This window comes from Streptococcus sp. bf_0095 (assembly GCF_004166885.1).
In the GTDB taxonomy this organism is placed as follows: Bacteria; Bacillota; Bacilli; order Lactobacillales; family Streptococcaceae; genus Streptococcus.
This window is the reverse complement of sequence record NZ_RCYU01000003.1, coordinates 1-230,686: the sequence shown is the minus strand read 5'-3', so window position 1 is coordinate 230,686 and position 230,686 is coordinate 1. Positions and strand designations below refer to the sequence as shown.

215 protein-coding genes, 15 tRNA genes and 3 pseudogenes (1 of these 233 cut by a window edge) are annotated in these 230,686 nt (G+C 41.5%); 31 read left to right on the top strand and 202 right to left on the bottom strand.

Going from position 1 to position 230,686, the window contains the following annotated elements:
• The 66 genes and pseudogenes from EAI95_RS08670 to EAI95_RS08350 all read right to left on the bottom strand — a co-directional run.
• Positions 1 to 305: the beginning of an SPFH domain-containing protein gene (locus tag EAI95_RS08670; protein WP_023022202.1), read on the bottom strand. It extends 583 nt beyond the left edge of the window; 305 of the gene's 888 nt are visible here — the first part of the coding sequence; its start codon is at positions 303 to 305; its stop codon lies off the left edge, out of view.
• A gap of 59 nt (positions 306 to 364) precedes the next feature.
• Positions 365 to 1,615, bottom strand: coding sequence for a threonine ammonia-lyase IlvA (gene ilvA / locus EAI95_RS08665; protein WP_048691460.1), 1,251 nt, complete (start codon positions 1,613 to 1,615; stop codon positions 365 to 367).
• 215 nt (positions 1,616 to 1,830) lie between these two features.
• Complete coding sequence (gene ilvC, locus EAI95_RS08660) at positions 1,831 to 2,853, bottom strand: ketol-acid reductoisomerase (protein ID WP_023027688.1); 1,023 nt, start codon at positions 2,851 to 2,853, stop codon at positions 1,831 to 1,833.
• Between the two features lie 68 nt (positions 2,854 to 2,921).
• The gene (gene ilvN, locus EAI95_RS08655; RefSeq protein WP_006594976.1) at positions 2,922 to 3,398 is read right to left on the bottom strand and encodes an acetolactate synthase small subunit; all 477 of its coding nucleotides are present in this window, start codon (positions 3,396 to 3,398) and stop codon (positions 2,922 to 2,924) included.
• Positions 3,391 to 5,091 (bottom strand): acetolactate synthase large subunit, encoded by a 1,701-nt coding sequence (locus tag EAI95_RS08650; RefSeq protein WP_129822736.1) that lies wholly within the window; start codon positions 5,089 to 5,091, stop codon positions 3,391 to 3,393. Before EAI95_RS08650 ends, ilvN begins: the two co-directional genes overlap by 8 nt.
• Before the next feature lie 185 nt (positions 5,092 to 5,276).
• Complete coding sequence (locus EAI95_RS08645) at positions 5,277 to 5,876, bottom strand: response regulator transcription factor (protein ID WP_129822735.1); 600 nt, start codon at positions 5,874 to 5,876, stop codon at positions 5,277 to 5,279.
• Between the two features lies 1 nt (position 5,877).
• Complete coding sequence (locus tag EAI95_RS08640; protein ID WP_129822734.1) at positions 5,878 to 6,975, bottom strand: sensor histidine kinase; 1,098 nt, start codon at positions 6,973 to 6,975, stop codon at positions 5,878 to 5,880.
• Positions 6,972 to 7,712, bottom strand: a complete 741-nt coding sequence (locus tag EAI95_RS08635) for an ABC transporter permease (protein WP_129822733.1) — start codon at positions 7,710 to 7,712, stop codon at positions 6,972 to 6,974. Before EAI95_RS08635 ends, EAI95_RS08640 begins: the two co-directional genes overlap by 4 nt.
• Positions 7,681 to 8,598, bottom strand: coding sequence for an ABC transporter ATP-binding protein (locus EAI95_RS08630; RefSeq protein ID WP_129822732.1), 918 nt, complete (start codon positions 8,596 to 8,598; stop codon positions 7,681 to 7,683). The genes EAI95_RS08635 and EAI95_RS08630 overlap by 32 nt, the downstream gene beginning before the upstream one ends.
• Entirely contained in the window at positions 8,585 to 8,782 is a 198-nt protein-coding gene (locus EAI95_RS08625) for a hypothetical protein (protein WP_129822731.1), read from the bottom strand. The genes EAI95_RS08630 and EAI95_RS08625 overlap by 14 nt, the downstream gene beginning before the upstream one ends.
• A complete protein-coding gene (locus tag EAI95_RS08620; RefSeq protein WP_031576469.1) occupies positions 8,779 to 8,970 on the bottom strand; it encodes a hypothetical protein in 192 nt (63 codons plus the stop codon). Before EAI95_RS08620 ends, EAI95_RS08625 begins: the two co-directional genes overlap by 4 nt.
• Before the next feature lie 127 nt (positions 8,971 to 9,097).
• On the bottom strand, positions 9,098 to 9,667 hold the full coding sequence (locus tag EAI95_RS08615; RefSeq protein ID WP_048691478.1) for an SP0191 family lipoprotein: 570 nt from the start codon (positions 9,665 to 9,667) through the stop codon (positions 9,098 to 9,100).
• Positions 9,668 to 9,827: 160 nt separating this feature from the next.
• Positions 9,828 to 11,492, bottom strand: a complete 1,665-nt coding sequence (locus EAI95_RS08610; protein WP_129822730.1) for a DAK2 domain-containing protein — start codon at positions 11,490 to 11,492, stop codon at positions 9,828 to 9,830.
• A 2-nt stretch (positions 11,493 to 11,494) separates the two neighbouring features.
• Positions 11,495 to 11,860, bottom strand: coding sequence for an Asp23/Gls24 family envelope stress response protein (locus EAI95_RS08605; protein WP_006594986.1), 366 nt, complete (start codon positions 11,858 to 11,860; stop codon positions 11,495 to 11,497).
• A 155-nt stretch (positions 11,861 to 12,015) separates the two neighbouring features.
• A complete protein-coding gene (gene rpmB / locus EAI95_RS08600; RefSeq protein WP_001140948.1) occupies positions 12,016 to 12,204 on the bottom strand; it encodes a 50S ribosomal protein L28 in 189 nt (62 codons plus the stop codon).
• A gap of 118 nt (positions 12,205 to 12,322) precedes the next feature.
• On the bottom strand, positions 12,323 to 13,018 hold the full coding sequence (locus tag EAI95_RS08595; protein ID WP_129822729.1) for a hypothetical protein: 696 nt from the start codon (positions 13,016 to 13,018) through the stop codon (positions 12,323 to 12,325).
• 4 nt (positions 13,019 to 13,022) lie between these two features.
• The gene (locus tag EAI95_RS08590; RefSeq protein WP_129822728.1) at positions 13,023 to 13,469 is read right to left on the bottom strand and encodes a LytTR family DNA-binding domain-containing protein; all 447 of its coding nucleotides are present in this window, start codon (positions 13,467 to 13,469) and stop codon (positions 13,023 to 13,025) included.
• Positions 13,470 to 13,646: 177 nt separating this feature from the next.
• Positions 13,647 to 13,958 (bottom strand): hypothetical protein, encoded by a 312-nt coding sequence (locus EAI95_RS08585; protein WP_129822727.1) that lies wholly within the window; start codon positions 13,956 to 13,958, stop codon positions 13,647 to 13,649.
• A 328-nt stretch (positions 13,959 to 14,286) separates the two neighbouring features.
• A tRNA-Thr gene (locus EAI95_RS08580) sits at positions 14,287 to 14,359 on the bottom strand.
• A 47-nt stretch (positions 14,360 to 14,406) separates the two neighbouring features.
• A pseudogene (locus EAI95_RS10070) lies at positions 14,407 to 14,867 on the bottom strand (N-acetyltransferase).
• 38 nt (positions 14,868 to 14,905) lie between these two features.
• The gene (locus EAI95_RS08570) at positions 14,906 to 15,691 is read right to left on the bottom strand and encodes an ABC transporter permease (protein ID WP_129822726.1); all 786 of its coding nucleotides are present in this window, start codon (positions 15,689 to 15,691) and stop codon (positions 14,906 to 14,908) included.
• 1 nt (position 15,692) lies between these two features.
• Positions 15,693 to 16,511, bottom strand: coding sequence for an ABC-2 family transporter protein (locus EAI95_RS08565; protein ID WP_129822725.1), 819 nt, complete (start codon positions 16,509 to 16,511; stop codon positions 15,693 to 15,695).
• A 1-nt stretch (position 16,512) separates the two neighbouring features.
• Entirely contained in the window at positions 16,513 to 17,505 is a 993-nt protein-coding gene (locus tag EAI95_RS08560) for an ATP-binding cassette domain-containing protein (protein ID WP_129822724.1), read from the bottom strand.
• Between the two features lie 477 nt (positions 17,506 to 17,982).
• The gene (gene lacG / locus EAI95_RS08550; RefSeq protein WP_342770031.1) at positions 17,983 to 19,389 is read right to left on the bottom strand and encodes a 6-phospho-beta-galactosidase; all 1,407 of its coding nucleotides are present in this window, start codon (positions 19,387 to 19,389) and stop codon (positions 17,983 to 17,985) included.
• A gap of 87 nt (positions 19,390 to 19,476) precedes the next feature.
• Positions 19,477 to 21,174 (bottom strand): lactose-specific PTS transporter subunit EIIC, encoded by a 1,698-nt coding sequence (locus EAI95_RS08545; RefSeq protein WP_129822721.1) that lies wholly within the window; start codon positions 21,172 to 21,174, stop codon positions 19,477 to 19,479.
• A complete protein-coding gene (locus EAI95_RS08540; protein ID WP_048691571.1) occupies positions 21,174 to 21,491 on the bottom strand; it encodes a PTS lactose/cellobiose transporter subunit IIA in 318 nt (105 codons plus the stop codon). The genes EAI95_RS08545 and EAI95_RS08540 overlap by 1 nt, the downstream gene beginning before the upstream one ends.
• A gap of 42 nt (positions 21,492 to 21,533) precedes the next feature.
• Positions 21,534 to 22,367: a transcription antiterminator gene (locus EAI95_RS08535; protein WP_129822720.1), complete on the bottom strand. Its 834-nt coding sequence runs from the start codon at positions 22,365 to 22,367 to the stop codon at positions 21,534 to 21,536.
• A 291-nt stretch (positions 22,368 to 22,658) separates the two neighbouring features.
• A complete protein-coding gene (gene lacD / locus EAI95_RS08530) occupies positions 22,659 to 23,639 on the bottom strand; it encodes a tagatose-bisphosphate aldolase (RefSeq protein ID WP_129822719.1) in 981 nt (326 codons plus the stop codon).
• Position 23,640: 1 nt separating this feature from the next.
• Positions 23,641 to 24,570: a tagatose-6-phosphate kinase gene (locus tag EAI95_RS08525; RefSeq protein ID WP_129822718.1), complete on the bottom strand. Its 930-nt coding sequence runs from the start codon at positions 24,568 to 24,570 to the stop codon at positions 23,641 to 23,643.
• Positions 24,571 to 24,581: 11 nt separating this feature from the next.
• On the bottom strand, positions 24,582 to 25,097 hold the full coding sequence (gene lacB / locus EAI95_RS08520) for a galactose-6-phosphate isomerase subunit LacB (protein WP_048691514.1): 516 nt from the start codon (positions 25,095 to 25,097) through the stop codon (positions 24,582 to 24,584).
• Positions 25,098 to 25,113: 16 nt separating this feature from the next.
• Complete coding sequence (gene lacA / locus EAI95_RS08515) at positions 25,114 to 25,539, bottom strand: galactose-6-phosphate isomerase subunit LacA (RefSeq protein WP_006595007.1); 426 nt, start codon at positions 25,537 to 25,539, stop codon at positions 25,114 to 25,116.
• Between the two features lie 223 nt (positions 25,540 to 25,762).
• Positions 25,763 to 26,518 carry a DeoR/GlpR family DNA-binding transcription regulator gene (locus EAI95_RS08510; RefSeq protein ID WP_129822717.1) on the bottom strand — a complete coding sequence of 252 codons (756 nt, stop codon included), beginning with the start codon at positions 26,516 to 26,518 and terminating at the stop codon, positions 25,763 to 25,765.
• Between the two features lie 145 nt (positions 26,519 to 26,663).
• Positions 26,664 to 27,449, bottom strand: a complete 786-nt coding sequence (locus tag EAI95_RS08505; RefSeq protein WP_082162677.1) for a hypothetical protein — start codon at positions 27,447 to 27,449, stop codon at positions 26,664 to 26,666.
• Between the two features lie 208 nt (positions 27,450 to 27,657).
• Entirely contained in the window at positions 27,658 to 28,539 is an 882-nt protein-coding gene (locus EAI95_RS08500) for a class II fructose-bisphosphate aldolase (RefSeq protein WP_048789867.1), read from the bottom strand.
• Positions 28,540 to 28,716: 177 nt separating this feature from the next.
• Positions 28,717 to 28,802, bottom strand: a tRNA-Leu gene (locus EAI95_RS08495).
• A gap of 163 nt (positions 28,803 to 28,965) precedes the next feature.
• Positions 28,966 to 29,661 carry a phenylalanine--tRNA ligase beta subunit-related protein gene (locus EAI95_RS08490; RefSeq protein WP_129822716.1) on the bottom strand — a complete coding sequence of 232 codons (696 nt, stop codon included), beginning with the start codon at positions 29,659 to 29,661 and terminating at the stop codon, positions 28,966 to 28,968.
• A 112-nt stretch (positions 29,662 to 29,773) separates the two neighbouring features.
• Positions 29,774 to 30,352 carry a DNA-directed RNA polymerase subunit delta gene (rpoE, locus tag EAI95_RS08485; RefSeq protein WP_048789869.1) on the bottom strand — a complete coding sequence of 193 codons (579 nt, stop codon included), beginning with the start codon at positions 30,350 to 30,352 and terminating at the stop codon, positions 29,774 to 29,776.
• 218 nt (positions 30,353 to 30,570) lie between these two features.
• Positions 30,571 to 31,854: a trigger factor gene (gene tig, locus EAI95_RS08480; protein ID WP_048717652.1), complete on the bottom strand. Its 1,284-nt coding sequence runs from the start codon at positions 31,852 to 31,854 to the stop codon at positions 30,571 to 30,573.
• 219 nt (positions 31,855 to 32,073) lie between these two features.
• Positions 32,074 to 32,637 carry a TIGR01440 family protein gene (locus EAI95_RS08475; RefSeq protein WP_129822715.1) on the bottom strand — a complete coding sequence of 188 codons (564 nt, stop codon included), beginning with the start codon at positions 32,635 to 32,637 and terminating at the stop codon, positions 32,074 to 32,076.
• A 3-nt stretch (positions 32,638 to 32,640) separates the two neighbouring features.
• Positions 32,641 to 33,111: an ECF transporter S component gene (locus EAI95_RS08470; RefSeq protein ID WP_048789871.1), complete on the bottom strand. Its 471-nt coding sequence runs from the start codon at positions 33,109 to 33,111 to the stop codon at positions 32,641 to 32,643.
• Positions 33,101 to 33,862 carry a bifunctional hydroxymethylpyrimidine kinase/phosphomethylpyrimidine kinase gene (locus EAI95_RS08465; protein ID WP_129822714.1) on the bottom strand — a complete coding sequence of 254 codons (762 nt, stop codon included), beginning with the start codon at positions 33,860 to 33,862 and terminating at the stop codon, positions 33,101 to 33,103. The genes EAI95_RS08470 and EAI95_RS08465 overlap by 11 nt, the downstream gene beginning before the upstream one ends.
• Positions 33,855 to 34,601, bottom strand: a complete 747-nt coding sequence (truA, locus tag EAI95_RS08460; RefSeq protein WP_129822713.1) for a tRNA pseudouridine(38-40) synthase TruA — start codon at positions 34,599 to 34,601, stop codon at positions 33,855 to 33,857. Before truA ends, EAI95_RS08465 begins: the two co-directional genes overlap by 8 nt.
• 145 nt (positions 34,602 to 34,746) lie before the next feature.
• Positions 34,747 to 38,307, bottom strand: a complete 3,561-nt coding sequence (locus EAI95_RS08455) for a family 20 glycosylhydrolase (RefSeq protein WP_129822712.1) — start codon at positions 38,305 to 38,307, stop codon at positions 34,747 to 34,749.
• A 695-nt stretch (positions 38,308 to 39,002) separates the two neighbouring features.
• Positions 39,003 to 40,244 carry an aminopeptidase gene (locus EAI95_RS08450; protein WP_129822711.1) on the bottom strand — a complete coding sequence of 414 codons (1,242 nt, stop codon included), beginning with the start codon at positions 40,242 to 40,244 and terminating at the stop codon, positions 39,003 to 39,005.
• An 18-nt stretch (positions 40,245 to 40,262) separates the two neighbouring features.
• Complete coding sequence (locus EAI95_RS09980; RefSeq protein WP_023022162.1) at positions 40,263 to 40,412, bottom strand: hypothetical protein; 150 nt, start codon at positions 40,410 to 40,412, stop codon at positions 40,263 to 40,265.
• Positions 40,409 to 41,104, bottom strand: coding sequence for a hypothetical protein (locus EAI95_RS08445; protein ID WP_129822710.1), 696 nt, complete (start codon positions 41,102 to 41,104; stop codon positions 40,409 to 40,411). Before EAI95_RS08445 ends, EAI95_RS09980 begins: the two co-directional genes overlap by 4 nt.
• 37 nt (positions 41,105 to 41,141) lie before the next feature.
• A complete protein-coding gene (locus tag EAI95_RS08440) occupies positions 41,142 to 41,420 on the bottom strand; it encodes a type II toxin-antitoxin system YafQ family toxin (RefSeq protein ID WP_125329787.1) in 279 nt (92 codons plus the stop codon).
• Positions 41,413 to 41,676, bottom strand: a complete 264-nt coding sequence (locus tag EAI95_RS08435; protein ID WP_045504412.1) for a type II toxin-antitoxin system RelB/DinJ family antitoxin — start codon at positions 41,674 to 41,676, stop codon at positions 41,413 to 41,415. The genes EAI95_RS08440 and EAI95_RS08435 overlap by 8 nt, the downstream gene beginning before the upstream one ends.
• 101 nt (positions 41,677 to 41,777) lie before the next feature.
• Positions 41,778 to 43,655 (bottom strand): DUF262 domain-containing protein, encoded by a 1,878-nt coding sequence (locus tag EAI95_RS08430; RefSeq protein WP_129822709.1) that lies wholly within the window; start codon positions 43,653 to 43,655, stop codon positions 41,778 to 41,780.
• Complete coding sequence (locus EAI95_RS08425; protein WP_129822708.1) at positions 43,649 to 44,959, bottom strand: DUF262 domain-containing protein; 1,311 nt, start codon at positions 44,957 to 44,959, stop codon at positions 43,649 to 43,651. The genes EAI95_RS08430 and EAI95_RS08425 overlap by 7 nt, the downstream gene beginning before the upstream one ends.
• 64 nt (positions 44,960 to 45,023) lie before the next feature.
• Positions 45,024 to 45,146: a hypothetical protein gene (locus tag EAI95_RS10105; RefSeq protein ID WP_275112102.1), complete on the bottom strand. Its 123-nt coding sequence runs from the start codon at positions 45,144 to 45,146 to the stop codon at positions 45,024 to 45,026.
• Positions 45,147 to 45,498: 352 nt separating this feature from the next.
• Positions 45,499 to 49,890, bottom strand: coding sequence for a PolC-type DNA polymerase III (locus EAI95_RS08420; RefSeq protein WP_129822707.1), 4,392 nt, complete (start codon positions 49,888 to 49,890; stop codon positions 45,499 to 45,501).
• 142 nt (positions 49,891 to 50,032) lie between these two features.
• Positions 50,033 to 51,883 carry a proline--tRNA ligase gene (locus EAI95_RS08415; RefSeq protein WP_129822706.1) on the bottom strand — a complete coding sequence of 617 codons (1,851 nt, stop codon included), beginning with the start codon at positions 51,881 to 51,883 and terminating at the stop codon, positions 50,033 to 50,035.
• 17 nt (positions 51,884 to 51,900) lie between these two features.
• Complete coding sequence (gene rseP / locus EAI95_RS08410) at positions 51,901 to 53,160, bottom strand: RIP metalloprotease RseP (RefSeq protein WP_129822705.1); 1,260 nt, start codon at positions 53,158 to 53,160, stop codon at positions 51,901 to 51,903.
• Between the two features lie 41 nt (positions 53,161 to 53,201).
• Positions 53,202 to 54,005 (bottom strand): phosphatidate cytidylyltransferase, encoded by an 804-nt coding sequence (locus EAI95_RS08405; protein ID WP_023027645.1) that lies wholly within the window; start codon positions 54,003 to 54,005, stop codon positions 53,202 to 53,204.
• An 11-nt stretch (positions 54,006 to 54,016) separates the two neighbouring features.
• Entirely contained in the window at positions 54,017 to 54,766 is a 750-nt protein-coding gene (locus tag EAI95_RS08400; RefSeq protein ID WP_129822704.1) for an isoprenyl transferase, read from the bottom strand.
• Positions 54,767 to 54,898: 132 nt separating this feature from the next.
• Positions 54,899 to 55,228, bottom strand: a complete 330-nt coding sequence (gene yajC / locus EAI95_RS08395) for a preprotein translocase subunit YajC (RefSeq protein WP_006595033.1) — start codon at positions 55,226 to 55,228, stop codon at positions 54,899 to 54,901.
• Positions 55,229 to 55,415: 187 nt separating this feature from the next.
• Positions 55,416 to 55,661 carry a hypothetical protein gene (locus EAI95_RS08390; RefSeq protein WP_006595034.1) on the bottom strand — a complete coding sequence of 82 codons (246 nt, stop codon included), beginning with the start codon at positions 55,659 to 55,661 and terminating at the stop codon, positions 55,416 to 55,418.
• Positions 55,662 to 55,953: 292 nt separating this feature from the next.
• The gene (locus EAI95_RS08385; protein ID WP_006595035.1) at positions 55,954 to 58,059 is read right to left on the bottom strand and encodes an ATP-dependent Clp protease ATP-binding subunit; all 2,106 of its coding nucleotides are present in this window, start codon (positions 58,057 to 58,059) and stop codon (positions 55,954 to 55,956) included.
• A 358-nt stretch (positions 58,060 to 58,417) separates the two neighbouring features.
• Entirely contained in the window at positions 58,418 to 59,182 is a 765-nt protein-coding gene (locus EAI95_RS08380; RefSeq protein WP_006595036.1) for an amino acid ABC transporter ATP-binding protein, read from the bottom strand.
• A gap of 19 nt (positions 59,183 to 59,201) precedes the next feature.
• Positions 59,202 to 59,888 (bottom strand): amino acid ABC transporter permease, encoded by a 687-nt coding sequence (locus EAI95_RS08375; protein WP_006595037.1) that lies wholly within the window; start codon positions 59,886 to 59,888, stop codon positions 59,202 to 59,204.
• A gap of 3 nt (positions 59,889 to 59,891) precedes the next feature.
• Complete coding sequence (locus EAI95_RS08370; protein ID WP_006595038.1) at positions 59,892 to 60,584, bottom strand: amino acid ABC transporter permease; 693 nt, start codon at positions 60,582 to 60,584, stop codon at positions 59,892 to 59,894.
• A gap of 66 nt (positions 60,585 to 60,650) precedes the next feature.
• Positions 60,651 to 61,529 (bottom strand): transporter substrate-binding domain-containing protein, encoded by an 879-nt coding sequence (locus EAI95_RS08365; RefSeq protein WP_006595039.1) that lies wholly within the window; start codon positions 61,527 to 61,529, stop codon positions 60,651 to 60,653.
• A 27-nt stretch (positions 61,530 to 61,556) separates the two neighbouring features.
• A complete protein-coding gene (locus EAI95_RS08360) occupies positions 61,557 to 62,558 on the bottom strand; it encodes a uroporphyrinogen decarboxylase family protein (protein WP_006595040.1) in 1,002 nt (333 codons plus the stop codon).
• Positions 62,559 to 62,657: 99 nt separating this feature from the next.
• Entirely contained in the window at positions 62,658 to 62,858 is a 201-nt protein-coding gene (locus EAI95_RS08355) for a hypothetical protein (protein ID WP_006595041.1), read from the bottom strand.
• Between the two features lie 18 nt (positions 62,859 to 62,876).
• Positions 62,877 to 63,878, bottom strand: coding sequence for a uroporphyrinogen decarboxylase family protein (locus tag EAI95_RS08350; protein WP_006596959.1), 1,002 nt, complete (start codon positions 63,876 to 63,878; stop codon positions 62,877 to 62,879).
• A 319-nt stretch (positions 63,879 to 64,197) separates the two neighbouring features.
• Between EAI95_RS08350 and EAI95_RS08345 the strand changes: the two genes are divergently transcribed.
• The gene (locus EAI95_RS08345; protein WP_129270415.1) at positions 64,198 to 65,019 is read left to right on the top strand and encodes a Cof-type HAD-IIB family hydrolase; all 822 of its coding nucleotides are present in this window, start codon (positions 64,198 to 64,200) and stop codon (positions 65,017 to 65,019) included.
• A 31-nt stretch (positions 65,020 to 65,050) separates the two neighbouring features.
• On the opposite strand, the gene EAI95_RS08340 is transcribed toward EAI95_RS08345, so the two are convergent.
• From EAI95_RS08340 to EAI95_RS08305, 7 genes are all read right to left on the bottom strand, one after another.
• Positions 65,051 to 66,100 carry an LLM class flavin-dependent oxidoreductase gene (locus EAI95_RS08340; protein ID WP_006595044.1) on the bottom strand — a complete coding sequence of 350 codons (1,050 nt, stop codon included), beginning with the start codon at positions 66,098 to 66,100 and terminating at the stop codon, positions 65,051 to 65,053.
• Between the two features lie 265 nt (positions 66,101 to 66,365).
• Positions 66,366 to 68,174 (bottom strand): glutamine--fructose-6-phosphate transaminase (isomerizing), encoded by a 1,809-nt coding sequence (gene glmS, locus EAI95_RS08330; RefSeq protein WP_129822751.1) that lies wholly within the window; start codon positions 68,172 to 68,174, stop codon positions 66,366 to 66,368.
• A gap of 263 nt (positions 68,175 to 68,437) precedes the next feature.
• The gene (locus EAI95_RS08325; protein ID WP_129822703.1) at positions 68,438 to 69,316 is read right to left on the bottom strand and encodes an ABC transporter permease; all 879 of its coding nucleotides are present in this window, start codon (positions 69,314 to 69,316) and stop codon (positions 68,438 to 68,440) included.
• Complete coding sequence (locus EAI95_RS08320) at positions 69,309 to 70,238, bottom strand: ABC transporter ATP-binding protein (RefSeq protein ID WP_129822702.1); 930 nt, start codon at positions 70,236 to 70,238, stop codon at positions 69,309 to 69,311. The genes EAI95_RS08325 and EAI95_RS08320 overlap by 8 nt, the downstream gene beginning before the upstream one ends.
• A 188-nt stretch (positions 70,239 to 70,426) precedes the next feature.
• On the bottom strand, positions 70,427 to 71,353 hold the full coding sequence (locus EAI95_RS08315; RefSeq protein ID WP_238662906.1) for an XRE family transcriptional regulator: 927 nt from the start codon (positions 71,351 to 71,353) through the stop codon (positions 70,427 to 70,429).
• 212 nt (positions 71,354 to 71,565) lie between these two features.
• Positions 71,566 to 72,951: a glycoside hydrolase family 1 protein gene (locus EAI95_RS08310; RefSeq protein ID WP_173018623.1), complete on the bottom strand. Its 1,386-nt coding sequence runs from the start codon at positions 72,949 to 72,951 to the stop codon at positions 71,566 to 71,568.
• 145 nt (positions 72,952 to 73,096) lie between these two features.
• Positions 73,097 to 73,789: a gamma-glutamyl-gamma-aminobutyrate hydrolase family protein gene (locus EAI95_RS08305; protein WP_023022135.1), complete on the bottom strand. Its 693-nt coding sequence runs from the start codon at positions 73,787 to 73,789 to the stop codon at positions 73,097 to 73,099.
• A gap of 167 nt (positions 73,790 to 73,956) precedes the next feature.
• Between EAI95_RS08305 and EAI95_RS08300 the strand changes: the two genes are divergently transcribed.
• Together EAI95_RS08300 and EAI95_RS08295 are read left to right on the top strand one after the other, a co-directional pair.
• The gene (locus EAI95_RS08300) at positions 73,957 to 74,145 is read left to right on the top strand and encodes a class IIb bacteriocin, lactobin A/cerein 7B family (protein ID WP_023022134.1); all 189 of its coding nucleotides are present in this window, start codon (positions 73,957 to 73,959) and stop codon (positions 74,143 to 74,145) included.
• A gap of 214 nt (positions 74,146 to 74,359) precedes the next feature.
• Entirely contained in the window at positions 74,360 to 74,518 is a 159-nt protein-coding gene (locus tag EAI95_RS08295; RefSeq protein ID WP_023022132.1) for a class IIb bacteriocin, lactobin A/cerein 7B family, read from the top strand.
• 201 nt (positions 74,519 to 74,719) lie between these two features.
• Here EAI95_RS08295 and leuS read toward each other — a convergent pair whose 3' ends face one another.
• From leuS to EAI95_RS08225, 12 genes are all read right to left on the bottom strand, one after another.
• Entirely contained in the window at positions 74,720 to 77,221 is a 2,502-nt protein-coding gene (gene leuS / locus EAI95_RS08285) for a leucine--tRNA ligase (protein WP_129822700.1), read from the bottom strand.
• A 201-nt stretch (positions 77,222 to 77,422) separates the two neighbouring features.
• Positions 77,423 to 79,405: a peptide ABC transporter substrate-binding protein gene (locus tag EAI95_RS08275; protein ID WP_006595054.1), complete on the bottom strand. Its 1,983-nt coding sequence runs from the start codon at positions 79,403 to 79,405 to the stop codon at positions 77,423 to 77,425.
• Between the two features lie 187 nt (positions 79,406 to 79,592).
• The gene (locus tag EAI95_RS08270; RefSeq protein WP_006595055.1) at positions 79,593 to 80,267 is read right to left on the bottom strand and encodes a type II CAAX endopeptidase family protein; all 675 of its coding nucleotides are present in this window, start codon (positions 80,265 to 80,267) and stop codon (positions 79,593 to 79,595) included.
• A 94-nt stretch (positions 80,268 to 80,361) separates the two neighbouring features.
• Positions 80,362 to 80,502 (bottom strand): bacteriocin, encoded by a 141-nt coding sequence (locus EAI95_RS08265; RefSeq protein ID WP_006595056.1) that lies wholly within the window; start codon positions 80,500 to 80,502, stop codon positions 80,362 to 80,364.
• Positions 80,503 to 80,713: 211 nt separating this feature from the next.
• The gene (locus tag EAI95_RS08260) at positions 80,714 to 81,805 is read right to left on the bottom strand and encodes a glycerol dehydrogenase (RefSeq protein ID WP_006596970.1); all 1,092 of its coding nucleotides are present in this window, start codon (positions 81,803 to 81,805) and stop codon (positions 80,714 to 80,716) included.
• Between the two features lie 14 nt (positions 81,806 to 81,819).
• Positions 81,820 to 82,488, bottom strand: coding sequence for a fructose-6-phosphate aldolase (locus EAI95_RS08255; protein ID WP_006595058.1), 669 nt, complete (start codon positions 82,486 to 82,488; stop codon positions 81,820 to 81,822).
• Positions 82,489 to 82,503: 15 nt separating this feature from the next.
• Positions 82,504 to 84,942 (bottom strand): glycyl radical protein, encoded by a 2,439-nt coding sequence (locus EAI95_RS08250; RefSeq protein WP_006596971.1) that lies wholly within the window; start codon positions 84,940 to 84,942, stop codon positions 82,504 to 82,506.
• Between the two features lie 141 nt (positions 84,943 to 85,083).
• Positions 85,084 to 86,385, bottom strand: coding sequence for a PTS sugar transporter subunit IIC (locus EAI95_RS08245; RefSeq protein ID WP_006595060.1), 1,302 nt, complete (start codon positions 86,383 to 86,385; stop codon positions 85,084 to 85,086).
• An 11-nt stretch (positions 86,386 to 86,396) separates the two neighbouring features.
• A complete protein-coding gene (locus EAI95_RS08240) occupies positions 86,397 to 86,708 on the bottom strand; it encodes a PTS sugar transporter subunit IIB (protein ID WP_006595061.1) in 312 nt (103 codons plus the stop codon).
• A 10-nt stretch (positions 86,709 to 86,718) separates the two neighbouring features.
• Positions 86,719 to 87,042 carry a PTS lactose/cellobiose transporter subunit IIA gene (locus tag EAI95_RS08235; RefSeq protein ID WP_006595062.1) on the bottom strand — a complete coding sequence of 108 codons (324 nt, stop codon included), beginning with the start codon at positions 87,040 to 87,042 and terminating at the stop codon, positions 86,719 to 86,721.
• A 167-nt stretch (positions 87,043 to 87,209) separates the two neighbouring features.
• On the bottom strand, positions 87,210 to 88,181 hold the full coding sequence (locus tag EAI95_RS08230) for a sugar-binding transcriptional regulator (protein WP_023022130.1): 972 nt from the start codon (positions 88,179 to 88,181) through the stop codon (positions 87,210 to 87,212).
• 14 nt (positions 88,182 to 88,195) lie between these two features.
• Entirely contained in the window at positions 88,196 to 88,939 is a 744-nt protein-coding gene (locus EAI95_RS08225) for a DeoR/GlpR family DNA-binding transcription regulator (protein ID WP_048717589.1), read from the bottom strand.
• 130 nt (positions 88,940 to 89,069) lie between these two features.
• On the opposite strand from EAI95_RS08225, the gene EAI95_RS08220 reads away from it, so the two are divergent.
• On the top strand, positions 89,070 to 89,846 hold the full coding sequence (locus EAI95_RS08220; protein ID WP_006595065.1) for a glycyl-radical enzyme activating protein: 777 nt from the start codon (positions 89,070 to 89,072) through the stop codon (positions 89,844 to 89,846).
• Positions 89,847 to 90,104: 258 nt separating this feature from the next.
• On the opposite strand, the gene EAI95_RS08215 is transcribed toward EAI95_RS08220, so the two are convergent.
• Complete coding sequence (locus EAI95_RS08215) at positions 90,105 to 92,000, bottom strand: M13-type metalloendopeptidase (RefSeq protein WP_048788742.1); 1,896 nt, start codon at positions 91,998 to 92,000, stop codon at positions 90,105 to 90,107.
• Between the two features lie 149 nt (positions 92,001 to 92,149).
• Between EAI95_RS08215 and EAI95_RS08210 the strand changes: the two genes are divergently transcribed.
• The 4 genes from EAI95_RS08210 (at position 92,150) to tpx (ending at position 95,248) form a co-directional block, all read left to right on the top strand.
• Complete coding sequence (locus tag EAI95_RS08210) at positions 92,150 to 92,872, top strand: metal ABC transporter ATP-binding protein (RefSeq protein WP_048788741.1); 723 nt, start codon at positions 92,150 to 92,152, stop codon at positions 92,870 to 92,872.
• Positions 92,869 to 93,708 (top strand): metal ABC transporter permease, encoded by an 840-nt coding sequence (locus tag EAI95_RS08205; RefSeq protein ID WP_009732123.1) that lies wholly within the window; start codon positions 92,869 to 92,871, stop codon positions 93,706 to 93,708. The genes EAI95_RS08210 and EAI95_RS08205 overlap by 4 nt, the downstream gene beginning before the upstream one ends.
• A 25-nt stretch (positions 93,709 to 93,733) precedes the next feature.
• Positions 93,734 to 94,666 carry a metal ABC transporter substrate-binding protein gene (locus EAI95_RS08200; RefSeq protein ID WP_048788740.1) on the top strand — a complete coding sequence of 311 codons (933 nt, stop codon included), beginning with the start codon at positions 93,734 to 93,736 and terminating at the stop codon, positions 94,664 to 94,666.
• A gap of 87 nt (positions 94,667 to 94,753) precedes the next feature.
• Entirely contained in the window at positions 94,754 to 95,248 is a 495-nt protein-coding gene (gene tpx, locus EAI95_RS08195) for a thiol peroxidase (RefSeq protein ID WP_040802778.1), read from the top strand.
• 107 nt (positions 95,249 to 95,355) lie between these two features.
• Here the strand turns inward: tpx and EAI95_RS08190 are convergent, their stop codons facing one another.
• Positions 95,356 to 96,381 (bottom strand): DUF3114 domain-containing protein, encoded by a 1,026-nt coding sequence (locus tag EAI95_RS08190; RefSeq protein ID WP_129822699.1) that lies wholly within the window; start codon positions 96,379 to 96,381, stop codon positions 95,356 to 95,358.
• 140 nt (positions 96,382 to 96,521) lie between these two features.
• On the opposite strand from EAI95_RS08190, the gene EAI95_RS08185 reads away from it, so the two are divergent.
• Positions 96,522 to 97,175: a metal-dependent transcriptional regulator gene (locus EAI95_RS08185; RefSeq protein ID WP_126403726.1), complete on the top strand. Its 654-nt coding sequence runs from the start codon at positions 96,522 to 96,524 to the stop codon at positions 97,173 to 97,175.
• Between the two features lie 294 nt (positions 97,176 to 97,469).
• Here the strand turns inward: EAI95_RS08185 and dtd are convergent, their stop codons facing one another.
• The 7 genes and pseudogenes from dtd to EAI95_RS08150 form a co-directional block, all read right to left on the bottom strand.
• The gene (gene dtd / locus EAI95_RS08180) at positions 97,470 to 97,913 is read right to left on the bottom strand and encodes a D-aminoacyl-tRNA deacylase (RefSeq protein WP_129822698.1); all 444 of its coding nucleotides are present in this window, start codon (positions 97,911 to 97,913) and stop codon (positions 97,470 to 97,472) included.
• A 284-nt stretch (positions 97,914 to 98,197) separates the two neighbouring features.
• A complete protein-coding gene (locus EAI95_RS08175) occupies positions 98,198 to 100,417 on the bottom strand; it encodes a bifunctional (p)ppGpp synthetase/guanosine-3',5'-bis(diphosphate) 3'-pyrophosphohydrolase (RefSeq protein WP_129822697.1) in 2,220 nt (739 codons plus the stop codon).
• A gap of 251 nt (positions 100,418 to 100,668) precedes the next feature.
• Positions 100,669 to 101,418 (bottom strand): 16S rRNA (uracil(1498)-N(3))-methyltransferase, encoded by a 750-nt coding sequence (locus EAI95_RS08170; protein WP_129822696.1) that lies wholly within the window; start codon positions 101,416 to 101,418, stop codon positions 100,669 to 100,671.
• A gap of 1 nt (position 101,419) precedes the next feature.
• The gene (gene prmA, locus EAI95_RS08165) at positions 101,420 to 102,370 is read right to left on the bottom strand and encodes a 50S ribosomal protein L11 methyltransferase (RefSeq protein WP_129822695.1); all 951 of its coding nucleotides are present in this window, start codon (positions 102,368 to 102,370) and stop codon (positions 101,420 to 101,422) included.
• Between the two features lie 137 nt (positions 102,371 to 102,507).
• Positions 102,508 to 102,702, bottom strand: a pseudogene (locus EAI95_RS08160) (GNAT family N-acetyltransferase); the annotation flags it as partial.
• Positions 102,698 to 103,063 (bottom strand): annotated as a pseudogene (locus EAI95_RS08155) (hypothetical protein); the annotation flags it as partial. The pseudogenes EAI95_RS08160 and EAI95_RS08155, both read right to left, overlap by 5 nt.
• 52 nt (positions 103,064 to 103,115) lie before the next feature.
• On the bottom strand, positions 103,116 to 103,586 hold the full coding sequence (locus EAI95_RS08150; protein ID WP_129822694.1) for a DUF3013 family protein: 471 nt from the start codon (positions 103,584 to 103,586) through the stop codon (positions 103,116 to 103,118).
• 114 nt (positions 103,587 to 103,700) lie between these two features.
• Here EAI95_RS08150 and EAI95_RS08145 point away from each other — a divergent pair, with 114 nt between their 5' ends.
• Together EAI95_RS08145 and EAI95_RS08140 are read left to right on the top strand one after the other, a co-directional pair.
• Positions 103,701 to 104,972, top strand: coding sequence for a replication-associated recombination protein A (locus EAI95_RS08145; RefSeq protein WP_129822693.1), 1,272 nt, complete (start codon positions 103,701 to 103,703; stop codon positions 104,970 to 104,972).
• 262 nt (positions 104,973 to 105,234) lie between these two features.
• Positions 105,235 to 105,307, top strand: a tRNA-Lys gene (locus tag EAI95_RS08140).
• A gap of 182 nt (positions 105,308 to 105,489) precedes the next feature.
• Here EAI95_RS08140 and EAI95_RS08130 read toward each other — a convergent pair.
• The 18 genes from EAI95_RS08130 to EAI95_RS08045 form a co-directional block, all read right to left on the bottom strand.
• The gene (locus EAI95_RS08130) at positions 105,490 to 106,032 is read right to left on the bottom strand and encodes a T6SS immunity protein Tdi1 domain-containing protein (RefSeq protein WP_129822692.1); all 543 of its coding nucleotides are present in this window, start codon (positions 106,030 to 106,032) and stop codon (positions 105,490 to 105,492) included.
• Between the two features lie 86 nt (positions 106,033 to 106,118).
• The gene (locus EAI95_RS08125) at positions 106,119 to 106,499 is read right to left on the bottom strand and encodes an immunity 22 family protein (protein WP_036758258.1); all 381 of its coding nucleotides are present in this window, start codon (positions 106,497 to 106,499) and stop codon (positions 106,119 to 106,121) included.
• Between the two features lie 51 nt (positions 106,500 to 106,550).
• Complete coding sequence (locus EAI95_RS08120; RefSeq protein ID WP_129822691.1) at positions 106,551 to 107,090, bottom strand: T6SS immunity protein Tdi1 domain-containing protein; 540 nt, start codon at positions 107,088 to 107,090, stop codon at positions 106,551 to 106,553.
• 318 nt (positions 107,091 to 107,408) lie between these two features.
• A complete protein-coding gene (locus EAI95_RS08115) occupies positions 107,409 to 108,539 on the bottom strand; it encodes a site-specific integrase (protein WP_129822690.1) in 1,131 nt (376 codons plus the stop codon).
• Position 108,540: 1 nt separating this feature from the next.
• Entirely contained in the window at positions 108,541 to 108,726 is a 186-nt protein-coding gene (locus tag EAI95_RS08110) for a DUF3173 domain-containing protein (RefSeq protein ID WP_002908784.1), read from the bottom strand.
• Between the two features lie 15 nt (positions 108,727 to 108,741).
• Complete coding sequence (locus EAI95_RS08105; RefSeq protein WP_129822689.1) at positions 108,742 to 109,848, bottom strand: CHAP domain-containing protein; 1,107 nt, start codon at positions 109,846 to 109,848, stop codon at positions 108,742 to 108,744.
• Positions 109,849 to 109,864: 16 nt separating this feature from the next.
• Complete coding sequence (locus tag EAI95_RS08100; protein WP_129822688.1) at positions 109,865 to 110,089, bottom strand: hypothetical protein; 225 nt, start codon at positions 110,087 to 110,089, stop codon at positions 109,865 to 109,867.
• On the bottom strand, positions 110,079 to 111,995 hold the full coding sequence (locus EAI95_RS08095; RefSeq protein ID WP_129822687.1) for a conjugal transfer protein: 1,917 nt from the start codon (positions 111,993 to 111,995) through the stop codon (positions 110,079 to 110,081). The genes EAI95_RS08100 and EAI95_RS08095 overlap by 11 nt, the downstream gene beginning before the upstream one ends.
• A gap of 12 nt (positions 111,996 to 112,007) precedes the next feature.
• Positions 112,008 to 114,512: an ATP-binding protein gene (locus tag EAI95_RS08090; RefSeq protein WP_129822686.1), complete on the bottom strand. Its 2,505-nt coding sequence runs from the start codon at positions 114,510 to 114,512 to the stop codon at positions 112,008 to 112,010.
• A gap of 13 nt (positions 114,513 to 114,525) precedes the next feature.
• Positions 114,526 to 114,936, bottom strand: coding sequence for a conjugal transfer protein (locus tag EAI95_RS08085; RefSeq protein ID WP_129822685.1), 411 nt, complete (start codon positions 114,934 to 114,936; stop codon positions 114,526 to 114,528).
• 2 nt (positions 114,937 to 114,938) lie between these two features.
• Positions 114,939 to 115,163 (bottom strand): TcpD family membrane protein, encoded by a 225-nt coding sequence (locus tag EAI95_RS08080; protein ID WP_048789269.1) that lies wholly within the window; start codon positions 115,161 to 115,163, stop codon positions 114,939 to 114,941.
• Between the two features lie 10 nt (positions 115,164 to 115,173).
• Complete coding sequence (locus tag EAI95_RS08075) at positions 115,174 to 116,169, bottom strand: conjugal transfer protein (RefSeq protein ID WP_129822684.1); 996 nt, start codon at positions 116,167 to 116,169, stop codon at positions 115,174 to 115,176.
• 11 nt (positions 116,170 to 116,180) lie between these two features.
• Positions 116,181 to 116,738 (bottom strand): conjugal transfer protein, encoded by a 558-nt coding sequence (locus EAI95_RS08070; protein WP_129822683.1) that lies wholly within the window; start codon positions 116,736 to 116,738, stop codon positions 116,181 to 116,183.
• A 1-nt stretch (position 116,739) separates the two neighbouring features.
• The gene (locus EAI95_RS08065; protein ID WP_120701272.1) at positions 116,740 to 116,973 is read right to left on the bottom strand and encodes a hypothetical protein; all 234 of its coding nucleotides are present in this window, start codon (positions 116,971 to 116,973) and stop codon (positions 116,740 to 116,742) included.
• A gap of 15 nt (positions 116,974 to 116,988) precedes the next feature.
• The gene (locus EAI95_RS08060; RefSeq protein ID WP_129822682.1) at positions 116,989 to 118,221 is read right to left on the bottom strand and encodes a replication initiation factor domain-containing protein; all 1,233 of its coding nucleotides are present in this window, start codon (positions 118,219 to 118,221) and stop codon (positions 116,989 to 116,991) included.
• Between the two features lie 206 nt (positions 118,222 to 118,427).
• Positions 118,428 to 120,116: an FtsK/SpoIIIE domain-containing protein gene (locus tag EAI95_RS08055; protein ID WP_129822681.1), complete on the bottom strand. Its 1,689-nt coding sequence runs from the start codon at positions 120,114 to 120,116 to the stop codon at positions 118,428 to 118,430.
• Between the two features lie 13 nt (positions 120,117 to 120,129).
• On the bottom strand, positions 120,130 to 120,600 hold the full coding sequence (locus EAI95_RS08050; protein ID WP_129822680.1) for a conjugal transfer protein: 471 nt from the start codon (positions 120,598 to 120,600) through the stop codon (positions 120,130 to 120,132).
• Positions 120,601 to 120,627: 27 nt separating this feature from the next.
• Entirely contained in the window at positions 120,628 to 120,924 is a 297-nt protein-coding gene (locus EAI95_RS08045; protein WP_129822679.1) for a cytoplasmic protein, read from the bottom strand.
• An 873-nt stretch (positions 120,925 to 121,797) separates the two neighbouring features.
• Between EAI95_RS08045 and EAI95_RS08035 the strand changes: the two genes are divergently transcribed.
• The 3 genes from EAI95_RS08035 to EAI95_RS08025 all read left to right on the top strand — a co-directional run bounded on the left by EAI95_RS08035 (position 121,798) and on the right by EAI95_RS08025 (position 124,508).
• A complete protein-coding gene (locus EAI95_RS08035; protein WP_129822677.1) occupies positions 121,798 to 122,124 on the top strand; it encodes a helix-turn-helix transcriptional regulator in 327 nt (108 codons plus the stop codon).
• Between the two features lie 75 nt (positions 122,125 to 122,199).
• Positions 122,200 to 123,510 carry a hypothetical protein gene (locus EAI95_RS08030; RefSeq protein ID WP_129822676.1) on the top strand — a complete coding sequence of 437 codons (1,311 nt, stop codon included), beginning with the start codon at positions 122,200 to 122,202 and terminating at the stop codon, positions 123,508 to 123,510.
• 137 nt (positions 123,511 to 123,647) lie between these two features.
• Entirely contained in the window at positions 123,648 to 124,508 is an 861-nt protein-coding gene (locus EAI95_RS08025) for an ImmA/IrrE family metallo-endopeptidase (protein WP_129822675.1), read from the top strand.
• A gap of 39 nt (positions 124,509 to 124,547) precedes the next feature.
• Here EAI95_RS08025 and dcm read toward each other — a convergent pair whose 3' ends face one another.
• On the bottom strand, positions 124,548 to 125,816 hold the full coding sequence (dcm, locus tag EAI95_RS08020) for a DNA (cytosine-5-)-methyltransferase (RefSeq protein ID WP_129822674.1): 1,269 nt from the start codon (positions 125,814 to 125,816) through the stop codon (positions 124,548 to 124,550).
• Between the two features lie 123 nt (positions 125,817 to 125,939).
• On the opposite strand from dcm, the gene EAI95_RS08015 reads away from it, so the two are divergent.
• Entirely contained in the window at positions 125,940 to 127,418 is a 1,479-nt protein-coding gene (locus tag EAI95_RS08015; protein WP_129822673.1) for a Sau3AI family type II restriction endonuclease, read from the top strand.
• Between the two features lie 459 nt (positions 127,419 to 127,877).
• Here the strand turns inward: EAI95_RS08015 and EAI95_RS08005 are convergent, their stop codons facing one another.
• From EAI95_RS08005 to EAI95_RS07990, 4 genes are all read right to left on the bottom strand, one after another.
• A complete protein-coding gene (locus tag EAI95_RS08005) occupies positions 127,878 to 128,177 on the bottom strand; it encodes a hypothetical protein (RefSeq protein WP_129822671.1) in 300 nt (99 codons plus the stop codon).
• 12 nt (positions 128,178 to 128,189) lie between these two features.
• The gene (locus tag EAI95_RS08000; protein ID WP_129822670.1) at positions 128,190 to 128,552 is read right to left on the bottom strand and encodes a hypothetical protein; all 363 of its coding nucleotides are present in this window, start codon (positions 128,550 to 128,552) and stop codon (positions 128,190 to 128,192) included.
• 237 nt (positions 128,553 to 128,789) lie between these two features.
• Positions 128,790 to 129,239 (bottom strand): hypothetical protein, encoded by a 450-nt coding sequence (locus EAI95_RS07995; RefSeq protein ID WP_129822669.1) that lies wholly within the window; start codon positions 129,237 to 129,239, stop codon positions 128,790 to 128,792.
• A 186-nt stretch (positions 129,240 to 129,425) separates the two neighbouring features.
• Positions 129,426 to 130,460, bottom strand: coding sequence for a hypothetical protein (locus tag EAI95_RS07990; protein ID WP_129822668.1), 1,035 nt, complete (start codon positions 130,458 to 130,460; stop codon positions 129,426 to 129,428).
• 216 nt (positions 130,461 to 130,676) lie between these two features.
• Here EAI95_RS07990 and EAI95_RS07985 point away from each other — a divergent pair, with 216 nt between their 5' ends.
• From EAI95_RS07985 to EAI95_RS07975, 3 genes are all read left to right on the top strand, one after another.
• The gene (locus EAI95_RS07985) at positions 130,677 to 131,447 is read left to right on the top strand and encodes a hypothetical protein (protein WP_129822667.1); all 771 of its coding nucleotides are present in this window, start codon (positions 130,677 to 130,679) and stop codon (positions 131,445 to 131,447) included.
• A 354-nt stretch (positions 131,448 to 131,801) separates the two neighbouring features.
• Entirely contained in the window at positions 131,802 to 132,215 is a 414-nt protein-coding gene (locus EAI95_RS07980) for a helix-turn-helix transcriptional regulator (protein WP_238662907.1), read from the top strand.
• 223 nt (positions 132,216 to 132,438) lie between these two features.
• The gene (locus EAI95_RS07975; protein ID WP_129822665.1) at positions 132,439 to 132,954 is read left to right on the top strand and encodes a DUF308 domain-containing protein; all 516 of its coding nucleotides are present in this window, start codon (positions 132,439 to 132,441) and stop codon (positions 132,952 to 132,954) included.
• 545 nt (positions 132,955 to 133,499) lie between these two features.
• On the opposite strand, the gene EAI95_RS07965 is transcribed toward EAI95_RS07975, so the two are convergent.
• From EAI95_RS07965 to EAI95_RS07895, 14 genes are all read right to left on the bottom strand, one after another.
• Entirely contained in the window at positions 133,500 to 134,039 is a 540-nt protein-coding gene (locus EAI95_RS07965; protein WP_129822749.1) for a T6SS immunity protein Tdi1 domain-containing protein, read from the bottom strand.
• Between the two features lie 119 nt (positions 134,040 to 134,158).
• Positions 134,159 to 134,698 (bottom strand): T6SS immunity protein Tdi1 domain-containing protein, encoded by a 540-nt coding sequence (locus EAI95_RS07960; protein WP_129822664.1) that lies wholly within the window; start codon positions 134,696 to 134,698, stop codon positions 134,159 to 134,161.
• An 86-nt stretch (positions 134,699 to 134,784) separates the two neighbouring features.
• Positions 134,785 to 135,165 (bottom strand): immunity 22 family protein, encoded by a 381-nt coding sequence (locus EAI95_RS07955; RefSeq protein ID WP_129270376.1) that lies wholly within the window; start codon positions 135,163 to 135,165, stop codon positions 134,785 to 134,787.
• An 11-nt stretch (positions 135,166 to 135,176) separates the two neighbouring features.
• Positions 135,177 to 137,855, bottom strand: coding sequence for a hypothetical protein (locus EAI95_RS10065; RefSeq protein ID WP_238662904.1), 2,679 nt, complete (start codon positions 137,853 to 137,855; stop codon positions 135,177 to 135,179).
• Positions 137,855 to 138,610 (bottom strand): DUF4176 domain-containing protein, encoded by a 756-nt coding sequence (locus EAI95_RS07945; protein WP_129822663.1) that lies wholly within the window; start codon positions 138,608 to 138,610, stop codon positions 137,855 to 137,857. Before EAI95_RS07945 ends, EAI95_RS10065 begins: the two co-directional genes overlap by 1 nt.
• Complete coding sequence (locus EAI95_RS07940; protein ID WP_129270372.1) at positions 138,610 to 138,912, bottom strand: TIGR04197 family type VII secretion effector; 303 nt, start codon at positions 138,910 to 138,912, stop codon at positions 138,610 to 138,612. Before EAI95_RS07940 ends, EAI95_RS07945 begins: the two co-directional genes overlap by 1 nt.
• Positions 138,913 to 138,921: 9 nt before the next feature.
• A complete protein-coding gene (locus tag EAI95_RS07935) occupies positions 138,922 to 139,341 on the bottom strand; it encodes a hypothetical protein (protein ID WP_126403710.1) in 420 nt (139 codons plus the stop codon).
• Between the two features lie 21 nt (positions 139,342 to 139,362).
• Complete coding sequence (essC, locus tag EAI95_RS07930; protein WP_129822662.1) at positions 139,363 to 143,823, bottom strand: type VII secretion protein EssC; 4,461 nt, start codon at positions 143,821 to 143,823, stop codon at positions 139,363 to 139,365.
• Positions 143,810 to 144,976 (bottom strand): type VII secretion protein EssB, encoded by a 1,167-nt coding sequence (gene essB / locus EAI95_RS07925; protein WP_126403708.1) that lies wholly within the window; start codon positions 144,974 to 144,976, stop codon positions 143,810 to 143,812. The genes essC and essB overlap by 14 nt, the downstream gene beginning before the upstream one ends.
• 12 nt (positions 144,977 to 144,988) lie before the next feature.
• Positions 144,989 to 145,243: a type VII secretion protein, YukD family gene (locus EAI95_RS07920; protein ID WP_126403707.1), complete on the bottom strand. Its 255-nt coding sequence runs from the start codon at positions 145,241 to 145,243 to the stop codon at positions 144,989 to 144,991.
• A gap of 5 nt (positions 145,244 to 145,248) precedes the next feature.
• Positions 145,249 to 145,737 carry a type VII secretion EssA family protein gene (locus EAI95_RS07915; RefSeq protein ID WP_126403706.1) on the bottom strand — a complete coding sequence of 163 codons (489 nt, stop codon included), beginning with the start codon at positions 145,735 to 145,737 and terminating at the stop codon, positions 145,249 to 145,251.
• A 9-nt stretch (positions 145,738 to 145,746) separates the two neighbouring features.
• Positions 145,747 to 149,121, bottom strand: coding sequence for a type VII secretion protein EsaA (esaA, locus tag EAI95_RS07910; RefSeq protein WP_129270365.1), 3,375 nt, complete (start codon positions 149,119 to 149,121; stop codon positions 145,747 to 145,749).
• Between the two features lie 68 nt (positions 149,122 to 149,189).
• Entirely contained in the window at positions 149,190 to 149,483 is a 294-nt protein-coding gene (locus EAI95_RS07905; RefSeq protein ID WP_126403704.1) for a WXG100 family type VII secretion target, read from the bottom strand.
• A gap of 563 nt (positions 149,484 to 150,046) precedes the next feature.
• Complete coding sequence (locus EAI95_RS07895; protein WP_129270363.1) at positions 150,047 to 150,586, bottom strand: T6SS immunity protein Tdi1 domain-containing protein; 540 nt, start codon at positions 150,584 to 150,586, stop codon at positions 150,047 to 150,049.
• 237 nt (positions 150,587 to 150,823) lie between these two features.
• On the opposite strand from EAI95_RS07895, the gene EAI95_RS07890 reads away from it, so the two are divergent.
• A complete protein-coding gene (locus tag EAI95_RS07890) occupies positions 150,824 to 151,927 on the top strand; it encodes an ABC transporter permease (RefSeq protein WP_129822661.1) in 1,104 nt (367 codons plus the stop codon).
• Between the two features lies 1 nt (position 151,928).
• Complete coding sequence (locus EAI95_RS07885; RefSeq protein ID WP_129822660.1) at positions 151,929 to 152,618, top strand: ABC transporter ATP-binding protein; 690 nt, start codon at positions 151,929 to 151,931, stop codon at positions 152,616 to 152,618.
• A gap of 42 nt (positions 152,619 to 152,660) precedes the next feature.
• Here EAI95_RS07885 and EAI95_RS07880 read toward each other — a convergent pair whose 3' ends face one another.
• The 20 genes from EAI95_RS07880 to EAI95_RS07780 all read right to left on the bottom strand — a co-directional run bounded on the left by EAI95_RS07880 (position 152,661) and on the right by EAI95_RS07780 (position 170,551).
• A complete protein-coding gene (locus EAI95_RS07880) occupies positions 152,661 to 153,986 on the bottom strand; it encodes a HAMP domain-containing sensor histidine kinase (protein ID WP_129822659.1) in 1,326 nt (441 codons plus the stop codon).
• Positions 153,983 to 154,636 (bottom strand): response regulator transcription factor, encoded by a 654-nt coding sequence (locus EAI95_RS07875; RefSeq protein WP_129822658.1) that lies wholly within the window; start codon positions 154,634 to 154,636, stop codon positions 153,983 to 153,985. The genes EAI95_RS07880 and EAI95_RS07875 overlap by 4 nt, the downstream gene beginning before the upstream one ends.
• 72 nt (positions 154,637 to 154,708) lie before the next feature.
• Positions 154,709 to 156,085: an ABC transporter permease gene (locus tag EAI95_RS07870; RefSeq protein ID WP_023022102.1), complete on the bottom strand. Its 1,377-nt coding sequence runs from the start codon at positions 156,083 to 156,085 to the stop codon at positions 154,709 to 154,711.
• A 12-nt stretch (positions 156,086 to 156,097) separates the two neighbouring features.
• Complete coding sequence (locus EAI95_RS07865; protein ID WP_009731296.1) at positions 156,098 to 156,730, bottom strand: ABC transporter ATP-binding protein; 633 nt, start codon at positions 156,728 to 156,730, stop codon at positions 156,098 to 156,100.
• Between the two features lie 15 nt (positions 156,731 to 156,745).
• Entirely contained in the window at positions 156,746 to 158,008 is a 1,263-nt protein-coding gene (locus tag EAI95_RS07860; protein WP_129822657.1) for an FtsX-like permease family protein, read from the bottom strand.
• A gap of 867 nt (positions 158,009 to 158,875) precedes the next feature.
• Complete coding sequence (groL, locus tag EAI95_RS07855) at positions 158,876 to 160,498, bottom strand: chaperonin GroEL (RefSeq protein ID WP_048789495.1); 1,623 nt, start codon at positions 160,496 to 160,498, stop codon at positions 158,876 to 158,878.
• 23 nt (positions 160,499 to 160,521) lie between these two features.
• Positions 160,522 to 160,806 carry a co-chaperone GroES gene (gene groES, locus EAI95_RS07850; RefSeq protein WP_048690539.1) on the bottom strand — a complete coding sequence of 95 codons (285 nt, stop codon included), beginning with the start codon at positions 160,804 to 160,806 and terminating at the stop codon, positions 160,522 to 160,524.
• Positions 160,807 to 160,933: 127 nt separating this feature from the next.
• Positions 160,934 to 161,227 carry a hypothetical protein gene (locus EAI95_RS07845; protein WP_048690545.1) on the bottom strand — a complete coding sequence of 98 codons (294 nt, stop codon included), beginning with the start codon at positions 161,225 to 161,227 and terminating at the stop codon, positions 160,934 to 160,936.
• Positions 161,228 to 161,329: 102 nt separating this feature from the next.
• Entirely contained in the window at positions 161,330 to 162,184 is an 855-nt protein-coding gene (locus tag EAI95_RS07840) for a PTS system mannose/fructose/sorbose family transporter subunit IID (RefSeq protein ID WP_042361448.1), read from the bottom strand.
• Positions 162,168 to 163,010 (bottom strand): PTS sugar transporter subunit IIC, encoded by an 843-nt coding sequence (locus EAI95_RS07835; RefSeq protein WP_048789492.1) that lies wholly within the window; start codon positions 163,008 to 163,010, stop codon positions 162,168 to 162,170. Before EAI95_RS07835 ends, EAI95_RS07840 begins: the two co-directional genes overlap by 17 nt.
• A gap of 62 nt (positions 163,011 to 163,072) precedes the next feature.
• Complete coding sequence (locus tag EAI95_RS07830) at positions 163,073 to 163,567, bottom strand: PTS sugar transporter subunit IIB (protein WP_006595112.1); 495 nt, start codon at positions 163,565 to 163,567, stop codon at positions 163,073 to 163,075.
• Between the two features lie 17 nt (positions 163,568 to 163,584).
• Complete coding sequence (locus EAI95_RS07825; RefSeq protein WP_048789491.1) at positions 163,585 to 164,025, bottom strand: PTS fructose transporter subunit IIA; 441 nt, start codon at positions 164,023 to 164,025, stop codon at positions 163,585 to 163,587.
• 134 nt (positions 164,026 to 164,159) lie between these two features.
• The gene (locus tag EAI95_RS07820; RefSeq protein WP_061564661.1) at positions 164,160 to 165,467 is read right to left on the bottom strand and encodes an extracellular solute-binding protein; all 1,308 of its coding nucleotides are present in this window, start codon (positions 165,465 to 165,467) and stop codon (positions 164,160 to 164,162) included.
• Positions 165,464 to 166,150, bottom strand: a complete 687-nt coding sequence (locus tag EAI95_RS07815; RefSeq protein WP_006595115.1) for a response regulator transcription factor — start codon at positions 166,148 to 166,150, stop codon at positions 165,464 to 165,466. Before EAI95_RS07815 ends, EAI95_RS07820 begins: the two co-directional genes overlap by 4 nt.
• Entirely contained in the window at positions 166,147 to 167,466 is a 1,320-nt protein-coding gene (locus tag EAI95_RS07810; RefSeq protein ID WP_129822656.1) for a sensor histidine kinase, read from the bottom strand. The genes EAI95_RS07815 and EAI95_RS07810 overlap by 4 nt, the downstream gene beginning before the upstream one ends.
• A complete protein-coding gene (locus tag EAI95_RS07805; RefSeq protein ID WP_129822655.1) occupies positions 167,466 to 168,452 on the bottom strand; it encodes a substrate-binding domain-containing protein in 987 nt (328 codons plus the stop codon). The genes EAI95_RS07810 and EAI95_RS07805 overlap by 1 nt, the downstream gene beginning before the upstream one ends.
• Positions 168,453 to 168,673: 221 nt before the next feature.
• Positions 168,674 to 169,069 (bottom strand): single-stranded DNA-binding protein, encoded by a 396-nt coding sequence (locus tag EAI95_RS07800; RefSeq protein ID WP_129822654.1) that lies wholly within the window; start codon positions 169,067 to 169,069, stop codon positions 168,674 to 168,676.
• Positions 169,070 to 169,305: 236 nt separating this feature from the next.
• Positions 169,306 to 169,932, bottom strand: coding sequence for a YtpR family tRNA-binding protein (ytpR, locus tag EAI95_RS07790; protein WP_061564656.1), 627 nt, complete (start codon positions 169,930 to 169,932; stop codon positions 169,306 to 169,308).
• 14 nt (positions 169,933 to 169,946) lie between these two features.
• On the bottom strand, positions 169,947 to 170,264 hold the full coding sequence (locus EAI95_RS07785; RefSeq protein ID WP_061564655.1) for a thioredoxin family protein: 318 nt from the start codon (positions 170,262 to 170,264) through the stop codon (positions 169,947 to 169,949).
• Positions 170,261 to 170,551 (bottom strand): DUF4651 domain-containing protein, encoded by a 291-nt coding sequence (locus tag EAI95_RS07780; protein WP_061564654.1) that lies wholly within the window; start codon positions 170,549 to 170,551, stop codon positions 170,261 to 170,263. Before EAI95_RS07780 ends, EAI95_RS07785 begins: the two co-directional genes overlap by 4 nt.
• Before the next feature lie 146 nt (positions 170,552 to 170,697).
• Here EAI95_RS07780 and pepA point away from each other — a divergent pair, with 146 nt between their 5' ends.
• Both pepA and EAI95_RS07770 read left to right on the top strand, forming a co-directional pair.
• Positions 170,698 to 171,762: a glutamyl aminopeptidase gene (gene pepA, locus EAI95_RS07775; protein WP_129822653.1), complete on the top strand. Its 1,065-nt coding sequence runs from the start codon at positions 170,698 to 170,700 to the stop codon at positions 171,760 to 171,762.
• A 159-nt stretch (positions 171,763 to 171,921) separates the two neighbouring features.
• A complete protein-coding gene (locus EAI95_RS07770) occupies positions 171,922 to 173,406 on the top strand; it encodes a DUF1846 domain-containing protein (RefSeq protein WP_129822652.1) in 1,485 nt (494 codons plus the stop codon).
• Between the two features lie 109 nt (positions 173,407 to 173,515).
• Here the strand turns inward: EAI95_RS07770 and EAI95_RS09975 are convergent, their stop codons facing one another.
• The 23 genes from EAI95_RS09975 to pbp1b all read right to left on the bottom strand — a co-directional run bounded on the left by EAI95_RS09975 (position 173,516) and on the right by pbp1b (position 200,617).
• Entirely contained in the window at positions 173,516 to 173,671 is a 156-nt protein-coding gene (locus EAI95_RS09975; protein ID WP_165851221.1) for a hypothetical protein, read from the bottom strand.
• A gap of 342 nt (positions 173,672 to 174,013) precedes the next feature.
• Positions 174,014 to 174,838, bottom strand: a complete 825-nt coding sequence (gene folK / locus EAI95_RS07765) for a 2-amino-4-hydroxy-6-hydroxymethyldihydropteridine diphosphokinase (RefSeq protein WP_023027571.1) — start codon at positions 174,836 to 174,838, stop codon at positions 174,014 to 174,016.
• A gap of 26 nt (positions 174,839 to 174,864) precedes the next feature.
• Positions 174,865 to 175,419, bottom strand: a complete 555-nt coding sequence (gene folE / locus EAI95_RS07760; RefSeq protein ID WP_129822651.1) for a GTP cyclohydrolase I FolE — start codon at positions 175,417 to 175,419, stop codon at positions 174,865 to 174,867.
• Between the two features lies 1 nt (position 175,420).
• Positions 175,421 to 176,725, bottom strand: a complete 1,305-nt coding sequence (locus EAI95_RS07755; protein ID WP_129822650.1) for a folylpolyglutamate synthase/dihydrofolate synthase family protein — start codon at positions 176,723 to 176,725, stop codon at positions 175,421 to 175,423.
• A 16-nt stretch (positions 176,726 to 176,741) separates the two neighbouring features.
• Positions 176,742 to 177,698, bottom strand: coding sequence for a dihydropteroate synthase (gene folP, locus EAI95_RS07750; protein WP_238662903.1), 957 nt, complete (start codon positions 177,696 to 177,698; stop codon positions 176,742 to 176,744).
• A gap of 158 nt (positions 177,699 to 177,856) precedes the next feature.
• Entirely contained in the window at positions 177,857 to 178,531 is a 675-nt protein-coding gene (locus EAI95_RS07745; protein WP_238662902.1) for a type II CAAX endopeptidase family protein, read from the bottom strand.
• A gap of 152 nt (positions 178,532 to 178,683) precedes the next feature.
• Entirely contained in the window at positions 178,684 to 179,880 is a 1,197-nt protein-coding gene (locus EAI95_RS07740) for an acetate kinase (RefSeq protein WP_129822647.1), read from the bottom strand.
• A gap of 48 nt (positions 179,881 to 179,928) precedes the next feature.
• Positions 179,929 to 180,882 carry a class I SAM-dependent methyltransferase gene (locus EAI95_RS07735; RefSeq protein WP_129822646.1) on the bottom strand — a complete coding sequence of 318 codons (954 nt, stop codon included), beginning with the start codon at positions 180,880 to 180,882 and terminating at the stop codon, positions 179,929 to 179,931.
• Positions 180,883 to 180,913: 31 nt separating this feature from the next.
• Positions 180,914 to 181,360 (bottom strand): competence type IV pilus minor pilin ComGG, encoded by a 447-nt coding sequence (gene comGG, locus EAI95_RS07730; protein WP_006595132.1) that lies wholly within the window; start codon positions 181,358 to 181,360, stop codon positions 180,914 to 180,916.
• Positions 181,326 to 181,778 carry a competence type IV pilus minor pilin ComGF gene (gene comGF / locus EAI95_RS07725; protein ID WP_040803180.1) on the bottom strand — a complete coding sequence of 151 codons (453 nt, stop codon included), beginning with the start codon at positions 181,776 to 181,778 and terminating at the stop codon, positions 181,326 to 181,328. The genes comGG and comGF overlap by 35 nt, the downstream gene beginning before the upstream one ends.
• Complete coding sequence (comGE, locus tag EAI95_RS07720; protein ID WP_129822645.1) at positions 181,762 to 182,055, bottom strand: competence type IV pilus minor pilin ComGE; 294 nt, start codon at positions 182,053 to 182,055, stop codon at positions 181,762 to 181,764. Before comGE ends, comGF begins: the two co-directional genes overlap by 17 nt.
• Entirely contained in the window at positions 182,021 to 182,446 is a 426-nt protein-coding gene (comGD, locus tag EAI95_RS07715; RefSeq protein ID WP_042507426.1) for a competence type IV pilus minor pilin ComGD, read from the bottom strand. Before comGD ends, comGE begins: the two co-directional genes overlap by 35 nt.
• The gene (gene comGC / locus EAI95_RS07710) at positions 182,415 to 182,732 is read right to left on the bottom strand and encodes a competence type IV pilus major pilin ComGC (protein WP_023022076.1); all 318 of its coding nucleotides are present in this window, start codon (positions 182,730 to 182,732) and stop codon (positions 182,415 to 182,417) included. Before comGC ends, comGD begins: the two co-directional genes overlap by 32 nt.
• On the bottom strand, positions 182,729 to 183,751 hold the full coding sequence (comGB, locus tag EAI95_RS07705; protein WP_129822748.1) for a competence type IV pilus assembly protein ComGB: 1,023 nt from the start codon (positions 183,749 to 183,751) through the stop codon (positions 182,729 to 182,731). Before comGB ends, comGC begins: the two co-directional genes overlap by 4 nt.
• A complete protein-coding gene (comGA, locus tag EAI95_RS07700; RefSeq protein ID WP_129822644.1) occupies positions 183,675 to 184,634 on the bottom strand; it encodes a competence type IV pilus ATPase ComGA in 960 nt (319 codons plus the stop codon). Before comGA ends, comGB begins: the two co-directional genes overlap by 77 nt.
• Before the next feature lie 105 nt (positions 184,635 to 184,739).
• Positions 184,740 to 185,117, bottom strand: coding sequence for a DUF1033 family protein (locus EAI95_RS07695; protein WP_023027558.1), 378 nt, complete (start codon positions 185,115 to 185,117; stop codon positions 184,740 to 184,742).
• Between the two features lie 358 nt (positions 185,118 to 185,475).
• Positions 185,476 to 186,579 (bottom strand): glycosyl hydrolase family 8, encoded by a 1,104-nt coding sequence (locus EAI95_RS07680; protein ID WP_129822643.1) that lies wholly within the window; start codon positions 186,577 to 186,579, stop codon positions 185,476 to 185,478.
• An 8-nt stretch (positions 186,580 to 186,587) separates the two neighbouring features.
• The gene (locus EAI95_RS07675) at positions 186,588 to 187,898 is read right to left on the bottom strand and encodes a glycosyltransferase family 2 protein (RefSeq protein ID WP_117744984.1); all 1,311 of its coding nucleotides are present in this window, start codon (positions 187,896 to 187,898) and stop codon (positions 186,588 to 186,590) included.
• Between the two features lie 142 nt (positions 187,899 to 188,040).
• Entirely contained in the window at positions 188,041 to 188,829 is a 789-nt protein-coding gene (locus EAI95_RS07665) for a hypothetical protein (RefSeq protein ID WP_129822642.1), read from the bottom strand.
• A gap of 2 nt (positions 188,830 to 188,831) precedes the next feature.
• On the bottom strand, positions 188,832 to 189,983 hold the full coding sequence (gene wecB, locus EAI95_RS07660; RefSeq protein ID WP_129822641.1) for a UDP-N-acetylglucosamine 2-epimerase (non-hydrolyzing): 1,152 nt from the start codon (positions 189,981 to 189,983) through the stop codon (positions 188,832 to 188,834).
• Between the two features lie 387 nt (positions 189,984 to 190,370).
• Positions 190,371 to 194,024, bottom strand: a complete 3,654-nt coding sequence (rpoC, locus tag EAI95_RS07655) for a DNA-directed RNA polymerase subunit beta' (protein WP_123160787.1) — start codon at positions 194,022 to 194,024, stop codon at positions 190,371 to 190,373.
• Between the two features lie 150 nt (positions 194,025 to 194,174).
• The gene (gene rpoB, locus EAI95_RS07650) at positions 194,175 to 197,744 is read right to left on the bottom strand and encodes a DNA-directed RNA polymerase subunit beta (protein WP_129822640.1); all 3,570 of its coding nucleotides are present in this window, start codon (positions 197,742 to 197,744) and stop codon (positions 194,175 to 194,177) included.
• 422 nt (positions 197,745 to 198,166) lie between these two features.
• Positions 198,167 to 200,617, bottom strand: a complete 2,451-nt coding sequence (gene pbp1b / locus EAI95_RS07645; protein WP_155223262.1) for a penicillin-binding protein PBP1B — start codon at positions 200,615 to 200,617, stop codon at positions 198,167 to 198,169.
• Between the two features lie 208 nt (positions 200,618 to 200,825).
• Here pbp1b and tyrS point away from each other — a divergent pair, with 208 nt between their 5' ends.
• Together tyrS and EAI95_RS07635 are read left to right on the top strand one after the other, a co-directional pair.
• Positions 200,826 to 202,082, top strand: a complete 1,257-nt coding sequence (gene tyrS, locus EAI95_RS07640) for a tyrosine--tRNA ligase (protein ID WP_120701363.1) — start codon at positions 200,826 to 200,828, stop codon at positions 202,080 to 202,082.
• A gap of 56 nt (positions 202,083 to 202,138) precedes the next feature.
• Positions 202,139 to 202,981, top strand: a complete 843-nt coding sequence (locus EAI95_RS07635) for a putative RNA methyltransferase (protein WP_129822639.1) — start codon at positions 202,139 to 202,141, stop codon at positions 202,979 to 202,981.
• A 52-nt stretch (positions 202,982 to 203,033) separates the two neighbouring features.
• On the opposite strand, the gene EAI95_RS07630 is transcribed toward EAI95_RS07635, so the two are convergent.
• From EAI95_RS07630 to EAI95_RS07580, 10 genes are all read right to left on the bottom strand, one after another.
• Positions 203,034 to 204,332, bottom strand: a complete 1,299-nt coding sequence (locus EAI95_RS07630) for a response regulator transcription factor (RefSeq protein ID WP_129822638.1) — start codon at positions 204,330 to 204,332, stop codon at positions 203,034 to 203,036.
• Positions 204,333 to 204,344: 12 nt separating this feature from the next.
• A complete protein-coding gene (locus EAI95_RS07625; protein ID WP_129822637.1) occupies positions 204,345 to 205,991 on the bottom strand; it encodes a sensor histidine kinase in 1,647 nt (548 codons plus the stop codon).
• A 2-nt stretch (positions 205,992 to 205,993) separates the two neighbouring features.
• Positions 205,994 to 206,605 carry a DUF624 domain-containing protein gene (locus EAI95_RS07620; RefSeq protein ID WP_129822636.1) on the bottom strand — a complete coding sequence of 204 codons (612 nt, stop codon included), beginning with the start codon at positions 206,603 to 206,605 and terminating at the stop codon, positions 205,994 to 205,996.
• A gap of 194 nt (positions 206,606 to 206,799) precedes the next feature.
• The gene (locus EAI95_RS07615; RefSeq protein WP_129270306.1) at positions 206,800 to 208,281 is read right to left on the bottom strand and encodes an ABC transporter substrate-binding protein; all 1,482 of its coding nucleotides are present in this window, start codon (positions 208,279 to 208,281) and stop codon (positions 206,800 to 206,802) included.
• A 63-nt stretch (positions 208,282 to 208,344) separates the two neighbouring features.
• Positions 208,345 to 209,277 (bottom strand): carbohydrate ABC transporter permease, encoded by a 933-nt coding sequence (locus EAI95_RS07610; protein ID WP_048717481.1) that lies wholly within the window; start codon positions 209,275 to 209,277, stop codon positions 208,345 to 208,347.
• Positions 209,278 to 209,290: 13 nt separating this feature from the next.
• Positions 209,291 to 210,220 (bottom strand): sugar ABC transporter permease, encoded by a 930-nt coding sequence (locus tag EAI95_RS07605; protein ID WP_023022063.1) that lies wholly within the window; start codon positions 210,218 to 210,220, stop codon positions 209,291 to 209,293.
• A 211-nt stretch (positions 210,221 to 210,431) separates the two neighbouring features.
• Positions 210,432 to 212,312, bottom strand: coding sequence for a beta-N-acetylhexosaminidase (locus EAI95_RS07600; protein WP_129822635.1), 1,881 nt, complete (start codon positions 212,310 to 212,312; stop codon positions 210,432 to 210,434).
• On the bottom strand, positions 212,306 to 213,175 hold the full coding sequence (locus tag EAI95_RS07595) for an ROK family protein (RefSeq protein ID WP_129822634.1): 870 nt from the start codon (positions 213,173 to 213,175) through the stop codon (positions 212,306 to 212,308). Before EAI95_RS07595 ends, EAI95_RS07600 begins: the two co-directional genes overlap by 7 nt.
• Positions 213,176 to 213,259: 84 nt before the next feature.
• Positions 213,260 to 215,905: an alpha-mannosidase gene (locus tag EAI95_RS07590; RefSeq protein WP_129822633.1), complete on the bottom strand. Its 2,646-nt coding sequence runs from the start codon at positions 215,903 to 215,905 to the stop codon at positions 213,260 to 213,262.
• 195 nt (positions 215,906 to 216,100) lie between these two features.
• Positions 216,101 to 217,381: a glycoside hydrolase family 125 protein gene (locus EAI95_RS07580; protein WP_129822632.1), complete on the bottom strand. Its 1,281-nt coding sequence runs from the start codon at positions 217,379 to 217,381 to the stop codon at positions 216,101 to 216,103.
• A 197-nt stretch (positions 217,382 to 217,578) separates the two neighbouring features.
• Here EAI95_RS07580 and EAI95_RS07575 point away from each other — a divergent pair, with 197 nt between their 5' ends.
• Positions 217,579 to 219,657 (top strand): GH92 family glycosyl hydrolase, encoded by a 2,079-nt coding sequence (locus EAI95_RS07575; protein ID WP_129822631.1) that lies wholly within the window; start codon positions 217,579 to 217,581, stop codon positions 219,655 to 219,657.
• Between the two features lie 60 nt (positions 219,658 to 219,717).
• Here EAI95_RS07575 and EAI95_RS07570 read toward each other — a convergent pair whose 3' ends face one another.
• The 5 genes from EAI95_RS07570 to EAI95_RS07550 all read right to left on the bottom strand — a co-directional run bounded on the left by EAI95_RS07570 (position 219,718) and on the right by EAI95_RS07550 (position 224,093).
• Positions 219,718 to 220,263 carry a DUF6287 domain-containing protein gene (locus tag EAI95_RS07570; RefSeq protein ID WP_129822630.1) on the bottom strand — a complete coding sequence of 182 codons (546 nt, stop codon included), beginning with the start codon at positions 220,261 to 220,263 and terminating at the stop codon, positions 219,718 to 219,720.
• A gap of 384 nt (positions 220,264 to 220,647) precedes the next feature.
• A complete protein-coding gene (locus EAI95_RS07565; protein ID WP_129822629.1) occupies positions 220,648 to 222,147 on the bottom strand; it encodes a zinc ABC transporter substrate-binding protein AdcA in 1,500 nt (499 codons plus the stop codon).
• Between the two features lie 8 nt (positions 222,148 to 222,155).
• Complete coding sequence (locus tag EAI95_RS07560) at positions 222,156 to 222,959, bottom strand: metal ABC transporter permease (RefSeq protein ID WP_125374845.1); 804 nt, start codon at positions 222,957 to 222,959, stop codon at positions 222,156 to 222,158.
• Positions 222,952 to 223,656, bottom strand: coding sequence for a metal ABC transporter ATP-binding protein (locus tag EAI95_RS07555; protein ID WP_023027537.1), 705 nt, complete (start codon positions 223,654 to 223,656; stop codon positions 222,952 to 222,954). Before EAI95_RS07555 ends, EAI95_RS07560 begins: the two co-directional genes overlap by 8 nt.
• On the bottom strand, positions 223,656 to 224,093 hold the full coding sequence (locus tag EAI95_RS07550; protein ID WP_023027536.1) for a zinc-dependent MarR family transcriptional regulator: 438 nt from the start codon (positions 224,091 to 224,093) through the stop codon (positions 223,656 to 223,658). The genes EAI95_RS07555 and EAI95_RS07550 overlap by 1 nt, the downstream gene beginning before the upstream one ends.
• A gap of 729 nt (positions 224,094 to 224,822) precedes the next feature.
• Here EAI95_RS07550 and EAI95_RS07545 point away from each other — a divergent pair.
• Entirely contained in the window at positions 224,823 to 225,149 is a 327-nt protein-coding gene (locus tag EAI95_RS07545) for a multidrug efflux SMR transporter (protein ID WP_009732038.1), read from the top strand.
• Positions 225,150 to 225,312: 163 nt separating this feature from the next.
• Here the strand turns inward: EAI95_RS07545 and EAI95_RS07540 are convergent, their stop codons facing one another.
• A complete protein-coding gene (locus tag EAI95_RS07540; RefSeq protein ID WP_000287814.1) occupies positions 225,313 to 225,759 on the bottom strand; it encodes a helix-turn-helix transcriptional regulator in 447 nt (148 codons plus the stop codon).
• Positions 225,760 to 226,078: 319 nt separating this feature from the next.
• Between EAI95_RS07540 and EAI95_RS07535 the strand changes: the two genes are divergently transcribed.
• From EAI95_RS07535 to EAI95_RS07515, 5 genes are read left to right on the top strand one after another with little or no spacing between them, the layout of a single operon-like run.
• A complete protein-coding gene (locus EAI95_RS07535) occupies positions 226,079 to 226,552 on the top strand; it encodes a hypothetical protein (protein ID WP_000182279.1) in 474 nt (157 codons plus the stop codon).
• A 40-nt stretch (positions 226,553 to 226,592) separates the two neighbouring features.
• Complete coding sequence (locus EAI95_RS07530) at positions 226,593 to 227,789, top strand: replication initiation factor domain-containing protein (RefSeq protein ID WP_129822628.1); 1,197 nt, start codon at positions 226,593 to 226,595, stop codon at positions 227,787 to 227,789.
• Between the two features lie 2 nt (positions 227,790 to 227,791).
• The gene (locus EAI95_RS07525) at positions 227,792 to 228,178 is read left to right on the top strand and encodes a hypothetical protein (protein ID WP_001096843.1); all 387 of its coding nucleotides are present in this window, start codon (positions 227,792 to 227,794) and stop codon (positions 228,176 to 228,178) included.
• Positions 228,179 to 228,237: 59 nt separating this feature from the next.
• Positions 228,238 to 228,432: a DUF3173 domain-containing protein gene (locus tag EAI95_RS07520; protein WP_000598356.1), complete on the top strand. Its 195-nt coding sequence runs from the start codon at positions 228,238 to 228,240 to the stop codon at positions 228,430 to 228,432.
• 3 nt (positions 228,433 to 228,435) lie between these two features.
• The gene (locus EAI95_RS07515) at positions 228,436 to 229,569 is read left to right on the top strand and encodes a site-specific integrase (protein ID WP_129822627.1); all 1,134 of its coding nucleotides are present in this window, start codon (positions 228,436 to 228,438) and stop codon (positions 229,567 to 229,569) included.
• A 73-nt stretch (positions 229,570 to 229,642) separates the two neighbouring features.
• Here the strand turns inward: EAI95_RS07515 and EAI95_RS07510 are convergent.
• The 12 genes from EAI95_RS07510 to EAI95_RS07455 all read right to left on the bottom strand — a co-directional run bounded on the left by EAI95_RS07510 (position 229,643) and on the right by EAI95_RS07455 (position 230,683).
• Positions 229,643 to 229,726: transfer RNA gene (locus EAI95_RS07510), tRNA-Leu, on the bottom strand.
• Between the two features lie 9 nt (positions 229,727 to 229,735).
• Positions 229,736 to 229,807, bottom strand: a tRNA-Gln gene (locus tag EAI95_RS07505).
• Between the two features lie 13 nt (positions 229,808 to 229,820).
• Positions 229,821 to 229,893, bottom strand: a tRNA-His gene (locus EAI95_RS07500).
• A 12-nt stretch (positions 229,894 to 229,905) separates the two neighbouring features.
• Positions 229,906 to 229,976, bottom strand: a tRNA-Trp gene (locus EAI95_RS07495).
• Positions 229,977 to 229,982: 6 nt separating this feature from the next.
• Positions 229,983 to 230,063: transfer RNA gene (locus EAI95_RS07490), tRNA-Tyr, on the bottom strand.
• A gap of 16 nt (positions 230,064 to 230,079) precedes the next feature.
• Positions 230,080 to 230,152, bottom strand: a tRNA-Phe gene (locus tag EAI95_RS07485).
• A gap of 5 nt (positions 230,153 to 230,157) precedes the next feature.
• Positions 230,158 to 230,231 (bottom strand) — tRNA-Met (locus EAI95_RS07480).
• 9 nt (positions 230,232 to 230,240) lie between these two features.
• Positions 230,241 to 230,330: transfer RNA gene (locus tag EAI95_RS07475), tRNA-Ser, on the bottom strand.
• A 9-nt stretch (positions 230,331 to 230,339) separates the two neighbouring features.
• Positions 230,340 to 230,411 (bottom strand) — tRNA-Glu (locus EAI95_RS07470).
• Between the two features lie 13 nt (positions 230,412 to 230,424).
• A tRNA-Ile gene (locus EAI95_RS07465) sits at positions 230,425 to 230,498 on the bottom strand.
• Positions 230,499 to 230,531: 33 nt separating this feature from the next.
• Positions 230,532 to 230,602: transfer RNA gene (locus EAI95_RS07460), tRNA-Gly, on the bottom strand.
• A gap of 8 nt (positions 230,603 to 230,610) precedes the next feature.
• Positions 230,611 to 230,683: transfer RNA gene (locus EAI95_RS07455), tRNA-Val, on the bottom strand.
• Positions 230,684 to 230,686 lie beyond the last annotated feature (3 nt).

The following is a 230,686-nucleotide window of genomic DNA, read 5'->3' as shown; positions in this document are numbered from 1 at the left end:
TAGTAAGCATCCGTTACATTGTTTTCATTTACGCGGTATTGTGTCGCGACATTCATGGTAACGAATACGTTATCTTGTGTCTTCGTTTCGACTACAATCTCGCTTTGCAAGAGACGCAATTGCACACGCGCAGCAATTTTATCGATTCCAAATGGTGCACGCACATGAATCCCACTGTTGCTGATTTTTTGGTAGCGCCCAAAACGCTCAATAATCGCAACAGATTGTTGTTTCACCACATAGAGTGAGCTAATGAATACAGTAGCTCCAACTACTAGAATAGCCAATAGAAAAATCCAAATCATTTCCTGATTCTCCTTTTTATTTTATTACTTTTTTAAGTGACTCTTTGTTAAAGAAACCATCATACCAACATGTTATAGAGGGTTTCATTTCCATTTAGGTTAATGAAAGAAGGGTCAAATTGTTCAATCCGATTGATCAGACCTGCATAGTCATGCTTATCTGCCAAAGCAACCCCAATCAAGACTGGGCCAGTCCCCTTACTTGCTCGTTTGATGTACTCAAACCGCGTGATATCGTCATTTGGTCCTAAGATATCATTTACAAATTCTCGAAGAGCTCCTGGACGTTGCGGGAAGTTGACGATAAAGTAGTGTTTGATACCATCATAGATCAAAGCTCGCTCTTCCATCTCTGGCATCCGGTTAATATCATTGTTCCCCCCAGAAATCACACAGCAAATGGTCTTCCCTTTGATATACTCTCTCAACACTTCTAAGGCTGCTACACTGGCAGCTCCAGCTGGTTCTGCAACCAAGCCTTGCTTAGAATAAAGATCAATCAAGGTCTCAGAGATCAAGCCCTCGTTGACGCCAATCAAGGTCTCAACATTTTTTTTCGTTGCCTCATAAGTCAACTGGCCTACCTTTTGAACAGCAATCCCATCCGCAAACTTATCAATCTGTTTGAGTTTTACCGGGCCTCCAGCTTCAAAGGCTGCCTTCATCGATCGAGCCCCATCTGCTTCAATTCCAATAACCTCGATTTCCGGCGCTTGTTCCTTGATATAGGTGGATACTCCGGCGATGAGGCCTCCCCCACCAACTGGTACTAACACCGCATCGAAGGCAATGGATTCTTTCTTAGCTTCCTCTAGAATTTCGTAGGCTACAGTTCCTTGACCCGCTTGGACATTGGCATCATCAAATGGATCAATGAAGGTACAGTTTTTAAGTTCAGTATATTCCTGCGCCGCCTTAGAAGAAGCATCAAAAGTATCTCCTACTAATTTAATGGTCACATATTCTCCACCGAAGAAACGAACCTGGCTAATTTTTTGCTGAGGTGTTGTAATCGGCATAAAGATGGTCGCTGGGATTTTCATCTCCCGGCAGGTGTAGGCAACTCCTTGAGCGTGGTTCCCTGCTGAGGCACAGACTACTCCTCGCTCTCTCTCTTTCTCATTCAACTGAGAAATCGCGTAGTAGGCTCCACGAATCTTAAAGGAACGAACCCGTTGCGCATTTTCCTTCTTTAAATAGATTTTTGCTCCATATTTTTCGGATAAATAATGATCATAATCTAAGGGAGTCTCAACAACCACACCCTTTAAGACCTTGTGGGCTTTTATGATATCTTTCGATGTTATCATGGTCTTCCTCTTCTTCTCCTTATTTCATCTAATTATATCAAAAGACTGCAAAAATTTCAGCGTGTTTTCCAAATTTTCAGAAAAATCACCCAAAATGTTCGATATGGCACGTCTCTTCATACAGATTCTGCTAAATGGTTGAAAATACCTTCCAATCCTTCTCTGCTATTGATGAAAAAGAAGTTGGGATTTCTCCCAACTTCACCATCACCTCATTAGTTATAGATTTTAAAGGCGTCGTCGTCATTTTTTCCAACGAATGGCATTGCTTTACGCAATTCAGCACCAACTTTTTCGATTTCAAGGTTAGCCGCTTGTTCACGGTAAGCAGTCAATTTTGGACGACCAGCTTTGTAGTCGTTCACAAAGTCGTTGGCGAATTTACCATTTTGGATATCCGCAAGAACGGCTTTCATGTTTTCTTTCACTTGCTCAGTGATGACACGTGGACCTGACACGTAGTCACCGTATTCAGCAGTGTTAGAGATTGATTGACGCATTTTCTTGAATCCACCTTCGTAGATCAAGTCAACGATAAGTTTCATTTCGTGAAGTACTTCAAAGTAAGCCAATTCTGGAGCGTATCCAGCTTCCGTCAAGACTTCAAAACCTGCTTCGATAAGGGCAGTCAAACCACCACAGAGAACGGCTTGTTCACCAAACAAATCTTCTTCAGTTTCTTCTTTATAAGTTGTTTCCAAAAGACCAACGCGTGCTGAACCAACACCTTTACACCAGTCCATGGCGATATCTTTAGCATTTCCTGTAGCATCTTGGTAGACAGCGTAAAGTGCAGGAACACCAAATCCTTCTTCATACGTACGACGTACCAAGTGACCAGGTCCTTTAGGCGCACACATGAAGACATCTACATCTGCAGGAACTTTGATGAATTCGAAGTGGATGTTGAAACCATGTGCAAATCCAACAGCATTACCAGCTTCCAAGTTTGGAGCAATTTCTGCTTCGTACAATTCTTGTTGGATTTCGTCTGGAGCCAAGATCATGATAACGTCAGCCAATTTAGTTGCTTCTGCTACTGTGTAAGTATCAAAGCCATCTTCTTTTGCTTTGTCAAAAGATTTACCTGGACGTACACCGATGATCACATCATGACCTGAGTCACGCAAGTTTTGAGCGTGGGCATGACCTTGTGAGCCATAACCGATCACGGCGATTTTTTTACCGTCAAGTGCTGCTACTTTTACATCTTTTTCGTATTCCATTTGAACTGCCATAGTTTTTTTCTCTCTTTTCTATTATTTATTGCCTCTTAGGCGGTAGTAACTATTTTGAATGGTGGGCTTTAATCGCGGGTAAAGCCAGTTGCACCCGTCCGTGCAACATTCTTAATCCCATAAGGACGAATGACACGCAAGAGAGCTTCGTTCTTCTCTGCATTTCCTGTCATCTGCACGGTGATGGAGCTTGGAGCCACGTCTACCACAGTCGCGCGGAAGGGCTGGATAATAGCCAGCAATTCTGCCCGTTTCTCTGCTGGTGCAGAGACCTTGATCAGAATCACTTCACGCTCTAGGTGAGGTTTATCTGTAATGTCTCGGACGCGAATCACATCGACCTGGCGATTGAGTTGCTTGATGATTTGTTCGACTTCATCATGAGAGGCAACATCGATGATGATGGTAATCCGTGATACATTCGGATTTTCTGTTGCTCCTACTGAGATGCTCTCAATGTTGACTTGTCGTCTAGACAAGACACCGGTAAAGCGATTGAGAACCCCAGACCGGTTTTGAAGTTTGGCTGTTAACATTCTACGCATTAAACTTCACCCCCAACATCTCATGATTGCTCTTACCAGCTGGTACCATTGGTAAAACGTGTTCTTTCCGAGAAATGTCAATCTCGATGAACATTGGTACATCTTCGGTAATGACTTCCAAATCCTTCTCAAGGGTTTCGGGATTATCAAATTTGTAATTCTTAATCCCATAGGCTTGCGCCATCAATTGGAAGTCTGGCAAGGTTTCAAAGACGGACTCTGATGTTCGTCCATCATAGAAGGCTTCTTGCCACTGCCGAACCATCCCAAGTGAATGGTTATTGAGCATGATGACCTTGATCGGAATCTTGTAAACATTCAAGATTGCCAATTCTTGGTTGGTCATCTGGAAGCCACCATCTCCGACAAAGAGCACGACTTCTTTGTCTGGATTGGCAATCTTAGCACCAATTGCAGCTGGTACACCGAATCCCATGGTCCCTAGACCACCAGAAGTCACTAATTGCCGTTCGTTTTGATATGGGTAGTACTGAGCTGCCCACATTTGGTGTTGGCCAACGTCTGTCACGACGATGGCATCCCCCTTGGTCAACTCACCCACGCGTTCAATAACTGCTTGGGGTTGGACCACGCGTTCTTTCTTATCGTAAGAACGAACCCGATTTTTATCTTGGGTAACTTTCTCAACCCATTTCTCCGTATTGGTATGAACCACTGGCTCTGCTAACAACTGTTGTAGAGCTTTCTTCGCATCACCAACTACTGGAATATCTACTGCAATGATTTTACCAATCTCTGCTGGGTCAATATCAATATGAGCGACTTTGGCATTCTTCGCAAAGGTCTTTGGATTTCCTGTCAGACGGTCATCGAAACGACAGCCAATACTGATCATGAAATCCGCTTCGGTCATGGCAATGTTGGCCGCAAAGGATCCGTGCATCCCACCCATTCCAAGGAAGAGAGGATGGTTTGTCGCAATCGTTCCCTGACCTAAAAGGCTAGTCACTACAGGGATCTGATAGCGTTCTGCTAAGGCTACCAATTCTTCTGCCGCTTCCGCATAGCTAACGCCACCCCCAGCCAAAAGGACTGGTTTCTTAGCCTTGCCCAATTGCTTCAAGATTTTCTTAATCTGCAATTCATTTGGCTCAATGGTCGGTTGGTAACTTGGAATGTTGATTGCTGGGTTGAATACATAATCTGTTTCTAAGGCAGAGACATCTTTTGGAAGGTCAATGACGACAGGGCCTGGACGACCAGTTGTCGCAATATGGACCGCTTCAGTAATAATCCGTGGAATATCTGCTGTCTCTCGTACTTGGTAATTGTACTTGGTGATCGGCATGGTAATCCCAACAATATCTGCCTCTTGGAAGGCATCCTTCCCGATACCGGAACGGTTGACCTGTCCAGTAAATACAAGAAGAGGGACACTATCACTCATGGCGTCAGCAATACCTGTAATGGCATTGGTTGCCCCAGGTCCACTAGTGACGACTGCGACACCCAACTTTCCAGTTGATTTGGCGTAGCCTTCCGCTTCATGCAAACACCCTTGTTCATGTCGGCCAAGAATGTGTTTGATCCCTTTAAAACTATAAATAGCATCGTAAAGGGGCAAAACGGCTCCACCCGGGTACCCAAAAATGGTATCAATCCCAAGATCTCGAAGCGTTTCTAGCACAAGCTCTGAACCTGTCTTTGCAGTTTCTAAGGTAATTTTCTCCATGTCTCTCCTTTCTGTTTCTTTGATTATCAAATGAGCATGCTACTATCATACCATTTTTGGAAAATAATTCAAGTAAAAATCACAAATTTTCTGAATTTTCTATCCAAATCCGATTAATGAGAGTTGTCCTAAAAAAGAACAATCCAATCAAAAAAGTCTCTAGGAATCCTAGAAACTTTGCTTGCTTATAGCCATCCCTTTTCTTGGGCTATCTTTGCTGCTTCCGTCCGATTTTCTGCATCCAATTTAGTTAGAATGCCTGACATATAATTTCGGATGGTCCCGTTAGAGAGAAATAAACGATCAGCAATTTCTTGGTTGGAAGCTCCTTTGGCGACTTCTTTTAGGACTGCTTGCTCCTGAGAACTTAGAGGATTGGGATGGGTCAAGATTCCCTCCATTAATTCAGGAGAATATTCTTTTTGACCTGCCAAAACTGTATGAAGGGTCCCCATCAAGTCCGTGATGCGTCGCTCTTTTAGAACATAGGCATCGACTCCGGCCTTGAGGGCCCGCTCAAAATAACCCGGTCTCTTAAAGGTGGTAACGATGACAACCTTGAGCTGGGGTTGTTGACTTTTGGCCCATTCCAACACTTCTAGTCCTGTTTTGATAGGCATCTCAATATCTAAAATAGCAATATCAACTGGATGGGTTTCGAGTAAGCGAATGGCTTCTTGCCCATCTCCAGCCTGCAAGACTTCTTCTACATCCTCTTGCAAAAGCAGGAGCTGGCAGAGGGCATCGCGCAACATACTTTGGTCTTCTGCAACTAATAAGCGCATCTTATTTCCTTTCTTGATAGGGGATCCGTATTTCTATGCGGGTCGGCTTGTATTGATGACTGATATCCAGCTCTCCTCCCAACAAGGCAATCCGTTCGCGGATTGAGTGCAGGTCCTTATCCGAGACCTTATCAAAGCCGATACCATTGTCTTCTGCGACCATTTCTACCCCTGTTTCGGTGGAGCGATAAGTGAGAAGGGCTTGCGTCGCTTTGGCATGTTTGATCATATTGGTAGCTAGTTCCAGAGACACCATGGCCAGAGCAGACTCTAGAACCGGCGAGATGCTAGCTGTATCGAGATTGTTTTGGATCTCCACTTTGACTTGCGCCACTTCTAGCATTTGCTTGACGGTTTCCAGCTCTCTTGCCAGGGTTCGCTGCTTCAAGTTCTCCACAATCTCTCGGACTTGGTGCATGGACTCTTGACTAATGGCTTGAATCTCTTGCACCTGCTCCTGCGCCTTCTCAACCTGACCCAATGCTAAGAATTGATCAACCAGGTCTGCCTTGACACTGAGCATAGCAAAGGTGTGGCCAAGACTGTCATGTAGATCACGTCCAATCCGATGGCGCTCGTTTTCTGCCAGCAAAAGATTGATCTGGGCATTTTGCTTGGCATGGTCAGCTTTCAACTCTTCCATCATCCGAATCCGAACCATGCCGTAAGTCATGGCATGGGTAAAGAAGAAAATGATGATTAAAAATACCCATTCATACTCCATCGCATTCTGTTTGAAAAAGATAACTCCAAAAAGTAGGAATTGCGATAGAAAAACTGTCCAAAGATAAAGAGAGCGAAAATCGCTAATCTCAAAGTGATAGACTAACAGGTTACTGATGAAGAAATAAAACCAAAAATAGTTGGCGTTAATAAAAAGAGTATTTCCTGCTACATAGGCTAGGAGGTACAGCCAACAAATCCAGATCAGCTTCTTGTTTTCAGTAATCAAGATTCCTAGATAGGAAGCAATAAACAAGAGGGCTAAAAAGAAGTGCCAGTAGGGAACCTCACCCAATAAAATAGAGATAAATGGGAATCCCATAAAGACTAGGCTAGCGTAAAACATATAATGAATACGCTTGAGTTTTTCAATCATGAACGAACCTCAGAATGACGACGATAGACGATGACAAGGGTAAACAAGACCAAGGTAAACAAGATTAAATAGAGACTAGCAAAGCCATTGACCTGCCCCTTATTTAAAAAGTTCTTGATCAGTTCCATCAATTGATAGGTTGGAAGGCATTTGCCAATAGCTTGCATCCATTCTGGAAAGACACTAATAGGCATCCATAGGCCACCCATGACAGCCAGTCCCATATAGAGGAGATTGCCCGCAACCGACATCAATTGACTGGAAGGAAGCAAGGTCAAGACCAGACCGATAGCTACAAAAGCTAGACTTCCTAGGATGAGAAGGAAGGCCGCTAAGACCCAATCCTGTAGAGACATGTTCACATGCCGCACCACATGACCCACGGTAAAGACGACCCCAATGGATAGGAGAAAGTCTACAAAGAGACCCGCAACCTTTATTAGATAATATTCTACCATAGATACCGGGGTATGGCGCAAGACTTTTTGCCAATTGTTGAGTCGATCGGTTTCAAGAACTGTTGGAAAAGAAAAGATAGCCGTAGACATCATAGAAAATGCCGTCATAGAAAGGAGATAATCCCTCATAAAGTGAGCGGGTGCCCCTGGTGTGTCCTGGTACATCCCTGAAAAGAAGAGATAAAAGGCCGTGGGCATCCCAATTGATAACAAGTAATAAATGGCTTGGCGTCTAGTCAAATGCCACTCAACCACGCCGAGAGCTTTCATGCGTTTCATCTTCTCTACCTACTTCCTTTGTATTTTCAAAAATAGAATCCAATAAACTTCGATTGGTCACCTCGATCTCTTGGATCGAACACCCTTCTTCCTGCAATCGCCTCCACAAACGATTGGCATCGCTTGTCACAACCTGAAGGGCATCGGGTTTGACCGTCACTTGACCAATCCCTTCCATCTCGGCCACTAGACCTTGGTAGCGTAGTGGCAGGGTGAAATGTTTTTCTACCTCTTCGCTTCTCATAGCGAGAGGTGTCGTATCCCGAAGCAAATGGCCCTGGTGTAAGACTATGATCCGATCAGCTGTATGCTCTACTTCCTCGATGTAATGGGAAGAATAGACAATAGTCACACCTTGGTCCTTTAAATGCCCGACAATCTCCCAAAAGCGTTGGCGAGTGGACGTATCCATGGCAGCCGTTGGCTCATCCAAGAAAAGCAAACTGGGACGACCAATCAAAGTCAACACAAAGGATAAAAGACGCTTTTGCCCACCAGACAGCTTACTGGCTAATTGCTTCTTTTGTTCTGGAGTAAAACGCAATAAATCATCGATGTCATTGACCGTTAAAGGGTTGGGATAAATCGAGCGAAAGAAACTGATCAGTTCCTGCACGGTTAGCTTTTGTACGATGGCATTCTCTTGAGGGAGATACGAGACACTAGCCTTTAGTTGAGGATGGCCAGGAGCTTTTCCCTCTACTTCAATAGTTCCAGAAGTCGCCTTCCTATCTCCTAGGAGGCAATCCATCAAGGTTGTTTTCCCAGCTCCGTTTGGCCCAATCAAAGCCAGACAATCCCCTCTCTCGACTGTGAAAGAAAGATCTTCTAGGATCCCCTTTCCTTTGATGCTTTTGTTCAAGTTCTCAACTCTAATGACACTCATGGGACTCTCCTTTCAACCAAATCTGGCCAGCTGGAATGATGACATAGACGACCAAGGTCACTCCCCAAATCGTTTGGAAAAACCAGCTAGGAAAATGGGCAGAAAACCAGCCCGTCATCATCTCAGTTGCCCAAAGGAGCAAACACAAAACAGCTACCAATCCAATTTCAATTTTCTTTTTCATTGCTCCATCTCCTTTTTAACAGCCTTGACCATTTTTAGACCTTCTTGGACTGCCCAACTCATGATGCCAATTCCAGCAAATAATTCCCAAGGGAAATGGTAATAGAGACTATCATCCTTTGAAAAAATCAAATAGACGACCATCCCAACCACTGTTAACGTAAATACTTTATAGATCCATTGTTTCATTTTTCCTTACCTCTTACTTTCTGACTATATTATAGCGAAAGGAATAACTGCCCACTAGATGATTTTGTCACTGGCTGACATGACAAATGTCATGGAAAATAAAAAAAGGCCGGACAAGAGTCCAAACCTATGGTGCTGGGGTTTCTTCTTTGAAACCATGGAGTTTTAATCCTGTGAAAACGGTCGATGCCTTGATGTCTTTCAGGTCACCGATACCAAGATCTTTAAAGTAAGATAGATCTTTAACCTTGTCCCAATCAATGGTTTCCATATCAACAGAGACTGTTGAGGCTAATTTTTTCTCTGGAGTGACCTTATATTCGATACTGAAGCCAGCTGTGTCTTTCAGAGCCTTGTATTCTGAATCTGACTGCAAACCTTCATTGATAATTTTTGTCATCTCTTCAGGACTAAGATTAGCTGAGTTAGTGGCAATTTTTTCTGGTAGGGCCGATAAAACATCTAACTTTAATTTCTGAACCTTATCACCTTTTGTCGTGATGGTGTAGCGATGTTGATTGCCATTGATTTCTGCAGTGAGAACCTTGGTTTCTTCTTTTGCCTCACTGGTAACAGTTTCACTTTTTTCTATCGAAGTAGTGGTTGAGCTTTTTGATGTTTCTGTGGACTGAGACTTAGTAGCACATCCTGTCATCACCAAAAGCAAAGCTCCTAAAAAGCAGATTACCTTTTTCATTTGCTTTTTTCTCCTATTTCTATTTTTCTAAAGTATAACATATCAAATAAAAATTGTCTAAAAACACCTATCTAATCGCTTTCATAAAGCTTTTTTTATCAAAAAAGGGCCAAAAAATCATTTTTTGGCTCTTTTTCCTACTATTTTTGAAATTTTTTGATTATTCAACGCTAAACAAATATGGGTAAACTGGTTGATTTCCTTGATGAATTTCGACTTCAACATCCTCATATTTAGCCATCAAGTTTTGAGCCAAGTCATTGGCTACTTCCTCTTTACCATCTTCACCGATATAAATAGTGACAATTTCACTATCTTCGTCCAACATCTTGTCAAAGGTAGCTGTCAAGGTTTCCATCATATCTGGATTGGAAACGACGATCTTACCATCAACCATTCCAAGATTGTCGTTTTCATGGATTTCAAGACCATCAATAGTGGTATCACGAACAGCTGTCGTCACACTACCTGAAACAACATCTTCCAATGAAGCGCTCATGCGTTCGTAGTTTTCTTCAATCGACTTGCTCTCATCAAAGGCAAGAAGACTGGTCAATCCTTGAGGGATGGTCTTCGTCTCTACGACTGCTGCTGGTTGCTCAATGACTTCTGCTGCAGATTGAGCCGCCATCAAGATGTTCTTGTTGTTTGGCAAGATAATGATGTTGCGCGCATTCAACTCTTCAACAGCTTTGACAAAGTCTTCTGTTGAAGGGTTCATGGTTTGACCACCAGAGATGATGTAATCCACTCCTTGCGCTTTGAAGATATCCGCTAAACTGTCACCCGCAACGACTGCAATGATCGCATATTCTTTTGCTTCAGCTGGTTTTGCTTGGCGCTCTTCTTTTTCAACTTGTGCTTCGTGCTGGTTGCGCATGTTGTCCACTTTTACTTTGACCAAGCTACCATATTTCAATCCTTCTTGCATAACAAGACCTGGATCTTCAGTATGGACGTGGACCTTGACGATTTCATCATCGTTGACGACTAATAGAGAATCCCCAAGATTGTTCAAATAGTTACGGAATTCATCGTAGTCAAAGTCTTTGACATAGGTTGGACCTTGTTTCAAAGCGACCATGATCTCTGTACAGTAACCAAAGGTGATATCTTCGGTTGCCACATGACCTGCTACGGACTTGTGGTGCTCTGCGTTGATCATTTCTGACATGGTTGCTGGAGTCGCCACAAATTCTTCAGAAGCGATGAATTCTCCTGTTAAAGCTGATAAGAACCCTTCATAGATGAAGACCAAACCTTGACCACCAGAGTCCACCACACCGACTTCCTTCAATACAGGAAGCATATCTGGTGTCTTGGCAAGAGCTGCTTTAGCTCCTTCAAGGGCTGCACGCATGACTTCAACCGCATCATTGGTTGATTCTGCTTTTTTCTTAGCACCGATAGCAGCACCGCGAGAAACGGTCAAGATGGTTCCTTCTACAGGCTTCATAACCGCTTTATAGGCTACTTCAACCCCTGCTTGGAAGGCTGCCGCAAGAGCTGCCCCATCCAATTCATCCTTGTCTTTGACGCTTTGAGAAAATCCGCGGAACAACTGAGAAGTAATCACTCCTGAGTTTCCACGCGCTCCCATCAAAAGCCCCTTCGCAAAGATATTTGCTGCTTCACCAACAGTTGAAGCAGAGCGATCGGCTACTTCTTTTGCACCATTTTCAATGGTCATCCCCATGTTGGTTCCAGTATCACCATCTGGTACAGGAAAAACGTTCAATGAATTGACATACTCGGCTTGTTTATTTAAGCGAGTAGCCCCTGCTTGAACCATTTCTTGAAATAAACTAGTTGTAATTTTAGACACGATTATTCTCCCACAATTTTAATGTTTTGGATATAGACGTTGACTGTATCCGTTGTGATTCCAAGTTGATTTTCTAAACTGAATTTGACACGCTCTTGAATATTTTTTGAGACTTCGCTAATCTTTGTACCATAGCTCAAAACAGTGTAAACATCAACCGCAATACTTCCTGCTTCCGCTGTTTTCACAACGACACCCTTAGAGTAGTTTTCCTTACCTAAGAGAGCTTGGAAATTATCTTTAATCGCGTTTTTGCTGGCCATTCCAACCACTCCAAAAATTTCAGTGGCTGCACCGCCTACAACAGTTGCGATGACATCATCGGTCAATTCAATCTGACCATCTTTTGTATTGATTTTTACTGTCATAATTTCTACCTCAAAAGTATTTTATATTCTATTTTACCATAAAAGAGGGCGCGTGTAAAAGGGATACACCTTTCTCCTATCGGTTGATACAAATGTCCAAAAAGAGAAAAAATGATGAAAAAAGAAAAGGACCTCCAAGAGATCCTACTTTCTGATTAAACGCGTTCTACTTTACCAGATTTCAATGCACGAGCTGAAGCCCAAACTTTTTTAGGTTTACCATCGATAAGGACAGTTACTTTTTGAAGGTTTGGTTTTACGGCACGTTTGGTTTGGTTCATCGCGTGTGAACGGTTGTTTCCTGATACAGTCTTACGACCAGTAAAATAACATACTTTAGCCATTCTGTTTTGCCTCCTATTAGATCTAATATTACGGATGTGCTAGCACCACATACCGTACTATATTACCAAAAAAACTTTCTCTTGGCAAGACCTTTGAATAAGTTTTTCTTAGATCGGCTTATGAAAAGTTATTCTCACCTACATAGATGATTTCTAGATTCCCCAGTGAGACCTCTCCGACGATGTAAAAGTCTTTGCTGGTTAAATTGCTAGGATTTTCCTGGTGTTGGATAGCTGACAGAGAACTTTCTACATTGACATGAACCCGCCAGTCGCTCGGAACATAGAGACTCAAACTTCCAAGGGAGACATCCACCGCAAACTGGGCTGACGGCCCTTCGATCCGGCAATTGTCAAAATAGATAGAAGCTTCTCCCAAGCTCACATCCGCACTCCCACCCGTAAAATTCTGGTCATTCAAATACTTGGTCACTGTAGAGAAGGAGACATCAATGTCATTGCCAGCAGTTTGAGAAGATGTTCCTGCTGAGTAGGAGTTCCAAGTAGCTTTTACTTTTTTGGAAGGCTTAAAGAGAATATTGAGACCAATCACCGCTAAAATAGAAGAAAAGATGACCACCGAATTGGATACTGGAAGAAAATGGTATTGGCCGTTAAGGGAGAAGAGGGCCAAAATCCCATATAGGAAGCCCCAACCAAAGTGGCGCTTCAAGAAACTAGAGAGGGAAAGGACTGCGAGCAAGACAACCCAACCCAGCGTCCAAATACTGATCTCCCATTTTACAAAATAGCCTTGTAAGAGCACTAGAGCTGCTAGGAGGATTAAGAAAATCCCAATTAATTTATTTTTCATTTTGTTACCTCATTTCCTTTAACCGTTCTTTTAAGAGTTGATAATAGTGTCGGGACACGTGTACCTGCTTATGGGTTTGATAAAAGTTTACTGTACTGGTTCCCGAAAAAGATTTTTCGATAGCATAAATCTGCTTGGTATTGACGATGGTCGACTTGGAGATGCGACAGAAAGCAATCGGCAAGATCTCTTCCAACTCGTAGAGTTTTTGGCGGACCTCGTAAGCTTCTTCTTTGGTATGCCCATAGATCTTTTCACCATCTGTCTCAAAGAAGAGAATTTCTGACACATCTACAAAGTATTCGCTTCGATCCTTGTAAAAGGTCAAGGGCGTCATTTTTTGCTCCAAGATCAGCTGTTGCAAGCGGGCGACATCCTCCGTCAATCGAGGAGCCCGAATGATCATTTCTGGCTCATCCATCTGCGGATCTAATTCGATACGAACTTTCATAGGACTCCTTTCTTAACCTTTGTTAGTAACATTATAACAGGTGTTCAAAATCTTACAAGACCTTTTCGGTAAGTGGTTCTTTTCAGCCCCTAAGTGGTTCTTTCAGACAGATAAAAAGGACTTGGTCTGAAGAAATCTCTTCAAACCAAGCCCCTGAAGCGAATAAAATTGGAAGCATTATTTTTCTTTTGGTGCGTCTGGAAAGAGAAAACCGAGACCAAGACAAGCCAAGACACCCGCAGTAATCACGACCCCATTTGAAATCGGAAGAAGGTCATAGATGGCATTGGCAATGATAAAACCAATGATGGCACAAATCAAGCTGGATTTATAGTCTTTCTTAAGTGCATTTTCAAGCGTAAAGAAAGCAAACAAGACAACTGGAACCAAGGGCCAAAGATTGGCATCTATTTTCGGATAACCAATGATACTAAAGGTGATGACGGCAATAGCTGCAAGGATAAATCCAAAACCAATTAATTTTTTCATGATACTACCTCTTTTTGTAATGTTATCAGAAGACTGGCTTCTTTTGATAATCCTACTATAACAAACAAAAGCAAGGGTGACAAGGAAATTTGGATAAGCGGTCAAATTATCGGACTATCTGGTTACATGAACATCCATGAGCTAGACGGTATAAATGTTTTTTTATATAGATCCTCTACTTCATGAAACCATTCCAGTCCATGACGATTGAGACAATTAAGGATGAGTTTGAAAACTTTTATAATCATTTGGTACAAATTTTGGTACAAAAAGTGATTCAACATCAAAAAAAGCCCATCACAAGTGGGATTTGTCTTGTATCATTCGATGCCGAATGCAGGGATCGAACCTGTGACCTACGCGTTACGAGTGCGTTGCTCTACCAACTGAGCTAAATCGGCGATTACCCTTATAGTATAGCACTATAAGGAAGGATGTCAAGGGATTCTTAATTCATCTTTTTAATCAAAATCTGACAAGGATTTTGAGGCCCCCACAGTTGCGGAAAAATCTCTAGTTTTTTAAAGCCAAGACTGCGATAAAAGACATTGGTTCGGTCATAATCTTTATTAGAGCCTTCTGCCACTGTTTTCACCTGCAAAAATCAACATTTTTGCCGGCTTCACTCTCTAAAGTAGCAAGCAATTGACTCCCAATTCCTCTACCTTGATGAGCTTTTTTTACACCGAGACAATCAATTTCTGCACAATCTTCACTAGAATAGGACAAGCTTACAAAGCCAAGCAAATTACTCTCCTAAAAGGCGGTCCACACCTTCAAGTCCTTGGCTCCTTCGATGTAGGCTTGCGTGCTTTCTGGTATTCCAAACCATTCTGGCAAATCCCTTAAAATCTCAGCGACAACTGCCATTTTTTGATCTTCACTCTTGACTTCTTCAATAACAAACATTACAAAATCTTTTCTTGGTTTTAGTCTTACTTTAGCTCTTACGAACCAGCACTTTCGTATGCATCTACCCCCCTGTCCCAAAGTTTCAGAGAGATGCAAAAGAAGATAAGAGAAATCAGAATCAAACCACCGATATTAAAGAAGACATCCTTGCCCTGCAAGAAATAGCTGGCAGGATAGTAGGCCGTAAAGGCGAAAGGTACAATAAAGCTAATTAACCAACGAAGGAGCGAATTGTAAATGGAAATCGGGTACTTGGCAAAATCATTAAACATATAGAAAATGTAAATCATGGCACCTGACTGCTTGGTCCAAAAAGCGATACTGGCTGTTGCAATTTTCAAGGAAGTATAAATCAAGGTCGCAAAAGGAATACAAACTAGAAAAATCAGGAATTTTGGAAGAGTCCAAGCAATGCTAGTCGCCGTTGTCGCTAGTAAAATTCCACCGACCAAAAGTTCACCCAAGGCATCAATCTGAAAGGTCTCAACGAGGATGTGAAAGAGAGGATTGATAGGACGAGTCAGATACTTGTCAAACTCTCCTTTTCGAACTAGTCGTTGACCTAAAGCCCAGAGATTGTCAAAAAAGAGATGATCTAATCCCTTTGGAATTAAGGAAAATCCATAGATAAAGGCAATTTCTTGAAAAGTCCAACCTTCTAGAGAGGGAATGTGTTGAAAGATGACATTGAGAAACAAGAGGTTCAGGCCTTGAGTCAGAAAGACTCCCAACACACCAACCACAAAATCTACCTTGTATTCCATGATTTGCTTGATGTACTGTCTGATAAAAATCAGATGCATGCGTTGATATTTTTTCATACTAACCTCCCTGAATGGTGATAAATGACTGGACTCGTTTCCAAATCAACTGAGACAAGCCCACCATCACTATAAGCCAGAAAAGCTGAAGCAAAAGTGCTTGAAGAATCTGACTGGCATCGTATTTCCCAACAATGATCATAACCGGAGTATAAATCAAGGATGAAAATGGCAAGAAGGACAGAATATCTGAAACAACCTTGGGAAAGAAAGCCAAGGGAATCAGACTCCCTGACATAAAGGCCACTATGGAAGTCTTAAGTAGATTAGAACCCCATAGATTTTTAAACACAAAGGCTGAAAATCCAAAGCAGATATTAAAGAAAAAGTTGATTAGGTAGGCTAGGGTTAAGCTAAAGAGATAAAGGATGGTTAATCCCAGCACTTCTACAATCCCTTGCCCAGATAAGATTTTCATCAAAACAATGACACTTAAAAATGGCAGTCCAACAGAGATAAAAATCAACCACTTGGAACCAAGCTCCGTAAAGAGGTAAGAAGCCGCAAAATGCACTGGTCGCAACAAGCGCATGATAATGGAACCATCCTTGACCTCATCACCAATCATAAAGGAAGAATCCGACCTAGTCAGAAGATTAGTCACAAAACTCATGATGATGTAGAGGGTGATATCCGCCATACTGAAGCCCTGAATCAAAGGCTCCTGGGAGGAATCAAAGACAGCCTTCCAGAGATAAAAGGCCACAAAAGCCCCCATGACATCGCCAATCCGATAAAGAATAAAGTTGACTCGATAGCTAATCAACTCCTGAATCCCTGCATTGATAAAGGGTTTATAACGTCTCCACAATTTGACCATCTTAGAGCTCCTTTCGATAGAAGCGACGGATAATATCTTCAATATCCGTATCTACCATCTTCAAATCACGGACCTCAAAATCAGATAAGGTTTGCTTGATAATATCAGCTGATTGGTAGCGGGAACTATCAAATTCAATAGTCAGGTTATTTCCTTGTCTATCAATGGATATATCAGGTAAGCCTTCATAATGAGAGACGAGATGACTTTGACCTGGCGTCAGATCGAAGGAGAGAGTCTTCATCTTGCCAAAGGTCTCCTTGAGCTGGCTCACCGTCCCATCAAAAATCTCCTGCCCCTTGTCAATCATAAAAATCCGATCACAGAGTTGCTCAATATCACTCAGGTCGTGAGTGGTCAAGAGAATAGTAGTTTCTTCCTCTTGATTGATCTGAGTTATGGCTCGACGAATGTTGTCCTTGACCGAAACGTCCAAACCAATAGTCGGCTCATCTAAAAAGAGAACTTTGGGATTGTGAAGCAAGGAAGCTGCAATATCCGCCCGCATCCGTTGACCCAATGAAAGAGTCCGCACAGGATCCTTGATAAATTCCTTCAAATCCAAGACTTCATTCAAAAAGTCCATGCGTTTATGGAAAAGCGAGTCTGGCACATCGTAAATCTCCTTCAAGACCGTGTAGGTCTCTTGCAGTGCCAAATCCCACCATAGCTGGGTGCGTTGTCCGAAAACGACTCCAATATCCTTGACATAATCTTGGCGATTGTCCTGTGGAATCTTGCCGTTAATCCGACAAAAACCAGATGTCGGCTTTAAAATTCCTGTCAGCATTTTGATGGTTGTCGACTTCCCAGCACCATTTGCCCCGATAAATCCTAAAATCTGCCCTTTTGGAACTTCAAAAGTTAAATCCTTGACCGCTTCAAAGGTCTGCTTTTCAGGATGAATAAAGGAGCGCAAGGCTCCCTTTAACCCCGGCTCCTTAACTGTCTTCACAAAATTTTTCTGAAGATGTTGCACTTCTATCATTGCCATATCTATCTCCCTATCGTAAGAAGCAACATTGTATTTTTGACTACAAATATTCTAAATCCTTACTTTCTACACTTTCTCAATATTATTACAGAAGGCTTTATACCAACCTATTATAATCTAATAAAAAAAGGAATGCAAGCGTTTGCTTATTGATTATGAAATTAGAGATTTCTCTCTTAAAATGAAACTTTTAATCAAAAATTCTGTTAAATAGTTTCCTTAAGACACCAAAAAACCTGCCCTTAGGGGCAGGCTACGAATTGTAAAAAGGCAAACTATTTTGATCAATATGAATCATAATCTCCTAATATTAACTCAACAATTTAATTATATTATGTAAAAACTATATTGGCCCTTCAAACAAAAAATTATTACTAGAAATGAGTGAATTGTTTTGTTTACAATAAACACTTTTCCAAATAAGAGAACCAAAAAAGACCTACCCTTACGGATAAGCCTTCTTACATGTTTATTTCTTTATTCAATCACTTGGCTTTCTGCTACTTTCTTGTACCAGTGAGCTGACTTCTTCGGATAGCGCTCTTGGGTTTCAAAGTCCACATAAAAGAGACCATAGCGTTTTTCGTAACCATTTGACCAAGAGAAGACGTCCATGAGTGACCAAATGAAGTAGCCTTTGACGTTTGCCCCATCCGCAATCGCATCGGACAGAACTTCCAAGTGTTGTTTCACATAATCAATCCGTCCATCGTCATAAACCGTATTGTCCACAAACTCATCTTTGTAGCCCAGTCCGTTTTCAGTGATGTAGATTTTCTTATAGTTTGGATAATCCGCCTTCACACGCATAATCTGATCATATAGCCCTTGAGGATAAATGATCCAGTCCCAGTCAGTGCGAGGTACATAGTCAGGAGCTACACGACGACCAACACCTTTGATTTGGTATTTAGAGCTTCCTTTCTCCCCTTTACCATTGTGGATGATTTCAGTTTCACCATCAAAGGCTTCCATCCAGTCACTCATGTAGTAGTTAATTCCAAGGAAGTCGTTTAAATCTTTAGCTGCTTCAAGCGCTGCAAAGTCTTCCTCACGAAGATCCAAGCTACCACCATTAACTGAAAGAATGTGGTTTACACCTTCCATGGTTTTATCGGAATAGTGTCCAAGGTAGGTTGCATCTAGAATAAACTTGTTATGGATGATATCTTCCAATTCAGCCGCCCGAACGTCTGCTGGATTTTCTGGATCCAACGGATACTTAGTTGGAAGAGCGTGCACAACTCCAATTTCACCTTCATATCCTTTGTCTTTATACAATTTCACAGCTCGGGCATGCGAAACCATCATATTGTGGTGTGATTGGAAAACTTTGGCAAGGTCATACTGAATCCCTGGAGGGAATTTTCCGACTAAGTATTGACCATCACCGATTGGTCCAATTTCATTAAAGGTTGTCCAATAGTTGACTTCTGGGAATTCTTCAAAACAGAAGGCAGCATAATCTACGAAGTGTTCGATATTTTCACGATTCAAGAAGTCTCCGTTTGAGTGAAGAGCTTCAGGAGTATCAAAGTGGTGAAGGGTTACAAAAGGCTCCACATGGCGTTTGTGGCATTCCTCAAATAGATTGTGATAGAATTCTACCCCTTTTGGATTTACTTCACCATAGCCAGTTGGGAAAATACGTGACCAAGCAATAGAAATACGAATTCCGTTTACGCCATATTCTTCAGCCAACTGTAAGTCTACTGGATATTTATGGTAGAAATCACTTGCTGGCTCAGCAGTATACCAATAGTTGTCTGCTAAGTATTTGTCCCATGCAACAGGTCCTTTACCGTCTGTATGAGTCGCACCTTCTGCCTGATAAGCTGCAGTTGCGCCACCAAAAATAAAATCTTTAGGAAGTGTTTTTGTCATTTTTTCACCTATTTCTTGATTGGATAAAATGAAAAGTGAGGGGAGAGGAGTTAGTGAGCCATCCATCTCCATCTCACTTTTTAGTTCTTATTCTTCAAATTGCGCCTGAACGAATGCGAGAGCGCCTTTACCATCACGAGTCAACTTAATGTATTGAGCTCCTTCAGTCTTAGCCAATTTGATGCCTAGTTTATCTGTTTCAGCCTTCATATCTTCGAAGTTGGAAGCAACCTGAGGCGCCAAGATAACAAGGTCAAATTCTGGCAACATTTCACGGTGGGCTCCATAGCCACCTGCTGCAGCTTTAACTGGAACTTTATACTCTTCTGCGGCTTTATTCAAAGCATTGGCAAGAAGACCACTTGTTCCACCACCCGCACAAAGAACGAGGACGTTTGTTTCTTCAGTAATTGTATTTTGTGCTGGTTCTACTCCAGCTTTTGCAAGAATAGCATCTGCTTTTGCAGTGTTAAAGTTTGCAGCTACTTTTTCTTTTAATTCATCATTAGCTTTACCTGAACGTTCTTCTTCAAGAATTTGTTCATCATAAACCTTGAGGAATGGATAGTAGATAGCAATATCTACTACAATTAACAATGCTGCAAGAGCGAATGATAAGAACTGGAAGTTTGTACCAAGAACAATACCAAGTGGTCCTGGTGTAGTCCATGGAAGGTTGGCAGTAAATGAGTTCATGCCAAGTGTTTCAATAAAGAACTTAAAGATCCATACGTTTGCAATTGGTGCAAAGATGAATGGGATAAAGAAGATTGGGTTCAAAACAAGCGGTGCACCAAACAAGATTGGTTCGTTTACACCGAAGAATGTAGGAACTACTGAAGCACGTCCAATAGCACGATTTCGTTTTGATTTACATAACCACATAAACATGAACGGAACAACAAGAGTTGCACCAGTACCACCCATAGTGACGATAAACATTTGTGTACCAGATGTAAGGATCTTATCAGCGTGCATACCTTGTTGAAGAAGGTTCAAGTTGACTTCGGCATTTGCATAAGTAATCGCTGCAATCGCAGGCTCAACGATAGATGGGCCGTGAATACCAATAAACCAGAAGAAGGCAAAGGCACCGAAAATAATCGTAATACCAACATAACCGTCTGCTGCTGAGAATAGAGGCGCAAGAAGAGTACCAATAGATTCAGCTACTGTTACACCAAGACTACCCTTCACAATCAGTTCAAGTCCATAAAGGAGAACCACTGATACAGTGAATGGAATCAAGTCTTTAAATACTTGAGAGATATTTGGTGGAACTTCGTCTGGCATGCGAATCGTAACATTGTTTTTCACGCAGACTTTGTAAACATTAACGGTAACGAAGGCTGCAATAAAGGCTGTCAAAAGACCTTTTGTTCCCATGAAGGCAGTCAGAAAACCTCCTTCTTTGGCTGGTTCAGCTGCCATTAGAAGGAAACCAACCATAGATGCCAACATGGTTGACAAGAAGTTGATCTGGTTTGTTGCAGGTAAATCACGGTTGACAGAATCTGTCAAAGCTTTGGCTGTGGTTCCACCTACGAAGAAAGCCAGAATTCCCATCGAATAGCTATAAGGTGTCATCAAGAAATTCTCAATTTCTTTTGACCAATGGAAGCCCCACGCATTTGGGACGTAAGCAATCAATATAAAGATAGACGAGAATAAGATCACAGGCATCCCCGCGATAAATCCATCACGAATCGCACGCAAATATTTATTACGAGAAATCTTCTCGAAGAAAGGTTTTCCTTTCTCAATTAATTCAATTAATTTATGCATTATTTAGCTCCTCTTTTGTATAGTTCAATGAGATGATGAATCACATCTTTTAATAGGATCGTTGTCATTAAGTGGTCCTGTCCATGCATCATGGTAATGCTGTATGGGAGGTCTTCTCCTGCTGCTTCTTGCGCTAGCATAGTTGTTTGAGACTTGTGAGCCTCTGCGATACAGCTTCCTGCTTCTTCTACCAAGCTTTCCGCTTGAGCGAAGTCACCCTTCTCAGCCGCCTTGAGGGCCTCCAAGAGTTTAGAACGAGCATCCCCTGCATACGCAACGATTTCAAAACCTAATAGTGTCATTTCTTCTTTGGTCATGACCAATTCCTCCAATTTGAATTTCTTAATTTTCAAAAGTTGTTACAATAAGCGTTGAATGTGCAAGACCAGATAGACCCGTTCACTCTTGTACAAGTCAACCCCGGTCTCCCTAGAAATCACATCATAAATCTTGGAACCAATCTCAAAGGCTTTGGGATAGGAGATTTTGATATGTTCCTCCATATCTAGAAGCGATTGATTATCATCCCGATTGCGATCCAGGTAATCCAAGAAGTAGTTAAGATGAATCATGAAACGATCATAAAAGTTGTTGTTGGTCTCGGTTCGTTTGATTGAATAACTATCCAAAACCTCTTCTACACCTTTTAAGATTTCTTTGCGCTGGTCCATGGAATCCACGACCTCCGCTCCATTTTCACCTTCTGCGTTGATGAAATGATAGGCGATACGAGTGACCTCATCTTCAGGGAAACTAGTTGTGAGCTTCTCCCGATAGATATCAACTGCCTCTTTAGCAATCTCAAAAGCCACTGGGTAGTTTTCTGAGATATCCAAAAGATTACTTTCCTTATACCTGCCTTGAGTCACTGCCTGGTAAGAGCAAAACATGTGGTCGGTCAAGGTCACATAGATATATTCTTGAACGGGGTAGTGATACTTTTTGCTCAAGTAATCGATCATCTCGTAGGTCACTGTGATGAAGTCTAATGGAACATCTTTTAACAGAGTCATAAAGTTCTCTCGGGATTCCTCTGTTTTCATCCGAAAGAGCTTTTCTACCTTTTCTTTAGGGACTAGGTCACCCTTCTTTTTCCCAAAAACGATTCCTTTTCCAATGACAATCAGTTCTTCCCCTTTGTCATTTCTCACCAGAGCAACATTGTGATTGAGTGGATTTAAAATCCGATACATGGTACTCTCCTTGCTAGTTTATTTAAGGTTAAGGGTATAAAAAATGACCACAAATGAGATCAGAGAGGTTTCTCCCCGATTCATCTGTGATCATGCGTAATCTAACTTACTAACACTCACCTTGTATTCACTTATGGATTTAGTATAGCACACGCTTTTGTTTTTGTAAACCCTTTCTTAACAACTTTTTAACTTTTTTGTTTTTTTCTAACAAATAGCTGTTTATAGCTGTCTTTTCTGGGCTCTTCAAGGAAATTCGAACGCCCATCGTTAAAGGAGTGGTCTACACTGTTAAATACGCTCTTTCCAAGAAGTTGCGACTTGGTCCAAGACTTGGTTGAGTTCTTCAATGTTGCGACGACCTTCGGTACGCAACCATTTACGAGCTGCTTCTTCCCCATTCTTGATGTAGGCTTCTACAGATCCAGCCCAAGTTGCACGGCCACAAAGAACTCCGTTGAAGTTCGCTCCTGCTTCATGCGCAAAAACTAAGGTTTCTTGGAAGAGTTTAGCAGAAACACCTGCACTCAAGTAGATATATGGAAGCTTGGTTGCTTCTTCTTGTTCTTTAAAGAAGGCTGCAGCTTCTTCACGACTATGCACGATTTCACCATCGCCAAATCCTTCTACATATTTGACGTTGACTGGAACTTCTACTTTCAAAACATCGATGTTAAAGCGGGGGTCTGAGAAGACTTTCATCGCTTCGATGACTTTGCGAGGTTTCACTTTAGCGTATTCTACAGAACCTGCATCAGCGATTGTTTCATCGTAAGCCAAGATTTCAAGGAAGAATGGAATTTCTTCTGCCGCACATTCTGAACCGATGCGTTCGATGTAAGCTTGTTTTTCTTGGTTGAGTTCTTCTGCACTATCCACATCATAGTAGAGCAAGAATTTCACTGCATCTGCACCTTGCTCTTTGATGCGTTTAGCTGACCAAAGGTTGAGGCAGTCTGGCAGACGCTTGGTGCTTGAAGTGTCGTAGCCTGTTTTTTCATAAGCCAACAAGAGCCCTGCTTCCGCATCCAAAACCTTAGTCGCTGGAAGTCCATACTCAGGGTCCAAGAGCATAGAAGATGCGAATGGTGTCAATTCTTCAGCCACCAAGACCTTCAACTCTTCCATTTGAGCCACTGTTGGTTCTGTGTCTTGGTATTGAGCCATGAGGCGTTTCAAGGCACCACGTTGGTCAAAGGCCAAGGCTGAGATTACACCCTCTTTGGTGCTCAATTTTTCTAAATAGTTGCGTTTTTGTTCTGTTAATACCATCTTATACCTCTTTTACATTTATCTGTTGATACAAATCATCATAGCGATGAATATTGATATGGCCTGTCGTTGCTTCTTGAGCATTCAACATGCCAAGGACATTGGCTTTGGTTAAAAGTGCTTGGTCGTCTTCCTGATGATAGAGAGCTGAGGCAATCCCAGCAACCGTCGAATCGCCAGATCCTACTGGATTGACCACTTCAATTTTTGGAATGTCCACTTTATAGAAGACATCACCATGTTTGGCAAAGGCACCGTCAGCTCCTAGGGAGACGATGACCCAGTCAATCCCTTTAAACAAGTTAGATTGAAGGACCTCTTTTAATTGATCCAGATCCTTGGTCACCTCGTAGCCCAAGAGTTGAGACAACTCTTCATTATTGGGCTTGATAACCGTTGGTTTAATAGGAGCTACTAGAGCTTTTTCCAAGGAAACACCTGAACAATCAAGAACAACTGGTTTTCCTGCCTTCTTAGCATGCTCGACTAATTTCACATAATAATCAACTGGTAAACCAGCTGGTAAACTTCCTGAGATAGCAACAACTGCTACATCTGGAAGCAAAGCTTCAAAGTGAGCCAGAAAGGCTTGCCCTTCTTCTTCAGAAACAGATGGACCTTTTTCTAAGATTTCTGTTTGTTGACCTTCGTGAAGGATCGCAATACAATTCCGGGTCTCCCCTTGAATTTCAAAGAATTCTTTGCCGATTTCCTGATCCAGATGGTCCAAGATAAATTGGCCTGTTGAACCACCAATCAGACCAGTCGCTGATACAGGATCTCCAATCTCTGCTAGGACCCGTGTGACATTGAGTCCCTTACCACCTGCGGTTTTGCTTACCTTGTCAACTCGATTGACCGTATCCAAGTGTAAAGTTTCTAATGGATAGGAAATGTCGATTGAAGGGTTCATGGTTACCGTTAGTATCATAGACTCACCTCTTAGTCGTGGTATTCCCCACGGTCCCATTTTTCAAGGAATTCTGTGAAGAAATCCTCATCTTCTTGATGGTCGTTGTGGGTTTCCAAATGTTGAATCTTGGCAATCAATTTCTTGTTTTCTTCACTTGGTTTGTATTCCGCATGGATGAAGGCTTCCAAAATGTCACACATCAGAAGTTCTCCTGTGACCTTCCCACCAAAACCAATCACGTTGGCATTGAGTTCTTCTTTCGCATAAAGAGCAGAGGTCATATCGCGGACCAAGGCTGAACGGACACCCGGAACCTTGTTAACCGCGTTGTTAATCCCAACACCAGTTCCACAGATACATACACCAAGATCTGCTTGACCACTCACTACTGCTTCCCCAACCTTTTTCCCAAAAATTGGATAGTGGGTGCGCGCATGGTCATAGGTTCCGAAGTCAAGGACTTCATAGCCTTTTGATTTCAAAAATTCAGAAACAGCCATTTTTTCATTTGTGACAATATGGTCACATCCAATTGCAATTTTCATTCGTTTACTCCTCCCCTTAGCACATCTTGTTAAGCATGTCGACACGGATTTGGTGGCGACCGCCGTCATACTTACCGTTTACAAAACCTTTGGCAATATTTTTGGCCAATTGATCACCCACGATTTGAGCCCCCATGGTGATCATGCGAGAATTGTTGTGGCCACGAGTCATGTAAGCGGAACGCTCATCTGAAACCTCTGCTGCAACCATTCCTTTAATTTTAGTTGCGACCATAAATGGACCAGCTCCGTAAGCGTCAATAACAATACCCAGATTATCTTCTGCTTGTTTCACTTCTTTTGCAACAGCTAAGGTCACATCAACAAAGTCTTGCCCTTCTTCAGTGACATCCACCACTTGGAAACCTTCTGCTTCCAAATATTCTTTGACTACTTCTTTTAAGCGAATACCTGCTGCATCCGCACCAACTACAATTGCCATATGCTTCTCCTTTTTGCATTTCCGTCAACAAAGAAAGTTCTCCTCTTTCTTCATTCGACTTCGTTTTGTTATTCACAAACACAGTATAGCGCTAATTTTGTTTGTTGTCAACTATTTTTGTTTATTTTTTTCATTTTTTCTTCATTTTTTATTATTTTTTAGCCCTAAATTGTTTGTAATAAACAAAAAAAGAGAGAATCGCTCTCTCTTTTCAGTTTATTATTTATACAATCACACGTGTATATTCCTCTAATTCTTCATGTGCTTTCTCAGATGCATCGTCCGTTATCACCGCAGTTACTTTTTTCAAGGAACAGATAGAGGTAAAGTCTTCCTTGCCAATCTTGGAGGAGTCAATCAGTAGGTAAGCTTCAGAAGAACGTTCTAAGGCCAACTTTTGCGTATAGGCTTCTTCAAAAGAAGAGGTCAGAACGCGCCCATCCACAATGCCATTCCCACTAAAAAACATCTTGTAGAAGTACATTCTTTCCATGAGAGTGTTCGTTATCTCGCCGACAAAAGCTTGACTGGTTTCTCGAAGCTCCCCTCCTAAGAGGATTACCTTAAAGGTATCACTTTTCTTCTTTAACAACTCTTGGAAAATCGGTAGACAATTTGTCACCACGCGCAGTTCCTTATTATTAATGGCTTCGGAAAGAACCTCAACAGAGGTCCCCGGCCCAAGGAAGATACTCTCACCTTCTTTTATCAGTTCGCTAGCTTTCTTCGCTACCTCACGCTTAGCCAGAATATTCTTTAGCAACTTCTCTTCATGGGGCAGTTCCCGTGATGGGAGGAATTGATTACTTTTGGCTCCATTTCGAACCCGAATAAGGAGACCTTGTTTTTCCAATTCAATCAAATCCCGACGGACCGTCATATCCGACACCTGCATACTTTCCATGATGTCTTGAACATAAACGGTTCCAGCCTTATTGACCAGATTGATAATCTCATTCAGTCTTTCCTGTTTTTTCATTTCCTACCTACTTGCTTCGTTTTTGTTTATTATAACCTTAAATTGTCAGAATCGCAATCATTATTTGTTTGAAACAAACATTTCTTAGAAAAAGAGAAATCAAAAAGGCTTATCCTTACGGATAAACCTCTGGTTAATTATTAATCTATTTATATTCAGTGAAAATTAATCTAGCATCATCACTTGGTACATCCTGATCTGTATTATATAAACTAGTTGAAATTATATCACCGTCTTCTAGCTTCACAACAACATCTTGATTACCAGGAGTTAAAGTTTGTTCTTTCGTCTTTTTTGTTGAAATATTATAAATATCAACTGTCCAACCTAAATTATCAAATTGAGGATCCATTTTTACATTTGTAGTCAATTTATATGTGCCAGCTTTTATATCGCGACCTACGACATACTCACCAATTCCTAATTCATTAGTCATTTGTACTTGGGCAGGAACAGCAGTAAATTTAACTTTAGAGATACTTTTTAGTTCTAATGAATCTCCTTCAAATAAAATTATTCTGATTTTTGAGGGATAGTCTACAGAAGTGCCTGGTGCACCTCCTAACCAATTTATAAACAACATAAGATGATTCTTCCTATTACCGAAAATATTTCCTGAACCTCCTGTTATTTCCAAATCATAAATCCCAGGTTTTACATCACCATTCTCCCCTACAACAATATCTCCAGTTGCGTAAATTTCCTCAGTTGATTTCGATTGTTTTGCCAACGAATTCATCTCCTCTACACTCGAACTCTCTTTTGTAACATCTTTCACTGATGAACTCTTTTTAGACTTAGATGTAGAATCTGATTTTACAGTTGGATTTTTTTCAGGCAAAGTAGTATCTTTCGATACATTATTTGTATGACAAGCCGTTAGCAACGATCCAGCTATTAAAACTGTTAACAATAATTTAGTGTTTTTCATATTCACACTACCTCCTATATACCTAAAACTGATTTCATTTTATCACAACTCATCACAGAAGTAAATATATTAACATTTGTATGTAACTTCGAATTAATTTTATCTTACTATTTTATTCATTTACCATTAGTTAGAAAAAATCAATGTAAAATCAAAAAAAGGCTTATCCTTATGGATAAACCTCTGGTTAATAACGTTTCAAGCAAGATTAAGCTTTGTTTTCGCTACCAAATACGTCGATACGTTCTTCAACTGAAGCTGTGATTGCTTCGAATCCTGGTTTCAAGAATTTACGTGGGTCGAAGAGTTTCTTCTTGTCGTATTCTGCTTCGTTTGCATCGTATTCACGTACGAATTGACGAGTTGCGTTAGCGAATGCGATTTGGCACTCAGTGTTAACGTTAACTTTCGCAACACCAAGTTTGATAGCTTCTTTGATTTGCTCATCAGGGATACCTGAACCACCGTGCAATACGATTGGGAATCCTGGAAGAGCTTCTGTCAATTTCTTCAAGTGGTCAAGGTCAAGACCTTCCCAGTTTGCTGGGTATGGACCGTGGATGTTACCAATACCTGCTGCCAAGAAGTCGATTCCTGTAGCAACCATTGCTTTAGCATCTTCGATTGGTGCCAATTCACCTTTACCAACGATACCATCTTCTTCACCACCGATTGTACCAACTTCAGCTTCAACTGAGATACCTTTAGCGTGAGCTTTTTCTACAACTTCTTTCGCCAATTTAAGGTTTTCTTCAACTGGAAGGTGTGATCCGTCGAACATGATTGAAGTGTAACCAACTTCGATACACTCAAGAGCATCTTCGTAGTGACCATGGTCAAGGTGGATTGCAACTGGTACAGTGATACCCATTGCTTCAACAAGGTTAGCGATCATGTTGCGAGCTACTTTGTAACCACCCATGTATTTAGCAGCACCCATAGAAGTTTGAATCAAAACTGGAGCTTTTTTAGCTTCTGCTGCACGCAAGATAGCTTGAGTCCACTCAAGGTTGTTTGTATTAAATCCACCAACTGCGTAACCATTGTCACGAGCTGCTTGGACAAATTTTTCTGCTGAAACGATTGCCATTAGTTGTAGGCCTCCTCTAATTTATTGTGGTTAAACCACTTACATTGTTTATTTTATCACTTTTTCATTGAAAATGCTAGCTTTTCCTGAAGCTTTAAAGCGTTTTCTTCTCTTTCAAGCAATCTTTCTCCTAAATGAACAAGAAAAAAGACAGCCGAAGCTGCCTTGATTATCCGATGCGGAGAGAGGGACTTGAACCCTCACGACCTAAAGCGGTCACAGGATCCTTAGTCCTGCGCGTCTGCCAATTCCGCCATCCCCGCGATTGAGTACCTTACTAGTATATCAATCTTCTACTTTCTTGTCAAGATTTTTTTCAAACTTTTTTCAAAGTTTGCAGATTCTCACAGGTCAAGAAGAGTGTTGGATACTTCACATCTCTCTTATGTCCAGATGAGAACTCATCCCGAATATAGGAGTTCTTCTTTAAGGGACTGGAATTGTCTCACTGGGGGTAACCAGATATTTTTCAAATTCTAAATCGGGCATGCAAGATGACAAGTCTTCTCTAATCCGCTCCAGTGCTTCCAAGCGCATCTCTACAGATATCGCTCTGTTTCCCTGGATGATAAAGAGGGCATTGCGGGTAGTTTCCTCCATCTTATAGCGTTCACCATCTCTCACATCTAGCCAGGCCATAATACCCTCTTGATCTCGGTAGACCGGATCGGTTTCACTAACATGCTTTTCTGTTGATAAGATGGGCAAAAAGGTATCCTCTCTTTGACTAATCGTAAACTCGATTGGTCCCTGGATTTTATCCAGATCATGCCCTCCAATGGCTAAAAAGGAACGGAGACATTCAACATTATAGATATCAATCACACTATTGATCGTCGGTAGGAAGCCTCGACTTTGGATATTCTTAATCAAAGCGAGAATAGTTGGCGGGTTCTTTTTGACACTACGCCCTACTTCCTTCAACAAGTCCATATAGCCTTGTACAGCTGCCTCCTCTTTCACCGAGCTGAGATCACAATTTAAGGCCCAAGTTTCCATCTCCTTCTTTTTAGCTAGAAAAGTTGCAGATAAGGGAGCTTGTGGGTCCACCTGTTTGGCCACTCCGATTACAACTGTCTCAATCCCCAAATCCACCAAACTTTGATCAAGTATCCAGTCCATATGTCCTTCCTCCTTCTTCGCTACATCATTCTTACACCCTTATTATACTCCTCCTTGAAGCCTCCTTCAAGCAAACAAAAAACAAGGAACGAATTCCTTGTTTTTTGGATTATTATTCTTCGTCTTCGTAAGACTCTTCTTCGTCTTCTTCGTCACTTAACTCAACTTCTTCATCCAACTCATCTGGTGAGATTTCATTGATTTCAGCGTCATAGGCTTCCACTTCATCCTTCTCATCTTCTGGATTTTCATCATCGTAAGTAAGCGCTGGATCTGCTTCATAGACATCTTCGTCTTCTGGATCATCCGCATTGTAATCGATCGCGTCTTCGTCTCCATCCATAAAGGCGTTGACACGTTTTTTCTTACGTTTCTTAGGCTCTTCGTCTTCATCAGTTTCTTCAAGAGCGATGATTTCTTCATCTACCTCATCGATTGCATACCATGAGCGAAGTCCCCATTTGTTGTCTCCTAGTGGGATAAAGCTTCCATCCACATTTAATTCTGTATAGAACAAGGGAAGAGCTTCACGAATTTCACTGTTTGATTTTTCGAGGTAGTTTTGAATTTCATTGACCAGGTCATTGAAATACATTTCATGATCACGCCCACGTGACTCCAAAATCGCACGGGCTACTTCAATCATTGAAAGTTCACTTTTTTCTTGTCCAGCAAATACTTCTAATTCCAAGGTAGATCTCCTTCATTTTTATCTCAAGGCAACACTCTTTTTCATTAAAAAAGAGGATACCCCTAGAATACATCATTTATCGTTACACTCTATTGTACGATAATTTTCCCCTTTCGTCAAAGGAAAATTCCGCGCCAAGAAGAAGAGAAAAGCCGGGACACATGGCCTCAGCTTTTCTTCTTATGACTTGTTTCCATCAAGATGGAAGATCGTCTTTTTTATTTTACTTTTGCAGTACTTGTGATCACTTCAACAGCTTTCTTCACAGCGATGTCGTGTTTCAACATTTCTGGTGAAAGCAAGCTACGAACTTGTTCAACTGGCATGTTATAGTCTGCTGCCAATTGTTCGATTTCTGCAGTTACTTCTTCGTCAGTTGCTTCGAAGCCTTCTGCTTTAGCAACTGCTTCTACGACAAGGTTTGTCTTAGTACGTGCTGCTGCATCTGCTTCATATTGTTTGTGAAGATCTTCTTGAGTTGTACCAGTGATTTGGAAGTACATGTCTGGAGAGATTCCTTGACGTTGCATGTTTCCAAGGAATTCGTTAACAGCACGGTGTACTTCTTCGTGGATCATTTCTTCTGGAAGGTCAACGATTTCTGCATTTTCTACTGCAAGGTCAATCGCTGCTGACTCAACTGCATCTTTGTAAGCTTCTTCTTTTGCTTCAGCCAACTCTTTGCGGTATTTTTCTTTCAATTCAGCAAGAGTTTCAACTTCTTCATCGATGTCTTTTGCCAATTCATCGTCAAGAGCTGGTACTTCTTTTGCTTTTACTTCGTGGATGGTTGTCACGAATTTTGCTTCTTTACCCGCAAGGTCAGTTGCTTGGTAGTTTTCTGGGAAAGTTACGATGACATCAACTGTCTCACCAGCTGAGTGTCCAACCAATTGGTCTTCGAAACCTGGGATGAATTGACCTGAACCAAGTCCAAGTGAGAAGTTATCTCCTTTTCCTCCGTCAAACTCAACACCGTCAACAGAACCTACAAAGTCGATCACAACGGTATCACCTTCAGCTGCTGGTCCTTCTTTGATTACCAATTCAGCCAAGTTGTTGCGTTCGCGTTCGATACGTGCATCTACATCTTCATCTGTTACTTCTTTAGAAACTTCTACAGATACTTCAAGGTCTTTGTAAGCACCCAATTTTACTTCTGGTTTTGTAACAACATTTGCTGTCAATGTCCAATCTTGACCTTTTTCCATTGATACAACGTCAAAAGTTGGTTGAGCAACTACTTCAAGGCCTGCTTCTTTTACTGCTGCTTCATAAGCTGCTGGAAGAAGATCGTTCAAAGCATCTTGATAAAGTGATTCTTCACCAAAACGTTGGTTGAAGATCGGACGTGGAAGGTGACCTTTACGGAATCCTGGTACGTTCAAGTTTTTCTTAACAGACTCAAACACGCGGTCTAAAGCTGGTTTAATTTGGTCTTGACTGATGGTAAAAGTCAATACTCCGCGGTTTGTTTCTTTGTTTTCAAATGATACAGACATTCTGTCTCTCCTTAAAATAATATAGTCATTCCTAATAATTTTACCATAAAACTTCGAAAATGCAAGTTTTTGGGCATCTTGGTTTTGTGGAAACTGCTTCTTTTTAGAGGAATTTCATAGTGGTTTCTGGAGACCCAAAGATTTAAAATCTCTTTCCTATCTCAAAAATTAACCCGGAACAAAAAAAACTAGTCCATGCCTGAACTAGTTTCCTTACTATTAAGATTTTCGAAGTGGATCTTCTTGATAAGTAGCACGCGCCCCACCGATTAACTTTGGACGACTCGCTAGAGCCGTCACATGAGCGCCACCCAGTTCTTTCAAGACAGGGCGAACGGGTACTTGCACATGCTTGACATGCATGCCGATAGAGGTATCTCCAATATCCAAACCAGCCTGAGCTGTGATAAATTCAACTTCGACTGGGTCTTTCATATAACCGAAGGCTGCCAACTGTCCGGCACCACCCGCATGGAGGCTCGGTAGTACATTGACGATTTCTAAGTCTTTCTTTTCTGCTAGTTCACGTTCGACCACCAGAGCGCGGTTAAGATGCTCACATCCTTGGACAGCTAAGTAAATCCCTTTGGGAGTTAGGGTATCTAGGATGGTTTTCACAATGGCTTGCCCAATCTCTAGGCTTGAGTTCTTCCCGATACTTGCGCCAGCGACTTCACTGGTGGACAGGCCTAATACGAGGATTTGTCCCTGACGCAGATTGGCCTTGGATAAAAGATCCAGCAAAATCTCCTGGGTTTCTCTTTTTAATTGCTCTAACTCCATCCTCTAATTCCCCTTCTTTGGCAAGAAATGGTACAGAGCATATCCCAGAGCCATCCCAACGAAGTTTTGAACCAAATTATGAGGAACCTCTTCAATGGCCGCTACCCAGGTATTTCCTAAAAAGAGCGCTGATGCTAGGGCATAGCCGCCTACCATGATAACCGTTCCTAGAAGCAGACCGATGTAACGGGCTTTTCCTTTAAAGCCAGCAAAGTAGCCTTGAGCTCCGTGGAACAAGAGACTAAAGAACATCCATTGAGGATAGCCAGAGAGGAGGTCCAAGAGAAAGGCACCAAGACCACCGACCACTGCTCCTTCTTTGCGCCCCAGATAAAAGGCGGTAAAGTAGACGCCTAGATCCAGCAAGGTCACCATCCCGGTCGGAGTTGGCAACTTGGTATAATAGCCTAGCACAACTGTCAAGGCGGTTAAAATGGCTAAATGCGCGATTACTTGGGTACGTTTATTGGTCATATTGAACTACTCCATATTGATCTGATTTTTGAATGGCTTGGTAGACGAACGCTTTTGAAGCCTTAACAGCTTCTAAGGTTGCCTTCCCTTGGACTAACTGGCTTGCAATACTAGAGGCAAAGGTACAACCAGCTCCTGTATTATTCTTTTCTAAAATGTCTTCTTCGAAGACCGTAAAGTCTTGGCCGTCATAAAAGACATCGATGGCTTTTTCCTTGTTGAGGCGGTTGCCCCCTTTGACCACGACAGTGGCTGCTCCCAATTCATTGAGCTTGCGAGCTGCCTCCTTCATATCGTCGAGCGATTGAATCTTGCTTTGAGTCAAGATCTCAGCTTCTGGTAGGTTTGGCGTGATGATGGTCACATAAGGGAAGAACTTGATCAATTCATCTCGAAGGGCTGATACTTCCACGTCATGGGTTTCCTTGCAGACCAAGACGGGGTCTAGTACCACGGGGATCTCCGCATGGGCTTTGACATAGTCCAAGGCTAAATCTGCCACTTCAACATTTGGCAAGAGGCCGAGCTTAATAGCAGAGAAAGGAACATCCTTGAGAGAGTTGAGCTGTTGAGCAAAGGTTGTCGGATCCACCGGAATCACTTCAAAACCGTTCTCCGTCATAGCGGTCAAACAAGTCACCGCTACAAAGCCATGCTGTTTGTTGGTTGTATAGGTCGCAAGGTCTGCGTGAAGACCTCCCCCACTAAAAATATCATTTCCTGAAATAGCTAGAATCAATTCATTACTCATAACGGATCTCCTTTAAATATAAGCCATTTGGCGCTGCTGTAGGACCTGCTAGATTGCGATCCTTCTTTTCTAAAATCAGATCGATCTGCTCTATCGGCATCCGATCATTTCCGATCTTCAACAAAGTTCCCACCATATTGCGGATTTGCTTGTAGAGGAAACCATTGCCCGAAAAGGTAAAGAGAAGACGATGATTTGCCACGTCCTCGACCAAGCGAGCCTCTGTAATCGTGCGAACCTTGTCTTCCACACTGGTACCCGAAGCTGTAAAACCGGTGAAATCATGGGTTCCCTCCAACTTTTGGATGGCTGCTCGCATCTTTTCCACATCCAAGGGATAGGGATAGTGGGTAGCATAGTGACGCATCATGGGATTCTTGGGACGACCATAATCCACGATAAATTCATAGGTCTTGCTGTGCTTCTGGTAGCGTGAATGAAAGTCCTCGGGCACTTGCTCCACCCGGATAAAGTCAATATCCTCTGGGGTTTGGGTATCGAGGGCAAAACGGAGCTTCTCCTCGTCCCGTGGCTGGGGGAGATCAAAGTGGATGACCTGTCCAAGGGCATGGACACCTGCATCCGTCCGGCCCGCTCCATGGATGGTCACAGGATTTCCTTGATTGAGACGCATCAAGGTCTTCTCGATTTCTTCTTGCACACTACGGGCATGCGGTTGGCGTTGGAAACCCGCAAATAGAGTTCCATCGTAAGAAATAGTTGCTTTGTATCGTGTCATGTTTTTATTTTATCAAGTTCATCCAAGCTGAACAAGGCGGAAAAGAGAGAACTGTCCGGGTACAGTTTCCGAGGCAAAAAAAGAACCAAGTCTTTCCTTTTCCATGTCTGGAAAATAGAAAAACTTAGTTCAATCGGGGGGCTGATTAGTCTTCTTTACGTCCTTTGAGACTCATGCCTGTCGCTCCTAAGATCGCTCCAAGCAAGGCCAAACCTAGCACAGATTCTTGTCCAGTCTGAGGAAGCTGATGACTAGACGGTGTTTGGTCTTGCACCGGTGCTGGCTGAGCTTCTTCTACTGTTTTTTGTTCTGAAGCGACTGGAGCTGGCTGAGCGTTCACAAGTGGCTTCACTTCAGAGACTATTGGTCTTACTTGAAGATGACCTCCTTGATCAACTTGAGGTAAGTCTGGTTGAGGACTTGGACCATTCTGTAAACCTGGAGTCGGAGTGATCACTTCTGCCTCCTTGGTGCCCACTTCCACAATCTCAGCAACAGCTTCTTTCGAAACTTCAGTTCCTACTACTTGGCGGCTCTCATCAAGGGTAGAAACCGCAACAAATTCACGCTGCTGGCCTTTGACACCTACTTGAACCACTTTTCGTTCACCCTTGGCTAGATCTGGATTGGTCCGTTCGACAACTTCAAAATCCAGTTCTTTTTCGACAACTTCCAAACTTGGTATGTCTGCTACCAAGGCTCTGACATCATCTTCTGCTTGGCTTCCCACTTGGGTGATTGGTTTCAATTGACTGAGAGCTTGAGTGACCTGTTCAACCTGCTCTGCCACTTTTTCTTGGTTAGCACGACTGATCTTCCAATTTAACTGATCTAGAACCGTTGCAAGAGCTGAACGAGATTCCTCAGTGTAGATGGAAAGATCTGTTGGAACATTGGCAAGAGCCGCATGAAGGGCTGTATAGTTAGCTTTGAAGTAGTCCTTATTGTGGTTGGCAAATGCTTCCATGACCTGGAAGACTTCTTCTTCCTTGTATTCATTAGCTGGTTCATCTGCCCAGATTCCCAACATACTTCCGGACACTGGTAATTTCACATCAGGGTATTTGGTTGAAGCTAATTGTTCAAATGGGACGGTTTCTGAATGTTGAAGAGCTTTATCGAGTGGATAGCTTTGATCTCCTCTATGGCCCAAAACATAGTACCAGTCACCGTTGGTATTGAGGAATTTATAGCCCTTGTCTGCGAGGTACTGTGGTGATGCGAGGTTATAGCCCCACCATCCTTTAGACCAGTAAGAAATCAAGACGTCCTTGTCAAAGGTAACATCATCTTCGTCTCCATAGTAGAAGCCATCGTTAAAGGCCATTGGCTGCAAGCCTTTTTCACGGGCCATGGCTGCCAGACTATTAGAATAGTCCGCAAACTTACCATAGAGTTCATACCATTTGAGGTAGTACCAGCCTTGGGCATTAGTAGCATCATTAGCGTATTCGTCTGTTCCGTAGTTAAAGATCTTAGACTTGCCTTTGAAATAGTCCATGTACTTGCCAATGAGGGCCTTGGTGAAATTAACCGCTTCTTCGTTGGTCAAATCCATGGTTGTCTTGGAAACCGTATCAAAGGTCGCTTGTGGATGTTCGATACCTAGTTTTTCCATCGCTACCAAGATAGCATCCATATGACCTGGACTATTGACTGCTGGGATCAAGCCAATTCCTTTAGAAGTCGCATAAGCCAACAATTCGTCCATCTCTGCTTGGGTCAAGGCTTGACCATTTGGATCGTCATAGTAGGCTTTGGTTCCTTCGAGAAGGGCCTGTTTCACGTCATCGCTGGCATAAGTCTTGCCATTAGCTTCCACCGTCATATCATCGAGGACGAAGCGCATACCATCGTTTCCGACAAGGAGGTGCAAGTCAGAGTAGCCTAGCTCACTGGCCTTGTCTACGATCCGTTTCAACTGATCTAGCGAGAAGTATTTGCGTCCTGCGTCAATGGAAATCACCTTGCTCTTAGCTAGTTTTTCAGCAGCTTCCTTGTCTGCCAACTCTTTGGCATAGCTTTCTGTATAGACTAAGGACTCTTGAGCAGCTTTGAGAGAAGCAATCAGTTCTTTAGCTTCTGCTCGAGTCGTCTCTGCTCCTACTCCTTCCAGCGCATTTTTTGCTGCTGTAAAGGCTACTAGGGAATCCGGTGTGTAGTGGTCCAAATCAGTTGGAGCTTCCGCCAGAGCTTTTTCAACGACTTCAGGATCTGCTACAAAGTAGTCCGCATTCTTATCCGCAAAAGCGTGCATGAGCTTGAAGAGTAGCTCTTTTTTATAGGTTGCGGATGGCGTATCTGCCCAGGCAGCTACCATCCCACCAATGAAGGGAACCTTAGCCCCATCATTTTTTTGAACAATATCAATCGCTGACTTGGAAATCCCTTCGAGTCCTTGATCCAGATTGTACCAGCCAGATCCAGCCTTATCCCGGCTGAGGACATAATACCAAGCATCATTGGTATTAAGAATTTGATGGCCTAGTTCAGATAGGAATTTTGACGAAGCCACATCATAGCCGTTCCAACCACCTGTCCAGTAGGATACAATGATATCCTTATCAAAGGTTCCGTAGGAGGTATCGCCATTGTAGTAGATACCATCGTTGAAGGCCATTGGTTTCATCTTGTGTTTTTTCACAATAGCCGCTAGATCATTGGCATATTGGATGAATTTTTCGTAGCCTTTATCTGGATAGCCTTCATCTGGCCAATGCTTGCTAGCTTGAAGGACCTGCCAACCATGGGCATCTGTTGCATCATTGGCATATTCGTCCAAGCCGATGTTAAAGATTTCTGTCTTGCCACTGAAATAAGCCGCATACTTGTCCACCAAGGCTTTGGTGAAATCTAGAGCTTTTTGGTTGTCTAAATCAACGGTCCGTTCTGACTTTTTCGTACCAAAGTAATTAAAGTGAGGGTTTTCAATCCCCAATTGATCCATAGCTGTCAGAATTGCATCCATGTGCCCTGGGCTATTGATTGTTGGAATGACCCCTATTTTCTTGGATTTGGCATAAGCCAAAATGTCATCCATTTGAGCCTGAGTCAAGGCTGTTCCATTTGGATCGTCATAGTAGGCTTTGGTTCCTTTTTCTACAGCCTCTTTGACCGCTTGACTTGAGTAGGACGCATCTCCCACTTGCAAGGACATGTCATCAAGGACAAAGCGTAAGCCGTCATTTCCCACTAAGAGATGCAAATCGGTATAACCCGTCTTGCTAGCTTCATCAATGATTTCCTTGATTTGATCCGGTGAGAAGTACTTGCGACCGGCATCAATAGAGATGACCTTTTTCTTAGCCAATTTTTCTTCTTGCTCTGGATCTTTAGCGGGTGTTTCAGTCGCTGCTGTCACCGGTTGAGCTGTCCCATTAGCTTCTGTAACAGAGATCGCTTCTTCGCGAATCAAGCGATCAAGATCGGATGCGCGCAATTCTCGATCAGGTAGGGTCGGTTGACTTTGCTCGACGATTGGAGCCGGAACAATTGGTTTTTCTACTGCCGGCTGAGCAGTTTCCTCGGTAGCAGACTGAGGCAAGTCTCCTTCACTTGGCTGTGTCGGAGGAGTCGTTGCAGGGCTTTCTGTAACACTCGGCGTATCTGCTGCTACGACTTGACCGCTGGCAAAAAAGCCAACCAGTACCGAAGCAACTCCTACAGCATACTTGCGAATAGCATAACGTGGTTGATGTGATTTCATCAGGACCTCCTAAAATTTGTTGTGTGTAAACGCTTACTTCCAGTCTATCTAGAAAGCAGGCCCTCGTCAAGGCTTCTTTGAAAGGTTCTTTAATTAAGAGAAGAAGCTATAAAATTTTATCCCTATGTCTCATTAAAACTAGCGGACACAAGAAAAAAGAGCTTGGCTGTTAAAACCAAACTCTTTATTTTTATTCTTGAAAAACAAAGGCTCTAAGTAGCTCATTTCCGTCTCTCGGCGCAGTGGTTGATTGGAACTACTCCTACCTACGGTACTCGTACTTCCTAATCAACTGTGCGGGGGTACTAAAAAGGTCCTGTGGACCTTTTTTGCCCGAGCCTCAAAATCGAAAAGAGAGGTAGAAATCGAGACTACGTCTACCGATTTCTGTCTCTTAGCACAGTGGTTGATGGCTCAAAACACTGTTTTGAGGTGGCGAATAGGGATTGCGGAGCAAGACTCTTCCTCATCAACTGGGCGGGGGTACTAAAAAGGTCCTGTGGACCTTTTTTGCCCGAGTCTCAAAATCGAAAAGCGAGGTAGAAATCGAGACTGCGTCTACCGATTTCTGTCTCTTGGCACAGTGGTTGATTGACGGTACTCGAACCTTTCGGTTCTTCGTCCAGTCTAATCAACTGTGTGGGGGCAGGACTACGAAATCAAACTCTTCGAGTTACTGATTTCTGTTTTGCTCCCTATATTGCCCAATCTCCGTTTCGGAAGACTGGGACGCGGGTGCCGTCTTCTCGGATGCCGTCGATATCCATTTGGCTTGAACCGATCATGAAATCGACGTGAACGTCTGAGCGGTTAAGGCCGGCTGCTTCGAGTTCTTCTTCTGTGAACTCTGCACCACCTTCTACGCTGGTTGCATAGGCTGCTCCGATGGCCAAGTGGTTAGAGGCATTTTCATCAAAGAGAGTGTTAAAGAAGGTGATGCCTGATTGAGAAATTGGACTTGGATCTGGTACGAGGGCACATTCACCCAAGGCACGCGCTCCCTTGTTTTTGAAGACCAAATCTTTCATGACTTGATTGCCTTTTTCAGCTGTGATATCCACTATTTCTCCATTTTCAAAGGTCACTTTGATGCCTTCGATGATGTTCCCATTGTAGCTAAGCGGTTTTGTAGATGTGACATAACCTTCTGCACGACGGAAGTCAGGAGCTGTGAAGACCTCTTCTGTTGGCATGTTTGGCAAGAAGCCTTCGTCTTGGGCATTGATAGCTCCAGCGGATTCCCAGACGTGGTTCTTCGGCAAACCCAGAGTCAAATCTGTCCCAGGCGCTGTGTAGTGAAGGGCTGAAAATTGCTCTTTGTTGAGCTTCTCTGCCTTGCTCTTGAGAATAGTTGCATGCTCTTCCCAAGCCTTGACTGGATCTTCCTCGTACACCCGGCAGGTCTTGAAGATTTGATCCCAAAGGAGATCCACTGCTTCTTCATCGCTCGCCGCATTTGGAAAGACTTTCTTAGCCCACTCTAAACCTGCTGCCGCAGCAACGGTCCAGCTGACCTTGTTAGATTGAGTGGCGATGCGCATTGGTTTCATGGCCATGCCCAAAGCTTTAGCAGAAGCCGAAAGCTTCTCTGGCTCGACACCATTTAAGGCACCTGGATCAGATGAACGCACACCCAAGCGACTGGCCTTGTGTTCCAAGAGGTAGTTCATCTCTGCAATCTTGTAGTCAGGCACATTGTCCAAGCGATCCATCGGTGCATGGAGGAATTTTTCACGGGTAGTAAAATCATCTGCCCATTGTATGATCACTTCATGTGCCCCCAAGGCATAGGCTTCCTTCACGATCAAGTGGGCCAATTCTCTTTGCTCCACATCAATGTTCAAAGCCAAGGTATGGCCAGGTTGCACGTTGATGCCATTTGCAACCAACAATTTTGCGTATTTTTCTAAGTTTTCTTTAAAATTTGGTAAAACCATGTTCAATCCTTTTCTATATTAATCTTTTAAGAGTGACAAGAGGTTTGCTACCACGACAGTGGAGCAGACCAGGCCAGTAACTTTTAAAATTGTATCGGTATCTAGCTCTAATTGATAGCTAAATGTTTTTTGAGCAGGTTTGTCTTCTGCAAAAATTTTTACTCTCATCGTTCTATTCCTTTCTTAGCATCCTCCTCACCTAGATAGAGACGTCGTGCCTCTGGGCTGTTAGTGAGGATATCTACATAAGTTTCATAGTCATCAAGCAAGGGCTTTCCCAAAGAGATATCTAGCTCTGGATTCACATTTTTCCCATAGAGAAAGCAGAGATAAAGACGTTCATTGAGCGTCGGAAAGACTTCTAGAGACATGAGCTCAGCCTGACCGACCCGCTCCCAATCTTGCTCTTGGATATCTGGTAGGATATAGGCTTGGAAGAGTCCCATCAGAGGATTATCCTCTGGTTGGCCACTTTCCTTGTCCGCCTGAACCAAGGAAAGCCGATGACCAAAACCAGCTACTTGGCGCTCCTGTCCCTTCACCGAAACCGTAATCGGATGCCCTCCCATATGGCTATAAATCCATTCTTTAGGCAGCCTATAATCTAAGAGAGGGTCAAAATCTTTGACAATCGTTACAGGACTAGAGCGTAGAAACTGACGAGTGACTGCTTTACAAAAGAGAATATTCTCCTCTTTCAAGGTCACTCCCTTCCAGCTATTTTCCTCCTTAAAATGGTTAAAAAATACCAGATAGGGCTCCCGCACCATTTGTGCTAAGACATAAACACCATTTCGTAGGCGAATGGAAATGACTTTCCCTGACTTCCAGGGTGTTGCTCTTTTTTTCTTTTCTATCATTAACCAACCTCAAACTGAGCGAGGATCGTTGAATCCATCAGAACAAATCGCTATGACTTCCTGTCCTTAGCAAGTTTAAAATCAATTCGTCCTTATCTACTTTGTAAACCAAAAGCCAATCCGGCTGAATATGACACTCCCGAACATCTTGAAAATGCTTGGAGTTGGTCAGTTGATGGTCACGATATCTGATAGGAAGTTCTTTTTCTTGAATCAGAAAATGCAAGACTTCTTCTAACAAATCTGCCTTCAATCCACGCTTCATTGCCAACTTAAAATCTTTTTTAAACTGTTTATGATAGCGAATCTTAAGCACGCAAGTCCTCCATCAAGTCTGAGACAGATTCAAAAGACTGGCTCATATTCCGATTTTGCTCTACATCCGTTACCACTTGAAGCAATTTCCTATTTTCATCTATCTTTACATCAAACGGTAGACCCTGATATTGAATAGCCTGACGGAGGAAAATGTTGATGGCTGTAGTCATATCCATCCCTAAATGGTTAAAAACCTGTTGAGCCTGTTCCTTAACCTCACTATCCAAACGAATACTCATACTCGTCTTAGACATATTCTCACCTTCTTTCTATTGATTATTGTAACAAAAAAGAAGGCTACTGTAAATCTATTAGATATACAATGGCGTTTTAACATTGATGATTAAGGCAATTCTTATGACTTACTTTCTATAAATTTTTTGACCATAGGTAAAATTTCTTTTTCTAATCCTTTTATCTGATCCGATTCCCATTTAGTTTTTTCTGTTATGCTAGCCATTATTTGTAATTTTAGACTCTGACGATCAAAAATTCCTTCCCACTGTTTATATTTTGCACTCGGAACTAAATTTCCAAATTTCGAATTTTGACTATCAGTAATAATACAAAGGTTACCAAATGAGTGTAAGAATTGATCATCCATTTTCTCAACTCTTTCATCACTATTTGGATGTTGTGGAAACCAATGCTCTATGGAACGACGATAAGCAAATTTGAAATGATCAAATTTAACACCTTTATACTCCCTTCCTAACTCTTCACGATTTTTCCATAAGATGTAATCAATAAAATTAAATGCATAAACAGGAATGTCACCATATTTCTTAATAATATCTTCCTCGGTGAACAATCTTCCCTCAGCATATCTCACAGCCATTTTTTCAAGAAAATCCTTAAATCGAATAGCAAATTCTTGATCATTTAGTTCCTCAATATTCTCGAAGAGGAATTGCAAAATTTCATATAACCAACGACTATCACGATTGGCAGTGAAAGTCACAGCAAACATAGATTGAAGAAGAATAATGTTTTGGTTAATTTCCGAATCTGAAAATGTATTCTTAGTAAAGCGTTCTTCAACTATGTAATGCTCTTTCGCTTTTCCGTTAGGTTGATATTCATAATAAGTTCCCTTCTGCAAAAACCATTCATCCTTATTTCTGCTTGAAGAATCCATATTTGAATTTCTAACGATGTAATTATCAAAAATATGTTTTATTTTAAGAAGAAATTCACTGAATTCAATAATCCAAGTCTTATTTTTATTTTTTATATCAAATAGAGTTAAGAGTTTCTTATCGTCTAGCTGAACCTCACTGGGATCTCTACCTTCCCAAATAGCCAATACATGGAGTAAGAAGGTAGGAAAATCTATAACTTGGGTATAATCACCAAAATCTTTTTCTACTTCTATATTTTTTTCATTTATCTTTTTTCCTAATACATCTGATAACTTTCTTCTTTCATTTTGATAAAAATCAATGTCATCATAAATATTATGAAATGAGTAATTTGAAAAGTGCCATCCAAAAATGCGTTCACGCTCCTGAAAACTGTCTGCCCTCTTCCGTCTCATCTTAAATTGACTTGCTACTGGCTTATCAAATTCAGCGCAAGCATCCCAGATTCTAGCAAATTTTTCTGCTGTTTCTTGATTTTCTCCAAACTTAGCCATCATTTGTGCCTTAAGAATTTCATGAGCTTCTAGTTGTTCTCCCCGAGAGTTAAAACGTTCGAAATAAAGATTCAAATCTAAATCTTCAGGAAGTATACTCCGAAAAATGATGACATTCTCAAAAAGATAATCAACGAAGGACTGAGGTTCAAGTTGGCGCTCTCCTAGCACTTTTTTCAGGGCATCTTTAGCATGTCTGTAACCTCTAGTTAATTCATTTTCATCGTCCTCAGAAATTTTTTCATTGATAAATAGATTTTGAATATTCTCATTTGATCTTCTCCGAGCCGGGAAAGTTAAGTTAACCGCCTCTAATTTGTCAAAATTAAACTCATTTTTCAAAACCAAAGCAATTAAATTAAGGGCTGTTGTTCGTTGTTGACCATCTATAATTTTAAAAAGACCATTCTCTTCATTGACAACTAATGTTCCAATATAGTAATTGTCTCTCTTTTCTTGATAAGCATCTGCTACATCGTTCAATAACTGCTCGATCTCATCATAAGTCCAGGAAAAATTTCTCTGATAAAGAGGAATAGCATAGCTATCTTCGTTTAATAAACGATCAACGGACAAGCTGATATGTGTCTCTACCATTTTCCTCTTTCCTCCTCTATAATCTGCTCCACAGTATAATTTTCAAATAATTCTCTATCTATCTTAAGCATGAAATCATTTGGAGTTACAGCATGGGCTAAAATTTGGAAAAGTTTTTGAACTTCTCTTTGTCTGAACTTCCCGCCTGCAGCGTAGTTTCCTAAAGTAGCATCATATATAGCACGAGACTTTACACGCGGGTAGTAAGCCCAAATAAACAAGGTCTCTACTATTTCTTTTGATAGCTCTTCTTTTCCAAATCTCTCTGCAAAAAGCAAGCAAATATTTAGAAACAAATTATGACACTTGATATAGCGTCCTTTTGAACTATTGTAAATTTTCAACATACCTTCTGGATAATCTGAACTATTTTCTGCCCTTTTAGAATCATTAGAAATTCCTAACTGTTTATTCAAAATATCTATATGATCTTTAATCGTTTGATGGACAGATTCAATATACTTAAAAAATTCACTTCCATCAATGATTGGCATGGTTATTGACATAGGGAAATTTTCAATATGACGGTATAATTCTAGGTATGGAAAATTCTGACTTAAATCAACACCTTTAAAATCATCAATAAAAGATTCTGTAAAACGCAGATATGAACCATAACGCTTATTGGTTAATCCTGTTTCTCCCCTCGACCAACGTCTCATACGAAAAAGATGCTTATCAAATAGATCTTTCAGACTTAAATCGTTATCTTCCACAAACTGCTCCCATTTCTCAATAATTTTTCCATCTTCTGAATCTTGTTGACGCAGATGGTAGGCTTTGAGTAAATCATGAGGTTCTAAAGATTTGCCACGATTATTCTGAGAGTCAAATAATTGAAAAGCTTCTGACAAACGTTCCTCTGGCATGACGATACAAGAGATAGAACAATTTTCTAATAAAAATTCGCAAATTCCTTTTGCCTGGTTTGAACCAACCAATTGAGCTAAATTTTCCCACTCACTATAATTTTCGCTCGCATGATAGCAGGATATCTCTCCAAATTCAGCACCTAAAAGTTGATTAGCACCTTCATAATTCTCTAATTTCTCTAATAAATGAAGAAATAAAGAAATAGAAATTAGCCGTTGTTGCCCATCTACAATATCTAAGTATCCATTATTATCATGCAAGATAACAGAGCCAACTTGATATTCCTTTTTTTCCATAGCATCTCGTAAATCATAAAAAAGATTACGGATATGCTTTCTGTTCCACTTATAAGGTCTTTGATAAGAAGGAATCCGCAAATTACCTTCTTTCAATAGTTCTCCAACCTTTTTAGAAGTAAATTGAATACCCATTTCATCCGCCTTTATTGTATTTTAAAAAAACTACAAATTCATATGAATCTATAGTTAAGAGTAGCTAATTCTTTGGAATAACACTTGTATTAGGAATATTTTTTGAATACTGCTCTGTTGCTTCCTTTGTCCAAAATCCTTGTGCAATCATATTACCAAACTGATCAATAACAATCCATTCAGTCATATCTACGCCTCCTTCCAACTTTTTTAATCATATATTAATCATTTATTATCAGAGATAGTATAGCATGTACAAACTATGAAATCAATATTATATAGAAAGAACATAATATTATTTTTCTCAATTTAAAATCAACTGCAATAAACTTTCTCTATTTGAGAATACAAGTATATAAAAATAGGAGTAAGGCAGTACGATTTTTAGTAAATTTCGTTCTGTCCTACTCCTGAAAAGATAATGTAACATTCTTCCAAACATAGAAAATGAACAATTCAATAAATTAGTTACTTCATCATGTAATTATGACTTTTGTTCATCTAAGATTGATAACTTTTGAATAAAAATCATTTACCCATCAAAACAAATCATCAAACAGGCTGAGCTGGTTATCCTCAGGCATATTGCCAAGGATTCCCATCTCATCCATCTTTTCTACCAAGGTTGAGGAGACGCCTCCACGTTTGCGTAACTCTGTTTTAGAGAGGAATTCTCCTTCTTTGCGAGCTCGCACAATCTGCTTGGCTACGTTCTCTCCCAATCCATCCATGGCGACAAATGGTGGGATAAGGGTGTCTCCATCGATGATGAATTCCGTTGCATCACTGCGATAGAGGTCCAGTTTGCCAAACTTGAAGCCACGCTCCCACATCTCATTGACAATTTCAAGGGTGGTGTAGAGGTCAATCTCCACATTGGAAGCTTCGTTGTTCTTACGTTTTTCAGCAATCTCCTTCATCCGCGCTTTCACGGCTTCTAGGCCTGCGCCCATGGTCTTGATATCAAAGGCCTTGGCACGGATAGAGAAGTAAGCACAGTAATAGTAGAGAGGATGATGAACCTTAAAGTAAGCCACCCGCAAGGCCATCATAACGTAGGCTGCCGCATGGGCTTTAGGGAACATATACTTGATTTTTCCACAAGACTCGATGTACCATTCAGGTACATTGTTAGCCTTCATGGCCTCGATATAACCATTGCGCTCTTCTTCAGGAATCTTGAGCCACATGCCTTTCCGCACCCGCTCCATGATGGTAAAGGCCATTTTTGGATCTAGTCCAGCGTGCATGAGGTAAACCATGATGTCATCACGACATCCGATAACGGTTGATAGGTCAGCAATCCCAGCCTTGATCAAGTCTTGGGCATTTCCTAACCATACGTCGGTACCGTGAGACAGACCAGAAAGCTGAAGCAATTCGGCAAAGGTGGTCGGATGGGTCTCATCGACCATACCCCGAACGAAGTTAGTCCCAAACTCTGGGATTCCCAGCATACCGGTTGAAGTACCAATTTGCTCCGGTGTGACTCCTAGGATATCTGTACCTGAAAAGAGGGCCATGACACCAGGATCATCCATAGGAATATCGTTTGGATCAATGCCTGACAAGTCCTGGAGCTTGCGAATCATGGTCGGATCATCGTGTCCCAGGACATCAAGCTTGAGGACGTTCTCATCAATATCATGGAAGTTAAAGTGAGTGGTCTGCCATTCAGCTGTCACATCATCTGCTGGGTACTGAACAGGGGTGAAATCATAGACGTCCATATAGTTTGGAATAACGACGATTCCCCCTGGGTGCTGACCCGTCGTCCGCTTGACCCCAGCGGCACCTTGCGCCAGACGTTCCACCTCTGCATCCCGGTAATACTTGCCGTAGTCTCGCTCATAGCCTTTCACAAACCCATAGGCAGTCTTGGCCGCAACTGTACCTACTGTTCCTGCCCGGAAGGCATATTCTTCCCCAAAGATATCACGGACATCCAAGTGGGCACTCGGCTGGTCCTCCCCTGAGAAGTTCAAATCGATATCGGGTACCTTGTCTCCATCGAAACCAAGGAAGGTTTCAAAGGGAATATCCTGTCCATTTTTGCTGAGCTTGTGACCACAGTTTGGGCAGTCTTTATTAGGCATATCAAAGCCGGATCCGTAAGAACCATCCGTGATAAACTCACTGTACTGGCATTGACCACAGACATAGTGAGGAGAGAGCGGATTAACCTCGGTAATCCCGATCATGGTCGCCACAAAACTGGATCCGACAGACCCCCGTGAACCAACCAAGTAACCCCGTTCATTGGAGCGATGTACTAGCATCTGCGAAGCCAGATAAATCACGGCAAAGCCATTCCCCAAGATGGAGGTCAATTCTTTTTCAATCCGCAGATCGACGATATCTGGTAGCGGATTGCCATAGATCTCAAAGGCCTTCTGATAGGTCAATTCGGCAACCGTTTCTTCGGCCTTGTCGATAAATGGCGTATAGAGGTCACCCTTGACCACTTCAACGGGTTCGAAGATTTCTGCCAGTGCGTTGGGATTTTCAATGACCAATTTTCGCGCCAAGTCTTCCCCTAGAAAGGCAAATTCATCCAGCATTTCATTGGTTGTACGGAAATGAGCTTTTGGCAGGGGTGCTGGTTGAGCATTTTCTCCATGACCGATCGTCCGGTTGATCATAGCCCCTTGCCCAAGACTGCGGACAATGATTTCTCGATAGATTTCTTCTTCAGGCTCAAGGTAGTGGACATTTCCTGTCGCGAGGACCGGTTTGCCAAGGCGATTTCCCACCTCAATCAAGCTCTTGATGATGGTCTGGAGCTCCTCCATGTCTTTTATCTGCTCTTTGGCAATGAGGGGCGCATAGATGGCTGGAGGCATCACCTCAATAAAGTCATAATACTTGGCCACTTCGACTGCCGCATCAACTCCTTGAGAGACAACCGCATCAAAGACTTCCCCTTCAGAACAAGCCGATCCTAGGATCAAGCCTTCCCGATGGGCATCTAAAACCATCCGCGGAATCCGAGGAACACCCTCAAAATATTGAGTATTGGAAAGAGAGACCAATTTGAACATGTTTTTCAAGCCGGTCTGGTTCTTGACATAGATGGTCGCGTGTTTGACCCGTGCCTTTTTATAGGAATCTGGACTAATTAGATCTACATTCAACTTGGCTAGATTGGTCACGCCATGTTTTTCTGCGACATCCTTGATAAAGATGAAGAGCAAGCGGCCTGTTGCTTCCGCGTCATAGTTGGCCATGTGGTGGTGCTCCAAGGCAACGCCGAAACGCTTGGTCAAGGGACCCAAACCATGACGCTTGTACTCTGGATAAAGGTTGCGCGCGAACTCTAACGTATCAATCACTGGCTGAGTGATTTTTGGAAGGCCATGACGCTCATAGTTGGTATTCATGAAGCCCACGTCAAAGGTAGCTTTGTGGGCAACCAACACCGCATCCTGACAGAATTCCTGGAATTCCTCCAAGACCTGTTTCAAAGGTTTGGCATTGCGAACATGGTCATCGGTAATGCCTGTCAGGTCCGTTATATAGGCTGAAATGGGGTGACCTGGATTGATGAACTCATCGAATTCAGCAATGATGTTCCCCTTATGCATTTTAGATGCGGCAACCTGAATCAGATCATTGTAAATCGCTGAGAGTCCCGTCGTTTCCACGTCAAAAACCACATAGGTTGCTTCATGAAGGTCTAGATCGACTTCATTGTAGGTAATCGGCACACGGTCTTCGACGATATTGGCTTCCATCCCATAGATGAGTTGGATACCAGCTTTCTTGGCAGCCTTATAGCCATGAGGGAAGGACTGCACATTACCGTGATCCGTAATGGCAACTGCCTTGTGACCCCATTTGGCTGCTTTTGCGACTAGCTCCTCGACTTCAGGTAGGGCATCCATAGTCGACATATTGGTATGGGCATGGAACTCGACCCGACGCTCGCCTTCTGGCATCAGATCCTTGCGCTCATAGTGGACCACCTCTTGGACATCCTGGACATTCATGGTCAAATCGCGTGTGAAGTTATTAACCTCGATATTCCCACGAACCCGCAACCAAGAGTTTTTCTTAATCATGTCAAACTTCTGAGCTTCTTCTTCATTTTTAGCCCATTTCTGGAGCGAAAAACTAGAAGTATAGTCGGTCATCTTGAAATTGATCAAGACCCGACCTGTCCGCGTCACCTTGTGCTCAACATCAAAGACCACTCCTTCAAAGACAATGCGGTTCTCTTCTGTCGTGATATCAATCATAGGAGTGACCTCTGCCTTATCCAGCTTGGGCTTGGCCGCAGCCTTTTTGGCCTTGAAATCAAAGGCTGGTTTTTCCTCTGCTGGTGGTGGAGCCATTTGAGACAAGGACTCCATGGCCCGCAAGGTTTCTTCATTAGCTGCTTGGAAGATTTGATCCTTCTCAGCCTCGAAGGCTTGATGGAGTTCTTCTGTCAACTGGTCATCCGCCTCAACCCGACACTGGAAATGAGGAAAACCAAACTTGGTCAATTGACTAGCAAGATTAGGCAGATGGTTTTTCCGGTGGTGCTCCGTATCCACAGATGAAGGGCCACTAATGATCAACTCTTCTCCTTGAGAGCGGACTTGTAGGTGTTGATACATGCTCTTAAAGCCCTGACTCGCACAGGGGCCATCTTCAAAAGCCTCCTGATAATAGGCTTGCAAGAGTTCCTCGCTAAAAGTTGGATTCTTCACATGAATCTCAAACACCGCTCGATTTCCTGTCTTTGAAAACTCCTCAGCCAAGCGGTTTTTGAGCTCCTGAAAAATCGTGATGGGAAGAATTTCGGCAAAAACAAAACGAAATTCCCAAACACGACTGAGCTTATGGACGATGACCTCTTGGATTTCAGCCCCTTTAAAAGCGTCTGATTCACGCATTTCCAAAGGCATTCCCAACTGATTCATTAAGATTTCAAAGCTAGTTGACATGATTTCTCCCTGACGAATTACTAGCCTTTATTTTATCATAATTCGCCTAACTTTTCGACTATAAGAAGATCCTTTCAGCTAGCTGGATCAGCTTACAAAAAAGAAGGCTAGGATGTTGAGAATCCTAGTCTTCTACCATTGCTTATTTATTTAAAATGGAAAGAGTTTCAATCAGGTTGTCTGCATGCACTTCAATCGTGTCGCCTGAAGCTTTGATTTTCACTTCTACGACACCGTCAGCTGCTTTCTTTCCGACAGTGATGCGGATTGGCAAACCAATCAAGTCACTATCGCTAAATTTAACACCAGCACGTTCGTTACGGTCGTCTACCAAGACTTCGTAGCCAGCCTTGACCAATTGGTCTTCGATCTTGCTTGTCAATTCAAGAGAAGCTTCATCCTTGACATTGACTGGAATCAAGTGCACATCAAACGGCGCCAATTCTTTAGGGAAGTTGATGCCCCAAGCGTAACGGTATTCACCTTTAGGCGTCTTGTTAACAAAGAGGCGAGCGTGTTGCTCCATAACGGCTGAAAGGAGACGGCTGACACCGATACCGTAACAGCCCATGATAATTGGCACAGCACGGCCATTTTCGTCCAAGACATCTGCCCCCATACTTGCTGAGTAACGAGTTCCAAGTTTGAAGATGTGACCAATTTCGATCCCACGCGCAAAGTTGAGAACGCCTTGTCCGTCTGGTGAGATTTCACCCTCACGCACTTCACGGATATCGACATATTCGGCAGTGAAGTCACGACCTGGGTTGACACCCGTCAAGTGGTAGCCATCTTCGTTGGCACCGACAACAGCATTACGGCTATCTTGCACCTTGCGGTCAGCAATAATCTTAACATTTTCTGGAAGATTGACTGGACCAAGAGATCCAAAGTCCGCTCCCAATAATTCTTTCACTTCGGCCTCGGTTGCAGGTTCCAAGAAGTCTGCTCCAAGGTAGTTTTTCAATTTGACTTCATTGAGCTGGTCATTGCCAACGAGTAAGGCCACAACTGGCTCCTCGTCTGCGATATAAACCAAGGTCTTGATAGTTTGCTCTTCAGAGATATTCAAGAAGGCTGCGACTTCATCAATCGATTTGACACCTGGTGTTTCCACGCGAGTCACTTCTTCTTCCGTCACAACACGGTTGCTTGGTTTGTAGGCGTTGGTTGCCATTTCCAAGTTGGCCGCATAGCTTGACTCACTTGAGTAGGCAATGGTGTCTTCACCAGAAACCATCCATTTGAGCAATTCTGCCTTAATTTCTTCTTGCACTTCTGTAGGAATTTCGTCAAATGATGCAACTGACTTGTCTAACACCACCCAACGGTCAAGGTCTGTACGAGCAGGTGTGATGGCCATAAACTCTTGGCTATCCTTACCACCCATGGCACCACCATCACCGATGATCGCTTTGAAGTCCAAGCCACTACGAGTGAAGATACGCTCGTAGGCTGCCTTGTACTCATCATAAGTTACATCCAAGCTATCGTAGTTAGCGTGGAAGCTATAACCATCTTTCATGATGAATTCACGCGTACGAAGAAGGCCGTTCCGTGGACGTTTTTCGTCACGGTACTTAGGCTGGATTTGGTACAAGTTCAGTGGCAATTGCTTGTAAGACTTGACAGAATCACGGACAATTGCTGTGAACGTTTCTTCGTGAGTTGGACCTAGGATAAAGTCTGACTTCTCACGATTTTTCAATTTATACAAGTCTTCACCGTAGGTTTCATAACGGCCAGATTCACGCCAAAGGTCCGCACTGAGAAGGGCTGGAGCCAACATCTCAACTGCACCAATCTTGTCAAATTCTTGACGCATGATCTTCTTAGCTTTTTCGATCACACGGTTAGCCAATGGCAGATATGAATAAACACCTGCTGATACTTGACGAACATAACCAGCACGGAGCATCAAAGCGTGGCTGATGACCTGCGCATCACTTGGCATTTCGCGAAGTGTTGGAATAAGCATTTTACTTTGTTTCATTCAGATTCATTCCTTTTCTATTTCAAAAATAATTTCATAATATCGTTCCAAGTAACGGCAATCATTAAGATAACCATGACCGCCACTCCAGCAAGGGTCAAGTAGGTCTCTACCTCCTGCTTCAGCGGTTTTCTACGAACCAGCTCGATCAGATTGATTAAGATTTTTCCACCATCCAAGGCCGGAATGGGGATCAAGTTAAAGATTCCGATATTGATGGACAACATGGCCATTAAGGACAGGATAGCTGGAAGTCCAAGCTCCGCCGCTTGCGAACTCGCTTTGTAGATTGCAACCGGACCACCCAACTTGTTCAAACTAAAGTGGAAGATAATATCCTTCAAGGCCGTCAAGATACGACTTGCTGTGTACCAAGTATCTGTCACACCTGACAGAAGCTTATCGAAAAAGCCCGTCTTGACAGCATTGGTCACACCGATATAATAGCGTCCACCATCTTCTTCTGGTTGGACCGTCACTTTTTGAGTCTTCCCGTCTCGTTCATAGGTAATCGTTACTTCTGGATTTTTTCCTTGGTTATAGGTTGCCTTCTGGACAGAATCTGTCAACTCATCCCAGTTGGAAACCTTATATTCATTGATCTGAACGATCTGGTCATTGTCTTTTAGACCAGCCTTAGCCACTACTCCTTGAGGAACAACTCGAACATGGTTGCTGTAGTAGTCCACTGCTCCTCCCTGCATAAAGGCTAGAAGAGAGTACACAATAATACTCAGGATAAAGTTGTTCATGGGACCCGCAAAGTTGGTTATCAGACGTCCCCAGATACTAGCATTTTGATACTGCACATCCAGAGGGGCAATCCGTACTTCTGTCCCATCTTCCTCAACGATGGTTGCATCATGGTGGACAGGATAGGTCTTGGTCTCTTCAATGACGATTCCTGTGATTTCAAGTTTATCCTCAAAATCAAAATCTGTGACATTCATGGGGAGAGCTGTCTGGTCGATATTTTTTCCAGAAAGGTTGATCCGAACAACAGTTCCCTCAGGGTTCAAAGTCAGACTGACAGGCGTTCCTGTCTTAATCTCTGTCGTGTCTTCTCCCCATCCTGCCATTCGAACATAGCCGCCCAGCGGAAGGATTCGAATGGTATAGGCTGTTCCGTCCTTGCCTACATGGGCAAAAATCTTGGGCCCCATCCCAATCGCAAACTCGCGAACAAGGATGCCTGATTTCTTCGCAAAATAGAAATGGCCGAACTCATGTACCAGGACAATGACGCCAAAAATGATAATAAAGGCAATAAATTGCATACACGCTCCTTCGTTTTAACTGATGATGGGATGACTTCTGTTTAAAACAGACCAAAGAATAGCATCAGTGGGAAAACAAAAATCAAGCTATCAAATCGATCCAAGACACCACCGTGACCAGGAATAAAACGGCCAGAGTCTTTCACTCCAAAATGGCGCTTGATGGCACTTTCGACTAGGTCACCAAACTGAGCTGCTATACTGAAAAGAATGGTAAAGAGAATCATGGTCACCCAACCGTAAGAGCCCGCAACGGTGCGATCTAGCATCATAAAGATCATCGTCACGACGACAGCACAAGCGATCCCGCCTAGACTTCCTTCAACAGTCTTGTTGGGTGATACTCTTGGCAAGAGTTTTTTCTTACCGAACTGGCTCCCAATAAAGTAGGCCCCTGAATCCGTAGCCCAAACAATAAAGAGGGCCAAGAGAATTTTATCTACGCCTGCTAAGCGTGCTTGAATCAAGGCATGGAAGCCAAAGCCAACATAAAAACTTGAAGCAATCGGATAGACAACCTCGTCATAGGTGTAGCCTTGCGCCAAGACAGTCGTCCCCATCAATAATAAGACCAAAAGGCCATAGGCGATAAAATTGCCACCTGCTGGTAAGAAGGGAAGGTAACTCTCTAAGGGCAGCGCCAACACAAGAGCTGCTAGCATGGCCAAAGCTCCTTCGATGGTTTCAGTCTGCAGACCTTTCATCTTCAACAATTCATGAACACCCAACATAGCGATAAGTCCCACTACAATCTGGAACACAAGGCCTCCCATAAGGACAACTGGGATAAAGAATGCTAGGGCGATTCCTCCAAAAATCACTCGCTTCTGTAAATCTTTTCTCATCTATTTCTCTCCTATACACCACCAAAACGTCGATGACGATGGCTGTATTCTTCTATTGCATCATGCAAGGCCTTTTCTCCAAAGTCAGGCCACATCACATCGGTAAAGTAAAGCTCACTGTAGGCTGCTTGCCAAGGCAAAAAGTTACTCAAGCGAAGCTCGCCACTCGTCCGAATAATCAGATCAGGATCTCGCAAGTCCTTGGGTAGACTACTGGTATACAAATAATTGGCAATGGTCTCTTCTGAAATATCACCCGGATTTAAGTGCGCATCGAGAACTTCCTGGGCGATTTGTTTGACTGCTTGGGTCAGTTCCGCCCGTCCTCCATAGTTCAAGGCAAAATTCAAAATCAAGCCTGTATTGGAGTGGGTTAACGCCTCTGCCTTTTCCAGAGCCTCTAAGGTTTCCTTTGGAAGACGGGAAACCTCGCCAATCATCTGGATCTTCACATTATTTCTATGAAGTTCTGGAACAAAGCGATCGTAAAATTCAACTGGAAGATTCATGATAAAACTCACTTCCTGTTGAGGACGCGTCCAGTTTTCAGTTGAGAAAGCATAGACCGTTAGAGCTTTCACTCCCATCTCCTTGGCTGCGATGGTTACTTCTTGCAGAGCCTCCATGCCTGCCTTGTGGCCAAAGACACGAGGTTGCATCCGTTTTTTGGCCCAACGACCGTTCCCATCCATAATGATTCCAATGTGCTTGGGCACTTCTAGGGGAACACTTAACTTTTCTTTCTTTTTAAAACGAAACATGTTTTTCTACCTATTTCACTGTTTTTATCGCTTCATTATATCATAAATCCGCTTAAAATGGCAGTCTAGCCCCTTTTCTAGAGGGTATATATCTAAAAATGAAAAAAGCGACCTTTTGATCGCTCTTTCTTATTATTCACCGTCGATGATAGAATCTGAGTCACCAGCGCCTTCAACTGCACCAGCTGTCACCCCTTCTGAAACTGGCAAAACTGTTTTAATAGCTGTCAATTCAAATGTGAGGTATACGCCATCCACATCCAAGACAACGGTTTTCCGTTCAGTGTCTACTTCATCAACTGTTCCATACAAACCACCGATGGTAATCACTTCATACCCTTTTTGAAGCTTGTTCAAGCTTTCCATCCGTTTTTGGTATTGTTTCTTTTGGCTACGGCTCATGAAGAACATCATTCCGACCATTAGCGCAAGCATAAATAGCAAGGTTGTACCACTTTGCATACCATTTCTCCTTTTTAAATCATATATGCTCTACTATAGCAAATTTTATAGGCATTTTCAATACGAACCCTTGATTTTCAAAAAATAAGTCGGTAGATTGAGGTGGTCTGCCCTCTATTCGATTCGAACATCTTTTCTAGTAATTCCTTTTTTAGAAAAAGAAAAAACCATAAAAAATAGGTTTTTGCTAATCGATTGCAATTCCATATTTTTCATGATTTTTATCATACCATTCAATCAACAACATGGCTGTTTGATAGGTAATGTTTTTAATTTTACTGGTTCCTTTTGTCAAGGTAGCTAGACTCATCTTACTAATATCTGTCTCAGTCGCTACTCTATAACTTGTCACCTTTCCATCCACCATCAATTGAACGACAGCTTCAACTTTCTTATAATCTTTTGTCGAATAAATATCAATTGGATTTTTCATAAAATCATCCTATCCCCTTAAATTTAGTCTTTTATATATTATATAATTTATTTGTTCATTTATAAGAAAATCTTGCTTACAGACGCTTTCTAAGGCATTTTCATACTGTATTTTGCACCAATTTATGAAAAATCATACCTATTTTTTATCATTTTTCACTTTCTGGGAAAAAAAACGATAAAACTATACCTTATATATTTTTCTTTTGTTGACATAAAAAAAGGCTAAGAATTTTTTCTTAGCCTCCTTTTTCAAACTGATTTTCTCTCGTTTATGGTGCTAGATGCCCTAGTTATTCTTCTGAGTTTCCACTCTCTTTAATAACCAATTCTCCATCTTCCATATCTGCTAGCAAGTGTTTAGCATCAAGATTATCCAAGTGGAAGTCTGTCACTTTATCTCGGATTTGTTGTTCAACCACACGACGGAGTGGACGAACACCCATAACTTCATCATATCCTTCTTCAGTCATGTATTCTTTGGCAGCATCGCTCACTGTCAAGTCGATGTCTTTCTTAGCAAGAGTTTTGTTCACTTCTACTAACATCAAGTCAACAATCTTAGAAAGGTCTTCCTTGCTCAAGTGTGAAAATTCAATCACAGCGTTGAAACGGTTCAAGAATTCTGGACGGAAGAATGGTTTCAAACGATCCATGAGTTCTGGCTTGTCCGCATCTTCTGTCAAGTTCGCTTCGTAACCAAAGCCAGCGTTTGAAGTGGCGATAATCACTGTATTCTTGAAGTTGACCGTGTTCCCTTGACCGTCTGTCAAACGACCATCATCCAAGACTTGAAGAAGAAGGGTGATCACTTGAGGATCCGCCTTTTCAATCTCATCAAGAAGGACGATAGAGTATGGATTACGACGGACGCGTTCAGTTAATGTATTGTTGTTGTCATCGTAACCTACATAACCTGCAGTTGTACCGATCAATTTAGATACGGCTGTACGGTCGCTATATTCTGACATGTCCAAACGGATGATGGCATCTTTAGTACCGAACATATCAAGGGCTAATTGTTTAGCCAACTCTGTTTTACCAACACCAGTAGGTCCGACGAAGAGGAAGCTACCGATTGGACGGTTACCTTCATCAAACCCTGCACGGTTCCGACGGATCGCTTTTGAAACAGCTTCAACGGCTTTGTCTTGACCGATAACTTTCGTTTGCAAACGGTGACCCATATCTTTCAAACGTTCGATGTCCGTAGCCCCCATTTGAGAAACAGGAATACCAGTCATCCGTTCGACAGACTCAGCTACGTCATTGACAGTTGCAGTCACCTTGTGATCTTCTGTATGGTTAGCAATTTGTTTTTCCAATTCTTCGATCCGAATTTTTGCATTAAGGGCTGCTTCGTAATCTTCTTTTGCAGCAGCTTCTTCTTGTTTAGTTTTTTCCGCTTGGATTTCGTGCTCAACCGCATGTACATCTGTCACTGGGTGTTGTGCTGCCAAGTGAGCAGCTGTCACATCGACCAAGTCAATGGCCTTATCCGGCAAGCTACGTTGTGGAATGTATTGAACAGAGTAATCAACAGCAGCTTTCAAGACTTCATCTGGCAAGACCACATTGTGGTGTTGTTGATACAGTTCACGGATTCCTTGGAGGATCTTGAAGGTATCTTCAGCAGATGGAGCATTGACCTTGACTTCGTTGAAACGACGTGCAAGAGCTGCATTTTTCAAGATAGTGTTGCGGTATTCATCTTGAGTCGTTGCCCCAATCACGGTCAATTCACCACGTGAAAGAGCTGGTTTCAAGATATCCGCAAGACCTTTAGATCCACTATCACCACCGATTGAGCCAGCACCAAGGATTTGGTGAATTTCATCAAAGAAGAGAATGACATTTCCCATGGCTTTGACTTCTTGGATCATATTTTGGATATTTTCTTCAAAGCTACCACGGTATTGCGTACCAGCTTCTAGACCAGAAATATCGATGGAAATAATTTCTTTGTTCTTGATGGCTGCTGGAACGTCACCATTCACGATAGCTTGGGCCAAGCCTTCTACAACGGCTGTTTTACCAACACCCGCATCCCCTACAAGAACAGGATTGTTCTTAGTACGGCGAGAAAGAATTTCAGAAGTTTCTTGAATTTCTTTATTACGTCCAATAACTGGATCTAGCTTACCTTCACGAGCTTCTTCGGTCAAGTTACGACCAAGCTTCGCAAGGATCCCATCTTGTTTCATGCCTTTGCCTTGTTGGTGTTGCACGGGCTCACTTCCTTCAGTTGGAAGTTGACCAGTTTGACGGTAAATGGCGAATTCTTCAGGTGTTACTTCACGACCATTGATCATGTAGCGACGGCTTTCAGAACGAAAACCACCCATGTTTCCCATTAGTTGATTGAAAAGATCATCCATATTGTTAAAGTTGTTGTTCATAGTTATTACCTCGTTTTACATAATTTTAATTTATTCTTGAAAATGAGTAGCCGATTTGGCTACTTTATGTTTTTTACATAATTTTATTTTACTTTTAAATGAATAGCCTCGAGGGCTAGGATCTTGTATTTCTTCTTTTATCAATTAGTTTTCTATATTTTGGAAATAGCATTTCACCATCTCCTTTCCACTATTGATCCTGTAAACTTTTGAGATTTTCTCAACCTCTTTTTGTTTACATAAATTATTATAAAGCAGACTGGGTTTTTTGTCAACACTTTTTTACATAATTTTTTACATTTTTTAAAAAAATTTTTCCGAAGCAAAAAAACACACCCTTACCAGGGTGTGCCTCTTATCAAATCATGTATTCGACGCTGTAGGTGGCGTCGGATAGAATCCGTGAAAGGAATTGTTTGGTTCGTTCTTCTTTTGGACTGTTGAAGAATTCATGCGGTTCATTTTCTTCGATGATGTGCCCGCCATCCATAAAGATGACGTGGTTGGCCACATCACGCGCGAAGCCCATCTCATGGGTTACGACAACCATGGTTACGCCTTCTTGAGCCAATTGCTTCATGACATCTAAGACGTCCCCGACCAATTCTGGGTCTAGCGCTGAAGTTGGCTCATCCAGCAAGATCACGTCGGGTTTCACTGCGATGGCACGCGCAATCCCGATCCGTTGCTGCTGACCACCTGACAATTGAGAAGGATAGTAATCCTTATAAGCGAGGAGGCCGACTTTTTCAAGGGCGGATTCTGCCCGTTGGATGGCTTCTTCTTTTGGAATCTTCCGAGCCACAATCAGGCCCTCTAAGATATTTTCAATCGCTGTTTTATTAGCAAAGAGATTGTAATGCTGGAAGACAAAGGCTGTCTTTTGGCGGATTTCTAGAATTTCTTTTTTGCTGAGCTTTGAGAGATCATACTCTTTTCCACCCAAAGTCAAACGGCCTGTGTCTGCCTTTTCCAAGTGATTGAGGCAGCGAAGGAAGGTTGTTTTTCCTGATCCAGATGGACCCAAAATAACGACGACATCCCCTTGGTTGACCTTGAGATTAACATCTACCAAGACTTGGTGGTCCTTAAATTTTTTCGATACGTGTTCTACTTCTAACATCTTCTCATTTCTCCTTCTTCTATGCGAGTGTCAGGCGTTTTTCTAAGAGGTTGAATCCCCACTGAATCACCCCACAAATGACAATATAAAGAATAAAAATCACTAAATAGGATTCAAAATATTGATAGCCATAAGAGGCTTCGACCTTGGCAATGGCGGTGATATCCTTGATGGTCATGACAAAGACAAGGGAGGTTCCTTTGACCAAGTTGATGACCAGGTTACACAGATTAGGCAGGGCCGCACGCAAGGCTTGTGGAAAAACAATGCGGATATAGGCTTGGCGGTTGGTCAAGCCAATGGCTTGCGCTGCTTCTAGCTGGCCCTTATCCACCGTCAGAATGGCTGACCGTAAAATTTCAGCTAGACTTCCTGTCGTCATCAAGCTAAAGATGATAAAGGCATAGTAAATGGGATTGATCTCAAAGACATTAAAGTGACTGCCTATGCTCTTAAAAAAGCTATTTAAGAGACTGGGAAAGAGACTATAAAAGAAGAGAATCAAGAGAATTGGAGGTGTCGCGCGGATAAAGGCTAAGTAAACCACTGAGAAACTGCGAACCCCTTTGACCTTATAGATCTGGCCGAGTGCCAAAAAGAGGGCTGGAAAAAAACTCAAGAGAATCGATACGACCATGATCAGAAGGGTCACTGGAACGCCACCCAAGGTGGCTAGAAACGTTTTACTAATAAAATTGAAATCCATAAGCTACCTTTCTGTTACACTGAGTCGTTTTTCAAGCAATTGAGCGGAGAAGGAAATCACAAGGGCAATAGCCCAGTAGATCACTGCTACGGCTGTATAGGTCTCGAGGGAATAATTTCCAAGATTGCGACTGATCAAGTTGTTTCCTGCTCCCATGATATCGATAAAGCCAATGGTATAAGCCAATGCCGCATCGCGCATGAGGTTCAAGATGGCAGTCGTCATATTTGGAAGAGCCACGCGAAAGGCTTGTGGAAGGACAATCCGCCAAATAGTCTGAGCTGGTGTCAAACCAATACTCAAGCCCGCTTCCATCTGACCTTTTGGAATGGCCAAATAGGCTGCCTTAAAGACCTCAGAAATCATTGCCGCAAAGAGAAGAAACATGGCAATCAGGACAAAGACAAACTTGGACCAGTGGTCAATGTCAATGCCCAACCACCAGTTCAAAAATTGGGGCAGTCCATAAAAGACCAAAAAGAGCAAGACAATCGGAGGGGTACAACGCAAGGTAAAGACATAGCCTTTGGCCAGACCTGCTCCTACCTTATCTTCTGATACTTGTGCCCAGGTCAAAACCAAGCCAAATGCCGAACCTAGAAGCGTCGTTAACACCATCAAAGCTAGGGTCGCTGGTAGGGCTTGGACCAAGGTTGGGAGAAAAGTCCAGACCTTGGAAATGTCGTATGAGACCATGTTTCTTTTCCTTTCTGTATCCGTATAGAAATAAGGAAGCTGGGGCTATGCGCACCCAGTTTCTTCTTATTTTTCTTTATCTACATAACTGAAGACATCTTCACCGAAATATTTTTCGGATAGTTTAGCAAGCGTCCCATCTTCTTCCAATTCTTTGATGGCCTTGCTGTAGGCTTCCGCAAATTTTTCGTTTTTCTTATCCTTATGAATCAATGGGTAAGTTGGAATTCCTTTGTAGGCAAACCAGCTCAGTTTGTCTGCATATTGGTGGTAAGAACCATCTTTATCTGTGACAGCTTTTTCAAAGGAAAGTTTGATGTCAAAGAAGCCGTCGTAACGTCCTTCCAGAACCCAAGCATAGGCATCTGCGACTTTGAAAGATTCTGCAGCTGTTAATTCGATTGGTTGGTCCTTATGCTTTTCATTGTATTCTTTGATGACATTCCATTGGGCATTTTGTGGTGAAATTGGAACCAATTTTCCTTTTTCTTTAGCAAAATCATCGATGTTCTTGTATTTATCCGCATCTTCTTTCCGTACGGTAAATCCGATGATACTGGCTCCGATTGGTTCTTTTGGAATGATAAATTTCTTGGCGCGTTCTTCGGTATACCAAGCTCCTTTGGTTCCAATATCGTATTTACCAGATTCTAGACCAATCAAGAGGTCGTCGTCACTCGTTCCAGTATACTCAAACTTGTAGTCTGGTAGCTTTTCGTCAATAGCTTTGAGCACAGCTACTTCATAGCCATCTGATTCCCCTTTTTCATCAACGAAATCATACGGCACGTAGTTTTGCGTGTGGGCCACTTTCAAGGTTGTTACTTTATTAGATCCTGTTGATTCTTTGCTGTCGTTTGCGTGGTTCAAGCTTCGACCAATAATCGTTGCACCTGCAAGGGCAAGAACAGCCACCCCACCGATAATCCATGTTTTTTTACTCATATTCTCTTTTCTCGCTTTCTATTTTCCTTATTCTGCTGCAGCTTCACGAACCCATTCGATTCGTTCTTCATCAATGTCACTTGGGATAGTACAATCCGCACCGATGACCAAGCCTGTGGTTCCTGTCTCTGCTATGATGCGTTTGGTTTCTGCTTGGATGGCAGCCTTGTCTCCTGTGTAGAGAAGACCAGTTTTGCCATTTTCAAAACCACCGAGAACCGTGCGTCCACCGAAGATTTCGCGTCCTTCTGCTAGGCTAATCCCTTCGGGTCCGACTGCCCAGTTAATGACTGGGGCTGGATAGTCTGTGAAGAGATGGATATCATTGCGAGCTCCTTCGTAGCCACAGATATGAAGAATATTTACGCCACCGGCTTCCTTAGCTGTCTCTAAGACATGGAGTTCACTAGGCGCGATGACTTGTTTGTAAACTTCCTGACTGACACGCGCATCTTGGATGCTTTGAACACTGAGGTAGATCCCGTCTGCTCCAGCTTCTTTAATGATTCGTTGGCTCAAACTTGCAATATCTTGGCCAATGGTATCCAATACTTTTTTAAGAGTGGCTGCATCTTGATCGATAAAGTTGGCGATCAAGTCATCTCCACCTGACACTTCTCCGACCAACCATTTGAAGTAGGTCACTGGAGCAAAGATGTTGTAGATTGCTACAATGTCCTCTTCAAAACCAGCGCGAATTTTTTTGACCAATTCTACCTGCTCTGTGATCCATGGATGATCTGCTCCAAGGGGTTCAATCCCTGCTAAATCCGAGATGTTTTCAAGGCCCTTGTAAATAGCTGGGTTTGGATAAGCAAAGTAGCCATCACTCATGAGTTTGACAAAGTCTGGTTTGACCTTGTGTAGGAAGTTTTTATGACCATTGAGGTTTTTTTCAATAATTTCAGGATTGGAAAAACCTTTCAACCATTCTTCTTCCCTTGTAAAGTGATGCCAAAAGCCAACTGGCACACGGTCAACCGCTTCCCCTCTGAAAGCTTTTAAAACTAATTCTCTTTTTGTGGACATGTTCTTACCTCGTTCTATTCTTTTCTTGCTAGTTATCTTAACACTTGGACTTTTATTTGACTAATATATATTTTTTATCAAGCCCTTCATCTTTTTTTATCACTGATCTTCTAGGAGCAGGACTCCTGCTAGATCAGACGGGCGAATGAGGGAGAGACTATGAGCTGGAATTTTCTCCAGTCTTTCCACATCCGGATCCGTTTTGCTTTCCTCTTGACTGCTAGCGGCAGCAACTTTTGCGAGTCCTAGGACTAGGAATAAAGCTACCAGCATCAGACACCAAATATTGATTTTTTTCATCTCCCTCTCCTTTCTCTTTTATAAGACAGCTGCTTGGCGCACCCAATCAAGACGTTCCAATTGGAAATCGTCTGGCACGGTGCAGTCTGCTCCAAGGATCAAACCGCGACTTCCAGCTTCTGCCACCAAGCGACGGGTTTCTTGCTCGATAGTTGCTCGTTCCCCTTGGTAGAGCAAGCCTTTCTTACCATTGACAAAGCCACCCAAGACGGCGCGATTGCCAAAGAGCTTGCGCCCCTCTGCTAAGCTGATCCCTTCATGATGGGTCGCCCAGTTGATAACCTGAGCTGGATAATCCTTGAAGAGTTCCACTTCATTGCTAGCTCCTTCAAAGCCACAGATATGAAGGATATTGATGCCACCCGCTTCATTGGCCGCTTCTAGGACAGCGATACTGCTCGGTTCAATAATCTTGCGGTATTCTTCATCTGTCACGCGCTCATCTTGGATCTGCTGAGTTGAGAAGTAAATCCCTTCCACTCCCGCTTCTTGGATCAAGCGGCGACTAAGAATAGCGATATCTTCAGCAATGACATCAAGTACATGGGCCAAGGTTTCTGGATCTTCCTTGATAAAGTCCGCAATCACTTGATCCCCGCGAGAATGATCTGTCCGGAACCAGCGTTTCAAATAAGAAATGGGCGAGAAGATGTTGTAGAAAGAAGCAATCTCCTCATGAAAATGAGAACGAATTTCCTTGACCACTTCAATTTGTTTTTCAATCCAAGGATGATGCTCTCCGATGGGCTGAATATCCTTTAATTCTTGGATTGATGTGATCTCTCTCGAATAAAGAGCACTCGGATAGCGGAAGAAGCCATCGCTCATAATCTTGACAAAATCAGGGGAAATTTCTTCAACATAGTGTTGGTGTCCTTTGATACTTTTTTCAAGTACGGCCGGATTGTCTAGACCCAATTCTTTTTCTTCTTGGGTCACATAATGGAGCCAAAATCCTACAGGAATTCGCTCTACTGCTTCGCCTCGAATGGCACGAAGAACCAATTCTTTTTTACTCATACCGTGAAACCTCCTCAATCTCTTCTCCAAAAGGAAGACTGATTGCTGCCCTTCTGAAATTTGTAACCATGATATCACCTCGAAAAGTAGCTGACTAATATATTTTCCCTATCAAGGCCTTAAAATTTCTTTATTGAGGTAGGTATCAAAAAAAGCGCAAGCCCTTGAAAATAAAGCCTTGCGCGCATTCTGATCTATTATTTTATTTTTGAAGAAAGGAACCTACTTTGAAAATTACTTGACCCCGTTATAAGAATCAACTATACCCCTCCTTTTCATTCTCCTAAAATATGGTATACTAAAGAAAAAGGAGGTGCCTATGTCTTCCATTCGTTTAATTGTCAGTGATATTGACGGAACCATTCTGGACCAGCAGCATCAGGTCGATCCCGACCTCATCGAACTCATCCCCAAGCTCCAAGAAAAAAAGATTCCTTTTATCTTGGCATCGGCTCGTTCTCCTATCGGGATTGCTCCTATCGCAAGAAGATTGGGCGTCCACCAGGAACCAATCGCTTGCTATAATGGAGCTCTCATCGTCAAGGGAGAAGAGATTCTATTTGAACACAGCCTGAACAAAGATGAGATCCGCACCTTCCTCCATCGTGTGGAAGAACTAGATTCCAGCATTTCGATTAATTGTTATAGTGGGTCAGTCTGGTTTAACTCCAGAGAGGACCAGTGGACCCAAGTTGAGGCTTCGATTACTGGTGAGACGCCACAGATACAGCCCCTTTCTCAGACCCTCTCTGACGATGCTCTCCATCTACATAAATTGCTCTTGATCGGCGATACTCAGAACATTCAAGAACTCTATCAGAAGCTGGATCCACAAGAATTTCCTCAGACTGCTTTCTACCTTTCAAAGGAAAACTACCTAGAAGTCACCGCCAAGTCCGTCTCAAAAAGAGATGCTGTCCTTGAACTGGCTGCTTATTACCAGGTCCCTTTAGAACAGGTCATGACCATCGGGGATCACTTCAATGACCTCCCCATGATTCGTCTGGCTGGACTTGGAGTTGCCATGGGAAATGCTCCTGAAGCCGTCCAAAAGGAAGCTCAAGTTGTCACCAGTAGCAACCAAGAGCACGGCGTAGCAAAAGCAATCCAAGAGTATGTCTTACCACCATCAAACAAATAACCTATGAAGTTTCTTCCTTCATGGGTTTTTATTACCCTTCTTTCATGACAAAGTAAGCACGCACTTTTGGTGCGACTTGCGTTCCAAAAAGTTCAATAGCTCGAAGAACTTGATCATGTGGCATAGAACCAAGCGGTAAGTGCAACATAAAGCGATCCAAGCCTAAATCCTCAATCATACGGATCATTTTTTCTGCTACTTGATCTGGATTTCCCACAAACATAGCGCCATTTGGCCCCACCTGCTCAAGATATTGCTCATAACGCAATTCCTGCCAGTGCGGACGGTCTTTAGAAATCGCATCCACCACTTGCTTGGTCGGATGGAAATAATCTTTCACTGCCTGCTCGCCATCTTCAGCAATCCACCCCCAAGAATGGGCTCCCACTTTCAAGTCTTTGTCAGCATGACCCGCTTCGCTTCCAATCTCACGATAAGCTTGAATCAACTTTTTAAAATAGCGAGGATTGCCACCGATAATCGCATAGACAATCGGCAAACCAGCACGGGCAATCTTGATGGTTGACTCAACGTTCCCTCCTGTCGCTACCCACAGAGGCAATTTTTCCTGAACTGGACGTGGATAGACTTCTTTTCCAGCAATGCTTTGGGTCAATTGTCCACGCCAGTTCACTTTGGTGCTTTCATTTGCCAGCTGAAGCAGGTCCAATTTTTCATCAAAGAGGGCTTCATAGTCTTTCAGGTCATAGCCAAACAGAGGAAAGGACTCGGTGAATGAACCACGCCCAGCCATAATCTCCGCACGTCCGTTTGAAAGGGCATCGATGGTGGCATATTGTTGGAACAAACGGATGGGATCCATACTCGAGAGGATGCTGACAGCACTGGTCAAACGAATCTTCTTGGTATTCACCGCACCAGCTGCAAGGACAATCTCTGGCGCTGATACCGCAAAGTCCTCCCGATGATGCTCCCCAATGCCATACACATCCAAACCAACCTTATCAGCCAACTCTATCTCTGCCACCAACTGACGGATTCGTTCATCATGACTGTATACTTGTCCAGTCCCATTTAAGGCTGTTGTTTCACCAAATGTTGAAATTCCTAATTCTACCATACTGATTTACTCGTTTCATTATTAGTTATTTTGGGATTTTATCACTAATTAGTTATAATTGCAAAAAATTTGCTTATTAAAAAAAGGCTGGGACAAAAGTCCTAGCCTCTCAATTGTTTTTGGATTGTCGAGCAAGACGCAGTGGTTGAGTGGGCTCTACTACGCTGATTTCATCAGCTTTTACAGCCCTACTCAACTGTGCGGAGGTGGGACGACGAAATCGAATTCTATCGAATTACCGATTTCTGTCCCGCTCTCTCTTAGATTATTCTACTGTTACGGATTTAGCAAGGTTCCGTGGTTTGTCTACATCAAGTCCACGGTGGAGGGTTGCAAAGTAAGCGACTAATTGTGTTGGTACGACCATTGAGATTGGTGAGAGGTAAGGGTGTACGGTCGTAAGAACGATATCGTCTGTATCTTTGGCAACATTTTCTTCTGCGATGGTGAGGACCTTAGCACCACGCGCTGCCACTTCTTGGATATTTCCACGAGTGTGGTTAGCAAGAACTGGGTCTGACAAGAGGGCCAAAACAGGTGTTCCATCCTCAATCAAGGCAATGGTTCCGTGCTTGAGCTCTCCAGCCGCAAAACCTTCACATTGGATGTAAGAAATCTCTTTGAGCTTGAGACTGGCTTCCATGGCTACATAATAATCTTGACCACGTCCGATGTAAAAGGCGTTGCGTGTTGTTTCAAGAAGGTCACGAACCTTAGCATCAATCAATTCTTTTTCTGAAAGGGTTGACTCGATAGACTGAGCCACGATAGACAACTCATGAACCAGGTCAAAAGCTTTGGCTTTTTCATTGCCATTTGCTTCACCAACCGCTTTTGCAAGGAAAGCAAGGGCTGCGATTTGGGCTGTATAAGCCTTAGTTGATGCTACAGCAATTTCAGGACCTGCATGAAGCAACATAGTATGGTTGGCTTCACGTGAAAGGGTTGATCCTGGCACGTTTGTCACTGTCAAGCTTGGGATTCCCATTTCATTGGCCTTAACCAAAACCTGACGGCTATCAGCTGTTTCACCAGATTGACTGATAAAGATGAAAAGTGGTTTCTGGCTGAGAAGTGGCATCCCATAACCCCACTCAGAGGAGATACCCAGTTCAACTGGTGTATCCGTCAATTCTTCCAACATCTTCTTAGAAGCAAATCCTGCGTGGTAAGATGTTCCAGCTGCAAGGATGTAGATGCGGTCAGCGTCTTGAACAGCCTTGATGATGGCTGGGTCTACCACTACTTGACCAGCCTCATCTGTGTAGGCTTGAATGAGCTTACGCATCACAGTTGGTTGCTCATCAATTTCTTTGAGCATGTAGTAAGGGTAAGTTCCCTTACCGATATCTGACAAGTCAAGTTCAGCAGTGTAGCTAGCACGCTCACGGCTGTTGCCATCGTAGTCTTGCACTTCAACGCTATCAGCTTTCACAATTACCAACTCTTGGTCATGGATCTCCATATATTGGTTGGTTTCACGAATCATGGCCATAGCATCTGAGCAGACCATGTTATAGCCTTCTCCAAGACCAATCAAAAGTGGTGATTTGTTCTTGGCCACGTAGATGACATCTGGATTTTCAGAGTCAATCAAGGCAAAGGCATAAGATCCACGGATGATGTGAAGAGCCTTTTTAAAGGCTTCAAGTACTGACAAGCCATCTTCTTCCGCAAATTTCCCAATCAAGTGAACGGCGATTTCAGTATCTGTTTGCCCCTTAAAGTGGTGCCCTGCAAGGTATTCTTCCTTGATTTCAAGATAGTTCTCAATCACCCCATTGTGCACCAAGACAAAACGTTCTGTCTCAGAGCGATGTGGGTGAGCATTGTCTTCCGTTGGTTTCCCATGAGTAGCCCAACGAGTATGTCCAATACCAGTTGTTCCCTCAACACCAGCTGTCTTGGCAGACAATTCTGCAATACGACCTACAGCCTTGACCAGATGGTTTTCAGCACCACCTAGGACAAAAATCCCCGCAGAATCATAACCACGGTATTCGAGCTTTTCAAGCCCTTGAATCAAAATATCCGTTGCATTTGTATTTCCAACAACACCAACAATTCCACACATAGTATATACGACACAGACCAGCTGTGCTTTCTCCTTAAAATTGGTATAGTCTGATTTGATAGAAAAATCATCAGTGGAGTCAGTATACAATGCTTTTTCCTGTTTGTCAACCTAAAAAATACTAGAAATTGGTCTAGTTAAGAAAGAGTTAAGAAAAACCTATCAACACGTTGATTGATAGGGTAGGATGATTGGCTTCATTTAAGATAGTAATTGATTTCAACTGATCTAGATGCCTATCGAGTAATTGTATAAGTTTCACTTCATTTTTTGATCTTTTTAATCATCAAATCAACTCCCAGCAAAACAACTATAACAATCGAAAGATAAGCAAGCATGAAGTGATTCGATAGATGTTCCCCACTCGCATTTTGCAAGATAATCCCATAAGATTCTTTGTAGTTCGTAATTACTGTAGACGGTGCATGATCAAAGACTTTACTAATTGCATCTTTCATTAAAATCTGTTTTAGTAGTGCATTCACTTGTGTCAAAGGGAACCAGGACATGACCTGTTGCAAGCTTTCTCCTACGGATCCAATCGAAAGATAAACACCTGAAATGAATCCGATAAAAGTTCCAACTATTGTACTCAAAGTTGTAAAGGCTGAACTGGTTCGAATAAAAGCTAAAATTGGAAGAATAATAGTTGCAGCTAGTACAGTTCCCATTGAAACAACTCCTAAAATAGATAAGTAATCCATCGTTGAAAAGTCAAGAAGAGAACTGAATCCATTAAACATACCAATTGCAAAGATACAAGAGAACATGGTCATAATAATCCCAAATAAAATCGCAAAGATCGCATACGATAGTTCAATTTTAAAGTTAGAAATTGGACTGACTTTAAAATCTTCACTCAACTTCTTTTCTCTATCCGAAACCATTACTCCAAATGCACCAAGAGTACTGGTCATTGAGATAATGGTCGTTAAACCTGAGATTAGCCAATAATTGACCATCTGGATGGTATCCGTAGAGGCGGTATCACTATTCAGAGCCTCCTTGATGGCATCAATCTGAATTTGTCCTAAAAAGACTTGATAAACCAAGATCAAGATGATGACTGATAAGAAGGACATAAAGAAAGCTAATCGATCTCGTGTATAGACTTTCCGATTTCTAGAAATTAATTCAAGCATCCCCTTCTCCTCCTTTAGATTTTAGTAAATTCAAATAAGCTGCTTCTAAATTTGAATATTCAACATTAAATGTTTCAATAATTGATTTTCCTTGATTTTCTGCAATAATTTCCATCATCTCTTCAACGGAAACATCCTTACATACGACTTCTGCCTCCGAAAGGATCTGACACTTCTTTACAAATTTAGATACAGATAACGATTTTACTGATTGACCAGGTTTTAAAGTGAGATTCAGGTTAGTGGTTGAATGCTGTTTAATAAAATTGGCAATATCTCCTGAATAATACAGGTTCCCTTCAATTAAAACATTTAAAATATCACAAGCAGCCATCTCTTCTAAATAGTGTGTAATTAGAACGACAGTCATATTATCTTTCTTATTCAACTGATTAATTGCATCCCATAAATCATGACGAGATTGTGGATCTAAACCAGTTGTCGGCTCATCTAACAACAGTAAAGACGGTTGTGGCAATAACGCTCGGGCAATATCTACTTTTCGTTTTTGTCCTCCTGATAAACTGCCATAGTTTTTCTTTTTAAGAGTGGCTACATCCAAATAGGATTGCAGATCTCTAATACGCGTTTGTACTTGTGATTTTGATAAGCCGTACAAGGCTCCACGCGAAATCAAATTTTCCTCTACCGTTAAGTTATCATCTAGACGATTGCTTTGAAATACAATACCGATATGTCGATAAAAATCTTTCGTTGACAATGATTTTCCATCTACTTCCCAAAAAATCTCTCCTGAACTTGGCTTGAAATTCTGAATCAACAAATTAAAAAGCGTTGTTTTTCCAGCCCCATTCGGTCCAAGAAGTCCATAAAATTTACCTTCCTCAAGAACTAAATCAATTCCTTTCAAAGCCTCAAAGGAACCATAGCTTTTCTTTACATTGTGTAATCTAATTTCCATTTTCTGACACCAAGATCCTTTTTTCTTTCCTTGTACTCTCAGTATATCCAATTTCTATCCTCTAACGTGAGGACATTCATGTCCAGTCTAACCATCATTTTCACCAAAAAAACCTGTGAAGATTCACAGGTTTTCAATATTCATTTTATATTTTTTTGAGAACAACAGACGAAAGGATAAATACTTCACTATACCTCAGTGTAGTTTAGACCTTTTTTGGCAAGGTCCTCTTTCCACTCTTCTTGCATGTTTCTCTTCACTAGATCCTCAGATAACAAATCAGCCATCAAGCATACTTTTTGATAATCATTTTTTGCTTTTTCTAAGTCATCTTCTATAAATAAAGCAACTTTCCAATTTAAAGCATAAACAAAAATATTATCCTGAAAATCATGTCTCTTTGTCATAATATCATTTAAGGCTTTAACAATGTCTGGCAATCTGTCGTATATCCCATAATGGGCTAACACACCTGCAGCTGAGATAAGAGTGTTTTGTAGTATTTCCAACTCTGATAAGGGGAAATAATCTATCGCAAGTAGGATTTTCTCTACTAAGTGTATAAATTCATCTTGATCAAAGGCTCCCAAAGCCAAAGAAAGCAAGCGCAATTTGATAATCTCCACATCGTTGAGACTTAACTCTTTTTTCTTCATGGCTTGCTCTAGATACTCATCTAATAAACCTTGATCAAAAGAAGGATTTTTGGATCCAATCATATCAACCGTGGCTTGGGCGACCTGGACAGACAGTTTTTCTTCCTCTGGCAGGTTATCAAAATAGTTTTCGTAAATATCCTCAATAATTTCTTCATGCCGATGAAGACGATCTTGATCTCCATAATGGTATAACGTTCGTAGTTGATATTTCAGGTTCAGATATTCTGCAGGCAATTCCAAACTAGTTTGATTCGTTAGCGTATCTAGGGAGACACCTAGTTGTTCAGCAATATACTTCGCTGTTGCAATCGTTGGCAAAGACTGACCCTTTTCAATTCGCTGGAGTTGGCGCGTCGTTAATAGGTCCTCAATACCACAGATTGCTTGTCTACTTAATCCCTTACTTTCACGTAGAGTTTGTACTTTTTGTCCTAGTTCTGTTTTAAAATCCATCATACAAGCTCCTTTTCTTCTGATTTCATTATAGCACATATTGAAGTTGAAGGGTTTTGAACCTTTTCCAGCACTAAATGAAAAATCGGAAATGAAGAATGCCGTCAGAAACATCTGCATCTGATGGAGTTCCACACTTCCGAAAATAAAACTAGTCAGTCATTTACTGAAATAATCGGGTTCTATCCTACTTAGATATCAGAATCCTCAAAAACTTACTCTTCAAATCCATTCTGCTGGCTCAACTCACGGAACCAATGGCCCGATTTTTTCAGGCGTCTTTCTTGAGTGGCTAGGTCTAATTCGACGAGACCGTAGCGGTTTTTATAACCATTGAGCCAAGACCAGCAGTCAATAAAGGTCCACATGAGGTAGCCCTTACAGTTGGCCCCTTCTTGAATAGCCCGGTGCAACTCACGCAAGTGGTCTTTGACGAAGTCAATCCGGTAGTCATCTTGGATTTCCCCATTTTGACGGAATTTTTCTTCCCCTTCAACTCCCATTCCATTCTCTGTTAGGAGCCACTCGATGTTGCCATAATTTTCTTTGATGTTTTGCGCAATGTCATATAAGCCCTGCTCATAGATTTCCCAGCCTCTGTGTGGGTTGATCTTTCTTCCTGGCATGACATAGGGTTCGTAGAATTGCTCAACTAGCATAGGAGACTCTGGGTTTGGCGCATAACGAGGCGCAGAGACCCGCATTGGTTGGTAATAGTTGACCCCTAAGAAGTCAACTGTATGTTCTTTTATCAGCCCTAAGTCACTTGAATCTACTTCTGGCAAGAGATCGCGCTCTCGCAGAATCTCTACCAACTCTGATGGGTAAGTCCCAAGCACAGACGGATCAAGAAAAGACTTGGCTTGGAAGAGTTCAGCGATTCGTGCTGCCTTGACATCTGCTGGATGTTGGCTCCGCGGATAGGCTGGCGTCAAGTTCAACACTACTCCGATTCGATAGTTTGGATCCACCTCATGGCAAACCTTAACAGCAAGGCTACTTGCCAACTGAGTATGGTAGGCGACTTTGACTGCTGCAGTAGCATCCACCTTATGTGGGTAGTGGGCATCATAAAAATAGCCAAACTCTACAGGAACAATGGGCTCATTAAAGGTAATCCACTGATCGACCAAGTCCCCATAGGTTTCAAAGCAGAAACGAGCGTAGTCGCGATAGGCGTAGACCGTCTCCTTGTTCTCCCAACCATCTCCTTGTTCTTGCAAGGTAAAAGGAAGATCAAAGTGATAAAGATTGACCATCAAATGAATGCCTTTGGACTTGATGCGTTCAAATACTTGGCGGTAAAAGGCCACTCCTACTGGATTGACTTCTCCACGACCCTCAGGGAAAATCCGAGACCATTGGATAGAAGTCCGAAAGGCGGTATGCCCAGTCTCGACTAGAAGCTCAATGTCTTCTTCCCAATTTTCATAAAAGGTCGAAGTTAAACCGGGGCCTTCTTGAAAACGAAAGCGATGAGGCTCTACTTGGTACCAGTAGTCCCAGAGGTTGTCACCCTTACCATCTCCGGTAAAACGCCCTTCTGTCTGTGGGCCAGATGTCGATGTCCCCCATAAAAAATCTTTTGGAAACTTAATCATGTGTTTATCCTCTCTCATTGTCTTCCTCTCTATTATACTCCCTTTCAGCGCGGTTCCTAGAGACTATTTTCAGTCATTTTTACGCAGATTATAGAAAAACACGCTAGCTATCAAAAGACCCGATTTCTAGCGTGTTTTGTTTCCATTATAATTGATTGACGACATAATCAAAGAGAGCCTTGTCTCCCTCGCTTATCTGGTAACGCAGTTCCGGATGCCACTGAACCCCTAAAAAGGCTGTCCCGTAGGATGATTGAACCGCTTCGATAATCTGATCTTCGGGGCTAACAGCAATCACTTCTAGATGAGGGGCTAAATCCTTGATCCCTTGATGGTGGTAGGAATTGATCTGACCAACTTCTCCGAACAAGTCTCGCAAAATGGTCCCCTCGACAGTTTCGATTGAATGACTGGCTTCGCTAGCAGGATTTTCCTGCCAGTGGTGGTCGATATCTTGGTAAAGCGTCCCACCCATAGCTACATTGTATAGTTGCATACCTCGGCAAACCGTAAAGATAGGCTTCTTAGCAGCTACCGCTTCCTTGATCAAAGCCAACTCGAAAAGGTCGCGCTCGAGCAAGTAATCATCGCTGACAATCTCCTTCTCTGCTCCATAAAACTGAGGAGAAACATGCTGACCACCTGTGATAATCAACTTGTCAATCAAGGAAATATAGTGGCCAGCCGTTGTAGGATCTCCAATTGGAAGGATCAGAGGGATGCCCCCTGCTTCTTGAACTCCCTGGACAAAGCCTGTCGGTGTATAGCTGAGGTACATTCCTTCTTCTTCACGAAAAGGGCGTTGATTACCCGTTATCCCAATCACTGGTTTCTTCATTGCTCGTTCTCCAATCTCTTCATAGCTAATATAGTTCCTTATTTTATCACACTCTGAAGACGACTTTCAACTTTTTTCATGTATTTTCAAATAATGAGAGTTTTTCCAGAATTTTTACGAATAATATATGTGAAGAATCAATTTTCTTCAAAGAAAGGAGAAAATATATGAACACAATTTCTATTCATTCTGATGACATACTATCAGATCATGAACTAGCCACTATTCAAGGGGGATTTATCCCAGCTGTAGTTGCAGGGGTAGCTACATGGAAAATTGCCACAGCTGCTGTCGGTAGTATCGGACTAGTTTTTGCTGCTGGAGTAGGTCTAGGATATCTAGCCAACCGTCCATAGGTATGAACGATGAAAAAAAGACACCTATTCCACATCATCACGATATCTACTTTACTTTTGTCTAGGATCTTTTTAGCAGTTCTACAAATCCTACACGACCTTCATTATCTCACACTCCCTTTTGAAACTTCCGGAGTGAGTGACTTACTTTCTTGGATTCTTATTATTTGGATCCTGAGCATGGCATATAGAGAACTCAGAAAGGAGAAAAGCAATGAATAATCTACAACTTTTAACCACTGAAGAATTGGAAAACACCCGGGGCGGTATTGGCCTAGCTGAAATCGTAGCTATTTCAGGAGTTGCAAACTTTTTCGTTTCCGTCTTTAATGCAGGTTATAAATTTGGGGCTGACTTGGCCCGACGTCGTTAAAAAGAAAAGAGTTGAAAAGAGAGTGGGACAGAAATCGGTCATTCGTTAGAATTCGATTTCGTCGTCCCACCTCCGCACAGTTGAGTCGGGCTGTAAAAGCTGATGAAATCAGCCTAGTAGAGTCCACTCAACCACTGCGTCTTGCTCGACAATCCAAAGACAATTAAGAGGCTAGGACTTTTGTCCCAGCCTCTTTTAACCTTATTTCACAACAATATTAACCAATTTATTTGGTACACTAATCACTTTCACGATTTCTTTGCCATCGATTTCTGCTTTAACTTTTTCGTCAGCCAGAGCGACTTCTTGCAATTCTTCGCGTGAAAGGTCTTTCGCAACCATGAGTTTGGCACGGACTTTACCTTTGATTTGGACGACGATTTCAATTTCGTCTTCAACTAATTTGCTTTCGTCCCATGTTGGCCAAGCTACGTAAGAGATGGACTCACCTGTTGCCGCCACTGTTTGCCAGAGTTCTTCTGCCAAGTGAGGCGCAACTGGGGCAAGCAATTGGATAAAGCCTTTGGCATAATCCACATAGAGTTTGTCTTCCTTGTTAGCGGCATTGACAAAGACCATGAGTTGGGCAATGGCTGTATTGAATTTCATCGACTCGATTTGCTCTGTGACAGATTTAACAGTTTCGTTATAAACCTTGTCCAGAGCACCATTGTTTTCCGCAACGATTTCTTTGCTTGTAATCAAACGGTAAACACGGTCGAGGAATTTACGGCTTCCTTCCAAGCCTTCTTCTGACCAAGCGATGGAAGCGTCAAGTGGTCCCATGAACATTTCATAGACACGAAGAGTATCGGCACCGTATTGTTCCACCACATCGTCTGGGTTAACCACATTCTTGAGGGATTTCGACATCTTGGCTGGTGCTTGTTCCAACTCTTCTCCTGTTTCCACATGGAAGAAGGAACCGTCACGTTTTTCAACCTTGTCAGTCGCTACAAGAGCCCCACGGTGGTCACGGTAGCTAGTCCCCAAGATCATACCTTGGTTAAAGAGTTTTTGGAATGGCTCCTTAGTTGGAACGACACCGATATCATAGAGGAATTTATGCCAGAAACGAGCGTAAAGCAAGTGAAGAACGGCGTGTTCTGCACCACCCACGTAGATATCGACTGGCAACCATTGTTTGAGAAGGTCCTCATCAGCCAATTTCTCTGTGTTGTGTGGGTCGATATAGCGGAGATAGTACCAACTTGAACCAGCCCATTGTGGCATGGTGTTGGTCTCACGACGACCTTTGACGCCATCTTCACGAGTCACTTCCAGCCAGTCTGTCAAGTTAGCCAATGGGCTTTCACCAGTACCTGAAGGGCGGATGTCCTTGGTGACTGGCAAGACAAGAGGGAGTTCATTTTCAGGAACAGCTGTTGAAGTCCCATCTTCCCAATGGATGATTGGGATTGGTTCACCCCAGTAACGTTGACGGCTAAAGAGCCAGTCACGAAGACGGTAAGTGATTTTTTCTTGACCAAAGCCTTTTTCTTCCAACCAAGCGACAATTTTAGCAATCGCTTCTTCTTTGTTAAGCCCGTTCAAGAAATCAGAATTGACGTGAAGACCATCTTCTGTGTAGGCAGCTTCTGCTACGTTTCCACCTTCAAGCACTTCTACGATTGGAAGGTCAAACTGTTTGGCAAATTCCCAGTCACGCTCATCGTGGGCAGGTACGGCCATAACAGCACCTGTTCCATAGCTAGCAAGAACATAGTCCGCAATCCAGATTGGGATTTCTTTACCGTTAACAGGGTTTACAGCATAAGCTCCAGTCCAAACCCCTGTTTTTTCCTTGGCAAGGTCGGTACGAGCCAAATCTGACTTGAGGCTGGCTTGGTGTTTGTAGTCAGCCACAGCCTCAGCTTGTTCAGGACTTGTGATAGCATCTACTAGTTCATGCTCAGGCGCTAAAACAGTGAAGGTCGCACCAAAAAGGGTATCTGGACGTGTCGTAAAGACGGTGAATTCCTTATCTGTACCTTTCACTTTGAAGGTGACATTGGCACCAGTTGATTTCCCAATCCAGTTGCGTTGCATGTCCTTGATAGATTCTGGCCAATCCAGGTCATCCAAGTCATTGAGCAAGCGCTCCGCATAGGCAGTGATCTTGAGCATCCATTGGCGCATTGGTTTGCGGACAACTGGATAGCCACCACGCTCAGATGTTCCATCTGGAAGGACTTCTTCGTTAGCGATGGCTGTTCCTAGTTCCTCAACCCAGTTTACTGGCACTTCAGCTTCATAAGCCAAACCTTTTTCGTAAAGTTTAGTGAAGATCCATTGCGTCCACTTGTAGTAGTTCGGATCTGTCGTATTGACTTCACGGTCCCAGTCGTAAGAGAAGCCAAGCGCATTGATTTGGCGTTTGAAGTTGGCAATATTTTCTGCTGTGAATTCTGCTGGGTCATTCCCTGTATCCATGGCATATTGCTCAGCAGGCAAACCAAAAGCATCCCATCCCATTGGGTGAAGGACATTGTAGCCTTGGGCACGTTTGAAACGGCTAAGGATATCTGTTGCCGTATAACCTTCTGGGTGTCCTACGTGAAGACCCGCTCCAGATGGGTAAGGGAACATGTCAAGCGCATAAAACTTAGGTTTTGAAGCGTCTGTTCCTGTCTTAAAGGTGTGATGGTCAGCCCAGTGTTTCTGCCACTTAGGCTCGATTTCTTTATGATTGTAAAAACTCATGCTGTCTCTCCAATTTTCGTGATGCTCCTATTATACCATTTTTAGGGGATTTTTAAAGGTTCTATCCACCAAAAAGAGGCTGGGACAAAGTCCTAGCCTCTCAATTGTCTGCGGAGGTGGGACGACGAAATCAAATTCTAACGAATTACCGATTTCTGTCCCACTCTCTTCCCTGTTCAATATACAATCGCTCTTAAACTCCTAGTCTTCTACGTGACTTTCTAGTTCTTTTTGAGCTTTCTTATTGGATTCTTCTTTTTCTTTCTTCCATTGTTCACGCGCTTCATCGTACTCCTTGGTTGTCAAAACTTTGTCTTGCAATTCCAAGTACTTGTAGTTGAAGGTTTGACCCTTGTGTCCTGTCCAAGCAAAGGCAGCTGTGTATGGAACTGTCTTACGAACACCTGGAGAGGCACCATCTGAATGAATCGGGATTAAGAGGGCACTATCAGTCAACCAAGCCTGAGCCTTAGCATATTTTTCATAGCGGTCATTGACATCTTTTGTTTCATTATGTGCATCTTCAATCAATTGATCGTATTCATCAAAACCAGCTTCTTTAGCAGCTGCGTTATTAGTACCAGCATCAAATCCGAAGTAAGAATTTGCATTTTCACCATTCTTAGAGTTTGTGATATCTAGGTAAGAAGATGGATCGGTATAGTCTGGACCCCAACCCAAGTTGTTGTTCAAATCCCAGTCTTGTTGAGAAGCATTTTCAGCAAAGTAGGTCACTCGATTAAGATCGTCCTCAGATACCATATTCAAGTCGATGACGACATTTTCTGCTCCTAGGGTAGATTCGATCGACTGTTTAAAGGATTGAGCTTGCTTGACTCCTTCTGTATAGGTGGATGAAACAGGGAGGTCCAAATGAATCGGGAACTCTACCCCTTGGCCTTGAAGAGCTTCTTTGGCCTTGGCAAACTCTTCCTTGGCCTTGGTTGGATTGTAAAGGGTATCTTTTCCATCTTCGACAGAAACACCTTTCCATTCATCACCATATTCTTCTAAGTTTTTCTCTACAGACTCACCGAAATCTTTGCCATCAATTTGAACAAAGTTTGGAGGAGTGAAGGTGTTGCGGATGACCTTGTCTGCAGATGCTTCCCCATTGGCTTGCGCTACATAGGCCTTGCGGTTGAAGGCAAACATAATGGCTTGACGGAAGTCTTTATTCAAGATTGCTTTCTTGGTTGAGCTCTTTTGAGCATCTGTAGTTTTAGTCGTAATCTCATAAGCTTGACGGTCAATGTTGAAAGACAAGTTATAAGTAGAGGATCCTTGGTCACTGAAGACAATGTCATCTTTGTGTTTCTTCTCTACACTCTTATAGTTAGAGCCATTTGGGAAGACACGGGCAAAGGTATAGTCTCCGTTATCAAATCCACGGATCAAAGATTCTGAATCTTGTCCATCATAATAGGTCAGCTTAACCTTAGAAATTTTTACATTATCAGCATCCCAATAGGTTGGGTTCTTTTCAAGCGTCACAACAGATTTAGAGGTGATAGCTTTAATCAAATAAGGACCACAATAAAGAATACTAGAAGGGTTCGTACCTTGACCGTAGTCATCTCCCTTAGAATCTAAGAATTCTTTATTGACTGGCATCAAAATGCCCATGGTGGTTTTTGAATTCCAGAAACTTTCTGGTTGGTTCAAGGTGTATTGAACCGTATAGTCATCGACAGCTTTGATACCAACTGTTGAGAAGTCTTTGGTTTTCCCTGAGACATAATCATCCAACCCTTTGATAGATTGTTGGACGAGATAGAGGGCCGAAGATTTCTTGTCCGCTGCGTGCTGAAGCCCCGTCACAAAGTCTTGGGCCTTAACTTCTCCGAATTCTTCCCCTTCAGCGGTCACCCATTTAACCCCTTTACGAAGTTTATAGGTATAGGTCAGACCATCTTTTGAAACAGTCCAATCCTTAGCAAGAGATGGGATTAAGTTGCCGTATTTGTCAACTTCTAACAAACCATCCACAGCATTACCTGTAAATTCTGAAGTTGACCGTTTATTAGAGAGTGAATAATCCAAAGTATCCGGATCTTGCGTATATACATAACTAAAGACCTGGTTGTCCGAACTTGAAGATTTCCCTCCTTGTGAGCAGGCTACCAGTGCGCTTACAGACAAAAGCAGAGCGCCGGTGGCTAAGAGTAGCTTCCCTTTTTTCATATGGATCACCTCTGTATAAAATGTTATTCTTCATATTAAATTATAGCACTTTACGGAAAAATGTAAACGCTTAACTGTATAATATTTCAAAAGTTAGAAAAAATAGTTGTTTTGACTGCATGCAAAAAAGCAGTTTTGACTGCTTCTTTGATGATGGATAAAGGCCCCTGCCACTCCTTCCCCTTACTTAAATCCCACTGACCAGGAGGGATAAGAGGGTAAGGAAGCTATTCCAAGAGGCATGCTGAAGGATAGCCCAGTAAATCGATTTGGTATAACGCAAGACCGCACAAAATAGCAGGCCCGGTACCAAGTAGACGATAAAGCTTGGCAAATCCCAGCCATGCTGCCAGACATGCGAGAGGCTGAACAAGGAGGCCGAAACAAGCATATCCAGCTTATACTTCTGATAAGGTGCCAAAGCCGTCATGACCAAATCACGAAAAACTAGCTCTTCCACAATGGGAGCCAGCAAGCAGGCATAGACATAGCGTATCAACACCAAGGCCCAGCCTGACAAATCACTAGATATTTCTGCAAGGGCTATGGAATTCTTAGTGGGCGGAAATACCGCTGCAGAAAACATATCCCATAAAAAGTGAGCAAGAAAAACAAGCACAAACACCGCCAAATAGGAAGCTTTAAAGGTGAATTTCCCGTACAAGTCCCAGCGACGACTCTTTACCAAGAGTGTAACGGCTACCCCCCCAATCAATCCTATCAACAAGAGGAGCAAGCCATAATAAGAATCATCCGATAGGTGGCCCACTAAATCCGTTGGGAGTCCCACGTTAAAAAGCGCAAAATTGATGCAGAGAATTCCAATTGTCGCTAGTTGAAACAATCTGTCTGTCTTACTCATTGCATTTACCCTTTCATTTAATCCTTTCTACCGAGTTCCAATCTGCCTTAAGATCTAACTCTCAGAACACTTCATCCTAGAACTCTATCATGTCTTAAATACGAGCGAGCGGTGGTCGCTTCACAAATCCAGGACGTCCAATCTCAATCTTATCTGACTGACCTTGAACCACATTTGGGCGAGAACCTCCTCCTCCTACAATCTGTGCCAATTCTTTTTGACTACATTCTGTCATTTCATTTCCTCCAATTTGTATTTGTAACGCTACCTCCTGAGTCTATCAAAGATTGGAGCCTTTGCCTTTTCTTTTTTCTATATGGTTGCATTTTTCAGCTATGTGGGTGGAGAATCTCTTAATTCAGAAGTATACATCTCCAAATTAAACGAAAACGAACAACCATCAAAAAAACCATCGCCAACAGGCGATGGTTTCTGTATTTCTTTGATTAGCCTAAGGACTTGACATAAGCATCTACTGCTACAATCGCTTGAGCAATATCAGATGCTTGTACCTTGAATGGCATTTGGTGAATGGTTTCTCCTTCAATGGTTGCTTGTTGGCCAACCTTGAGAAGATCTTCGTAGCTTGCATTTTCAAGATGCATTTCTTTCAGAGTCGTTGGCATGCCAATTTGTTGATAGAAATGAATGTATTTGTTCAATTCTTCTTTTGGACGGTTTTCCAAGAACAATTGAACCAAGGTTCCATAGGCTACTTTTTCACCGTGAGTCAAATGGTGGATATCCCCAGTAAGGGCCGTAAAGCCATTATGGATGGCATGAGCTGCTGCCAAGCCACCACTTTCAAACCCAATCCCACTGAGAAGGGTATTGGCTTCGATGATGTTTTCTAATGCAGGCGTCACCACTTTAGCTTCACAAGCAGCCACGGCTTGGAGACCATCAGCAAATAAGATTTCTTCACAACGTTGCGCAATCGCCACACCAGCTAGAGTTTGGTGTTTGCCTAGCATGGTTTTTCCGTTGGCTTGCATTACCGCACGCGCTTCGACCCAAGTAGCTAGTCCATCTGCGATACCAGAAGCAAGCAAACGTTTTGGTGCTTGAGAGATGACTTTACTATCTACCAAGACCAATTCTGGGTTTTTAGAATAGAAGATATAGCGAGCAAAGGCACCTTCATCCGTATAAATAACAGACAAGGCTGAAACCGGAGCATCTGTAGATGCAATAGTCGGAGCAATGACAACTGGTGATTTTAAAAGATCAGCAATGGCTTTTGCACTGTCGATGGTCTTTCCTCCACCAAGTCCGATGACTAAGTCACAGCCATTTTCTTCTGCCAGACTGACCACACGATTGATTTCATTATCAGAAGCTTCACCGTTGAAGAACACTGGCAAGACTGTAAAGCCATACCGAAGGAGATACTTTTCAAAACGTTCCCCTACGATATCATAGACTACTGAATCACAGAGTAAAACGGGATGACTCCCCAGTTCTAAAATAGGTTTTGCATTTTCAAATAAAGCATTTTCACCTTGAATGTAACGGGATGGGCTGGCAAAATTTCTCATACACTCCTCCTTTATCAAATTGTATTCTTATGATGAACAGCTGACCAATCTGCCTCGAAGTCATCTACTGCTTTTGGAATAGAAGGCATTCCAAAAGCTGCTTCAAAGACATCTGCCCCTGCCGTAATTGCTTGTGTTCCTTCTTTAAATGCTCGATTAACTTGAGCCACATTTTTAAAGGAAGCTGCTAGAATTTTGCTTGATGAATGATTACGCTCTATGGCACTCGCTAACTGAGAAATAACCTGAGCTGAATCAATGTTTAAGTTTTCCATACGATTGTAATAAGGTGCTAAATAGTCGGCTCCTGCTTCAATAGCTAACAGTCCTTGAAAAACAGTATAGATTGCTGTTGCAGTAATTTTGTAACCCTCTGCTTTTAACACTTTAATTGCAGCAAGTCCTTCAGGTGTTACTGGAACTTTAATATAGGTATTTTCATCGCATTGTTCTCGAATTTCGGCCGCATCTTTTAAAATTCCTTCATAATCTTTTGCGACAACTTGAACATGGATGGAAGGAGATCCTCCGATGATTTCCCGCACCTTATGGATACGATCAAAAAAATCAATGTTCCCTTCTTTTTTAGCAATTGTTGGGTTCGAAGTTACCCCAGCAAGGGGTAACACTCGTGCCCACTTTTTTATCTCATCTAAATTTAAAGTATCAAGCATAAATTCCATATACATACCTCTTTACTATAGAGTATGCTCTGTCCGTCCAATAATATCATCTTGTGTTGCTCTTGATAGTACATTGAAGAAGGCTGAGTAGCCAGCAACACGTACAATTAAGTCACGGTGTTTTTCCGGATGTTTTTGAGCATCTAACAACGTTTCTCTAGAAACCACATTGTATTGAATATGGTATCCATGTAGACGATTAAAGAACGTACGGAGTAAAGCAATAAGTTTTAATTTATCTTCTTCTTTGGATAAAGTTTGTGGGTTTACTTTTTGGTTCAGTAAAACACCACCAACAATTTCATCTGTTGGCAATTTAGAGACAGATTTTAGAACAGATGTTGGGCCATGTTGGTCCATATTGTGGGATGGAGAGCATCCTTCTGCAAGTGGAGTCCCGGCATTACGACCGTCCGGAGTGGCTAATGTTCCACGACCTTGTCCTACATTGGCTGAAATAGAAGATGTACCTGAGTAACGAATTCCTCCGATTGGCCCACGTCCATATCGAGTATTTGGATATTTAGCAATTTCATCCACATAAATATCGTATGCTTCTCGAACTAAGCTGTCCGCATAGTCATCATCGTTTCCATACTTCGGTGCATCATGGATAAGCATCTCTTGGATTTCTTTTCCACGTTCGCCCTCGTAATCGGTTTCCAGAGCATGCCATAGCTCTTGTGGCGTTAAGCGTCCTTCTTCGAATACCAGTTTCTTGATTGCTGCAAGTGAATCGGATAAGTTTGCAATACCCACTTGTAAACCAGAAATATAATCGTAGACAGCTCCACCTTCTTTTAGGTGTTTTCCACGTCCAATACAGTCATCTGTCAAAGCTGAACAGAGGATATCTGGCACTTCTCTTTCAAGAGATAGGTCGATAGAGTTTTCTACGATCACACTCATGCGGGTTAAGTGGCGCAAAGTCTTGTCCCAAGCAGTTTGCAATTCATCGAAGCTCTTCATGTCTTTAAAATGACCAAAGCTTGGTGCAAAGCGCTTGCCAGAAGCAGGATCGATTCCGTCATTCATCGTAATGAGCAAAACTTTAGGGAAGTTCATATAACTCATACCTGTACAGCGATATCCCCATTTACCTGGAACAGCTGTTTCTACACAACCAATTGCACTGTAATCATAAGCATCTTCTTCAAGAACACCTTTTGAAATAAAGGATGGAATAATAATCTCATCATTATTGAAAGCAGGCATACCAAATCCGAGCTTCATAACTTCAATACATTCGTTCATGAAGCGGGCATCCAGACCAGCATGATAACGAACAGTTAAGTTTGGTTGAGGAAGGTGAGTTTGAGCAACTGACTTCAACACCAAATAAGACAATGGATTGACGGCATCTTTCTTATCACGTGTTTGACCACCAATCGTAACGTTTTGATAAAGCGGACTACCTGCAGATGAGAAGGTATGTGCTTGACTACGTACTTTGTTAATTGTAATAGTCTTAATCCAAAGGTTAGTCAAGCGTTCAACAATACTCTCTTCAGTTTCCCGTCCACTTTCCAAATCAGCTTTAACGTATGGATACATATATTGGTCAAAACGGCCATATGAAAGTGAGTGTCCATTTGATTCAATCTGAAGAATACATTGGATAAACCAAACAGACTGAACAGCCTCTGCAAATGTACTTGCAGGCTCGTATGGAACTTTCGAGCAAATCTCTGCAATTTCAAGCAATTCCTTCTTACGTTCAGGAGTTGCTGTTTCAGCAAGTTGTTTAGCAAGTTCCACAAATCGTTGAGCATAGGTCTTAACAGCATCAACTACGATAAAGATTGAATCGTAAAAATGGTACTTATCAATGCTAGCTGGATCCGTTAGATCTAGGGCTGCTTTAGCTTGGCGAGCTCTTTCTTCAAAACCTTTCAAGCCATATTGCAATAATTTTTGATAATTGACTGCTAAGTGGGCATCTCCTGAATTCATCTTCCCTTCCATACCGAAGAATCCTGTTTCCATATAGACAGATACTTCTTCAGGTAGAAGAGCGCCAGCTCTTGCACGTAAGTTATTATTTTCCCAGAACGGTGCGATACTACGGAGCTGTTCTTTCGTTTCTTCCGTAATATAGAAGACATCACCATCCCGCTTTTCAAAAAGATCCAATTCCTTCAGAACGAACTCTAAAGTATATTCTGGGAAAATCGGAGCATCTTTATTAGAGGATGCTTGGTTTCCAGCAATCATGGATTCATCCTCAATGTAGATTGTCATATTTTCAAGAATCTCTTTCAACATATAGGCACGTTTAAGAACATTTGGTTGTTCCTTATAACGATCATATGCCTTAGTTGCAAGAACAGCACGTTCAGCATCGATGTAAGGCTTCTTATTTAAGACATCTTCACGATACTTATTCATGCGTTCAGTGAGGCTTCCAAAATATTCTGTTTTAATGCTTGTACTTGCTACTTCTACTTGTTTCATTTTTTCAAAACCTTTCTTTTGAAATTATTTTGTTTTCTTTCGTAACTATAGTAGCATTAAATTTTACGAATTTCAATGAATTATGAATTATACATATAAATTCTATTCTAGTCGCACATCTGTGCATACATGATAAACGCACTATTTTTCAGCTTGTAATTCATTGTTATAGGCAAGATTATCTTGGAATTTGAAGAATGGGAAATATACGACAGTCGAGGTCGCAAGAACTAGCACTTGAACGAAAGCACCTTGCCAACCTCCAACCATAAATCCAGAAATAATGGCTGGTGTACTCCAAGGAAGAGTCACACCTGAGAATGGATGCATAAATCCAATAGCAATTGATGCATAAACAATTATTGCAGCCAAAATTGGAACCAAAATAAATGGAAGGAACATAACTGGGTTCATTACGATCGGAAATCCAAATACGACGGGTTCATTGACATTAAAGATTGCAGGAAATGCTGCAACTTTCCCCAAAGCTTTATACTGTTTTGACTTAGCAGCAAATAGCATGGCAACAACCAACCCAAAGGTTATACCTGATCCAGACAAAATAAGGAAGCTATCTAAGAATTGTTGAGTTACAATGTGGGCACCATTTTCAACGGATAGCTTCCCAGCTGCCAACATTGATTTATTGGCATCTAGGTTAGAAAGTAGCAAGGCTGTTACTACACCGTTGACAACTGATTGGCCATGAACACCAAACCACCACAAGAATGAAATAAAGAAAGCAATCCCAATCGCTCCGTAAAGTGATCCTGTTAGACCTTGAAGAGGAACCTGAATGACATCATAAATCATTTCAATGAAGGTACCGCCGTTTGTCACTACTTTTGATACGATATAGACAATCATTGATAGTAAGAAAATCACGAAAGCAGGAATCATCGCTTCAAATTGTTTGGCAATGGCTTGAGGTACTTGTTCTGGCATTTTTATAACAATGTGTCTTTGGATAAACACAGTATAAATTGCACCAACTACCAGACCAATAATAATGGCCCCGATAATCCCTTGACCACCAAACCATACTTTTGAAATGGCATCGCCAATCGGTTCTCCCTTAGCTGGTACATAAGAAGATTTTAACAAGATAAAGAATGAAGACAGGGACAAAACTCCCGCTGGCAAGGGTTCTACTCCACTGTTTTTAGCATAAGAATACCCAATGGAGAAGCAAGAAATTAAGCCCATGATGGCGAATGTTCCTGAATAAACTTGCATAAATGGCTCTGTCCATGTATCGCCAAATACACTAGCAATAGCCTGATTAAGGCCTTCAAATGGTAATTGTCCAATAATCAGAAACAAACTACCAACTACCGTTAATGGAAGGATCGCTAACATCCCATCTTTAAGAGCAATAATTCCTTTCATGTTTACAAAACGCATGATTGGAGCGATAATTTTCTGAGAATTAAAATTAGACATGGGAAGCCTCCTTATTTTTCTCCTAGCAATTCTAGAGCTAGATTTAGTACCTTCTTACCATCTAACATCCCATAATCCGCCATAGGAATGACAGCAATAGGGATATGGTTTGCCTCACAAATCGCTTTTGATTTATCCAAAGTATAAGCTACTTGAGGCCCTAACAAAGCGACATCTATTTCTGGGGCAAAATCTGCTAATTTCGCTTGAGAATATGCCTCAATTTCAGCATCAATACCTAATTCCTGAGCCGCTACCTTCATATTATTTACCAACATTCCTGTTGAAAATCCTGCCGCACAAAACAATCCAATTTTCATCATCTTTTCCTCCTTATTGTTTCGCTGAAAGTTCTTTTCGTAAGTCAATCATTTCTTTAATCAAGTTAATCTCTGTGATTGAAGTCATTAAGTGATCTTGTGAGTGCACAAACAAAGCTGTAATCTCTGTCTTTGTCCCACTTGCTTCCTGGGCTAAAAATTGGGTTTGCAAGTTATGCGCTTCTAGCAATGCTGCATCTGCTTTTGCAATTTCGCCTTCAGAAGATGTAAAATCACCTTCCTTAGCATATGATAAAGCTTGGTAAACATGCTGTTTAGCATCACCCGCATTTAAAATTAAGCCCATAATAATTTGGTCTGCAACAATTATTTCCATGTGCACTACACTCCTTTGTCAATCTAATGAAAGCGCTTTTTCTATTGTCAATATACCATTTATATTTTTGCCGGTCAATAAAAAACTACAACATTTGATTATTGTTTTTAGTTTTTGCACATTTGTGCTATTTAACTCAAAAAAATAAGGACTGCATCCTCGCTGTCCTATTTTTTAGTAAATTGCTGATCACCATCTAATTCTAAAACTTTTAAGATCGTCGCTTCATCTGTGACTAAATGATTGATATAGTTGGCTTTCAAAACCGATAAAATTGCTTTTGCTTTTTGATCACCGTAGGCTAACGAGATGGTATTCGGAACCTTTCTCAATTCCTCCAATGTGATAGATATTGTTCTTTCCTGTAATTCAGGATAAACGGGGATACCTTCTTGATCAAAGAAACGACAGCAGACTTCTCCTACAGCATGTTCCGACTCCAATTTCTTAAAATCATTTGTTGTTAGCATATCAAACCACTGAGGATTCTTGCTATCTGCATGGCCACCAATCCCTACAGCAGCAACATCCAAACAACGCCAACTAGCTTTCAAGTCCTCGAAATACTTAGAAGATAAGATGCCTTCCGTTACCTCAGAATTTTCTTGAATGACACTCGCGTTTATAAAATGACATTCTCCATGAAATTTACTCGCCATACTGTAGATTAGAGTATTGACATGGTAGCGAGCATGGATATGACTGGGACCTCCAGCTAGGGGATAAAATTGAACACCATCCAAACGCTTAGTTCCAACTTGTTCCACCATTAATCTGAGAGACTTGCCCCATGAAAAACCAACTGTCATTCCATCTTCAATCAAATTACGAAGCATGACCGCACTTGCTTGCGCCAGTCGCTTTTCAAGGCTTTCTCGAGGTTCATCAACTAGATTCGGTATAATCTCAATAGCTTTTAAGCCATATTTTTGTTTGATATAATTTTCTAAATGGAAGAGGCGAGTATCAAAGTTTTCGATTTCAATTTTTACTACGCCCTCTTTCTTAGCTTCTGCTAGCATTCTGCTGACAGTTGTACGGTAGATTCCAGTTTCTGCTGCGATTTGCGATTGACTTTTGTCTTCAACATAGTATAGATAGGCTAATTTAGCAAGTAACTTTTTCCGTTCATCTTTCAATTGGCTTCTCCTTCTTATACTAAGGTTAAAATCGTTTGCGAATCCTCAAGTTTTTCTTTCGCTTCTTGAGATATATTCTTATCTGTTATGACTCTCGAAACTTGTGAAAGTGCAAATCGTCTGACAGTTCCACATTTCCCAAATTTACTTGAATCTGTTAAGACAATCACTTCTTTAGAAACATCAGACATAGCTTGAACAACTTCACTTCTCATCATATCTTTCCCAGTAAAGCCAAGTTCGTCATCATATCCGTCTACCCCTACAAAAGCAAAGGGAACTCTAAACGAGCGGATTAATTCTTTCAAAAGCGGACCTACAGTCACTCTCGATTCTTTTTGAAATTCACCACCAAGTAGGATGATTTTACAAGAATCATATTCCTGAATATAATCTGCAATAAAGTAAGAATTTGTCACAATCTTGACATTCTTTTTTGTTTGGCAAATTTCTTCTGCTAGCAAGGCACATGTAGAGCCCGATTCAATCAAAACCGTGTCGTTATCCTTAATTAATTTAGCAGCTTCCCTGGCTATTCTTTTCTTGGTATCATATTGAAAGGACAATCGAACATTGATATCATCTCCACTATTTAAAACAGCATAGCCGTGTTCTCTATGCAATAATCCTTTGGATTCTAGCTTGTCCAAATCCTTTCGAATGGTCACTTTAGAGACTTGTAATTTCTCAGACAAGCTATTAACATCAATCTTTTCAAATTCCGATACTAATTTCAATATTTCATCTAAACGTTGCATTGTTTTTACCTCTTCTCTATTTTAGCAAATTTTCGAGTGAATTCAAAACAAAATAAACTTTCGTTCGTAATTGAATTAGTTTCTTAAATAATGTATAATGGACTTACTAGATTGATAGGAGAGCAAAAATATGGAACAAAATCGTGGCATAATCTTTAATATCCAACACTTTAGTATCCATGATGGCCCTGGAATCCGAACTACTGTATTTCTAAAAGGATGTCCCCTGCGTTGTCCATGGTGCTCCAATCCTGAATCCCAGCGTGCAAATCCTGAAAAAATGTTGGATGCTGTTACTAAAAAGGAAACCATCACAGGAGAAGAAAAAACAGTTACAGAAATCATAGATGATGTCTTAAAAGACGTTGACTTCTACGAAGAATCTGGTGGTGGCCTTACCCTGTCTGGTGGAGAAATCTTCGCTCAATTTGAATTTGCCAAAGCAATCTTAAAAGCTGCGAAAGAAGTTGGACTTCATACTGCAATCGAAACGACAGCTTTTGTTGAACATGAGAAATTTGTCGATCTCATTCAGTATGTTGATTTTATTTATACAGACCTTAAACATTACAATACACTTAAACATAAGAAGGTTGTCGGAGTCAACAATCATCTGATTATTAAAAATATTCATTATGCCTTTGCTCAAAACAAAACAATCGTTTTACGTATCCCAGTCATCCCTAATTTCAACGACTCTTTAAATGATGCTGAAGAATTTGCTTCTCTTTTTAATTCTCTCGATATCGATGAAGTACAACTTCTCCCATTTCACCAGTTTGGAGAAAACAAATACAAGCTTTTAGGACGTCGCTATGAAATGGAAGGAATAAAAGCCCTGCATCCAGAAGATTTATATGACTACCAGCAAGTTTTTTTAGATCATGACATTCACTGTTATTTCTAATCCACTCAAAAATCCCCAAAGCTAGTTTCAGTAGATTGAAACTTGGCTTTGGGGATTTCTTATTCTTTCACGAGCATCGAGAAAATCATTGCTTAATTGAAGTCGAGACTACTTCCTTTGAAAAAATGATAAATCACTATCACAAAATTGAACTCGCCCTAAAAGCGTCGAGAAAAAGAGAGATTGACTGGTGGACATGGCCCACATAGTCAATCTCCTATTTTCTTCTCGCTTTTTTTACGGGCTTAGTATCTTAGACTACCAAATGATCACGCGGTCTTCTGGTGCACGCCACATGCCGTCACCTTCTCTGACATCAAAGGTTTCAAAGAATTCATCAAAGTTTGGTAACTGAACATTGGTACGGAGTTTTCCTGGTGCGTGGACATCGACACTTGCGAGAAGTTGCATGTACTCTGTCCGAGCTTTCATGCGCCAGATGCGGGCAAAGTTGGTGAAGAACTCTTCTGCTGAGAAATCTTCCTCTTTCTTAGCCGCTTCAAGGGCTGCAGCGATCCCTCCGAGGTCTGCCACGTTTTCAGAAACGGTCAATTTCCCGTTAATCTTGGCACCGTATGAGTCTTGACCTTCGAACTGATCGATAACTTTTTGCGTGCGAGCAGTAAAGGCTTCATAATCTTCTGGCTTCCACCAGTCTTTCAAGCTACCGTGCTCGTCAAAGGAAGCACCATTGGTGTCAAAGGCGTGGGAGATTTCATGGGCAATGACTGCACCGATTCCGCCGTAGTTGGCTGATGACGATTGGTGAAGGTCATAGAATGGTGCTTGCAGAATTGCTGCCGGGAAGACGATTTGGTTTTGTTGCGGATCATAGTAGGCATTGACCATATTAGCTGGCATATGCCACTCGCTTCGATCGACTGGTTGGTTCCACTTACTCCAGACATGCTCGATGGAAATTTGAGCCAATTTTTGAGCATTTTCCACCAAGGTCTTGCTCTCGTCGATGATCTTTTTGGCGTATGTTTCAGGTAACTTTTCAGGGTAACCGATATGTGGTGTGATGACATTGAGTTTGACAATGGCTTTTTCGCGAGTCTCAGGAGCGAGCCAGTCTGCTTTTTCTAAGCGATCCTTATAGACCTCAATCATGGTCGCTACTTTATGCTCTACGTCTGCTTTCGCTTCTGGTGAGAATTTTTCTCCTGCATACCAAAGGCCAAGTGCTTGGCTATAAGGTCCTTCTGCCAAAGCCAGAGCTGCTTTTTCTTTCGGACGTGCTTCTGGTGTCCCTGTAATCGTACGGCTATACTCACCAGATAAGACACGGATTTCTTCAGTCAAGAAAGACGTCCAAGAAAGAGCTGCACTGAGTTTCAACTTGGCATGAAGGGTTTCCCAGTTGGCTGCTGAGTAGAATTTTGGCGCAAATTCCTTCCAGAAGCGCTCTTCTGGAACAATGATAGTATCTGGCGTTTGCCCGATCACTTCTGTAAAGAAGGTATCGAGTGGCAATTCTGGAACCAAGGCCTTGAAATCTGCCCACTCATAAGGATGGTAGAGTTTGTTGTACTCGGATTTTTCTTCGTTTGACAAGACATATTTGGCCAATTCTGCATCGGCCGCAATCACCTTATCCAGGATATCTTTGATTTCTTCCTCTGAGAAATCAAATTTTGCCAAGAGCTTTTCAACCATTTGACGCCAAACAGCCAATAACTCTGGGCCTTTTTCATTGCCTTCTTCATAGTAGGTCGTATCAGGCAAGATCAAACCGAGTGCTTCTCCCCACAAGACATTCATTTGGGCATTCATAAAGTCTGGTGACACGCTAAATGGCATGAGATTTGGTTTGCCAGCTAGCTCATAGGTCCCCAACTTACTGGTATAGTCTTCAAAAGAAGACAAGGCCTTGATTTCATTGATCAAGGGCATAGCTGGAGCCACACCAGCTGCTTCTCGCGCATCAAAATCTGCCACCATCTTGTGGTATTTGACAAAGTTTTGGAGAATACTGTCTTCTGGCAGCTCTTCTCCTCGTTGCCATTTTCCGGTAATATCCAACATCAAGTTTTCGATCTCTTGGATCAAGTCCATAAAACCACCGGTTGACGGTTTGTCATCTGGAATCACAGCTGTCTCAGCCCATTTCCCGTTGACGTAATCATAAAAATCATCTTGTAAACGTACCATGATCTTCTCACTTTCAATCTTTTGTAATAACCTTATCAAAAATAGGTCTATTTTTCAATGATTACAAGTGAGTTAATCTAAATTATTTAAAAAAATTAACTTGACTTAATTTTTTAATTTATGTATATTAATGGTAAAGGAGAAAAATCATGATTCAAATTGAACATCTAAGTGTTGCTTACCAGCAAACACTGGCCTTGGAGAATCTTTCTCTCACCATCCAGGGTCCAACCATCCTAGGAATTCTTGGACCCAACGGAGCTGGAAAATCAACCTTGATCAAGGCTATGCTAGGACTTCTCCCTCATTCGGGAAAAGTCCTACTCGATCAAAAAGATCTCGACCAAGTTCTTCAACGAGTGGCCTACGTCGAACAAAAGACAGCTATTGATTTCCACTTCCCCATCACGGTGCGAGAGTGTGTCTCACTGGGCCTCTACCCCCATCTTTCTATCTTCAAGCGAAAAAGCAAAGAGGATCTCCAAAAGGTGGAAGATGCCTTAAAACTTGTCAATCTCCTTGATCTCGCGGATCGCCAGATTGGCCAACTCTCGGGAGGGCAATTCCAACGGGTCCTAATCGCCCGCTGCTTGGTCCAAGAAGCAGATGTCATCTTTTTGGATGAGCCCTTCGCTGGAATTGACTCTGTTAGCGAGGACATCATCATGCAGACACTCCAAACCCTGAAAAAGGAAGGCAAGACCATCCTGATCGTCCATCACGATCTCAGCAAGGTTCCAGCTTACTTTGACCAAGTCCTCCTCCTTCATCGCAAACTGATTGCTTTTGGGAAAACAGAGGAAACCTTTACCAAAGAGAATCTGCATGCAGCCTACGGGCATGAACTCTTTATAGGAGGTGAAATCAGATGATTGCAGAATTTATCGATGGATTACAACAATTTCATTTCCTCCAAAACGCTCTCATTACAGCTATTGCCATCGGGATCGTCGCCGGTGCGGTCGGATGTTTCATCATTCTGCGAGGCTTGTCTCTCATGGGGGACGCTATTTCGCACGCAGTCCTTCCAGGGGTGGCTTTGTCCTTTATCTTAGGTATCAACTTTTTTATTGGCGCCATCATCTTTGGCCTCTTAGCTTCCATCCTGATCACCTATATCAAGAGCAACTCCATCATCAAGAGCGACACTGCGATTGGGATTACCTTTTCTTCTTTCCTCGCCTTAGGGGTCATCTTGATTGGAGTCGCTAAAAGTTCCACTGACCTCTTCCACATCCTCTTTGGGAATATCTTGGCCGTGCAAGACCAGGATATGTGGATGACCATTGGTATTGGTGTGGCTGTCTTACTGGCGATTTGCCTGCTCTTTCGACCCTTGCTACTTACTTCCTTCGACCCTGTCCTCGCTCAATCCATGGGCGTTCGGGTCAAGGTCTATCACTACCTTCTCATGGTGCTCTTGACCTTGGTTTCTGTCACTGCTATGCAGAGTGTCGGGACCATTCTCATCGTCGCCATGCTCATCACACCTGCTGCGACGGCCTATCTCTATGCCAATAGCCTCTGGTCCATGATGCTCCTTTCATCCGGATTAGGTGCTCTTGCATCCATCCTAGGACTTTTTATTGGTTATAGCTTCAACATCGCTGTCGGATCTTGTATTGTCATCACTTCTGCCGTCTTCTTTCTCATTAGCTTCTTTATCGCTCCCAAGCAGAGAAAGAACAGACATTCCCCTTCGTACTAAGATTAATCTCATAAAGGAGAAAAAAATGAAAAAACTAACTTCCGTCTTAGCCCTCTTTGTGGCTCTCTTATTTGGTTTACTGGCTTGTAGCAAAGACTCTTCTTCCAAGTCCTCATCCGATAAATTGAAAGTGGTCACCACCAACTCCATCCTCGCAGATATGACAAAAAATATCGCTGGAGATAAAATCGAGCTACACAGTATTGTCCCTGTCGGCCAAGATCCCCATGAATACGAACCACTCCCAGAAGATGTCAAAAAAACTTCACAAGCAGACCTCATCTTCTACAACGGCATCAACCTCGAAACGGGTGGCAATGCTTGGTTTACCAAGTTGGTCAAAAATGCTAATAAAGTAGAAAACAAGGACTATTTCGCTGCCAGCGATGGCGTAGAGGTCATCTACTTAGAAGGCCAAAACCAAGCTGGAAAAGAAGACCCTCACGCTTGGCTCAATCTCGAAAACGGGATCATCTATGCTAAAAACATTGCTAAACAATTGATCGCCAAAGATCCAAAAAATAAGGACTTCTACGAAAAAAATCTAGCAGCCTATACTGAAAAACTGAGCAAGCTGGATCAAGAAGCCAAGCAAGCATTCAATAACATCCCAGCAGAGAAGAAGATGATCGTAACCAGTGAGGGTTGCTTCAAGTACTTCTCCAAAGCCTACGGCGTCCCATCTGCCTATATCTGGGAAATCAACACTGAAGAAGAAGGGACACCTGAACAAATCAAAACGCTGCTAGAGAAATTGCGTCAAACCAAAGTACCGTCCCTCTTTGTCGAATCCAGTGTCGATGAGCGTCCTATGAAAACTGTGTCTAAGGATAGCAATATCCCTATCTTTGCAAAGATCTTTACTGACTCGATCGCCAAAGAAGGCGAAGAAGGCGACAGCTACTACAGCATGATGAAATGGAATTTGGAGAAAATCGCAGAAGGTTTGAACAAATAAGATTCCAAACTGATTAGATTCTCAAACAAATCAGTGGCTCTTCCCCCTTCATTAATGTACAATGAAAAGAAAAAAGGAGTCTTTGCTATGACAACATTTTTAGGAAACCCTGTTACCTTTACCGGATCTCAACTTCAAGTTGGCGATACTGCTCATGACTTTTCACTGACTACACCAAACTTAGAGAAAAAATCTTTGGCTGATTTTGCTGGGAAGAAAAAAGTCCTCAGCGTGATCCCATCTATTGACACAGGTATCTGTTCCACTCAAACACGTCACTTCAACCAGGCCCTCTCTGACATGGAGGACACTGTGGTCTTGACGGTTTCCGTCGACCTTCCTTTCGCTCAAGGTAAATGGTGTGCTGCTGAAGGGATCGAAAATGCCATCATGCTCTCAGACTACTTCGACCATTCCTTCGGAAAAGCCTATGGCCTCTTGATCAATGAATGGCATTTGCTCGCACGCGCTGTCTTGGTCCTAGATGCGGACAACAAGGTCACTTACGTCGAATACCTAGACAACATCAACAGCGAACCCAATTACGACGCGGCAATCGAAGCCGTCAAAGCACTTGATTAAATAAAAAAGAGGTCTACGACCTCTTTTTTATATCTACAAAATTCGTTCAGAGACTTTCCTTAAGAGAATTTCTAAGAGTCCTTTTTCTTCAATCCGAAAGAGGACTACTATAAAAACCGATGGAGTCCATTCTGAAGGAGGACTCGCCAGCGTAAGCGTGGGATGCCTCTGAGGAAACTCCGCACACGCTTTGCTACCTGTTGCTTGTAGCTCTTGCCTCCTTGTGCAAAGGTTCCCTTCCGGCTCCAATAGCCCTGCTCTCCACGATCATTCTTCGGAGCTAGATAGCGAACACCTTGCTGATAGAGGACCTTCTTACGAAAAGGTGGATCCCACGATTTGACGGGATCGATATCCAAGTCCTTATGAGTCCGGCCTCTGGCTAAACCATAGTTGAAACTGGCTCCATTGACAATGCCATTTTCAGAAATCTGATTCGGGTCCACTTCGTTGAGAAACTGGCCACCCTGATCCAGGATATACTCAGTATGAAAGTTGAGCAAGACCTTAAAATTCAACTGGGCCTGAGCACGCGATGGGAAGGCGAGCTGGCCGTTTTGATCCACATAGACCTTATTGTGAAGACGAGCCGCCTCATAGGCATCAATCTTAATTCCTTTTGTCTCCTGTAAGTAAGCTTGTAGCGCCTCTTCATCAGTCTGTCCAGTTTTGGCATAATGCTCCCGAATCCACTGGGTCTGGTAGGCAGAGAGCAGATAGCGGAACTGGTGGATCTGGCGTTTTAAGAGCTGATCTCCTGCTTTGCTGGCTAATAGATCCTGAGCAAATGCTACTTGAACCACTCTTGAAAAAGAGGACCAAAAAGACGAATGAGGCGGGCAATCTGGCCAGAACCGCTTCAGTAAGAAGGCAGTCTCCTCACAGGTTCCTGATAAATCCCGTGGCATGAGACAGAGGTGCATGACCCCTCTTAAGAGGGCCTGGGCACGGCCTTCCGTCAACCCTTGCAGTTCTCTCTGCCACATCTCTTGGAAAAGAGGGCTGGCAAAGACGAAGACAGAGCGGTAACAGTCTTGCCTTTTTGCTGCATCTTCGTAAGATTGCAGTCGTTTTTCTAAGTAGCTGAGACCTCTGGTCGTCCAGCCCAGTTTTTCCAATTCCTGTCGCTGCATTTGCATCCTCCTTTCCACATTGTTCTTGGTTTATGCTTCTATACTATCATCTTTCTCCCTCTCAGACAATTCCTATCCACTGGCCAAGCCATTTTACGCTTTTTTTGATATACTAGAAGAAGCGAAGAAAAGAGGACCCTATGACACCAAATAAAGAAGATTACCTCAAGTGCATCTATGAAATCGGCACGCAACATGAAAAAATTAGTAACAAAGAGATTGCGGCCCGGATGCAGGTTTCGCCTCCAGCCGTGACTGAGATGGTCAAACGCATGATCTCGGAGAATCTCCTCATCAAGGACAAGACCCACGGCTATCTACTCACCGAACTCGGACTCCAAACGGTTTCCGATCTCTTTCGCAAGCACCGCTTGATCGAAGTGTTCTTGCTCAAAAAACTTGGCTATACGACCGAAGAAGTCCATGAAGAGGCTGAGGTGCTCGAACATACTGTCTCCGACCGCTTTATCGATAAACTAGACCAAATGTTAGACACTCCCAAGACCTGCCCCCACGGAGGAACCATTCCACCAAAAGGAAAACTTCTCATCGAGGCTTACCAGGACCGTTTGAGTGATGTCAGCGAACCGGGAACCTATCGTTTGCGAAGAGTCCAGGATAGCTTTGAATTGCTGAATTTTTTAGACCAGATCCAGCTGACCATTGGAGATGACATTCTCTTCAAAGGCTACGACGATTACACTGGCCTCTATCAGCTCCAGATCAAAGACCAAGACATCCAAATCAATCACCTGATTGCCCAACAACTTTACATAGAAAAACATGCCCTTTGATGAAGAGCATGTCAGATTGAAGAAATAGTATTCCTAGAAACTTTCCTTAGGTGAGTACGGACGTCAGCGAACTTCTACGAAGTTCCATGACTTAGTTTTGAACCTAAGGTTTCAAAACTCCCGAATGCTTGAAACAACAATGTTTCAAGCATTTTTCTCACGGCGGAAAGTTTCGGATTTACTTTGACAATCCAAAGTAATATAAGAATTTTTTTGAAAAATTATCCAGCTATCCTAAGTAAAAAGTAATTTGTCTACATTCAAACATGCCTTTTAATCAAGGGCTTGTTTTTTTTATGGATTTTTCGTATCGAGGATGATGGTCACCGGGCCATCATTGATGAGTTCGATTGCCATATCTGCAGCGAAGACCCCTCGTTTGACAGGGACTTCCTTTTCCAACAACTCATTGAAGTCATCGTAGAGCCGGCTGGCCATCTCTGGATCGGCTGCCCCAATAAAGGCTGGACGATTGCCTTTTTTTGTCTGGGCAAAGAGGGTAAATTGAGAAATCGAGAGGATTTCTCCTTGAATATCCTTGACAGATAAATTCATCTTCCCTTCTTCATCCGAGAAAATTCGCATTTGCGTGACCTTCCGCACCGCATACTCCAAATCCTTCTGGTCATCCTCAGGCCCCACTCCCACTAAGAGCAGAAGCCCATCCTGAATCTGACTATAAACTTGACCATCAATAGAAACCGAGGCCCTTTTGACCCGTTGAATTACTAATTTCATCTTATTATCCTATTTATACAATCTATTGGGCTCACCACTAAGCTTCAAAGAAAATCGACTTCAAACAAGGCGATGAAAAGCAGGCAGACTATTCGAAAACCAAAGGCTGTTCAATTGCTTTTAGGGCAAGGCAGCGAGACGAGTTAACCAAGCAATAAAAGAGTTCTGACCACGCTTCTCAAGCTTCAAAGAACATCGACATCAGACAAGGCAGTGAGACGCAGGCATAACTGTAGTTAGGCCAGTTGAAACTAACGCAGTATGAAGTCGATTTTCGCAGAAGATTAGCCGTTGGTACGCTTAACAGAGTACACCTCCGGCACACTCTTAATCTTATCCACAACCGTTGTCAACATGGACAAATTTGGAATCCCGAAAGAAATGTGGATATTGGCAAACTTCATATCTTTGGTTGGTTGGGCATTGACGGTTGAGATCATCTTGGCCGTATTAGAGAGGACTTGAAGGACATCATTGAGAAGGCCTGCGCGGTTGAGGCCGTAGATATCGATATGGGCGATGTAGTCCTTGGTCGAGTTATTGTCTTCCCACTCGACGTCGATCAAGCGTTGCTCGTAGTTGTCTTGGGCCCGCAGGTTCATACAGTCTTGACGGTGAATGGCAACCCCACGTCCTTTGGTAATGTAACCGACAATTGTATCTCCTGGGACGGGATTGCAACACTTAGCAATCCGGATCAAGAGACCAGAAGCCCCTTGGATGACCACGCCACCTTCATGGCGGACCTTGAGGGTGTCTTTTTTGTTTTCAACCTTGACTTCGCCACCTTTGACCAGCTCTTCAGCTTCTGCACGCGCCTTGGCCTTTTCCTCTTCTCGACGCTCTTCCTCCGTCAAACGATTAAAGACAGAGATGGCTCCGACTTCTCCAAAACCGATGGCCGCAAACAGGGCATCTTCGGTCTTGTAGCTGGTCTTTTGCAAGACCTTGTCCATGTGCTTCTTATCCATGAACTTGTTGGCAATCATATCATGCTCATGGAATTGGGCCATGAGCAACTCTCGTCCACGGTTGATCGAGAGTTCCTTGTCTTGGTTCTTAAAGAATTGGCGGATCTTATTGCGGGCCTTGCTGGTCTTGACGATATTGAGCCAGTCACGACTTGGTCCAAATGAATTTGGATTGGTGATGATTTCAACCTGGTCACCCGTTTTCAGCTTGGTAGTCAAAGGAACCATACGGCCATTAACTTTGGCACCAGTCGCTTTTTCCCCGATCTTGGTATGAATCTCATAGGCAAAGTCAATCGGTCCAGAATCCTTTGGAAGAGAACGAACCGCTCCATCTGGGGTAAAGACATAAATCTCTTCTGCCAGATAGTTTTCTTTGACAGTATCAACAAATTCCTTGGCATCATCCGCCTGGTCTTGGAGTTCCATCATCTCCTTGATCCAGTTCATCCCAATAGCCGATTCTTTGCTGTTGACTTGGCCCTTGATCCCTTTCTTATAGGCCCAGTGGGCCGCAACCCCGTACTCAGCAACCTCGTGCATTTCCTTGGTACGGATCTGGAACTCGATGGGACCTTTTGGACCGTAAACAGTGGTATGGATGGACTGGTAACCATTGGCCTTACGATTGGCGATGTAGTCCTTGAAACGGCCTGGCATAGGCTTCCACAACTCGTGGATATAGCCCAGCATGGCGTAGACATCGCTCGGTGATTCCAGGATACAGCGAATGGCAATCAAATCATAGATTTCATCAAAGCGTTTCTTCTTATCCTGCATCTTGCGGTAGATGGAGTAGATATGCTTAGGACGACCATAGATTTTCCCATAGAGGTGGCGTTCTGCCGCATAGGACTCGATCTTTTGGACAACTTCTTCTACCAAGGCTTCCCGCTCGCGACGCTTCTCCTTCATCATATGGGAAATTTTATAGAACTCGACTTCGTTCAGATAACGGAAGGATAGATCTTCCAATTCCCACTTGACGCTGGAAATCCCGAGACGGTGGGCTAGTGGTGCATAGATTTCCATGGTTTCCTGGGAAATCCGTTCTTGCTTGTCCTTGCGTAAATGCTTCAAAGTCCGCATGTTGTGCAAGCGGTCTGCTAGCTTGACCAAGATGACACGGATGTCCTGAGACATGGCCATGAGCATCTTGCGGTGGTTCTCTGCTAGCTGCTCTTCATGGGACTTGTATTTGACCTTCCCGAGCTTGGTCACTCCATCAACAATCACTCGGACATCGTGTCCAAATTCGCGTTCTAAATCATCTAGGGTCGCGTCTGTATCCTCGACAACGTCGTGCAAAAAACCACAGGCAACCGTCACAGCATCCAACTTCAATTTTGCCAAAATGCCGGCAACTTGAATAGGGTGGATGATATAGGGTTCTCCTGATTTACGGAATTGCCCACTATGGCAGTCGACTGCATAAAGGAGAGCTTTTTCTACAAATGCAAAGTCCTCTCCCGACAAGTATTTTTTGGTAAGGGCAATAACCTGGCCCCCTGTTAAAGGTTCTTCTTTCGGCATCTAGTTTTCTCCACTTTCTTGCCTTCTATTCTATCACTTTTAGCTCTATATGAAAACTAGTCCGATTGACTTTCATGCTATTGGAGGAGCTTTCCAGCACTATCAGCCAGAAATCCCGAACTTAGGTTCCCTTTTTATACAAATACTCCATTTTTTATAAAAAATTCATTAATTTGTAATATATAAAAAATAAGAAAACGAATAAATTCTGAATAAAATAAGATATAAAAGAAACGCGTGAAGATCTACCTTCACGCGTTTTTCATTAATTCTGTGACAACACTCACTGCGCTAAGGGCATAGAGTGGGGCGGTTTCTGCACGGAGAATCCGAGGGCCAAGGCCTGCAAGGACTGCTCCTTTAGCTTCAAAACTTTCAATTTCAGCAGGTGAGAGACCTCCTTCTGGACCAAAGATAAAGAGAACCTTGCTCCCTTTTTCAAGCCCACTTACAGCTTGTACAAGAGCAGCGCTTTCGCCTTCTTTGGCCGACTCTTCATAGGCTACCACGATGCGGTCAAACTGGTCGAGTTGGGCTAGAAAGTCTGCCTTTTTCTCAAAAAGGGTAATGCTTGGAACAAGATTCCGCTTGCTTTGCTCTGCTGCTCCAAGGGCGATTTTTTCTAGTTTCTCAACCTTTTTACCCAATTTCTTGCCATCCCACTTGGCAACTGACCAATCGGCAGGAAAGGCCCAAATTTGACTAGCACCGAGCTCTGTTACTTTTTGAGTGATAAACTCCAGTTTATCCCCCTTGGGAAAGCCTGATGCGATGGTCACTTGAATAGGTAGTTCCACATTGTCATCCAATTCCTCAACCAGCTCAAACTGACGCGCCTCCACATTGACCACGCGCGCCAAACGCTTAATGGCATCATCAAATACTAAAGCGACCTCATCATCTTCTTTTAAGCGCATGACCTGAAACATGTGCTTCCTGGTTTCCTTGTCCTCGATGGTGACAGGTGAGCTAGCCAATCCTTTTACAAAATACTGCTGCATGCTAGCCTCCAATCACACCGGAGACATCCTTAGTCTTCTTGAAGACGCAGGCATTCCATTCCCCTTGGATCATGTGGGTTTCAAGGAAAAATCCAGCCGATTCAGCCGACTCACGCACCATGTTCCACTTGTCCTTGATAATGCCACTCATGATCAGGTAACCTTCGTCCTTGACCAAACGATAAGCATCCTCTGTCAGATGGATAAGGATATCTGCCAAGATATTGGCCACGATGACATCTGCCTCAATCTCCACGCCTTTCAGCAAATCGCCTGGAGCTACATGGATGTTTTCCATTCCCGGATTGAGCTCAATATTTTCCTGAGCGACGCGAACCGCTACATCATCCAAGTCATAGGCAAAGATTTCCTTGGCACCGAGAAGGGAGCTGGCAATGGAAAGGACGCCTGATCCTGTCCCCACATCTAGCACTGTCTCCCCGCCACGAAGGACTTGCTCCAAGGCAAAGAGGCTCATCTTGGTTGTTGGGTGGGTTCCTGTTCCAAAGGCCATACCAGGATCCAGCTTGATAATCTTTTCTCCAGCAGTCGCCTCATAGTCCGTCCATGACGGCACAATTGTCAAGTCATGAGTGATGCGAGCTGGTTCATAGTATTTCTTCCAGTTGTCGGCCCAGTCTTCCTCCGCCAAGGCAGTAGTACCAATCTTGACTTCTCCTAAGTCCATAAAATCCGTCAATTCTGCTAAGCGAGCCTGCAAGTCCGCTTCAACCGCTACCACATCAACCGTTTCAGGATAGTAGGCTGTCACCACAATTTCTTCTTGTTGCTCGACCTCAGGGAAAATCTCACCAAAGCGATCGACGTTGCCCACATAGTCCATACTGTCTTCAATCGCAACACCCTGGGCACCTAACTCAATCAAGAGATTGGAGACCAACTCCTCTCCCTCACGCTTGACTGTAACTTTTAACTCTTGCCATGTTTCCATTATTAAGATACCAAGCCCGTAAAACACAAAGCCAAAATAGGAAACTCTCTGAAGACGTTTGTGTCTAAGAGAAGTTTATCTTTTTGGCACCGTGTTTAGGGCGGGTTCAGTTTAAAAATTTAACTGAACCGTCCTTTCTATTTCTCTATCAATTTTTTCATGTAGACCATATCCATGCCTTCTTTTTCAGGCTCAATATGGGTTTGACGATAGCCGTTTTTCTCGTAAAAGGCGACCATGCCTGCATCCTGTAATACCGTACACAAATCCCACTGTGTGATGGTTGGAAATTCCTCTTCTAGCAAGCGCAATCCCTCAGAGCCATAACCTTTTCTGAGTATAGCCGAGATTCTTGGCAAACCGAGGGATAGGTTGTTGCAACTCGCTTTCCAAATGGGACTGAATGGCATTGTCAAAACTATTCAAACGAGCTAATAGTTGCTTAAACTGATCTTCCTCCTCAATTTTGAAATCACCTATGAACTCAAATTCTGCAAAGTCTATAGAAAATTCAAATAATGTGATTTTACCATCCTCAGCATAGTGCCCATCTTCATCAACACAACAACGAGTTCCTGACTTCAATACTCGCTCAAAATCTAAATCCGCAAAGCGATTGCGGGGAAGAATGCAAACTGATTGCTCAGATTTATCTGACCTTCTCCTGAAAAACTGTTTGACTTTTTCTAGCATAGTTTTCCCCTTCTCCTTGAATCCAGTATTCAAAAAACACTTAGAATCTTTTCTAATATCTCGGATAAGGGTAAAAGGTGCTTTCTTCTAGGCCAACTTTTCCTTCTTCAAAGACTTCTTGGTTCCAGACGATCTCAAAGCTCTCTGCTTCTTCGTCTGCTAAGAAATCCATGAGGTCATCCAAGGCCAGCTCGGCTGTATCCTTTAGGAAGGTCGCAAAATAAGCTAGAAACTCCCGAGACAAGCCTTTTTTAGGCTCATACGGAATCGCCGTTAAATAGGCATCTTCTTCCACATGCGACTTGGCTGGATTGTAGAAGATGACGGCTTCTTCAAAGAAGATATCCTCGTCAGACTCTTCCCCCGACTCATCGACCAAGGCAACTCCTCCTGTGTTTTGCACTTCCAAGAGAAAAGCCACTTCTACCGCATGATTTTTCTTATCCCAATTGATCTCAAAGTCAAAGGGAAAGACCTTGTCCATTTCCTCTTCTAAAACATCCAAAAATCCATATTTAGGCATCGTGTCCTCTTTCTAATTTCCCACTCTTAGAGCGGAATATGATACAATAGTTACTACAATCTTACCATAAAAACTGCCTCTTTTAAAGGAGACAAAGCTAGAAAGGAGACCCTCATGCCCGACAATCTCGCCCTGCGCATGCGTCCCAAAACCATCGATCAGGTCATCGGACAAGAACACCTGGTCGGCCCAGGGAAAATCATCCGTCGCATGGTGGAGGCCAATCGTCTCTCGTCCATGATTCTCTTTGGCCCACCAGGGATTGGCAAGACCAGTATTGCTTCTGCCATCGCGGGCACGACCAAGTATGCCTTTCGGACCTTCAATGCAACTATCGACAGTAAAAAACGCCTGCAAGAGATTGCAGAAGAAGCTAAGTTTTCAGGTGGCCTAGTCCTGCTTTTGGACGAGATCCATCGCTTGGACAAGACCAAACAAGATTTTCTCCTGCCTTTGCTCGAAAGCGGTCTGGTCATCATGATCGGCGCAACGACTGAGAACCCTTTCTTCTCCGTGACGCCTGCCATTCGCAGTCGGGTACAGATTTTTGAGTTGGAACCCTTGACCAATGAACAGGTCAAAGAGGCTATCCAGTTGGCACTGAGCGACCCTGAGCGGGGCTTTGACTTCCCTGTTACCCTCGATGAGGAAGCCTTGGATTTCATCGCCACTTCGACCAATGGAGACCTGCGTTCTGCCTATAATTCTCTCGATTTGGCTGTTCTCTCTACCAAGGAAGGGGAGGATGGCGTTCGCTACATCAGTCTCGACATCATGGAAAACAGCCTCCAGCGCAGCTATATCACCATGGACAAGGACGGAGACGGTCACTACGATGTCCTCTCTGCTCTGCAAAAGTCCATCCGCGGATCCGATGTCGATGCTAGTCTCCACTACGCCGCACGTTTGATCGAAGCGGGCGATCTACCCAGCTTAGCCCGTCGCTTGACGGTCATTGCCTACGAAGATATCGGCCTGGCCAATCCAGATGCGCAGATCCATACGGTGACAGCCCTTCAGGCAGCGGAGCGCATCGGCTTCCCCGAAGCCCGCATCCTCATCGCCAACATCGTCATCGACCTGTCTCTTTCGCCTAAGTCCAACTCGACCTACGTCGCCATGGACAAAGCCTTATCTGACCTCCGGAAGTCGGGTAATCTTCCTATCCCCCGCCATTTACGGGATGGTCACTATGCCGGAAGCAAGACCTTGGGAAATGCCCAAGACTACAAGTATCCCCACAATTATCCTGGCAATTGGGTCCAACAGGACTATCTACCAGACAAGCTTAAGGGGGCCTCTTATTTCACTCCCAATGAAAATGGCAAATACGAGCGAGCCCTAGGGGCGACAAAAGAGAAGATTGATCAACTCAAGAAAAGGTGATATCGGTTCCAAAAAATTGAGATTTTCCCTTGAAATTTTTTTGAAATATGGTATCATATACATATAGAAACGCTGTGGTGTACGACTTCACACTTAAGTGTTGACCGACTATTTTTTGTATTATTAGGGAAACAAAGGACTTCTAACAGCATGCAGGCCGTATCACGCGGAAGCAGCTTCAGTTAGAGCAAGTTGCCCACCTGCTTAATTGCGCGGGTTCAATACAAACCGTGAAGTTTCGGCACCAATACAGCTTTTTTTTGCCTCCTTAGCTCAGTTGGTAGAGCAGTAGACTCTTAATCTATGGGTCGCAGGTTCGAGCCCTGCAGGGGGCATCCAATAAATCAACAGGAAGCCTGATATATCAGGCTTTTTTGTTTGTCATTTTGTTTTTTGTACCAAAATTTGTACCAAAAAATTTTACATTAACAAAATAAGCGAGTCTCATCCAAAGACTCACTATTTATCTAACACTCGTTTTCATCGAAAAAACCACCGCGAGGGTGGTTCCTATCTATCAATCGTCCATCACTCCGCCTGTAAGCTGGTACATGAGGTAAATGTGCTCTAGGACTTTTACTTTATCCATGTGATCCACATCTTTAAAGCCTCCCAAAGCTAGCAAAGGAACAAAACCGAAACATTCATCGTAGGCCAATTGCCCATGTTTGGCAACAGCTTTTTTGTAGAGTGGAATATCGAAATAATCGTCTTTAAAATCTTCATCATCAACATACTCTATGAAACGATCCATACGCTTAATCATAATATCCAAATCCTGAATATTATATTGGACAATTCCCACATAGGCATTCTCTTCCCAAGTAATAATATCTCCAAATGCTGTTACGAACATAGGAAAAGCGACGTCTCCTCTGAAATAACTATCTTGGAGAAGCTCTAGATAGTCATCTGGATTGATAACTTTTAGATAACCATCTAAAAAGGTTCCCAGACCATCTTCCTGCCAAATTTGAACTAACTCAGTTGGAACTTGATCTTTGTATTTTTCAATGACTTCTTGGGGCATATCTGCCACTTTTATAAAGTTGTCTAACATGTTTTCCTCTTTCTTGATTTTAGATTGTGAATTTAACCACTCCAATTACTCTATAAAATGTAACTCGATTCATTTTTATCTTCTAATTATTTGTACTCTACAGTCGCTATAAATTCTGTGTTAATTGTTCGTAAAGTATTGCTATCAAACTGATAATTATATATCAAAATCAACGCATTATTGGGTTCAATATTGGGATTTATGCCTTTTTGCTTTAAATTGTTTACAATAATATTATTATAGGATGCCTCCTTTAGCATGTCAAACAAATTTGTAAAGCTGATTTCAAAAACTTCTTTTTCAATTAAGTAATCATCAATGTCATCAATATCAATATTGTATTGATTATAAAACAATGAAGGAACCACCTCTCCTTCTTCATCATATTTCAAATTTATAAACTCATCTAAATCTAACTTAGTAGCAAAGTTGCCAATCCAAATTGACACTGTGTTTTCTGTTTCCATAATTATCCTTTCTATTTTCCAAAACTCCGCCTCGAAGGTGGCTCTTTTTTATCAATCGTCCATTACTCCGCCTGTGAGTTGGTACATGAGGTAAATGTGCTCCAGGACTTTAACTTTATCCATGTGATCCACATCTTTAAAGCCTCCTAATGCCAGGAGAGGAACAAAACCGAAACACTGGTTATAAGACAGAGCACCATGTTTTGACACAGCTTGTCTATATAAATCAAGTTCAAATTTTTTTGTAATATATTCGTTATCTAAATATTGAACGAATAAATCCATCCCCTTACAAATAATATCCAAATCCTGAATATTATATTGGACAATTCCCACATAGGCGTTCTTTTCCCAAGTAACAATATCTCCAAACGCTGTTACGAACATAGGAAAAGCGACATCTCCTCTGAAATAACTATCTTGGAGAAGCTCAAGATAATCATCTGGATTGATGACTTTTAGATAACCATCTAAAAAGGTTCCAAGACCATCCTCTTGCCAAATCTGAACTAACTCAGCAGGGACTTGGTCCTTGTATTTTTCAATCACTTCTTGGGGCATATCCACCTCTTTTATAAAGTTTTCTAGCATATTTTCCTCCGATTTAGTCTCACACTGATTTTTATTTATAACAACACTATATCTCCAGTATAGCATAATCATTAGGTATTATAGGTTTTCAAACCAAGTAAGAAACCTTTATGAGTCATTCGTTTTTGCCCCATTTTTAAATCATGACATTGAAAATACCTAAGAGCACCTTCCGAAATTCATTTAAATTCCAACATTTTTGATTACTTTCAATATGAAAAATTTTTACAAATTCATGTAGGGGGCATCCAATAAATCAACAGGAAGCCTGATATATCAAGCTTTTTTGTTTGTCATTTTGTTTTTTGTACCAAATAATTACAAAAGTTTTCTAACGTTATCAAATTCTTCATTGATCTTCTCTTGTAGTGTATGACCATATACTTCTACTAACATTGAAATATCTTTATGTCCTAGAATTTTTGCAATTACTCCCAAATCAATTTGATTATGCCACAAATAGCTACCATAAGTATGCCTTGTGCCTTTTGTAGTAATAATTGGTGTAATCTCTAATTCAGTCAAAGTCTTCTTTAATGCTTTATTAACTGTTGCAATATTTGGAATTTCTTGCACATAGCCATAATGTTGAAAAACAAAGTTTTCATTATTGATAATTCCAAGATCTGTATTCACTACTTCTTGTTCCTTCTGCAACAATTTCAATACTTCAAGCTCTTCTTCACCTATCGGAATACTCCGAATAGATGTTTTATTTTTGGGTGGAACAAATTGACAAATCGTCGTATTGTATCGTCTGTATGTTGTAATTACTTTTTCATCAAACTCTACATCTTCCCAGGTTAAAGCGATTAATTCTCCAAACCTCATACCTGTTTTAAAAAGCATATAAATTACAAAAGGAACAACTGATCTTCTATAATCCATTTTTTGCTTAAAATGGTTAATGATAGTGTTGAAATCTTTCTCGCTATGAATATACTTATCTTCTATAGCCTGGGACTCTTTTGATGAAAATAATTCCGCAAAATAAGTAAAATCTTCTAGGAAAACTTTATCTGCTTGTGCCGTTTTAATACATTCTTGAATACTAGTATGAAGTCTACTTAATGTGTTTCGTGTTACAGTTTTACCATAATCATTCATGATACGTTGATATTTACTAGGTTTTATTTGCGAAACAGGAGTCTCTCCAAATAATTTTCTAATGACTTCTTTTCTTAAAATGTACTTCTTTTTTGTCGTTTGACTGCGTTTACTAGGTAGTATTTTTAAATTAAGCCACTCTTGATATAGTTGATAAAGTGTCATTTTACCATCAAGACTGTATCCACGATTCAACTTTCTTAACAATTTTTCTGCTTCTATTTGAGCTTTTTTCTTTGTTTCAAAGCCACTTTTATAAGCAATTGTCTTACTTGTTTCATCCCTTATAGTATAGGTCCAAAGATTCTTTTTACCTCGTTTTAAATATCTAATACTTGCCATACTACAATTCCACTCCCAATACTTCTGAGACTGCACTTTTAGGCACAACCATCAAACGTTTTCGATCGTAAAAACTATAACCTTTGTTAACCATCAATTTCCTTGCTTGGTGGATAATCTGCATAGCTGTGTATTGCTTATACCCCATTTCAATCAAATCTTTTTGTGATATCGTATTATTTATCATTATTAATTCTCCTTTCTAGTGTCCTAATACATAGGTAAATTGTTTTGCAGTTTCCGCATCAAATGTACGGTAACTAATCACTCCAATTCCCTTCACATTACATTCTGAGACAAGAATTGACCCATCCGATTTAACTTGCTCCACAAAGGCAATATGCCCGTATATTGGATTAGCTCCAGCTTGTCCAGGACTAAATGATAGAGCAGAGTGTTCTGTTGGTGTATGGGTTGTTGTGAAGCCTGGCTTATTCATCCATTGGCCACCATTTCCCATGAATGGATCAAAGTTAACCCCAACTTGTTTTCCACGGTTAAAGACATACCAAGTACATTCACCCCATGGATAGGTGCTAGTGATATATCCATTTGTATCGATAGCTTTTGTAAGACTATATCCTACCGGAATATCATTTGAAGTAACTCCTCCTCCATCTCGAGTTTTTCCAGTTAATTGGATTGGTGCTTTCGGTGTTCCACCATGTTCATCGATATACTGATCTAGCTTTCTCATCGTTTCAGCTCGACGTTTGCCAGAGCCTGTAGTATCTGTAAAATAGACACCTCCATCAACGGTCTGATTCAAAGAACCATTCGCATATTTTTGAGCCTTATCATCTTGAATTTTGAAGGTTTCATTCTTATTTCCAATAATTGTCTGTTGGGTTAGAGCAACTACGGCAACCTCGTCATTGAAATTGTTGGCATTCTCAGGATTTGAATCAAATGCTCCATAACCAAACATGTTGGCACCAGGGTTTCTTGCGACTCCAGCAGTTCCGAGTGAGCTTTCATTTAAGGCAATTGCCACGATACCTCGGACATCTAGATTGGATTTGGCCTCCCATTCTAGGAGTTTTTTCCCGTTAATCCGGTTCTTATCATAGGAGATCCCTAAAGTGTCTAAAAATCCGTCTAGTTGAGCTGCTGTAATGCCATATCGATGAACTAATAGATTGTGTGTATATGGATCTCCAGAGGACCAGTGTTCCGCATAGGTGGCTCCTTCCAACTCAGATCCTCCAGTCGGACTTCCTGCTGTGGCAACCGCAAGAATGATAATGAGAAGAAAGGGGAGAATGATGGGGATTAGTCCAACCAGTAAAAACCATTTTAATTTCTTCATAGGACCTCCTTTCTAGTTAGTGTTTGATATAAGCCGTGAATAGCACTGTCCCAAAGCGCCACTTGGCATCTAGTACGACAGAATGAGCTTTGACTTGATCCAGTATAGAGTCTTTTTCACGTTCTTTAACAGGAAACAAAAGAAGGAAATCGACTGAGCGTTTCCCTTCTTGGTAAGTTTGAAAAAGAGTTTCTTCAAGAATCCTTGGGAAAGCTGTTCTTGAATGAATTCTAATATTCATTGTATTCTCCTCTCAATTGATTGAGCCGTTCTGTTAGTTTGTTTCTTCGTTCAATATTTGTTCGTAATTTATCATCTCGTGTCATAGTCTTTCGATAGGCACGAGTAAAGGCATTGGATCCTTGAGCTTTATACATAGCTTTCGGATCTTTATATTTATCTAGTTCACGTTCCAGTGAATTGATTCGGTGTTGTTTAAATGGGGAAATCCATTCTTCTTTTAGTGTATGGAATTCATCTTCTGTAGTAGAAGGTCGCTCAGCTTGAATAGATATTTCCACTTTTCCGCTAGGCTGTTCTGGCGTTCTTTCTTGTAGATTTGATTTTTTTGAAGTAGGCGTGCTCTCACTCTCATTCTCTGTTTTAATTTTAGGAGCTACTGTGCTCTCTTGTTCAAGAGGTGTTTCAGTTGGGATATCTGGTTCGAAATCTTCTTCCGGCATCGTGTCTTTCTGAGTAAAGAAAGAGCCTACTTGTTGGAAGTGATCTTTCGAATGCATGAGCATTCCTGCTCCAATTCCTGCTCCAGCTAAGGCGAAATTTCCTAAGTGTTGAGCGGTTGAAAGACTGCGAGTTGGAACTTGAGAGGCAACCTCTTTTGTTCGAGTCATTCCATGCTCCATACGATTTCCGAGGTCATTTGCCATCATACGGGCTTTGGACCCTAAAATGAATTGAATCAATTCTGCCTTGTACTTCCACATAAGAATGTAAATGGTGCCTTTAGAAACAACGGATACTAAGAGTTTAAAGACAAGGCCGAATAGGATAAGAGAAGGCAGAGTTTTTAAAACTTTATCAAAGCCACTGGTAACTAAATTTTCTAAGAGCTTTTCGATGTAAAAGATGAGAAGAGTTAAAAGACTTGTAATTGCTGGAAATGCTAGACCTCCAAACATGACTTTTAAAACTCCGAAAATCAGATCTTGCATCCGAGGGATAAAAGATACGAGAAGGACAATCGGAAAGAGCAGAATCATCATGAGAACTAAGAGTTGAGCCAGGACATTTAAGAGCTGAATCAAGATAACTGGAATCGCTAAGACAAAGGCCTCTACAATTTTAAAGATGACATAGAACATGCGAATAAAGATGAAGTCTGGCATAGCCGATACCCAACGGTTTTCTTCTGAATCTTCATTAGCACCATCTCCCATTTTGTCTAAATAGTCTATGCGAGTTTTGGCTTTTACAGGTTTGAAATTCCCATTCTTATCTCCTGTTCCAAGAACTTGACTATCATCAAAATTCTCCTCTTTTCCGTTTTGACTATTCTTGTATTTCCCATTTTCCTGACCTGTATTGACAAAGACATAGGCCTTATAAGATGTTTCTGCTATATAGTTATCTGCCATTGTCTCCCCAACTTTTAGGGATTTCTCTTTTCCATAGTTAATCTCGATGTTTGAAATCTTGGAAGAGACATCTTTGGAAACGGAGTTGATGGTATCTAGTAAATAGAGACCTCCAGATGTTCCAGCGATGGTCCCAAAGTAACTAAAGCCAAGAAGTATCACCATACAGACATGAATCATAGTTCTTGTGAAACTTCCTTTTGAGAAGAAATACTGGTAGAAGAGATAAAAGGAAAGTCCTAATAACAAAATAGAAATCAAGGAACCACTTGTAATTCCACCATGTGTGGAACCGGTGAAACCATTCCAGATTTTACTAGCTCCTTTATAAACGTAGTTCTTATAAGCAGAGTATAAATCAACACTTTCTAATACACGAATTAAGAGAGAGAAGAAACCAACTACCGCATTGAGAATGAAAAAGAAGAAGTTGACGAAGAGTTCGTTAATTAAGACCCAAGCCCCATTGAAAGACCCAAAGCTAGTCGGCTCCATATAGGACTTAAGAGAGAAGATATCGACTCCTCTTAATTTCTCAAAAGCTTCTTGCATGGATTCACCTCCTTAACTAGCATATTTATTTTCAAGACTTGACGATACTGTAGCTTTCATTGGTTTTAGAAGCATATCAATATCTTCAAAAATGTTGTGAACAGAAATCATATTGAGATTGCCGTAGACATCAGAATAAAGGCATTGACCTGAGATCATATTATCAATCCATTCTAGGTTACTTTCAGTCACTTCCAGATTGACGTGTTTCAATATATCTTCTCGTTCAGACTTTTCATAAAAGGCAAAGATTGTCCCAAAACCTGTTGTATCATCGTCATTTTCCGCATCATGCACAGACTGAGTAATAAGAGCAAGGGTATTGTTTTTAGAGCGTCCAATCCGGCGCATATTTTTGATAACCGCTTTTCCTTCTGCGGACTTCATAAGGATCCAGGCTTCGTCAAAGAACTCAATGGTATCTTCGTGTTCATTGCGTTCTCCAAAGTGAGTACAAAAGGCCCCAAGCGCAAACATTAGGGCGATAGAGTTCCGTTCATGATCTGAAATTTTTGTGGAATCGTCCTTTGGGAGTTTGAGATTATTGACCTCTAAAACAGTCACACGAGACTCATAATTGAGACCTTTTGTAGTTCCGTCTGAGAAAGCTAACTCTAAAATTGAATTATTGACAATGGATGTTAAGTAACGTCCGACTGAGGCTATGTTTGATGAAGCAGCCTCTCTTAAAACTTTTAGAACATGTTTAAAGCCGACTAACTCACCAGCTACTCGACGTTCGACAATGGTATTGATGGCTTCTGTAATAGCTGTCTTTTGGTCCATCGATACATCATCTACAGCTTGAAGAAGAAACTCGAGCATATTCTTTGCGACCTCTACAGCTTGTTCCTTATCAAGAACTACAATAGGATCCAAGACTCCGTAGTTTGAAGGTAGTGAGCTATCCAGCGTCACAAAATTAAAGTTCTCAATCTGTTTCTTGCGTTCAGGGTAAAGTCTTGCAAATTCTGGAGAACTAATCACTTTTTGGTAGTGATTTCTAAGTTCGCGTTTCGGGTCAATGTAGAGGGTTTTAACATTCTGTAAAGCGACACTTAAAAAGATAATCTGAGCGAGGAAAGATTTTCCTTGGCCTGTTGCCCCAGTGATAATGATATGAGGGTTCTTGGTGATTTTTCCTGCAATATCTTCTTTATTTCCGACTGTCGCATTGTAGAGGACGATATTTTTTGATGATTCGATAGCTTTTGAGATGGAGTCCCAGCGTCCCGTCCAGTTATCAACCCGGCCGATATACCAACCAATTCTATTTCCAGAAGTGGTATTGGTAAAGGGCATGAGTTCCGCAAAGCCTCGAGGTGTTACCATGTGAGTCCAGGTACGAGTTTTCTTTTGAAGAGGTTCCCCGTATAGGAGGGCTTGAAAGAGATAGGGGCCATCTTGTGAGGCTTCACTAATCTCAACTCCCATATCATCAAAATAGTTAAGGACCACTTGTCGTCTTTGGCGGAGCTGGTGAACACTTGAAGCTGAGACAATCAAGTAGGCTCCATATTCAATAATATCTTCTTTGTTTCCGACTTTACGCATCAGATCTTTTAGAGAGATAGATCCCATAATGATTTCATCTTGTTGGACGGTGTCGGTATTCTCAGCTTCTTCCATAATGTTTCGATAACGAGTGTTGGAGCGTCCCATCTTGCCTTTAATTTTACTAGTATCAATGAACTCAGATTTGATTCGTAACTCAACTGGAAAATTCAAGCGCTGGATGAATTCTCCCAAGTGAAAACCATTAAACTGAACGGGAAACTTTCCAACAGGAAGAATGGTCACAAAGGAGGATCCATAAGGGCTTTCGAGCTTAAGGAAGCCTCCTTTAAGGACCTTAATCAAGGTATCTGTGATATTGAAAGACGCACGATTGGCGATCACTTCTTTCTTGTAGTGAGGGATATAGCGGAGGTATTGCATCCGCTGGTAGTAGAAGAGTTCTTCATTGGTGAGGCGCTGTGCTCGAAGGACAGATAGGGCTTGAAAGATAGTTAATTCGTCACTTTGATATTCTTGATACCAAGTTGGACTCAGTTCTAACTCATAGCCAAATCCTTTTGCGATTTTTTCTGAAAAGTCTGTAAAGCTTTCATAGGCCAAGTCTTTAATGGTTGCCCCGTGATTTTGTTTGCGAAGGGTGACTCCAATCACCCAGTCAAACTGATAAGGAATTTCCATCTCGTCTGTCAGACGCTCAACACTGTAAAGAAGCAATTCTTCTCCCAGTTCACGGCTGTCCTCTGCTAGAGCATCGGAAAAGTCCCGCATTTTTTCTTCTAGGAGATAATCTTTTGGAAGCAATGAAATTTCAAAGTGTTGGTTCTTTTGGAGCTTTTTCATCATTTGCGCAACAGTAATTTTGTGTTTCCATTTTTTCTCATCATCCGTAATGGTGATGGGAGTATTGGGGATTCGATAGAAAGCGACAACGGAATGATCCTTTTTCAGAGCTAGGTTGTCATGTGTTTCTCGAATCGGGTAGGTTAAGGTAATACTCATAGGACCTCCTTTTCTATAGGTTTGTTTTTTCAAAGACAATTTCATCAATTGATTCTATTCGGTCCTCCTGGTAGATAGCTTTTTGATTAAGTTTGAAGTCCCACAGATACATCAGGTAGTCAGAGAGAAAGAGATACATCTTCTTTCCATGAGGTTCATACTCAGTGTAGAACTTGGCCAGCTTATAGGGTAGATACCAATAGAGCAAGAGAGAAATGGAGTGAGTCATTTTAGCTAATGGAACAAGAATGACTCCTCCAAACAGTAACATCCCCACAAAGACGAGGATGAAGACAATAAAAAAGGACAACTGCATAGGTGTAGCGAAGTACCAAATCCGTGTGCCCTTTTTCGTCTTAATTTCTTGGATCCAATAAGGAGCATTTAGCCCCTTACTGTAATCATAGAGTTTTTCTTCTTTCATGATTAAAGTCCTGTTTCAATTCCAAAGAGGCGTAGGAACCATCCAAAAGCTTTGAGGATATCCTGTCCTTTTGCGATGGAGACAATCACGGCATAAAAGCCAACGACCGAAAAGAGTTGGAGCCAGGAGCTGTTGCGCCAAGCCTTAATCGCTAAGAGCACGGCAATAGCTGTTAGAATCCAAATTCCGTCGCCTTGAAGGAAACTTCGTAGGTTGTCTGTATTCATATAAATTCTCCTATTCTTGATTATTTGCGTAGTTTAAGGGGATTGTGTGCTCTAGTTTAGAGACATAGTAGGTTTTTTCTTTTTCGATAAGGGTAAAGGTAAAGTTTTCAGAGTGAGTAGTTCCTCCCACTTCAAAGGTTGCTTGAACATAGGCTGTAAGCCCCTTTTTATTCTTTTTGAGATAGGTGTAGTCGATACTTTTAAAGGTTGTATTTGCGACAACATCTATATCTTTTGAGATCAAGTTGAGATTATCTTGATTGGTGGTGTAGTTAGTGAAGAAGACAGTTAGAAACTTATCTACTTTCTTGTGTACTGAATCAGAAAGACGATCTGTAGTGGTAAGAGTGAGTTTGTCTTCTTCCTTGAAGGATCCAGCTTGTGAGCTTTCTAGGGTAGTGAACCAAGGAAGGCCGGAGATATAGTATTTCCCATCTTTTTCATCAAATGGAATATTGAAACCTGTCACAATTTCTGTTTCTTGTGTTTCCTTGTCATGGCGTATCCATTCCTTGTACTTGATCCGGTAAGTTGCCACATTGTTTTCTACAGTGATTAGTTGAGCCGTTAGCAACTCGCTTGGATTTCTGACTTGGCCTTGGGATTTTACATCCGGAACAAAGTTATAAAAGCTATTGAGGTAGTCGATCTGTCCTTCTTGTTTTTCAACTTCTTGAGGTAGAGTGAAGTAGGCATAGACAAAATCATTGAGATAATACTGGAGCTTATAGTCGTACTGTTTTTCTTCTACAGGTGCCTGAGTCTTTTTGGCATGGAGAATCTCCACATTCTTTTCTAGTTTAGAGACTTGATTCGAGAGAGTGATAGCACGAATAGCCCCCGTTAGACCAACAAAAAGGAGGAAAGAAATTCCTCCAATAACCACTAGATTGATTGTTTTCTTGTTGGTGATTTTCAGTCTAGGTGGACCTCCTTTCTTTTCCATCTTTTTAAATTTTGAGAGGTAGGCTCTTGCTTTTAGTAAGTAGTGTTTAGCTTTATCCATAAGACCTCCTTTTAGAGTCCAGCCAGTTCAATTAGTTTGGATCCCTTGGCATAGAGGCGCTTATTAGCTTTTTCAATTTCTCCGTTAATGTAATAGTAGCCTCGTAACTCCGTTTGAAGCTGCTCGATTAGTTCTGGACGAAGATCTTTAACTTCTTCCTTTTTGAGTAGGCTATTTAATTCGCCAGCCTTGGTCCAAGCTTCTCTATGATCTTTCTTTTTAAGCAATTCTCCCAGTTCATTGGTGATTTGAGAGACTTTCTTTTCAAATGTTGTTTTAGTTGCCATTTCAATTTCCTTTCTAAATGTTTCTTGTTTGCTTTTAATGGTTCGTTGGATAAAAGCGATAAGTGATGGACGCATTCTTTTATTTAGGCTAAGAATTTCCCCGTCTAGCGTAAAACAGGCATGTTCATAGTCATAAAAACCTTTCGCATCCGGTAGCTTCTCGGTAGATCTTCCAGCACATTCATAGTAGAAGTTCTTGCCTTTCCGTAAGAGAATGTACATATGCCAGAATTCTTGTTCGGGCAAAAGGAAAAAGTCCGTCTGATAGATCTTCTTAAGCATCTTAAGAAGCCTCAAGGAGATCATCATAGCCCAGAGCTTGGTAGATAAAATCAGAATCAAACCAGAGCCAGTCATTAATCCTAGTTTCTGTAGGTATATCACCAGAGAAGATATCTTCACAGATGACGGTTAAAGTATCAACTCCACCACGTTCACGGACAGTGTTTAGAGTTTCTAATCCACCTGACCAGGCTTTAAAGTTTTCTAATGAATTGATTTCTACTTTGTATTCCATAGGTTGTTTTCCTTTCTAATGTTCATAGTGTTTACTATCTTTGAGGAGCTTTAACATAGCTTTTCCACGATCGGTAATCTCTCCGCTATTTTTGATCATCTTCATGTATTCCGTCTGTAGAATCTTATCTGCTTCAGAAACAAGGGCTAGGGAGTTTGCGACTTGGTAGGTTAGCCAGCGAATGGTTCGCTCAATACTATAAGGTTGAGGGTTGGTTGAGAGTTTCAAGGGTTCGACTCCTCCGAAGAGTCGTTGCCATTTTTCATCGGGTTTGTAGGCTCCAAACTGATTGATTCCGTCATAGACTTGAATCTCTTTATTTATGATGCCTCTAGCGATTTCGCCAAGATCGACACCAGCGATATATTCTTCTACAACTCCTTGAGCCTTCTGGTCTGAAAAGCGGAGTTCGTAGCGATTCCAGATACCAAAAATCTCCAAGGATTCGTCCAAGGAGATATTTTCCATTCGAGCTATTTCATATCGCTTTTCATAAAAGTTGAAGTAGAGCTGACTTTGACGACTTCCAAAGTAAATGGACAAGCCATGATTGGCTTCCATGTCTTCGTTATCAGTGAAGGATCCACCTCCCGTGATATTCCATTTTTTGAGAGTATCAAGGACAATCTCTTTGGAATGGAGTTTCTTTATCAAATCTGGTATTAGAATTTGTTGGTCTTCATGTCCATAACCTTTATAGAGTTCATCAAGGGCTATATCTAGCCGTTTAACTCGTACATCCTGATAGGAGTAGAGGATATGTTGGAGAAAGACTTGCCAGGTGATTCCCTTGTGTTCTAAGATAACTTCCAACTCACGGCATCCTTGACCAGATAGTTGAAGGCAGACTTGGTAGTCGTTAGTGATCGCTTTATCAAAGAAATCAAAGATCCAGATGTTTCCTCTTTGCCAGAGATGAGTATAGTTCATAAGACGTGTTTCTTGTTCGGTAAACTCACTCAAGGGGCAGTGAAGGAAATTCTTACAAAACTCATCTAAATCTTTGAGTCTTGGGAAGGACAAGCGGAGGTAGTCAATCTGAGCTCGAAGGCTATCTCGTTCACAGTCTTTGTGGTAACCCAGTTTTTCTTTTAGTTCTCTAAACTTGTCAATCGTTAGTCCTCTTTCGCCAGCTTCATAAGACCGATAGGTTCTAGTCGGAAGATCCACAGCTTGTGCAAAATCTTTTTGACTGAGGCCTGTCTGTTTTCGGAATTTCTTGATATGAAAAGGACTAATTTTATCCATTCATTTGATCACCTCCTTCTAACTAAGTGACACACTTTTTTGACGAAAGTGACACACTTTTTAAAATTCGAAAACCCAACTCCCACAAGGAATGAGGAGGGGTTGGTATGGTGTTTTTGCCAATTGTAACCCCCCTATTAGAAAACGGGGGTTCATTGTCATCATGAGCCAGGAACGGCGGGCTTCGGTCTTCGCCTGACCTGCGGTCAGGCTTGCCCTTGCCCTTGTCCTAGCTCATGATGACTGACAATCGCTTCAATAGCTTTTGGATAAGACTTGCGTCCATCTTCCTCAAATTGAGTGATTGTTTCAAGAAGTAACTTTTCTTGGAAAGGTTCAATGAGAATAGCGGAGTCACTCCGTTCAAATAAGATTCCGTGCTCTTCCATATAAGGAATAATTTTTCGAAGAGTTTGCATCTTTAGATCGTGCTCATCCGCAAATTCTTTGAGCGTTCTCTTGTTTGGTTCGTTTTCTATACCCTCCTTTTTCTCTATAGGATCAATTGTTTCAACTGGTGGTTTGTATTCTTCAAATACTGAGAACTCTTCTCCTTCAAATTCCATAATCGGGATTTTAGCGTATTCATCGTAGAATGAGAATCCTTGATCGAGTGGAATATAAGGTGAATAAAACTCACCAGCTAGTTTCCCGCTTGAAGCAATATAACCACGACCGACCACTTTCACTCCATTAATCTCGTCTAGCTTTTTAAATTCTTTGGTTTTATTGGCATCCCCAAACATCATGTCATAGCCTGTTGATTCTAAATGACCGACGGAAAGGCGCATCATAAAGTTGTCCCGAAGAGAGGTCTTTATGTATTCTCCATCAGGCCGTTGCATGGCAAAGATCACGTAGACTCCAGCTTGACGGCCCTCTAGAACGATTTGAGTTAGATATTCCATGAGCTCCGACTGTTGGCTATAGTCACGGTCAATCTTAGCCATGAGAGCAGCCCATTCATCTACTAGAAGAAATTTAGGTTTTAAGTTGTAATGGGTGTAATAGGTACCTGGTCTATAGTCTGGAAAAGATGTTAAGACTTCGTAGCGCTTTTTCATAAACTCGACATTCTCTTTAAAGCAATTAATGATATCCTCTTTACTAGAATAGACTCTACCGTGAAAGACTGGAAGTTTCTTCAAAGAGGCCAAGTCTGAATTTTTTGGATCGCAAATATCGATATAGCCGACTTTTAACAAGGCATAGATAATGGACATGAGAGTAACTGTTTTTCCTCCACCAGTACCTCCACCAACAAGTAAGTGAGAGTCTTTGACATAGTCCCAATAGACATCTTTCATAAGACGAATCTTTGAGCCTTTCACTTCAACTTGATCAATTGAAATGCGACTCTCAATCCGATTGATGGCGATTTTATATTTGATAAACCGTTTGTCAAAACTCTTGTCACGAAAGTCTCCATTAAACATGACTTCAAGAGTAGAGCCAAGGTTTAAAAATCGATCTTGAAATTTGTTTCCTTCCAGGATAAAACTGACTTGAAGCTCATAGCGACTTTGTTTGAGGTAGACTTTTGGAAGTGTAATCTTTTCAACCATGCCTTTCTCTCGCTTGACTTTCTTGACCAGGTATAGGTTGTTCTCTAGCAAGAAACGAGAGAGGATTCGAAGACTATTGAGCTTTTGAAAAAAGAAAATTTTCTCGTAACAAAGCCAATTAATCCCTAAAGAAAGTAACGCAGACAGTAAAATTCCTGCTCCAATGAAATAACTCTGAGGCAAAGGGTGAACCTTTAGTTGTTCAAAATGAAGATAGACATAATAAGCGAAAACCAATAAAAAAGGAAACCACCAGATAAACCATGTGATTCCCTTGATATTGCGATGAAAAGCGTGAACTCTTTTCCCACGATAGGTAAAGAGTTTCATGAGTAATCACCTCCTAATTATCTTTCTTGTTTTCTGTTTGTTTCACTTCCTTAGTTTCCTTTATTGGAGTGGTTCCTGCTTTCTTTTTGATTTTTGAAGCGAAGAGTTTAAAGATATCGCGATTGTTCACGTGAACATGGGCGACAACAATATCTTCTAATTCTACTTCTTCACGATATTTTAATCCTAGTTCTTCAATTTCAAATTGAGTCATATCAGCGATTTGAAAGAATAAGGTCTCTCGTTGAACAGATGAATGAATCCCTACGACGATACCACGAATCTCTCCGGTGTTGACCTTTTTATAGGATCCGTCTTCATTGCGCTCAGAACGGTCTGTATCATAGATAAATTCTGGACCTTCAATCCCACGGAAGGTTAGTTTTCCAAAAACTTGAGGGATATCTAACCCTTCTGTAATAACGTGATAGGTTTTATCTGAAATTTGTAGTTTTTCTCCATAGTTTAATCCGACTTTAGGCATATGTATTTTCTCCTTTAATTAAATTCTTTATTTTTTGAGTACCAGTTTTTCCGCAAAGACATTGCGATCAGGGTTGACATTACGAGTGTTTAAAGAGCTATCTGCTAGAAAGATTGGATTGATAACTTCCACCAGAGCATCTTCTGGAAAAACTGTTGGGCTAGCTGGTGTGATAACATGAAAGGCCCCATGTTTTTCACTGTTTAGAATATGACGTTGGTATTTTCCTTTTTTACCAAATACAGACTGAGGAGCTTTCCCCAATTTTTCATAATAAGCTGGGCCGATAAATTCTGGTTTCATTTTTAGTGTTTCTGGAATCATAGGATTCTCCTTTCAAATTTTGAGTAAAAGAAAAAGAGTTAAGCTAGTTTCTTAACTCTTGAGTAATAGTGATTAAAAATTTTGCGTTTATACATGCGACTATAAAGATCAATATCTCCATAAGCAAATCCTGTTTCTTTTGCCTTAGAGGCTAAGTGATCGATATCTACCAGGGCTTGGCTATATAGTTTAGCTAGTAGACTTTCTGAGCTATCAAACATCCCATAAGTAAAGAGATAGTTTTCATAGAGTCGCTTACATTGTAATGCGAAAAAAGTTTGTCATATCATTCTCCTTTATTGTAAAAGTAAAAAGCTACTAAGTGAAAAAAGGAAAGAACTTAGTAGCTTGAGAGTATGTCTATCTAATTAGATAGACAGCAGTAAAGAAAAGTTATTTGGTTGAAGGATCCCTCCTTCACGGTGGCAACGTTTAGCAAGGTGCTTTGCGTCAATTACCATCGCTTTCCCAGCCAATCTCTTTAGGTAGTCATGATCATACCCAAAAGATTCTCTTACGCCCTTTGGCGAAGCCAGTTCACTTTACTATTCGGAAAAGTGCGAAAGTCCGAAATGCGTGGAAGTCCACAAGAAAATCCTGTTTTCTATCTTCACTTCAACCATAAACGGACTTGACTTTACCTATCAAATATATTACAATAAAGTTGCTAAGTTAATTGTGTGATTTGATAATCAGTCCTCTGGTTGTCAGACGCACTTTTTATTTAATTTTCAATGATCAAAACCTTCTAAAATAAGGTTATTATTTTTAGAAGGGATATACTCTATCGAATATATTTATATTATATACTCATCTGAGTATATTGTCAAGGGATTATTGATAAATATTTTAAAATTTATTGAGGAATTAGAAATGGGATTTCCAGAACGATTAAAAGAACTTCGATTAAAAAAAGGATTAACACAAAAGGAAATTGCGGAAGAATTTGGTATCAAGCAGCCTAATTATCAACAATGGGAAAGTGGTAAAAGAAAACCATCATCTGAAACTTTAGAGAAGTTCGCGAATTTCTTTGGAGTTACGATGGACTATCTTGCAGGGAATGATGAAGAATTAGATAATGTGGAACTTCTTTTCCGTATGAACTCAAAAGGACTAACTGATGAAGAAAAAGAAATCTTCAAAAAAGAGTTGATCGAATTTATGGAAAAAAGGAAACAAATGTTTAATAAGAAATAATTTTAATTGTATTATATTTTTTTAAAATACTGAAAATTTTATAGTCAGTATTATTTGTATTAAAGGAGATTGTATATGGAATCCAAAAATAATTTAAGACTGAAGAAATCCTTTTTGGGGATATTTATTACGTTGATTCTTATGTTTCCAATAATAATGAAAACAATACAACATATTATTTTTCATGGTTTTAATTTTAGTCAAAGTCCTTTTATATCGGTAGTTAATATAGTTGTTCAAAATTTTTCTTTTTACGCTACAGCTTTAAGTATTACATTCACTGTATTTGTATTTATCCAAAATGAGAATAAAAGAAATGAAGAGCAGAATGAAAAAGATAGAATACGTAGTGAAGAAGAAGCAAAAGAAAATGAAAAAAATAGAGAAATTCGTATAAAAGAGCTTGAGGCGATAAAAGATAAATACCGACCTACATTTATTATTGAAGAAAATGGAACAAATAACAAAAATATTGTGCTACTCATGAGAGATGAAAACTTATATCTTGAAGATGTTCTACTATATAAGCTTTTTACTAATTATCAGTCTTCAAATTATCAGTCTTCTAGAAAGATAGCTTCTAATATAAAATCGGGAGATCCTGTTAGTAATATAATAGCTGATTCTTTTTTTATAACAGCTAAAACTCAAATAGGGGAAGTAATTTTATTTGGCTATTTAAATGGTGGGATAAAAATACATAAATATTTAAAAGATAATGGTAATCCTTTATACCCATCTGAAGCTAAAGATTTTAAAGAATATAATCAGAAAGAAGTTAATAAAAACTGGGGAAGTTACAACACTATAGAAAGAGATAATGATAATTTATTGGACCAATTATTCTTCCACTATACCATTGAATTACGAAAAAATATAGGATATAACTTTACAAACTTAATAAAACAAACATTAAAATCAAGTACAGCAAATGAGTTTTTTCATTCATTAATTCCTGACTTGCAAAAATTGATAAATAGCAAATCAATTAATCTTAAGTATATTAATAAAATTATGCGCTTCATGCTCAACACAATAGAAAATAAAATAGACATGTTCCAATTTAATGGTATAAATGACGAATTGGATATAGATTATTTACAAAAAAGAGTTAAGAATATTACAAATAGAGGTTGCAATCAAGCTTTTAATTTTGACAATTCATTTAGAGAGTCAGATTTAAGTGATTTGATTACATACTTGGATAATGTAATTAGTTTTTGTGAAATCCAAGCCCCTAATGCTGATAATAAAGTTAAAGAAATTCTTCTATATATTTGTGAAATTTTAGTTGAAGTTTTTAACTTCATTACTGTTAATAAAAGCCTTGATGATGAAATTATTTCATATAAAACTATAATTTTTAATTATATTAAAATAAATTAATTCTTTTAAAACTACTAATTTGTCATTTTTTATGAAAAAACATATTAATCAGGAACGGAAAATCGTCTGCTTTATTGCATGAAGAGCTAGTTTAAGTATTCTTTTTTCAAAATTAATTTGCTTGGAGGTGATACTTTTTGGATCAATTGTATTCTAATATAAGTACAGTGACAAAGGAAATTTTATATAAATTTATAATAGATAACAACATTGGCATTTTGAACTATCATTTTAATTACTTTTTGAATTTTTACATTGAAGAATATGATATTCAAGTAACTAGTCATCACTTCTCAAATAGTAAAATTGAAGGTTTGACTATTATTGATGTATTAGGTGTTAGTATTTCTTACGAAAAAACTAACCCAAAAGTTAAGCGAAATTTTACATTATGTCATGAGTTAGGCCATCTTATTCTAAATCACGAAGGAAGTTATTTCACTGAGTCTATTGATAATCAAGGAAACATACTTGAAAGAGAAGCAAATATATTTTCAGCGGTTGTATTAATGCCAGATATCGTTTTGTTATCAAAAATTTATTATAATTGTGAAACTTTCCAAAGTATACAAGATAGTTTAGAAGTATCAAGACAAGCTCTTTACTTTCGTTTGCTAGACTTATTTAGAGTTTATTTTCCAGACAAAGAAAGTGTAATAAAGTCTTCTATTGACTCTTATATTAATGGTCAAAATGCCTCGCTGCTTCTTCTATTTCATAATATTAAAGAAAGTATTATTCAGGAATTTAACCAATATAAACCATCCTTACTTAACCAAATTAAACGAAAAATTAGTAACGATGGTTTTGCTACAAGTCAAGATATTCCTGAATTGTTAAATCAAAAAAAATGGAATCAATTAAAAAAAGAAAATCCGAATCTAAAAATATGGTTGATCTATAATAAGGGAAAATCAATAGCGTATGTTTGGGACTCCAGGAAACTGTCTGATAAAGAAGCTAAGAAAAAAGCCGAATTAAAGTTACTTTTAATTTAATAAAAAAAGAAATTAAAAATAAGAGAGCTTGAAGCACTCTTATTTTTCTATTTTACGAATAAAATTAGCAATCTCTTTTACAATTTCTGTTACTAAGGCATTTCCCATAAAGAACATACGCATTTTGTCAGAAACTTCAACAATAGATCCATCTGCTAATTTCTTTTTAGAGGTCCAATTATCTGGAAAATCTTGAAGACGCTCTGCTTCTATCGGAGTAATTAGACGATACTTATCATTTACTTTAAGAAAATGAGTAGAACGATTTACGGTTCCTTCAGAAGTGAGCATAGTTCGTCCAGGCAAATCTAAGTCATCATATGGAGCCATTCCGCCTTCAGAATAGATATAGGTGTGACCATCAGCAGACGTCCGTTCAATTCGTTTTGGTCCTCTTAAAAACTGGAATTTTTCCAACTTACCAGGATCTGTTAAGAAGTATTTTTCTGGTACTTCAGATTCGTCTTGAAGTATCTCTCTTAGAGTAATAGGTTTTCTATCAAAATCAGGCTCAGTATCGATAGAGTAGTATTTTCCATATCTCATAACCCCTGTATTCCAAACTGTTCCAGTAAAGTTATCAGAGACATCAACAATATCTTCTCCTAATTCATAGAAGACCTGACGATTTTTAACTGGGAATTTTTTTATTGGGAATTGAGTGGCAAACAAACCTGTTTCAAAAATATACTCATCATATTTGTTTTCTTCAAACACGACACTATTTTGCTCATATTTTTCATCGATACTTTTTGCAAAATCTGTGTCGTTGCGATAAACGAAAAAGAAAACTCGACGTCGGCGTTGGCTTCTTCCATACTCAGCAGCGTTAATCACTCGCCATTCTACTGAATATCCTAAATTATTGAATGCCGTAAGCATGATTGCAAAGTCTCTCCCTCGCTGTTTAGAAGGAGCTTTAAGAAGTCGATCCACGTTCTCGAGAATGAGGTATTTAGGTTTGATATTTTCAGTTGCCCGAATGATTTCCCAAAATAGAACACCCTTTTTCCCTTCAATACCTTTTTCGTTCTTTTTACTTCTTGCAACGGAATAATCTTGGCAAGGAAAACCTCCAACAATCATATCGGCATCCATAGATGCAAATTTTTCATCAGAGATATCTGAAATGCTGATATTTAAGTTCTCACTATCTGGGAAATGATAGTCATAAACTTCAAAAGCATCTTGTGATTTACGTGAAGGCTCCCATTGATTAGCCCATTTAGTTTTAAAAAAATCTTTATCAGAGTTTTCAAGGCCGATTCGGAATCCACCAACACCGGCAAATAATTCTAATACTTTCATGTTTTCTCCTTTTAGAGATATAGTAAACAGTCTATTTAACTATTATACTAAAAAAATAAAAATCGATCAACTTTCTGAATTAATTATGTTAAAATAGATATAAAATTTAGGGAGTGCTATTAAATGAAGTTTAACAATAGAGAAGATGTACATAACTGGGCACTTAAAGCTCTTGGAAAAACAGTTGGGGAACTACAAGCTTTAATGCCAAATAAAAAAACGGCCAACAAATCAATCTATGGTGATGCCTGGGAGTCTTGGTTTGGAGTTGAAAAGAATAGTCTTGCCGAAGCAGATTTAAGTGCTGTTGGCATAGAGTTGAAAGCAACTCCTCTAAAAAGAGTTAGAGATGGTATCACTGCAAAAGAACGTCTAGTTCTAAACAAAATTAATTATATTACCGAGTTTGAACTAAACAATATTAATGAGAGTAATTTTTATAAGAAAAACCAAGTCCTTGAGATCGGTTTTTATCTTTATGAAAAGGGACTAAAAAATACTGAATTTAAATTCATCAAGGCTATGCAGTTTAAAGTTCCTGAAAAAGATTGGCTAATTATAAAAAAGGACTGGGAGTTAATTCACAAATATATAAAGGAAGGAAAAGCGAATGATCTTTCCGGAAGCTTAACAAACATACTTGAAGCTTGTACAAAAGCTCAAAAAGCAACAGATATAACCCCTCAACATCCATCTTTAAATGTCAGTGGAGCAAAACCAAGAGCATTTGCTCTGAAAAATTCATATTTAAAAACTCTGGTTAAAGATTATATTTACGGGGATATGGTAGATCCAAATATTCAAGTAGATTATTTCAACAATAGTTCAGAAGTAAAAAATAATCGTGAGTCTATCATTACTGACTACAAAAAACTAGAAAAAAAATCACTAGAGGAAATCATTCTTGCAAAAGTAGATAAATATAAAGGAAAGTCAACAACAGAGTTAGCAAATCTATTTTCAATTAATACTAATCCGAAACATTTACAATCAATAATCATAAATTCAATCTTGGGAATCAGAAACAACCCAGAAGATTCTGAAGAATTTTCTAAAGCTGGAATCCAAGTAAAAACTATTCGATTAGAAGGCAATAATGTACCTGAACAACACATGAGCCTCCCTAGTTTTGAATTTGAGGAATTAGTAAATACACCTTGGAATGAATCAGAACTATATAATCAACTAGAACAAACAAAGTTCTTATTTGTAGTTTTTAAAAATATTAATGGACAATATATTTTGAAAGGTGCTAAGTTTTGGTATATGCCAATGCAATTGATTGAAAGCCAAGCAAAATCAGTCTGGAGTCGCACTAAAAAAATTATTGAAGAAGGCGTCGAATTAGAAAAAGTTTCATGGGGCAATAATTGGAGAATTGAAAATAATCTACCAAAAGCAGCTGATACAGGGAGTATAATGCACGTCAGACCTCATACAAATAAGAGTAGCTATGTAAAAGGCCCTAATTCTAGTCATCTGCCAGTTAAAGCTAGATGGAAAAATAAACCAGAAGATTTTTCCGACGATTATATGACAAAACAGAGTTTTTGGATTAATCGTGACTTTATTAGTAAGCAAGTTGAAGAATTCTGGGATTAAAACTGTTATCATAAATTATAAGAATAGAAATAACTTTATAATTCTTTGACTATCTGAACTGAAAGTAATAAAATTCCTCGAATTATTTAAAACACTTCATCCCTGTCCAACCACGGATAGGGTTTTTCATTGTTGATAACACGTCTCAAACAATCTACACTAGATTGGAGATGAAATAGATCGTGATTACTTATTTTGTCTTCTGGGGTATTCTGAATTTTATCACAATGGCGTTTAATATGCCAAATGGCTTTTTTGATATTTTCTTTTTTTAAATTGTTCATACATTCATTGTATAACAAAGTACAATCTAATTTTCTTGATTAATTTATTTGGTAAGAAATATAAATTATTTAGTCAAAAAAATCAATAATTAATTTTGATGGAAATCTATTTTGTACTAAAAAACACCTATTTAGTAAATAGATGTTTAGCAATTATTGAATGATTGTTTATTGTCTAATATAGCTCATCCTTTGTTGGCTCTATGACTTCTCTATAAAATCTCTCTACTTGTGAAGCTAGATAACCTTTTGAAGACTCATTTGCTTTCATAAACAATTCAATAAAAGAATTGAGGGACAAGAGATCATTCGAGTTAATATTGAATTCTCTTGATTTACAAAGATTCAAAACATCCTTTCCAAATACACTAATTTCCTCAAGCTTTTGGTTATCGAAAACATTTTTCTGAAGTAGGATTTCAAGATTTTTGATAAAGTCATACAGATTTTCGTATTGTTCATCTAAGTTATTCATAGCCAATCCTTTCTAATCGTATCCATATTTTTTAAGTGCATTTTTGTAAGCCTCACTACCTTTTAAATAGTAATCATGTTTTGTTCCACTAATATCAACAGTAAATACTCCATCTTTAAATGTATAGCTTTCACTTCGACTTATGATTTGTGAGCCCATCAATTCAATTGTTTCATTCTCTTTATTAATTACAAAGGTATCAGCTTCACCACTATCAATTGTACCCTTATTTCCAGAAATCGTAAATATTCGTTCATTTCGATTTTCGTTTATCCAATAATATTCTCCATCTAAAGTTTGGTTGTTTTTATTGGAGCATGAAATAAGGGTAAAAGCTAGGAGCGACACAAACAGCACACTAATAAGTTTTCTCATAGATATACCTCCTTTTTCAATATAGTATACCAAAATACCATTACAGAATTGATACAACCAATGTCGGTTATAATAGAAAATGTTAAAAATGTCTGTTATAACAGCAATCTTTTTTTCAAAAAAATTAAAATAGATGATAAAAAGCTATAACATGAGAAAAGAAGAAGTCATGCTATTCTCAGCCCTTAAAGTTAATTTCCTTTTGTGAAAAAAGAAACTAATTTCTAAACTAGAGTGTTACTGATTCAAATGTTTTTTTGTTATTTGACGAAGAAGTTGTTGAACTTCGTTTTCTATAATTTCTGCATCGTTAATCCATTGCTTGACGAGAGCACTATAATAATCTTTTGGCGCATCCTCCTTCAGCAAATCCATTTTTTCAAAATATTCATGTAATAAGTCTGCATCAATGTAGTTTCTGCTATTAAATGATACTATGCCTAAGCAATCATCTGGATAGTTTAAATCAAAATAGATTGGACTCTTATTACTCTTCAATTGTCCATAAGGAAGGAAGCTTGATAACTCATACTTAATTTTATCAACTAGTCTATTGTTTTCTAGACTTGGTTTTAAATTTATACTATCTAAAGTTACATCAAATTTTCTGAAATCTAAAGCTTCGTTTAAAGCTTCAGTAAATTCTACTAGCCAAGCTACAGGTAAGCCGTATTCAAAATCGTTCATTTTTTCCTCCTTTGATAAATAAAGTCACACTACAAGTGTTTATAAAGTAAAATACACTATGTACTAAAATGAGCAGCCAACTTCTTTCAGGAAAAGGCTTCTTTTTCGGAAAGTTCTAATTTCTTTATGTAGAAAATCAATAAGCACATTAGATTCATTCAAGAAAAAATAAATTTATCAAAAATATTATATACCTAATTCTAAAATTTCTTCATACCAAAAATCAAAAGATTCATTAATATATAATAAAACATTGAACAATTTAAGAAACTCCTCCTTTGACATATCATCTTTCCATCGTCCATGACTAATCATATGTCTATTAGGTTTCTCTGATTTAAAACAAGGAGTATAGGCAAAAAAATCATTCAACCAACTTATTAGCCCGATATCATAAATAGTCTTGCTAGTAAGTTCATCTTGTAGTTTTTGATCTAACACTTTCACCGCTCTATACCCCACCTGAATTCTATCTTTTTTGCGACGATTCAATGATTTTGTTTCTATTTTTTCATAGAATCTATTTATTGCACCATCAATAGCTATTGTCGCAAGGGTATATGCTGAATAATAATTTCCACTACTATATGAATCAACCATTGATTTCACTAATGGTTTTGAATACCAATCAGACTCTCCCAAGTCTGCTATTTTTTCACTGTTATTTATAATATCTTCTAATAAACTATACCATTTCGTTTCTAATTCTTCTAAATTATCAGATATTAAATCACTAACTGGATCTCCATTTTGAAAAAAAACAACCCATCCTTTACTAGCTAAAAGGATTATATTTTCTCTGATTTTGTTATATTCTTCATCTGAATATAAAGGTTGAAGTTCAGCAATTGCATTACTTAGACTCGACAGTGCCTCAAGGTATGACTTATCAAAAGTTGAAATTGTATTATTTACAATTTCTGCTATTTTCTTAAGGGATTCTACTTGTTGCGACTGTATTTCAGAAAGTACTTCAGAGGCCTCTTTAACACCACTACTCTTCATAATCTCAGCAGATTTGGATATTAATGAATTCAACATCACACTTTCAATTGATTTTATAGCCGAAAAGCTCGTAACATCTAACCCAACATTTTTTCTTGCACTATCTCCTAAAGCCATTAATGAATTTGCTAATCTATTTAGATTTTCTACGTTTGCTTTGAAGCCATTTACGCTAATTGGAATTGGATTTTGAACTTCTTTTGACTCTCTTTTCATATTCCATCCGAATAAGATAAAGCAAAAATAAGTTACTTTACCCTATTGTCTTTCCTTTCTAATCATACGATACTTATTAATCATTAACTACTATCAACTTAAACTATTATTTATCACTATCATTATTATATCATTAGTTAATATCATTTTTTCCCAATAAAATAATTGATTCTTATGCTACAATAATTATAACAATGAGAAAGAGAGAGTTTTATTATGAAAAATCCTTGGCTAGAAACTGAGCCCCAAATTTTTGGTGATAAAAAGATAATTGTTGCTAGTGACGACTGGAAATATTTTGAAAAATTATTAAGTACCTCAGAAAAACTTAAGAATTTACAGTTAGATATCTATCCGCAACACTTTGTGGGAGACCTAAAAAATGCTGAAATTATGATACTGAGCCTAAACCCAGGATATGAAGAAAAATACAAGCGTGCTTATAAAAATAAACAGGGATATGAAGATATTATAAAAAACAATCTAGAAATGAAAAATTCACGCTTTCACGCTCTAGATTTAGCAACTGAAGATAACCTAGGTTATTGGGGAAAAAGATTGAAGTTTTTGGTTGACGATAATAATATTAAAAGCAAGAAGAAAGACACTCTAGATTCTTTAAAAAGAATAGCCCAAAATATTGCACTTGCTGAATTTTTTCCGTATCATTCTGAGTCTTACGATGACTGGTTTGACAAGATTCCAACGAAAGCAAAAATAGATAATGAAAAATATCTTCCATCTCAAAAATTTCTTTTTAATGAAATTAAGCAACGAATAAGAAATAAAGATGTAATCATCATACTTGCTCGTTCCTTTAGAAAGTGGTACGAGGCAATTCCTGAATTAATAGATTACGAAAAATGTTATGAAGTGACAAATCCTAACAACCCATCACTTAAGCCTGAATACATATACAAAGTAGAAAGAACCTCTGTTAAAACAAAAATGGAAGAAATTATAAGAGAAATCAAAAATAGATCCTAAATATAAAAGAAGTATCTATCAACAGATAACTATTTAATTTTACTTTAAAATATCTGGCAACTATAATTTTAAAAAATTAAATTTCCTTCCTTGGAAGATTATATAATCATTAAATCAAAGTATATTTGTACCAAATTTGTACCAAATTGTATTTCAAATCACTTTTATTCGAGGAAAGATTTTAATAAAAACCCCTCTATTTCAAGCATCTATTGCTATTTTCTTCTACACTAAAATGAAGGATTTCTTGCAGGGGGCATCTAAATCAACAGGAAAAAGCCTTGATTTATAAGGCTTTTTTGCTTGTCTATAACTGATTTGCCCCATCATTTGCCCCACATTTTTTTATGAGCAATCTTTCCAGACATCTCTGATTACGAAAAACAAAAAAGCTATCCTACCTTTGCAAATTTGGATAAGATAGCGGAATATTTTAATGCAACTCCAACCCAACTCTTTGGAACGAGTAAAGAGATTGAGTTAGAAAAGAGTGTTCTTGAATCTAATGAATACTCTGATAAAGTAAGTGAAATCTTAAAAGCTGTCAAATACATCGAGCATTTCCTACATACTGATGGACAGTACTTAGAGGATTTACTTTACCTAACAAGAGGCAACCAACTATACACAGAAGATGGAGATGAATTGTATATTGATCCAACTTCTCAGAAAAGAACATTTCATACCCAATATGAACCCGGTTTTATTGTAGCAAGAGAGAAATCCCCACTAGAGCTCTTAATTGAAAATAAGGACCTATTAGATTAAAAAAAGCGAGGATATCCTCGCTTCAGATTGAAGTTAAAATCTTTAGAAGACACTTTTATAAGGACTTTGTCTTAAATCTGTGAAAAGGAGTGAAAACTCCTTTTCTTTTTGTAAGTCAGACTGAAACTTCCAAATTGTTTATTTATTTTATTGACATTTTCTATAAAAATAAGTACAATAGTTTTATTAACAAACTATACTATACTATATAGGGGGTATTGAAATGAAATTTTCTAATCGTTTACTGCTATTCCTTGCAGGAGTTGTTTTTGTCCTTTTAGGACTTTTCCTATTTACAAACCCAGTAGCTAATCTTGTTGCTTACAGCTGGTGGATTTCATTTGGTTTACTGGTTTCTTCTATAGCAGCTATTTTAGGCTATTTCTCTGCACCAAAAGAGCTTCGCTCACCTGTTTATCTTTTCCAAGGATTTGTTAGTCTTCTCTTAGCTCTTTACCTCGTTGCTTATGGCTTTGTGACCCTGCCGGTCGTCATTCCGACCATTGTAGGAATTTGGTTAATTGTAGAAGCCATTATTGCTTTCTTTAAAGGCAATCGTCAAAGATTGATTTTCCCTATTATTGGTAGCAATATCATGTGGGTAGCCTTGCTTGAATTTTTACTAGGTCTAGTGATTCTGTTCAATCCAGTGGCTACAGGTGTCTTTGTCGTTTATGTCATTGCCTTTTCATTTTTAGTTACTGGCTTCACCTACATTATTGAGGCCTTTCGTAAATAGTCTAGTTGCTATTTCTATCGCATTCAAAAAAGCTGGGAAATCATATTCTCAGCTTTTTTGTCTCTTTAATTATCACTTTTTCGCATTCCATTCTGCGTAGAAATTTGTTTTTCCATTTTATTCTCCAATTTGATCTCGCACTGACATTTATTTATAACAAAACTATATATCTAGAATAGCATAATCATTAGGTATTATAGGTTTTCAAACAAAATACGAGTCATTCGTTTTTGCCCCGCTTTTGCCCCATTTTTAAATCCTGACATTGAAAATACCTAAAAGTATTTCCCTAAAATCAGCTATATTTCAACATTTTTGTTTATTTTCAATATGAAAAGTTCTTACAAATCCATGTAGGGGGTATCTAAATCAACAGGAAAAAGCCTTGATTTATAAGGCTTTTTTGCTTGTCATTTTGTTTTTTGTACCAAATTTTGTACCAAATAATTTATATTCACCAAATTAGAGAGTCTCATCCAAAGACTCGTTATTTATCTCACACTCGTTTTCGTCGAAAAAACCACCGCAAGGGTGGTTCTTTTTTATCAATCGTCAAACACTCCGCCTGTGAGTTGGTACATGAGGTAAATGTGCTCCAGGACTTTAACTTTATCCATATGATCCACATCTTTAAAGCCTCCTAATGCTAGGAGCGGGACAAAACCGAAACATTGGTTATAAGACAGAGCACCATGTTTTGACACAGCTTGTCTGTATAAATCAAGTTCAAAGTTATCAGTCACATATGAGTTATCTAAATACTGAAGGAAATATTTCAAGCTCTTTATAATAATGTCGCAGTCTTGAACGTTATATTTTACAATACCAACAAATTCATTCTCTTCCCAAGTAATAATATCTCCAAATGCTGTTACGAACATAGGAAAAGCGACGTCTCCTCTGAAATAACTATCTTGGAGAAGCTCTAGATAGTCATCTGGATTGATAACTTTTAGATAACCATCTAAAAAGGTTCCCAGACCATCTTCCTGCCAAATTTGAACTAACTCAGTTGGAACTTGATCTTTGTATTTTTCAATAACTTCTTGGGGCATATCTGCCACTTTTATAAAGTTGTCTAACATATTTTCCTCCGATTTAATTTTTAGCATCATTTTTCTCCAACCCTAGTATACCATAAACCATATGTACCAACATTTATTAAACAACAAGAAAACCACCGCGAGGGTGGTTCCTTTTTTTATCAATCGTCCATTACTCCGCCTGTGAGTTGGTACATGAGATAAATGTGTTCCAGAACTTTGACTTTATCCATATGACCCACATCTTTAACGCCTCCTAATGCCAGGAGCGGTACAAAACCGAAACACTGGTTATAAGACAGAGCACAATGTTTTGACACAGCTTGTCTATATAAATCAAGTTCAAATTTTTTTGTAATATATTCGTTATCTAAATATTGAACGAATAAATCCATCCCCTTACAAATAATATCCAAATCTTGAATGTTATATTGGACAATTCCCACGTAGGCGTTCTCTTCCCAAGTAACAATATCTCCAAATGCTGTTACGAACATAGGAAAAGCGATATCTCCTCTGAAATAGCTATCTCGGAGAAGTTCAAGATAGTCATCTGGATTAATGACTTTGAGATAACCATCTAAGAAGGTTCCTAAACCATCCTCTTGCCAAATTTGAACCAACTCAGAAGGGACTTGATTCTTATACTTTTCAATGACTTCTTGGGGCATATCTGCCTCTTTTATAAAGTTTTCTAGCATGTTTTCTTATTTCTTGATTTTAGATTGTGAATTTAACGGCCCCAATTACTCCATAAAATGTAAGTCGATTCATTTTTATATGCTAATTATTTGTACTTTACAGTCGCTATAAATTCCGTGTTAATTGTTCGTAAAATATTGCTATCAAACTGATAATTATATATCAAAATCAACGTGTTATTGGGTTCAATATTGGGATTTATGCCTTTTTGCTTTAAATTGTTTATAATAACGTTATCATAGGATGCCCCTTTTAGCATATCAAACAAATTTGTAAAGCTGGTTTCAAAAACTTCTTTTTCAATTAAGTAATCATCAATGTCATCAATATCAATATTGTATTGATCATAAAACAATGAAGGAACCACCTCTCCTTCATCATCATATTTCAAATTTATAAACTCATCTAAATCTAACTTAGTAGCAAAATTGCCAATCCAAATTGACACTGTGTTTTCTGTTTCCATAATTATCCTTTCTATTTTCCAAAACTCCGCAGTCCCTCTGGCAATGAAGCTATTCCACCATCTAATCTATAATTTGCCCAATTATTTAACCTTCTGACAAAAGTTTCATAATCCAAAGAACTATCAATTATCCCCAGCAACTCATTATGCGCACGAGTTGAACCTAGACCACCATGAACTCCGGTCGGATTCACAAATTTTACATCTGATATTGCCGTTCTAAGATCACGTATCTGTTCAGCCTGAATCCCCCATCTCTTAAATTGAGGTGCACGAGAAACAAGATGCCATTCATGCATTCCACCAGGCGCTCTTAATTGTCTTTCAATTTTACGTCTTAAATGCTTATTATCCCAAATTTCATCTAATTGTTCCGGGGTTAATCTGTTGAAAAATTCTTCAAAATTACCAGATTTAACAGTTGGAATATCCTGAGGAGATAAGTCATCAATTACTATCGGCTCTTCCAGACCTTTAGGTACTTCATCTCCATACTTAGCCAACTGCTCACTTGTTTCTTGACTAAACTCTTGGCCAACTTTCTTACTAGATTGTTCTGCTGTTTCCTTCACTCCTCGAGCGACATCATCGCTATGCTTAGCCAATTGCTCACTTGTTTCTTGACTAAACTCCTGGCTAACTTTCTTACCAGCTTGTTCTGCAGTCTCTTTCAAACCTTGGGCAACTTCATCGCCATGTTTTGCAAACTGCTCACTGGCTTCTTGTCCAACTTCTCGGCTTACTTTCTTACCAACTTGTTCAGTACTTTCCTTCAAAGTTTTAGAAACTTCATCACCATGCTTGGCAACTTCATCACCATGTTTGGCCAATTGCTCTGTAGCTTCTTGTCCAACCTCTCGGCTCGCTTTCTTACCAACTTGTTCAGTGCTTTCCTGCAAAGTTTTAGAAACATTATCACCATACTTAGCAACTTCATCGCCATGTTTAGCCAACTGCTCTGTAGCACCTTGTCCAAACTCTGTTGCGGCCTTACGAGTACTACGAACTCCATCATCGGCCATGTTATAGACTCGAGCATTACTACGGGTGATCTTATCACTATAGTTAGCCCCAGCAAGGACCCTATTATCTCCGAAATTAGATAAAGTACGTCGGAAGTTTTCACGGAAGGTATTAAACTCTGGAGATCTTGCAGCTAAGTTATCACCCCACTTACCTGCAACAGATTTTAACTTGCTAAGTCCTTCTCCAAGCTCATCACTCCAACGAGTAAAAGTTGTTTTAGAATCTGCGATGACGTTAATCATATTCTTCGCAAATGCCTTCGTCTTAGCAGGTCCACGTGTTGCAAGGTGTAGCAAGCCTTGAACCATATCATCTGCATTTTTAACAGCATGTCTTCCGACTGTACTAGTAAAGAGACGGGCGCCCTCTGCGAACGTTTTTGCAGTCTTGGCTGCTGTAAGACCTGCTTTGACTTCACCGGCACCTACAAACCACGAACCAACTTCAAAAACAACTCCACCTGTATTATACCATCCATCTTTAGTAAAGTCATTCCACAGCTTTTCAGTTGTTCTCTTTGTATCTCTCCAAGCTTCTGCTCGTGTCCGTTCATCAGTCATTAACTTCCATGAGTAATCGAGTACCTTTTGCCCATTTTCAAGAGTAAAGGTATTCGTAAATGCATCTTTAAGAGCAACTACATTATTCCATGCTCCGTTAACATCTTTCTCCATCCAGTCTGGAGCAACATTAAGACCTGTCAGTTTTTCAAATCCAACAGTAAAAAGCTCTTGCGTAAATTGATGAGCATCGAAATATAGGTAAGCAAGATCTCCAACCAAACTAGATGCACCACCAATGAATCCTTCAGCAAACAATAGAGTCTCTCTAACAACTGGAATATCTAGATTTTTGGTAGCATTTATAACACCATCCCACCAATCACCTAATCCCTTTCTTGCGTCTTTAATCATTGCTTGAGCGGGGTGATTTTTTCTCCACTCTTCTTCTTCTTCCTTTGCTTTTCTCGCAGCTTCTTCCTGTTCCTTCTTCGCTTGAGTAATCTGATCATCAACCTGTTTGATTCCTTCAGCTAATTGTGAATAGGAAACAATTTCTACAAATCGAGGATCAGTGTAGGACAGCTCCTGAATTGCATTCCCAGCATCTATCTGTTGCTGCAAAGCTGTTAGGAGAGATTCTGTATTTAGTTCAGTTTGATCACTATCAAAAGCGTTCACCTTTGTAATGGCATCAGATAAAACTGTATTAGCCTTCGTGATTGAGCTAGAAACATTACTAGATGGCGAACTGAGACTGATCAGATCATTAATACTTGAGTAGATCTGACTAATATTCGTTTCGTAATCCGAATGCTTAGTATTGGCATCCGTCATCTTCGTCTTGGTCTGAGTCATGACTTCTTCATCCAAGATAGCCGTCTCTGAAGTCTCACCAACTCCGTCACGGAAAGCAGTTAGAGCCTGGGTATAATCTGCATCCATTAATGTATAGGCTGTTTTTAAGCCTACAATAACAGCGTTATGACTATTATTAATCTCGTTATTGATTGCCTTCCCTACTTCTCCATACATGGAATTACTTGTAATAATGGCATTCATTTTATCTTTCGCTGCATTTAGCTGTTCTTCAGCTTTTTCAGCAGATTCCAGATAGGTTTTTTTCAGATTGAGTAATTCCTCCATTTCGACATGGAATCCCATTAACTCTCCTCCTCTCCACCAAACAGATCTAGTATTTGACTGTCTGTCGCTCTTGTTTTGAAATATTCTAATCCTTCGTCCATTGGCATAAAGGCAGTAGAATTTTGTTCCTTAGCTAGCTGAGTTGCTCTCAAGACTTCCATACTGAAAGTTTCATCCAAAGGATGTTGCCATCCCATATGGACTACTTTACTAATCATCATATTAGATACTGTTATTGGTACACTGACTGGCAACTGACCAATTGGCCACAGATAAGCGTAATAATCAACTAGATAACGATCGAATGGTTTTTGCAATGGCGCTTTACGTCCTGTTATGACGACAAGCTCGGCAATACCAGAGTTTTTAATTTGCTCTTTAATCACCGGTGGCATCATTTCTTCATCAAGTTCAACTACAGTACCAATCGGCAAAATTTCCGAGTATACTGCATCAACTTTTGCTAAAAAGATCAGAAAATCATCTTCAGAAAATTTTACTGTTACTCGTTGACGCTTAAATGTTACTGTTCGATCTCCACCATCTTCTCCATAGTCAAAATAGACATCAATAGGTGCTCCAATTTTTGGTTTATGATGATACTCTAACTCTAGCTTCCGATATTTTTTGTAGATTCCTCGGAGAATCTGAGGATGACTCCCAATAAAATTCCCTAGAAACAATATGTCGTCTGTCACTTCAAACTTTATTTGAGAATCATTGTGAAGAATACTATAAAAAATTTTATTTTTATCTACAACTTCTTGTCCCATTATTTAAACCTCAAATTCGCTGCATTCTTTTCGAAGTCTGCTCCATATTGAGCATCCTCATCAACAATTTTCTGTGCGACTTCCAACATTTTTTGGGTGCTTTTTGCATTATAGCCCTTATAATTTGTCAAAGTCTCTTCAACTTTCTTTTGCATTTCAATCAAGGCCTTAAAACGTGCTAGTGTCGTCTTCTCCAACTCTTGGACTGTGACGCCTGATACACCTGCCACACTACTTGCAGCACTGTTTACTGCGCTATTCCATTCTTCAGGAGATACTCCAATTCTTCCTGTGCTTCCCATACTTGCCTCCTATACCAAAGATTGAAAGAAGTTCGCAGCCATATCCCAAGCATTTTTCGCCCACTCAATCAAATTACCATTTTCTGCTTCTAGGCTAGCAATTTTCCCAGATAGAGTAGATAAATTCTTCTGGTGGTGATTGATGTCTGAGTTGATATCTAAAACAACTTCATCTACTTCTTTTTTGAAATTATCCCGAATCACACCTTTAAAGTTTGAATCTGAAATCTCAGATTCGATCTTTTCGACATTATCCATGAAGGTATTATAATCTTGTAATGCAGCAACAAGTTTCGTTTTGGCTTCATTCAAGCGCCTGATTTTTTCATCATTTGCTGCTCTCTTGGCATCATATTCCCGAGCTTGCGCTTGACATTTCTCGCCTTGAGCACGATTGTATGCATTACGTTCGGCTTTATCACTTGCCATGTCATTTCCTCCCTACTTTCTTTATTGATTCAACTTAATATGCTTAATATCACGGACTTCGAAATAGTAAGCTTCATCTAATGGAACAATTGGTTCCCCTATACGGATTTTGACATTTACTAAGTTTTGATCTGTAACACGGGTTCCGAATATACCTGCAGGAATATTCGTCCTTAAGCGTTTATTGAACTCATCAAATCCGGATTCAATAGAACGTTGTATTCCTTGGAAAATAATATAAATTCCATTTCGAGGCCCTTGGGAAATCATCTTCTTAAATAACTCAATCGAAGTCAAGATATGGTTATTTAAAAGATGAGCGTCTGGAATATAGATAAAGGTTGGTTGTTGCCAGCCATTTGCCTGCCGTTCATCAATTTCTGTAGAAAGCTCTGTCAGGAAGGTTGCATATTCAGACTCCTCAACTAACACGTCTATATTCTCTTGGGAATTTGTAAATTTCCCACCCGCATTTAATACAACACGGGTCACTTTATCTTCCAGATATTTAAATCCTTCTAAGATTGTATGAGTAAGACATTCAGATTGTTGAGAAGTATCCTCTGCAATCAAGAAATATCCGTGTTTCTTCGGTTCAAACGCGACCACTTTTGTCGACTCTTTATCCAAGGCTAACGGAAGATGTAGCTGCTCCAAACTCTCTTGGACTTCCTTCTTCTTGTAGAAATCTGATAAGTAGATAACATTTGGTAGCATTGGAATAGCGGATGGCACTTCTCCATCCCACTCCTCAGACATAGCCTTAATTTCTTCTTCCATAGCTGTCAGACGCTCAATATCATTGGCTCCTGCACTTGGAAGATAAATTTGGAACTCATGCACTCCTTCTTCAGTCTTAATCTGACCACGACCGATAATCTCTTGAGCAATTAATGCTTCTCGTCCTACAACTTCACGAACCCCATTGTCTTCTACTAAGAATAAGGCCATTCTGGTAGGCAAGTTACTATTAATCGCTAGTCTAAAGCTATTTGCTCGAAGAGCTGTCATCGATATATAAATACCTAAGCTAGCTCCTTCACGTAGCACTTGGGCCACAAGAGATTCTATCGGATCTTTTAAGCTGCTTTCTTGAATCGAATCAAAAGAATCAAGAATAATAGAAATAACCGGCAAGGACTTACCTGACTTCGCTTCGTACTGTGCCAAGCTGGCTACACCATGTTCTGATAGTAAGTCTTTTCGAGTTTGAAGCTCTTGTCTGATTCTCTTAATAAACTTAACAAGTTTCTCCTCTTCTTGAAGAGTTACAATGTCCGCTACATGAGGCAAGTTTTTTAAAGGTAATAACCCATTGGTTCCAAAGTCGAATAAATAGAAATGAAGTTGCTCTGGTGAATTCATTCTTGCCATGTTTAAAACGAAAGTTTGCAAGGCGGTCGATTTACCAAATCCTGCTGATCCTAAGATTGCAAAATGACTGTATTCTTCCAAATCGAAGTCAAAGACTCGTTGCTCTTGTTTTTCTGGTAAATCTAACAAGGCAAAAGGAATCGATAGGTGACGCGCTTCTTTCCAGTTAGTCTTATAGTCGATACTTGGTGTCACTATTTCGGATTTCAGTGGCGGTAACCAAGGTTTATCTGGAAGAATCGCATCATTCGACTCAGCTAACTCCGCAATCTCATCAATGACTGCTGTCAACTCTGTCTGCTCATCCTCAGAAATATCTTGGTAATCTTCCCCAGCCGACAAGTCCGAACTTAATAACTCTGCTTGACCAAGATCATTGATCAACCAGATCCGTTCATCTACTTTCTTCTCATTGCTACTATTTGGCTGGTAATTAGCACCACTCCAAGCTGATTGGAAGAGTTCGTAGATTTCATTGTTCCCCACTTGCAAGTAAGCTCGTCCTGGTTGGATGATACTTGCTGCATCTGGGGTCTTTATAATTTCTTTCGAATCTGACTCATCCGCCACCTTCAAAGCCAACTTAAAGCGTGAGTTAGACCAGATTTGATCATCCACGACACCACTTGGTTTTTGAGTAGCTAGGATCAAATGAACTCCAAGAGATCGACCAATACGTGCTGTCGATACTAGCTCTGTCATAAACTCTGGTTCATTTTGTTTGAGTTCAGCAAATTCGTCAGAAATTAGAAATAGGTGAGGGATTGGTTTGGTAGGATATTCCTTACCATCCTGAGAACCAGCCAATCGCTTTCCTTCTTTATACAGTTTTGTATATGCATTGATGTGGTTAACTCCAAAACGGCCGAACTCTCTTTGACGTTTTTGAAGTTCTGCACGAATACTCTTAAGAGCACGCGCCGAAGCGGCTCCGTCTAAATTTGTGATTGCTCCCATTAGGTGAGGTAATTTTGCAAATAAGTTTGCCATCCCTCCCCCTTTAAAGTCGATTGGAAGGAACCCTACATCTTCCGGCGCAAAGTTGACTGCCAAGCTCAAGATATAACTCTGTAAAATTTCAGACTTACCTGAACCTGTGGTACCGGCTACTAAGCCGTGAGGACCATGAGCACGCTCATGGAGGTTCAAATACACAACGTCGTTCTTTCCTCTTAGTCCCAATGGAACTGCGAGCGTTTTTGAAGTATCGGCTAAAGACCAACGACTAGAGATTCCGAGATCATTAACTGTCTTCGCCTGATACAATTCTAAAAAGCTGATCGCTTCAGGAATAGAATTTTTCTCTACTTCAACATGGTTCAGATTGGCGAGTTTATGAATAGCATCATTAATTCCTTTATCCCATTTGTTTGGAACAAATAATTGATTTACATACTCTCGATTATCATTGACCAAGGTTCCAGTTTCGTTATTTTGGTATTCGATAACAGCTGTCGCTGTTTCTGGGAGCATTGATAAATTCTCTTTTCCCCAGATTACAGTAACACCATATTGAGTCATGTCTTCTGCAAGAAACTCATTTAGACCATGACCTAACAAATAAGAATCATCTAAGATCGTTAACACATAATGAGGACTAAAATTAAGTTTCGCCGACTTAGAGGCGTTTTCTCGAACCATTTGTCTTCTCTTTACAATAATCTGATAAAAAGAGTTCAAGACAACGTCCCTTGTTTGCTCATTATGAATTAATCCACGTAAATTTAAATTATCCAACTGGAAGTGAGGCAACCATCTCCAATAGTCCCAAGACTTCTTATAATCCTCATCTGACAATAAAGAAACAAACTGAACATCGTGATAGGAATGCATCGCTGCAATCTGAAAGAGGATGGTTTGGATAGCTGTATTTAAATAAACTAGTGATCCCGCCAACCCCAGTGTTTGATCACGTAAGGAAATAATAATCGGTCCTTGTGAAATATGTTTGTATTTCTCTACAATTTCTTTTTTTACAAATTGTTCCCACTCATCGGTCTGTTCACGCTCAGAAAAGTCCACATGAAAGCTGCTTTTGACATCTCCAATCCCCAGACGAACATTCAGAAAGTCCTCGTGGCTAGGCATTTTTTCGTAGATTCTTGAACGATACGAGCGTATTAGGGACACTAAATCGGATACTGAAGGATAATTGTATTCTAAAGCTTCCTTCTGTTTTTCAGCTAGCTTTGCTAGCTCGGATTCTTTTTCAACAAGATAATTTTGATAGTTTTCTTCTTGTTGCTTGTTCTCTTTTTCTGTTTCCTTTTTAGACGTCCAATAACTAGATACCGAAAAAGCCGCTGTTAGGAGACTCGCTCCTCCCATACTGAGCAGCATGACTGGATTACGACGGCTAATGATTGTAACAGCACCCGTCATGACTAACATTCCTAGTGGCGGTACAATCGTCCTCAGTATTTCTCCTCTCTTTTTTTCTTTCCTGTTTTTAGGAGAGTTCAGTCTAATTCTATCTTCGGCTGGTCTTAGAAAAATTCTTGGACTTCGTCTATAGTCAGGAAAATCAAGAGGGTACTCTTCAATTAGAGCCTCTTCAATAAAGAGCTTTGAATCTAATTGAAATTTCTGCAAAAGACCAATCATTTTAAACTGTTCTGGTCGTTTTTCGATCAAAACACCATCTATAACTAGCCTATCCCCAATTCTGAAAAGCCCGTCGAATGTATCAACTTTTTCTCCATTGAAATAAATATGAGAGCCATTCGAAAAAAGGGTCAATAGATGAAACTCTTTTGAAACTGGTTTAAAGCGAATAAAGGCTTTCGTAGCAAACTTGATTGCTGAAGAAGAGAGATTTGAAATGATAAACTCATTTCTCGGTATGTTTGTATAAGTCGGATTTAATTCTCCTAGGGAATAGGCTACACAATTGTGTAAAAAATCCCCAGACCATGCTTGTCCGTTAAACAATAACTGATTGTTTTCATCAATACTAATACACCCGTACTCCGTCTCAATTTGATTGAAACTTTTAGAAAGTCCAATATGTTTGAATTTACGGCCGAATACAAATACATCGTAAAATACATTAGAAGGTACTTCTCTATTACTATCAAAAATTTGGTTGGAATGCTTATTTTCTTTCATACTCGTCTTTTCCTTCCAAAAGTTCTTCGTAATTTTTAATTTGTTCCTTATATTCTTTTAGTTTCTCTTGTTTTTCAGAACCTTTCATTTTTGTATCCCCACTAACATGGCTATACAGTTTTCTATAAGCATATAAAATCAGTTGATTGTCCCCTATATTTTGGGCTACATCCAAGGTTTTTTCATAATCGCCATTCCCAATATAGATCCAATATAAGAGAATATTTTCATTAGTTTTCATGGAAATGTTTTTTAAGATATTCTCTTTTTGCTCGTTACTGAGATTGTCCTCTTTAATCGAACTAATCGCTAACATATATTGAGTACCCTTTGGAAAGTTTTTCGGATTATCTTTCTCCAAAACTTCAATGGCCTTAGAATACTCATTGTTTGTATAATAGATCTCACTTGAGATAATTCGATCTTTGTACGGAAGCGTATTAAATAGATAGAAACCTGCTACAAGTGAAAGAATTACAAATAAAGATCCAAACGCTATCATCCCCCACTTGTAAATCATAAACTGATTTTTAGGTGTATATATATTCTCTTCTAATCTTTTTTGAACCTGTATGGCAACTTGTTGATTCAATGCCTCATTCAATTCTTCAAAATTTTGTGCTTGCTGAACCTCTTGTGAGAATGGGTTTTTAATAGCACTTGAACCATTGATGAGGTCATAGAAGTCTAATCGAGGATTCAGAATATAAAGAATCAATGCACGATAGGATTTAAAGTAGTCCTCATTTTCTACGAAGGGCATTACAGAAGTAGAAAAGCCTCTATGCCCACTTTTTACGTATTCACCCAAAACAAAGAAATTGTCTGGATGAATATAAGGAACTACCAAGGTGTGAGAATAGCGAGAAAGAAACTGCATCTTTTGAGCCAATACTAGTCGATCAACCAAAGATAACTTTTCTAGCGCTTCAACTAGAGGAATTGAAGACTCTTCAACTGTATACGTCACTCGAAGTTCTTCTTCGCTAACTTCTACAACTTCACCTGCTAAAAAATGAGTATCCTTTTCTAAAAATGTTTGATACTGTGGTAAGTCATTTATTTTAAATTGATTAGCTTTCAAACTCACCATCAAGTTCTTATCTTCCACATAGATATCTAACTCAGGATAATATTCTTTTATCTGTGACACAGGACTACCTCGCTATTCTACACTCGTAACTATTTCAAACTGATCACCATTTCCAATAGGATATTCAGATATTAGAGCTGAAGGTGCTAATGAAAAAGGTTTGTTTTTTAATACCAAATCAAATTGTTCTGGTAAATGAATTTCTTTTAAGACCAATGCTTCTCTTAACAATATTTTTAAGCGATTAATTGTTACAGCAGTTGGAATCATGACATCAAAATTTTGATTTCGAAATGCAAGTTCTATTGTAATTGTTTGGGGGTTCATCAAGACTACTCCTTATTTTTTAATTGGAAATCTGAAAATACCTTTCCTAATCTCCAACCTATAAATGCTATAAGGGTTCCCCCTAGCAAAAATAAACTACCGAAGAAAATCTTTATCCAAGAATGAGATGAATCTTCTAAAGCATTTGGTATGAATTCTGGAACAGAATAATCTGACTGGAAAAGAATATCTTTTGATGATGACTCTTTTTTATGTCCCCAATCATCCTGAAAGACTTTGTCAGTTAATTCGTTCAAATAGCTACTTTCCTTTTGTTTAAGGTCCTTATTTTGTTCTTCTTTCTTTTCAAAAAATAAATCAGTCTTATTTTCATAGTGTTCATACTGCTTTTGTTCCTGATCTCCACCATAAATGACATCATTATGAATCTCAAGTGATGATTTGTCATCCGCAAAGACAAGATTGTGTGTCAATACTAATCCTGTCAAAACTATGAAAAGATGGAATACTGAAAGTATTTTTTTACTAGACATTAAAATCTCCTAAACAGACTCTTCCTTTAATGGTTTTATAAACAAATTTAGCAATGTTACTGCAAATGCAACTAATACCAAGATAAAAATTGTCATTCCTCCAACACCGATACCATTAATTAAGGCAACATAACCATTTTCAATATTTTGGAAAGGTGAGAAACGATAAAGGAGTGAAACTATTGTTCCCGGTTTTGTTGACGAACCAATAATTGGCATTAACAGCAAGTAAATACCTAGCAAGAATGTAAAGATATATAAGGTAAGTGTTCTTTCAAATTTTCGCAATAGGTAAACAAAAAGATTAATTAAAGCGAATACTAGTAAGAATGTATATAGAATCCATACTACTTTTGAGACGGATTGAAGGATTGTCGAAGTGACAATTGCGAATACCATCGCTGATATACCTGCAATTGAGTTGATCTTTACTGTATTAGGAAGATTGTACCAGATACGATTCGGTGTTTTAATTTTATCTCGTTTATCAAGACTCCGAGGATTAATCAAGTACATAGTAAAGAAACTAATCAAAATGGTAAGAAGGGCACTAACAACTGTCATATAATACGGAATAATAGAGACCTTTGCAGTGGATCCTTTAATGGCACTAACTTCAATAGGTGATGATAAGAAATTAAATACTTTTTGATTATCTGCTCCACCATTCTTAGTATTTGATAGCACTTTATTAAAGGATTCTACATATTTTTGATTGTCTGCTAAGTTAGAATCTGTACTAGATACGTATTTATTAACACTATTTAACACAGCATTCACTGATTCCTCTAATTGCTGCACATCTGTTGAAAAGCTTTTTACAACCTCATCCATCTTAGGCAGTCCACTAGCTGTCGTTTCAGTTTGCTTTGAAATATCTTTCGCTGATTTTTGGATATTTCTCAATTGAGAAGCAACATTCGTTAACTTGGCTGTATTTGCAGCATCTTGCTCTGTTCGAGAACTTGTATCAGACTTATAAAAATCATCTAGCGTTACTTTGGCATTATTGTACCAATCACCTAACTCTGCGATTAGTTGATAATAATCATTTTGACTAGGAATAGAATTTAAAAGACCATAGAGAGTAACTTCTTTCTCAGATGTTGCTGTATCATCCGGGGTTCCCAGCAATACTGTTAAATCTGTGATTCTCTTATTTAGTTCATTAAAGATATAATCGCCATCTTTTTTATAAGCTTCAGCAAATTCATCAGACACTGACTTAGCTAATGTCTTTTTATCAATATTATTGTAGCGATAATAAATAGAGTTTGGTCCTGCTAAATCTCCCAACGAAGTATTATTATTCTGTGCACGAAGTGCAAAAGAAGTGATTGACTCTGAAGGATCCGAAAAGATCGTTGTTATTTGTTGAGCCGCTTTATCCAAAGATGAAAAATTATTAAGAATAAGTGGCAAATCTTGGACAATTGTATCGTTTTTCGTGTCAAACACAGCCAGTTTGCCAGAAGAAATCCCACCTTGACTATTAGTCCATTGGTAGTCCACTTCATTATAAGAACGATTTTCTGTAGGTTGAGAGCTCCAGGATAAATTTACAGATACCGTCACCGGTAGAGAACTTGGCGCTACTGGTACCTTCACAACCTTAGTCCGGACTTGATTACTTGAAGTCACATCTTTTTCTGGGACATTCGTTTGTTTGTCTGTACCTTGATCAGCTTGTGGGTTTTCCACAGAAGTATTTTCTGCAGGAGTAGTCTCTGCAGTGGTACTTTCTACAGTAGTACTTTCTGAAGGAACACTTGCACCCGCTGTATCATGGATAGAAATAACAAAACCATTCGATGAAGCGGATACTGTAGCTGCTTTGTTGTATGGGGCAAGTTGCTGATTTAAGCTCGATTGAATCTGAGCCGCAACACCTCCACCATTTGAAATAGAAACACCTTCTCCATTTAATGAAATGGTATCTCCACCAGTACCGATGTTAAAGGTAGCTGTTGTTTGGAAGGAATTTGCCTTGTCAGACTCTTGACGATTCACAAAATTATATGATGTAGTAGTTCCAGTTCCTACTCCAAAATCACTTGCATAACGATTAACAAGAGCTAACTCACTTCTATATAAATTAGCTTGGTCACCAGTAATAACATTCTTCGTAACAAGCGCATCAATTAATGAAGATAACGAAGCAGTTGGAGTAGCTCCCACCTGAACGTTAAGCTGTGAGAGGTAATCTTTATCAAGCTTCGATCTCTTGTCAGGATTCATTAAAACGGCAATCGCTTCTTTTGCATTTTCAACAGTTGCTGTCTCTGGAGTTAATTTACTATCTCCGTAATATTTTGAAGAAATAACTTGTTGTAGGTTTTGAAGGTCACTAATTTGACCTTCTACCTTTTTAATATTTGTTTCTAATGCTGTTTTTGTCAGTTTTTGAGCACTTTCATACTGCTTAGCATTTTCTAAGAAACGAGTATAAATACTTTTAACTGGAGTCCCTTCAGAATCAACTGGTTGAGAAGGAGTTGCTGATTCTTCCGCACCTAAAATCATAAGACTCGCAAGCATTTTGTTGTAATAAATATCTAAACCACTATATTGATTGGTACTAGCGCTTGAATCAGAGGCATTTGTCCCATTGCCTTCTGGCTGAAGGGTATCTGCAATCCCCCCTGCTTCTTCAGCATTCCCGTCCATGAGTGACATAACTGAAGAAACAAAACTTTTCTGTTCATTCTCAATAGCCGTACTGTTTGATTGTAAAGAATTGGTTATAGCTGATACGCTACTAAACGATTGTGGAAATGACTGAAAAGGTGTTTGAATATAGTTCTTCAAAAAGGTTGAGTTTTGGTATTCTGTATCTACTATTCCTGTGACATTTTGCTGTGCATCCGTTACACTTGCAACAACACTTGAAAAATACATTTGTACAATCTTCTTATTGAAATCATATAGAACTGTATTAATATTTTTCTCGATAACTTGTTGTGTTACCTGATTTTGACCATTTCTAATATGATATTCAATATTGGCTTTTTGTGGGTCTATACTTTGTAGTGATAAAACTGATTGAGAAAAATTCTTAGGAATTACAATCATAGCATCATATTCACCACCCTCAATCCCCGCTTTTGCTTGGCTTCGATTAGAGGTCGACCACTTATGTTGTTCATCTTGAGAAACTAATGTGACAAAATCATGTCCCAGTTCATATTTCTTTCCTTCAAACTCCCACCCATCATCTTCGTTAACCAAAACATATCTAGTCTCAGAAGATTCTTTACCTAATACTTGAGTTACTGACGAGTCTTTAAATGCTATATAGACAAAAGTACTCGACACTGCTATTAGCGTAATTAATGTTAATATTATTGTGAGAACCTTTTTATTTATTGTTTTCAAACGAAACATTTTTTCTCCTAAAATTGTAATTAAAATAGCCAGCACTCAAAATAGAGCACTGGCAATAATAGTTTATCTTAGAAACCGAATGATGCCTTATCAGCTACATCACGCTCTTCCACAGTATTAGCATAAGCAATAAGCTGTTGGTTTACACTCACAAGGAGTTCTTCCATTTGTTTTACATTTGCTCTCAATTGTTCAAACTGCTCAAGGTATGCATTGAAAGCTTGACCTTGCCATGTTGATGCAATTGCGTCATTAGTACTTGAAACTTTTTGAATTTCAGCTTCAATACTGCTTGCAGCTGTTGTGTACACGCTCGCTTGAGAACGTAGTTCTTCTGGGGTAAGTGAAATAGCTCCTGCCATATCTTTTTCTCCTTCTCTTTTAAAGACATAAATATACTTTGATAAGCATACTTTTGACTAATGATACCCTAAAATAACAGCAATGTCAATTACAAAAATGTATACTATGTTTCGCAAATATTACTTTGACGTTACACTAATATAACTTTTTATTTTTATTATAATATAAATGTTATATCTTCAACTCAGACGTTATAAATATTCAAATTGTGTATTAGATTGAATTGTAAACACTGACATTAACCAATATAATTTAAAAATCTTTTGCCCCGCTTTTGCCCCACTTTTGCCCCATTTTTAAATCCTGACATTGAAAATACCTAAAAGTATTTCCCTAAAATCAGCTATATTTCAACATTTTTGTTTATTTTCAATATGAAAAGTTCTTACAAATTCATGCAGGGGGCATCTAAATCAACAGGAAGAAGCCTTGGAATTCAAGGCTTTTTTGCTTGTCATTTTGTTTTTTGTACCAAAATTTGTACCAAAAAGTTTATATTCACCAAATTAGCGAGTCTCATCCAAAGAATCGAAAAAACCACCGCGAGGGTGGTTCTTTTTTATCAATCGTCAAACACTCCGCCTGTAAGCTGGTACATGAGGTAAATGTGTTCTAGGACTTTTACCCTATCCATATGATCCACATCTTTAAAGCCTCCTAATGCCAGGAGTGGAACAAAACCGAAACATTCATCGTAGGCCAATTGACCATGTTTAGCAACAGCTTTTTTGTAGAGTGGAATATCGAAATATCTTAAAACATATTCATCATCCAAAAAATTCAAAAAATGTGACAGACGCTTAATTATAATGTTACAATCTTGAATATTATATTGGACAATTCCCACATAGGCATTCTCTTCCCAAGTAATAATATCTCCAAATGCTGTTACGAACATAGGAAAAGCGATATCTCCTCTGAAATAGCTATCTTGGAGAAGTTCAAGATAGTCATCTGGATTAATGACTTTTAGATAACCATCTAAAAAGCTTCCCAAGCCATCCTCCTGCCAAATTTGAACTAACTCAGTTGGAACTTGATCCTTGTATTTTTCAATAACTTCTTGGGGCATGTCTGCCACTTTTACAAAGTTTTCTAGCATGTTTTCCTCCGATTTGATTTCCTATTCACGTTTCACTCTGCTTCCAGTATACCACAAACCATATGTACCAAAGACTACTTAACAAGAAGAATAACAGTCTCATGCGTTTTTAAGTATCTAAAGGAAATATAATAAAAATAATGTTTTTGAAGCACTCTACCAAACACCAGCCTCCTATTATCCCCCCACTTGTGGTATGATGATAGAGTATGTTTAGGTGCTAAAAGGAGAACGAATATGAAAATCGCATGGCATGAAATTAAATACCAACCCAAGAAGTTTATCCTGATTGAACTCCTCATCACCATCCTCATGTTTATGGTGGTATTCTTATCTGGTCTGACAAATGGATTGGGCCGTTCAGTATCCGCCCAAATCGATAACTATGGGTCGCTGCACTACATCCTTTCGACGGATTCAGAAGGGATTATCCCCTTTTCAACTATTACGGTGAAGGATTTAGATGAGGTCCAAAAGATAGAGGGAATGGGCTATTCGGGTTTGTCCATCCAGCGGGCAACCGTCTCAAAAACAGAGGATTCCAATACTCTGGATATCACCTACTTCGCGACCGATCACAACGAAGAAGAAATCCTCAATCCAATCATGGAAGATACAGACCTCAAGATCTCCGACCTAAAGAAAAACGAGGTCATTTTGGACAGTTCTTTCAAAGAGGATGAAGGGATCCAAGTCGGCGATCACGTGATCGACAAAACTTCTAAGCAAAAACTCAAGGTCGTGGCCTTCGCGAAAAATGCCAAATACGGTTATAGCGAGATTGGTTTTATCAGCTCTGAAACCTACACAGGCATGCGGCAAAAAACAGATCCAAGCTATCAATGGCAAGCCCAAACCCTTGTGACCAAGAAAAGCATCACTTCTAGTGATCTAGCCAACAACTTAATGGTGGCGGATAAGAAGCAAGTGATCGATAAAATCCCTGGCTACAAGGCTCAAAACCTGACGCTACGGATGATCACGTGGGTGCTCTTACTCGCTTCTTCTGCTATACTTGGGGTCTTCTTCTATATCCTCACCCTGCAGAAGTTGAAACAGTTCGGTGTCTTGAAGGCTATTGGCATGTCCATGAGCCAGATTACCTATGTCCAACTATCCCAGCTCACCATCATCTCCCTCATTGGAGTGCTACTGGGACTTGGCTTGGCAACTATGATGGCGCCATTTTTACCTAATAGCGTCCCTTCCTTTATGACCCTGAAAGACAACCTCACCATCTCGGTTAGCTTTATCCTGACCTCTATTTTGTGTGGTGCCTTGTCCCTTGTCAAAATCAAAAAAGTAGATCCAATCGAAGTCATTGGTGGAAATGGAGAATAAGATGGCCATTATCGAATTAGAAAATATCAGAAAATCCTACGCCGATGGTAGTCAGATGCACCATGTCCTCAACCAGCTGGAATTAAGTGTCGAACCCAACGAATTTGTCGCCATCTTAGGCCCTTCAGGATCTGGTAAATCCACGCTTTTGGCCATCGCTGGCTTGCTTTTATCAGCGGATGAGGGGCGGATTCGCATCGCAGGCCAAGACTTGACTGGTCTCAACCAAGGCCAATGGACGCGAAAACGGCTGGAATTGCTCGGCTTTATCTTTCAAGATCACCAGCTCCTCTCCTATATGAAAATCGGTGACCAGTTAGAACTGGTGGCCAAATTGAAGGGGGAAAAGGACAAGAAAAAACGCCATGAGGAAGTCAAAGCCTTGTTGGCAGATCTGGGCATCGAAGCTTGTTACCACCAATACCCGAATCAGATGTCCGGTGGGCAAAAACAACGGGCAGCCATCGCTCGAGCCTTCATCGGAAATCCGCAGGTCATTTTAGCCGATGAACCAACGGCTAGCTTAGACCCAGATCGAGGGCAAGAAATCGCCCAGTTGATCCGGAAAGAAGTCAAATCCAAAAACAAGAGCGCCATCATGGTGACCCATGACCGCTCCATCATGACCTATGTAGATACCATTTATGAATTAAAACATGGCCAATTGCTAAAGGTAGAAAAGGTTGATTAAATACAAACTAGCGAACAAGAGAAATTCTTGTTCGCTAGTTTTTTAGTCTTGAGGATCTTTAGGCAGTTCCATACGGAAGCGTAAGCCCATAGCCGTTTTATCAAATTGGTAGGCCAGTTCTTCATGGTCTAGCAAGTGTTGAACTACGAAGAGTCCCAAGCCTCCTTCCTTCTTCTGGCGGCTAGCGGTCATTGGCATCTCAGCGGTCTCTACCATTTCCTGGCTGGTATTTTCAACAGCCAAGTGCGTCCCTTCTTCTTCGAGACGAAGCCGGATCTCTCCACCGACATCCGAATGCTTAACAGCATTACTGATGACATTTGAGAGGACCAATTTCAGAATGGCTGGGTCCATATAGACTGGTTTGTCAGGGATTTGATTGTCAATCGTGAGCGAGCGGGATTGAGCCAAGACCTTGTACTGGTCGAGGATCTGCTCTAAGACCTGATCCAGCTGGATCCACTCCTTGTCACCAGCCAGTTCTTGGACAGAGGACAGGGACAGGATTTCCAGGACGATCTGGTTCATCTCATCGACGATATCGAGGGAGACTGATAGGTAGCGGTCCCGATCCTTGTAACGGCCGATCTTATCTCGCATATTTTCGAGGATAATCTTCAAGCTAGCTAGAGGGGTCTTGAGCTCATGCGAGGCCCCTCTCAGAAATTCGACCTTCATCTGCTCCAACTTGATATTTTCCTGTTTCTGCTGCTCTAGATTGTCGATCACTTCTAGGAGATGGTGATAAAGGTCGTTAATCTGTTGCTTGAGGACGCCGATTTCATCCTGCGAGTGAATAGGAAGACTGGCTGTCCGATCTAACCGCTTCATCCGCTTGGTCATCTGCTTGATCTCAAGGATCGGAGCAGAAATCATCCGAGCATAGAGGTAGGAAGCAATCAGCGACAGAACAAAGGAAGCAAGGAGACTATAGGGAAGAAAGCCCAGACTGATGTCCCGCGCTTCCTTTTGCGAATCGACGGTCGCTAAGAATTGCAAGGTCAGGTCTTTCCCTTCTTTGGTCTGAATCTTTCGCTCTTCAATGACCAGGGAATTATTCTGACTATCAGGGTTCACGAGCAGGTCATCCTTGACCTCTATGGCATTTTGTTTTTGCTTGCCCTTGATAGAGACCTTAATATCATTGGTCTTAGAATAAAGGTCGATGACCGACTCAATGGTCCCTTCTGCCTGACCTTGGAAACTCTTGGCCATGGCCTCTGATTTCTTCAAAATCGTCTGGCGCTGGGACTCGATATAGGTCGATGGAAAAATAAAGTAAACCGAAGCATGTAGAAGGATGACTAGGCTACTAAAAAGGGCAAAGGTGATCAGAAAGATCTTTGCAAAGATACTCCGTTTGGTCATGGTCTCTCCAATTTATAGCCGACATTGCGTACCGTAACGATACAGTCCAGCTCTAGTTTTTTTCGTAGTTCCTTGATATAGACATCAATCACCCGGTCAAAAGGGATCTCCTCCGTCTCCTTCCAGACGGCATCGAGGATCTGAGTGCGGGTCCGGGCCTTGCCTTCATGCTGGAGCAAGTATTCCAAGATTTCCAACTCCTTGGCATTCATGGAAATAGCTTGCCCAGCTAGGCTGGCTGTATAACTCTCAAAATCCACCCGTGCATCTCCATAGGTGAAGACCCGGGAAGGTTGAAGCTTTTTAAAAATAGCTTCGATCCGGACCTTCAAGAGGGACAAGGAGAAGGGTTTTTCCAGGTAGCCATCTGCCAGCTCTCCAAAGGCCGTCAACTTATAGTCCTCATCATGGAAGGCCGTCAGCATGAGGACAGGGACTGAGCTAGTCTTCCGGATGGCCTTGAGGACTTCCAAGCCATTGAGGATAGGAAGCTGGATATCTAGCAAAACTATATCCGGCGCTTCTCTGTGAAAGAGGTCCAGAGCCTCCTGCCCATCGCCTGCTTCAAAGACCTCATAGCCACATTCCATGAGATAGTCGCTCATCCCTTCGCGAATCAGGACTTCATCTTCTACGATTAGTATCTTCATATACTTTCCTTTTATCTAAGAAACTTCTTCTACCTCCTATTATACCCTATTTCTATTTTAGGAAACAATCTCTTATTCGACATCCACCAAGAGTTCCTTTGGTTTCTTATGCAAGAGCCATTGAGAAGAAAGGATGGATACGAGAATCAAGAGAAGCCCACCGACCAAAACAATCACGAGCAATTGGCTCGGTTGGATATCCATATGGATATCTGTCAGGGTCTTACTGAAGCTTTCTGCCTCAGCTCCTCCACCAAGGTTAGCTGCAGAGGATTCTTGAGCCATTTGTTTGGCAATGCCACTGGTTACGTTTTTGAGCACCGTATCTCCCACTGCTTTGGCAAGAAGTCCTGCGACTCCATAGGAGAGGAGGAAGGCTGGGATGGAAATCATGACCAATTCTGCCACGAATTGCCCCGCAATCTGTACCTTAGAAAGTCCAAGAGCCAGTAAGATACCAACTTCTCTGCGACGGGCATTGAGCCACAAGACAAGAAGAAGAGTGAGAAGCAAGCTAGCAAAGATGAGGCTACCGATAAACAAGTAGTCTGCCACTTGGAACATGCTGCTGATGGATTTTTGCAAGGCTGGGTAGTTCGAAGAGCTCTTAACCAAGTCAAAGTAATTCCATGGGATATCCAAGGCTTTGATTTTTTCGATCAGTTTATCCAGGTCCTGATCCCCTTTTGCAAAGAAGGTCGCATCCTCATAGGTGGCTGTTTGGACGGTATTGCCATAGAGTTTGGCAGCTGTATCCAAGTCAGAAATGAGTGTATCTTCATACAATTCTTGGGCGTAAGTGAGAGGAGCTTGGTTTTTCCCTGAGAACAAGCCTTTAATGGTCACTTCGACGGTTTCATTGGCCCCTTTTTCATTGTCAGCATCGTAGAGGTTGGACTTGAGACGCACCTTATCGCCCACCTTGAGGCCATTCTTTTTCGCCAAATCTTCGTGCATGAGGATTTGGTTTTTGTCCTTATCGGTCAGATGCTCCCCTTGAACCAGCTTGTAGGCCCCAGAGACAAATTTATCTTCTTTTGAAGAGTCATTGACCCCTGTCACCATCAAGGTGTTTTTGAAGTGCTTGGCCCGCTCTGGAGATTGATTTTGCAGAGTTTCTTCTGTCTCAATAATCTCGTGGTCTAGGATATCTGCGATGGCATTGATCCGCTTGATGGAGGAGGTGATGCCCTCTACCTGACTGATTTTTTCGATATCCTCTCCTCTGAGATTCCCAGCTCCCCGAGGGGTTCCCGGATTGGTCCTGCGGTTGATCTGCATGGAGAAGCTATTGGTGATGGAACCCAGACTTTCTGATGAAGCTTTTTGGGTTGCTCCCTTCATGGAGAGTCCGATCAAGCTCAAGGTCCCCATGAGGAGAATGATGGCAAAGAGCAAGAGAGACTTGGGCCATTTACGTGTGATATAAGCAAAAGCATTTCGCAACATAGCATTCCCTCCTTACTTGCTCTTCTCAACGAGGCTACGGCGACTCAATTCCAAGACCACATCGGAGGCCTCTGCCACTTCCTTACTGTGGGTGACGACGATGACACATTTTTGGCGTTCCTTGGCCAATTTCTTCAAAATCGCAATGATATCACCTGCTGTCTGTTCGTCTAGATTTCCCGTCGGCTCATCAGCCAAGATGACAGGAGCTTCTGAAACGAGCGCACGCGCAATGGCCACCCGTTGCTGCTGCCCTCCGGATAGTTGGAGGACATTACGTTTGATTTGCGTTTCGTCCAGCCCCAATTCCAAAAGAATCTCTTTCCCAGCTTGTTTGTTGACCAGGCGGACATTTTCAAGTGGTGTCAAATAATCGATCAGATTGTAATTCTGAAAGACCAGGGAAACATGGTGCTTGCGGTGGTAGCTAGACCCTTTGGTCTGGATGTCCTCCCCATCAAAGAGAACCTGCCCCTTCTTGGGATTGTCCAGACCAGCTAAGAGGGAAAGGAGGGTTGATTTCCCAGTTCCTGACTGGCCAATAATACTGTAAAATGTCCCATTCTCGAACTGATAGTTCACATTTGAGAGGATATCTTCACTATAGCTTTGGTAACTATAGGCTACATTTTTGAGTTCTAACATATGTGTTATTTCTCCTTAACTCATTTTTGTTAATATTTCTTTTGGTGTCTTGCGCCAGATCATGCTAGTCGTTACACCGAGCGACAGAAGGATCAAGCACAAGAGGCTAGCATAGGCGATTCCTAAGGAAAGGCCTTGAGGGATCTGATGGAGTAAGTCTAGGGTCTGCTGTTGACCCGTCTCTCCGACAAATTGTTCTAAGAAACGATGGCTAACCATCCGCCCGATGAGAAAGGCCGGAATCACTGCTAGTAGGGATACTAGCACCACTTCCAAAAGGAACTGTCTAAAGATCCGGCCCTTGCTCTTCCCAATGGATAAAAGCACCCCGATTTCATGGATCCGCTCCCGTGTCCAGAGACTGAGTAAGAGCGATAGGGCACCGGCTCCCGTCACCAGGAGGACGATCATCATGATCCGCACCAGGCCTTCTAGGGTCTGAGAGGATTCCTTCATCTGGTCAAAGGCCTTGCGATCTTCGACCAAACGTAGAGACTGCCAATCCAGATCCAAGCTTTTAACTTGCTTCAAGAGGGCATCGATTTTCTCAGGATCTTTGACGCCAAAGGTGACCTGGGTCACTTCTTGCTGACTGAGACCTAGGAGCTTGGTCGCATCCTCATAAGGGAGGTAGACTTGGTTTTCACTCAGATCTGAGGTCATCCCTGTGAATTTTTCCTGTTTCTTACCCGAAAAGATGCCAACGATTTTAAAGGTTTGCTCTTTGGCAGGAGTCTCTCCCATCTGAAAGCTGGATAAGGTCAAGGAATCTCCGACCTTTAGCTTGTTCTTCTTAGCCAACTCTTGGTGGATCAAGATCTGGCCGCGAGCCTTGTCGGATAAGTGCTTGCCTTGCACCAGTTGGAAACTACCACTGCGGAAATCCAGGTGCTGGTCTGTCTTCTGGGTAAAGACAGCACCTAGCGCTTGCTTGGCTTCCTGACCCAAATCGTCTCGCTCCACCGACTGCTGCCCCGTCACCGCTTCTTTACCAAGAATGCGAACGGGACTTTCATATTGAGGAACCATGCCTCCCACCCCAGCTAGTCGCTGCACCTTTTCAGCCTCTTTCAGCGCAAAGGGAGTATTCCCCTGCTTACTGGTCAGGGCAAAACTGGTCCCAGCCGACTGTTTGATATGTTCCTCCAGCCTTCCTCCTACTTGCATCAGTGAAAAACAGAAATATAAGCAAGAGAGGATCAAGAGGAGAATCAGAAAGAGAACCAGATTCCTCGTTCTTTTTCGAGTAATATAGGCAATTGCCTGTTGTAAGAGCATGAACTCACCCTCCATTTCAAAGCCCATAGCAATGCAAAATGGGCGCTTTCATCATTTGTTATAGTTATTATAGAAAAGAAATGTGAAATGTTTATGAAATAGAAAAAAAACTCCCCCAGAAAAATCTGGAAGAGCCTTAGCAAGGGGTGGATGAAAAAGTTTAATATGAAAAAGGTCGATAAAAATTAAGAATCAAAAAGTTTTAATTTATTCGATCAAGTTTTTGTCTTTAGACATGTATGTGGGAAGTATTCCCCCCTTGCTCTAGTGTAGAACATTTATCTACTTCCTATATTTTAACGCATCTTTGTTACAAAATAAAGGAATTTGTATTGCATTTTTGTTCCAAATATCGAACAGGCAGGTTACTTCAAAATACCAACTATCTATCCACCTACTTCAAAGGTTATTCTTCCCGTGATTTCACTATATGTGAACAAAAACCCACACCTCAAATAACTGCTATAATCCCCATCGGATTGATCTTAGTTTCTTCAATAAAGGAAACCGACCTGTAGAAAAGACCGGCTTCAGCCAAATTTATTTCACAAACTTTCGTAATATATATAAATATGCATCCTTCTGCCACAAAGAAAAGATTAGAATAATCAGTTCATCCAATGATCGATTGAGGATTGGAGACTTGCCAACCTCTTTGAGCTAGTAAGACGTTTAGCCAAACCGCCTGATAGCGGTTGGCGTCAAATGATTAGAAGCATAGCCTCAATCAAGCACACAGATTACGACAGAAAATAAAGAAGGCCGATAATGCCTTCTTTGTTTTCTTAGTAAGATGATTAGGTAGGCCGCAACAAAGCGGCTACCGTCCAATGATTCGGTGCTTTAGCACCAATCATTGGTATCAGATTACATCATCCCACCCATCATGCTTGGATCCATAGCCGGTGCTGCTGGAGCTGGTTCTGGTTTGTTGGCTACCACTGCTTCGGTCGTCAAGATAAGGCTCGCTACGGAAGCCGCATTTTGAAGGGCTGAACGGCTCACCTTCACTGGGTCGATAATTCCTGCTTCAATCATGTTGACCCATTCACCTGTTGCAGCATTGAAGCCTGTTCCGACTTCTGCATGTTTCAAGCGATCGATAACGATTGATCCTTCATAGCCTGCATTGTGAGCGATTTGACGTACAGGCTCTTCCAAGGCGCGAAGCACAATGTTGCGTCCTGTCGCTTCGTCCCCTTCCAATTCAAGGGTTGCAACTGCAGAAATAACATTGGCAAGGGCCGTACCACCACCGGCAACAATTCCTTCTTCAACCGCTGCGCGTGTCGCATTGAGGGCGTCTTCGATGCGGAGTTTCATTTCTTTCAACTCCGTTTCAGTTGCAGCTCCGACCTTGATGACTGCAACGCCACCAGACAATTTGGCCAAGCGTTCTTGGAGTTTTTCACGGTCAAATTCTGACGTTGTGGTTTCAATTTGTGATTTGATCACGGCCACACGGTTAGCGATAGCTTCAGGATTTCCTGCACCTTCTACAATGACTGTGCTATCTTTGTCCACTGTCACTTTACTTGCTTGACCGAGCGCCTCGATGGTCGCATCTTTCAACTCAAGACCGAGATCTTCTGTGATAACAGTACCACCTGTCAAGATCGCGATGTCTTCTAGCATAGCTTTGCGACGGTCTCCAAATCCAGGAGCCTTAACAGCTACGACATTGAAGGTTCCACGAATCTTGTTCAAGACAAGCGTTGGGAGAGCTTCTCCATCCACATCATCCGCAATAATCAAGAGCGGACGGTTGCTTTGAAGGATACTTTCAAGCAATGGCAGGATTTCCTGGATGTTTGACACCTTCTTGTCGGTGATCAAGATATAAGGATTTTCAAGGTCTGCCACCATTTTTTCATTATCAGTGACCATGTATTGAGAGAGGTAACCACGGTCAAACTGCATTCCTTCAACGACTTCCAACTCTGTTTCCATTCCACGAGATTCTTCAATCGTGATCACTCCGTCGTTGCCCACTTTTTCCATGGCTTCTGAGATGTATTCACCGACTTTTTCAGAGCGAGAAGAGACAGCCGCAACCTGGGCGATAGCTTCTTTATTAGCAACTGGAATGGCATTGTTTTTCAAGGCTTCAACAGCTGTTGCAACCGCTGCTTCAATCCCACGACGGATACCGATTGGATTCGCACCTGCTGTAACGTTCTTGATCCCTTCACGGACGATGGCTTGGGTCAAGACAGTCGCAGTGGTTGTTCCGTCTCCAGCGATATCATTGGTCTTCGAAGCAACTTCTGATACCAATTTGGCACCCATATTTTCGAAGTGGTCTTCCAATTCGATTTCTTTGGCGATGGTCACCCCATCATTGGTGATCAATGGTGACCCAAATGATTTTTCAAGGACCACATTGCGACCTTTTGGTCCCAAGGTCACTTTCACAGTATCTGCTAGGATATCCACCCCACGGACCATGGCTGCACGAGCATCTGATGAAAATTTAATTTCTTTTGACATACATCTTTCTCCTTTCTGATTCTTTAGGCTTCAACAATGGCAAGAATACTTGCAGTCCCAACAATCGTGTACTTCTCATCGCCGTCTTTCACATCAACGCCTGCATGATTTTCCACCAAGACCGTATCACCGACTTTGACACTTGGTGCTACCAACTCGCCACTGAGGGTCCGAACTCCCTCACCTACAGCGATGACTTCTGCTGTTTTGGTTTCAGCTTGACTTGCTCCTGCGATGACAAAGCCACCGACTGTTTGCTCTTTTTCTTCTACTTTCAAGACCACGCGGTCTCCTAATGGTTTTAACATGTCATTCCTCCGTTCTTGTATTTTAGCACTCTTCAACATCGAGTGCTAACTCATGTTTCTATTGTATCACTTGGTCAAAAATAGTCAAGAAAAAAACACCTCAATCTCTTCGAAGTGTTTTCGATTTCTAGCCAACCAAATTTAGTTTTTGTTGGTAAGCTTGGATGACTTTTTGTAAGTTGGCTCGACCACGATACATCCCATACCCCACTAGCAACATCCCTGCTATTCCAATCAGGGCGACCAAGCTACCTAAGATCAAAAATAGGAGGGAAGTCTTGTGAAAGAAATAAATCAGCAGTCCACCAATACTGGCCATGAGAAAGAGCACACTAAACCAGCGACCCAAGTTTTCCAACATATGGCGTTGGTAGCGAATTTCCGTCTCATACCCTTTTATTAATTCTTGTCTGGTGTGCATAGATGCCTCCTTCAATAAAAATTGAGAATGAAGTATTCGTAAAGGAGGTCACGTACTTCATTCTCAATGCTCCGGTTGCAATAAACTGTTTCCAGTTTTCTCTTAGTATTTGAGACCTGGATCAAAGATTCCAAGAGCTACCCCAGCTAAGGCGATGATGACTAAGAGAAGCATGACCTTGTTTGGTGAGACTTTCTTCTTCGCCATGAGCCACCAGCAAAGCGTGATAAAGGCAGCAGTCAAGAGACCTGGATAGACGCCATCAATCTTTTCTTGGATTTTAAGGAAGGCTTCTCCGTCAGCATTTTTGAATTCGAGGGCTGTTGTAACAGAGACCCAAGTCGCTGCTACGGCACCGATGACCATACCACCGACCACACTAATCGCTTTACGAAGGGCTTGTCCTTTTGGTCCTACAAGGAATTCAACAGCCTTGTCCCCTAAGTGATACCCTTTGAAGAAGGCGAAACGCATGCCTAAGTAGACCAAGAGGTTCCAAACGACGATATAGAAGAGAGCCCCTGCAATGTTTCCGCCTTTAGAAAGACCAAGGGCAATCCCGAGAAGTACAGGGATTAAGGTCCCAACAACCAAGGAGTCCCCAATCCCAGCGATTGGACCCATCAAACCAGCACGCATCCCGTTGATGGTTTCGCCATCTACTGCTTCTCCATTGGCACGCGCTTCTTCCAAACCAGCTGTAATCCCTACAACAAGAGATCCTAGTTGGGGCTCAGTGTTGAAGAAGGCTGTATAGGTTTGCATGGCTTCTTTTTGTTCTTCTTTGGAATCATACATTTCTTCCACGATTGGAAGCATTGAAGTCAAATACCCAAAGGTTTGCATGTGTTCTTGAGAAAAACAAGTCAAGTGACCATAATACCAATGATGGAATGCTTTGGTTAGCGTTTTCTTTGAAATTTTCTTTTTATCAGCCATCTTAGATATCCTCCTCATCATCGTCAAAGTCATTTACTCCAGCAGGGACGACTTTCATTGTTTTAATCACTTCAAGTTCATAGTAGATCACTGCAAAGATCAATGAAACTACCGCACTCGCTACCAAGTTCAAGCCAAGAGATTTTGCCAAGGTAAATCCAACAAAGAATGGAATGAAGTCTCTTACTTCTGTAACGATTTGCTTCAAGAGGATGGCAATACCGACACATGGAAGAAGGGCACCGACTGTAAAGAGGGCTTTCATCCAGTAACCATCCATTGGAAGGTATTGTTTCATCAAATCCACCATGTTTTCACCGTATTTGGTGATAATCATGGTTGGAAGGAAGGAGAAGAGGAAGTGAGAAATCCATGGGTAAACCCAATCAACTGCGTAGAGTTTTTTGAAGTTTCCTTCTTCAACGGCTTTCCAACCGATATGTTGCCAAAGCAAGTTCATGGTTGCAGTACCGTAGAAAAGAACGGTACCGATAGTCCCAACGGCTGCACCGATTGGGGCTGCTGCCGCTGCAATTGCTGCCTCACCCGTGATATTGTTAGCATGAACAAATAAGATAGAAAGGGGAATTCCGATATAAGAAATAGCCCGTACATCAGCAGATACAGTTCCACCAGGTGTTACCAAGGCGATATAAACGACCTGAAGGGCAACCCCGACCATGATACCGGTTGTCACATCTCCAAGGATTAACCCTGAGATCAACCCACCAACTAGGGGACGACCAAGTGTATAGTTCCCGATACTGGAACCACCCATACCAGGCATTGAAGACAAGCTGGCGAAAATACCAAGCAAGATTGCTTGAATCCATGAAATTGTCATAACAAACGCTCCTTTTGTTTGTAAGTATAGTTTAGTGACGAAGAGCTAGGATGCTCCCCTCTCTAGAATCCGAATTTTGATTTAAAATCATCCCAGTAACCGATGGATACATCTGGAAGCAACTGGAATTTCACCTTGTAGCCTGCAGCCTGAATGGCTTCGATGGCTTCTGCTTCTTCCTGGGTGATGGATTGGTTATTTCCCAATTTCACAGCACCCGGACGGTCATTTGCAGGACCGACAATGATTTCTTTGACATCGCCTGGGACAAACCCTTGGTCTACCAAAATTTCTTTCATATCGATGGGGTTCTTAGTAATCAAGAAATAGCGAGTTTCTGATTCCGTTACTTTGGCAGATTTTTCTTTGAAAGCTTCCTTGGTCCAAACAAAGGTTTTCTTATCTGAAGCCCCTTTATAGGCTTGAATCAAGACCTTGTTGGAAGCTGCTGCGTCGTTGACGGCGATCAAGCCATCACAAGGCTTTTCTTTAGCCCATCGAGTTACTGTTTGACCGTGGATCATACGGTCGTCAATCCGTACAAATGATACTACCATTTTCTAACCTCCCTTAGTTAAATATCATCTTCTTCATCATCGTCACCCTCTACCGGGGCAAGGGTAAATTCTTGCAAGGCTGTGGAAGCTTCGGATAAAATCACCTGGGCTAAATCAGCCCCCTCCATCATGTCCTTCATCACAACTGCTGTCAGCGCCATGGTCAAGTTCATTCCACCTAAGATCAAGGCTGTACTCAGCTTTCCTTGCTCCTCTAGCACTGTCGTTGCCGTTGTCAAAGGACTGCCACCTACAATGTCTGCTAGAACTAAGACAGAGTCCTCATCTGTTAAATGGGAAATCGCCTGACGAAAATCATGAGCAAAATCATCTACCGATTTGCCTTCTTTCAGTCCGACCGCAATCACCTGATCTATCTTATCCCCAGCAAACATTGCCAGCGAACTTTTCAGACCTTCTGCCAGTCCACCATGACTGACCAATACCAGATACTTCATCCTTTCTCCTCCTTTATGATGACCTTATTGTATTGTTTTTGAAAGCGTTTTACTATTGTCATTTGTCACAAAGAAAAGTTGACATCTGTCAATAAAAAAATGACATCTGTCACTTGACAGATGCCTAGTTGCTCTTAACGAAACTTTTCCCGAAGCATTTCCTCAATAATCTTTTGAATTTGAGGCAATTGATTATCAATATCCTTTGCTTTTAGAGCATTATGAATCAAATAATCCAATCGATCCCAGATATCATCGGGTAGGTTGCCAGGAGTACTTAGGACAGCCTTTTTCATAATCTGGTCCAGGGTCCGATTCGTCAAGGAATCAACCCCGAAATCATCCGCTTTAAGAAGGTCCCGACTTTCCGAACTATTGACCACCGAAGGGAGGACAGAGGTCCCCTGCGACTGCCGGAAGAGTTCCTGCTGGACCTGCTGGTCCTGGGTCAAAAATTCCATGAATTCCTTGGCCTCCTTGCTAGCACTGGCCCGAGAAGACAGAGCAAACAAGGACGTATCCACTAAGGTTGACGGAGTTGATCCAGAAGCCCCGGGCATAGGGATACAGGTCCAAGTGAAATTTGAATATTTGGCAACATGATAGGGATAAGGTTTATAAGTTCGGTACTGGGCCAAGGTCATCGGATAAAAAGCGACCTTGCCTTCATCAAAATCCTTAGAAGTAACATTGAAATTCCCATGAAGGGCTTCGAGTTTTTCGACAAAATAGAGCGAGCGCTTCATTTCTTTACTCGTCAGATTAATGTTATCCTGACTGAAAAGCTGGCCACCATGGGCTGCCAAGGCCTCCCTCCAGGTATAATCTGTACTTCCAAACTGATCTAGCTCACCATCTCCATCTGTATCCCGCGTCACTTTTTGACAAATCGTATAAAATTCCTCCAAAGTCCACCCCTCTTTCGGAATAGCAATCCCTTCCTTTTCCAATAAATTTTTATTGACACACATCAAAACAGGATTGCTCTCAAATGGGAGGGCATACTGACGGTTCTTGTATTTACCTGCTTCTAGGGCAACTGGATAAAAATGAGAAGGATCGACCTGTTTGTCCATCAAGGGGGTCAAATCTTCTACCGCCCCACGCGCAGCTAACACCGGGAGCTCAGTACTGGATACCATATATAGATCTGGCTCCTGTCCATGGAGGATCTGATTGGCTAACCAGCTCGCATACTGATTCTTCGGAATTCCGCTTTCGTAGACAATCTTTACCCCTGGATGCGTTTTTTCGAAACGAGCAATCGCTTGGTCCAAGACTTTTTCTTCCGTTTGGGTGGGCACATCCCAGCTAGATCCAGCGTAGACCCCCAAGCGGACAAGCTTAGGCTGACGCTGCCACCAAATCCCTCCAGCAAGTAAAAAAAGAAAAAGCAAGCCTAGAAACAATCTGGAGCCTCGAATCTTACGTATTTTCTTCATCGGCTATCACTTTCTGTTCCAAAATCCTTAGTGGTCACACCTTTTTGAACAGACCAAATAGCCAACTGGGTCCGATCCCGCAGGTTCAACTTAGACAAAATGGTTGACAGGTAATTCCGAATCGTTCCCTCAGATAGGAACAATTTGGCTGCGATTTCCTTATTAGACTCCCCAAAACCAACCTGCTGGATGATCCGCCATTCAGTCAGGGATAAGTCGCTCACATATTCTTCAGAAACGGAGATCGTGTAATTGCTCTGAGCCATCTGAGAAAAAATCTGAAAAACCTTACTAGCAATATTAGGGTTAATCATGGCTCCCCCATGATAGACAATTTGAATGGCTTGATAGAGCTCCTCTGTTGAAGCCCCTTTAAGCAAATACCCTGAAGCTCCATATTTCAAAGCACGAAAGATGAAATCATCATCGTCAAAGGTGGTCAGAATGATGATTTTAACCTCAGGGAAGCGTTCCTTGACTTCTTTTGTTGCCATCACACCATCCATCTTGGGCATACGAATATCCATCAATACGACATCTGGTCGATCTTGGGGGATTCGCTCTAGCACTTCGTGACCGTCCGCCACTGCAGAAGTCACCTGAATATCTTGATGGGCAGACAAAATAATTTGGAGCGACTCGCGAATCAGTGCTTGGTCATCCGCAATCATTACTTTGATCATAAGATCTTTCCTCCTTTTTCTTTGGGCAATTCAATTCGTGTATAAAATCCATTTCGATTGGCAAATTCTATCCTTCCTCCCAAGATAGAGACCCGCTCTCGCATTTGTTTCAAGCCATAGCCGACCTGTAGTTGGTCAAAGCCGACCCCATTATCTTTGAGAATCATGACATAGGCATCTTCCAGCAAAAAGGAAATCTGCATGTGAGTCGCATGACCGTGGCGGACAGAATTGGTCATGGACTCCTGAATCACTCGAAAGACGGTGTCCTCCACCATGACATCCAGATCTACATCATCCCAGTCATAGGTTAGCTCGACTTGTAAGTTGGAAATAGCTTGGTATTCGTGAACCAATTTCAAAACCGCATCCCTCAAGGTATGGTCCTCCAAGGCACCTGGCCGAAGCTTGTTCAAAGAGCCCCGGACGTCCTTGATTCCATCTCGTACCACCGTAGAGACCGATTGAAGCTGGGTCTTGGCACGACCAGGGTCAATATCAATCAAAACCCCAACTGCATCAATCCCTGCAGAAATACCCGTCAAGGCATGGCCCAGAGTATCATGAATTTCCCGTGCTATTCGCTTGCGCTCCCGATCCTCCGCAATCTTTTCCGAAAGGGCCATGTAGCTATTTAATTCCGTATTAACCTGCGAAACCATTTCTAACTCTTTTTCAATCCGATGGTGCTCTGCCACTACCGATAAAATGTAAAAGAGAAGAGAAATAATAAAGACAACCATATTTAAAGAAGCTAGCGCATTTTTAGCGAATAGGATGAGCATCCGAATTGATGAAGGATAGAAGGCAATATAGGCATCTAGCGAAGGCAACTGCACAACTAGAGAAAGAATGTCATAATTGGTCACAAGGAGGACTATGAAACTTAGAAGGATAAAGGCAAACCAATAGCGTCTGTCCTTGGAACTACTAAACTCTTTGGAACCATAAAAGATATCGGCAAATACCAAGAGGATGATCCCATTATAGGAGAAGCTGAGGGCCATCATGACGCCTAGCATCAGCAGTATTTCTAGAATATTCCATTTGTCAAAAACCGACCACTCCTGTGTCCCTTGACGCATCCGATAAAAGGTAATGAGAAGAATCCCTCCAAAAAGAAGGATGGAGATCCAAAAATTCTGAGCTGGTGAACTCGGTATTTCTCTTAATTGCTCCAATAATTGATACCCTTGCCCCTTGGCAATGATGTAATTGGTCGCATGCAAGTAGAGGGAACTGCTAAATAAGATGGCGATAAAATTAATGATTTTTAGCAAAATCAAACTATAACGAATGCCACGAAGCTTGGTCATTACTGCCACCCGTTGACATCATAGTGGTCAACATTATCCTTATCAATCATCTCTACTGGGATCTTATATTGTTCCTTGTAGGGTTTTCCTGTCCTCATGCACTCAATTACTTGCATCACCTGTCTCCCCATTTTAAGAGGAGATTGGGCAACCGTCCCTTCGATATCATCCGTCGTCGAGAGTAAGACCTTCATATCCGGAGAGCCATCGATTCCATAGATAGAAATCGGCAGAGCTAATTGGTTTTCCTTGATGGCCGCTAGGGCTCCGATAGCTGCCCGATCATTTAAGGCCACGACAGTATCAAATACCAGACCATCCTGAATGACCTGGGAAACAGCTGGCAGGGCCAATTCCGTTTGCCCACGAGTCTCTTCTCTCCCAACAATCTGATAGGCAGGCTTCGACTGGATGGTATCTAAGAATCCTTGGATCCGTTGCTCTGCCGATACCGTCCCCTTATGCTCTAAGAGTAGGATCTTCGCCTCATTTTTCTGCTTCATCAGGCGCTGGGCGACCAAGACCCCGGCTTGGTAATTATCAGACACCACACTGGCATCCACCGTGAAATGGCTGAGCTGACTATCCACTGCAATGATTTTAATCCCTGCCTCTCGAGCTCGCTTCAGGGAAGCAATGATTTTAGGGCTATCTCCTTTGACGGGGTTAATTACAATCACATTGACCTTTTGTTGACGAAAATAATCTATTTGCTGACTTTGTTTTTCCTCGTCCAATTCTGGATTACGAACTAGAAGCAAATCCCCTTTTTCGTCAGCCACTCGTTCAATCTCTGCATTCAGTGTTTGGTAGAATTCATTGTTCATGGTCATGTAGGTCACACCAATCCGCATCTGCCCTTTTACCGGTTTTAGTTGGCTAGCATTCAAATAGATGACCACTACCACAAAAACCAGGCTCCAAAATATCGTATAGATCATCACTCGATTGTGTTTCTTTTGAACAGCTTCCTCTTCTAACCCCATCTCTTCTCCTCTTAAAAGAACGAACCATTTTACTATATAAAGATTTTTTGTTCGTATTTAATACCTTGTATTATATCATTTTTTATCAAGAGCTTGAAGGTCTTTAGGAAATGAATGCGTTTTACTCATAAATCCATATGATGACTTACCCCTGCAACTTCCGTGAGAAGTTTCGAAAAAGAAAAAACGACACAGCTGACCAGCTGCACCGTTCTCTTCTGTTAAAAGGGAAGCTCTTCCTCTTCCAGGATGAGATCCGCTAGATCTCCTCCTGCTCCATTGGCCCGCATCGCTCGTTGAGCACGACTTTCTAAGAGCTGGAAGCCTTGACAGAGTACCTCTGTCACATATTGGGTCATTCCATTCTTCTCATAGCGTCTGGTTCGAAGCTCACCGTCCACAGAAAGCAAACTCCCTTTATTGGCATAGGAGACAAGGGTCTCTGCTAATTTCCCCCAGACCACGAGAGTGATAAAGTCCGCCTCCCGCTCGCCATTTTGATCCTTGTAACGACGATTGACAGCCAGGGTCGCACGCGAAACGGACTTATCCGTACTGGTCTTATGAAGCTCTAGGTCAGCCACAAGGCGCCCGATTAAAATTACTTTATTGTACATATTTCTTCCTCCTACTTATATAATTCGTAGTTTTTTAGCCATTTGAGGAAAAAATAAAAAAGAAACTGGGACAAAAGTCCTAGCCTCTCAATTGTTTTTGGATTGTCGAGCAAGGCGCAGTGGTTGAGTGGGCTCTACTACGCTGATTTCATCAGCTTTTACAGCCCTACTCAACTGTGCGGAGGTGGGACGACGAAATCGAATTCTAACGAATTACCGATTTCTGTCCCACTCTCTTATCCTTGCCAGTGACGGGCAGGGTCAAACGGAGTTCCCACCTCTTCTGTATCTTGCAATTCGATAATCCCACGTTTTTGTGGAGCATTTGGCAAGTGCAATTCGCGTGGACTACACATCATGCCAAAGCTCTTTTCTCCACGAAGGGCTCCTGGGAAAATCAAGCTGCCATCTGGCATCATGGCACCTGGAAGAGCCACAATCGTCTTGAGACCTTCACGCGCATTTGGCGCACCTGCTACGATTTGAACTGTCTTGTCTGATCCGACAGCCACTTGGCAGATGTTGAGGTGGTCACTATCTGGATGAGCCACCATTTCCACAATTTGCCCCACGACAAACTTAGGCTCCTTGTCATTGACCAAGACCTCTGCAAATCCTTCATCCTGTAATTCTTGATTGAGGCGTGCAACCTGCTCATCACTCAAGAAAATTTGCCCCTTGCCTTCAAGGGCAAAGAAGGTCGAAGCCTCAAAAATATTCCAGGCTACGGTTTCTTGCTTGTCTTCACGGTAGACACGGGCTACTTTGCCTTTACGATCTACTGCTAACTTGGCATCCCCACTGTTTTTCAAGGTAATCATTAAGACGTCGCCGACTTGTTCTTTATTATAGGTTACAATCATTCTTTCTCTTTCTCCTACTTCAATCCTGCTAAAAATTCTGAAATCTGAGCCTTGGTTTTGCGATCACGATTGACGAAACGCCCCAGTTCCCGATCCCCGTCTAGGACCACCAAACTCGGAATACCATAGATATCCCAAAGCTTAGCCAGATCTAGATACTGGTCTCTGTCGACCAAAATGAAGGTAAATTCAGGGTTTTCCGCTTCAATCTCTGGCAAAAAGGGCTGGATATACCGACAATCGCCACACCAATCCGCTGAAAAGAAGAAAACCTTCTTTCCTTCTTGCTCGACGTAGCTAGCTAACTCCTCTAAAGACTGTGGAATGATCATAGTTTTTCCTCTTCATAGTGAAGGAGGCCCTCTTCATAGACAAAGCGATAGTGGCGCTCATCTTCAAAAATGAGCCCTCCTACCAGACGCTCTTCGTTTGATTCATAGAGTTCCACATAAAGGGTCGCAATCTTCCCCATATTCTCCATTTGCTCACGGACTTCTGCGACTAACTCTTCTTGCGTCCGCAGACGTTTTTGATCTTTGGCAATTTTATAGGCCCCAAGGGCAAGAGCACTTGCACTAGCTGCTGCAAGGCTAGATAAAATGATTTTTTTAGCTTTCATACCTCATATTGTAACACAAAATACAAGCTGGGACAACGAAGGAGAATAGTTCTCCCCATCATGACGATCTGCTTTCATCCCCGTCAACTGCCACTACCATCTCGACTAAAAAAGTGATAAAATAACAATCAGAAAGAAGGTAACTTATGACTGATTTATTTTCTAAAATCAAAGAAGTAACAGAACTTCCTGCCATCTCTGGCCACGAAGCGCCTGTTCGCGATTATCTACGCAAACAGATCACCCCACATGTGGATGAAGTGGTCACAGACGGCTTGGGAAGCATTTTTGGGGTACGCCACTCAGAAGCGGCTGATGCTCCTCGCATCATGGTCGCAGGCCATATGGATGAAGTTGGCTTTATGATCAGTGAGATCAAGGCAGACGGCACCTTCCGCGTGGTGGAAATCGGTGGTTGGAACCCTATGGTGGTCAGCAGCCAACGTTTCACCCTTTTGACACGCGATGGCCATTCCTACCCTGTCATTTCTGGATCTGTTCCTCCGCATTTGACACGTGGCGCAAACGGTCCTGCCCTTCCAGCAATCGGGGATATTGTCTTTGATGGTGGCTTTGCCAACAAAGAAGAAGCCGAGAGCTTTGGAATCCGTCCAGGCGACACCTTGGTCCCTGAAAGCACTGCAATCTTAACGGCCAATCAGAAAAACATCATCTCCAAAGCTTGGGACAACCGTTATGGGGTCTTGATGGTCAGCGAATTGGCACAAGCCCTTTCTGGACAAGCCCTAGCAAACGAACTCTATGTCGGAGCAACTGTCCAAGAAGAAGTCGGACTGCGCGGTGCTGGGACTTCTGTGACCAAGTTTGATCCAGAAATCTTCCTAGCTGTTGACTGCTCTCCCGCTGCAGATGTCTACGGGGGCCAAGGAGCTATCGGTGAGGGAATCCTCCTTCGCTTCTTTGATCCAGGTCACCTCATGTTGCCAAATATGAAGGACTTCCTCCTCACCACCGCTGAAGAAGCCGGCATCAAGTACCAATACTACTGTGGAAAAGGCGGAACGGATGCTGGAGTAGCCCACTTACGAAGTGGTGGTGTGCCATCTACTACCATCGGAGTCTGCGCACGCTACATCCACTCCCACCAAACCCTCTACGCTATGGATGACTTCCTTCAAGCCCAAGCCTTCCTTCAAGCCTTGGTCAAAAAATTGGATCGTTCAACCGTTGATTTAATTAAGAATTATTAATATTTTTCCAAAATAATTGTTTTAAACCCCCATTTTGGGGTTTTTTTGATATAATACTGAATGAATATTGCAACGGGTGTTCTTTTGCACTCCCCTTTCCCCTATGTGAAAGGCGGAGCACCGCTAAAGATCACCCTCGCTTCTTTATTGGAGGTTTAAATGAAGAAACAAGCTTTTAGTTCCGAAAAGTATTTGAATTTGCAACGCGATCACATCCTCGAGCGCATCAACCAATTTGATGGCAAGCTCTACCTAGAGTTTGGGGGAAAAATGTTGGAAGATTTCCACGCCGCTCGTGTCCTTCCTGGTTATGAGCCAGATAACAAAATTAAGCTTCTCCAAGAACTTCGTGACCAAGTGGAGATTGTTATCGCTATTAATGCCAATAACATTGAGCATTCAAAAGCACGTGGTGACCTAGGAATCTCTTATGACCAAGAGGTCTTTCGCTTGATCGATAAATTCAACGAATTGGGCATCTATGTTGGTTCTGTCGTCATCACTCAGTATGCTGGTCAACCAGCCGCAGATGTTTTTCGTAAACAGTTGGAAAAGAATGGCATCGCCTCTTACCTCCACTACCCAATCAAGGGCTACCCAACGGATATGGATCACATCATTTCTCCTGAGGGAATGGGGAAAAACGACTATATTCAGACTAGCCGCAATCTCGTTGTCGTGACAGCTCCTGGTCCTGGTTCTGGTAAATTGGCCACTTGCATGTCCAATATGTACCATGACCAACTGAATGGTATCAAATCTGGTTATGCTAAGTTCGAAACTTTCCCAGTTTGGAACTTGCCTTTGCACCACCCAGTGAATTTGGCCTATGAAGCAGCGACAGCAGACCTAGACGATGTCAATATGATTGACCCATTCCACCTCCAAACCTATGGCGAAACAACGGTCAACTACAACCGAGATATCGAAATCTTCCCTGTCTTGAAGCGGATGTTGGAACGCATCCTCGGAGAATCTCCTTACGCTTCCCCAACGGATATGGGAGTGAACATGGTCGGCTTTGCCATCGTGGACAACGACGCAGCGATTGAAGCCTCTAAGCAAGAAATTATCCGCCGTTACTACCAAACCATTCTGGATGTGAAAGCGGAGCGTGTTGGCAGTGGGGCTATTAAGAAAATTGAACTCTTGATGAACGACTTAGGTATTTCACCAAAAGATCGCCAAGTCACCATCCTTGCCCGCCAAAAAGAAGAAGAGACTGGTGATCCTGCCTTGGCCCTCGAATTACCAAATGGAGAAATCGTGACAGGTAAGACCTCTGACTTATTTGGTCCAACGGCAGCTGTTCTCATCAACGCCATCAAGAAATTGGCCCATATTGATAAAGAAACTAAGTTGATTGAGCCAGAATATGTGAAACCAATCCAAGGCTTGAAGATCAACCACTTGGGCAGCCGCAACCCTCGCCTCCATTCAAATGAAATCCTCATCGCCCTAGCCATTACCGCCATGAACCATCCAGAGGCTAATCTTGCCATGCAAGAATTAGGTCGATTGAAAGGGAGCGAAGCTCATTCAACAGTGATGTTGACAGACGAAGATAAGAACGTTCTTCGCAAACTGGGTATCCATGTAACCATGGATCCAGTTTACCAATACGATCGCTTGTACCGCAAATAAAGAAAACCAAGGCTAGACCGTTGCTCTTAGCTCCATATACAAAAAATCCCTTGAGTACCCGAAACAGTTGGCACCCAAGGGATTTTTCGTATGTTAGTTGGATGGGGAATTACTTTTCCTTAAAAAGATAGAGCCCCACAACCAGCATCAGGACAAGGAGAATGGGATACACTTCTTTTGGAAGTAAGTCCGTTTCCAAACTCACCCAAAGAAAAAGAACAGCCAAGACAATCGCGATCAACCATTTTACAAGATAAGATTTCATCAGCCCCTCCACTCCTAGTCTAGTTAAGCTCAGTATAGTCCTGCTCAAACAACTTGTCAAGGTGAAAAAAGGTAGTTGACCCTTGGATCAGCTACCTCTGATTGAATACAAAGTAATCTTAGAAACTTTCCTTAGGTGAGTACGGACGTCAGCGAACTTCGAAGAAGTTCCATGACTTAGTTTTGGATCTAAGGTTCCAAAACTCCCGAGTGCTAGAAACACTATTGTTTCTAGCACTTTTTTCACCGCTGAAAGTTCCTGTACATGTTTGAATAAACCTAATAATATGGAGCATTTGCTTCTTTTCAACATCACTTAGGTTGTTTTATATCAAGAAACAGTTTATGTATCTTTTGTTTCTTTCACAGTCTCCCACAGTTGTCGGATCTGTTTTCTTTGGACAGGATCCACAAAGTAAGGAGCAATTTCATTTAAGGATTCTAGGACAAATGCTCGTTCTGCCACATAAGGATGTGGGAGAATCAAATCTGTACTATAGAGGATCAGATCCTCCATATAAAGGAGATCTAAATCGATGACACGTGGTCCCCATTTCACCTCACGGACCCGGCCCATTTCTCGTTCGATTCCGAGTAGCGTATCGATGAGATCTTGGGGCGTAAACCAGCTTTCGACCTCTACAACTTGGTTAAGGAAGCTATCTTGCTCGACCCCTCCCCAAGGCGCTGTCTCAATCTGAGAAGAGGTTTGGAGAATCGTGAGCCCCTTTTCTTCTAATTTGGATACAGCTGTTGCCAACTGGTGTCCCTTATCGCCCATATTGGTTCCCAAACCAATAAAGGCCCGTCTTTTTTCTCGTTCAATCGTGACCGAACAAGTATCCAAAGGCAGAGGGACTGGAGCCCAAGGTTTTTTCAATTCGAGTCGAACCTTTCTGACAAATTCATAGGTCGCAAAAATCTTCTCCACTAGCTGAAAAGCCACTGTCTCAATCAAATCGATCTTCTCAGCTTGAAGCCAGTCTGTCAGTTGCTCAGCTAAGATTCCATAATGGATCGAAGCCGTCAAATCACCCGTCCGCGCCGATTTTGTCATCTCATAATCGACACAAACATCCAGGACAAAACGCTGCCCCAATTCCTTTTCAGCGGAAAAAACACCATGATAGGCATAAATTTCCAAATCTTTGATCCGTAATTGATCCACGATAGTCACCTCAGTTCATCTAGGGGTTAGTGTCCCATCAGTTTATAAGCTTCGTTTTTCAGGTCTTTATCTGTCTCTAACAAGCCACGCGCCGCTGTCGTCACAGTAGCCGTTCCTGGTTTCCGCACTCCACGCATGTTCATACACATATGCTCTGCCTCCACCCAAACAAGAGCTCCCTGTGCTCCCAGATACTCCATCAAGGCATCCGCGATTTCCACTGTCAAGCGCTCCTGGATTTGAGGTTTTTTGGCGTACACTTCCACCGTCCGAGCCAACTTAGATAGACCTGCTACGCGCCCATTGGGGATATAGGCAACGTGGACCTTGCCATAGAAGGGCAAGAAATGGTGTTCACACATAGAGTGGAAGAAGATATCCTTTTCCACCACCATATTGTTGTCCACAATCTCAAAAGATTTTGATAGGTGGACTTCCGCAGTTTGGTTAAGCCCTGCAAAAATCTCTTGGTACATCTTGGCAATGCGTTCTGGGGTTTCTTGCAAGCCCTCACGGTTTCCGTCTTCACCAACTGCGTCGATAATCATCTTCACGGCTTCTTGAATTTTCTTTGTATCCATGTCATCTCCTACTGATTTCTTCGATTAGAAAGGCTCTCACTTGAGCCAAAAAGTACAAGGATCCCGTCACTAAGAGGAGATCAGTTTGTTGCGATTCTTTTTCTATATAATTCGTTAAAAATAGCTTCCACTCATGATAAGGCAGGCCTTTTTGAAGGGCTATTTCCTGCATTTCTTTTGTGGAATAGGCCCGTGGGTCTTCAAAGGTCGTCAAGGTCAACGAACTCTTTTCTAGTCCACTCCATAGATCCAGCATCTCCTCGATCGCCTTGGTCTGGATACAGGTAAACAAGACTTGCTTGTCCAGTTGTCCATAACGTTCTTTCATGGTGGTTACAAGAGGGGCTACTGCATGCGGATTATGGGCGCCATCTAGAATGATGAGAGGCTGGCTAGAAATGACCTCTAAGCGTCCCGGCCACTGGACACCCTCCCAAGCTTGGAGGATTTCTTCTCGGTTCAAGAGGGAGAGCCCCTTTTCTTGACAGAAGGTATCGCAGAGAGCTAATGCCAGACCTGCATTGTCTACTTGATGAAGTCCCAATAACCCTGTCTTCAGTTGCAGTTCTTCCCGATACTGACTCCGATAATGAAAAACTTCTCCATCAGCCAAAGATTCTTGGTAGCCAACTAAAAAGTCCTGTCCTAGCAACTCTACTGGTGCAGATAGGTGGCGGGCCTGCTGCACAATGACTTCTTGGGCTTCTAGTTCCATCCGGCCTAGCAAGACCGGAATCTTTTCCTTGATGATCCCTGCCTTCTCCCGTGCAATCGAGGCTAAATCCGGTCCTAAGAGTGCCACATGATCGAGACCAATCGTCGTGATGGCTGTCAAAATAGGCTGGCAAACATTGGTACTATCGAGACGACCGCCCATCCCTACTTCCATCACGACCACATCCGGTTTTTTTGCCGCAAAATAATCAAAGGCCATGACCGTCATCAACTCGAACTCGGTCAAGCCACGTAAGGTCTGATCAGAACTGTTTTTTGCAAGTAACTCCTGATAGAGGGACAGATAAGTCTCCACATCTCGGTCCGAAATGGGAATCCCATCGATACTGATTTGCTCATTAAAGGAAACTAGATAGGGGGAAGTGAAAACACCAACCCGCAACTCTTTAGCTTCTAGTAAAGACCGCAAATGAGCTAGGGTTGATCCTTTCCCATTGGTCCCAGCTAGATGGATTACAGGACAGGCGAGGTGAGGATTCCCCCTCAAGGCTAGCAGGGCTTCCATTCGTTCCAAGCCGAAATGGGGCTCGGAAGAACGATACCTAGCTAACCAACTGAGATCTACTGTCATATCTCTTCTCTTTTCTTTAGCGATATTGTTTTAAATGAAGGTCCGGCGCTTGATCAGCTTGGTAGATCGCACTACCAATAGCTACTGCCATCTTATGAAGAGGTATATCATGCACGCGAACGATTTCTACCCCTTGGCTGGCAGCCATACTCGTTAAATGGCTTGAGGCCAAATCCCGATTGTAAAATCCTTCTTTCGTTTCAGGGTCGGTCTCAAAGCCCTCTTCTTCTAGAATATTGACCACAAAGCGCTTACGAGAGACTCCTAAAAAGATCGGATAGCCCTTGGCATGAATGGTTTTTAGGTTCTGTAAGAGTTGGAGGTTTTCCCGCTTGGTCAAGCCAAAACCGATCCCAGGATCTAAGAAGAGTTGATCCTGACTCAATCCTGCTTCCTCTGCCCTCTCAAGACTCTTGTCAAAGAAGGCCCACATACAGTCTTGGATAGGAAGACCTTCAAACTGCGCTAGCTCCTCCAATGAAAAGGCCGGCTCAAAACCAAAGGACGGAAAAATCACAGAACTTGGATGATGAGGACGAGCCATGACTGGATTAAACATAACAACGGCTCCAGCACGAGCTTCTGCAATCACCCTCGCCATTTGCGGATCCCCAAGCAGGCCTGTAATATCATTGACCAAGTCTGCTCCAGCTTCTAGAGCTACACGAGCAACCTCTGACTTCCAAGTATCAACCGATATCAAGATATCACTCTCTGCTCGAATCGCTTCAATCACTGGTACGACCCGCTGGATCTCTTCTTGGATCTCTACGAAGTGACTCCCTGGACGTGTGGACTCTCCACCAATATCCAGCATCCTTGCCCCTTCTGCAATTAGCTTGCGAGCCTGTTCCAGAGCTCTTTCTACCGTTTGGTAACGCCCCCCATCTGAAAAGGAGTCGGGGGTGACATTGAGGATGCCACATAGAAGGGTCCGATCCTTGCCTAGTTGTCTCCATTCACTCTTTGACATATCTTCCTTCATCTTTCTAAGAAAAGCCAACCAAGCATAGAAAAGAGGTTAGAATGATTCCAACCTCTGAGTTTGTCTCTATCTGCGCCTAGATGCTTCTTTGGTAGCTGACCAAAGCTTCTGAATAAAACCCATTGGTCCTATCATTCTACCATATTTTAAGCAGGAAGAAAAGAAACCAGAACAGTTATCAGAAAGGCAAAAGCATTCAAGGTAAAGTGCAATAAAATAGAATATTCTACTCGTTTGTAGCGGTAGGCGACCCAAGTCAAGATGAGGGACATGCCACCATAGATGACCCAGGAACCAAGATTACTTGGTGTGTGTAAATAGGCAAAAACAACAGCCCCAACCAAATAGCCAATTTTTTCGTATCCCTTAAAGATTAAGCGGGGAATCACAGCCCGACAGATAATTTCTTCTCCTAAAGGTGCCACTACGACAATGAGCAACCCCATTGCCAGCTGAGGGGCCACTGAAGAAATCCCCTGAATTGTTTCCTGATTGGCTGTAGTGGTCTCTCCTATATTCCGAAGCACTGTAGCCCCCACAATATTATTTGCAAGTAGAAGCAAAAAGAAAAGGAAATTTCGTCCAATATCTCTGCCTGTAATCCGTGAAAAATCTAGTGGATCGAGTGGACTCCATTTCATAAACCACCAAAGCAAATAGACGAGAAGCATGGTAACCCCAAGGACCAGGCTATTGATTGTCCAATTTGACCAAGCATTTTCAATCCCCAAAATCAAAGCGACCATCGGTAGTTGAGTTGCAAACAATAGCGGTATTCCGATTAGTAACCATAGACCATTCGAAACCCATTTTTTCTCCATCCAATTTTCCATTATTTTACCTCGATTATCAAACTATTTTTCTAGTATAGCATAGATGGCCAACTGGAGCAAGCCCAAGTAGAAATCACACAACAGAAAAAAGAGGCGTTTCGAATCAGCCTCTTCTTTCTTGTTTTTTTAGAATAAAAGTCTTATCCCTTGTTTTTAAAACGTTCTACATCACGTGCAATGACTAATTCTTCATCTGTTGGGATTACCAAGACTCTCACTTTGGCATCTGGTGTTGAAATATCCCCTTCTGCACCAAAGACATTCTTTTCTGGATCCACATCACAGCCGAACCAAGTCATCCCGTTAATGACTTGTCCACGGATCGTTTTAGAGTTTTCTCCGATACCAGCTGTAAAGATGATGGCGTCTGCTCCATTCAAGACAGCAAAGTATTGCCCGATGTATTTCTTAATACGATCAACAAAAATATCGTTTGCTAAAAGTGCCTTATCATTCCCATTGCGCATGGCTTCGTGAATATCACGCATATCACTTGAAAATTCAGATACTCCAAGAAGTCCTGATTCTCTGTTCAAGATACGACTAATGTCCTCCGGAGTCTTGAAGTCATCTGTATGTTCCATTAAATATGCGATGATTGCTGGATCGATATCACCTGAGCGAGTTCCCATCATCACACCACCAAGTGGAGTGAATCCCATAGAAGTATCCACGGAGATCCCTTTATCTACTGCTGTAATAGAAGCTCCATTCCCAATGTGACAAGTGATCAATTTCAACTCTTCGATTGGTTTCCCAAGAAGTTTAGCCGCTTCATGGGCTACATACTCATGGCTAGTCCCGTGAGCTCCATATTTACGAACCTTGTTTTCAGTGTAATATTTTGTCGGAAGAGGATAACGATAGGCTTTTTCAGGCATTGTTGTATGGAAAGAAGTGTCAAATACCACCACGCTAGTGATGTCTGGCAACAACTCTTTAAAGGCGCGAATTCCAGCAGCGTTTGCAGGGTTATGCAAAGGCGCTAATAAAGAAAGTTCTTCTACCTTTTGAATGACTTCTTCATCTACAAGAGCAGACTCTTTGAAGTACTCACCACCTGCAACGACGCGGTGTCCTACTCCAGTGATTTCATCATAGGAAGCAATAATATTAAAACGAATCAAATCATCTAGAAGGATTTTAACCGCTTGTGTGTGGTTCTCAATGTCTAAAACTTGTTTTTCTGCTCGACCATCAAATTTTACTGTGGAAATGGAATCTTTGAGTCCAATTCTCTCGATGAGCCCTTTTGCCAAAACTGTTTCTTCTGGCATTTGGTATAATTGCCATTTCAAACTTGAACTACCTGCATTAATTGCAATTGTTTTCGTCATTTTTTTACCTCTTTAAGCGTTTTCACTCCTATTATAGCAAAATTTTGTTTAAATTTCACTTTCTTTATTCCAGTTTTGAAAACTTTCACGGAATTTCATGACGTCTTCCTGATTTTGCAAATCGGTTAAGGGATAGACAAATGGTTGGACCTCCGCTTCTTCTTGCTTGCGCAAAACAAAGATGGTTTTTGCTAGATTGGCTGATCGAAAGAGGTTCTCTGGCAAGGTAACCATGGCCAAGACCTGAGCATGATCCTGCATCCATTTTTTCAGGAGAGGGCTCTGCTCGCTCGTCAAAAGATCATTCGGAGCTAGAAAAATAGCGATACCACCCGGCTTTAAGTATTTTAACGATTGTTCGATTAATAAATGATGGGCATAGGTGTGGCCCTGAGGGGAAGCGACCTGATAACGACTTGCAATGGAATCATCTGGATAATAACCGACAGGTAAATCGCTGATAATCACATCACTCTCTTTCAAAACCTGTGGACGAATGGCATCACCTTGGGCAAAATTCACATCCGCCTTCATCACTTCTGCCATACTAGCCGCAAGGTCAATCAAGAGATCATCAATTTCCAAGCCCAAATAATCTAAGGAACGCTGACAGTTGTTCATCAAGGTTTGGGCCAAGTTCCCTGTTCCACTCCCCATTTCTAGCACATCTACTTGATCGGAACTCGCCAACTGATCCACTAGGAAGACCAGAAGAAATCCAATCCCATCTGGCGTAAATTGGTGATTGGCCTGTAGGGGCTCTGTTTGGGCAGCCTTCATCAAAAGATACTGGAAGGAACGACGCCACTCTTCCTTGTTTAAGTTCAAGTCCTTCAGGCGCTGGTTGTTTTCCTTCACTAGAGTCAACTCTGTTTGCCCATCCAGATAGATGGCATTCTGCTCAACTAGAGCATCATAAAAGTTGGTCTGCAAATCATTTTGGATAGTTTGGGTATTCTCTAATAGGTAGCCGTAGGCTTTCTCAATTTTTTCGAAATTCATGCTTTCCTCCATCTCTTAATCATATCAAATTTTAAGAGTTTTCGCTATGCTTTTCGAAGGCCTGAGGCTTCTCTTCCTCAGTCGTGGTCGGGTGGTCTGTGGCCGAATCTGGAGCCTGCTTCTCCTTTTCCTTCTTGTCGGTTTTTTTCTTTTCACGAGGAGGTAGAGCAAAGGTGAAATGATAGCTTCCCCCATCTTGTAAGTGACTCGTTACGTTGGCAAAGCCCGATTTTTCTTCCAAATCGACTCGACCAGTTGAGAAGGTTATGGTTTTTTCTTCCCGATCCCAAGTATCAATCGCCAATTGAGCTTGCGCATAAGCCTGGATCCGGTGCTGACTAGCAAGGAGGATCCGTCTCTCTGCCACTTGTCTGTTCAGGTAAAACTGAAGCAAGAGACTAAAAACCGCCGACATAAAAAGGGCATAAAGAAGGATCCCGGCCTCAATCTGCTTCTTTTTTATCCTTTTCCACCACACGGTAGACCACCTCCCTTTCTAACCCTTCTTCAAAGCGCAGTTGAATAGACACCAGATCTCCTCTTTTTTCAATCCTGGCGGATTCAACTCCATCTATCATCGGTTGATAGCCACGGCCAGTCGCATCTGTCTTTCGGATATCTCCCCCCTTAGCCAGTCCAATGGCTATGGGTTTTTGATCCTGAACAAGATAGAATTTGTTATCTCTGACCTCTTCAAATTGGCTACGAGACAATTCAATGTCCAGCTGGTCCTGAAAGAGCAACCATTCCTCTTGCTTGATGTGACTTTGGTACTGGAGTTCTTGACGCAAGAGGCTTGTCAATCCTTGAAACACCAATAAACCACCGCTGATGACGAGCAGGGCAACCAAGGCCTCCAATAAAGTAAAGGCTGGCAGTTTAGTTCTTTTCAACAGCAATCACAACCTTTCCTTCATGATAGACCTTTAAGGACTTGGCAGACCTCTCCACCTGGACACTGACCTGATTGATGTTCAATTGATCTTGCCTTGTCTGGATCGCCATTTTTGCGACGCGCAAAACTTCTCCTTGTCTCAACTCTTCTATGCGCTGCTGTCGCGAGTCCCCTAGCTCTCCCAGCACAAGGGTCGTGAGGACACCAAACATCGCTAAGGCAATCAGTCCTTCTAACAAGAGACTAGCGGGGAGCCGTCGATTTTTTAATTTTTCCATTCCCAATTGCCAACTGATAGGTCACCACCTCTTTCTCTGTCTGAAATTGAATCTTTGTCAGGCTTGAATTGCCTCCTGCTGGATCAAAGGTCAGTTGCTTCTCTCTGACCACTTCCACCCCTTTTGGAAGCGGTAATTCTTGATAGGGACTATGAACCCCACCGTGGTCGATGGAAAGGAGAGCTCTCTCCTCTTTTGCAATACTCATCTTTTGTGTCTCCTGATAGACCCGTTCAAATTCCGAGAAAAACAATGTTTCTTCCACCTGCCCAAAGGCTTGATGGACTGACCCAGCTAGCAGCCAACATAGAAGACTAACGATACCTAGAGTTAGTAAGCTCTCTAGAAGGGTGAAAGCTTTAATCTGCAACCGCACGGTGATCACCTGCATTCTTCACATAGTGAGCACGGTAGGCTTCTGCTTGTTTTTGAGTGATTTGTCCTTCTGCGACTAGCTTAGAAAGACTAGCTTTTTCATTCTGATGATTGAGTTCATAGAGCTCAGCCTGGCTCTCCACGACTTTGACGACTGCTCGATTTCCTGTATCTGTTACCGAATCTTTCTGCTTGGTCAAGTTCGGAACAAAGAGCAAGAGAAGAACGCTGATAATGAGCAAAACAACTAACATTTCAATCAGAGTAAAAGCTTTTACCTTGAGTGTGCGCAATGATTTCATAAAGGAACCTCCAAATTTTCATAAATTGGCAGCAACATGGCTGCATAGAGCAAAACAATCATAAGAGCAACAAAGACAAAGACCAGTGGTTGGACGACATTCATGGCCTTGTTCAAACGATGGAAAAAGCCAGCCCAGGTCTTGTCTGCATAGATTTCCAGCTCACTACCGAGCTTGGACTTGGCCTCCCCATATTCAATCATGAGGGCCAGCTCTCGTTTAAAGAAAGGATAGGTCTGAATATGGTCAGAAAAAGAAGTCCCCCGAGCCAATGCTACTTCCAAATCCTGTCCAATCTCACGAAACAGACGGGAACGTTGCCCCTGCATCATAGGAAAGATTTGATTCAGCTCCAACCCTTGGGCAATCATACTCCCCCATTCTCGAGCATAAAAAGCCGTCAGATAATCCTGTAAGAAGGGGCGAAGAAAAGGAAGGGTAGCCAAAAACGAAACAAGGGCCAGACGCTTGGCTCGACGACCTAGGAAGAGGAGAATCAAAACTCCAATCGCTAGTAACACACTTCCTACCAAGACATACTGGGGAAAGACACTGATCAATCGTGTCGCACCATTTTGACTCTCCAACTGAGGCAAGAGATAGTTTTTCAGACCCAGCATAATGGCCATCAAAAATCCCAACAATAGTACTGGATAGGTGGCCACCTCAACTAGTTTCTTTCGAACCTGGGTCAGATTTTCCAGGTAGCTACGGATTTTTTCTAAACTTAAGGTGACATTTCCATGCTGCTCTGCCAGTGCTAATTGAGTCGTTACCTGATCGGAAAAGCCTAGATCAGAAAGAATAGCTGACAGGGGCTTGCCGTTGGCAAGTCCAACTTGCATTCTTTCAACAAAATCTGCCTCTACCAAATGGCTCCGACGTAGGAAGTCGATGACCTCTGATAGATGAAAGCCACTACTGTAGAGATTGTGAAAGAGCTCAATGACATGCTCTTGCTTGGCAATCGATAATTTTTTCGGCTTGCGCCTGATCCAACTCAATATGTCCCGCTTCATAAAGTGCATCAATTTGCTGGTTCCACTTTTGACTGGAATGGTTTTGGTAATCTTGGATGACAAAGTCAGTGACACCTCCTCCCTTTATCAAACGCTGGTAACAGATCCCTTGAAGGACAATCCGTAACTCCTCCTCACTCACCCCCAACTCCAATAGGCGTTCGTACACCCCAGGGATGCTCTTGGCATGGATGGTGGAAAAGACTGTCACACCTGTCAGACTAGCCCGAATAACTGCACGAGCTGTCTCCGTGTCGCGTATTTCTCCGATGAGGAGAAGATCCGGACGATGGCGCAGAGAAAGTTTAATCAAGCTATCATAGGTCATGCCAATCGCTTCATTGAGTTGCAATTGCAACATTTCTTCTTGCTTAATTTCTACCGGATCTTCAATCGACATGACTTGTTGCCCCGAAAATTTTTTCTTGGCTAGGGCATGCATCAGTGTCGTCTTCCCCGATCCGACTGGACCCGCAAATAAGTAGAGCCCCCGCTTACTCACCTTCTCTTCTAGCTCTTGCAGTTGATCGAACCAGAAACGGAGCTCCCGGTCCTCATTGTGGAGCAGGCGAATGACCAAACTTTCATATCCCCTATAGTCCCCCACTGTGGACAAGCGTAAGGACAAGACCTTATCTCCTAGAGAATAGTCACAGGAGCCTAACTGACTCCTCCGCCTCTCCCCCACGTTCATCCCTGCCATAAATTTAAAATGGCTGATGACCGCTACCATTTGTTCTTGCGAATAAGTCTCAATAAACCGTCTCTCATCCCCAACCCTTAGAAAGAGCTGATAGTCTGACGCTCGAGGAACAAAATAAATATCCTGAGCTTCGGCACTCGAGGCCATTCGAATAATGGATTGTGCAATTTCTTGAACCATATTTCCTCCTTTCACTATATAATTCGCAAATAAATAGCCAACTAGCACTCGATTTGGAAAAAAAGTAAAAAAAAAGAAACTCAACTACATATTGAATTTCTCTTACTATAACTGATTTGTCTCGTTGTCTAGCTTACAAGAGCGATGAGCCGTGTGAGCATTCTCCTTTTCGTAGCCTGGACGGCGCTTGCTTCTCGGAATCTGCTGGTCATTCTCTAATAGGGCAACCGAATGGTACTGCTGCACATATTCCGCACATTCTTCACACCAGCGGCGATCCTCAGGATCCCAAAAAATTGTCATTAAATCACTTCTACTTTTAAATAATGGAGATTGCTCTCTTAAAAGTAACCATTGGCGTTTGTAATATTTTAGGGCTTCATAATAGTCATCAAATCTTTGACTAGCGACAATGTCCTTCTCCCAATCTTCTAAAAACCACCAGGGTTCGAAATCTCCATACATTTCAATCACTTGATACATGTTTCTCTCCGTCCTTTGTATCCAATATTATATATAAAATCCTTTGATAACAAAAGAATTCTGCTCATGAAAGGAAAAAGTGGTAAATTTCCCGAACGTTTTCGCGATTTTCTTTCAAAATCTCCCCTTATAGAGGAGAGACAGGCCATTTTTTGATAAGAAAAAGAGGCTGGGACAAAAGTCCTAGCCTCTCAATTGTCTTTGAATTGTCGAGCAAGACGCAGTGGTTGAGTGGGCTCTACTACACTGATTTCATCAGCTTTTACAGCCCTACTCAACTGTGCGGAGGTGGGACGACGAAATCGAATTCTAACGAATTACCGATTTCTGTCCCACTCTCTTTTCAAGCGATGATCGATTAGAACAATTGAAGGGCAATCATGGTTGTCATGGTTGCATCGTAATAATTATCTGTTGATAGATCTTGCATAAAGATAAACTTGTTCTGTTGCACTAACTTAAGATAGCCATCTCCATTTTCAGCCGCATAAGATACCGGAGCAATGAAGCTAGCTGCCTGATACTGATGGAGGGCATTGCCTTTAAGATCATAGCCTGCATAGATATTTCGTTGCTTCATGAAGAAGTCCAGCATCTTCTTGACCAATTTTTGACTGGTCTTATCTTGGCTTTGAGCCAAGTTGTATGGCAGGCGACAAGCGTTGTAAGAATAGGCGCCATCGTACTTGGATTCGATAGTATCCGGGTCCGCCACACGCGCCCCTTGTTCATCTACCCACATAAAGTCTGGCAGAAGCCCTGTCTTACTTTGCGAACTAATAGCATCAAGCTGTGCCAACATCTTCTCTTTGATACTCAACCATCGTTCATTACCAGTCAACTCATAGAAGGATTGGAAAAAGGATGGAAGGGTATCAGAGGTTCTCATCAAGTGATAGAATTCGGAATTCTGATCAGCCCAATTCCCAACTGTCAAGACACCCGTTTTCTCATTGTAGTTGTACTTGAGGATGTCTTCCAAGATAGCCTTGGCTTGCTTTTGATAGACATCACCTTTCTCAGGCCACTGTTTTGCGGCCTCCATCAAGGCATAGGCAATATATAGATCGCCGTCCGTCGCATTTTGATGCTCAGATGACAGCTTCCCTTTTTTGATGATTTGTTTCCAGGCCATCAATTGGGTGTCATCAAAGCGATTGTTTTGATAATAACGATACAGACGGTCAAAATCCTCTTGATTGGCTAAGTCTTTCTTAGCAGCCTCTACTGTGATCAGCATGCCATAACCTTGTGCTTCTGATAAGACAACCGTTTCTTGGTCGCTGTTTGTTGTACGAACATAGGACTGTTTTCCATCCGTCACGAGGTAGTGTTCCGTCCATTGCCGATAGAGGCGATTCCGCATCTCCACCTTACTTCTTGACCGAGCCAAAAAGAGAGTCAAACAAAAGACTGCCAGGATGACCACAAACCATAAATATTTCATTTTTTTTGTTCTCATAAGTCCTCCTAACCAGCAAACCGTTTCGTTTTCACCCACTTGGTTCCCTCGCGGTGAAGCAATTTATCCATGATGATCGATGAAATCGAATCAATCGAAACAATGATAAAGAGTTGGGAATAGCTAAAGTAGGCTGCTAGGGCCAACCAAATCTGTTTCACTGTCGCCTGACCAAATTGAGAAGCCATGGCAATATTGATTTGCAACAAATACAAACCAATCATCAGCACCCAGTTAAAGAGCATCAATTGGGCAATGTAGATATTTTCCGAGTCAAAAGCAAACGGAATCTGTACCCCAGGAGCAAAAAGATGGATAAACATGGCAGCGACATTGGCAAAGAAAATCAAGTCTGATAAGACAATCGCTGCATTAAACCAGAAGAAAATACATGAATAGTTGAAGACCTCTAATTTTACCCGCCAGTTTGCTTTTCCGAATAAGTGTTTAAAGTTAGAAAGTACAACCTCATAGTTTCCTTTTGCCCAACGTTTCCGTTGCATATAGTAAGTTTTTAAGGTCTCTGGCTCTTGTTGGAAGGCTTCCGAGTTGTAGGCTAAAGCGATCAACTTTCCGCTTTGCATGATTTTGAAGGAAATATCCGTATCTTCCGTCAAGGCACCATTCTTCCAACCACCAATACTTTTGACAAATTCTGTTTGAATAATAAAGTTGGTTCCTGGAATCCGTCCAATTTTGAAAAGATTCCACATACCGACGTGATGAACCCGCTGGGTCACGACGATTTCTTGGTTGATACAACGCGTCAAAAAGTTCTGGTTAGCATTTCTCGTCTTGTTGCGTCCAAATGAAGCCACATGGCGTTCTGGATCTTTAAGAACTTCCTTAACCAAGAAATAAAGAGCATTTTTCTCAGGCATAGCATCCGCATCATAGACGCAGATATAATCTCCTGTCGCCATCTTCAAGGCATCATTCAAGACCCCAGCTTTTCCACCTGTACCAGTACGATCAATAATGGTCACATCCCGTCCAGCGTATTCAGGAAGGGCTTTGACAGCCAGACACTCCTCATAGGTACGATCTGAGCAGTTATCGGCAAAGAGAAGCAATTCCACACGATCATGAGGGTAATTCATATCCAAAATAGCCTTAGCAGTTTGAGCAATGACCACATCTTCGTTATGAGCGGGTACCACAATGGTTACTTTTGGATAATAGAGAAGCGGGCTCGTATCCACACGGAAATCACTGTGTTTCAACCAGAATTGAACTGCTGAAATCAGGATCACCAAGCCCCAGGCTAGAGATAACCAGATAGAAATCAAGGTGAAAATCATTAAAATTTGACTAATCATGGTCCACCGCCTTAAAGTTTTTGTTTACCCGATGGTAGATGACCAAATAGGCAATAAATAATGCACAAAAGCATACAGCAAAGAATAGACTAATCCCTAGGGCCAGCCCAAAAAATAGATTTGTAAGAGTCATCGGTCCCTCCTAATATTCCACAATAATATCCGTTTCAAGTTGACGTTTCAAGTTACTAATGGCTTCCTGGTAGCTATGGAATTTCGTCCGATTGGTCGAATCCACCACCAAGTAGCCTTTTTGGAATTGAATGGCTTGATTGCCATCTTCTCCCTTAAAGACCAGAGATTCTAATTGATTTTTTAAATACAACTGATAATATTCTTGCAAATTTCGTTGCTGGCTATTCGTAAGCACTAGGAAATTGCCGTCTGAAACATAATAAAGTCTCTCATCTTGGATCAGATGGTGGCCAATCAGATAATGAATTTGGTTCAGCGTCCGATTGTACTCACGAGGATGGATTTGATAGAAGAGTTCCTCATGAGACCAATGAATTAAGAGGGCTTGTAATTTCTGCTCCTGTTGAAAGCCAGAACTTTCAAGTAAAGATCGGTAGGCGACTTCCGCTTCCTCTTCTTGGTTTTGAACCTTAGCAACCTCTTTAAACAGGTAGTAGCGAATTTTCGACAGAATTCCAACAAGAATCGGGAAAGAGAAAAGCAATAACAGTGCTTGGTTTGCAGGGATATACACGACCCCTGCTACCAGAAAGACAATTCCTAAACCGACTGAAATTAAAATCGTCCAGGTAAGCAGCAAATTGGATAAGACCAGTGAAGCAAACAAAGCTAAGACGAGAAAGAGAGCTTCCTCAATGATAATTTCACGTGCAAAGAATAGACAGTACAGCAGGACGGCCAATTCAAAACCGACCAAAATAAGCATCCAGTCTCCTAAATGATTCCTTCTTTTCATTCCTAATTCTCTCCCTCTATAAATTCAGACACCACGTCAACGAGTCCATAATAGTGCTGAATGGCTTGAACAATCCGCTCAGATGCCTTCCCATCTCCATATGGATTTCGGGCCGAAGCCATTTTTTGATACAAATCATGGTCCGTCAACAGAGCAGTCATTTCTTCCTTCACTCTCTCAGGATCCGTTCCGACCAATTTTAAAGTTCCAGCTTTGACACCTTCTGGACGTTCGGTCGTATCCCGAAGGACTAAGACAGGCTTGCCTAAGGAAGGGGCCTCCTCCTGAACTCCTCCCGAATCAGACATAATAAAGTAACTTCTCGATGCTAGGTTATGAAAATCAAAGACGTCCAAAGGAGCAATCAAATGAATACGGTCGTGATCTCCTAAGATCTCCTTAGCCGCCTCTTGAACAGCCGGACTGAGGTGGACTGGATAAACAACCTCCAACTCCGGATGAGCATCTACCATTTCTCTCAAGGCAGCAAAGACAGCTCGCATCGGTTGACCTTGGTTTTCCCGACGGTGCATGGTCACTAGGACCAGTTTCTTCTGTGGATCTAACTGATCAAGCACCTGGTGGTGATAATCCTCTTGCACGGTTAATCGCAGGGCATCAATCGCCGTATTCCCCGTAATGAAAATGGACGACTCTGGATGATGTTCCATGAGAAGATTGGCCTTGCTTTCACTGGTTGGAGCAAAATAGAGATCTGCTAGGTTATCCGTCATTTGACGGTTCATTTCCTCAGGGAAAGGCGAATACTTATCGAAGGTTCTGAGACCCGCCTCTACATGACCAATACGGACTTGATTATAAAAAGCAACAAGACTGGCTGCAAAAGTCGTCGTTGTGTCCCCATGGACCAAAATCATATCTGGTTGCACTTCTTTCACGACTGGGTCAAATTTTTCAAGGATTTTAGCCGTAATATCTAGAAGAGATTGGTTTTTCCCCATAATATCTAGATCATAATCCGGTTGAATACGGAAGGTCTCTAGCACTTGATCTAACATTTGACGATGCTGAGCAGTCACCACTGTAATCGTTTCAATGGTCTCACTTTGCTTTTGAAGCTCTAAAACCAGGGGAGCCATTTTAATAGCTTCTGGGCGCGTTCCAAAAACAACCATCACTTTAATCTTTTTCATCATCTCACCTTTTTAACCTTGTGAATTTTTTAACAAAATCGACGACACTTTTCCCATCCATTCTACCTTCAATAGCTTCAAAAGTCAAACTATCTCAATGCTTTCGTAATACATTTAATCGAATTTTAATAATCTGTAATTTATATGTAACATTCGAATCTTTCGAACCCTTAAAACCCTTGAAATAGCTGGTTTTTATACTATTTTTTTTTAACATTCAAACCTTTATGAAGTTTCATTTTCATTACTAAAATATTCATTATTTTAAATATATATTTTTTTTGCGCATATTTTTAAACTGATATTATAGGAAAAAGCGGTGACCATATGGTTATTTTTAGGCATAAAAAGAAGCCCTACTGAAAATCAGTAAAGCTTCTTTTAGGATTAATTTTCTTCCACTACAATTGATTCAACAGTTTCAGTTGCTTCTTCTGTAACAGGAACTTCTTCGATAATTTCGACTTCATTGACTGCTTGTGGTTCCAAGTTACGGTAACGAGCCATACCTGTACCAGCAGGAATAATCTTACCAATGATAACATTTTCCTTGAGTCCAAGGAGATGGTCTTTCTTACCGCGAATCGCTGCGTCAGTGAGGACACGAGTTGTTTCCTGGAAGGAAGCCGCTGACAAGAAACTATTGGTTTCAAGAGAGGCCTTGGTGATACCCATAAGGACTGGACGAGCCGTTGCAGGAACCCCACCAGAAATGACCACATCACGGTTAGCATCTGTAAAGTCTGTAATATCCATGAGGGTACCCATGAGAAGGTCTGTATCTCCTGGATCCATAACACGAACCTTACGGATCATTTGACGCACCATTACCTCGATGTGTTTGTCGCCGATTTCTACCCCTTGGCTACGGTATACTTTTTGTACTTCCGCAAGGAGGTAAGTTTCAACAGACAAGACATCACGAACGGCAAGGAGACGTTTTGGTTGGATAGAACCTTCTGTCAATGCTGCACCACGAGAGACTTGATCTCCCACTTCGACTTTCATGCGGGCTGTGTAAGGGACAACGTATTCTCCCTCACCAGTCGCACCACGAACAAAGACTTTCTTGGTACGTGTAGAAGCATCTTCTTCAATGGCTGTGACTTCCCCTTTAACCTCAGTGATGACCGCTTCCCCTTTCGGATTGCGGGCTTCAAAGATTTCTTGGACACGAGGAAGACCTTGCGTGATATCGGTATTTGAGGCAACCCCACCCGTGTGGAAGGTACGCATTGTAAGCTGTGTACCAGGTTCCCCGATAGATTGGGCAGCGATGGTTCCGACTGCTTCACCAACTTCAACCGCATCACCAGTCGCCAAGTTGATACCGTAACAGTGACGGCAGACACCATGGCGGGTGTTACATGTAAAGACAGAACGGATAGTAACTTCTTCGACACCAGCATTGACAATTTCACGTGCTAGGTCTTCTGAAATCAAGGTATCTGGACCAACAATGACTGCACCTGTTTCAGGATGTTTGACAGATTTCTTCGTATAACGACCTGTTAAACGCTCTTCCAATGGTTCAATCATTTCTTTGCCATCGGTAATCGCACGGATCACGAGTCCACGGTCAGTTCCACAGTCATCCTCACGGATAATGACGTCTTGGGCAACGTCAACCAAACGACGTGTCAAGTAACCTGAGTCGGCTGTCTTGAGGGCCGTATCGGTCATCCCTTTACGAGCACCGTGAGTAGAGAAGAACATTTCGAGTACTGACAAACCTTCGCGGAAGTTTGAAAGGATCGGCAATTCCATAATCCGTCCGTTTGGAGCAGCCATCAAACCACGCATACCGGCAAGCTGTGAGAAGTTTGAGATGTTACCACGAGCTCCAGAGTCCATCATCATAACGATTGGGTTCTTCGGATCTTGGTTATCTACCAAGCGTTTTTCCAATTTCTCACGGGCTGCACGCCATTCAGCTGTAACGGCATTGTAACGCTCATCATCTGTAATCATCCCTTTACGGAACTGTTTGGTGATTTGTTCTACACGTTTGTGAGATTCTTCAATGATTTCAGCCTTATCTTCAACAACTGGAATATCGGCAATACCCACTGTCAATCCTGCAAGAGTTGAGTGGTGGTAACCTAAATCTTTCAAACGGTCCAAGAAAGCAGATGTTTCTGTTGTACGGAAGCGTTTGAAGATTTCTGCGATGATATTTCCAAGATTTTTCTTCTTGAATGGAACGTTTAATTCCAATTGCTCAATCGCCACTTTGACATCTTGACCAGGCTCCAAGAAGTACTTAGCTGGAACACCTTCTGTCAAGTTGGCATTATTTGGCTCTTGGAGGTATGGAAGTTCTGCAGGCATGATATCGTTAAAGAGAATCTTACCAACAGTTGTCAAGAGAATCTTGTGTTGTTGAGCTTCTGTCCATGGTTTGTTCAAGCTATCCGTCGCAATTCCGACACGTGTATGCAAGTGAACATAACCATTGCGAAGGGCCATGACCGCTTCATCACGGTCTTTGAAGACCATTCCTTCGCCTTCACGACCAGCTTCTTCCATAGTAAGGTAGTAGTTCCCCAAGACCATATCCTGAGATGGGGTAACAACTGGTTTTCCATCTTTCGGGTTCAAGATGTGCTCAGCAGCCAGCATCAAGATACGGGCTTCTGCTTGAGCTTCTTCCGAAAGCGGTACGTGGATGGCCATTTGGTCACCGTCAAAGTCGGCGTTGTAGGCTTCACAGACAAGTGGGTGCAAGCGAAGAGCTTTCCCGTCAATCAAGACTGGCTCGAAGGCTTGGATCCCCAAGCGGTGGAGGGTCGGTGCGCGGTTCAAGAGAACTGGGTGTTCTTTGATCACTTCTTCTAGGATATCCCAGATACGCTCATCTCCACGTTCCACCAAGCGTTTAGCGGCTTTGACGTTTTGCACGATATCACGCGCAACGATTTCACGCATGACAAATGGTTTGAAGAGCTCGATAGCCATTTCACGTGGCACACCACATTGGTACATCTTAAGGGTTGGACCAACGGCGATAACGGAACGTCCTGAGAAGTCTACCCGTTTCCCGAGCAAGTTTTGACGGAAGCGTCCTTGTTTCCCTTTGAGCATGTGGCTCAATGATTTAAGCGGACGGCTACCTGGTCCTGTGATTGGACGACCACGACGACCGTTGTCGATCAAAGCGTCAACCGCTTCTTGAAGCATCCGTTTTTCGTTTTGCACGATGATACCAGGAGCATTCAACTCAAGCAAACGAGCCAAACGGTTGTTCCGGTTGATCACACGACGGTAAAGGTCGTTCAAGTCAGAGGCAGCAAAACGGCCACCATCCAATTGGACCATCGGACGAAGATCTGGTGGAATAACAGGAAGGATGTTGAGAACCATCCATTCTGGTTTGTTTCCAGATTTGTAGAAGGCATCTAAGACATCCAAACGGCGAACAGCCTTCACACGTTTTTGACCAGTTGCAGTCTTCAATTCTTCTTTCAAGACAGCAATTTCAGCTTCCAAATCCACTTGTTTCAAGAGGTCTTGGATCGCTTCTGCCCCCATCTTGGCAACAAAGGAACCTGGTCCGTATTCACGCAAGCGTTCACGGTATTCGCGTTCTGTCATGATGGATTTGTGCTCAAGCGGTGTATCTTTTGGATCGATAACCACGTAAGCTGCGAAGTAGATGACTTCTTCAAGGGCACGAGGACTCATGTCCAAGGTCAATCCCATACGAGAAGGGATTCCTTTGAAGTACCAGATGTGTGATACAGGAGCTTTCAACTCGATATGCCCCATTCGTTCACGACGAACCTTGGCACGTGTTACTTCCACACCACAGCGGTCACAAACAATCCCTTTGTAACGGATTCGTTTGTATTTTCCACACGCACATTCCCAGTCTTTTGTAGGACCAAAGATGACTTCATCAAAGAGACCTTCACGTTCTGGTTTCAATGTACGGTAGTTGATTGTTTCAGGTTTCTTGACCTCTCCATAAGACCATGAACGGACCTTACTTGGAGAAGCTAGGGTGATTTGCATACTTTTAAAACGATTTACATCAACCACTATTTCTTACCTTTCTTTATGTTCATTATCGATTGTATGTTCTTTTGCTTTTTGTGAAGGTGAGAAGGACTTTCCTTCACACCTTCAAGCCTAAAGCTTCGAGATAGACAACCTTCTCAGGCTTTCTACTCTCTTGAACTACATATTTTATTAATCTTCTTTCCCTTCAGCTTCGAAAGCTGCGCGAGCTTCCTTAGCTGCTTTTTCACGTGCCTTTTCTAGATCATCTACGTGGATAACATCGTCGTCTTCCCCTTCGTCAAGGTCGCGAAGTTCAACTTCTTTGTCATCTTCATCTAGGACACGCATATCCAATCCAAGTGATTGCAATTCTTTCACGAGTACTCGGAAGGACTCTGGCACACCTGGTTTTGGAATTGGTTTTCCTTTGGTAATCGCTTCATAAGCTTTCAAACGTCCGTTGACATCATCTGACTTGTAGGTCAAGATTTCTTGAAGGACATTAGACGCACCATAAGCCTCAAGGGCCCAAACTTCCATTTCCCCGAAACGTTGTCCACCAAACTGAGCTTTACCTCCGAGTGGTTGTTGGGTAACCATTGAGTATGGTCCGACAGAACGAGCGTGGAGTTTATCATCAACCATGTGGTGAAGCTTGATCATGTACATGACACCGACAGAAACACGGTTATCAAATGGCTCACCTGTACGGCCATCGTAAAGAATGGTCTTAGCATCGCTATCCATACCTGCTTCACGAACAGTATCCCAGAGGTCTTCTGAGCTTGCTCCGTCAAAGACTGGTGTTGCGATGTGGATGCCCAAGTTACGAGCTGCCATACCAAGGTGAAGTTCCATAACCTGTCCGATATTCATACGTGATGGCACCCCAAGTGGGTTCAACATGATATCAACCGGTGTACCATCTGGAAGGTATGGCATGTCTTCAACAGGAACAATACGAGAAACAACCCCTTTGTTTCCGTGACGACCGGCCATCTTATCTCCGACGCGGATCTTGCGTTTTTGTGCGATGTAAACACGAACCAACATGTTCACACCAGATTGCAATTCATCTCCGTTTGCACGCGTAAAGATCTTGACATCGCGAACGACTCCATCTCCACCGTGAGGAACACGAAGGGATGTATCACGCACTTCACGAGATTTATCTCCAAAGATGGCGTGGAGGAGACGTTCTTCGGCAGAAAGGTCTTTCTCACCCTTCGGTGTGACCTTACCAACTAAGATATCGCCTTCTTTCACTTCCGCACCAATACGGATAATTCCCATTTCATCAAGGTTTCTGAGGGCATCTTCCCCTACGTTTGGAATTTCACGAGTGATTTCTTCAGGGCCTAACTTGGTATCGCGCGTTTCTGATTCGAATTCTTCCAAGTGAACAGATGTGTAGACATCTTCTTTGACCAAGCGTTCGCTCATGATAACGGCATCCTCGAAGTTGTAGCCTTCCCAAGTCATGTAGGCAACGATTGGGTTTTGACCAAGGGCCATTTCCCCTTTTTCCATAGATGGACCGTCTGCGATAAAGTCACCTTTTTCAACGACATCGCCAACTTTCACAAGGGTACGTTGGTTGTAAGCAGTACCTGAGTTTGAACGACGGAATTTTTGGATGTGGTAAACATCAAGGGATCCATCTTCCCGACGAACTTCTACCTTGTCTGCATCCGCATAAGTAACCTTACCATCGTGTTGGGCAATGACTGCAGCTCCTGAGTCATGGGCTGCTTGGTATTCCATACCAGTACCCACATAAGGCGCTTTTGGATCGATCAATGGCACAGCCTGACGTTGCATGTTGGCACCCATAAGGGCACGGTTGGAGTCATCGTTTTCCAAGAAAGGAATACATGCTGTCGCAACGGCAACTACTTGTTTTGGAGACACGTCCATGTAGTCGACTTGATCAGATGGGAACTCTTGGTTGTTACCACGATGACGTCCCATAACGATTGGCTCGGCAAAACCACCTTTTTCGTTCAACTTAGAGTTGGACTGTGCTACGATGTACTCATCTTCTTCATCAGCTGTCAACCAAACGATTTCGTTAGTCACCACACCTTTTTCACGGTCTACTTTACGGTATGGTGTTTGGATGAAACCATATTTGTTCAAGTGTCCGTATGAAGACAAGTTATTAATCAAACCGATGTTTGGTCCTTCAGGTGTTTCGATTGGACACATACGACCATAGTGAGTGTAGTGCACGTCACGGACTTCATATCCAGCGCGGTCACGCGTCAAACCACCAGGCCCTAAGGCTGACAAACGACGTTTGTGGGACAACTCAGAAAGTGGGTTGTGTTGGTCCATGAACTGGGACAATTGTGAAGAACCAAAAAATTCTTTAATCGCTGCAGTCACTGGACGAATGTTGATGATTTGTTGCGGTGTTAATACTTCGTTATCTTGAACAGACATGCGTTCACGGACATTACGTTCCATCCGTGAAAGTCCAAGACGCACTTGGTTAGCAAGCAATTCACCAACCGCACGGATCCGACGATTTCCAAGGTGGTCGATATCATCGACACGGCCAAGACCTTCAGCCAAGTTAAGGAAGTAGCTCATCTCAGCAAGGATATCGGCTGGAGTGATGGTACGAACCTTATCATCTGGATTTGCATTGCCGATGATAGTGACAACGCGGTCTGGATCAGAAGGAGCCACAACCTTGAATTTTTGAAGAACGACTGGTTCTGTCAAGACTGCTGAATCATTTGGAGTGTAGACAATCTTGTTCAAGTCACCGTCCAAATGTTCTGAGATGCTATCGATGACGTCGCGCGTCATCACTGTTCCAGCTTCTACAAGGATTTCGCCTGTTTCAGCATCTACCAATGGTTCTGCGATTGTTTGGTTCAACAAGCGGTTCTTGATATTGAGTTTCTTGTTGATCTTGTAACGACCAACTGGTGCCAAGTCATAACGACGTGGGTCAAAGAAACGGGCTACCAACAAGCTACGTGAGCTTTCCGCTGTTTTTGGCTCACCTGGACGAAGACGCTCATAAATTTCTTTGAGGGCTTCATCTGTTCGTGAATCCATTGGGTTCTTATGAATATCTTTCTCGACAGTGTTGCGAACCAATTCGCTATCCCCAAAGATATCAAAAATCTCATCATCACCAGAGAAACCAAGGGCACGAACCAAGGTCGTAAATGGAATCTTACGCGTACGGTCAATACGAGTGTAAGCAATATCTTTTGAGTCTGTTTCGAGCTCTAGCCAAGCTCCACGGTTCGGAATAACTGTTGATCCATAGCCAACCTTACCATTCTTGTCCACTTTATCATTGAAGTAGACACCTGGTGAACGAACGAGCTGGGATACGATGATCCGCTCTCCACCATTGATGATAAAGGTCCCCATCTCAGTCATGATTGGGAAATCACCAAAGAAAACTTCTTGGGTTTTGATTTCTCCTGTTTCCTTGTTAACCAAGCGGAAGGTTACAAAGATTGGAGCAGAATAACTCGCATCATGGATACGTGCTTCTTCCAAGGTATACTTTGGTTCTCTGATTTCATAGCCGACAAATCCCAACTCCATTGTGTCGGTGAAGTTCGAAATTGGCAATACATCTTCGAAAACTTCTTTCAAACCATGATCCAGAAAATCTTTAAATGAATCCGTTTGGATTTCAATCAAATTTGGTAAATCAAGAACTTCTTTGATTCTTGAAAAACTACGACGGGTCCGATGTTTCCCGTATTGAACGTCATGTCCTGCCAAAGTTTTAACTCCTTTTTCTATACTAGGATACCAGCTAGGGGAAGCCCCTCTCTGAAGATCCGGTTTCTAGATCGCTTTTGACTACATCAGAATAGTTCTCATCCAGTCGAAACGATGTTATGAAGGGGGTGTGATTTACATCACGTGAGAAGAAATCTCCTCCGTATCATTTATCCTTTTTGGAATTTTTAGAAAGATTAAGTTTGTGTAACAAACCCAGTTTTTTCTAAAAATAGGCACAAAAAGAGCAGCTAAATCGACTTTTATAAAGTTTGATTTAACTGCTGTAAGCTTCTATTTGGACAATATTTCAAATAAAGCGCACGACAAATTACTTGTTCTTATTATATCGTATTTTCACAAAAAACACAAGGTTTTCTCTAGACATGAAAACGATTTTATGGTATTGCCCCTAATGATTTTTATCGGTTTTGACCACTAGATGATGAACTGCTTGTCGTGTTCGAACTACTTGTCGTGTTTGAACTGCTTGTCCGGTTGGTATTTCGATTTCCATTGGAAGTACCCCCTGAACCGCCTAAGATTCCAGCCCAGGCACTAGCATAATCACTATCTGATCCACCAATCGCGAAGCGATAGGTCGTTTGTGGAGCGCCATTTTTAGCCCAATAGCTCGTAACCGTTGCACCTGACAGATCGATATCACGACCATTGACATTGACACGACCAGGTCGTTGTCCGGTAGATTTCAGGACAGTAGATGAAATGACACTGCTATCTAGAGTGAAGCGGTCTTGCACTCCCCAAGCATTTGGATCCGCCTGATAGATGGCATTTGCTAAATAGGCCATGTAACTTGCGTTATTATTGTATCCTGTCAACGGAGCCATGGAAGCATTGTTATCGTGTCCAATCCAGCCACCTAAGGTGAGATTTGGAGTAGAAAGCATGAGCCACATATCTCCATTCTCATTGGTGGTTCCGGTTTTTCCAATCCAATCAGCATTTGCAAGGGTTGGATTGACCTGGCTAATCCGGCTCTTAAAGGTCGTAGTCGCACCAGAACTGATGACCCCTCTTAACAGATCTTGCATGATGGTCGCAGCTGCCGCTGAATAAACCCGTGTTGGCTTGCTTTCATGCTGGTAAACAACTTTCCCATCTCGATCCATGATTTTTTCAATCATGTAGCGCTTTTGGTAATTCCCATTATTGGCAAGGGTTTGATAACCATTTGTATGTTGAGCAACGCTTACTTCGATTCCGCCTCCCATTGGCAGACTTTCAATCCCATACTCAGCGATGTCGTAGCCCATTTTTTCCATATAGCCTGGGACATCGACACCCTTTTCACGAAGAGTACGATAGGTCCAATAAGCTGGGATATTCCATGAGGTGTTGAGGGCCTCTCTGAGGTCCATCATCCCAGTCCCTCGATTATCCACGTGCATAATTGGCTCTCCACTAGAGAAGTTGGTTGGGTAATTGGAGAGGATACTATTGCTTCCCATCAAGCCTTGGTCAATGGCAATTCCATAAGCTAGCAAGGGTTTAATGGTAGACCCTGGAGAACGCTCTGTGTCAAAAGCATGGTTATTTTGATTCCCGTCAAAATTCCGTCCCCCAACAAAGCCAAGAATAGCCCCTGTTCGGTTGTCCATAAGGACATTCCCTACTTCTACCGTACCTGTTCCATCGTCCAAGATGCCTCCATAATTGGCAACGGCGTCTTGCATGGCATTGTAGATAGCTTTGTTAATAGTGGTTTGGACCGTATAGCCACCCTCTCTCAATTCTTTCTTCGCCAACTCTTGATAAGATTTAACGGTCGAATTGTTTTTTAGGTCGTGGCTAGAGACGTTGTCTCTCTTGATTAAATACTCATACATGGCTTCTTCCGCTTCACTGACGGCTTGGAAATACAAGTAGTCGTGTGGCGTCTTCTCGATGCCATTTGACGGAAGGAAATCCTTACTTAAATCATATTGACTATATTGGTCGTACTCTTCCTTAGTGATAGCCCCTGTCCGATACATATTGTACAAGACATCCTTTGCCCGATCCAAGCCTAAAGCTTGATTTTCTGGAGTTTTGAGACTTCCATCAGAAGCATAAGGTGAGTAGACAATTGGGCTCTGTGGCAAACCAGCAATAAAGGCCGCCTGTGGAATGGTCAAGTCTTTGGCAGAAACTCCAAAAATCCCTTGAGCTGCCGCTTCTACTCCAGCAATATTTTGTCCACGGTTGTTTCGACCAAATGGAGATACATTGAGGTAGGTCGTTAAAATTTCGTCCTTATCCATTACCCGCTCAAGAGCAAGGGCATCGATAATCTCCGCAGCTTTCCGTGAGAAGGTCGGTGCATCTCCCACAACTTGTTGTTTGATCAACTGTTGGGTCAAAGTCGAACCCCCACTAGAGGAACCTACTCCAGCAACTGAACCCAAGGTAGCCCGGATTACTGCTTTTGGAACAACCCCGTTATGGCTGTTAAAATTCTCATCTTCTGTGGCAATGACGGCCTTTTTAACATTGTCCGAAATCGCATCCTTTTGAACAGGAATCCGAATGAGGTCACTGTCAATATCAGAAATGACACTCCCATCTGAGTAGGAAATCTTTGAAACACTGGAAATGTTTCGTACTTGTTGAACCAGCTGTGTTGGATCCGGTGTTTCTGTCGCATTAAATAGACTGGCCGCATAGCCAATCGCAATCCCTGCTCCAAACAAGAGGCCACCTAAAGCAAACACTAGTAGCACATCCCAAAGGAGCTTCATGGTTCGGAGAACTGTCGCTACGAAATCTCCTAATGACCAGCCCTCCTTGTTTTCTTTCTCATTGACTTCAACAGTCATTTTGGCAAAGAAGCCTTTTATTTTCTTCCCGCACTTTGTAAAAAATTCTCTCATTTGACTCACTCTATTTCTCCTTGTCCTTCCTATTATACCAAATGGACTACTTTCTTTTCAATTCCTAAAGTTGAGAACACTGTTTCCAATTGGATTTTTTTCGTCCATTCATTGCTATTTCAAGTCATTATGGTAAAATAGAGAGAAACCATACAGATACTGGACTGTTTTCATCGATCTGGCCAGTAGCTTAGAAAAGGAGAGAACGATGCACATTTTTGATGAGCTAAAAGAACGTGGTTTGATTTTCCAAACGACTGACGAAGATGCTTTGCGTAAAGCCCTAGAAGAAGGACAAGTATCGTATTATACTGGCTACGATCCAACTGCTGATAGTTTGCACCTTGGGCACCTTGTTGCCATCTTGACCAGTCGTCGCTTACAATTGGCAGGCCACAAACCTTATGCGCTTGTCGGTGGTGCGACCGGACTCATTGGAGACCCTTCTTTCAAAGATGCCGAGCGCAGTTTACAAACTAAGGAGACTGTAGACGGTTGGGTCACTTCTATCCAAGGGCAATTGTCTCGTTTTTTAGATTTTGAAAATGGGGAAAACAAGGCTGTCATGGTCAACAACTATGACTGGTTTGGCAGCATCAGCTTCATTGACTTCCTTCGCGACATCGGAAAATACTTTACTGTCAACTACATGATGAGCAAGGAATCTGTGAAGAAACGAATTGAAACAGGGATTTCTTACACTGAATTTGCCTACCAAATCATGCAAGGCTACGACTTCTTTGTCCTCAACCAAGACCACAATGTCACTCTGCAAATCGGTGGTTCTGACCAATGGGGAAATATGACAGCTGGTACTGAGTTGCTTCGTCGGAAGGCTGACAAGACTGGTCACGTTATCACTGTGCCCCTCATCACAGATGCAACTGGTAAGAAATTTGGTAAATCTGAAGGGAATGCTGTTTGGCTCAACCCAGAAAAGACTTCTCCATACGAAATGTACCAATTCTGGATGAACGTCATGGACGCTGACGCAGTTCGCTTCTTGAAAATCTTTACCTTCTTGTCACTGGATGAGATTGAAGAAATCCGCAAACAATTCGAAGCAGCTCCACACGAACGCTTGGCTCAAAAAGTCCTTGCTCGTGAAGTCGTGACTCTGGTTCACGGAGAAGAAGCCTACAAAGAAGCCCTTAACATCACTGAGCAACTCTTTGCAGGAAACATCAAAAGCCTTTCTGTCAAAGAACTCAAACAAGGACTTCGTGGTGTGCCAAACTACCAAGTACAAGCAGACGAAAACCACAACATCGTAGAATTGCTCGTATCATCTGGCGTAGTTAACTCAAAACGCCAAGCCCGTGAAGACGTACAAAACGGAGCTATCTACGTCAACGGTGACCGCATCCAAGATCTTGACTATGTCTTAAGTGATGCAGATAAGTTAGAGAACGAACTCACTGTTATCCGCCGTGGGAAGAAAAAATACTTTGTCTTGACTTATTAAAAAGAAGACCTCTGAAACTATGACTTTCAGAGGTTTTTTGGTACACTAGAAGTATCATGACGATCAAACCAAAATTACAACGATTTCAGACCGCAACAGCTTTTGCCTGTCCCATCTGTCAGGAAGCCCTTGACCTGGTCCAACAAAGCTTGACTTGTCCCAACCGTCACTCCTTTGACCTTGCTAAGTTTGGCTATGTGAACTTGGCTCCACAAGTGAAGCCCTCTAAGGACTATGACAAGGAGAGTTTCCAAAACCGGCAACTAGTTTTAGAGAACGGCTTCTACGACCATATCCTTACTACCCTATCAGAATGCTTGTCTCCACTGGACCATCCATCCAACATTTTAGATATTGGTTGCGGGGAAGGGTACTATTCTCGCATCTTACAAGAACGGTATCCAGACCATTCCTTTTACGCCTTTGATTTGTCTAAGGAATCGATCCAGCTGGCTGCTAAGAGCGACCATGAATGGAAGGTCAAGTGGTTTGTCGGGGACCTAGCTCGCCTCCCTCTTTTAGACCAGAGTATGGACCTTCTTCTAGACATCTTTTCGCCAGCGAACTATCAGGAATTTAAACGGATCCTGGCCCCAGACGGTCGCCTTATTAAGGTTATCCCAACACCAAGCCATCTGCAAGAAATTCGTCAGAAGGTTAAGGAGCACCTCGATCAGGCCGATTATTCCAATGAGCAGATTATTCAACATTTCTCTGATCATTTTACGGTTGAACAAAGCCTCCATTGCCAGGAAACTTTCGAACTCACACCAGCATTGCGGGAGGCTCTTCTGAGCATGACGCCTCTCCTCTTTCATGTCGATGCATCTCAAATCGACTGGAGCGATTTGACTCACATCACTATTTCTGCCACTATTTTGGTTGGAAGAAACAACTAACAAACACCCTCCATTGATTGACAAATGGAGGGTCTTTTTTTATGTTTATAGATTAGTCACTTTCCTCTACGCCGATTTGTTGACGGTAGGCTTTGGGCGACTTGCCACACAACTTGCGGAAAACCTTGTAAAAGTAACCGACATTACTGTAGCCGACTTCATAGCAAATATCTTCAATACTTTCAGTTGTGGATAAAAGTAGCTGTTGGGCCGCTTTGATCCGTTGTTTATTCAAGAGCTCAGCAAAGGTGGAATTGGTTTCACGTTTAATCAATTGTCCTAAATAAACGGGATTGATATAGAGATCTTTGCTAATATCCTTGAGCGACAGTTCCTTCCGATAGTCACGTCCAATAACTTCCAAGACAGTCGCCACATTATTGTTCATTCGATATTGAGAGAAGAAACTCTCCAATTGGTTCCGAACGCAGGTAACAAGATCCTCGAAAGTCGTTGTCTCATGAACAGCTTTCACAACTTCTGTCAGGTCATCTCCGTGCAGGTGTTCAAATAAATGAAAGACATCCATAATAAACTGAATAAAGAGTTGCTTGGCTATCGCCACTTTTGGAGTATGGCTTTTCACGGTTTCTTCCAACCAGTTCAACTCCTCTAAAATCTGTTGGATATTCCCCTGGATGATGACACGGTAGATGGGTTCGTAGTAATTAAAGACACCACCTTCTTCTTCCAAAGGGAGATCCCCATAAAATAGTCTTCGTTCAACAAGCTCTTTAAACTGTTGAAAATGTTCCTTATAAGGTGCTTGGAAACGACGCTGTAGGAAAGCCCCCTCATCCTCATCTGAAAGATAGAGTTGAAGATTTTGTCCCAAGACCTGATAAGACGAACTGGCAAAGCCTTTCCTTTCCTTATCCACTCCAATCCAGAGTTGCTTTCTTCCTCGGATGGCCTGCTCAAACTCTTCTTCTGACCAATCTTCATGAAGGAGCCGATTGGCCGTCTCTTGATCTGGTTTTTTCAGAGTTTGAGATAATTTTTCTAGGATATTCCCCAACTCCACCTTATTGACAGGCTTTAACAGATAGTCTGCTACCCGGAGGTTTAAGGCTTTTTTTACATAAGCAAAATCTTGGTAACCTGACATAATGATATAAGCTGCATGGGGAAGAATGGACTGCATTTGATCAATCATTTCCAGACCAGTTTTTCCTGGCATATTGACATCCGTAATCACGATATCTACTGGATAATCCGCAACATAAGCCAAGGCCTGATCCGCATCCTCTGCTGTGTACACAACCTCCATGTCCCATTTTTCAAAGGGAATCAGTTTTTTCAACCCCTCAGTAATCATATATTCATCGTCAACCAATAAGACTTTATACACGATTTCTTCCTCTTAAGTGTCCTCGATGGTAATCGTATAGAGGACACCTTTTCCTTTTTCTGATGTAATTTGAATGTGGTAACGATCCCCAAAGTAGAGAAGGAAACGCTCGTGGACATTGACAATCCCAATTGATTGTCGTTCCTTACTCTCTTCTACTTCTTCTCGAGGATCCCTATGACTCAATATTTGTTGGATCCGTTGCAACTGGTTCGGTTCCATTCCTCTCCCGTTGTCCTGAACACGAATCTCCACAGCTTCTCCAACACGACGGACTTTGATACTAATGACATTGTCCTTGCGCTTGTGATCAATCCCATGGACGAAGTAATTTTCCACTAATGGCTGAAGAGTAAACTTCGGAATGACCATCTCTTCTAGACCAGGTTCAATTTTAAAGCCATAAGCAATCGATTTTGGATAACGTACCATACAGAGATAGCTGTATTTTCTACAAAATTCCAACTCATTTTCGATGGTCGTCTCCTTCTCCTCTGAAATATTGTTTCGAAGAAGACTACTAAATTCGTAAATAATATCGGCTAATTCTTCTTGATCCTGCATGACAGCATACATGCGAATAAACTCCATGGTATTATACATGAAATGCGGATTAATCTGCGCTTGCAAGGCTTTCATATTGGCATCTTTTTGACTCAGTTGTAGCTGATAGATATCCCGGATAGACTTGTCCATATTGTCCAACATGGTATTGGTCATTTCCGCAACTAAGAGGAGCTCCTGCTCTTTGGTATCCACATTGATCCGTCGCTCGGAATCCCCCTGGCTGATGGCTTCCATGGTATCTACCAAATCCAACACTTGTTTTTGGTAATTACGGAAAATACGTTGAAGCAAGAGATACAAGACCAAGACCAGGATTAGGGCGACCGAAATCATCCAGGTAAAACTAAATAAGGCTGTTCGAACCGTGTAAGAGGTCGGGATTCCAACCCAGATTTGATAGCCGTAAGCAGTATCTCGCACAATCCACTGACTATGATCTTCTGGATTGATGTCTCCCCTGTGGTAAAAAACCTTCCCCAAGGGATTATAAATCTGGACGGCAACTGGAATCGTGTCTTGAATATTGTCGACAACAGAATCTAAAAGCGCCGGATTGATTTTAATATAAGCCAGTCCAATATCTTCGCCAGTCGTAACATCCGTCAAGGAAACTGGAATCGCTTGTGAACTAGCCACGTATTGATCCGCTGGAACTTGTTGCCCTCCTTTTTTATTCTTACTGGAGACAAAGACCGTTGTGTAGTCATTTAACACCAAATCAATTTCATCCAGGGCGTCGTGTTCCAAGTAAAGAGTCTCAACATTGCGGTGTAGGGAGACTTGAATATAGTTGGAAAAATAATTGTCTAGACGCCAACTTTCGTATTCCGAAGGCGACATTGAAAAGTACTTGTAAACTCCTTCGAGCTTGGCAGGGTTTTCTACCAGACTCTTTCCCCATTGTGTCGATCTTTTGTAGATATCCTCTACCTCAGCAGTCAAGCGAGAGGAAATCAACTGAGCAATCCGATCGGTTTCTGCTCGCTGATTATGCCAATAGACCAAGGATACCGTCACGCCTAAGGTCGTGATGATTCCCACCATGATATAGGCATAGAACTTCAAAAGAGTTGCTAACCATATTTTTTTCATAATTAAGAAACCACTTTAGAGCGAATTGTTTCATAGACTGGTTGAAAAATATCATTGACAAAGAAATGCCACAAGCCCAGTAAAACAAAGAAAAACAAAGCCGGAACGAAATGGGTAACAACCCCTAACAGAAAGGTCCCCAAGAGAAACTTGGTCACTGCACGAATATCCAGAAAAGCACCGATGAAACTCAACTTCAAGCTGTTGAGATAGGACAAGTCAAAATGGACTTGAAGCTTGAGATAGACTGCAAAAGTCAGGGGAGCCACCAATAAGAAAATCAAATTGACCAATAAGATAAAAATCTGAAACAGGGACAAGTGGGGCAATTGAACCATCAGATACATGCCATAAATAAGAATGGCTTCTATTAAAAAAAATGTATAGAAAACCTGGTTGGCTCGACGGAAATTTTCTTTATAGAGCGCCCAAGCCTCAAACCAACCATATTGCTTGTAATCAGATCCATGTTCGGCATATAGACTCATAATCGTTGCACTAGCTGGCCCAAATCCAAACAGGATGCCTCCACAAAAGGTTAGCGCCCAAAAGATCCCTGTTGCCAACATGGCTAAATAGACCCTTGTAAAAATTAATTCAATCATTCTTCCCATAATTTGTCTCCATGTTCATTTGCTGTATAGGGGAGCTTATGACTTAGTATAGTTTCCCTAGTACAACTGATGATTATACCCTATATTATAGCACATTTCCCCTGATGATTTCGATTTCAAAATCATCAACAGAAAAGACTTTGAAGTGCGAAGACCTCAAAGTCTTTTGATAGACTTAAGCAAGTAATGTTAGCTTATTTCTTAGAAGCAAGGTACTCATCGTATTGTTTTTGGATTTCATCCAATACTTTTTGGTAAGCACCTTCTGATTTCAATTTTTCAAGCATCTTAGGAATTTCAACTTCAGGATCTACTGTACCTGTATTGATGGCACTTGTGAATTGGTTCAAAGTGTTTGTAAGGGCAGTGATTTCTGATTTCACGTTTTCAGTGTTGAAGATGAATCCAAGTGCTGGAGATTCTTTTGCAGTTTCCAAGTCTTTCTTAGATTGTGCAATTTGCTCATCCGTTACGTTTTCGTTGATGTAAAGAATCCAGTTGTTACCAGTGTTCCATCCAGACATGTGAGTGTTTCCGTTGTAGCCATCCAAGACTTTCACACGGTTTTCTTTACCTTCAACTTTTTCCCAGTTCTTGCCTTCTGGACCATAAACAAGACCGTTCAAGAGTTCTGGATTTGTGTTCAAGAGGTTCAATACTTCCATTGCTTTTTCTTTGTTCTTAGAGTTATTTGAGATGACAAAGTTTGCAACTTGAGTAGTGTTGTTTTTCTTGTAAAGTTGAGTGAATGGTTTGATCTCGATCTTACGGTTTGCTACACGAGTAAGCAAGCTGTTACCGTAGTCAGCAGGTCCTACTGTTTCTTCACGTACCAACCAAGTATCTTGAGAAAGGTCATATCCAGTGTCGCTTGTAGCTACGTCTTTTGGAATGTAGCCAGCTTCATAGTATTTATGAAGAGTCTTCAAGTTTTCAACATAACGTGGAATAGTGTAACGGTCAACGATTTTAGTTGTGTCACCTTGCAAATCGACAACGAATGGAAGTCCATCTACTGCAATGTAATCGAAGTCATCAGAAGGTCCACCGTAGCTCTTGTTCATTGCGAATGGAACAACGTTTGGATCTTTTTCTTTGATCGCTTTCAAGACTGGTTCAAGGGAAGCATAGTCTGTGACGTTTGAGATGTCGATACCATATTTTTCAAGAAGTGGTCCGTTGAAGGCAAAGTTTTGTGAAGATGCAACGTTGGCTGCAACTGGAACAGCATAGATCTTGCCGTTTACAGTATTCCCTTTGATGTAAGCTGGGTCAAGTGCTTCATAGAGCTCTTTCCCTTCTTTCTTGTACAAGTCTGTCAAGTCAGCGTAAGCACCTTTTTGAGCGTTGATAACATAGTTGTTAGCAAAAGCAATATCGTAGCTTTCACCAGATGAGATGATAACGTTCATCTTCTTGTCGTAGTCACCCCAACCAAGGTATTGGATGTCTAATTTAACGCCAGCTTTTTCTTCGATGATCTTGTTCGCATTTTCTAACAAGGTATCCAAGTTATCCGGTTTGTCACCGATTTGGTACATTTTGATAACTGTTTTGCCATCTTCACTTTTAGATGATTTTTGGTTATCACCTGTCAAGTTACCACAAGCAGCAAGAGTTGCTCCAAGTGTGAGAACGCTAGCAGAAGCTAAAGCATATTTTTTCCAATTTTTCATGAGAAAAACTCCTTTTTTATTTTTCTTTATTAACATAATGAAGGGTGGGTGAGAAAGGTTTGCTTACTCTTTCACACCACCGATGGTCAATCCTTTTACAAAGTAACGTTGGAAGAATGGATAGAGGATAGCGATTGGAACTGTTGCCACCACCACCATGGCCATCCGTCCAGTTTCCTTAGGAAGGGATTGGACTGCACCAGCGATTTGGCTAGATGCACCGACTGATTTAGAGATGTAATCCATATTATTTTGGATTTGCATCAGCAAGTATTGAAGGGGATAGAGGTTTTCACTCTTGATATAGAGGAGGGCGTTGAACCAGTCATTCCAGAAGCCGAGGGCTGTAAAGAGACTGATGGTCGCAATCCCTGGGAGAGAAAGTGGTAAACAGATCTGGAAGAAGATCCGTGTCTCACTGGCTCCATCTATCCGAGCAGACTCAAGAATGGCTTCTGGGATCGTCCGTTTGAAGAAGGTCCGCATCAAGATGATGTTAAAAGGACTCAATAACATCGGAATGATAAGGGCTCCAACCGTATCTCCTAAATGAAGCAACTGAGTGGTAACGATATATCCTGGTACCATCCCTGCACTAAAGAGCATACTCAAGAGGGCAAAGACAGTAAAGAAGTTTCTGTACTTAAAGGTTCTACGAGAGATCGCATAGGCGTAGGTCGTTGTAATAAAGACATTACATGCTGTCCCTACAATCGTTACAAACAAGGTAATAAAGAGGGCTTGAAGAATCTTATCCTTAAATTGCACAAGGAAAAGATAGCCATCTGTACCGAATTTAGCAGGCCAAAATTGGAAGCCGTGAATTGCCAAACTTTGTTCATCTGTCAAGGAAATCATGACAACGAAGATGAAGGGCAAGATACAGGATAGAGCAACCAAGCCAACGATGCTACTAAAGAAGATGTCTGCTTTCTTACTGAAGGAGTGGATCCCAACATTATCAACTTTTTCTTTTTTAATTTTTGATTTTGCCATGGTATCCTCCTTTCTAGAAGAGCGCTGCATTCTTATCAATTCGACGTGCTACAATATTAGAAAGTAAAACGAGAATCAATCCGACAACTGATTGGTAAAGACCAGCCGCTGCGGCCATCGCAATATCTCCTGATTTAGCAAGTCCGTTGTAGACATAGACATCAATTACGTTTGTCACACTATAAAGAGCACCTGAGTTATGTGGGATTTGGTAGAACAATCCAAAGTCAGCACGGAAGATATTTCCGATGGCAAGGATGGTCAAGACCGTGATCAAGGAAGCCAACTGAGGAATGGTAATGTGGCGGATTCGCTGCCACTTAGATGCTCCATCCACTGTTGCGGCTTCGTAGAAGGTTGGATCAATTCCCATGATGGTTGCATAGTACATAACACTGCTATAACCAAAGCCTTTCCAGATTCCTAAGAAGAGGAGAAGCGCTGGCCAGATGGCAACCTCTGTATAGAAGTTGATTCCTTTCATCCCAAGTGATGTTAAGATGTGGTTAATCAAACCTTTATCGACGTTTAAGAAGGCATCTGTAAAGAAGCTGATGATAACCCATGACAAGAAATAGGGGAACAACATTGATGTTTGAAACACTTTAACCAACCGTTTGGAACGCATCTCACTAAAGATGATGGCAATCCCAACGGAAACAATCAAGCCCAAGAAAATAAAGGCAAGGTTGTAAAGGACGGTATTTCTTGTAATGATATAAGCATCTTTAGAACTAAAGAGGAATTTGAAGTTATCAAATCCTACCCACTTACTCTTCATTACACTATCAATAAATCCCTCTCCGGTGATATGATAGTCTTTAAATGCGACAACGTTTCCCAAAACAGGTATGTAGAAGAATAAAATCAACCACGCTGCACCTGGTAAAACCATCAAGAAGAAAATGAGATTTTCTCTCAAGGTCTTAACAAACTTTTTCATCTGACTCCCCCCTTTGTCATTTTATTTTTGGTAACGTTTACATTTTTTATTATAAAACTCTATGAAAACTTTTTCAAACTCCTAATTATAGAAAAAATTCTACAAATTTATGACATAGCCTTAAAAATGGAGAAAAAAGGAGAAGAAATGCCTCCATCGGACATCTTTCTCCTCCTTCAAGATCATTTTCTTTAAAGACACCCTTTTTGAATTAGGTCGTATAAATGGTCGAAGCTGTCGCAATGGTATGCCACTGGTTAGCCGTCGTCGCTGCGAAGTCCTTATCTCCATAGAAATCATTAAATGGCAGGATGTCTACTTCTAGTTCGTCGATACGAGAGATTTCGCCTGCTAGGTAGTTTTCAATGCGGCTTTCTGCGCGCTTGATCCGTTGCAAGAGGCCACCCATACGAATATCCACGGTATCCAAGCCAAAGACCTTGTTTTCTTTCAACCATTGGTGGCTAAAAAGAGCATGGAAGTGTTCAATCTGGCTTCTGAGTTTTGGCAATTCTTCTCTAGCGATTTGTTGCAAACTCTCTTTATCACCCGCTTGATAGGTTTGACGGATGCGTCGACCTACATCCACTTTGCTACTTAAAATAGCATTCAACTGTGCCTGAGTTTCGAAAAGGTAAGAATAGGCACCTGCTTTTTCTTTGATGTTAGAAAGGGTCTCAGCTGCTTGGGCAAAGTGAGGTTTGTCCTGTTCAGGAGTCATGTGCTTATCAAGGATTGGGCAGAGAACATCCTGATAAAAGACATAGCGGTTGGGATTGAGTCCACTGAGATTACCTGGTAGATCTGGCAAGAGGTTGGCAAGATCCAGTTGCATAAAGTCCTCAACGGATAGGCCTGTATTGGTCTTGAAGTGGGCAGATAAACGTTCTAAATCATTGCGGTAGCTGAGTTCTGCCCAGATTTGCAAGCTTGGCAGAATAGAGAACTGAGCTGTTTCACCGCCATTGTCCCCCCAGCCAGTCACAATAACTTCCTTGATTTGATTGGCACGGCAGGCTTTGTTGGCTTCAAGAGCGATAAGACGACTGAAATGATTATGAGGTGTAAAGCCAATCCACTTCCAAGCCCCACCTGCAAAGGCGATATCCTGACTAATCTTATGGTGGTTATTGAAGTTACGATTGTATTTTTCTTCGCTATCCTGATAATAATCCCAGTAAACCAAGGTGACACGGTCCTTGAGACGGTCTAAGTAAACACGAGTTTCTTCTGGAATTTCTACATCACGGTCGTACTGGCCATCTGCTGACATGAGTTTGAAGAACATATCGCTCCACATCTGGCAGTGGAAACCATACTTGTCTGCAATATCCAGCACACGCTCCAAGTGTTGGCACATAAGGAGACTACGATCCACAATACCGTTCAAGATAAGGTAGCGTCCCAAACCAACCAGGTGGGCTTCATCCATCCCAATGTTGACCTTGCGAGTTTGTAGCTTAGACAACGTCGCAAACATGCCGTCGATTAAGTCGTAAACTTTTTCTTCGCCGATGAGGAGAATGTCCTCTACATCGCGGAGTTGCTGGACTTCTTTAACCCCCCATTTGACAAAGGCTGACAAGTGAGCCAAGGTTTGGATGCATGGGACAAAGGTCATGTCAAACTGTTGGGCGTAGGCTTCGATTTCCTGTAATTCCTCAGCTGAATAAGCCCCACGGAAATAACCAAAGTAAGGTTGTCCTTCAATTTGATAAGTGTCTTCCATGTAGAGCTCAAAGGTTGAATAACCCATCAGAGCTAAGACTTCAATCATCTGCTTGGCTGATGCAACATTGAGCACGGCATTTCGCGAACAGTCGGCCATATAGGCTAAATCTTCATAGGCCGCCTGCTCTTCAATCTCTACCCTGTCCCCTTCTGCTAAAGCTGTTGCTAGCACAGATAAAGCACGGTAGAGTTGATGAGGTTTACGGTAGGTCAGTTGATACTGCCCCTTCTCACCCTTGATAGAGATAGAAGCTTGGTCAGACTGAGCGACTGCCACCTCTACATCTGATAGAGAAATGTGATTTTTTAATACTTCGATAGCTTGCGCTTGTTTGGGACTAAGTCCTGTAAAACTTACCATTGGTTTTCCTCCTGTAACCAGTTGACAAGGGCACCGTAGAGATTGGCATCTGCCTGATAGGTGCAGGCTTGAATGACTGGAGCAATTGTATATTCTTCATAGATTTCGACAAAGGTGTCTACTGCTTTTTGCACCCCTTTGATAAACTCAGGATTTTGGCTGATAGAACCACCTAAGCTAATGACATCTGGGTCGATTAGATACTGGATATTGAGCAGGCCTTGAGCTAGGTTACGGTTCATGCGTTCAATGGCTTCTTGGCAGAGGGTGTTTCCTGCTGCAGCCTCTTGGTAAATCTTACGGCCATCCCAGTCAGACTGACCTGATTTTTCAATGACGTAGCGCACCATACTTCCCGTAGAAGCGAGTTGTGACCAGTTGTTGAGTTTTTCTGCAGGCTCGATGGTGGTCATGTAGCCAAACTCACCGCCCAGTCCATGGCGACCTCGGTGAAGCTTGCCATTGATAATCATGGCGCCACCGATTCCTGTACCAACCACGACACAGGCTGCATTTTCAATTTCAGGATGAGCTAACAGTTCACTCAGTCCAACACAGTTGGCATCATTTTCTAGATGAACAGGGAGTTGGTGATGAGCAAGGACCTCATACCAAGAAAAACCATGAATGTAAGGGATGGCACTAATTCCTTCAATCACTCCTGTTTCTTGATTAACGGCTCCTGGCACACTCATGGCAATCCCACGATAGTCCTGTTCGGACAAGCGTTGCTCCAACCAAGCTAGCAACTCTTCCAGAGTCTCTGGAGTCGGAGTGCTGGCCTTATCTAAAATTTTTCCATCAGGTGTGAGACTAGCAAATTTTATGCCGGTCCCTCCGATATCAATGGTTGCAAGGGTCATGGCTTTCACCTGTAAAAAGGAGCGAGTCAGCAATCGATTCTTACTTTTTCGCTCCTCCTTTCTGTTTATGTTTTCTTTTTGAAATTAAATTTCTTCTTTTTTGATCAATTCTGTACGAATTTCTTGTGGTGCCAATAATCCTGAATGAACTGGATATGGGCGTTCCAACAAGTCAAGAATGGTTTGTTGTTTTTCAGACACACAGACATTTTCTTGACTCATGTTGTAATAACGAAGGACGTAGCCTTCTTCATTTTCAGCAACTTTAAAGGCTGTTGGGCATACTTGTGGCAAGTTCAGTACCGGATGGTTAAAGAGACTTCCCGTTGCTGCAACGCTACCCTCTTGTTTTGCAACTTGAAGAGCTGTAAATGGCACCTGGAAGGCTTTGGCACGACGGAAAGCTGAAAAACGATCCTGAGCTTGGTGGCACTCTACTGCAAACTCAACTTCGATAGCTCGCAAGCACTGAGCTTCCGGTGTTGGGAAGTAGCCCCAGTCACCTAGCTCACCTGAAGCACGCAGAAGGGTTACTGCGATTGTGTCGTCTCCAAGGATTTCGTATTCGTGCAATCCTTTGTTAGCTACTGTCACTCCTTTGACATCATCATACAAGCTGACAAAGGCTTGTTGGTGTTGTGGATTTTCAGGATTTTCCCAAGAAGCTGCTGGTTTATTTGGCCGTGTCACAACTTCATAGATGCTTTCCGAGTCATTACTTGGACGAGTGTTATGAGTCTTCACCAAGAGACGAATACGGTGATCCTTAGCAGTATTGGTAAAGCTCGTCTTGAAGCGAATTTGCGGGTCATCCACAAAGACGGTCATCACTGTTTCAAGAGGGATGGTTGTCACCTCTTCTGAACGACCTGCCTCTCGGTTCATAAACTCAATAATGCCTCTTTGCTCCGCATCCAATTTTTCATCTGCACTGACTGGGATGGTTAAGTCATGCTTGAGCAAGATTTTGGCATAACGAGCATTGTTTTCCAAGATCTCATGGCTTTTCAGCTCCGCATAGATTGGCTCGGTTCCTTTTGGTTGGAAGTAAATATACTCATTTCCAATATCCCCACGATCCTCGAATTGGATGAAGTCTTCGTAAGCTTCGTTAGTCGTCTTATCGTAAAGGGTCAAGCCATCATCAATACTGAGGGTTACGAATGGTGTATCGAGAACCCCATTTTGGTAAATCCCATCATGATGGGAAGCTTTTCCTTCCAGAAGCTGGAAGGTGGTCCAAGAAAGAGGCGCTAGGTGAACAGGAACCGTCACGCGCACTTGACGCGCAATATAGGGTTGGCGGAATTTATCCTTTGGTAAGGTATAGCCAAAACTTGCCCCCAAGTCTTCAATCTCAGCTTCTACAAGATGCCCATCTAAATCCTCTACATGATAGTCTGGCAAGGTCAAAGCGGCCATTTTCTTGAAGCCTTCTGTCGGGTGCAATTCCTTAAATGGACAAACCGCTACATCGACAATCGTACTGACGGTATCCACCTTGCCATGCAAGCCAGTGTTCATAACCGTAAAGAGATGCTCACTCTGGGCTTTCTGAGTCGCGAGTTTCTCTTTCCATTCGTTCAAAAGGTTGGTTTTGACGAAGTTTCCGACTTGATTGACCTTGGCAAAACGAACTTCCATTTCACGGTGAACTTCGTCAATACTGCAGCCACAGATGCTATCGTGCGGTGCATTTTGTAAGAGCGTCTTCCAGGCATAGGTCAATTGATCCTTGTGGTGATATCCACCAGTGATGATGGTCAAAGGTTCCACCACTTGCTCTAGCAAATTGCTGTTCTCTTGAAAGGCTTGTTTGAGGTAAATACGGGAAGAAGATGTGTTAGCAAGAGTATACCAACCATCCGTTTCCTGACTGGTCAACTCACCTGTGACGGTTGATAATTGTTCAGGAAGGGCACTTTCTACTGCTTGCACGTAGTCATCAAAGGAACTGTGAATAAAGGTCACGTCAGGGAAGAGTTCATTGGCGACGCGAATGGCTTCACTCAAGTTTCGTTGAACGGGTTGGTGGTCACAGCCGTTCATCATCAACCATTGGTTGGTCGATGCATAGTCACGGACATCCGCCAATTTTTGTTTCCAGAAAGTCAAGGCTTCGTCTTTATCCACTGGAATTTCATTCCCGTTACTGTACCAGTTAGCAAAAAGAATGCCGAGTACACGGCTACCATCAGCCCCTTGCCAGTACATCTCAGAAAATTGAGAGGTAAACTGTTCATCTTCAAGGACTTGATTGTCAAATCCGATTGGTTTGACACCGCGACCAAAGGCTGCGACGTGAATGCCTGACTTTTGAAGGATTTGAGGAGCTTGTCCCATATTTCCAAAGGTGTCTGGGAAGTAACCGATCTGCGTAGATTTGCCCCATTTGGCACATTCCGCTTGTCCAATCAAGGTATTGCGGACGTTAGCTTCACTGGAAATCAAGTAATCATCCTGCAAGATATAGAAGGGTCCAATCTTGAGTTTGCCTTCGTCGATATAACGCTGCACCTTGTCACGGTTTTCAGGACGAATTTCTAAATAGTCATCAAGGACGATCGTTTGGCCATCCAAGTGGAAGCTCTTGAATTCAGGATCATTTTCAAAAAGATCAAACAGATTGTCAAACAGTTCCACCAATTGCATGCGGTGGCTTTCAAAAGGTAGATACCACTCACGATCCCAGTGGCTGTGAGAGATGATATGTACAACAACATTTTCCATGAGTAAAACCTCATTCTAACTTAAATTTTTAATGTTTAAAATATAAACTTGTGATTCTAACAAGAATCAGTGAAGCTAAAGCGTGCTCCTTATACTCAATGAAAATCAAAGAGCAAACTAGGAAGCTAGCCGCAGGCTGTACTTGAGTACGGCAAGGCGAAGCTGACGTGGTTTGAATTTGATTTTCGAAGAGTATTAACGAATATCCAAGTAATCCAAGACTAATTCGCAGAACATCATGTTGGCCCAAGAGAACCATTCGCGCGAGTATTTAGTAGGATCATCTACGTGGAAGCTTTCGTGCATGACACCCGTACCACCATCACAAGCAACCAACTGGTCAAGCAAGAATTTCTTCTCGGCTTTATCTGTAGCTGTTAAACCTTGGATCGACAGGGCAATCGGCCAGATATAGCGGTAGAAAGTATGAGAGCTTCCGAGACCGCTAGCGTATTCTCCTTGGTAGAAGTAGGGATTTTCAGGGCTGAGAATGGTGCGACGAGTGGCTTGATAGACCTCATCGTTCACATCGCAGTAACCAAGATATGGAGCAGCTAACAAACTTGGTACGTTAGGGTCATCCATGATGCTAGCATTTCCTAGACCATCCACTTCAAAGGCATAAATCTTTTCACCCTTACTGTTAGTGGTGTAGGCATAATTTTCAATCCCTTCTTGAATCTCAGCCTGCAGACGTTTGGCATCAGCAATCATGCTTTCACTATCAGCTAGATTCAATGTAGTAAAGATTTCTTGGACATAACCTAAGACAACGACCGCAAACATATTGGATGGAATCAAGTAGCTATACTGACAGCAGTCATCACTTGGACGGAAGGCTGACCAGGTCATCCCTGTCACAGCGAAATCTGGCCCAAAGCCGTCATTGACCAGAGTGTCCTCCTTACGATCGGTATCACGGACGAAACGGTATGGTGAGTTATTGTGGTCTTGCTCCACTGTCCAGAGATGAAGAATTTCCTTGACCGCTGTAACAAAAGTCTCATCAAATTGACTAGTTTCTCCTGTTTCTTTCCAGAGAAGATAAGCCAACTGTAAAGGGTAGCAAAGCGAATCCACTTCATACTTACGCTCCCAAATCCAGCCATTGAGGTCTGTATGGTCTGTTTCGTGGTGACCTTTCCAGTTTTCCTCAATATTGAAAGAGTTAGCATAGGGATCCTTGAGAATCAAGATCATCTGACGTTTGACCAAACCTGCAATGGTCTGACGCAAACGAGGATCTCTTTTTGCCACATGAAGGTATGGTCTCAGCTGAGCAGTTGAGTCACGAAGCCACATAGCGGGGATATCCCCAGTTAGTACAAAAGTTGAGCCGTCTTCTAAGATCTCAACTGTATTATCCAAGGTGTCTGTATAGCAACGCTCAAAGACATCCACCCACTCCGGGTACTCCTTGGCACGTTCTGCTACTTGGTCCAGCCATTCTCTGACGATTTCTTTTGAATAAGTCATTCCTTTTCCTCACACGTATCGATTCTTTCCTATTCAGTATAAAAGATTTCAGATGGGAAATACATACGCAAATTATAGCCCTTTTTCTACAAACTTTTCTAGTTTTGAAAAAGACTTTCCCATTTGAGTGGCTTCTGCTAAAATAAAGAAAGAAAGAAAAGGGCTTGAAGGCCCTCGTATGACACAGGAGGTCCCGCATGAAGACCGATATTACTCACATTGATACCCGCTTAGGAACAGACAATCACTCAGCTTATTCTAACGGCAACACCCTCCCTTACACAGGAGTTCCTTTTGGGATGAATTATTTCCTCCCGCAGACGACACATGAACAGGGGGCTTGGTTTTTCAATCCCAACCTTCCTATTTTTCAAGGTATTCGCTTGACCCATCAGCCTAGCCCTTGGATTGGAGATTTTTCCTGGTGTCTCCTCACCCCACTGACAGACATTCCGACTCAAGAAGACCTCTATTTCAGACAGAGCAGTTACCGGGTCCAAGAAGCTGTCTTTCAGCCCCATTATTTAGCCCTCACCTCAGAGCGCTATCAAATCCACACAGAGCTGACACCCAGCCTCTACGGGGCTATTCTCCGCTTTAGAGGGCCGTCTGCACTTTCACTGGCCATTCATTGCCCCAATGGACTAGCTGAAGTAGAATTCGGAGAAACGAATCTACATTTCCACATCCTAGACCAAAATCATACCGACCAACAAACCTATCCTTTCTATCTTCATGTCGAATTTGACCAAGCCATCACTCGCACTCACTGGCTAGGACAGGATTTGATCCTAGAATTTGACAGCCCTACCCTAGAAGCTCAATTAGGCACTTCCTTTATCAACCCTGAGTTGGCCAAATCTCACCTTCCTACAGCTAGCTTTGAAGAGATGAAAGAAAAAGCGAGCCGCAAATGGCAAGAGCTAATGGATCGATTTGACATTTTAGATACGGGCGGAGAGGATCGAACCTTTTTCGATCACTGTCTCTACCGTAGTCTGCTCTTTCCTCAGACTTGTTATGAAGTGACCCCAGAGGGGAAAGCAGTCCATCGCGATTTCGCACACAACCGCATTCAAGAAGGAAAATACTTCACGAGTTTGGGCTTCTGGGATCTTTTTCGGACCACCTTTCCTCTCTATAGCCTAGCCTATCCTGAGCTCTACCAAGAATTTCTCGAAGGCTTCCTCAGCCATTACCGGGATACCGGTTTCCTCCCTAAATGGCTAGCGCCGGACGAAAGAGGCATGATGCCTGGAACCCTCATTGACGGAGTCATTGCAGATGCTATTCAGAAAAGCCTAGCCCCCGACCTCCACACGGAGCTTTTTGAAGCCATGTTGGATACAGCTAGGAAAGAGGATCCAAATGGTCATTACGGTCGACGAGGAGCTAAAGAATATCAGGAGTTAGGCTATCTATCCACCGACTATCACGAAAGCGTGAGTCACACCATTGACTTCTCCTATAGCGACTTTTGTATTGCCCAAACAGCCCAGCTACTTGGCAAGGAAGAGTTGGCCAAAGAATATGCCCAGTCTAGTCTTTCCTATCGAACCCTCTTTGATCCAGAAACAGGTTATATTCGGGCCAAAGATAAGAAAGGTCATTTTAGACCAGACTTCTCGCCCATCAGTTGGGGACGCGACTATGCAGAGTGCTCTGCCATTCAGGCAACCTTAGGCGCCCTTCACGACATCGAGGGCCTCAAGCAACTTTTTGGTGGAGAAGAAGGCTTCACCCACTATTTAACTCGACTAGCCACTCAAGCACCGCATTATGAGGTGACGGGCTATGGCTACGAAATTCATGAAATGAGTGAGATGGCCCAAGCTCCTTTTGGGCAAATTGCCATTTCAAACCAACCGAGTTTTCACATCCCCTATCTCTTTCGCTATAGCCAACACCCGGAATACACTAGCGTCCTGATCCAAGCCCTTCGCAAGGAAGCCTTCCAGCCAAGCTTCCAAGCCTATCCAGGAGATGAAGATAATGGCAGTCTATCTTCTTGGTATATCTGGTCGGTTTTGGGACTCTATCCGACTTGTCCAGGCAAGCCAGTCTATGACCTAGGAATCCCCCTCTTCAAACACCTGCGTCTCTATCTCCCTCAAGAGAAAAAATGGCTGCATATCCATCGTACAGCCCACACAGCCCAGGCACACTTCCTTCAAGATGTTTCCCTTGATGGGAACAGAATCGATAGAGTGAGCCACCAAGACCTCTTGAAAGCAGAGAAGCTGGATTTCCACCTTTCTTGGCTCCCTAAGATCTAAAAAACGAAAAAGAATGAAGAGTTGGACACTCCTCATTCTTTTCTATTTCATTTATACGACCTAATCCCCAACCTTATAGAGGAAAGACCCTTGTTCGGTAAAACTGTACATCCCAGTTCCAGTCCAGAGACGATCCTTGCTGGCATCAGAGTTATCATGGAAGACGACTTCTCCATTTTCATCCGTTTGATCATCAATCGTAAGCCCAGCAGGGATGAATTCCATTAAAAATCCACCTGTGATTCCTCCGTAAACTCCTCCCGAAACAGTCCCATAATCCGTCAAGGAGAGACCGTAAGATTCATATTCGTTAGAGACCAAACCATTTTGATCAAAGACCAATTTATTCCCCTTGTCATCTTGCCAGACACCAGCTACGCTACTATAATCCCCTTGAGCAATTGCTTCAATATCCATCTTTGTTTTCTCTTTCTTATCACTCGAACTCTCAGCTTTCTTTGCTTCACTAGTAGCTGAGCTGTCCTTCGATTGACGAACCGTACTTTCTTTACTTTCAGACCCTGTCTCCTGCTTTTTATCACCGCAGGCTCCAAGGAAAAACAATAGAGCAGAAAGCAATAATAGCAAACGATACTTTTTCATCATGAATCTCCCTCAATTCAATGTATTCTCTAAGCCTAATTTTATCCTTTTTCTAGCAAATTGACAAGTTTCTGTTACTATCAAAAAAGGAACCAGCTGGTTCCTTCTTGAATGCAGACAAACTATTGTTTTACATAAAACAGCTAGATGATTTTCAAAAAATGATTATATTTTTTAATAATTTAATAAGATGAAAAACTTTCCGCTGTGAGAAAAGTGCCTGAAACTATTGTGTTTCAGGCACTCGGGAGTTTTGGAACCTTAGATCCAAAACTAAGTCATGGAACTTCTTCGAAGTTCGCTGACGTCCGTACTCACCTAAGGAAAGTTTCTAAAATTACTTTGTCTTCAATCTGAAAGGAACCAGCTGGTTCCTTCTCTATTTGATTAATGGGCTAACATTTCCTGTGCAATTTCAAATCCTGTCAAGTCACTTGGGTAGTAAGTAGGCCAATTTTCTAATTCCTTATAAAGAGCCTCTTGACTTTCCCCACCGAAGAAAATGTGGAAGTGAGCTGCCTTATTAGGAGCAATTTGGTGGTCACTGAATTGAACATACTTGAATTCACCCGCATTTGGATCTGTTGCTTCAAAGAGATAACGCACTCCACGATTCCCTTTTGTATAGGTTAGTGTATGCTTCCCAGCATAGCGGTATTCGAACTTCTTCTCTTCCCCATTCTTATAGAAGGTCATGGTTTTGTCTGTAATGACAATCCGTTCGACATCTGTTTTATAACCTGTGGTGTAGTAGGCTTTATACTCCTCAGCTGTTTTGGACTTAGTTAGTTTAGCTTTGTAGTCAAAAACTTGATCCAAGGTTCCATTTTCTAAATAAGGATAAACAGACTGCCAGTCTCCCGCATAGTCTGAAAGAGTTCGGTCCTTAATAGCACTGTCTTCAAAGTAGCCATTGGCTACTGTTTTGGTGTCTTCTTCCTCTTCTGGAGCGATTTCTTTTCCGGCTTGAGTCGTTGTTAACTCCAAAGATTTGAGGTTGGCTCCCATGATAGAGATGTAGTCTTCCCCATCTTTCATCTGCTCATCTGTCAAGCTCTCTAATGGATTCAAAACAGCTAGATCCACACCGGTTTCAGCAGATAAGGTTTTCGATAAGGATTTAGAAGCATTTTCTTCAAAGTAGATGACCTTGATGTCGTTCTTCTTGATATACTCTGTCAATTCACTCAAACGAGTCGCAGACGGTTCACTATCTGGTGACAAACCTGAAATAGAGACTTGATTCAAGCCATAGTCCAGGGCCAAATAACGGAAAGCTGCGTGTTGAGTGACAAAGTTTTTCTGTTTCGCTGCAGATAAGCTCTTCGTATAGCTGTCATCCAATTTTTTCAACTTGGCAATATAGGCATCTGCATTTGCTGTAAAGCTAGCCTTTTTATCTGGGTACTGTTTCACCAGTTGATCACGAATCGTTTCTACCATTTTAATGGCTCTCTGTGGAGAAAGCCAGACATGGGGATCGTACTCATGATGGTGTTCTTCCCCTCCCTCATGGTCATGCTCTTCTTCACCACCTGGTAAAAGAAGCATATTCTCCGTCGCTTTGACAACCTTTGTTTTCTTGCCATCCATTGATTTCAACAACTGAGGCACCCAAGTTTCCATATTCTCGTTCTCATAGACAAAGACATCTGACTCTTGGATTTTTGCGCGCCCTTTGGCAGACAATTCAAAATCATGGGGTTCCGAACCAGAGCCAATCAAGAGCTCCACATCTCCCTCGTCTCCAACGACTTGCTTAGTAAATTCATAGACAGGATAGAAAGTCGTCATGACTTTCAATTTCCCTGACTGATTTTGACCACCACTACAAGCTACTAAAAAAATACTACAAAAGGCTAACACGAGCCATGCAAGTTTTTTCATAAGATCACCTATTTTCTAAATTTAACAAAAAGATTTGAGAGCAAAAAGAAGGATACAAATAAGAGGGTAATGGTCGCACTAACCGGTGTATCCGGATAATACGAAAGAATGAGACCACTGACCATCCCCACAAAACCAATGACCACTGCCAGAAGCATAACCGAACGGAAGGTCTTTCCTAGCTTTAAAGCAATACTAGCTGGTAAGACCATAATAGTAGATACCAACAAGGAACCTGCAGCCGGAATCATCAAGGCAATAGCCACCCCTGTCACAATATTAAACAAGATAGACATGAGACGCACGGGTAAACCATCTACATAAGCTGTATCCTCATCAAATGTAAGGATATACATGGGACGAATAAAGAGAATCGTTAAAACTAGGACAATGGCTGCAATGATAAACAAAGCAAGCACTTGCTCATCCGTAATGGTCAAGGTAGAGCCAAATAGGTACTGGTCCAAACTCATAGAACTTTTACCGCCACCCTTCATGATCACCAAAGCCAAGGCCAATCCGGTCGACATGAGAATCGCTGTCCCAATTTCCATAAAATCTTTATAGACTGTTCGTAAGTACTCTAGAAATACAGCAGCTATGATGACCACAATGACTGTAGAAATAGTTGGAGAGAAACCAAGGAAGAGGCCAAAAGCAACCCCTGATAGAGAGACGTGGCTCAGTGTATCACTCATTAAGCTCTGACGACGCAAAATCAAAAATACACCTAAGATAGGGGAGAAGAGACTCATGGCAACCATCGCCAACAAAGCCCGTTGCATAAAGTCATATTGAAATAAACTAAGCATGCTCCTCACCTCCATCTTTCTCATGGACATTAAAGCAACGCCATGGAGAATTTTGTTTTCTCACCAGGTGAATATTGCGATCCGCGTAATGGCTCACCTCTTCGGGATCATGCGTAATCATTAAAACAGCCTTCCCATGGTGGTGGGCACTGTGATGCATCAATTCGTAAAACTCATCCTTACTACCAGCATCCATCCCAGTAGTCGGTTCATCCAACACAAAAATATCTGGATCAGACGCAAACATTCGTGCAATGACAGCCCGTTGCTTCTGACCACCGGATAGAGCCCCTAACGGTTTATCACGATGCTCTAACATCCCAACAGAAGATAAACTAGCTAAAATGTGCTCCTCATCATGATGATTTAACCGACGAAACCAGCCCTTACGAGGATAACGTCCCGATTTCACAAACTCATAAACAGAACTTGGAAAGCCAGCATTGAAACTTGCAATTTGTTGCGGAAGATAAGCGATTCGTAATTTTTTACCCGCTACATTTTCCTTAGCGATTTCAACAGTTCCTACTTTGGGTTTTAAAATTCCAAGACTTGCCTTAATCAAAGTAGATTTAGCAGCACCATTCTCACCCGTCAGGGTCACAAACTCCCCACTATCCAAGTAATAATTCACACCTTCTAGAACAGGCTCTCTATCATAATAAAATGAAAGATCTTTAACAGTAATATAACGCATTAACGAAGATCCTCCAATAAGCGCGATAAAAATTTAGAAATAACCATCTGTTCTTCTTGAGAAAATTCACTCAAAACTTGATTATACACAGCCAAAGTATGATCATGATGATGAGAATGTTCTTCAGCAACCGGACGCCCTAAATCTGTTAACCGATACAAAACAATACGAGCATCTTTCTCGTCTTTCAAAGCTTCCAACATGCCAAAAGAAAGTAATTGCTTAACTGCTTTGGTCACAGCAGCTTGACTGACATTTAGCAATTTAGCAAGCTCAGAATTTGAATAATTATCTTTTGAAAGTAACATTAGAATATGCTCTTGCGTGTTGGTTAAAGAAAAACCACTCGTACAGGAACCAATCAAAACTTCATGCTGATTCTCAGAAATAAGTAAAATAGAATTTAAAAAATGTTCAATCTGATTAGCAACTTTCATATGTATTTCCTTTCTGTTAACCGGTAAATACTTTACCGGTTAATTATAACACAGTAAAGGAAAGTAGTCAAAGTATTTTCAGAAAACAATGAGAATAAATTTAAGGAATTTATTAGTAACTCACCAGTAAAAATTCAACGAATAAAAGAAAAAGACAAGGTCCGAAAACCTTGTCTTTAATACTATACCGGCGGCCGGGGTCGAACCGGCACGTCCTTGCGGACACTGGATTTTGAGTTCCATAACTCCATTATTTAAATCTTACAACCCTGATTTAATAGGGTTTTAAGCCTTTTGAATCTTGCAAAATAGACTCATTTTTCAAATTTTAGTAACTTTTTGGTAACACTCCATACCTTATCGTTCTAAGAGCATCATCAGAGAATAGACGATATGTCCCAACAGGTTATATTCATCCAGAGGTATTCAAGACACTTGTACGATTAACAGTTAATGTAATCATTTTATTTTCTCCTTTAATTAGGGTAAGTGTTTTTTATTATTTTAACAAAAATAACTCTTTAGCCCAAGAATTTGATAATTCATTTTCTAACAAAACTTTTTTTTTAAATTTATCTTATGATATACTAAACTTATCAGCTATTGGTTCTGAAAAAGTGTCTGCCACAGTTTTACTACAAATTCTCATGACTTGTGCCAAGATTTATAAAAAACGGATAGCTATAATAGCTCTTAGAGCAAAAACATGACATATAGGAGGTTAAAGACATGTCATACTTTTATCTTTTTATCGCCATTGTAGGAGAGATATTGGGAACTAACCTTTTGAAATTATCAGACGGTTTTACAAAGCCTATTCCAACCGTTTCTGCCCTACTTAGCTATGGCGTTTGTTTCTATTTCCTCTCACTAGCAATGCAAAAAATTCCTTTAGGAATAGCTTATGCAACATGGTCAGCTGTCGGTTTAGTTTTGACAGCCTCTATCGCAGTAATGATTTTCAAAGAAACACTAAATGTTTATAGCATTATCGGTTTAATTTTGATTATCATTGGTGTTGTCATGGTTAACTTATTAGGAAATGCAGGACATTAATAAAACCGGCTCTATACTATTTGTAGTGGGTAAATCCCCTATGGATATTATGGAGCCTATTTTGTTGTAGAAAAAAAGTTCCATAAGAACTATAATGAAAAGCTAGAATTCTGTCAATATTTTGGACACATTTTGGGAGGGAATTTTGAAGACTAGCGTCCTCCTAATTTTCCCAATAAGTTTTAACTTCTTCAAAAATCTTATTCAAAAGTTCTGCATCTTTTTCTGACAACTGATTTTTTTCTATAACTCTATCTTTTAGTTCTGTTGCCTTTATTTTATTTCTTGCCACCGAAACTGCTATTGAATGTTTCAAAATATCAAACTCATCCTTTGAAAAGTTTGCAATATTGGTAAGATCTAATTGTTCTAGAGGTAAACTACTGATAATTGAATAAGGTTTTTGTCCCAGCAAATAATCTGTAGTAGTCCCAAAGATATTTGCTAATTTCACAACGAATTCTAATCCTGGTTCTAACGTTCCATTCTCCCACCGAGAATATGTCCCTTGTTGAACTCCAATTAATTCCGATATTTGTACTTGAGTTAACTTTTTTGATTTTCTGAGAGTTTTTAACCTCTCTGAAAATTTATAATCCTCTGTATACATAATTCTCCTATAGATATTCTTATTCGTATATTTTAGCTTGACAAAATATTCTAAACGGTATAAAATAGAATTATTCCATAAGGAATATTTATTTTGAGATTGAATATTCCATTGAGAATATTATAGCATAAAAGGAGGTAAAAGCGTATGTAACTAGTAGTCGATTTAAAAAATTTTAATAAAGGAGGTAGGATTCGACAAAATAAAAAATCTTGAAACAAATGTGCCGTTCGTTCCAAGATCAAAACATATTATGTAACAATTATACCACAGAAAACTCTTCAGTTGCACAAGAAAATTTCGGAGGTTTCACAAAAAGATGACCAATAAAGAGTTAGTCAATCAAATTTCTGGCCTAAACTCTACCTCTACTCTTAAAAATTGGATTCAACTGATTAAAGAGATAAGTGGCAAGGAATTTAAGAAAATTAAAGTTCCTATCAGTAGAAATCCCAGAACTCATCAATTAAGTTATACAGTTGCCTATGATTTTACAGACGAAGACCTTAGACAATTTCAAAAGTTAGCTAAACTAAAACTTGAAATAGGTCTAAAAGAGGCTATACAAGCCGTATTTGGGAGTCTAGCAGACAATGAACATGAATCCCTAAACCAAGTAATAGATGAGCTCTACGATGAACTGAGCGCCTTAAAACAGGAATTTAAGCGAGAAATGCGACTGATAAAAATTGAGAATTCCAACCTAAAAAAGAAAATCCAAGATATTGAAGAGTCGATGCAAACCGGCTTACTAGGGTTTGTTAACAAGAGGTCAAAAAATAGGTTCGGCTAATAGCGAGTTTTCGGCTGAGCCATGAGGCAGAAAGCCGAAAATGAGCGTAGATGCGGACGGACCATTTTTGACCGATAGGGTGTGTAGTAACACCACCCTCTGCAAGTTAGGTGTACCATCGAAAAAATTCAGTATTACCAAGGGTTTTGGAGATTTTAAGGGTGGCAAAATTAGGCAAAAAGTTGAATCAAAATCTATGGCAAAAAATGAGCATTTACGTTCTGTATTTGACTGGATTCAAATTCAGTTTGATAAGACTGAATTTTCGCCAAAAGAAATAATCGAAGATATCCTATTTCTTGACTTTGACCTATTTATTGAGAATAAGGGGAGCCTTAAATACTATAACTATGATAGCCAGCTTCATTATGGGAATATCCGTATCTACTATGGATCGAAAGAGTCGTCCTACATGCTTGTCATGTCAGGACAGGCACTAGAGTTCTATAGAGATATGGTATTAGATCCAAATAGTCTCTCCGAAAGACAGTTTCTGAACAACCTCTACTACAATTACATTCATTTTTCAGTAAGACGAATTGATATTGCAATAGATGATTTTAATGAAACACCCTATTTCACTCCTAATCAACTTCTAAAGATTTGTCAGAAGAAACGCTTTCTATATGGAAAAAGCACCTACTACAATACCTACGGAGATGAAACGATCGGTCAGACCTTATATTTAAGAAAACCCAATGATGATGAAAGACTTAGAATTTACGATAAGCGCTTAGAACAAGCTGAAAAGCTCGGGATCAGCAAGCGGTATATAGAAAATTGGATAAGAACTGAGTTAGAACTTAGGAAAGCAAAAGCTCACTACTTCATTCAAGAATGGTTGCATTCAGAAATAGATCTTCTCAACTTTACCAAGGGATACCTCAAAGAAAAAGTGAGGTTCTATAGTGATAGCTATTTCTCAAAACCTTTGAGATCTTGGGAAAAGTTTTTAGGCCATTCAAAACCCGTCTCTATCATTATTTCAAAATCAAAAACAGAACTAGAACAAAAATTAGAATGGTTTACCTATAAAGGTTCAGGAGCTATTCTAAAAGCGTATAAATTTCTATACGACAATAACTTACTGCATGAGTATGAGAAAGCTAACTATCTCGCACTCAACAATATGGAATATCCACCAGATTTAGCAAGTGGATTAATAGAAAGAGCAATACTCTTTAAACGAGAGGATTTGATCCCTACAATCAAAGAAAATATTAAAAGGAGAAATTAACTATGGCAAAAATGCTTTCACAAAATGACTGGAATTTTAATAACATTGGAACAAAATTTGAATTGGATGAAGTCATTCCAAAATTTGAAACGGAAGTCCGAGCAGATGCAAACGGAGAAATTATCAAAAACCGAGATGGTAGCGAAAGACGTTTTAATACCGATAAAATCATTGGTTGGAAATACAATGTAACAATCAAGGATGGACAATTCAAAAAGAAATCAACCCAAGTCTCAGTAGACAATCCAGATGCCTTGGTTGATAATGACTATATCCAAGCAATGGATGAAGTACCAGTTACATTTGACAATTTACAAGCTACTATGATTAGCACGACAATGTATTACAAGGCTGATGCTATCCATTTAGTAGATGTAAAACAAAAATAAGTAAAATACAAGGGGAGTTAATCCTCCCCTTAGTTAATCTAATTAGAAAAGGAGATCACATGATTAAAACTGTAACAAAAGATGACCTTATCGAACTTGGATTTGCTCCAGGAACTGCAAGAAAGATTATCCATACTGGCAAATTACTATTAGTGAATCGTGGTTTTAATATCTACGATAACAAACGTATTGGTACAATTCCAGCCAGTGTCGCTGAAGAACTATTAGGAATTGAACTCCAGAAAGAAGCCTAATGAATGACTATTCGTAAAACTAAAAGTGGTAAATGGACCGTTGATGTTTCTAATGGATTCCACCCAGTCACACAAAAAAGAATACGTATCATTCGGAAAGGATTAAAATCTAAAAAGGAAGCCCTAGAGCTAGAACAACATATTCGAGTTGTAGAATTGAAAGAAAAACAATTTGACTTTGTAGTGACAACAGATATGTTATTCGACTTACTTGAAGAAGATGATCTGAAAAATGGCAGAAAAATAAGCTATACAAGTACACAAAGAAACAATTATGAGCGTCATATTAAGCCTTATTTTAAAGATACAAATTTAAATAAATTAACGTATGACCATATATTCGAATTTCGTGAATACCTAAAAACAAAACCTAAAAAACAAAATGAAAATGAAACATTAAGTCATAATACAATTAATAAAATTCTAATTCTACTTAAAAAAATTTTTGATACTGGTATAAGAAAATCCCTCATTGATAAAAATCCTGTTGAGAATCTGAGAAAATTACCAATTAGGAAGCCTAATATCAAATTTTGGAGTATAGAAGAATTCACGAGATTTAGAGAACTCATTCGAGATGATGAAATAAGCTATGACCTGTTTTTCGTAATTGCTTTCTTTACTGGAATGAGAATGGGAGAAATCCTCGCATTGAACTGGAATGATATAAATCTTTTAACAAATACGATTTACGTTACCAAAACGGTATACTTTGTCAATAATACAAGCTACATTAATACAACAAAAACACGATCAGGAACTAGAAATATAACAATAAATCAGAAATTAGCAGAAATGCTAAAAGATTGGAAAGTAAAACAAAAAGAAAAACTTGAGGAATTTACGAAAAAAACAGACGAACTACAAATAATACAGAGCACACCAATAACAATTACAAAAAATATGATTGATAAGAAGTTTAAGCAAATACTAGAAAGGGATAAAGATTTAAAGAAAATAAGAATTCATGATTTGAGACACTCTCATGCATCATTACTAATAAATCAAGGAGAGGATTACCTTGTTGTCAAAGAAAGATTAGGACACGCATCTATTACAACAACAATTGATACTTATTCTCATTTGTACCCTAGCAAACAGAAAACATTGGCTAATAAACTTGACGATTTATTTTAAAATGGAAAAAATTGGTAACTCAACAAAAACAGAGAAAAAAAGACAAGGTCCGAAAACCTTGTCTTTAATACTATACCGGCGGCCGGGGTCGAACCGGCACGTCCTTGCGGACACTGGATTTTGAGTCCAGCGCGTCTGCCAATTCCGCCACGCCGGCAAAGTATAACTGGGGTAGCTGGATTCGAACCAACGCATGAGGGAGTCAAAGTCCCTTGCCTTACCGCTTGGCTATACCCCAATAATATAAAATAGGCGAGTGATGGGGATCGAACCCACGCATGCCAGAGCCACAATCTGGTGTGTTAACCACTTCACCACACCCGCCATATTCTTATACACGGGCAGTAGGAATTGAACCCACACTGAAGGTTTTGGAGACCTTAGTTCTACCTTTAAACTATGCCCGTAAAGGATGGAAGGGGAGGGATTCGAACCCCCGAACCCGAAGGAGCGGATTTACAGTCCGCCGCGTTTAGCCTCTTCGCTACCCTTCCGAATAATATTAAATTATGGCGCGAGACGGAATCGAACCGCCGACACATGGAGCTTCAATCCATTGCTCTACCAACTGAGCTACCGAGCCAAATATTGCGGGAGCAGGATTTGAACCTACGACCTTCGGGTTATGAGCCCGACGAGCTACCGAGCTGCTCCATCCCGCGTTAATATTAAGGAGGATGTGGGATTCGAACCCACGCACGCTTTTACACGCCTGACGGTTTTCAAGACCGTTCCCTTCAGCCGGACTTGGGTAATCCTCCAATATAATATAGTCCGTACGGGATTCGAACCCGTGTTACCGCCGTGAAAAGGCGGTGTCTTAACCCCTTGACCAACGGACCATAATATTAAAAATGGGCACGAGTGGACTCGAACCACCGACCTCACGCTTATCAGGCGTGCGCTCTAACCACCTGAGCTACGCGCCCAAGTTAAAAACTTGGTAATGAACAAATGTTCAAAGCGGGTGACGAGAATCGAACTCGCGACAACAGCTTGGAAGGCTGTAGTTTTACCACTAAACTACACCCGCTTGAAAAATGGGAGTTAACGGGATCGAACCGCTGACCCTCTGCTTGTAAGGCAGATGCTCTCCCAGCTGAGCTAAACTCCCAAA

Bases quoted from the DNA above. Each gene is read 5' to 3' on its own strand.
- ilvN (WP_006594976.1), bottom strand. From the start codon at position 3,398: ATGCGTAGAATGTTAACAGCCAAACTTCAAAACCGGTCTGGGGTTCTC.
- EAI95_RS07820 (WP_061564661.1), bottom strand. From the start codon at position 165,467: ATGAAGAAAATACGTAAGATTCGAGGCTCCAGATTGTTTCTAGGCTTG.
- EAI95_RS08100 (WP_129822688.1), bottom strand. From the start codon at position 110,089: ATGAATATTAGAATTCATTCAAGAACAGCTTTCCCAAGGATTCTTGAA.
- EAI95_RS08245 (WP_006595060.1), bottom strand. From the start codon at position 86,385: ATGTCTAATTTTAATTCTCAGAAAATTATCGCTCCAATCATGCGTTTT.
- EAI95_RS07555 (WP_023027537.1), bottom strand. From the start codon at position 223,656: ATGCGTTATATTACTGTTAAAGATCTTTCATTTTATTATGATAGAGAG.
- EAI95_RS07515 (WP_129822627.1), top strand. From the start codon at position 228,436: ATGACTATTCGTAAAACTAAAAGTGGTAAATGGACCGTTGATGTTTCT.
- EAI95_RS08430 (WP_129822709.1), bottom strand. From the start codon at position 43,655: ATGGTAGAGACACATATCAGCTTGTCCGTTGATCGTTTATTAAACGAA.
- EAI95_RS08190 (WP_129822699.1), bottom strand. From the start codon at position 96,381: ATGCAGCGACAGGAATTGGAAAAACTGGGCTGGACGACCAGAGGTCTC.
- EAI95_RS08370 (WP_006595038.1), bottom strand. From the start codon at position 60,584: ATGGTCTCATACGACATTTCCAAGGTCTGGACTTTTCTCCCAACCTTG.
- EAI95_RS08065 (WP_120701272.1), bottom strand. From the start codon at position 116,973: ATGGAATACAAAGTAGAAATCAATTCATTAGAAAACTTTAAAGCCTGG.
- EAI95_RS08110 (WP_002908784.1), bottom strand. From the start codon at position 108,726: ATGATAAATAATACGATATCACAAAAAGATTTGATTGAAATGGGGTAT.
- EAI95_RS08170 (WP_129822696.1), bottom strand. From the start codon at position 101,418: ATGCAGCAGTATTTTGTAAAAGGATTGGCTAGCTCACCTGTCACCATC.
- EAI95_RS08590 (WP_129822728.1), bottom strand. From the start codon at position 13,469: ATGAAAGTTCGTATCGAATTAGATCCGCAGATGGATGAGCCAGAAATG.
- EAI95_RS08565 (WP_129822725.1), bottom strand. From the start codon at position 16,511: ATGGTCAAATTGTGGAGACGTTATAAACCCTTTATCAATGCAGGGATT.
- EAI95_RS07520 (WP_000598356.1), top strand. From the start codon at position 228,238: ATGATTAAAACTGTAACAAAAGATGACCTTATCGAACTTGGATTTGCT.
- EAI95_RS08320 (WP_129822702.1), bottom strand. From the start codon at position 70,238: ATGGAAATTAGATTACACAATGTAAAGAAAAGCTATGGTTCCTTTGAG.
- EAI95_RS07545 (WP_009732038.1), top strand. From the start codon at position 224,823: ATGTCATACTTTTATCTTTTTATCGCCATTGTAGGAGAGATATTGGGA.
- essC (WP_129822662.1), bottom strand. From the start codon at position 143,823: ATGAAAGAAAATAAGCATTCCAACCAAATTTTTGATAGTAATAGAGAA.
- comGD (WP_042507426.1), bottom strand. From the start codon at position 182,446: ATGCAGGTGATCACCGTGCGGTTGCAGATTAAAGCTTTCACCCTTCTA.
- EAI95_RS08375 (WP_006595037.1), bottom strand. From the start codon at position 59,888: ATGGATTTCAATTTTATTAGTAAAACGTTTCTAGCCACCTTGGGTGGC.
- EAI95_RS07675 (WP_117744984.1), bottom strand. From the start codon at position 187,898: ATGATTAGTCAAATTTTAATGATTTTCACCTTGATTTCTATCTGGTTA.
- EAI95_RS07965 (WP_129822749.1), bottom strand. From the start codon at position 134,039: ATGTTAGACAACTTTATAAAAGTGGCAGATATGCCCCAAGAAGTTATT.
- folE (WP_129822651.1), bottom strand. From the start codon at position 175,419: ATGGATACAAAGAAAATTCAAGAAGCCGTGAAGATGATTATCGACGCA.
- EAI95_RS08090 (WP_129822686.1), bottom strand. From the start codon at position 114,512: ATGAGTATTACCTTAACCTACCCGATTCGAGAAACACATGACAACCTA.
- EAI95_RS08275 (WP_006595054.1), bottom strand. From the start codon at position 79,405: ATGAAAAAAGGGAAGCTACTCTTAGCCACCGGCGCTCTGCTTTTGTCT.
- rpmB (WP_001140948.1), bottom strand. From the start codon at position 12,204: ATGGCTAAAGTATGTTATTTTACTGGTCGTAAGACTGTATCAGGAAAC.
- EAI95_RS07590 (WP_129822633.1), bottom strand. From the start codon at position 215,905: ATGGAAAATGTTGTTGTACATATCATCTCTCACAGCCACTGGGATCGT.
- EAI95_RS07905 (WP_126403704.1), bottom strand. From the start codon at position 149,483: ATGGCAGGAGCTATTTCACTTACCCCAGAAGAACTACGTTCTCAAGCG.
- EAI95_RS08045 (WP_129822679.1), bottom strand. From the start codon at position 120,924: ATGATTCCAGAAACACTAAAAATGAAACCAGAATTTATCGGCCCAGCT.
- EAI95_RS07805 (WP_129822655.1), bottom strand. From the start codon at position 168,452: ATGGGGTTAGAAGAGGAAGCTGTTCAAAAGAAACACAATCGAGTGATG.
- EAI95_RS08055 (WP_129822681.1), bottom strand. From the start codon at position 120,116: ATGAAACTCTTTACCTATCGTGGGAAAAGAGTTCACGCTTTTCATCGC.
- rseP (WP_129822705.1), bottom strand. From the start codon at position 53,160: ATGCAATTTATTGCCTTTATTATCATTTTTGGCGTCATTGTCCTGGTA.
- EAI95_RS08070 (WP_129822683.1), bottom strand. From the start codon at position 116,738: ATGCTTAAGAAGATCTATCAGACGGACTTTTTCCTTTTGCCCGAACAA.
- ytpR (WP_061564656.1), bottom strand. From the start codon at position 169,932: ATGATTGTAACCTATAATAAAGAACAAGTCGGCGACGTCTTAATGATT.
- EAI95_RS08255 (WP_006595058.1), bottom strand. From the start codon at position 82,488: ATGGAATTTATGCTTGATACTTTAAATTTAGATGAGATAAAAAAGTGG.
- EAI95_RS09980 (WP_023022162.1), bottom strand. From the start codon at position 40,412: ATGAGAGTAAAAATTTTTGCAGAAGACAAACCTGCTCAAAAAACATTT.
- EAI95_RS07920 (WP_126403707.1), bottom strand. From the start codon at position 145,243: ATGAACCCCCAAACAATTACAATAGAACTTGCATTTCGAAATCAAAAT.
- EAI95_RS08385 (WP_006595035.1), bottom strand. From the start codon at position 58,059: ATGAACAACAACTTTAACAATATGGATGATCTTTTCAATCAACTAATG.
- EAI95_RS08415 (WP_129822706.1), bottom strand. From the start codon at position 51,883: ATGAAACAAAGTAAAATGCTTATTCCAACACTTCGCGAAATGCCAAGT.
- EAI95_RS07635 (WP_129822639.1), top strand. From the start codon at position 202,139: ATGACGATCAAACCAAAATTACAACGATTTCAGACCGCAACAGCTTTT.
- EAI95_RS08365 (WP_006595039.1), bottom strand. From the start codon at position 61,529: ATGAGTAAAAAAACATGGATTATCGGTGGGGTGGCTGTTCTTGCCCTT.
- EAI95_RS07800 (WP_129822654.1), bottom strand. From the start codon at position 169,069: ATGTACAATAAAGTAATTTTAATCGGGCGCCTTGTGGCTGACCTAGAG.
- EAI95_RS08425 (WP_129822708.1), bottom strand. From the start codon at position 44,959: ATGGGTATTCAATTTACTTCTAAAAAGGTTGGAGAACTATTGAAAGAA.
- EAI95_RS07835 (WP_048789492.1), bottom strand. From the start codon at position 163,010: ATGACAATTTCATGGATTCAAGCAATCTTGCTTGGTATTTTCGCCAGC.
- EAI95_RS07625 (WP_129822637.1), bottom strand. From the start codon at position 205,991: ATGAAAAAAATATGGTTAGCAACTCTTTTGAAGTTCTATGCCTATATC.
- EAI95_RS07695 (WP_023027558.1), bottom strand. From the start codon at position 185,117: ATGTATCAAGTGATTGAAATGTATGGAGATTTCGAACCCTGGTGGTTT.
- EAI95_RS08455 (WP_129822712.1), bottom strand. From the start codon at position 38,307: ATGAAATCACATCAACCACGTTATGCTATTCGCAAGTATGCTGTAGGA.
- EAI95_RS08150 (WP_129822694.1), bottom strand. From the start codon at position 103,586: ATGCCTAAATATGGATTTTTGGATGTTTTAGAAGAGGAAATGGACAAG.
- pbp1b (WP_155223262.1), bottom strand. From the start codon at position 200,617: ATGAGAGAATTTTTTACAAAGTGCGGGAAGAAAATAAAAGGCTTCTTT.
- EAI95_RS08380 (WP_006595036.1), bottom strand. From the start codon at position 59,182: ATGTTAGAAGTAGAACACGTATCGAAAAAATTTAAGGACCACCAAGTC.
- EAI95_RS08130 (WP_129822692.1), bottom strand. From the start codon at position 106,032: ATGTTAGACAACTTTATAAAAGTGGCAGATATGCCCCAAGAAGTCATT.
- ilvC (WP_023027688.1), bottom strand. From the start codon at position 2,853: ATGGCAGTTCAAATGGAATACGAAAAAGATGTAAAAGTAGCAGCACTT.
- EAI95_RS07755 (WP_129822650.1), bottom strand. From the start codon at position 176,725: ATGACAGTAGATCTCAGTTGGTTAGCTAGGTATCGTTCTTCCGAGCCC.
- EAI95_RS08570 (WP_129822726.1), bottom strand. From the start codon at position 15,691: ATGAAAAAATATCAACGCATGCATCTGATTTTTATCAGACAGTACATC.
- EAI95_RS08620 (WP_031576469.1), bottom strand. From the start codon at position 8,970: ATGAAACAATGGATCTATAAAGTATTTACGTTAACAGTGGTTGGGATG.
- dcm (WP_129822674.1), bottom strand. From the start codon at position 125,816: ATGAAAGTATTAGAATTATTTGCCGGTGTTGGTGGATTCCGAATCGGC.
- EAI95_RS08205 (WP_009732123.1), top strand. From the start codon at position 92,869: ATGATTGCAGAATTTATCGATGGATTACAACAATTTCATTTCCTCCAA.
- EAI95_RS08250 (WP_006596971.1), bottom strand. From the start codon at position 84,942: ATGAAACAAGTAGAAGTAGCAAGTACAAGCATTAAAACAGAATATTTT.
- EAI95_RS07915 (WP_126403706.1), bottom strand. From the start codon at position 145,737: ATGTCTAGTAAAAAAATACTTTCAGTATTCCATCTTTTCATAGTTTTG.
- EAI95_RS08420 (WP_129822707.1), bottom strand. From the start codon at position 49,890: ATGTCAACTAGCTTTGAAATCTTAATGAATCAGTTGGGAATGCCTTTG.
- EAI95_RS08080 (WP_048789269.1), bottom strand. From the start codon at position 115,163: ATGAATACAGACAACCTACGAAGTTTCCTTCAAGGCGACGGAATTTGG.
- EAI95_RS08265 (WP_006595056.1), bottom strand. From the start codon at position 80,502: ATGACAGAATGTAGTCAAAAAGAATTGGCACAGATTGTAGGAGGAGGA.
- EAI95_RS09975 (WP_165851221.1), bottom strand. From the start codon at position 173,671: ATGAAATCTTATCTTGTAAAATGGTTGATCGCGATTGTCTTGGCTGTT.
- EAI95_RS08035 (WP_129822677.1), top strand. From the start codon at position 121,798: ATGGGATTTCCAGAACGATTAAAAGAACTTCGATTAAAAAAAGGATTA.
- groES (WP_048690539.1), bottom strand. From the start codon at position 160,806: ATGTTAAAACCATTAGGAGACCGCGTGGTCTTGAAAGTAGAAGAAAAA.
- EAI95_RS08225 (WP_048717589.1), bottom strand. From the start codon at position 88,939: ATGCAACGTTTAGATGAAATATTGAAATTAGTATCGGAATTTGAAAAG.
- EAI95_RS08625 (WP_129822731.1), bottom strand. From the start codon at position 8,782: ATGAAAAAGAAAATTGAAATTGGATTGGTAGCTGTTTTGTGTTTGCTC.
- EAI95_RS07745 (WP_238662902.1), bottom strand. From the start codon at position 178,531: ATGGAGAAAAAATGGGTTTCGAATGGTCTATGGTTACTAATCGGAATA.
- EAI95_RS07955 (WP_129270376.1), bottom strand. From the start codon at position 135,165: ATGGAAACAGAAAACACAGTGTCAATTTGGATTGGCAATTTTGCTACT.
- EAI95_RS08605 (WP_006594986.1), bottom strand. From the start codon at position 11,860: ATGACAGTAAAAATCAATACAAAAGATGGTCAGATTGAATTGACCGAT.
- EAI95_RS08060 (WP_129822682.1), bottom strand. From the start codon at position 118,221: ATGGATAAAATTAGTCCTTTTCATATCAAGAAATTCCGAAAACAGACA.
- comGC (WP_023022076.1), bottom strand. From the start codon at position 182,732: ATGAAATCATTGCGCACACTCAAGGTAAAAGCTTTTACTCTGATTGAA.
- EAI95_RS07615 (WP_129270306.1), bottom strand. From the start codon at position 208,281: ATGAAAAATTGGAAAAAATATGCTTTAGCTTCTGCTAGCGTTCTCACA.
- EAI95_RS07740 (WP_129822647.1), bottom strand. From the start codon at position 179,880: ATGACGAAAACAATTGCAATTAATGCAGGTAGTTCAAGTTTGAAATGG.
- tpx (WP_040802778.1), top strand. From the start codon at position 94,754: ATGACAACATTTTTAGGAAACCCTGTTACCTTTACCGGATCTCAACTT.
- EAI95_RS08120 (WP_129822691.1), bottom strand. From the start codon at position 107,090: ATGCTAGAAAACTTTATAAAAGAGGTGGATATGCCCCAAGAAGTGATT.
- comGB (WP_129822748.1), bottom strand. From the start codon at position 183,751: ATGAAGCGGGACATATTGAGTTGGATCAGGCGCAAGCCGAAAAAATTA.
- lacG (WP_342770031.1), bottom strand. From the start codon at position 19,389: ATGACAAAAACACTTCCTAAAGATTTTATTTTTGGTGGCGCAACTGCA.
- EAI95_RS08050 (WP_129822680.1), bottom strand. From the start codon at position 120,600: ATGCCTAAAGTCGGATTAAACTATGGAGAAAAACTACAAATTTCAGAT.
- leuS (WP_129822700.1), bottom strand. From the start codon at position 77,221: ATGAGTTTTTACAATCATAAAGAAATCGAGCCTAAGTGGCAGAAACAC.
- EAI95_RS08360 (WP_006595040.1), bottom strand. From the start codon at position 62,558: ATGTCCACAAAAAGAGAATTAGTTTTAAAAGCTTTCAGAGGGGAAGCG.
- tyrS (WP_120701363.1), top strand. From the start codon at position 200,826: ATGCACATTTTTGATGAGCTAAAAGAACGTGGTTTGATTTTCCAAACG.
- EAI95_RS08145 (WP_129822693.1), top strand. From the start codon at position 103,701: ATGCCCGACAATCTCGCCCTGCGCATGCGTCCCAAAACCATCGATCAG.
- EAI95_RS07735 (WP_129822646.1), bottom strand. From the start codon at position 180,882: ATGAATTTCGAAAAAATTGAGAAAGCCTACGGCTACCTATTAGAGAAT.
- EAI95_RS08210 (WP_048788741.1), top strand. From the start codon at position 92,150: ATGATTCAAATTGAACATCTAAGTGTTGCTTACCAGCAAACACTGGCC.
- EAI95_RS07990 (WP_129822668.1), bottom strand. From the start codon at position 130,460: ATGAAAAGAGAGTCAAAAGAAGTTCAAAATCCAATTCCAATTAGCGTA.
- EAI95_RS07960 (WP_129822664.1), bottom strand. From the start codon at position 134,698: ATGCTAGAAAACTTTATAAAAGAGGCAGATATGCCCCAAGAAGTCATT.
- EAI95_RS08640 (WP_129822734.1), bottom strand. From the start codon at position 6,975: ATGATTGAAAAACTCAAGCGTATTCATTATATGTTTTACGCTAGCCTA.
- EAI95_RS07880 (WP_129822659.1), bottom strand. From the start codon at position 153,986: ATGACCAAACGGAGTATCTTTGCAAAGATCTTTCTGATCACCTTTGCC.
- EAI95_RS07575 (WP_129822631.1), top strand. From the start codon at position 217,579: ATGAAGACCGATATTACTCACATTGATACCCGCTTAGGAACAGACAAT.
- EAI95_RS07940 (WP_129270372.1), bottom strand. From the start codon at position 138,912: ATGGGAAGCACAGGAAGAATTGGAGTATCTCCTGAAGAATGGAATAGC.
- EAI95_RS08465 (WP_129822714.1), bottom strand. From the start codon at position 33,862: ATGAGTAATGAATTGATTCTAGCTATTTCAGGAAATGATATTTTTAGT.
- EAI95_RS07560 (WP_125374845.1), bottom strand. From the start codon at position 222,959: ATGCTTAGTTTATTTCAATATGACTTTATGCAACGGGCTTTGTTGGCG.
- EAI95_RS07890 (WP_129822661.1), top strand. From the start codon at position 150,824: ATGAAAATCGCATGGCATGAAATTAAATACCAACCCAAGAAGTTTATC.
- EAI95_RS08595 (WP_129822729.1), bottom strand. From the start codon at position 13,018: ATGAAAAATAAATTAATTGGGATTTTCTTAATCCTCCTAGCAGCTCTA.
- EAI95_RS08075 (WP_129822684.1), bottom strand. From the start codon at position 116,169: ATGGATAAAGCTAAACACTACTTACTAAAAGCAAGAGCCTACCTCTCA.
- EAI95_RS07830 (WP_006595112.1), bottom strand. From the start codon at position 163,567: ATGGTAGTATCATTTGTACGGATTGACGACCGTATGATCCACGGTCAA.
- EAI95_RS10065 (WP_238662904.1), bottom strand. From the start codon at position 137,855: ATGGGATTCCATGTCGAAATGGAGGAATTACTCAATCTGAAAAAAACC.
- EAI95_RS07885 (WP_129822660.1), top strand. From the start codon at position 151,929: ATGGCCATTATCGAATTAGAAAATATCAGAAAATCCTACGCCGATGGT.
- yajC (WP_006595033.1), bottom strand. From the start codon at position 55,228: ATGCAAAGTGGTACAACCTTGCTATTTATGCTTGCGCTAATGGTCGGA.
- dtd (WP_129822698.1), bottom strand. From the start codon at position 97,913: ATGAAATTAGTAATTCAACGGGTCAAAAGGGCCTCGGTTTCTATTGAT.
- EAI95_RS07870 (WP_023022102.1), bottom strand. From the start codon at position 156,085: ATGTTGCGAAATGCTTTTGCTTATATCACACGTAAATGGCCCAAGTCT.
- EAI95_RS08125 (WP_036758258.1), bottom strand. From the start codon at position 106,499: ATGGAAACAGAAAACACAGTGTCAATTTGGATTGGCAACTTTGCTACT.
- EAI95_RS08295 (WP_023022132.1), top strand. From the start codon at position 74,360: ATGAATAATCTACAACTTTTAACCACTGAAGAATTGGAAAACACCCGG.
- EAI95_RS08545 (WP_129822721.1), bottom strand. From the start codon at position 21,174: ATGCATAAATTAATTGAATTAATTGAGAAAGGAAAACCTTTCTTCGAG.
- EAI95_RS07935 (WP_126403710.1), bottom strand. From the start codon at position 139,341: ATGGCAAGTGATAAAGCCGAACGTAATGCATACAATCGTGCTCAAGGC.
- EAI95_RS08355 (WP_006595041.1), bottom strand. From the start codon at position 62,858: ATGAAAAAAATCAATATTTGGTGTCTGATGCTGGTAGCTTTATTCCTA.
- tig (WP_048717652.1), bottom strand. From the start codon at position 31,854: ATGTCTGTATCATTTGAAAACAAAGAAACAAACCGCGGAGTATTGACT.
- truA (WP_129822713.1), bottom strand. From the start codon at position 34,601: ATGACACGATACAAAGCAACTATTTCTTACGATGGAACTCTATTTGCG.
- EAI95_RS08505 (WP_082162677.1), bottom strand. From the start codon at position 27,449: ATGAAAAACACTAAATTATTGTTAACAGTTTTAATAGCTGGATCGTTG.
- EAI95_RS07580 (WP_129822632.1), bottom strand. From the start codon at position 217,381: ATGACTTATTCAAAAGAAATCGTCAGAGAATGGCTGGACCAAGTAGCA.
- EAI95_RS08450 (WP_129822711.1), bottom strand. From the start codon at position 40,244: ATGGTTTTACCAAATTTTAAAGAAAACTTAGAAAAATACGCAAAATTG.
- EAI95_RS08000 (WP_129822670.1), bottom strand. From the start codon at position 128,552: ATGAGAAAACTTATTAGTGTGCTGTTTGTGTCGCTCCTAGCTTTTACC.
- EAI95_RS08345 (WP_129270415.1), top strand. From the start codon at position 64,198: ATGTCTTCCATTCGTTTAATTGTCAGTGATATTGACGGAACCATTCTG.
- EAI95_RS07550 (WP_023027536.1), bottom strand. From the start codon at position 224,093: ATGAAAGTTGCTAATCAGATTGAACATTTTTTAAATTCTATTTTACTT.
- EAI95_RS07975 (WP_129822665.1), top strand. From the start codon at position 132,439: ATGAAATTTTCTAATCGTTTACTGCTATTCCTTGCAGGAGTTGTTTTT.
- pepA (WP_129822653.1), top strand. From the start codon at position 170,698: ATGACTGATTTATTTTCTAAAATCAAAGAAGTAACAGAACTTCCTGCC.
- EAI95_RS08015 (WP_129822673.1), top strand. From the start codon at position 125,940: ATGAAGTTTAACAATAGAGAAGATGTACATAACTGGGCACTTAAAGCT.
- EAI95_RS08200 (WP_048788740.1), top strand. From the start codon at position 93,734: ATGAAAAAACTAACTTCCGTCTTAGCCCTCTTTGTGGCTCTCTTATTT.
- EAI95_RS07530 (WP_129822628.1), top strand. From the start codon at position 226,593: ATGAGCGTAGATGCGGACGGACCATTTTTGACCGATAGGGTGTGTAGT.
- EAI95_RS07945 (WP_129822663.1), bottom strand. From the start codon at position 138,610: ATGGGACAAGAAGTTGTAGATAAAAATAAAATTTTTTATAGTATTCTT.
- EAI95_RS08615 (WP_048691478.1), bottom strand. From the start codon at position 9,667: ATGAAAAAGGTAATCTGCTTTTTAGGAGCTTTGCTTTTGGTGATGACA.
- EAI95_RS08475 (WP_129822715.1), bottom strand. From the start codon at position 32,637: ATGGAGTTAGAGCAATTAAAAAGAGAAACCCAGGAGATTTTGCTGGAT.
- EAI95_RS08445 (WP_129822710.1), bottom strand. From the start codon at position 41,104: ATGATAGAAAAGAAAAAAAGAGCAACACCCTGGAAGTCAGGGAAAGTC.
- EAI95_RS07815 (WP_006595115.1), bottom strand. From the start codon at position 166,150: ATGATCAAAGTAATGATTGCGGATGACCAAGCACTGATTCGCGAGTCG.
- EAI95_RS08030 (WP_129822676.1), top strand. From the start codon at position 122,200: ATGGAATCCAAAAATAATTTAAGACTGAAGAAATCCTTTTTGGGGATA.
- folP (WP_238662903.1), bottom strand. From the start codon at position 177,698: ATGTCAAAGAGTGAATGGAGACAACTAGGCAAGGATCGGACCCTTCTA.
- EAI95_RS07785 (WP_061564655.1), bottom strand. From the start codon at position 170,264: ATGATCATTCCACAGTCTTTAGAGGAGTTAGCTAGCTACGTCGAGCAA.
- EAI95_RS07895 (WP_129270363.1), bottom strand. From the start codon at position 150,586: ATGCTAGAAAACTTTGTAAAAGTGGCAGACATGCCCCAAGAAGTTATT.
- ilvA (WP_048691460.1), bottom strand. From the start codon at position 1,615: ATGATAACATCGAAAGATATCATAAAAGCCCACAAGGTCTTAAAGGGT.
- EAI95_RS07595 (WP_129822634.1), bottom strand. From the start codon at position 213,175: ATGACCCTTGCAACCATTGATATCGGAGGGACCGGCATAAAATTTGCT.
- EAI95_RS07540 (WP_000287814.1), bottom strand. From the start codon at position 225,759: ATGTATACAGAGGATTATAAATTTTCAGAGAGGTTAAAAACTCTCAGA.
- EAI95_RS08300 (WP_023022134.1), top strand. From the start codon at position 73,957: ATGAACACAATTTCTATTCATTCTGATGACATACTATCAGATCATGAA.
- EAI95_RS07825 (WP_048789491.1), bottom strand. From the start codon at position 164,025: ATGAAGTATCTGGTATTGGTCAGTCATGGTGGACTGGCAGAAGGTCTG.
- EAI95_RS08560 (WP_129822724.1), bottom strand. From the start codon at position 17,505: ATGGCAATGATAGAAGTGCAACATCTTCAGAAAAATTTTGTGAAGACA.
- EAI95_RS08095 (WP_129822687.1), bottom strand. From the start codon at position 111,995: ATGCAAGAAGCTTTTGAGAAATTAAGAGGAGTCGATATCTTCTCTCTT.
- EAI95_RS07600 (WP_129822635.1), bottom strand. From the start codon at position 212,312: ATGGTAAGTTTTACAGGACTTAGTCCCAAACAAGCGCAAGCTATCGAA.
- EAI95_RS08490 (WP_129822716.1), bottom strand. From the start codon at position 29,661: ATGGACTGGATACTTGATCAAAGTTTGGTGGATTTGGGGATTGAGACA.
- EAI95_RS08085 (WP_129822685.1), bottom strand. From the start codon at position 114,936: ATGAAAGAAGAAAAACTCTATGATTACAGTAAGGGGCTAAATGCTCCT.
- EAI95_RS08115 (WP_129822690.1), bottom strand. From the start codon at position 108,539: ATGGCAAGTATTAGATATTTAAAACGAGGTAAAAAGAATCTTTGGACC.
- EAI95_RS08630 (WP_129822732.1), bottom strand. From the start codon at position 8,598: ATGAGTGTCATTAGAGTTGAGAACTTGAACAAAAGCATCAAAGGAAAG.
- EAI95_RS08400 (WP_129822704.1), bottom strand. From the start codon at position 54,766: ATGTTTCGTTTTAAAAAGAAAGAAAAGTTAAGTGTTCCCCTAGAAGTG.
- EAI95_RS07875 (WP_129822658.1), bottom strand. From the start codon at position 154,636: ATGAAGATACTAATCGTAGAAGATGAAGTCCTGATTCGCGAAGGGATG.
- EAI95_RS08310 (WP_173018623.1), bottom strand. From the start codon at position 72,951: ATGATTAAGTTTCCAAAAGATTTTTTATGGGGGACATCGACATCTGGC.
- EAI95_RS07770 (WP_129822652.1), top strand. From the start codon at position 171,922: ATGAAGAAACAAGCTTTTAGTTCCGAAAAGTATTTGAATTTGCAACGC.
- EAI95_RS07780 (WP_061564654.1), bottom strand. From the start codon at position 170,551: ATGAAAGCTAAAAAAATCATTTTATCTAGCCTTGCAGCAGCTAGTGCA.
- EAI95_RS07535 (WP_000182279.1), top strand. From the start codon at position 226,079: ATGACCAATAAAGAGTTAGTCAATCAAATTTCTGGCCTAAACTCTACC.
- EAI95_RS08635 (WP_129822733.1), bottom strand. From the start codon at position 7,712: ATGAAACGCATGAAAGCTCTCGGCGTGGTTGAGTGGCATTTGACTAGA.
- EAI95_RS07605 (WP_023022063.1), bottom strand. From the start codon at position 210,220: ATGAAAAAGTTTGTTAAGACCTTGAGAGAAAATCTCATTTTCTTCTTG.
- EAI95_RS08350 (WP_006596959.1), bottom strand. From the start codon at position 63,878: ATGAGTAAAAAAGAATTGGTTCTTCGTGCCATTCGAGGCGAAGCAGTA.
- EAI95_RS07665 (WP_129822642.1), bottom strand. From the start codon at position 188,829: ATGAAAAGAAGGAATCATTTAGGAGACTGGATGCTTATTTTGGTCGGT.
- lacB (WP_048691514.1), bottom strand. From the start codon at position 25,097: ATGAAAATTGCAATTGGATGTGACCATATTGTCACAAATGAAAAAATG.
- lacD (WP_129822719.1), bottom strand. From the start codon at position 23,639: ATGGTATTAACAGAACAAAAACGCAACTATTTAGAAAAATTGAGCACC.
- groL (WP_048789495.1), bottom strand. From the start codon at position 160,498: ATGTCAAAAGAAATTAAATTTTCATCAGATGCTCGTGCAGCCATGGTC.
- EAI95_RS08525 (WP_129822718.1), bottom strand. From the start codon at position 24,570: ATGATACTAACGGTAACCATGAACCCTTCAATCGACATTTCCTATCCA.
- EAI95_RS10105 (WP_275112102.1), bottom strand. From the start codon at position 45,146: ATGACTGAATGGATTGTTATTGATCAGTTTGGTAATATGATTGCACAA.
- EAI95_RS08315 (WP_238662906.1), bottom strand. From the start codon at position 71,353: ATGATGGATTTTAAAACAGAACTAGGACAAAAAGTACAAACTCTACGT.
- EAI95_RS07620 (WP_129822636.1), bottom strand. From the start codon at position 206,605: ATGGGAAGAATGATTGAATTAATTTTTACAAGGGTCTATTTAGCCATG.
- comGA (WP_129822644.1), bottom strand. From the start codon at position 184,634: ATGGTTCAAGAAATTGCACAATCCATTATTCGAATGGCCTCGAGTGCC.
- EAI95_RS07570 (WP_129822630.1), bottom strand. From the start codon at position 220,263: ATGATGAAAAAGTATCGTTTGCTATTATTGCTTTCTGCTCTATTGTTT.
- EAI95_RS07680 (WP_129822643.1), bottom strand. From the start codon at position 186,579: ATGAGAACAAAAAAAATGAAATATTTATGGTTTGTGGTCATCCTGGCA.
- EAI95_RS08500 (WP_048789867.1), bottom strand. From the start codon at position 28,539: ATGGCAATCGTTTCAGCAGAAAAATTTGTCCAAGCAGCTCGTGACAAT.
- EAI95_RS08435 (WP_045504412.1), bottom strand. From the start codon at position 41,676: ATGTCTAAGACGAGTATGAGTATTCGTTTGGATAGTGAGGTTAAGGAA.
- EAI95_RS08645 (WP_129822735.1), bottom strand. From the start codon at position 5,876: ATGCGCTTATTAGTTGCAGAAGACCAAAGTATGTTGCGCGATGCCCTC.
- EAI95_RS08340 (WP_006595044.1), bottom strand. From the start codon at position 66,100: ATGGTAGAATTAGGAATTTCAACATTTGGTGAAACAACAGCCTTAAAT.
- EAI95_RS08535 (WP_129822720.1), bottom strand. From the start codon at position 22,367: ATGTATCGGATTTTAAATCCACTCAATCACAATGTTGCTCTGGTGAGA.
- EAI95_RS08235 (WP_006595062.1), bottom strand. From the start codon at position 87,042: ATGGAAATAATTGTTGCAGACCAAATTATTATGGGCTTAATTTTAAAT.
- EAI95_RS08270 (WP_006595055.1), bottom strand. From the start codon at position 80,267: ATGAGTAAGACAGACAGATTGTTTCAACTAGCGACAATTGGAATTCTC.
- EAI95_RS07865 (WP_009731296.1), bottom strand. From the start codon at position 156,730: ATGTTAGAACTCAAAAATGTAGCCTATAGTTACCAAAGCTATAGTGAA.
- EAI95_RS08305 (WP_023022135.1), bottom strand. From the start codon at position 73,789: ATGAAGAAACCAGTGATTGGGATAACGGGTAATCAACGCCCTTTTCGT.
- EAI95_RS08175 (WP_129822697.1), bottom strand. From the start codon at position 100,417: ATGCCGAAAGAAGAACCTTTAACAGGGGGCCAGGTTATTGCCCTTACC.
- esaA (WP_129270365.1), bottom strand. From the start codon at position 149,121: ATGTTTCGTTTGAAAACAATAAATAAAAAGGTTCTCACAATAATATTA.
- EAI95_RS07860 (WP_129822657.1), bottom strand. From the start codon at position 158,008: ATGCTCTTACAACAGGCAATTGCCTATATTACTCGAAAAAGAACGAGG.
- EAI95_RS08260 (WP_006596970.1), bottom strand. From the start codon at position 81,805: ATGAGAAATTTTGCCAGCCCATCCCGTTACATTCAAGGTGAAAATGCT.
- prmA (WP_129822695.1), bottom strand. From the start codon at position 102,370: ATGGAAACATGGCAAGAGTTAAAAGTTACAGTCAAGCGTGAGGGAGAG.
- EAI95_RS08540 (WP_048691571.1), bottom strand. From the start codon at position 21,491: ATGACCAAAGAAGAAATGACACTATTAGGTTTTGAAATCGTTGCGTAT.
- glmS (WP_129822751.1), bottom strand. From the start codon at position 68,174: ATGTGTGGAATTGTTGGTGTTGTTGGAAATACAAATGCAACGGATATT.
- EAI95_RS08185 (WP_126403726.1), top strand. From the start codon at position 96,522: ATGACACCAAATAAAGAAGATTACCTCAAGTGCATCTATGAAATCGGC.
- EAI95_RS08650 (WP_129822736.1), bottom strand. From the start codon at position 5,091: ATGGAGAAAATTACCTTAGAAACTGCAAAGACAGGTTCAGAGCTTGTG.
- EAI95_RS07845 (WP_048690545.1), bottom strand. From the start codon at position 161,227: ATGCACACCAGACAAGAATTAATAAAAGGGTATGAGACGGAAATTCGC.
- lacA (WP_006595007.1), bottom strand. From the start codon at position 25,539: ATGGCAATTGTAGTTGGTGCGGATGCAGCAGGTATTCGCTTAAAAGAA.
- EAI95_RS08405 (WP_023027645.1), bottom strand. From the start codon at position 54,005: ATGAGAAAAGATTTACAGAAGCGAGTGATTTTTGGAGGAATCGCCCTA.
- EAI95_RS08585 (WP_129822727.1), bottom strand. From the start codon at position 13,958: ATGAAAAAATTAATTGGTTTTGGATTTATCCTTGCAGCTATTGCCGTC.
- EAI95_RS07840 (WP_042361448.1), bottom strand. From the start codon at position 162,184: ATGAGGAGGATATCTAAGATGGCTGATAAAAAGAAAATTTCAAAGAAA.
- EAI95_RS07995 (WP_129822669.1), bottom strand. From the start codon at position 129,239: ATGAACGATTTTGAATACGGCTTACCTGTAGCTTGGCTAGTAGAATTT.
- EAI95_RS08510 (WP_129822717.1), bottom strand. From the start codon at position 26,518: ATGAAAAAACAGGAAAGACTGAATGAGATTATCAATCTGGTCAATAAG.
- EAI95_RS08390 (WP_006595034.1), bottom strand. From the start codon at position 55,661: ATGAAAAATCCAATTGATATTTATTCGACAAAAGATTATAAGAAAGTT.
- EAI95_RS08470 (WP_048789871.1), bottom strand. From the start codon at position 33,111: ATGACCAATAAACGTACCCAAGTAATCGCGCATTTAGCCATTTTAACC.
- EAI95_RS07565 (WP_129822629.1), bottom strand. From the start codon at position 222,147: ATGAAAAAACTTGCATGGCTCGTGTTAGCCTTTTGTAGTATTTTTTTA.
- EAI95_RS07985 (WP_129822667.1), top strand. From the start codon at position 130,677: ATGAAAAATCCTTGGCTAGAAACTGAGCCCCAAATTTTTGGTGATAAA.
- EAI95_RS08325 (WP_129822703.1), bottom strand. From the start codon at position 69,316: ATGCTTGAATTAATTTCTAGAAATCGGAAAGTCTATACACGAGATCGA.
- EAI95_RS07525 (WP_001096843.1), top strand. From the start codon at position 227,792: ATGGCAAAAATGCTTTCACAAAATGACTGGAATTTTAATAACATTGGA.
- EAI95_RS08220 (WP_006595065.1), top strand. From the start codon at position 89,070: ATGGAACAAAATCGTGGCATAATCTTTAATATCCAACACTTTAGTATC.
- wecB (WP_129822641.1), bottom strand. From the start codon at position 189,983: ATGAAAAAGATTAAAGTGATGGTTGTTTTTGGAACGCGCCCAGAAGCT.
- EAI95_RS08105 (WP_129822689.1), bottom strand. From the start codon at position 109,848: ATGAAGAAATTAAAATGGTTTTTACTGGTTGGACTAATCCCCATCATT.
- EAI95_RS07810 (WP_129822656.1), bottom strand. From the start codon at position 167,466: ATGACCAAGCTTCGTGGCATTCGTTATAGTTTGATTTTGCTAAAAATC.
- EAI95_RS07610 (WP_048717481.1), bottom strand. From the start codon at position 209,277: ATGGCAAAATCAAAAATTAAAAAAGAAAAAGTTGATAATGTTGGGATC.
- EAI95_RS08215 (WP_048788742.1), bottom strand. From the start codon at position 92,000: ATGGTACGTTTACAAGATGATTTTTATGATTACGTCAACGGGAAATGG.
- comGE (WP_129822645.1), bottom strand. From the start codon at position 182,055: ATGGAAAAATTAAAAAATCGACGGCTCCCCGCTAGTCTCTTGTTAGAA.
- EAI95_RS08240 (WP_006595061.1), bottom strand. From the start codon at position 86,708: ATGATGAAAATTGGATTGTTTTGTGCGGCAGGATTTTCAACAGGAATG.
- EAI95_RS08005 (WP_129822671.1), bottom strand. From the start codon at position 128,177: ATGAATAACTTAGATGAACAATACGAAAATCTGTATGACTTTATCAAA.